The sequence below is a fragment of the Porticoccus litoralis genome (assembly GCF_030676955.1).
In the GTDB taxonomy this organism is placed as follows: domain Bacteria; phylum Pseudomonadota; class Gammaproteobacteria; order Pseudomonadales; family Porticoccaceae; genus Porticoccus; species Porticoccus litoralis.
In genome coordinates, this window is record NZ_JAUUUU010000004.1 from 1 (window position 1) to 176,682 (window position 176,682).

A 176,682-nucleotide genomic window follows, 5' to 3' on the forward strand; every position below is an offset into this window, starting at 1 on the left:
GAAGAGGCGGCGGGACCTTCCTGGAATATATCCGGCTGGGTCAATGAAAGCATGTCTTACTACGATGATGGTGAAGGCAGCGACATGGTGCAGATGTCGGATAACGGTACCACGCTGGGTAGCCGGATCACGTTTTCCGGATCCACTAAACTGAACGGTGGTCTGGACGCCGGTTTTGATGTGACCATCGAACCGTTCTCCGGTAACCCGAACTTCACGGGTAACGGCAACCAGATCACACCGCTGGTGTTCTCCAACCAGGACAACATCGATAACTTCAATGGTGGTGATATCGGTCTGCTGGGCAGCAGCGTTTATCTCGGCGGCAGCTGGGGTAAAGTGACCATCGGTCTGCAAAGTATGCCAACGGATAACATCGGCGTACTCGGTGATCCTTCCATGACCATCTGGTCCGGCGTGGGCGCACTGTTCCGTGGTTCCGGCTTCTTTATTCGCGGCCTTAATGGCGAGGCGTTAGGCGGTGCCGTCAACTGGGGCAGTTTTGCCCAGTGTATGACGTCAAATGGTCTGGGTATCGGTATTGACTGTAACGGGGTATACCGCAACGGTATCCGTTATGACCTGCCCGCGTTTGGTCCTGTTAGCATTGCCGTTGGCTATGCCAATGACGATATCTACGATATTGCTGCCAAGTATGCTGAGAAGATTGGTGATGTAGAGGTCAGATTCCACCTTGGTTACGCCTATAACGCCAATGGTGCAGCTAACGTTGCAGAACGTACTATTAGCACCAGCTCTGTAGACACCGGTATGACAGCTGGTGGCGATCCAGTCATGGCAGACGTGACATCAGTAGCGTTGGGCGATACCGACTCAAAAATGTTTACCATGCAACTGGGTTTGTGGGATACCAATACCGGTTTGTTTGGAAACATTACCTATCAGCGTGAAGAGGCGGATGGCGATGTTTCTGACTACGCTGAAGATGAAAATGATGCGTATTACACCAAGCTGGGTATTCGCAAGCCCTTTACCAAGTTGGGTGATACGGCGTTTTACGTTGAGTACGGTCTGTACAAGGATCAGTACAGTGCAGCGATGGGTGAAGCCGGCATTACAGGCACAGAGCTGACCCGTACAGGTATGGCCCTGGAGCAGTACTTCGGCAGCAAGATGATCATTTACGGAAAATATGAGCAGCTCGACATTGATGTTGATGGCACACCGGCTGCTGAGAATGTCTATGATGATGTTGATGAGCTGGACCTGTTCTCCCTGGGTGTGACTTACTTCTTCTGATAATCAATATAAATGCAAGCCGGGTTATCCGGGGTGATAACCGGATAACCCGGTAACAATTAGAGAGATAGTTGGAGCGGAAATCATGAAACTACTAGGTTTAAAAAAATCGAAGCTGGTTGCGGGATGCTTGCTGGGTGCGGTGAGCATGCTATCAGTGGCTGTATCCGCAGCCGATAACCCCAATGACTGGCCTGAGTATTTGCGCGATTCAAAAGGCTGGCGCTACAGCCCTTTGGAGCAAATCAACAAGGATAACGTCAGCAAGCTGAAAGTTGCCTGGATTCACCAGCCCGGTGATATCCAAATGGGCTTGCAGGCTACGCCTATCGCTATTGATGGCGTTCTCTACTACGTTGCTGCAAACAACAATGTGTTTGCGGTCGACGGAAAAACCGGTAAAACCCTGTGGCACTACCAGCCTGAACTGGATCCCTTGGCGGCTGAAAGTTTCTGGGCTGCCCAGAGCCGTGGTGTCTCTGTGGGCCATGGCATGGTCTACCTGGGCACATTGGATGGGCGCTACATCGCACTTGACCAGAAGACCGGTAAGGTGAAGTGGGAAACCCAGATGACAGATTTCCAAAACTGTCAGGGTTGTAACTTTTCTTTCCCGCCGCAACTGGCGGGCAACATCCTCTACAGTGGCCACACCGGTGGTGACCAACCACAGCAAGGTAAAATCTTCGGTGTCAATGCCCTGACAGGTGAAAAGGTATGGACCTTTAACGCCATTAAGGATGATCCCAAGAGCTGGCCCGGAGATTCCGGCAAAGTGGGTGGTAGTGGCGCTTGGACTGTAGGTGTCTACGATGCCAAAACCGATACTATCCTTATCGGCACCAGTAATGCGGCGCCGGACTTCTACAGCGAAGGACGTAAAGGTGACAACCTGTACACCGCGACCATTCTGGCTCTGGAAGGCAAAACCGGTAAACTGAAGTGGCACCATCAGGAAGTACCCAACGATAGCTGGGATTATGATTCCGCCTACGAAATCATGACCATCGAGCACAAGGGTAAGGAACTGCTGGTTCACCTCAACAAAGGTGGCTACGTATCAGTACTTGATAAAGCTACTGGTAAGCCCTTCAACGTATGGAAGTTTGCCAAACTCGCCAACTGGGTAGATTCCATTGACCCCAAAACCGGCAAGCTGATTGGTCGTAAAGATCCAGTTCCCGGTCAGGAAGATATCTTCTGTCCTTCTGTACTGGGTGCCAGAAGCTGGAACCAGGCAGCCTATAACCCGAAAACCAAACTCTGGTATTCCAATGGCTGGGAATTCTGTAACCGCGTTGTTCCCGCCGCTCAGGATCCGGAAAAACTGGGCTGGGCCGGTGTCTACTTCGGTGTTTCCAAGCTGGAGCTGATTCCACCTCCGGGTGAAGAAGTAGGTTCATCTCGCCTGGACGCCCGTGACCCGATCACTGGTGAGCTGAAGTGGACCATTGATTACCCGGTTCCCGGCATGGGCTCTGTATTGACGACCGGCGGTGGTTTGGTCTTTAACGGCGATGCCACTGGTATCTTCAAGGCTTATGACGCCGAGAATGGCAAGGAACTTTGGAATTTCAATGCAGGTTCTGGCTTCCGTTCAGGTCCGATCAGTTATGCAGTAGACGGTAAGCAATACATTCTGGTTCCCAGTGGCCTAGGTGGCTTGGCACTTGGTTTTGCTACCGGTGCGTTCCCAAGCCTGGTTGGATTGCCTGGTGGTGCGGCGTTGATCGCGTTTACCCTGGAAGACTGAGTAAATTGCACTACCTGAAAAAAGGGGGGGCTTACTCCCCCCCCTTTTTTTTCTAACATTAGACAGATGAGGTCGTTTGATGATTGTTTTAAGAAGTAACCAGGGAAAAGAATGGTACGAACCCTGTTTAGCTCTGGCGGGGAAAGTGACTCATGCCGTTCGCCTGTGCATGTGGGTGGTGCTCCTGGCGTTGGGGCTTAATGCTGGAATGGCAATGGCTGGTGGTACGCCCACCAACGATGAAGGCGGCCCTCTGGGAGAGAACGAGGTAGCGCAAATCCTGGCTTCGCCTGAAGCGGCAGCAGCAGGAGAAGGCCTGTTTAATCAGGTGTGCGTGTATTGTCACGGTGCCAAGGGTATCGGTGGCAAGGCGCGAAAAATGCAGTGCCGAACTTATGACCCTAACTATCTCTTCAATACCATTGCCAATGGTAAGAAAAGAGGGGCGTTTGTGATGCCATCATGGAAGCAGAGCTATGATGACAAGACCATGTGGGAGTTGGCTTCCTACATCATGACCTTAAAAGACCTGGAGCATTGCCAGTGATTAGCGGTGCTAACCAGAAATTTTGAAATATTGAATACCCCGGGGTGCGTGTTATGAACAGACAAAAGTTACCTATATGGCTGAGCCTTATGCTGCTTTTGGGGATGGCTTTGCCTGTGAGTGCGGGTACGTTGGCGGAAATAAAGCATAAAAATGTTTTCAAAATCTGCGTCAATCGTCACGCGCTGCCTTTTTCAGAATCTGATGGTCCGCTGCCAGGCGCTCATGTCGAGATGGCAAAGCTGGTTGCGCGTGAGCTAGGTGTTTCGCTGGATTATTCATGGGTGACTTTCCGGCACCGTGCCAAGTACAACCAGTGCGATGCCTTTATGGGGGTTGCGGTCCTTGGTGATGGAGAAGGTTTTGTCAAAAAGACTCAGCCCTATCTTGATGTCAAGATGTATGTGGTGTCCAAACCAGGTTTGAACATCACTCGTCTTGAGGACCTGGATGGATTGAAAGTCGCGACCCCTAGCGCATCACTTGCCCACTCGATTTTGGTAAAAAGACCCAAGGTACAGCTGTTTGTCAGTTTGGTGGAAGATCATCAGATGCTGGATGCGGTCGCCAATGGAGATGTGGATGCGGCGGTTGTCGCCAACACGGGTATTGGTTGGTACAAGAAAAACCATCCCGATGTGGATTTTTCACTAACGTCGGCTGAATTTATCCATTCATTTAATGGCTATCCCATGGCCATTGGTCTGAGAAAAACGGATCAGGCGATGCTTGATCGGGTTAACGAGATTCTTGATAAGTTGACCAAAAGCGGAGAGCTACAGGAGATATTTAAGAAATATGGCATTGATCATAAATAAATATAGAAATCATAGTCGTATGCTCTAATGCTTTGACTTTAAAGGTTTTTATGTATTTTCACCATTACCTCCCTATAGCGCCTTAAGATTTTTTTGAGGCGCATTTTTTTATGTGTAAAGGAAATTGTTTCGGTAGGCAGTATCATCCGTAAGCAGGATCTGCCATCGACTTTTGACCACTATAGCTTTATGACAAAAAGGGTATGATTTCTTATCAGGCAAACTGCTGAGATTGGTTCAACATAGTGCTGTTACTCTAATGTTGTATTTTTCAGGTCTGCTGATAGTAAACAGAAGCTGTCTACAATATGCTCAACCTAGGCAGCTCAGATGCTACGTATTCGGTACCTGGTTTTGACAGGGAAGAGCTGTTGGCAAAGATTAGTTTGGTTTTTCAAAGCTGGTTTTGGGCGCGGGAAGCTGATTTCTTGGTTTAATAAAAAAAGGTAGTAAACAATGAAACATATACAACAATGGCTGGTTGTTCTTGGGTTAGCCCTATGTTGTCAGCAGACGTTGGCCTTCTCACTCTTCGACGGCGTCGATTTTAATCTGTTTGGCGATGATGAAGACGACGAGGTTGTCATCTGGCAATCGGGTCCCAACCAGTATTTCAAACTTGCTCCTCAAGCGGATCGGAACTTTGGGGACAGTGATCACCCGGTGGATATCAACAAAAGTGTTATAGAGGTCGGCTTGGGTCTAATCAAACTCAAGGGCAGTAATGCAGATTCGTTCAAATCTCTCAGGCCGGTTTTTGATGATCAACAAATCAGAGCCATGGCTACGTATATTGCCCAAGGGCTTAAAAGTGCCACAGCTAAGCAGGACATTATTTTCGTGATGGAAAAGTCCAAGCAGAAGCTGCTGGGGTTAAAGACAGATTCTTATTTTGTGGCTGGTAGAGCTTTTTACAAAGACGGCCACTTAAATATCATCATGGGTGATTATCAACGGGAGAGAAACCGGGGTTATGAAGCAGCATATGACCCCACCAATGCAGGGATTGTTAACTATAGTTTTGTGCATGGTAGTCGCTCCGGTAAGCCCGAGAGTAGTTTCCCCTTTGAGCGCTCAATAGAAAATCTTCCCGGCGTTGAAAACAAAGTGCTAAACGGAAACATCAGGCGTGACTGGTTTGTTGTCGACCTGACTGCTTCAGCAGAAGCTTATGCCCATCGAGAAGAGATGGAGCGACAACAGGAGTTGTCCCGCAAGCGCAAAGAACTGGAAGAAATTTTTGGGCAATCCCTACCTCAGATTGCTAATGGTAATCGAGCGGCCCCCAAAATGAGTCCTGAGGAGCGGTTGACGACCCTCAATGAGCTCAAAACCAAGGGTCTGGTGACAGAGGAAGAATACGAAACCAAAAGAAAACAGATACTTGAAGAGCTCTAAGTCGTTGTCTGCTTGATTGGCAGATTGAGGGGACGATTGCTCCAAAGTAGTATCCCAGAGAAAGAAAAATCCATACCTTTTGTGTAGAAAAGGCGTATGGCTGCTTTGAACGATGTCGTCTAAGGTGGAACAGCTAACACAACTGCGCTAACCCCGTGCCAGGGGGCATTGTGCTTGCTGTTTCACTGGGCAGGCAGCGGTCATCAGAAAGCTGCATGGTTTTAGTTTTGCCCGGCAAGCTCAACACTGTCTTCAGAGCTTTGGCTTATGCCGACAGACGTTGCGCAAGGCGAGCACGATGTGTCAATCCGGAATGTATCCAGAGGACCATCGATATGGAGCTTAGAGAATTTTTGAGGCAGGCCAGCAAGCGGGAACGTTCAGAGCTGGCTACAGCATGTAATGGATCTGTGTCATACCTGTATCAACTGGCTGGAAAGCACCGTTATGCCAGTGCACTTTTGGCGATCAGGATTGAACAGGTTTCCCGAAAGATGTCGTCGTCTACCCACGGTAGATTACAATGTGTACCCAGAGAGAGCCTGGTGCGCTCTCCAGAAGTATTTAACAACGTGGATGCGATTCTGAACGAGGAATATGCATCGTAAAAAATGGTTGGTTCTCGGAATAGGTCTGCGAATAAATGGTTTTCCGGGACAGTGTTGGACTGGTTGATGTTATGAAAGTAAGGCTGCTATCCGCGTGCTTTGTTGTATTTCTTTGCCTTATCCAAGTTGAACCAGTATTTGCCGCCAATCTTTTGGACAGCCTGAACATCGGTTTTCTCGGTGTGGATGAAAAGAAGTCGGAAAAGATTATCTGGCAGGATGGCCCCAACCGCTATATCAAGATCGTGCCTCAGGATTCCACAAACTTTGGTTTGAATGAGCATCCTGTAAACCTCAGTGCAGAGGACATCAACATCTCGTTGTCCCAGTTGAAAATCGACACTGGGCGTGGGGTGATTCCAGTTTTCTCTGAGGAGCAAATTATCCGGCTGAGTGCTGGATTGGCCTCAGGGTTGAGCGTTGCGAATACTGAACAGGACATTATCTTTGTTCTGGAAAAACCCGAATCACAAATGATGGGCCAGACAAATGCTGTTTTTTTCGTTGCCGGTCGCGTCTTTTACCAATGGGGACGGTTGAATCTGGTTTTGGGTGATTATGACCGTGTCAGAAATATCGGGTTTGAGTCAGCCTATGACCCGAAAAGTGCCGATACCCATAACTACCGTTTCGATCATGGAAAACGCACCAGTGAATCGGTTAGCCCTAACTTGATCGATAAAAAAGCCTTCGATACTCCAGGAATATCCAATAAATTTGTCACGAGTGGTCGTCGTTCTGACTGGTTTCAGGTGGACGTCAACAAAATTTCCAGTGCCTTTGATAAGCGTAAAAGGATGGCTTTCCAGCAGTCAAAAAGCGAAAAGCTTATGGAAATGCAGAGCCTGTTTGGATCTGGCTCAGGTGCCAGTCCTGTTACATCTGGACGGACCATTGAGGAGCGGCTGGTCTCGCTAAACAGTCTTAAAAATAAAGGCCTGATTAGTGAAGAAGAATACAGCCTGAAAAGAAAACAGATTCTGGACGACTTGTAGGAAGAAGTAATACTCGTGGTCAGGGCAAATGGCCACTCATCTCAGGGGTTTTGATTGGGTGTTTTCCCGAGGTGTTTAATTTTCATTCTGTATCAATCATTGATTACCAGCAGCCACTTTCATTTGACGTCACGGTTTATTTGGAATTCTCTATTTGTTCTCATCGATGTCGACACAGGTCGACAGATGCTTGTCATTGCTTCTCAGTGCTAAATTAAAAAATACTTATTGATTAATAAATTCATACTATCAGTGGATAAAAGTTCACTCTGCTTAGTAGTAATTTCCCATGTGCGTCTATTGCCTTGAATTAGTGTTAATGCTGTTTGGGTGTAATACCGGCGCAGGGATGAGGCCGCACTGATCCACTCAGGCATGGCCCCATTACATCTAATAAAACAATATTTGGGTGAGCTTCTATGTTGAGTAAAAAAACAGCAATCAGAGTTGCAAGCACTTTGATACTGTCATCGACAACAGCATTTTCAGTGACGGCTTTCGCGGAAGAGGCGGCGGGACCTTCCTGGAATATATCCGGCTGGGTCAATGAAAGCATGTCTTACTACGATGATGGTGAAGGCAGCGACATGGTGCAGATGTCGGATAACGGTACCACGCTGGGTAGCCGGATCACGTTTTCCGGATCCACTAAACTGAACGGTGGTCTGGACGCCGGTTTTGATGTGACCATCGAACCGTTCTCCGGTAACCCGAACTTCACGGGTAACGGCAACCAGATCACACCGCTGGTGTTCTCCAACCAGGACAACATCGATAACTTCAATGGTGGTGATATCGGTCTGTTGGGTAGCAGTGTATTCCTCGGTGGCAGCTGGGGTAAGGTCACTATCGGTCTGCAAAGTATGCCAACGGATAACATCGGCGTACTCGGTGATCCTTCCATGACCATCTGGTCCGGCGTGGGCGCACTGTTCCGTGGTTCCGGCTTCTTTATTCGCGGCCTTAATGGCGAGGCGTTAGGCGGTGCCGTCAACTGGGGCAGTTTTGCCCAGTGTATGACGTCAAATGGTCTGGGTATCGGTATTGACTGTAACGGGGTATACCGCAACGGTATCCGTTATGACCTGCCCGCGTTTGGTCCTGTTAGCATTGCCGTTGGCTATGCCAATGACGATATCTACGATATTGCTGCCAAGTATGCTGAGAAGATTGGTGATGTAGAGGTCAGATTCCACCTTGGTTACGCCTATAACGCCAATGGTGCAGCTAACGTTGCAGAACGTACTATTAGCACCAGCTCTGTAGACACCGGTATGACAGCTGGTGGCGATCCAGTCATGGCAGACGTGACATCAGTAGCGTTGGGCGATACCGACTCAAAAATGTTTACCATGCAACTGGGTTTGTGGGATACCAATACCGGTTTGTTTGGAAACATTACCTATCAGCGTGAAGAGGCGGATGGCGATGTTTCTGACTACGCTGAAGATGAAAATGATGCGTATTACACCAAGCTGGGTATTCGCAAGCCCTTTACCAAGTTGGGTGATACGGCGTTTTACGTTGAGTACGGTCTGTACAAGGATCAGTACAGTGCAGCGATGGGTGAAGCCGGCATTACAGGCACAGAGCTGACCCGTACAGGTATGGCCCTGGAGCAGTACTTCGGCAGCAAGATGATCATTTACGGAAAATATGAGCAGCTCGACATTGATGTTGATGGCACACCGGCTGCTGAGAATGTCTATGATGATGTTGATGAGCTGGACCTGTTCTCCCTGGGTGTGACTTACTTCTTCTGAGTCAATAAGGCCTGTTTAGGCAGGGCTGATATAAATCGGCGGCAATGTTTGGCAAAAAAATCGTCCATTGCCGCCAGTTTTCCAGAGAGGGTCTCCCAGCCCTCTCTTTTTTATATCCATTTATTAGGCCCTGGGATAAGCAGTAACATCTATTTTATGGGTGGTGAGATAGGTTGATCACAAGGAAAGTATGAGCGCTATGAAGTAGTCCTCATGGCCAGTGGGTGGGAGTCAAATCCTATAATGTAGTATTAAAAAAGCAAAAAGAAAGGCGCCCGGCAACCTCGCATTAGAGGCTGTGGTGACGCAGACAATTCTTCAAGAAACAATTTTCCCATCGGTGGGTTCGGAGTGTTCTGTTCTTTGTGGCATATCATTTTCGGGTTGTGTAGACATCGAGGACGTATGATCGAGCCGGTGCAGTAAAATTGTGATGGGACAAATAACGATAATCATCAGAGGTTTTTGGTAGCGACGAGGTACCAGAGCGGCGGATACAGAAGATCCGCTGTTTCTCGGCAAGGGAGCGCCATCAGCTGTCTGGTTAGGTTTGCGCTGGCAGATCCAGGCATGCAAGTAAACTAGAGAAGTATAGGGGTGAGCACTAATGACAAAAAATAAACTTTCTGTGTTGGTTTTTGCACTGGCTGCGGCGGGCGTATGTAATGCGGAAGAAGCTGGTGGTCAGACAGAAGCAACAAACAATGGACCGACGGTACTGGAAACCATCGTGGTGACAGCTACGCGGGACGAGCAAACGTTACGCATGCTACCGGCCAGTGCCACCGTGGTAGATACCCAGTCGCTGGATATCACCAGCCATACTCATATTCAGGAAGCCCTGGTCCGTGTGCCCGGAGCCAATTTTGCTCGGGGTAATGGCCAGGAATACCTGCCCTCATTGCGCTCTGCCATCCTGACCGGGGCCGGAGGCTGTGGCAGCGTACTGACAGCAGTTGACGGTGTACCTTTGCGGGCATCCGGCTTCTGTAATATCAATGAATTATTCGACGGCCACACTGAGGTGGCTGAGCGCATTGAAGTGATCCGGGGTCCGGGCAGTGCGCTGTGGGGGGCCAATGCCATGAACGGCGTGATAAATGTCATCAGCCCCCGAGTCACAGATGAGCCTGAATACCGTCTGGGTGTCGAGGGCGGCCCCCACGACTATATGCGGATGAAGTTTTCTGCATCGCGCAGAATGGGTGACCATGGCCTAAGGGCGGACCTTTCCATGGGGCACGACGGCGGCTACCGCCACGACTCCGGTTTTGATCAGCAGAAACTGACTTTGCGTCATGAATATGACGGTGAGCAGGTGTCAGTGGCGAGCACCTTGTCCATGACCAACTTAAACCAGGAGACCGCTGGTTATATCGTCGGAGATGAAATCTACCGCGACAGACGTGAAAGAAATGAAAACCCCAATCCTGAAGCCTACCGGGATACGCAGAGTGTGCGTTGGGCCAGCCATATCAAGTACCGCCTCGACGATAGTTCATTCCTGTCTTTCACACCGTATGCCCGCTATACCGATATGGATTTCCTGCAGCATTTTCTGCCCGGTACTCCTCTGGAGGAAAATGGCCAGAAGAGTTTTGGTTTACAGTCGGCCTACCATAAGCGTTTTGACAACTGGCAGATCGTGACAGGGCTGGATCTCGAATACACCGATGCTTTCCTCAAACAGGCCCAGGATGCGCCTACAGCGGGTAGTCCTTTCCTTATGGCGACTATCCCGGAAGGGAAGCACTATGATTACGAGGTGGATGCCATTGTGGCCGCACCGTTTATTCATACCAGCTGGCAGATGACCGAGCGCCTGTCTATGACGGCGGGCTTGCGCTATGAGGTTGTCCGCTATGATTACGACAACCGCATGCTGGACGGTCGTACCGATGAGGATGGCGTACCCTGCGGATTTGGCGGCTGTCGTTACAGTCGTCCGGCTGACCGCTTTGATCGTTTTGAAAGTTGGTCACCCAAATTTGGTCTGGTTTATGACCTGGCGGACGACCATCAGGTCTACCTCAACCTGGCTCAGGGTTTCCGAGCGCCCCAGGCAACAGAACTCTACCGGTTGCAGAATGCTCAGGATAAGGCTCACCTGGAGTCAGAAGAGGTGCTGAGCGCTGAGATTGGCGCCCGTGGTCAATATGATCGCCTGTCTTACGAGATCGCTCTTTACGCCATGAAGAAGCGTCATGAGATTTTCCAGGATTCTTCCCGCCTTAATGTAGACGATGGTGAGATCCGTTCCCGAGGTATAGAAGTGGGACTTGGTTACCGCTTTAACGAGCAGTGGGATATGGCCCTGGCAGCCAGTTATGCCGAGCACGAGTACAGCAACCATAGGTTTTCCGGCAGTACCGACATCTATGAAAATGATGTAGATGGTGCACCGCATGATTTCGGCAGTGCCCGTGTTGGGTGGAACTTTTTACCCGGTGCCCGAGCAGAACTGGAGTGGGTACATCAGGGTGAGTACTACACGGACCCTGAAAATGAGCACAGTTACGATGGACACAATATCTTCAACCTTTACAGTTTCTGGCGTTTGAACCCTGCCTGGAAGCTCAATGTGCGTGTTACCAACCTGCTGGACCGTAAGTATGCAGAGCGTGCGGATTACACTTCCTTTGGTGGAGATCGTTATTTCCCTGGAGAACCCCGTGCACTGTATGTGGGCGTAGAGCGGAAGTGGTGATGAAAAACGCTTAGCCGAACCATCAGTTCGGCCAGCTGCAGTCAATTCCGCCGGTTTTATTCCCCGTTGGGGCATAGCCGGCGGTTTTTTTATGGGAGACAAAATTCGATCTATGGTATGTCAGAAAGCTAATTCGCAGGTCTTTGTTTGATGGGTATGCAAGACCGGGCTCCTGGCATGACTACTCTGCAGGGACTTCTGCTTCCGTGCCGATGTGGTAGGCGGCGAAACCTGACATCACCACCTGGTCTACCGCCATACCAATAATCCTGCCGATGCCTTTCGCCTTGATGGGGTATTGCGCGTTGGTAATCGGGTCGGTGACCACGCCTAGTACCTGCCCCTTGATGACCTGTGCGCCGAGGGTGATTTTGCTGGAAAGAATGCCGCCGTACTCCGCTCGAATCCAGTAGGAATCGTAATAGATCGGTTCTGGGTCGCCCCATGTGAAAAGTCTGGAAATCATGCCCTGCTTTTCCATAAGACTGTGCAGGCTGTTCACTCCGGCCTTTATCTGGTGTTGCTGTATGCGAAGAGATTCACCAGCTTCCATGGTGACTGCGGTGATACCCATGGCCAGTGCGGCAGTTCGCAGCATCCCGCGGGTGCCAGTGCTGTGAACAACGGCGATACGGTCAAAGCCGCCGGTAAACGTAGCGACTTTCGGGTTGTTCATGTCAGCTCGTAATTGTGGCAGGTTGGTGCGCCGCAACGAGCCGGTATGAATGTCTACAAGCATGTCGCAGTGTCTGATCACCTGTGAAAATAGCGCGTGGGCAAAGCGTTCTGCCACATGGCCATCTGCCTTGCCGGGAAAGTGGCGGTTCAGATCCCGACGATCTGGCAGGTAGCGATTGCCCTGCTGAAATCCTTGCAGGTTGACGATAGGAACGCCGATCACTTTTCCAGAGAGCTCGGTAGGGTCCAGGTCATACAGTACCCGGCGAACAATTTCGATACCGTTCAGCTCGTCTCCATGTATGGCTGCCACCAGGCATAACGTGGGGCCCGATTTGATACCGTTGACCACCAGCACGGGGGTTGGCGATGAGAGCCCACTGATTTGCAGGCCCGGAGACCAACCAATGCGTGTGGAGGTGCCGGGTAACACCTCGGTGTCGAGCAGGGTAATACTGTTAGGGGGCGTGGTTTCCGGCTTTAGTTCGGGGGTTCTGGGTTCAGGCTGGATGTCCTGGGGTTGTTCAGGATTCTCCGGTTCAGTAAAAAAAGATTTTGACGTTTGGGCAGGTGCTACTTCCTTCAGGTCAATATTGGGCGCAATCTTGTGTGGTTTGTCTTGTATATCTTCGGCATTACCATAGGCCCTGGAGAACGTAGGTTGTGTTGATGTTGTTTGACGAGGCAGGGAGTCATCAATGTCTGCTACATCCTCGTCCTCATCCTCAGTCTCCTCTGTCACCACTTCTTCATTTTCGTCCAGATCACCTTCAGCCAGAACTCCTGGCGTCGCCAAGGCGATTAGCAGAATGAGCAGTATGGTAGAGAAAGCTTTTGATAGGCCGAAACACATAGCAGCGGAGCTTTTGAGACGAAAAGTCAACAGTAGAGATAACAGCGTATGAGTATAACACTGCCCACCCTCCAGTCCGGGACAGAATCCCGGCTGAAAAGGTAGTTGTGGTCCTGAAATTAACGGATGACCTTATCTATAGCGTTATTGAGATTGGCGACCGTGCGCTCAATATTATGCAGTTTGTCGAGCCCAAAAAGACCGATACGGAAGGTTTGGAATCCTTCCGGCTCATCGCATTGCAGGGGCACACCCGCAGCAATTTGCAGGCCTTCTGCAAGAAATTTTTTGCCGTTGTGTATATCAGGATCCTTGGTGTAGCTAACCACAACCCCCGGAGCCTGGAAGCCTTCAGCGGCAACGCTTTTGATACCTTTTTCTCTCAGCAGGGTTCGCACACGCTTGCCCAGCTCAATCTGCTCTTGGCGCACCTTTTCAAAACCGTAGGCTTGGGTTTCTTTCATGGTGTCCCGGAATTTCAATAGGGCATCAGTTGGCATGGTGGCGTGGTAAGCGTGGCCACCATTCTCGTAGGCTTCCATAATCTGCAGCCACTTTTTCAGATCACAGGCAAAACTGCTGCTCACTGTGTCGTCAATACGTTTACGGGCTTCTTCTCCGAGCATCACCAGCGCACTACAGGGCGATGCGCTCCAGCCTTTCTGGGGCGCACTGATCAGAATATCAACACCCAGCGATTTCATGTCGACCCATAATGTACCGGAGGCAATGCAGTCCAGTACAAACATGCCACCCACGGAGTGAACTGCCTCTGAAACTGCGCGAATGTAGTCATCCGGCAGGAGCATGCCGGAGGCCGTCTCCACATGGGGTGCAAACACCATGTCCGGTTTTTCTGCCTGGATGGCGGCAACAACCTCTTCAATAGGAGCCGGAGCCAGGGCCGGGGTTTCTGAGTCATCTACCGGTCGGGCTTTCATGACGATATTCTGATCGCTGATATGTCCCATCTCGAGAATCTGGCTCCAGCGAAAGCTGAACCAGCCATTGCGAATGATCAGGCATTTTTTCCCCGTAGCGAACTGTCGCGCCACTGCTTCCATACCATAGGTACCACCTCCCGGGACAACCACCACGGCAGTGGCGTTATAAACCTCTTTAAGGGTGCTGGAAATGTCATTCATGACGGATTGAAAGCGCTTGGACATATGGTTTAGTGAACGGTCCGTAAAGACGACGGAATATTCAAGCAGGCCATCCGGATCAGTGTCGGGTAGTAAGCCGGGCATGGGGAGCTCCTTTTAATAGTTTTCTAGTAGTTATCGGGTCATATTTCTTAGAGGTTGCCGATTATATTTTAACCGGGCCAGGAATCCCAAAATGCTGACAGAGTCCTGACTTGAAAGAAACGTCAGTTGCTGAAGAAAGGCGGACCAAATGACACATAAAACACCTCAAAAACCGGCTCGCCAAAAAATTTTGGAGTCTCTCTAAGGTGTTGATTTCTGTCAAAAAAAGCTATATTTTTGTTCCAGCATTCAACAAAAGAGGGGGTTTTTCCATCTGCGATGAATGTATTATTAATAGCATGTTAATGCAGTGATTATTAACCGACAATAAGATGTTGAGGGTACTATGGCTAGATATATTGTGACTAAAAACGCACAAGAAAATGGGGATCATATTGTGCACAACATGGGCACCTGGTGTCCGGATTTACCTGATTCAGTAGATCAGAAATCGTTGGGTAACTTCCCCACCTGTCGCGCGGCTATTCGTGAAGCTAAAAAACACTTCGAACATGTCAACGGCTGTTTCAAGTGTTCACGACAATGCCATGTCGCGTAATCTGCTAAGAAGAGCGAAAGGGCCATTTTAGATGGCCCTTTTTTTTGGTTTTTAGCCGGTAACATGCCAATCGGCATGGAGGACGGTCGCCTTTATCAACTCCCCTAGATAAACTTCTTTAATCTTGTGAGCTAACCGTTTTATGCGAAGGATGTAATGATGGAAAAGATGTTCGAGAACACGATGTATGCCACCCGGTGGTTGCTGGCACCCATTTACTTCGGCCTCAGTTTCGCGTTATTGGCGCTGGGTGTGAAATTTTTTGCCGAAGTGATTCATACACTACCTATGATCCTCAGTATGTCCGAGATGGATCTGATTCTGGTGGTACTGTCACTGGTAGACATTTCGCTGGTGGGCGGGTTGATCGTGATGGTGATGTTTTCTGGCTATGAGAATTTTGTCTCGCAACTGGACCTGGATGAATCCAATGACAAATTGAGTTGGTTGGGCAAACTGGACACCAGCTCACTGAAAAATAAGGTGGCGGCTTCTATTGTGGCCATTTCCTCCATTCATCTCCTGAAGATCTTTATGAATGCCCATGAAATCGCAAACGACAAGATCCTCTGGTATGTGGTACTGCACATGACCTTTGTTATTTCTGCATTTGTGATGGGCCTTCTGGATACCATGACACGAAAATAAGCTCCGCCTGTGGGGTATCGACTGATTGGATTTAACCAGAATTACTGCCCAGCTTTGACCCGGCCACGGCCAGTTTTTGCTCCAATTTGAGGCAAAGGCAGGCCGCAAGGCGCTCTAATGCCTGTGGCAGGCAAAAAACCTTTTATATTTCAATGCAGTAAATTTTGGCACCGAGTTTGCTAAGTTAATTGTTGTATTCCTGATACAACAATTAACTTGAGGTGTTCCAATGAGCTTGTATGAAAAACTGGGCGGCGACGCTGCTGTAGATGCTGCCGTTGATATTTTTTACCGTAAAGTCCTGATGGATGACCGTATCAACCAATATTTTGATGGTGTTGATATGGCCGGTCAGTCCCAAAAGCAGAAAGCCTTCCTGACTATGGTGCTGGGCGGCCCAAACAGCTACACCGGCAAGGATATGCGTGAAGGGCACAAGCATCTGACGGGTCTGAATGACACTCATGTTGATGCGGTGATCGAATTGTTGGGTGAGACTCTCAAGGAACTGGGCGTCGGCGATGAAGATATCGGTGAAGTGGCGGCCCTGGCCAATAGTGTTCGTGATGACGTACTGAATCGCTGAAATAGCTCATGGCAGTCGTTCGTTACAGTGACCGGGCTATCGATGTCCCGGAAGGCGAGACGCTTTTATCCGCCCTGGAAGGGGCGGATATTGCTGTCCCCAATAGTTGCCGTGCGGGGCTCTGTCACTCCTGCATAATGGTGGCTCACGATAGCCCAATCCCCGAGAAAGCTCAGGCCGGGCTTTCTTCACAACAGATTGCACAGAGTTACTTCCTGGCCTGCCAGTGTTACCCCGAATCCGATATGGAGGTTTCGTTGGGTGATGCTGAGCGCCGCTATGATGCGGTGATGACGTACAAGGAGCCCTTGAACCAGGGGGTGCTGAAAGTCCGTTTTAAAACAGATATGCCCTGGTTTGCCGGTCAGTACACCAGCGTGTGGAAAAACCTGGCTGACGGACGTAGTTTTTCCATCGCCAGCATGCCGGAAGATGGACATATAGAGTTGCACGTGCGACGTCGTTCCAATGGTGTGATCAGCAGTTGGCTGGAGCACGAAATGCAGGAAGGCGACAGCTGCCAGTTAAGTTCGGCCCGCGGACATTGTTTCTACAATCCCGGTGCTGAAGAACAAACGCTTGTGTTGGCAGGTACCGGTACGGGACTGGCGCCGTTGTATGGTGTGGCCCGGCAGGCATTGGCCAATGATCATCGGGGAGATATTCATCTGTACTCCGCTTCCGGCAGCCCCGACCAGTTATACTTGGTGGATGAGTTGGTTGATCTGGCCGGCCGTCATGAAAATTTCCACTATCACCGTGTGGTAAAGCGGGAAGCAGAGCAGGATCCGCAATTACATCAGGGTGACCTGGTTGATATTGTCAGTCGCCGTCACACTGATCTTAAACAACACCGGATTTATCTCTGTGGAGCGCCGGGCATGGTCAAGAAACTGCAGAAATTGAGTTTTCTCCAAGGCGCAGCGCTCACCGATATTCTTGTAGATGCGTTTGAGGCCCCGGCTTAAGCATGCAGTTAACTCGATTTACCGACTATGGCCTGCGGGTACTGATTCATCTCAGCAGTCAGCCCCCGGGGGTTCGCGTAGGTCTGGATTTTCTGGCGGAGCGCTTCAATATGAACCGCCACCATCTTTACAAAGTCAGTCAGCGGCTGTCTCAGCTGGGCTGGATATCATCAGCCCGAGGCAAAAATGGCGGTATTGTTCTGGAACCGGATACACGCCAGAAAAATCTACTGGAAATCATCAGTGAGCTGGAAGAAACCATGGAGCCGATTGACTGCAAAGGTATCCAGTGCCCCATAGCCAGCCAATGTAAGTTACAGGGAGTTCTCGGCCTAGCGGCCCAGGCCTTCAGAAATGTTCTCGCCCAATACCGGCTGGATGATCTGCAGCAAAAAGATCTGCAAATGATCACAAAAGTTCTTGATATGGCCTGATCGTAATGGTCCCCAAAGGTGAATGATCGTCAGATTACACGGCGGGCAACTTGACTGATGCTGGCTTTTCAGGGGTTCATGGCATTGACCTGTTCCAGATATTGAATTGCCGGCTGGTAGCCAGCTTGAGCAGATCGTTTAAACCATTCATTACCCTGCTTTTCATCTTTCGCGACACCCATCCCGTTGTAGTAGAGGCCCCCAAGGGCATACATGGCTGCCGGATGACCGACATTGGCAGCTTTTTCATACCAGGGCACGGCTTTAGCGTAATCTTTTATCACCCCTTCGCCACTTTGATAAGCCCAGCCGGTTTCAAACATGCCGCCCGGGTGGCCTTGTTCGGCGGACTTCAGATACAGTTCAAACGCAGTCTTGAGATCTTTTTCTGTTCCCCAGCCCTCCCGGTAGAGTATTGCCAACGCAAATTGGGCATCGGCATCCCCGGTTTTGGCCAGTTCACTGAGTATTGCAAAGCCTTTATCCAGTTCACCTCCGCGAACCGCCTGGTACCCCTCTTCGAGGGTGGCTGCCATCACGGAAAAGGAAAGTAAGATGCCTACAAGGGCGCTTAAATATTTCACAGATACTCCTAAACGAGTCATTACAGGATGGTTGAATGCGGAATGGATGCCGATCATACAACGATTTATTTATAGAAGGTTTGATTCATCGTCCCGCTATGAGTTCACTTGTTGCCACAATCAGCCGAGCAGGGTGTGGCCTTCTGGCAACTGACGAGCCATCCATAAAGCCAATTTGTGCTTCATGTGCGGGATATCATGTTGCTCCTTGGCCAGAGGCTGAATCAGCTTGTCGTGAACCAGTAACTTGTAGATATACTCAACCTTCTCGTTGGCAGAGTCTGAAGCTTCAAATTTCGCCGCGCCGCGTTTTTCCGCATAGATCATGCCGATACGCAATGCTTCCTTTAACAGTTCCGGTTCATTTTTCAGCTTGGACATGACGTCTTCCTTCTTATTATTAGTCGCAACAGCCAGAAAGCCCCTGGTCCATTAGTTCTGCAGGGGCATCTATTTCTATCGTGCCGATCACTTCGGCAGGCACGCCGGCAACCACCGAGTGCGGGGGGATATTATTGAGCACCACGCTGGCAGCGGTGATTTTGGAGCCGGCACCAATTTCAATATTGCCCAGAATTTTGGCACCGGGGCCGATCAGTACGCCGCGACGGACTTTGGGATGCCGGTCGCCGCTTTCCTTGCCGGTTCCGCCCAGGGTGACAGACTGCAGGATGGAAACGCAGTCCTCGATTACCGCAGTTTCCCCTACGACGATTCCCGTGGCGTGATCAAACATGATTCCGCGACCGATTTCTGCTGCCGGATGAATATCTACACCGAAAACGACGGAAATACGGTTTTGCAGTACCAGCGCCAGGGACTGGCGATTCTGTTGCCACAACCAGTGGGCTGCTCGCCAGGCCTGCAACGCATGGAAACCCTTGTAGTAAAGAAAGGTTGAAAATAGGTTCTGGCAGGCGGAATCCCGATTGTAGATAGCCAGGATGTCACAGTTGACCTTGTCTTCCATATCCTGGTCCCCGGAGAAAGCTTCCTCGAACACTTCATGCAAAGTCAGGGATGAGGTGGCATCACAGCCGAGTTTCTCTGCGAGCAAAAAACTCAGTGCTTCCAGTATCGAGTCATGTTTCAGGATGGTGACCTGGAGAAAGCTGGCTAATACCGGCTCTTCATTGGCGACGGCAGCGGCATCCTGCTGGATTTCTTGCCAAAGGGATAGGCTCATAACATCAAAAAGTCACTTGGGGTCAGCGCATCATTATCGGGGCGCTAGGGTTATTTTTCCAGCGGCGTGCGAGCTAGGCACCAGACATTCACGCGACGGGCGCCGCCGGACATCAGCATCCTGCTCAGTTCATTGATGGTGCTACCGGTGGTGACCACATCGTCCACCAGTGCAATGGTTTTACCAGATACATCCCCCTTGAGGTGAAATGCACCTTTGAGGTTGTTAAGGCGTTGAGAACGCCGCTGACCCTGCTGTTGTGGTGTGTATCGCGTGCGTTGTAGAGCACGATGGTATACAGGTATGTCCAGCCGTCTGCCCAGGTAATTAGCTAGCCAGGTGGCCTGATTGAAACCCCTCTGCCAGAGACGCCGCCAGTGCAGCGGCACGGGGATCAATAACTCCGGTAATTCCTCCTGCTGGTTCAGGTTGCGCAACAGGAACTCCGTCAGCAGGGCACCAGCTGAGAATTTGCCGTGGTGTTTAAAGCGATTGATGAGCAAATTGATGGGAAATTCATAGCGCAGTGGGGCCAGACAGCTATGGAAGGGTGGCGGGTTGCTCTGGCACTGGCCACACAGAGCCAATGTCTCTATCTCCGCCCCGATGGGCAAGGCACAGATGGGACAGCATGACCGGTTTTGCGGTAATTCCCTCTCGCACCCGGAGCACAGGTCCACTGCCTGCCCGCTGGCCATGCCACAAATCAGACAACGGCCGGGGAGCAGTCGGTAACTTGCCCGGCGTAGCATAGTTGCCAGTTGCTGGTCGTCCATAGTAGTTAACCAGAAATCCTTTTTTTGGTTGACAGCGATCCATGCTCACTTATGATAACGAGCTGTCACCGACTATATGAGAGATGATTGATGCCCGCCAGCCAAGTTTCAGATATCCGCCACGACTGGACCCGTGATGAAGTATTGGCGCTGTTCAAGCAGCCCTTTAATGACCTGTTGTTCCAGGCCCAGGTGGTGCATCGACAACACTTCAACCCCAATGAGGTACAGCTCAGTACACTGCTGTCCATCAAGACCGGTGCTTGTCCTGAGGACTGTAAATACTGTCCCCAGAGCGCCCGTTACGATACCGGGCTGGAGAAAGAGCAGTTGATGGCCGTCGATCAGGTCATCGAAGAGGCCAAGGCTGCCAAGGCCAGTGGTGCCACCCGTTTCTGCATGGGCGCTGCCTGGCGTTCCCCCAAAGATAAGGATTTGCCCGCTGTAGCGGAAATGGTGCGCCAAGTGAAGGCGCTGGGTATGGAAACCTGTATGACCCTGGGCATGCTGAAAGAAGATCAGGCGCAGATGTTGGCCGATGCCGGGCTCGATTACTACAACCACAACCTGGACACTTCGCCGGAATACTACGGCGAAATTATCACCACCAGAACCTATCAGGATCGACTGAACACCCTGGACAGTGTGCGCCGCGCGGGCATGAAAGTCTGTGCAGGAGGCATCGTTGGTATGGGTGAGGGTGAGAAGGACCGTGCCGGACTGTTGATGCAGTTGGCCAACTTGCCCCAGCACCCGGAATCCGTACCGATCAATATGTTGGTGAAAGTGGCGGGAACCCCGCTGGATCAGCAGGATGACCTGGACCCGTTTGAGTTTATCCGCACCATCGCTGTGGCGCGTATTCTCATGCCGAAATCCCATGTGCGTCTCTCTGCCGGGCGCGAGGAAATGAACGACCAGATGCAGGCGCTGGCCTTTATGGCCGGGGCCAATTCCATTTTTTATTGTGAAAAACTGCTCACCACACCCAACCCCAAAGCTAACCGGGACATGGAATTGCTGGGCAGGCTCGGTATTGTGCCGGAAACCCGCCACGTGGCGAGGGACAGCGATGAAGAGGAACAGGCTTTGCGTCAGGCTGTGGCCGAAGCGGCAAGCGACCACCTTTTCTACAACGCGGCCAACTAGTTATCTGAGGGTGGCTGTCTGCTGGTCACCCGGGAGTTCATATGTCCCTATCCATGGATCAGCAACTGCAGAAGCGGTTGGCGCAGCGCCGGGCAGATAACCTCTACCGCCAGCGACACCTGTTACAGTCTGCGCAGAACAGCATTGTGCAGGTGGACGGCAAGACCTGTGTGGCCTTCTGCAGCAATGATTACCTAGGCCTCGCCAGCCACCCGGCAGTCATCGACAGTCTGCGCCGTGGTGTCGAGACTTACGGTGTCGGCAGCGGTGCCTCCCATCTTATTTACGGCCATTCCCAGGAACACCACGCCCTGGAAGAGGAACTGGCAGCCTTTACCGGACGCCCGAGAGCACTGTTGTTTTCCACTGGCTATATGGCCAACCTGGGGACTATTCGCGCCCTGGTGGACAAGGGTGACCATGTGTTTGAGGATCGCCTCAATCACGCTTCCCTGCTCGATGGTGGCCTGGCGAGCAATGCCCGTTGCCAACGGTATAAGCACCTCGATGTCAGTGATCTCGCCCGGCGCCTGGCGAAAACCGAAGGCGGGCGCAAGCTGGTGGTCACCGATGGTGTCTTCAGTATGGATGGCGATGTTGCTCCGCTGGTGGAGATGGCTGCTGTCTGCCGTCAGTACGATGGCTGGTTGATGGTGGATGACGCCCACGGCTTTGGCGTACTGGGTGAGAACGGTGGTGGCCTGGCGGAACAGTGCCAGCTGGACGTGGAAGAGCTGCCCATCCTGATGGGCACACTGGGCAAGGGCTTCGGTACCTTCGGCGCTTTTGTGGCCGGCTCTGAAGCCTTGGTCGATACCCTGATTCAGTATGCGCGTACCTATATTTACACCACGGCGCTGCCACCATCAGTGGCAGCGGCTACCCGTATCAGCCTGAAAATTCTGCGCCGTGAAAGTTGGCGGCGTGAAAAACTGCAAAGTCTGGTTTCACGCTTTAGACAGGGCATTGCCGATCTGGGACTGGAACTCATGGACTCATCGACCCCGATCCAGCCAGTGCTGCTGAAAAATGACGCGCTTTGCCAGAAAGTGGGAGAAAGGCTCCGCGAGAAAGGCTTTCTGGTGGGGGCGATTCGCCCGCCCACGGTGCCTGTGGGCAGTGCTCGGCTGCGGGTAACCCTGTGTGCTGAGCACACGGAGGAGCAGGTTGATGCCCTGGTGGATGCCATCGATAGCAGTCTTACCGAGCTGCAAAAGGAAGGCCTGTGATGGCGGCACCCCTGAAAAATCTCCCGGATGGCTCAGTCGCCGTGTATCACCATGCCTGTGAAGGAACTCCGATCCAGGAAGAGCCTTTGGTGTTGTTGCACGGGTGGGGGAGTGACAGCCACATCTGGCAGGAAATGCTACCCCTGCTGACGCCGCACTTTCATGTACTGCTGGTCGATTTGCCGGGTTTCGGTGAAAGTCCGGCACTGAATAACGATGATCCAGACGATTATATTGCGGCCCTGTTGGCGATACTGCCAGAACGGTGCAGCCTGGTGGGGTGGTCACTGGGGGGCATGCTGGCGACTGCACTGGCCAGCCGTTATCCGGACCGTATTGCCCATCTGTTGACCATCGCCAGTAACCCTGTGTTTGTGCAAGCAGAAGGCTGGTCTTCGGCCATGACCAGTGCTGAGTTTGCTGACTTCAATGAATCCTTTCGACAACAACCGGCGCTCTGCCTGAAACGTTTCCAGGGCTTGCAGTGCCGGGGAGATGACCACGAACGTGAGCTGATCAGACAACTTCGTGGTGTGTCCGGGGTTCCTTCCCATTCCCAGGAAGCCGCCTGGCGACGCGGTTTGGACTTGTTGCAGTTACTGGATAACCGCGCGGCGCTGGCCAGCCTGTCAGTACCCGGCCTGCATATATTCGGAGGGGCTGATCAGCTGGTTCCCAGCGCAACGGCCGCGGCACTTCAGGCACTGAACTCTGCCCAGCAGTCGGTTGTATTGGATGGGACCGCTCATATTCCCCTTCTCAGCTGCCCCCAGCGTTTGGCAGAGGAGATAATCCATTTTATTCAGACCGACCGCTACCGGCTGGATAAGACCCGCATCGCGCAATCGTTCAGCCGGGCGGCCAACAGCTATGACAGTGTGGCCCGACTGCAGCGTCAGGTAGGGCAGCAGTTGCTGGAGCAGCTGTCTCCCACTATGGAGCTGTTGTCGATTGTGGATCTGGGCTGCGGGACGGGATACTTCACCACTCGGCTGGCAGAACGTTATTCACCTGCTTCCCTGAAAGGCATTGATCTTGCTCAGGGGATGCTTGACTACGCACAGCAGCAACACGGCGACTGTGCCATCTGGCTTTGTGATGATGCGGAGTCGCTGTCTTTGCCGGATCAGAGTGTGGATCTGGTTTTTTCCAACCTGGCTTTCCAGTGGTGTGAACGGTTGCCACAACTCGCGGCGGAACTGGCGCGGGTGTTGAAGCCCGGTGGAGCTGTTGCGTTTACTTCGTTGGGGGAACAGACCCTGTGTGAGTTGCGCGATGCCTGGGCAACCGTGGATGGGTATGTGCATGTCAATCGCTTTCAGTCGGCGCAACATTGGCAGGAAGTTTTCGCCCAGGCAGGTTTCTGCTTCGAACATTTCAAGGTAGAGCCCGAGATATTGCAGTACAGAGACTTACGTCACCTGACGTCGGAACTGAAAGGATTGGGCGCGCACAATGTCAATCAGGGCCGTAACCCAAAAATGACCGGGCGCGATCCAATTCGCCGTTTAATGGCGGCTTACGAACGATTCCGTGACAGCGATGGCCAACTGCCCGCGACCTGGGAAGTGATTTATGGGGTCGCGAGAAAAGATGGCTAAGCAATTTTTTGTCACGGGCACCAATACCGGTGTCGGCAAAACACTGGTGACGTCAGCCCTGTTGTGTGCAGCCAGGCAACAGGGGCTGCGGACCATCGGTTTGAAGCCCGTGGCCGCAGGCTGTGAGTTGACCGAAGAGGGGTTGTGCAATGAGGATGCTCTAGCACTACAGGCACAGTCGTCTTTGCCGCTGAGTTATGCGCAGATCAACCCGGTGGCGCTGGCCCCGGCCATTGCTCCGCATATTGCCGCCGCCAGGGAAAACCGCCGCCTGAGCGCTGATCGCCTGGCAGGTTTTTGTCGCGGCTCTATGATGCTGCCATCAGATCTGCTGCTGGTTGAAGGGGCAGGGGGGTGGCGAGTGCCATTAAATGAGCGGGAAACTTTTGCAGATTTGGTTAAAATCCTGCAACTGCCGGTCATCTTGGTGGTCGGAATGGAATTGGGCTGTATTAATCACGCCCTATTGACCGCCGAGGCAATCCGTCGTGATGGCCTGGAGCTGGCAGGTTGGGTAGCCAATTCGGTCACGCCTGAAATGGATTGTTACGAAGACAATCTGGCTTGTTTACAACAGAGGTTAGATTGTCCATTGATCGCCGAATTGCCATTTCTGGCTGATAATTGTGTAGAACAGGCAGCAACTCATGTGGCAATCGATCAGTTGTTGCAGTAGTGAATTAAACTTAGGGGTAGAAATCGTATGGGTATGAGAAGTGAAGAAGAGTATTCCGAAGAGGATCTGGAGCGGATACGTGGTGTCGTGAATTCCGGTATCCATTCCGTGGAGCGCAAGCCGTTTCGTTTCAGTTTGTTGTTTTTGTGGTGGATTGTGGTGGCTGCCTTAGGTGGTGCCGCCTGGATTTTTGCCAGTTCCGTGGGCGCCGTTTAGTTAACCCTTGACCATGCTCTCAATGGTTTGCCATTCTGCCATAGTCACTGGCACCACTGAGAGCCGTCCCTGCCGAAATAACATCATGTCCTTCAGGTCGGGGTGAGCTTTCAGCGCAGAGAGGGGCAGATGTCGGGCAAATTTTTTACGCAGCTTTACATCCACCGCATACCACTGAGGCTTATCCTGCGTTGCCTTGGGGTCGAAATAATCACTTTCAAGATCGAACTGGGCGGGATCAGGGTACGCCGCCTTCACCACTTCCATAATGCCCGCCACACCGGGCCGTGGGCAGCTGGAGTGATAAAATAGCACCTGGTCCCCGGCCTGTACTTTATCCCGCAAAAAGTTGCGCGCCTGGTAATTACGAATGCCATCCCAGCGGCACTGCTGCTGGGGTTCGGCTGCCAGGTGGTCAATGCCATAAACATCCGGTTCGGATTTAAACAGCCAGTAATTCATTTCAAAAACCATTAATAAGGGCGGTCCCGGTTGCCCGGAACCGCCCTATGCTGCGGCACAAAAATGCTTGGTTGTCAGACGTCTTTGACGCGCACCATCAGTTTGCCCATGTTGTCGCCTGTATAGAGCTTCTTAACGGCCTGTAAGGCATTTTCCAGTCCGTCGGTTACATCCAGGCGTGCTTTCAGCTTGCCTTCTTTCATCCAGCCACTCAGGGCCTCAAGGGCTTCCGGGTAGCGGTCCATGTAGTCGAGAATGATGAACCCCTGGATTTTCAGGCGGTGCATCAGGATCAGGTCATAGTTGTAGGGACCGGGTACCGGTTCAGTGGCATTGTACTGGGAGATCAGGCCACAGGTGGGGATACGCCCGTGCAGGTTCATCAGTTTCAGACACTCGTCGAGAATCTTCCCGCCGACGTTGTCGTAGTAGACGTCGATGCCGTTGGGGCAGGCTTCAGCCAGTGCTTTGCCCACATCCTGGGTCTTGTAATTGATAGCCACGTCATAGCCCAGCTCTTCGGTGATCCACTGGCATTTTTCATCGGAGCCGGTCAGGCCGACAGCACGACAGCCTTTGATTTTGGCGATCTGGCCCACCAGTGCGCCCACGGCACCGGCAGCGGTGGAGACCACTACAGTTTCACCCGGCTTGGGGTCGCCAATGTCCAGCAGACAGAAATAGGCTGTTGGCCCGACCAGTGCCAGGGTGCCGAAAGCATCGATGACTGGGACATCACCGGTATCGCCGAGCAGACCGACGCTGGCCGAGGAGCCGATCTGATAGTCAGCCCAAGTGCCAATGCCGCTGACGATATCGCCTTCCTTGAATTCGGGGGTGTTGCTTTTAATCACTGTGCCACAGACAACGCCACGCATGGGTGCGTCCAGGGCCACTGGCTCCATGTACTGCTCCATGTCGCTCATCCAGATGCGGTTGGTTGGGTCCAGTGACAGATAGTTCAGGCGAAACAGAATTTCACCTTCCCCTGGCTCAGGAATAGCTTCATTTTCAAGACTCAGAACATCGTCAGTGATGTCGCCAACGGGGCGTTTTCTCAAACGCCAGACGCGGTTTGTTTCAGTCATACCTACTCTCCTGTGAGTACTTATTATTCGTGATTTTTAATCAATCAGCGGACCAGAAAAACATCATATTTGACATAGCCTTCCGGACCAAACTGAATTTCCGTCATTTTGTTAATGGTTTGAATGTCATTGAGCCAGCCGTATTGTTCGGAGGCGGTCTGAAAGGTGGGGGCGGCGATGAAGTAGGGAATGTCACGGTCGGTGAGAACATCCCCGTTATTGAGTCTCTCCATGACTTCTGGGGTGCTTTTGATAATGCCGTTATAGGAGATATAGATGTGTGCGCCGTCATCGGTTTCGATCAGGCCACGCACATCCAGGCGCATGGCGCCGGAAGGCATGATACGCAACCAATCTGCGCCAGGCGCAACGAATTGGCCATCGATCTTAGGTCCCTTGACCCAACCACCTGGACGTACGTTAACGATGAGTAGGCTGTCATCAATCGGCACAGGAGGATCCAGTGGTGCGACATAGCTCATCAGGTATTCGGTGGTGATCTGGGTGCTGGGTAGCTGGCCTTCAGTTGCTGCCATAGAACTATCTCCTTGGAGTCTTATGATTTGGATGGGTAAAGCAATGCCTGCCTACTCCACATCTTCTTGTTTTTAAGTTGTTTTTAGATTGTTTTTAATCGTTATTATGGTGTCGGGAGATCAAGTCTTTCGACCCCTGGGGTTTTTTATTCTATCTATAGTTGAACGCCCAGTACAATATTGCCCCGCCGAGCATACTAAATTTTTATCTGCTGAAGTTTAAAACCAGTCAAGGTCGCTTTTCAGAACGATCTCATCAAGATATACGGCTGTCTGTCTGAAATTGTGTATATCCTTGCTCAATGGTTTTTGCGCCTGGTTAGCATCAAGACTCTTGACCGCTTTAAGGTCATCGGCAGTTACCAGTGTTGTCGTCTTATTATCGTTGTGAATCAGTTTCACAGCGCACTCCCTCCTGGTATCAAGCATAAAATATAGACCAAATATGACCGCGGGATGGCGAATTATTTTTTGGACAGTCTGTTTGGCATTTTGCGTGGACCAATTAGATTCGCTGCCCTGTTTTTGGTTCCTCGGCCAACTTAAACTGGTTGGTGATTAGACTTGATCCTCACCCTGGCCTTGACCTGTAGGTTTGAAGTGCTGGATAGCCCACCAAGGGAGGCATTATAGGAGGTTGTGGCGGTATCGATTTTTGGCGCTAAGGGCAGGATAGATATAGTAAAGCGGATGCCAACGGTGTCGGGTGCTGGAAGAGATCATTATTCCCGGCTTTGGCTTGCCGATGAAAAAAAGCTTTGTAGTCTTGTGCCAATTCCTTCGCAGGCTTCACCCTGAACCTGGGCTATAAAAGGAATGGGGGCGCCTATGGCCAGTAGATAGGATGAGCCCTTGCTGTCTACTTTGACGCGCCCTTTTTCATCGAGCTTCGACAGATCCCAGATAATGGCTTCATAGTTGGAGTTTTTATCCCAGGAGGCAAAACCAAAACAGCCGCCGCCCCCGGGGGCCAGGCCACAACTGAAGCCGCCGTTTTTCTCCGTGGTTTCGGTGTTGCCGTCCACCCAGATCATGTAGCGGATACCCAGCTTGCGAATGCGTGTGGCAATAAGGGGGTCTCTCATCATGCCGCCCATGCGCTTGAGACCCAGGGGCGCCGTGCGCGGTTCGAACCAGGGGTAAAGGCTGTCGAGAAACTGTTGCTCAGGCATGACTGCCACCTGGCCGCCGGTGACCAGTTTATTGCCAATACAGTCGATAAAATCTGGTTCGGTTTCGTACTCACCGGCGTGGCGCCGTCCCATAATGACAATTTTTTCACTGGCTTTGACTGGCAGGCGGGTTTCCGACACACGGTACTCGTCAACATGGGTTGAGGTGCCGCAGGCGGTCAGCAGCAATGAGATGGCTGAGACAAGCAGAAACAGTAGCGCTCTCAAGGGATATCGCTCCTGCTGAGCTGAGTATCCGCCTGACGACTGGCCAGCCAGCGCTTAACTTCCGGAACCCTGTGAAATTCCAGAACCAGGCGTGCTCCTGCATCTCTCAGTGCCGAGATCGTGGCCTGGTTGAGCGCCTCCTCGTCAGATTTCAGAAAACGGCTCTGGGTCTTGCCATAGGAACTCATCAGCCAGTCGGCAATGGGCTGTCCGTTGCCGTCCAGCACTTTGAGGCTGTATTTAATCCAAACCTCGTAAACGTTGAGCTTGGTTTCAAACGGGGTGGCGAGCTGGACTTCTTCCACCACTGGCACGATCAACAGGTCCAGGGCAGGGTTCTTTGCCGGCGGGCTGTTATAGGTTGTTGTACTGATAAACATGTCGGCGAATACGCGGCTGAACAGTTTAACCTGGGACTCTCCCAGCGCCATGGTGACCGGCAGTTGCTTGTCATCAGTACTTTCAAACTGGTAGTGGCTGAATTGATCGTCCATGACCAGGCCGACGTGGAGGGGCTGTTTGCGTGTCAGGGCACTGGGGTAGTCGCCATTCACCGTCACATTGGTCGAGCAGCCGCTCAGCAGCACAATGGTCATGAGCAACAGGGATGAAACAAGGCGTGTGGCCGGATTCTTGTTCATTGGCATCATTCGGGTTTAAGGCCGTTCAGTGCGACAAAGGTTCCGCCGTTACGATAGCTCAGTTCTCGCATCAATGCAGCGAATCTTGATGCAGTCTGCAGGTTGCCACCGCGTACCAGGAAATGAACCGGAAAGCCGATGGTGTGGATTCGAACCAGACGTTCGCCGCTGCGGCCCTCGCGGTTAATTTTTGCCACGGTATCCAGTACGTTATCGATGGAGTCGCCGGTAAAGTCATCGCCTAGAACATAGAGGCTGATCTTGCGGTTGGGAGCGTAGAAGCTGCGAATGGCATGCTGCACGCCCTCCACCGGACTGGAGTTACTGAAAGGTGTCCAGTGAGCAAGACGTTCAATGATTGCCCTGCGCCGCGCAGGCGTGTCCGGAATCCATTTGCCCCGATAGCTGGAAAACATATAGCCTCCCATATCGTTCATGACCTGGATTCCCTTTACCTTGGGGTAGATATCGAGGATATGAATCATTTCCTGTCGCAGCCTAGGCCAGGCGAAATTGAACATACTGCCCGAGGTGTCGACGATAAACACAATGTACTCGCTGTCTACAGGTATTCCACCAATCAGTTCTTTGTCGGAACGATTCTGCAGAGCCTGTAAACGCTTCATTTCTTCGGTGAGTGTCTGCAGGGCCAGTGTCAGCTTGTCCTGTTCGGTGGTATCAACCTGTGCAATGGCGTCCCGCTGACGGCGTACGCTCGCCAGCTCAGACTGCAGGCGGGCGATGCGCAGCTGGATCTCTGAAAGCTGTTCTTCTCTGGAGTTCAGGTCGCGGTTGAGTACGCTGACTTCACCACGAATTTCAAACAATTGTTGTTGCAACTCCGCTACGCTGCCATTCAGGGAAACATCGGTTTGTTCGAAGGCTGTAGACTCCACTGTTTTGGCAATCAGCAGCAGCAACACAATGGCGCCAAACCCACAGCTGATGACATCCAGAAAGGAGATGCTAATTTCTGGGGTTTGCCCCCGTTCACGACGGCGACCGCGGTTCATGGCCAGTCTCGCGATGGGCTCAACAGGGAGCCCTCTGTGTTCAGTGCCAACTGCCAGAAGCTGGCGGCGGCGAAGGGATCACCTTCCATGGGGAACAACAGGACGTTCACCGGCATGCGCTTTGGTATGACCTCAACGGCCTTGGCAAACAGTTTGAGGCGATCGCGGCCGGAAATAATGCGATCTCCGGAAGGTTTGCGCCCCTGGGTGGGTAAACCGTCGGTGATCAGAAACAGGTTGTCGGGTTTGCCCGAGAAGCCGTTGGCTGCATCAAAGGCGTTGATGAGGCTGGTGCCGCCAGTGGGCACGTGCCGGCTGAGCTGTTGCATGACTTTATCCAGACCCTGGCGGTCTGCGGTATCGCGCCACTGGCCAGTATCGCCAGTCAGTGCCTTGGCCTCGGTATTGAAAACGTACACCTGGTAGCGGCTGTCAGGAGGCAGCTGCGCTACCAGCCACTCGGTAGTGCGCACCGCGCGACGCCACTTGTCGGCATTGCGCTTGGCGGTATCATTCATATTTCGGGTGCGGATGACATTGATCAGCGAGTCGGACAGCATACTGGCCGATCCATCCACCAGAATAAGTACGCGCTTGCCCCCCAGCTTCAGTCCGGTCAGGTACTGTCGTTGACCCTGGCCCACAAAGCGCCGCACATTGTTGGCATTGCCTTCTTCCAGCAGCTTGGCATTTTCCTGCTCCAGCTCTTCCACCTGCTTGCGTAGCAGTGAAATATCCTGTTCAGGGTCCTTCTGGATACTGAGTTCGCGCCGGGTATCGTCAATCTCTTTGAGCACCCGGCTTGAGAGCCCCTGGGCTTCCACTAGGCGCTTTTCCATTTCAGCGAGGCTGTTGTTCAGGGCCACCAGTTCAGCTTCGCCTTCACGAATATCCACCTGCAACAGGTTAACCTCGGCTGCCTGATCGGGTTGGGCGGTGGCGATGGCATTGGCATCGTGTTTAAGGATCAGAAACAGCAGGGTAACGGCACCAAAGCCACAGGCCATGATGTCCAGAAAAGAAAGACTGAAGGCGCTTACCCGGTGCTTGCTTTTCCGCAACTCAGTCTACCTCGATAAGGTCCAGACGCTGGTTACCGATCAGCAGGCTGTCTCCAGTGATCAGGTTGTTCACGTCTCCGTAGCACTGGATCTGTGACCGGTCGCCTTCCAGCGCCAGAATTCCGTCTTCGAGGGTAAAGCGGAAAGCCACATCAGTCTCGCAGTCGATCAGCAGTGTGTCGCCGTTTATGGCCACTCCCATACCCGGGTGAATGGCGTAGGCCCGGTGCCGATAGAGCACGTGGCTGGGGGTGCTGCGCAGGGCTGGGGTTGTTGCTGCCTGCGGGTCGTTCTTGCCCGGCGTTGTATTCCGCTGAGGTGATTTGGAAAGGGGTAGGCGGGTGATAAAAGGTAGGTCACCAGAGCCGCAGATCAGGTCCAGGTTTTGTAGGCAGCCTTGAATTACTGAGTCTGCTGACAACACCTGGGTGGGTGCGTCTTCTATGACCAGTCCCGGCAGCAGCGCCATGCGGTGACTGTAGAGCAGGGTTTCATTGGACTTCCGGAGTTCAATCAGGCGGCGTTGAAATTGCTGGCTGCGTGTGGCGGTGCTGTCCAGAAGCTGGGTCCGACTGAGGTTGATGCGGTAACGACCCTGAGGGCTGTCGAGCTCGACACCGATTTCTGTCTGGGTCTCCATCTGTTGTAGCCAGCCCGGCAACTGGTTATACAGCTGCTGCTCACCGGCGGCGGTATGGAGGGGGTCAAAGCGGTACTGGCGAATAAACTGATCGGCGATAAGTTGTGCCCAGGCGTCATAGAAGCTCTTGATGCCCAGCTCAGGCAAAATTTCAACTTCAGTTCGGGAAATCTGTTGGTCCGCCTGCAGACGGGTAATGATCGTCTGGTGTAACTGGATGTCCACATGCAGTGAATCGCCGCGGGTCTGGGTTTGAGAGGCGGCGGCCACGGAGGCGTCCACCAGCCCCGCAGCTTCGAAGGGGGATGCGTTGGCCAATCCCAGCAGGATAGCCAGCTGTTCCCGGTCAAAGTTTCCCGGTGCCGCAAAAATGACTCGCTCGGGGCTGCCGGTATCCCGGTATAACTGCAGCAGTTGGGCATAGGCCAGATCGGCGTGATGTCTGGCGACTCTGCTGTTGATTGGTAGGGGCGACAGGTTTAACTGGCGCCAGTATTGGCTGAAGCTCTGTCGGGGCTCTAGATAGGCTTTTTCCAGGGCTGCCTGGCCCGTGGTAATACCGTTATCGGTGAGGAGGGCATAGCCGGGACTGACAATGAGATTATCCGGGCTGGTGGCACAGCACAGGCCGCTGTCGTTCAATTCAAAAATGGCGGTAGGCATAGTCTGGGAGCCCGACTTAATCGGTTTTCAGGTGACGCATTAAATTGCTGTCACAGTAACTGTGGGTATCCAGCACCAGCCGTTCCTGCAGAAGCTGTAATTGGTGCAGCAGGAACATCAGTGCAATGCTGATGACCAGGGCGATGAAAGTAGAGTTGAATGCCACGCCGAGACTGGCGGTGACACCGGCGATATCACCCTGTACCGCCTTGTGGGCCTGACTGAGTGCCTCGCCAATCCCCCGCACGGTGCCGATAAACCCGATCGAGGGAATGGCCCAGGCAATGTAGCGCACCATGGAGAGTTCCGAGTCGAGCCGGTCGGACTCTGTGTCCAATACTTCGCCCACTGCGTGGGAGACATCCTGGATATTCCGCGTGGAGCCAAAGCGCTGTAAGGCCGCTAACAGTGTGCGCGGCAACAGATAACCCTGTTGTACGGCAGGCAATGCCTGGATGGGCCGTGACAGCTGGCGTGCATCTTCAGGTAAAACGCGGCTGCCATCGGGCACGGTTAGTAATGGTTGTGTGAGCAGCTTGCGCTCATTGAGGCTGCGGCGCGCTTTGTAACCCATGATCGCACAGGCCCAGAGCATCAGAATGAAACAGGCTTCCTGTTCGTAATCCTTCACAACCACATAAAAAGATCTTTCGGCCACGTAGCTTTCCCCGGCGGCTTCCCGGGCGAGTTGTTGTTCCAGTACCAGGTTGGCGTTGGGTCGAATCAGTGTGACATAAACCGTGTGCACCAGAATCAGTGCCAGTATCAGAGCAAATAACTGGTAGAGGAATTCCGATGAGGTGTTATTGCGCATGGTGTTTCCTTTAGCTGCAACAGGTCAGGTGCCGATGTTGATTGTGTTCAACCCTACCACTATATATCCACCGGGAACGGAACCGATAAATCCTCGGAAATCTGTTCACTCGGATCAAATTCAGGTGCCTTAGTTCGCGGGCTAGGGGTACTGTTTTCCGTGGTGTCATTATTATTGCTGTTGGTTTTTACACGGGTTGCCTCGGTGGGTTCCGGTGGCGGGGAGGCAGGTTCCTCTGCCATTGTCGGTAATCCGGCAAGTAGGAGCGTAGCCGCCAGTAACCAGTATTTCACGAATCTCCACATGGGTGTCTACTCCACGTACCGGGCAATGCGAAAACCCAGGTCATCCCGGGGTTGTTCACCGTAATCACGATAGGACAAGCGTAACTCTGTGATGTTGCCATGTCGCCAACTGGCGCCACGTATTACGCGCAAATCCCCCGTGGCGGGCCCCATCGGGTCTTTTTCAGCTCTGCTGCCAAGGCCCAGCTCAATGCCGTAGTAGTCATTCACCCACTCTGACACATTTCCCTCCAGGTCATACAGCTGGCGGTGATTGGGGCGGAAGCTTCCCACCGGTGCCGAGACAGCAAAGCCGTCGGTATACCCCTTGATGGGTTCGGTAACCAGGCGACCGGCACTGGTGTCGGCAAAATTTCCCGAGCGGTTGGCGGGCGGATATTGCTGGCCCCAGGAAAAACGTTTTTCGCCACCACTTGTGGTTCTCGCTGCCCAGGCCCACTCTGCTTCTGTGGGCAAACGATAACCGTTGGCAGAGGGGTCAAAGCCTTTGATCTTGCCGTTTTCTTCCCGGTAGAACGGTGTCAGGTTGTCCTTGCCGCTGAGCCAGTTGCAGTAGCGAGCTGCCTGCTCCCAGCTGATCCGCACCACGGGCTGGGTCGGCTGGTCCAGGGTAATACCACTCGCGTGGCTCGAGCTGTGAGTACGGGCAAACTGTTTGAACTGCCGATTGGTGACTTCATGGCTGGCCAGGTAGAAGGGGCGAGTCAACTGCACCTCGCGCCGCACTTCGTTGGCCCGTCGGCCACTTTCCCGGCGGGGTGCCCCCATGGTGAAGGGTTTCCGTGGTTTGAATAGCAGCAGGGTGGCACCGTTGGCAGTCGTGATTTTCTCGGGGACCGATGCCCAGCGAGCCTGTTGCTCGGTGAGCAAAGTGACTTTCACCACCTGGTCGAGGCCCGGTTGCGGGGTGACCGTGCGTGTGGCTGTGGCATAGCCAGCTCTGCGCAGTTCAATCCGGTGCTGCCTGGCGGGCAGGGTGAAGGTTTGCCCCTGTGTCCCGCGCATCACACCGTCAATCCATACCGAGGCATCGGCCGGGCTGGCCACGACTTGGACTTCTCCCAGGTTAGCCTGGAGCTGTACCGACATACTTTGCTGTTCGCCTGCGGAGAGGGTCAGGCTGCGTTTTGCCGTTTTGTAACCATTGAAAAACAGGGTCAGCTGGTGGGTTTGTTGTGGCGTTAATTCGATATCCAGTGGCGTTGTGCCCTGGTAAGCGCCGTTAAGTGTAACTGTGGCACCGCTGGGGGTGGAGCTGAGTTGCAGTAGCCCGTCTGCCGGCTCTAGCTGGATATCATCAACAGCCAGGGTTTCACCAATGGCGACACTCAGGCTTTGCTGCCAGGTTTTATAACCGGGTAAAGCCACTTTGATCACTTCGCCTTCGGCCAGCAGTTCGGTGGTGAGGGGTGTGACACCCCGATCCTCATCGCCCACACTGACGGTTGCCCCGGGTGGTGAGGAGGTCAGGGATACCTGGCCCCAGGCGGGTTCCAGTTGCACGGACAGTGACTGGGTGGTGTCCATGCCTTCAATGTTGATCTCACGGGTTACCGGAAGGTAACGCTGTGCAGAGATAGTCAGGGTATGGTCACTTGGCGTCAAATCAGAAATAGTGAGTGGCGCGGCACCCACAGCCTCATCATTGATACTGACTTCGGCTCCCGGCGGCTCGGTGGTAAGGGCCAGATGACCTGGCAGCTTCTGCATCTCCAGCTGAAGCAATTGATGATCATCCTTGCCGACCGTGAACGGTAACTGTAGTACTTCAAAACCTTCTGCTTCTGCTACAAGCTGGTAATCGCCCGGCCGCATCAGGTAGTGATCGGCCAGGGCAAAACTGATGCCGCCACTGATATCGATACGGGCATTGTCGGGAGTGATTTTGACCACCACCGAGCGGGCGCTGAGCAGAAAGGCCATAACCAGTAGACTGGCAATCAGGGCCAGACCCAGCAACATTGGCAGGGGCTTTAACCGAAAGCGTTTCGCACCGGTATTTTCTGCCAAGGGCGTGAACGCCAGCGGCTGGATAGCCTCATGATCATTTTTCTGTTCGTTCATGACACCGGCTCCGTACAGACGATAATCACCGGCTTGTCACGGCTTGTTGCTGTGATCTGAAACTCCACGCGCACATCCCGGTAGCCAGAGCGACTGCCAACTGCCACATAGTTTCCGGGAATCAGTTCGAGTTGTTTGCGATTGAACTGTCCCAACTCGCCCACCTTGTAGAGGGTGACATGGGTGTCGTTGTCAGATAGAAATTCGATGGTCAACGGTGTGACGGCAGTCTGGATGGTTTTCTGCAGGCGGGAGATCTGCTCGCGCAGCCTGGGACCGGGATTCTTGATGCCCCGGGCATCCTGCAATACCTGTGTCGCCTGTTTGCGCACTGAGGCTGTGGAAAGCCGCAACGGGTCGTTGAGTATTTTCATGATGCGATCTTCAAGGTCTGCCCGTGCGCCGCTACGCAGCTGGCCCAGACGTGCAGCCATCAGCGAACTGTCGATGGTCAGGGTTTTGGCGTAGCTGTCTCTGGCCGAGTGCCATTGCTCGTCAGTCTCCTGTTGTTCTGCTTTGGTCATCAGCGACTGAATCGATTGTTGAGTGCTACGGTTTCCGGTTTGCGCCAGGCCTTTGCGGGCGGCATCACTGTCCGGCTGTATCTTCAGGGCCTCGTTGAATGCCGTTCTCGCCTTCGTGAGCTGGTTGCTTTCCAGGGCGTTAAATCCCCGGCTCATGGCCTCATTAAAAGCCTGCTGGCTGATCTGTTGTGTAACCTGCTGCAGACCGTCTCTTGCTCTGTTACTCAACGCATCGAGGGAAATGATCTGGTTGAATAGCTGGCGGGCACGCTCAAGTTCGCTGTTTTGCACCGCCAGATCCGCCTGGTTTAGCAAGTCGGTAACCTGGTCGAGCACTGTGGCTCGGGAGAGACCGATTTCGGCCTCGCGATTGTCGGGATCAATCGCCAGTGCCAGTTCAAACTGCTCTTGTGCCTTGAGGGCATGGCTTTCACTGAGGAACGTGTTGCCGGTAGTTAGCGCAGCGGCCAGGCGTTGTGGAATACTGTCCTCCAGGGCCTGAAGGTTAGACAGTGTTTCTTCATAGCGGGCTTGTGCCTGGGGAAAATCGCGCTGCTGATAAAACCGGTCGCCCTCCGTGGCGGCCTTCAGGGCTTCCGTCATGGCGGAAGCTCCCCACTGCTGGATATTCTTTTGTTCCAGAAATGATTTCTTCTCGAGAATTTTGGCCAGTACATCCTGTGCGGCGCGGCGGGCATTGCCCAGTTGAGCATCCCGAAACGGGGACTCGGACAGGGCGGGAGCCTGGCTGTTACCCGTTTCAATGGCCACCGGTGGGCCTTTTGGTGTCGGCACCAGGGCCGGTAGTACAAAAATGACCAGCAACGCCAGTAGCACGCAAATGGCCAGCGCCACCCAGGTAGAACGACGCTGCTGCCAGGGCACAGGTTCGCCGGGTTGCAGCGTGTTTTGGGTCAGGGGAAATTCGGCCGGTTTAATGGGCTCAAAATCGTTACTGTCTGCCATGACTTCAGATTCCGCCGCGTTCTGCCTGGTAGATTTCACGCAGCAACGTTTTCCATTGTTGGTACTGGGCTTCCACATTGCCCGTCAGGGTAATGGTGCGATCTTCAAGCTGGATGACCTGGGGGGCGACTTCCGCTTCGAGGGACTGGGCCATTTCGGTCAGGGCATCCTCGTGAATTTTCAGCTCGCCACGCTTGGATAGGCCGCTTTTGACCATCATGGCGCCGGTGCCTATGGCCACTGCACCCGCAGCGCGCCCTGAGCCACTGTTGCTGCCGGAGGCGATAATACCGCCGATCACCGCCGCAATACCGCCAATGGTGCGGGTGCGGGATTGGCGTTTCAGCTCCTGCACGGCGACCATTTCATCGTAGCTCGCAGCCCGCCATTCCTGGTAGGGGGTGTCCATTTGCCGGGAAAAAGTATCGTAATGTTCCTGCATGGTATCGATGAACAGGTAGTCCCGTTCACGAATGCGTTGTATCCGCTGCAGGATGGGATCGTTAGCCGCCGGTAGACGGGTTATTTGCAGTTGGCCATCCGGTGCTTCGGTGATGTGATTGCTGAAGGCTTCCGGGGAAAAGTCCTTGGCAAATCTGAGGTTGGATACTGCCCGCAGGTTGGTGATCTGTTGCGGTGGAAGTTGTTGACGGTACTCCAGCAAATCATTGGCGATACGGTTGAACAGCCCCTGGAAAGGGTCCTGCTGTGTCCGGTTCTGCTGATCGTAGGCGTAACTGCCAACGGTTTCCGTGTAGGTTTTACTGTACCAGTGGCGATTACTGGCATCGCTGACATCAATTTTCAGGGTCAGAGTCTCGCCGGTGGACTCAACAATTTTTCCAGCGACATAGACATCGACCACGGTATTGCGGCTGGGAACCTGACGTACCGCGCCCCAAGCTGCCGTTTTCTGAATGGTTTCTGCCAGTTGGTTGGGAAGGTACTGGGCTTCGGCACTACGCACGGTGGGTGATACCGTTGTATCGTCAGCCTTGATATTTTCCAGGCCCGGATCGAAGGGCAGCACTGCCAGATCGAGCAGCAGGGATTCATTGGCGATGGCGTCTGGCTGCTCAAGTGGGGTGATCACCGTGGTGGTGACGCGGTTGGTGTTGGCGCAACCGGCCAGTGTTAGAAATACGAGTAATAGGCCAAGGGCTTTTACACGAAAGCTCAGGGTTATTTTAAATAGGCTAAGGGCTCTCACAGCACGTGACTTATGAACCTGGAAAGCTAGCACGGTTATTGCCCTTCTTTATATTTGCGGTATTCATCCCAAAGCTTTTCACGTAGCACTGGGTCCGGCTCTCGCATGGCAGCCTCACGGATCTGGCGGGCGACGATGTCATCATCGCTGCCATTGGGGATGTTGGTGGGCAGTTGGCTGCCGGGCAAGGTGCCTGCCACGCCGCCATCCCGGCCATAAATCGTGGTTGCTTTGCCTTCGGTGTTGGTATCACTGTTGCCCCAACCGCCGTAGGGTTGCTCGTCGCTACCTTCTTCGCCGGCACCGCCTACAGCGCCACCGCCGGGTTCGCCGGCCAGTTCACCTTCCCCTGAAAGTGGACCGCCTGCGCTGCCCGCAGAACCGGCATCTTCACCGTCTTCTGCCATTTGGCTGCCTGAGCTGGTTCGCTCACCGCCCAGCATGGAGTCGAAGCCCACCAGAGAGGCATCCAGTTGTGCGTCCAGGGTGGAAATTTTTTCTTCCTCGGTGAGGATGTCGCCGCCAGCGGGGGGCAGCTGGCCTCCTGCGGAGCCTGGTTGTCCACCGCCGGGAGGCTCTGGCAGTTTAGGGCTGCCTTCATCTTCTGGTGAGCCAGCGCCGCGAGCACTGGCTGCCGCAGCGCTTTCCGGTTCCGATGCTTCAGTTTGCTCACTTTGTGTTTCTGCTCCCGCAGCCGTACTACTTTCTGCCTGTGAAGCTGCTGCCTCAGCCGCTTCCGCCTCTGAGGCTGCTGCTTCAGCCGCATCAGCTTCTGTACTTTCCTCACTTTCCTCGCTTTCGCTGGCACTTTGGCTACTGGAACTCTGCGAGCTGGAGGAGCTCGACGATGAGCTCTGAGAGCTGCTGCTGGAAGAGGGTGTGGTGGGGCAGCCGGTCAACAGAAGTACAGACAGCAGCAGCCATGGGTAAAGATATTTCATGCGGATTAGCCTAATTCATCAAGACCTTGACCGGCAATGCCTGGGTCGTGACCGGGGAACCATTCTCAAAGCGAGGGCGAAAGCGGCTGCCAGTGATGGCCCTGCGAGCGCGCTTTTCCATTCCCTCGGTTTCGTCGGCGTGTATGCTAACAATATTGATGTTATCGGGTGTGCCTTTTTCCGACACATCCACAGCGACCATCACATATTCTTTTGGGGTCGGCAGGGGTAAGGGATCAACACTCTCTCCCACAAAGTCGGCAAAAGATAGCTTTGTATCATCGTCAACGGGCTGGCTGATGTTTTCCGGCACTGAGGGTATTGGTGCAGATCGGGGTTGCGGCAGCATTTTCGGTGCCCCGAACAGTTCTTCAATCATGGGCTTATCTTGCGCTTCCTGTTCCAGCAGCAATTGGGCCCGTTGGTAAGATTTGATGGCTGACTTCGGTTTGTTTAACAGCAACAGCATGTCGCCATTGGCGACATAGCCCCGGGCCTTGTCCTGGGGGGATGCTGCTGAGTTGTTTTCCAGAATACTGATCATTTTTTTACAGGCTTTGCGGCCTTCCCGCGAAAAATTTCTTCGCCAGTACAATTCCTGGGGTATCCACTCAATGTTTGGCAGGCGGTCGAACATGGCTTCAGTGTCTTCCCAGCCGGCGACGCCGGGATAACTTTTCTGGTGCTGTTCGAGGTAATAATTGGCCAGCGCGGTGTTTTGAAGCAGTCCCACCAGTCTCAGGTCAGACTCTCCGAAGTGTTCCGTGGCGATATTGATGGCATGGGTGGAAAAACCCCTGGCCATGTGCAGGTGGAAGACATCGTCGCGCATGCCACTGGCGCTATAGGCCTGCATGTGCCAGCGGCTGGCTTCATCGAGTATGGGGATCATGCGGGGGTCGGTGTCACCGTAGGCTTTGCTGTAAAGCCAGAGCAACTGCAAATAGGTTTCCGAGGTGGCATCGGGTTCCCCCATCGCTTGCTGGGTGGCGATAATACCCCGCAACATCGGTTCCTGCCCCAGGCTGTAGACACCCTGATTAACTCGGTCCAGGTGCATGGCGCGCTGGTAGGCCATCATTGCTTCCGGAAAACGCAGGCTGAGAAACAGGGTGTTGCCAAGACCGTAACTCATTTCTGACAGCTCCTGATCGAAGGGGCCGTAGTTGGCTTCGCGTTCCGCAATGGCAGCCTGGTAGTTGGCAATGGTGCGATCCAGAGTGGTTTCGAGACGGGGCAGGACTTCGCTGTCGGTACTCTGCAGTTCACCGTTATCAGCGGGTGCGTTATCCTTCACCTCCTGATGGGCTGCCTCGGGCGTGGCGCTCATCGCCACACCGCTAAGCAGGAGCAGTAAAAGAAAAAAACCTGATGTTTTCAGGGTAAAACCCATAGCCTGGAAGCCTGTCGGTTGATCGTCTTCTTAGAGAAGGTGAACGGTAGATCGTTCCCCGTTCCCGGTCCCGTCAAGTGCCTGTGCCATCATGATCAATGATCTGTTATGTCGCCATATGGGGTGACACAAGTACTGGCGGCGAGGGCCAGTATAACGCTGTCGTTTTTAAAAAATCGTGGAGTCGAAAAAAATAATGCTAGTGCAACTCTGGAATGTCATGGCGCCAGTGCTGATTGTCATCGGTCTCGGTTTTTGCTGGGGACGCTCCCGGGTGCCCTATGCTTCGGAGTTTGTCACTCGGGCGGTGATGAATATTGGCGCGCCCTGCCTGGTCGTGTCAGCCATTAGCCAGGCGGATATTTCAGGGGAAGGGTTTGCACAGGTGGCCATAGCTGCCAGCGTCGTGCTGGCGGGGACTGCCTTGCTGGGCGCTATTGTGATTCGGCTGATGGGCGGTGACCTGCGTGCGCTGCTGTCGCCAATCGTATTTCCCAATACCGGCAATATGGGGTTGCCCCTGTGCCTGTTCGCTTTTGGTGAGGAAGGGCTGGCGCTGGCGGTAGCGTTTTTTATGGTGCAGATGACGACGCTGATGACTTTTGGTGTGGCGCTGATGTCGCGGTCGGGTACCGGGCTTTGGGCGACGCTCAGGGGATTGTTACAACAACCCCTTATCCATGCCATTGCGATTGCCTTAATAATGCTGGCGAGCGATGTGCAGTTGCCTGTCTGGGTCGATAGCACCCTGAAACTGTTGGGTGACTTCACCATTCCATTGATGTTGCTGACGCTGGGAGTCTCTCTTTCCACCTTATCCACAACCGGTTGGTGGCGAAGTATGGGACTATCTCTGTTGCGAATTGTCGGCGGTCTGGCCTTTGCCTGGCTGGCCGTGACCTGGATGGGGATGAGTGGCCCGGCGCGCAATGTGGTTTTGCTGCAGGCCATTATGCCCGCAGCCGTGTTTAACTACCTGCTGGCACTCAAATATGACCGGGAACCCGCAGCGGTGGCCGGGATTGTCGTGGCGTCGACTGTTATGGCGCTGGTGGCCGTGCCGCTATTGCTGGCTATCCTGATATAAGGGAACGTAACTATGAACACCGCTAAACCGTTGAGTGGTTATCGGGTCATCGAACTGGGCCAGCTGTTGGCAGGTCCGTTTGCCGGTTCGTTGTTGGCCTATTTCGGTGCCGAAGTTATCAAAGTGGAACCCCCCGGTGGTGGTGACCCCCTGCGTAATTGGCGGCAGCTAAAGGACGGCACATCGCTATGGTGGCGCAGCCTGGGTCGCAACAAGAAGTGCATTACCCTGGACCTTAAATCCGCCAAGGGGCAGGAGCTGGCAGCCCGGCTGATTGATGGTGCGGATGTGCTGGTTGAAAACTTTCGTCCCGGCGTAATGGAGGAATGGGGCCTGGGGCCAGAGCGTTTTAAAACCACAAACCCGGGTCTGGTCTATACCCGCATTTCAGGCTATGGCCAGGACGGCCCCTATGCCAGTAAGCCGGGTTTTGCCTCGGTGTGCGAAGGCATCAGCGGTTTCCGTTACCTGAATGGATTTCCCGGTGAAGCCCCGGTCAGGCCCAATCTCAGCCTGGGGGATAGTATCGCAGGCTTGCATGCTGCCTTTGGGGTGACACTGGCACTGTTGTCGCGGCAGTCCAGCGGTACCGGCCAGGTCATCGATGTGGCGCTCTACGAAGCCATGTTCAACCTGCTCGAGGGGGTGATTCCCGAGTTCGATGGCGCCGGGGTGGTACGTGAGCCCTCTGGTACCACGGTGACGGGCATTGTTCCCACCAATACCTACCGCTGTGCTGACAATAAATACGTGGTAATTGGCGGAAATGGTGACTCCATTTTCAAGCGCCTGATGCGGGCAGCCAACCGCCCCGAAATGGCAGATGATCCAAGACTGGCGGATAACGCGGGCCGGGTAAAACATGAGCAGGAAATTGATGCGGCTCTGGCGGCCTGGTGTGGCAGCCTGCCCAGTGCAGAAGTGTTATCCCGGCTCGATGAAGGGCGCGTTCCCGCAGGGCCCATTTACAATGTGTCAGATATGCTGGAAGACCCCCATTTCAATGCGCGGGGTCTCTATGAGCAGGTACAGATCAACGGTGAACCCTTAAAAATCCCGGCCATGCTGCCGCGTTTATGCGATACCCCGGGGGAAACCCGTTGGCCAGGTCCCGATGTCGCCAGCCATAACGACGAGGTGCTGGGAGAATTGCTGGGGCTAGATGAGGAGCAGCGTCAGGCCCTGCGCCGGGAAGGCGTGATCTAGCGCTGGAATTTCGCCCCCAGCACGATACTGGTGAGGGTTTTCTCTACACCATCAAGGCTGGCAATCATGTCGATGGCCTGGTCCAGCTCCCGGGTGTTGGCACAACTGACCACTGCCAGCAGGTCGTAATTGCCGCTGATGCTGAACAGGGATTCTACCGCGGACATTTTTTCCATCCTGCGCACGATATTGCCGGCGAGTTTGGGGGCGATTTCTATCATCAGGTACGCACTGATCTGTTGCAGGTGCTGCGGGTGATAGCGGATGGTATAGCCTTCGATGATTTTGCGCCGCTCGAGGGTGTCCATATGCTGTTTTACGGTTGCGCGACTGACGCCCAGCTTAATCGCCAGGTTGGCGATACTTTCTCTACTGTTGTTTCTGAGTAGATCCAGCAGGCGTTGATCCAGGTCCGGAGCCATACACAGAACCCCTTGGGCTATGTCGCGATTTGATCACATTGGACAGTGTTCTTATCAAAAGGATAGATCATGTTGACGTAACTGTCGGTCTTGCACATACCAAGCCTTCATCCCGCCACCTAAACTGAAAATAAGTATCATTAAGTGGTAAGAACCCATGTCAAATAAACAGGCGAGGCGTGATGATCGCCCCTTGCCGGTGGCACTGCCCGCTGTGTTGACCACGGCCAGAAACCGGGTTGCCATCATGGGGTATCAGCAGCCTCTGCTGTATGTGAGTAGCGAACAGCTGAGAATCAATGCCCGCTGTTTCCGGGCAGCGATGCCCAGGGTGCGTCCGCATTTCGCAGTTAAATCCAACCCCGACCGGCGTATTCTTGATGTGCTGCACGAAGAGGGCATCCACTTTGAAGTGGCTTCCCGATCAGAACTTGCCGTGTTACTGGACATGGGAGTGGACCCGGACAACATCTTTTACTCAAACCCGATCAAACCCGATGACTACATCCACTATGCCGTGAGTCACGGTGTGCGCTGGTATGCGGTGGACTCGGTGGCTGAAGTGGAAAAAATGCATCGCCATGCCCCACAGGCCAGTCTATATCTACGTATCAGCGTCAGTAACCTTGGTGCTGCCTGGCCACTTGAAGGCAAGTTCGGTGTTATTGGCCGGGAGGCAGAAGCGGTGATGGATGCCTGCATGCAATACGGCATGGACCTTGCGGGGGTGACGTTCCATGTGGGGTCCCAGTGTCTTAACTCCGATAACTGGGTGGAGGGGATTCGAGCCGCTCAACGTACCTTTGGTGCCATGAGACAGCGGGGTTACCGGCCGCGATTGCTGAACCTGGGGGGCGGATTCCCGGTGCAGATGCACGCAGATGTGCCTTCCATTAGTGACATTGGCAAGCGCATCAATGACGAACTCGCCAACCTGGATAACGGCTTTACCGTGATTGCAGAACCGGGGCGCAACCTGGTGGCGTCGGCGGGCTGCCTGGTAACCCGTGTAGTGGGGACGGCTATTCGCAACGGTCAGCGCTGGTTGTATCTCGATACCGGCATCTACGGGGGATTGATGGAGTTGAATGACCGTTTTCGCTATCCCGTGATCAGCGAGAGGGTAGGGGAAATGGTCAGCTGGACATTGGCTGGCCCCACCTGTGATTCGCTGGATATCTGTCTCAGGAACCAGCTTTTGCCTGAGTCTATGCAGTCGGGCGATCTGTTGTTTCTGCCCTTCACCGGCGCCTATACCAGCAGTTGTGCGACACGTTTTAACGGCTTTCCACCGCCCATGGTGGTGGTGCTGAGCTAATGTCTATAAAACACCTCAGTTAAACGACTGGATGCCCGTTTGGGCACGACCCAGTATCAGGGCATGGATGTCGCTGGTGCCCTCATAGGTATTGACCACTTCAAGATTGAGCAGGTGACGCATCACAGGGAATTCCTCGGAGATGCCATTGCCCCCCAGCATGTCACGGCTGAGCCGGGCTATTTCCAAGGCCTTGCCGCAGTTGTTGCGCTTCAACAGTGATACCAGTTCCGGGGATAAGCGGTTTTGATCCTTGAGTCGGCCTGCCCGCAGTGCCCCCTGTAGAGCCAAACTGATATCCGTTTGCATGTTAGCCAGTTTGTACTGAATCAACTGGTTGGCTGCCAAAGGACGCCCGAATTGTTCTCGATCCAGACAGTACTGACGGGCGCTGTGCCAGCAGGCTTCGGCAGCGCCGATGGCACCCCAAGAGATGCCATAGCGGGCATTGTTCAGGCAGCTGAAAGGCCCCTTCAACCCAGAGACATCTGGCAACAGGTTTTCTTCCGTCACAAATACCTCGTCCATAACAATTTCGCCGGTGACCGAAGTGCGCAGTGCCAGTTTTCCCTCGATTTTTGGTGCGCTCAGTCCCGCCATGCCTTTTTCCAACAGGAAGCCGCGGATGGTGCCGTCATCCGTTTTTGCCCAGACCAGAAACAGGTCGGCGATGGGTGAATTGGTGATCCATGTTTTACTGCCGCTGAGTAGGAATCCGTCGGCAGTTGTGCGGGCGCGGCTGGTCATACTGGCAGGATCGGAACCGGCATTCGGCTCGGTGAGGCCGAAACAGCCAACCCATTCACCACTGGCCAGTTTGGGCAGGTAGCGCTGCTTCTGCGCTTCGCTGCCAAACTGGTCAATGGGATACATCACTAGGCTGGACTGCACACTCATCAGTGAACGGTAACCGGAATCAACCCGTTCGATTTCCCGGGCGATCAATCCGTAACTCACCTGATTGACACCGGCACAGCCATAGCCCTGCAAGGTGCTACCCAACAGGCCCAGCGAGCCCATTTCGGTGAAGATGGTGCGGTCGGTGTGTTCATGGCGAAACGCTTCACGCGCCCTGGGCAACAGTTTGTCCTGGGCATAGTGGCGGGCGCTATCGCGGATCTGCCGTTCTTCGTCACTAAGCTGTTCTTCCAGCAGAAACGGATCGTCCCAGCGGAACAGACTGTTCTGGTTGACCATGGTTACCTCTCTCTTCAAGGATAGCCGAGTGCTAGCCATACAGTGTTTATGGCTAAAGGCTATTTCCTGATCAAAGGTGATAGTGGCTGGCGGTCAGGTCCAGGGCACGTGTGGCCCGCTCGATCAGCAGATCAATTTCTTCGTGGCTGCAGACCAGTGGTGGCGCGATGATCATGGCGTCACCCACAGCACGCATCACCAGTCCGCTTTCAATACAGAATTGCCGACATACTGCGCCGGCTTTCCCTCCATCTTCTAACCGTTCCCTGGTGTGTTTGTTCCGCACCAGTTCCAGCGCTGCCACCATGCCTTTGCCACGGGTTTCGCCGACGATGGGATGATCGGCCAATTCTTGCCAGCGTCGTTGCAGATAGGGACCAATATCATCTGCCACTCGCTCAACCAGCTGTTCTCGCTCCAGAATGTCTAGCGTTGCCAGTGCTGCGGCGCAGGCTGCCGGGTGGCCGCTATAGGTAAAGCCATGACCAAACTCGCCGCCTCCGCTGGTCAGCACATTTGCCACCCGATCCCCGAGCAGCACTCCACCGAGTGGCTGAAAGCCGTTGGTGACCGCTTTGGCAAAGGTGATCAGGTCTGGTGAGGTGCCGTAGCTCTGACAGCCGAACAGTTGGCCCGTACGGCCAAACCCGCAGATTACCTCATCGCTAATAAACAAAATGTCGCGCTCGGCAAGAATGCGCCGCATTTCCGGCCAATAGCTCTCAGGTGGCACGATGACACCGCCGGCACCCTGAATAGGCTCGGCGATAAAGGCAGCGATATTGTCCTCACCCAACTCGTCAATGGCGCGCTCCAAGTCCTTGGCAACGCGGACGCCAAATTCCTCCGGCGACAGCTCGCCGCCATCCTTGAACCAGTAGGGTTGGGCGATGTGGTGCACGTAGGGGAGGGTTTCGAACTGGCGGTGCACGAAGTCAAAGCCGCCGAGGCTGGCGGCGGCGATGGTGCTGCCGTGGTAGGCATTGGTGCGTGACAAAATAATGCGTTTGTTGGGTTTATCCAGAAGATCCCAGTAGCGACGCACCAGACGCAGGTTGGTGTCGTTGGCTTCAGAACCGGAGTTGGTAAAAAACACGTGGTTGAAGTTGTCCGGTGTCAGAGACGCGAGCCTGGCAGCCAGTCGTACGGATGGTTCATTGGCGCACTGGAAAAAATTATTGTAAAACGGCAGTTCGCTGAGCTGCTTTCGCACCGCTTCGACAATACCGGGCTGGCTGTAGCCGAGGTTGCAGCACCATAGTCCCGACATGCCATCGAGAATGCGGTTGCCGTCGCTGTCCTCAATATAGACACCTTCAGCACGGCTGATGATTCTGCCGGGATGAGCAGCATAGTCTTGAAAGTCAGTGAAGGGATGCAGGTGGTGTGCTGCATCCTGACGTTTCAGTTCTGCTGTGTGGCTGTATTTGCCGTCCCTGTTTGCAGGCATAATAGTCTCCGATCAACCCTGTGGGGTTATTCTATTTTTACTTGGCCTATGAGAATTTCAGCACGAAATGGCTGAAACGTCTCCACCCCCAATGGGGTGTGTCAGGGTGACTTTAACTGAGGATTGCGTCATGGGTCAGCAGCTTTGGCCGGTAGTTGGTATTCCATGTGATGTATACCAGCATGGCTTGCACCCCCATCATGGTAGTGGTGAAAAATATATCAATGCCTTGGCACACGGAGCTGGCGTGCGTCCGGTGCTGCTGCCAGCCATCGGCGGTGGCACAGATCTGACGCCACTTACCGATATCTGTTTGCCGGATGAGGTGCTGGATAGCCTGGACGGTCTGTTTCTCACCGGCAATATCTCCAATGTGAACCCGCAGTTCTACGGCGAGCAAAGCCCGTCAGACAACTTGCTTGATCCCCAGCGGGATGCCACAACCCTACCGTTGATTCGCCGCGCCATCGAGCGTGACATCCCATTGTTCGCGGTGTGCAGGGGTTTCCAGGAACTGAATGTGGCGCTGGGCGGCTCCCTATACCAGCGTGTACACGAAGTGCCAGGTATGCTTGATCACCGGGAAGACAGTAGCCTGCCGAGGGAGGGGCAATATGATTATGCCCATGAGATTCTCCTGGTCGAAGACGGTCTGTTGAGGGGGCTGGCTGGCGCGGAACGGGTGCGAGTTAACTCCGTGCATGGCCAGGGCATCCATCGACTTGCGGATGGCCTGGAGATAGAAGCTACTGCCCCTGACGGTTTGATTGAAGCGGCGCGATCGCTCGATCACAGCCGTTTCGCCCTGGGGGTACAATTTCATCCGGAGTGGCAGTACCAGCGAGACCCTTTTTACAGTGCCCTGTTTCGGGCATTTGGCGATGCTATCCGGGAGCGCCTTTGAGCGGGTTTCCGGCGGTGCCATGTGCTAACGTTCAAGGAACGAACCCAACGATGGATTTCCGGTTGTGACATCTTCCGATCAACAGTCAGTGCTGGCATTTCTCGATGCCTATCCCCAGATAGATACCTTTGAGGCGTTGCTGCCGGATCTTAACGGTCGGCTGCGAGGTAAATGGTTGTCCCGTGAGCATCTGGACAAGGCTTTTAAAGGTGGCCTGAAGCTGCCCCTCACCACCCTGGGATTTGATATTTGGGGCCGCGATCCGGAAAGCTGGGTATTCGAGTCCGGCGATGCCGATGGCGTTTGTGTGGCGGAGGCCGCGACCCTGGCGCCTGTGTCCTGGTTATCGGCATCCACTGGGCAATTACTGATGTCGTTGCGTCAGGCCGACGGTATCCCCTGTGGTTACGACCCCAGGGATTTGTTGCGGAATATCCAGCAGCGCCTGAAACAACTGGGCTACACACCGGTGGTGGCACTGGAAATGGAGTTTTACCTGTTCGATACCGAGCGGGACACATTTGGTCGGCCTACCCACAGCCAGCGTGCTATCGATGGTGGGCCCGCAGTAGGTGGCCAGACCTACAGCATGGATCAGCTGGAGGATGAAGCGCCGTTAATGCGGGCAATCCGGGAGGCCTGTGTCGCTCAACGGTTGCCGGTAGATACACTGATTGCCGAAGCTGCACCCTCTCAGTATGAGGTCAATCTCTACCACGGCAATGATGCGCTGCTGGCGGCAGATCACGGTCTGATGTTGCAGCGTCTGATCAAGGGCGTGGCCCGCGAACATGGCAAACTGGCCACGTTTATGGCCAAGCCATTTGGCGAGTTGGCGGGTAGCGGTATGCATGTGCACTGCAGTCTCCTCGACCAGCAGGGCAGAAATGTTTTTAACAATGGCACGGAGCAGGGCAGTGAGTTACTGGCCCAGGCCGTGGCGGGTTGCCTGATTTCTATGGCTGATGCCATGGCTATTCTTGCCCCCAACATCAATGCCTGTCGTCGCTTTCAGCCCGGCAGTCATGCACCCTTGACGGCCAGCTGGGGTTATGAAAATCGCACCACGGCGTTGCGGATTCCCACCGGTAACCTAGTGGACCGCCGCATAGAACACCGTGTGGCCGGTGCCGATGCCAACCCGTATCTGGTGGTCGCGGTGATTCTGGCGGGAATGCTCCATGGCATTGAACAACAACTGGTACCGCCCCCGGCCATAGAGGGCGATGCCTATGCTCAGCCGGGTGAGGAGTTGCCTCGTTACTTGCCTGATTCCCTACAGCGTCTGGAGCAGTCGGCATTTATCAGCGAGTATTTTGGAGCTGAATTTCAGCGGGTGTTTCTGGCGGCTAAACAGCAGGAACTGGCAGAATTTGACCGGAGGGTGTCTATCCTGGAATACGACGCTTATCTCTGAATATTCCTCATCCTGATGTGTCTCTGCTTTATAACCCGGCCTCACGTTTTCGTTTCGAGATACCCCTCCAGTGGGTCACCACCAAATGGCGGCCGCATACTCGAAAGGGCATCGATGAACAGGTAGAACAGCTCTGATTGGGATGTAACATCCAGCTTGGCGTAGCTGTGCTTGCGATGCAGTTTTACCGTTTCCGGAGAAATAGACAGTTTCTGAGCGATGGATTTGGTGGAGTGACCGTGCAGAAACAGTTGAATGATCTGTGCCTCTCTTTCGGTGAGTACCGATCTACCAAAATGGCTCAGTGCCGAAGATAAATGCCGGTGCAGGTCATCGTCTTGGTGTTGGCTGTGATCGGTGCTTTGCCAATGTTGTTGGCACAGAGATTGGAGCAGCGGTGCAATATCCTGCAGCAAGCGCTGTTGAGACAAGCTGAAACGATGATGGTGTTCATCCCGGCCGAGGGAAATGTTCAGCCAATCTCCTGGCACCTTTGTGTTTAACTGAAACAGGTAACCGCACTCATCGATCAGTCCGGTGTGGCGAAAATAGTTTTTGTAGTATTCACTTTTCCGAAAACCCACCGGGGCCAATCCGTCCAGTCGATAAAATCCCTCATGCCCGTCCTGGGCCGCCCGGTAACAGGGGTCCAGTAGGTAGGCGCCTCTCAGGAATAAATCAATATGGGTTGGGCGGTTGGCCGGTGGCAGGTCGTTGTAGCTCAACGTTGGTTGTTGTTGGTGATAGTAGAGAATGACTGCGTTATCAATGGGGGTCAGTTTTTTCAGAAAAGCCATCAGCTGATTAAAAAAACTACTTTGGCCAATGCTGGACACAACTGGTATCAGTCGGTTGGAGTATTCCGCGATGCTGAAGGCCATCAAACCCGCTCCCATTCCCCTCAGAACAGTCTAGCGGGAATGGGGGAGGGTTGAAATATCGCGGCGGAATGCCGGGGAAATTAAAAGCGGATGGCCTTGGCCAAGGTCAGGTTGGTACGCCAGTCCGGTTCCGCCTGGACACTGTTCTGATCTTCTGCGACAAATTGTCGCAGACATGGCATTTGGGGGTTGGTTTGCCGCGAGCGCCGCCGTTATGTGACAGGTATTTCCAGGCTGTGCCTTGCAGGAATTGAAGAAGGGGTTATGATGCCAAAACACGGATGTTGGCCCCGTTCCTGTGCCGCCGACCAAAGTTGAGTGTCGACGGGACGATAGTTATAAAGTTGAGGTTGAGTGACGCTGGTATCCGGGTATCTGAGTTTTCCTCTGTATCTCTATCCATTTGTCTGCCTTGATTATCAGAAAGGCCGCACTAAGGCGCTTTCAACCGGTCATATTGTTTAATTAATACCGAATATTACGATCAAGGTATCCGGCTTGTGTTGATTCAAAGATTTTTACAGTTGCCGATGTTTTCTACGACTCGTGCTCTTGCCCGCTTGGCGTTATCCCTGCTGCTGATGGTTTCCTTGCTTCCTTCTGCCTGGGCCGAGCCTGCAGAGGGTGTTGTGGCAGTACCAGAAACGACCGTGAGTCTGCGGCTTAACTGGTTCCATCAATTTGAGTTCGCCGGTTACTACGCTGCCTTGGAAAAAGGCTTTTTCGCCGAGGAAGGACTTAACGTCCATATATTGGAACGCGATCCGGAGACGGCCGTGGTAGACGACGTGGTCTCTGGGTTCGTGGATTTTGGTGTGGCAGATTCCAGCCTGATTGTTGCCCGGATGAATGGTAAACCCGTGGTAATGGTTACCCCGATTTTTCAGCATTCGCCTATGGTGCTGATCAGCCTTGCTGAAAACAACATTCTCGGCCCAGCTGATTTGGCTGGAAAAACATTAATGTATCAGCTGGATCAGGATGATGCAGTGATCGCCGCCACGTTGAATGAAGTGGGGCTGGGTCCGAAAGATATTATTTCTGTACCACACAGCTTTGATGATTGGGCGCTACTGAATTCCGATATCGTCGCTATGTCCGCCTACATTTCTAACCAACCTTATCTATACCGCGAAAAAAACATCGAGATTAATATTATTGATCCGGCCAATTACGGGATTGATTTCTACGGTGATAGCCTTTTTACCAGCGAACGCATGATAAATACGCATCCCAATGTAGTGTCTGCATTTCAAAGGGCAACTATCAGGGGATGGGGGTATGCACTTGAGCACCCGGATGAGATCATCGATCTGATCCTGAGGAAATATCAACCGGAAAAAACCCGCGAACAGTTGGTGTATGAAGCCAAGTCCATTCGCCGGATGATCCAGCCTGATCTCCTGGATGTTGGTCTGATCAATCGTCATCGGTTTGACCGAATTGCCGATATTTACCGAGAGCGGGGCAGAATACCCGCCGAGGCAGATTTAACCGGTTTTTTTGCCGATGATTATTTGGTTCCTGCGGATGTTCATTCGGTCTTTCTCCACTGGATTGTGCCCCTGGCGATCATCTCAATGGCCGTGCTGGCCTTGATGTTTGTAATCAATCAGCGGCTGCAAAGAATCGTGTACCAAAAGACCCATGATGCCAATGAGGCGAGGGAAAAAGCAGAACGTTACCTGGCAATACTCGATCGGCATACTTGTGTGATGCGGGTAGATAGTGAGTTGAAGGTGCAGTACATCTCTATCGCTTTTTGCGAATTGACTGGTTATGAAAGCCACCAATTATTGGGGAAACCTCACACATTCCTGATGGATGAATCGAATAATGGTTTAAAGATTCGCCAGTTGTTGGAAGCCACTTCTGCCGGAAAAAACTGGCAGGGTGAGATTTATCTGAAGCAAAAAAATGGCGGTCAGTTGGTGATGGACGTCTTTGTGGAACCTGTGCAGGATGGCAAGGGCAAGGTTCTAGGTTATAACGCGGTGTATCTGGATATGACCCAGAAGAAAAATGCTGAGTTGTTGTCTATCACCGATACGCTCACCAATCTCTATAACCGCAATAAAATTGATGCTTTGCTGGTGAAAGAAAGCAAGCTGGTGAATAGAGGCAGCCCCGTTTTTTCCATTATTCTGTTGGATATTGACCACTTTAAGCTGATTAATGATCAGTACGGCCACTTGATGGGAGATCAAGTGCTTCGCGAAATTGCCCGCTGCCTTAAACACAATATCCGAGAAACGGACTATGTCGGTCGCTGGGGCGGAGAAGAGTTTATGGTGATTTGCGCCAACACCTCTCTCATGGGTGCAGAGGCGCTGGCGGAAATGCTGCGAGCCAAAATGGAGCAGGCTGAATTTCCTGAACACATCCATGCCACCAGCAGTTTCGGGGTGGCGGAATATTTCCCCGGAGAGTCGATCGATAGCCTGATCAAGCGAGCCGACGAAGGGCTTTACTGGGCCAAAAACAGCGGGCGAAACTGCGTTCGGACGCGACCCTGTCACGTGGGCAGTGCCTAGTCGCTGTGGCTAGAGGCAGCAACTCGCCAAAACGGCTTCTACAATAAGCGCCGCTGCTCGTATACCTGCTGCCAGTGTTCACCTTTCTTGATGGACACTTCTGTTTCAAAATAATGCTTCATCCGACGGCGGTCGTCTTTGTTGTCTTTCAGGGCGGCGCCGATCAGAAAGTGCACTAGGTTATCCAGGGCCATGGTGCCACTGCCATAATAATAGGCATGCACACCCATGGCATGGGCTACTGACACGGCTTCCGCGGTGGACATGACGGTGGCTGCCAGGCGGTCGGTACTGCGGCCATCCAGAGTCTGGCCATTGCGCAATTCGTGGAACAGGGTGGTCAGCACTTCGATAGTGAGGGCGTCGGGTTTTACCTCCACACCGGAGAGGCGAATCAGTTTTTCCGATTCGCGCATCACCACATCAATTTCGTCTGCAAGGTCCCGAATCGGCGGGATGGTTTCAAAGTTCATGCGGCGCTTTAGTGCAGCGCTCATTGCATAGATGCCGCTGTCCAGAGAATTGGAGGTGGCGATAATATTGAAGCCTTCCCGGGCGAACAACACCGAGTCTTTACCCAGTTCCGGCACCATGATCTGTCGTTCTGACATGATGGAGAGAATGGCATCCTGAATATGTTGCGGGCAGCGGGCAATTTCTTCAAAGCGCACCAGTTGGCCGTCAAGCATGCCCTGATAAATAGGACTGGGAATCAGTGCTTCGGCGCAGGGTCCTTGCGTGTTGAGCAGCGCTTCGTTCCAGCTGTAAAGCAACTGGCTGGTTTGGGAAATGGCGCCGCCCTGAATGGTAAGGGTCGACTGGCCGGATATGGCGGCAGACAGCAGTTCCGACAGCCAGGATTTGGCGGTGCCGGGTTCGCCGATCAGCATGGCGCCACGGTTGGTGGCCAGGCTGATAATAATGCGGGTGACCAGTTCACGCTGGGCGACAAATTTACGCTGGATATCCAGTTCGTCATCGCCGAGTACGAACTTCTCCACCGCCAGTGGTGACAGATTCCAGCCGGGTGGTATTGGGCCAGAGTCCCACTCCCGAAGTCTTTCCAGTTCGTGATGGTAGAGAGTTTCCGCCGTTGGGCGTTGTATGGCTTTGTCGTTCATGTGTTTGGATCTCAGTCCGGTTTTTCCCACTGCCAGCGGGCTTCTGGTGCCATGCGTTCTGCGGGCAGGATCTTCGGAAGTTCAGATAAGGGAATGTTGCCCTGGATGACGTGGTCGAGGGCGCTGTCACGCATGGTCACCAGACCGCAATCCAGTGCCAGCTTGCGCAGTTCTCCCACCGGAATGTGACGGGCAATGGCATTGCGCAGCTCGGTATCCACCTGCAGATATTCCACTACGGCAACCCGGCCATGGGTGCCGGTGTTGTTGCAGCGCTCGCAACCTTTGCCCACGTAGCAGCGGAAGCTGTCCGGAGTTCCGTCGGGGAATATCTCCTGAAGAATATCGCTTTCCGGTTCAGCTTCTACCCGGCAATGCGTGCAGATGCATTTGGCCAGTCGTTGGGCCATCACTGCCAGCAATTCGCTGGCCAGTGAGTTGGGGTGAACACCCAGGTCAAACAGGCGCTGCATGGCGTCCACTGCATCGTTACAGTGAAGCGTCGACAGCACCACGTGCCCGGTTTGAGAGGCTCTTATGGCTTCGGTGGCCGTTTCGTGGTCGCGGATTTCTCCCACCAGGATGACATCGGGGTCCTGGCGCACAAAAGACCGCATGGCATCGGCAAACTTGAAGCCGATTTCCGGCCGCACACGGGTTTGCTGAATGTTGTTGATGGAATACTCAATCGGGTCCTCGACGGTGATGACTTTACGTGAGCCATCGTCAGCCAGCAGTTGCAGACCGGCATACAACGTGGTGCTTTTGCCCGAACCGGTAGGCCCTACAACGAGTACCAGACCGGCTGGGTTTCGCAGCAGGCGTTTGTAGTGACTGGCCACTTGGGAAGAGAGACCGAGTTTGTCGATACTGATCAGGTTGGAATTCTGTGGCAACAGCCGAATGACAACGTGTTCGGCGTGCAGTGAGGGCTGAACCTGAATCCGCAGATCGAACAGCGAATCCCCAACCCGCAACCGCGAACGGCCACCCTGGGGTAGTCGGCGCTCGGCAATGTTTAGCTCTGCCCGTAGTTTGATGACGTTGACGAGTCCGCGCAGTTCCGCAGGGCTGATATCGTAGTGAGGCAGGTCGTGCAGCTCCCCATCCACCCGCAGGCGGATGCGCACGTGTTTCTGGTATTGCTCGATATGCAGGTCGCTGGCCCGTTCGGCCACGGCATCCAGCAGTAGCGCCTCAAACAGTGAGACCAGGTGTGCGCCGACTTCGGGTTTGTATTTGCCTAGCAGATCCTGATCAGCGTCGCTCAGGGCTTTTTCTTCATAGGCGGGCAGGCTTGATGTGTGTGCCTGGACACAGAGGTCCGTGGCCGACCAGAGGCGGCGGAAATCCGTTGGTGTTACCAGTAACTTTTCCAGTTTATGGCGGGGAAACACCCGTTGGATTTCTTCCAGTGAGGCCTCAGGATCACTGGTTGCAACCCTCAGGGTGCCGTGATCCGTATACAGTGGAATCAGCCGGTGATGATCCAGAAATGCCTGTGAGAAGCTGTTGAATATTTTCGGGTCAAGGCGTCGCAGGAGAATATCCACATTGGCCAGCTCCAGGTTGTAGCGCTTGGCCATGGAGCGGTAGAGGGCGATGTCATCGAGATTGGCGAGCTCCCGTACCTCGTCAATGATTAGCGTTTTGTTGGCCTTGGCCCGATCCCGTGCCCTGTTGAGAATGTCTTTGTTGACGATGCCAAGTTCAATCAGGCTTTGCTCATCTTTTTGAGAAAAATTAATACTGCCGTGCTCACAGCGCGTTACCTGACCGTGTTCATCCAGAGTATAGATCACCAGCCTTAGGAGTATCGATGCCGTATGTTCTACACAGACCAGTTGACCGCCTGGAGCCAGTTGGTCGAGCAGGGTGGTGAGCTTGGTAATTTTGGGTGTGGTCACCACGATAATATCGAAGGGTGCAAACTCTGCCGCGCCTTCCTGGCCATCGCCGTTGATAATGCTGACATTGTCGAGGTGGAGTTGCTCGAGTCTCACTTTGGCGATATCGGCAATCTCGGGGTCTTTTTCCATGCCAATCACCTGGGTGGCGATTTTTGATAACACCGCACAGGCATAACCTAATCCTGCACCGACATGAAGGATTTTGGGGTTAACGGGAAACGACAGGATGCCCAACATCTGTCGGAGGGCTTTTTCGGAAGGAATACTGTGCCCGGCGACGAGCTGTTGGTCTTCACAGCGAATAAAGTGCTGCCGGTTAGTGTTGTCGAAAGCGGACTGCAATCGAGGATCAATGCGGTGGCTGGGTTGGGTGTTTGTTTGGCTGCTGTGTATTTTCATCCGGCTACGGTCGTTTTGCCCTTAATTCTTTTAGTGTAGGTATGAGTCATCCCCACTCGACTTGCTCTGGCTCAATCAAACGGGTTTTTAGTGAGAGGTTCAAGCCTGCTGAGTCAGTATTGTTTATCAATGCTTGTTATGGGTTGGACTAAGTAACACCTGACAGCTCGGTTGGGAGAGTTTCGTTGATACGCAATGGTGTCTCTCCTCCATCTTCTTAACAGGCCTCAAGGCGGGACTTGATGGCGGGGTATAGCAGGGGAGCCACATTAATCCGGTTTGTGACATGCGGGATGGTATTGCAGGTCACCAACTTCTTTAGTCCAGCTTGCAGCAATGTGCTGTCCACCCTGTCGGCAAAAATGCCGTGTACCGCTGCGCAATCCACACGCTTTATACCACCCTGCTGCAGGGCTGCGAGGCATTGCAGAATGGTCTGCCCGCTGGATATGACATCGTCGATGATGACCGCAGTTAATCCCAGGTAGGGGCTGAGGTCGGGCAGCTGTATCTCGACATCTCGGTCGCCATGCCGTTGCTTTGCTCCGATCACATAGGGATGTCCACTATCTGTGGCCACCTGGGCGACCCACTGTTCACTTTCGGCATCAGGACCAACCAGCAAGCATTGCTGCTGGTGACGTAACCAGTCGGCCAGGGCGTGAGCGCCTTCGACCCGCTGGCACGGCACTGTGTAGATCGCCTCGAGGTTGTGATAGCGATGCAGGTGCGGGTCCACTGTGACCAACCAGTCCATATGTCGGGACAATATCTCTGCGAAGGTTCGGGAGGTGAGGGCCTCTCCGTCGTTAAAGCGGCGATCCTGCCGCATATAGCAAAGGTAGGGGGCCACCAACCCTACGGAGCGTGCCCCCAACTCTTTCAGGGTATTTAAAAGAAAGATCAATGGCAGGAACTTGTCGTTGGGATGTGCCAGATTAGCGACTACGATGCAGTCCTTTCCGGCCACTTCCGTGGTTACACGCAGGTAAGTTTCACCATCTGGGAACTGGCGGGTGTCCAGGCAGCCGATCAAGCCCTGTAGCCGGTCGCACAAGGGTGGCATCAGGGGGTGCTGATCCAGGGAAAACAGAATGGGCGAGGTGATGGATGAGTGGCTCATGATGTTTCATCGATGGTAAAGATGGGGCCATTATCGTGATAGAACTCCATGGCGTAATCCCGTTGCCCCTTACTTTCACTTAGAAGTGTGAACAGCGGTTGACCGGCTTGAACTTCACTGCCGACATTGACAGCCAGTCGCAGTCCGGCGGCTGGATGAAAGGGTGCGCCCGCCAATTTTGCCAGCCGGGCCAGGCGCCGGTTGTCGATGGCAGTGACCACACCACTGCGGTCTGCCGGTTCGTCGTGCTGGTAGTGAGCTGTCGGCAGAACCTTGCTCCAGCCTTGGGCGCGGACGATTCGCTGGAACTGTTTCCATGCCTCACCATTTTCCAGCAGTTGTTGTGCCTGTTTCAGGCAGTCCTGCAGGCCATTCCCCAAGGCCATATCAAGTAGGTGTGCGGATAACATCAATGAACGCTGGCGCAAATCCTGTGGTGCTTCGGACAAATTCTGGAGTACAGAAAGAATATCCCGCGCTTCCTCCACTGGGCCAATGCCGTAACCCACCGGACGGCTGCCGTCCGTAATCACACACCGGGTGACCAGACCGCAGGCTGTACCCACTTCGCTAAACAGTGAGGCCAGACGTCCGGCCTCTTCCTGGGTTCGTATTTTGGCCGTAGCTCCCACGGGAATATCGATCACTGCGTGTGTGGAGCCGGCAGCGATTTTTTTCGACAGTACGGAGGCGATTAGCTGGCCTTCCCCATCCAGATCGAGGGCGCGTTCAATGCGAATCAACAGGTCATCAGCTGGGCTCAGATTGACCCCGCCACCCCAAGCCAGGCAAGCGCCGGTTTCACCCACCACCCGCTGGATATCGGCCAGTTTCAGGTTGACGTTGGTGAGGGTTTCCATGGTGTCTGCAGTGCCGGCGGGGGAGGTGATTGCCCTGGAAGAGGTTTTGGGTATGATCAGCCCCGCGGCACTGACAATGGACACCACGATGGGCGTGGTGCGGTTGCCGGGCAAGCCGCCGATGCAGTGTTTGTCAAAGATCCGGTCATGATCTGGCCACTCAAGCCGTTTGCCGCAATCTACCATGGCCTTGGTGAGGGCGATAATCTCATGCACGTCCAGGCGGGTGCCGGCACAGGCGCTGAGAAAGCTGGCAATGGCAATGTCGCTGTAGCGGTGATTGCTGATGTCGGTGATGATGCGGGTGATTTCATCCTGGTTCAGGGCATGCCCGTAGATTTTCTTTCTTACCAGACTGAGGGAGGTGAGTAATGGGGTGTGCTGTATCATCACCTTGCTGCCATTTTTAGTGTGCAGCTGTTGCATGGCAATTTTTGACAACCCAACACGCCCCACCGGCAGGACATGATTGTCCACCACATTCAGGGTGGCAATCAGGGTTCGGCCGTTGGCGCTGAGTGTCAGGCGGCTACTGGCGCTAAAGCCTTCTGCGCGACAGATATCACAATCTTCGCGCATGAAAATTACGGGTTCCTGGTGGGTGTCGATGCCCATGTCCACAACTTCAAGAACATGTTTCGGCTCCATACACGGCCTCTATCAGAATTATTGTTATGTGCCCAACCTTGTATGAACGGTGGGTCAGTCTCGGAGTTTGCCCTGCTGTTTGTGTGTGATCAACCACTTGTAACCATCGGGGGAGTGGGTCCACCAGTCGTGGCTGATGTGCAGATGATGTTCCCGCAAAAGCACCTTGACTCCTTCCTCATTATGGCGGGAGGCATCATAGGCGAGATTGAGCACAGACTGTTGTTCGTCAAAAGAAACCAGGTCAAAGGGAAAGCGGTTGCCGATGTCTATCATGGCTCGTTGCACGTCGTCGTCTTTTGCCCGGCACAACTTCAGGTGATGAACCACCAGGTTCTCAAGTATATGTGATTGCTCAGGTTGTTTTGCCATGGTCGCCACTCCCGGAGAGTTCGCTCCATTGATCGTGCTGCCATCCTTTACAAGTACAGTTCATCTGCCCAAAAGGTCAAGGCGGGGATGTGTTCGTTAGGGATCGAATTGGTCTCACATATCTTTACCTTGCCCTTCTGCTGGCTTAGGCTTCCGACCATGAGTTTTGATAAAAGATATAAATTTACTCTGACTGAGGATTCTTTCAGGCGGCATGATGAAGGCGACGATCAGGCTTTCTATCGCGTTCCCCGCTTTGTCAGCCATATTGATCCCGGCGCCATCGATGCAGTCACCCAACTCTACCGTGAGTACTTCCCCGAGAATGGCGCCATCCTCGACCTGATGAGCAGTTTCCTCAGCCATCTGCCAGAGGATTGCCAATACAGCAAAGTGGTGGGACTGGGGATGAATGACCGTGAGATGGCCAACAATCGCCAGCTGGATGACTGGGTGGTTCAGGATCTCAATCGCCAGCCCAGGCTGCCTTTTATCGACAACCAGTTTGATGCTGCAGGCATCTGTGTCTCTATCGACTATCTGACGAACCCGGTCGAGGTGCTGCGGGATCTGGGTCGGGTGATGAAGCGTGGCGCACCATTGGTTATCACCTATTCCAATCGCCTGTTCGAAACCAAGGCAACGGCTGCCTGGTTACACCTGCAGGACGAACACCGGGCCCATTTGGTCAGGCACTTTCTGGAAGAAGCCGGCTGTTATGAAAATATCGAAATGATGGACCGCAGTCCGAGGTATGGAGATCCCCTTTATGCCGTGGTTGCCAAGGTTGCTTGAGTTCCTGACATCAGCTCGCAGCCTGGTAGCCAGCTTAAAGACCTGATAAGGGGAACAGTCTGACTGGTTCCGCAATTAATCGATAAACAGAACCTCCCCGGTTTCCAGGGAGTACTCTGCACCAACAATTTCCAGTTGCCCACGGTTAACCAGCTGCTCGAGAATTTGTGATCCGTGCCGTAGGTGATTGACCGCTGCAAGAATATTGGCGCGAATGGATACCGCCATTAACTTTTGGGCATCGTTTTTAAGTTCTGTTTGAAACAGTGGTTCCACCGTTGGCCTGATGCGGTTAACGATGGATAGCAAATTAAAAGATGTTTCTGTCGAAGGTTTTTCGAGCTCATCAATGGTGGCCCTGACAGCACCACACATGGTATGGCCAAGCACCACGACCAGCGGCGTGCCAAACTGCTCAGCTGCAAATTCGACACTGCCCACCTGAGAAGGCGCGACAATGTTGCCGGCAACACGGATGACAAACAGGTCTCCCAGACCCTGATCGAACACGATTTCTGCGGGGACTCGTGAATCGGAACAGCCGAGAATCACAGCAAAGGGCGCCTGACCTTCGACGAAATCAGCTCGTTGCATTTGCTTGATGATGGTGTCGACACTGCGCACACCGGTGACAAAACGTTGATTGCCTTCTTTCAGGCGCTGCATGGCTTCATTGGCTGTCATCATTTCTCTTTCCATTCCTTAGATTTCATCTAGTTGTCAAACAGTCCAGTATGTTGCCAAGCGATTTTACGGGTGGCAACTGTCATTGGGGTTTTACATTTTTTGGCCGTTTAAAACGGGTTGTTAGCAGCTTGGGCTTTCGTGAGATTTGAAAGCGTCTAGCTGGCCTTTGCCAGTAGGTGGTTTTTTGTTTGTAGGTTGGACAAATAACTGCGTTGGCACCAGGTTCCAGATATCAACGTAAGAGGGGTTGTTTGTTGGGGGTGATGCTAATTGGTTTTCAAGTTTATTGTGAGTAGGTGGCGGCAGACAGAAAATGGTGGGCCCAGCAGGACTTGAACCTGCGACCAAGCGATTATGAGTCGCCTGCTCTAACCAACTGAGCTATGGGCCCTTTTAAACTTGCTTTTTGGCCTATCGCAGTGTTCCACAGCTTCGTTCGTTCGGTCACATACACGTTGTATGTGGCCTCATTCACTCATTGTGCGGCTTGCGCTAAGCCAAAAATTCAGCGTTAAACTTTTTGGAGTTTTTGTTACTCGTCAAGGAAGCTGCGCAGGTGGTCTGAACGGGTCGGGTGGCGCAACTTTCTCAGTGCTTTGGCTTCGATCTGACGGATACGCTCGCGGGTCACATCGAATTGCTTACCGACTTCTTCCAGCGTGTGATCCGTGTTCATGTCGATACCAAAGCGCATACGCAGAACTTTGGCTTCCCGGGCGGTCAGCCCATTCAGCACATCGCGGGTGGCTTCGGTCAGACTTTCGCTGGTAGCTGAATCCACGGGAGAGAGGATATTGACGTCCTCGATAAAGTCTCCCAGGTGGGAATCTTCATCGTCGCCAATGGGCGTCTCCATGGAAATGGGTTCCTTGGCGATTTTGAGTACCTTGCGGATTTTGTCCTCTGGCATTTCCATGCGTTCCCCCAGCTCTTCGGGAGTGGGCTCACGGCCCATTTCCTGAAGCATCTGCCGGGAAATACGGTTGAGCTTGTTGATGGTCTCAATCATGTGCACGGGAATACGGATGGTGCGTGCTTGGTCGGCAATGGAGCGGGTGATGGCCTGGCGAATCCACCAGGTCGCATAGGTGGAGAATTTGTAGCCGCGACGGTACTCAAATTTATCGACGGCTTTCATCAGGCCGATATTGCCTTCCTGGATCAGGTCGAGGAATTGCAGGCCACGGTTGGTGTATTTTTTGGCAATAGAAATCACCAGGCGCAGGTTGGCCTCCACCATTTCTTTCTTCGCGCGCCGTGCTTTGGCTTCGCCGATAGACATGCGGCGATTGATGTCCTTGATCTGTCCCACTTGTAGGCCGGAGTTTTCCTCGATCTGTCTCAAGCGGCGCTGGCTGCGCTGGATGTCTGCCTTGAGTTCATCCAGGGCTTTGGCATAGGGTTCTTTGGACTTCAGCAGGCTGGTAATCCATTTTTCGTCGGTTTCATGGCCGGGGAATGTCCGGATGAAATCGGTACGGGGCATTTTTGCCTGACGCACGCAGAGTGTCATGATGGTGCGTTCTTCGTTTCGAATGGCCACCAGAGCATCGCGTACCACGTCGGTCATGGGCTCAAACTGCCGGGGAGCAAGCTTCAGGTATTTGAAGTGCTCACTCAGTGCAAGCATCGGTGCTTGGCTGTTTTTGTGTCCCAAGCCATATTTGTTGATGGCCTTTTTGGCTTTTTCGTTCAGTTTACGAAGAGTGTCAAAGCGCTCTTTGGCTTCCACTGGGTCAAGGCCTGAATCGTCTTCAGCCTCATCGCTGTCGTCGTCATCGTCATCTTCGTCTTGGTCGTCATCGTTAGCCTGGCGAGCTTTTTCCTCTTCCCGGCTCTTCGCAGCCTCAGCCTGGGCCAGTGCCGAAGGCACGTGTTCCATGGGGTCGAGGTAGCCGATCAGTACATCGCTGAGTTTGCGCTGTTCGCTTTCGATGAGATCGTATTCGGAGAGAATGTGGTCAACTGTGGTGGGCCATTCAGCCAATGCTGCCATCAGTTCACGAACGCCTTCCTCAATGCGCTTGGCGATCTCAATCTCGCCTTCGCGAGTTAGCAGTTCGACGGAACCCATTTCCCGCATGTACATGCGTACTGGGTCTGTGGTGCGATGCTGTTCGGTCTCAACCGCAGCCAGGGCAGCTGCTGCCTCTGCAGCAGCAATTTCGTCAGTAGTGGAGTCGCCGGAGGTGATCAGCAGTTGTTCGGCATCAGGTGCAGTCTCAAAAACACTGATGCCCATGTCGTTGATCATTTGAATAATGTCTTCGACCTGATCGGGATCAGAAATATCTTCCGGGAGGTGGTCATTCACCTCTGCGTAGGTCAGATAGCCCTGTTCACGGCCTCTGGCGATCAGTTCCTTGATACGTGATTGTTGCTGTGCGGTACCACTCATATATGATCTGCTGTTATTCCGGGGGCAAAATTAAGCGCGGGATTATACCGGAAGAAGCTGCGTTTGTGTTACCTGTTTTGGTAAAAAATGCCGTTCTTTCCGGTCTTCAGCTATTGCACTCTGGGTTTCCCAAGTATTTGATTAAATAACTCTTTTGTCTCCACCGTGCGCTGCTCTGCAGAGAGTTTGAGCCATGCGTTGTTCAGGTGTTTCAGGTCATGTTCATCAACAGCCTCTTTGTCAGCCAGGTGGCGGAGAAGTTCAGCTGGTGCCAGTTGTGCCAGTGTTTTCCTCAACAGTCGATCCTGACTATCGATGAATTCGCGCTGATTGTCCCGTTCGCTGTTGGCTACGGGGCGCAGCAGGTCCGTGGCGGCAATTTTAGCCAGGGTTTCTGCTTGTTCGGCGCTGTGCACACCACGCCAGTACCCAAGGATATGATTGAGGCTGTAATTGGGGTTTTCAAGGAGCAGTTCCACAAGGGGCAGCAGAATTTCAATGCCCTCGTCATCGAGCTTTTGCAATGTTTCCATAGCTGCGCAGTGAGCAATTAATTCCGGGTGATTGGCCAATAGCGCGATCATGGTGTACGCCGGTGACATTTTGACCCGCTTGCTTACTTTAGCCTGATTTCTGGTAGGGGAATGTCGATGGTCGTAATCCTCCAGTGGGGAGTTGTCCATGTAATCGGGGTAGGTTTCGTAACCCAAGTCCTCCGGATACTCTGGACTGATATCTCGATCCGCTATTGGCGTTGCAGGAACAATCAGGCTAGTCAGCGTTTCCGTATCCAGCCCGGTTTTCTCAGACAGTGTTTTCAGCATCAGTGCCTTGAATACGCCTTGAGGTATGCGGTTGATCAGGGGGGCAGCCAGCTTACTGAGACGGGCGCGGCCGTCCATGGATGAAACATCGAGCCCATCTGACAGGGATTCGAATAGATACTGAGATAACGGGGTGGCAGATTCTACCAGGGACAGGAACTGGTCCTTTCCGATTTTACGCACCAGCGTGTCCGGATCTTCGCCTTCAGGGACAAACAGGAAGCGGGCAGAACGACCGTCAATCATCACGGGTAGAGCCGTTTCCAGCGCGCGGAGAGCAGCGGTTCGGCCTGCCGAGTCGCCGTCGAAACAAAACACCACGGCTGATGTATGACGGAAGAGTTTTTCCAGATGCTCGGCAGTAACGGCCGTTCCGAGAGTTGCCACAGCATTGTGGATTCCACACTGGGAGAGGGCAACCACGTCCATATAGCCTTCCACCACTAGCAGACTGGGTGCTTCGCGCATTTGCTGGTTGGCTTCGTAGAGGCCGTAGAGCTCTCGCCCTTTATGGAAAAGCGGGGTTTCCGGGGAGTTCAGGTATTTGGGTTTGTCGTCTCCCAATACCCGTCCGCCAAAGCCAATGGTGCGGCCCCTAAGGTCGCGAATGGGAAACATGATTCGGTTGCGGAAACGGTCGTAGAGTTTGCCTTCGTCCTGCCGGTCGATCAGCAGCCCGGTATCTTTCAGCTGTTGAATGTCAAGGTCCGATTGGCCGAGAGTCTGTAAAAGGTTGTCCCAGCCGGGAGGAGCGAAACCAATACCAAAGGTTCTTGCCACTTCGCCGCTCAGGCCGCGGCTTTTCAGGTAGTCGACGGCAGTTTTCGCTTCCGGGTGCTGACGCAGGCAGTTTCTATAGTAGCGATCTGCTTTCTCAGCTACGGCGTAGAGCCCTTTGCGGCGCTCCGTGGCGGCGTCGTTATGGTTAGACTCTCTGGGGACTTCCAGCCCGGCGTGCCTGGCGAGTGATTCCACGGCTTCCGGGAAGGCGGTGTGATCGTAGTCCATAACGAAACCGATGGCGTTTCCGCCGGCGCCACAACCGAAGCAATAGTAGAATTGTTTGTCCTGACTAACTGTGAAAGAGGGCGTTTTTTCGTCGTGGAAGGGGCATCGGGCAGAGTGATTTTTGCCCGACTTTCTCAGATCAATGCGGCTGCCGACAATATCGACGATATCCACCCGGTCCAGCAGGTCATCGATAAAACTTTGTGGAATTTTGCCGGCCATTCATTCCCAGAAAAATGATGGTGAAACGGAATTCACCGGCCGCAGCACTTTTTTAAGTGGTGTATATCGGCCGGTAGGAAAGTGACAGCTTAACCAGTAAAGGGGTGGCTGATCTAGCCCGCTGTTATCCCAGTTTGGATTTCACCATACCGCTGACAGCCCCGACATCGGCGCGCCCCTGAATCTGGGGTTTCAGTAGTCCCATGACCTTGCCCATATCGCGCATGGATTCAGCGCCGCTTTCCTGAATGGCCGCATCAATCATGGTGGTTAATTCTGCCTCGCCAAGCGCCTCGGGGAGGAATGCCTGGATCACGTCAATTTCCGCCTGTTCCTTATCGGCCAGTTCCTGGCGTCCGGCATCCACGTATTGGCTGATGGAATCCCGACGCTGTTTGACCATTTTGTCGAGAATGGCCAGCACCCGTGCATCATCCACTTCAATGCGTTCATCCACTTCAATGCGCTTGAGTTCCGCGAGAATCAGGCGGATCGCGCCTAGGCGCTCCTTCTCTTTGGCGCGCATGGCATCTTTCATGGCTTCGGTGATCTGTGCTTTTAGGGTATCGCTCATGGGAATTTCCTCAAACGCAAAAAGCGCCGACGTGGCGGCGCTTGATGGATAGAATTTACAGACTGTCTAACGGGTATTAGTACAGGCGAGTAAATTTCCGAGTTTCGCGTGATTGCTTTTTGGCGTGACGCTTCACGGCAGCAGCGGCTTTGCGCTTGCGTTCCCATGTGGGTTTTTCATAAAACTCACGACGGCGAACTTCGGCCAGTACACCGGCTTTTTCACATGAACGCTTGAAGCGACGCAGAGCCACATCAAAAGGCTCGTTTTCTTTAACGCGAACGTAAGGCATGTATCCTCGATCCTGTTGTATGCAATTAGTTTTCAGTGCCGTGATATTCAGCACGATCTTCAAGGGCGCGTATTCTATACGTATCCCGAAGTGGTTGCAAAACTTTTATGGCCTGCGTGCGGGTGGGCTAACCACATGAATTTGAGACGTTTTTACCGTATCATTCGCCCTTTTCCACCCTCCCTTCAAGCATAGGCCAGAATCGAGTGCGCGTACTGGGTATTGAAACCTCCTGTGATGAAACCGGTGTCGCCGTATATGACAGCGATCGGGGCCTTCTGGCCCATGCCCTCTACAGTCAGGTGGCGGTCCATGCCGAATACGGTGGCGTGGTGCCGGAACTGGCTTCCCGGGATCACGTGCGCAAGTTGTTACCACTGATTTCGCAGGTGCTCACTGAGCAGGCATTGACTCCTGCCGATATTGACGGTGTGGCCTACACCGCGGGTCCGGGACTGATTGGTGCCCTGATGGTGGGCGCTAGTGTTGGTCGCTCCCTGGCCTATGCCTGGGATGTTCCAGCCATTGGTGTTCATCATATGGAAGGGCACCTGTTGGCGCCCATGTTGGAAGCCACACCTCCGGAATTTCCGTTTGTTGCCCTATTGGTGTCTGGTGGCCATACCCAGTTGATCGCTGTTCAGGGTATTGGTCACTATGAAATTCTCGGCGAGTCCGTCGACGATGCGGCGGGCGAGGCATTTGATAAAGCGGCCAAAATGCTTGATCTCGATTACCCTGGTGGGCCAGAAATTGCCAAACTGGCTGAGTGCGGCAACCCGCAGCGGTTCAAGTTTCCCCGACCTATGACGGATCGACCCGGCCTGGATTTCAGCTTTTCGGGCCTGAAAACCTATACTCTGAATACCATCGCAGAGCACCGTGGTGATGATGTGCTGCCGGATGATCAGACCATGGCAGATATTGCCTGGGCTTTCCAGGAGGCGGTGGTAGATACTCTCGCTATCAAATGTCGGCGCGCCCTGGAGCAGACTGGCCTGAAAACACTAATTATTGCAGGGGGAGTTTCCGCCAATAGCCGTCTGCGGGAAAAGCTTTCTGCCAGTCTTGCCAAAGTGGGCGGCAAGGTATTTTATGCCCGGCATGAGTTCTGTACGGACAATGGTGCCATGATCGCCTATGCGGGATGCCGACGCTTAATGGCGGGGCAGAGGGAAGGCTTGTCCATAAGCGCCTTGCCACGCTGGTCCATGGATACACTGCCACCCCTGCCGGAGTTATAGCCACCATGGATATTGTTTACATCCGCGATCTGCGCATCGATACCATCATCGGCATTTTTGACTGGGAAAGAGAGGTCCGCCAGGTGGTGAGCATTGATCTGGAGATGGCGACCGATATCCGTCGGGCAGCGGCGAGCGAAGACATTCGGGATGCACTCGACTACAAAGCTGTGTCAGATCGTCTGCAGGCATTCATTGGTGGCTGCCAGTTTCTGCTGGTTGAAACCATGGCCGAGCAGGTGGCGGCCTTGGTGATGGAAGAATTTGAGGTGCCCTGGGTGCGCCTGCGAATTGGCAAACCGGCAGCCATTTCACAGGCTGAGGATGTGGGTGTTGTGATCGAACGGGGAGCACGCAGCTGATGGCTCGTGTTTATCTGGGGTTGGGCAGTAATACCGATCGTGAGCACTATATTCATGCCGCGTTGGATGCCTTGGCTGAGCAGTTTGGTGATTTGCAATTATCCTCCGTATATGAAAGTGAAGCCGTGGGTTTTGAGGGTGATGCATTTCTGAATCTTGTGGCAGGTATTGAAACGTCGATGTCGGTGGGCGAGTTGTCCCGCTATTTAAAAGCTCTGGAAGATCGGCATGGGCGGCGACGTGATTGTCCGCGCTACAGTGGACGTACCCTGGATATTGATATTCTGACCTATGATCAATGTGTCGGTCTGGTGGATGGGGTTGCCTTGCCTAGGGGGGAAATTCTGTTTAACGCCTTTGTGCTATGGCCGTTGGCGGAAATTGCCCCGGGCGAGCTGCACCCGCTTGCCGCCCTGAGTTACGGGGAGCTTTGGCAAAACTACGAACACAATCGGCAGGCACTGTGGCCCGTGTCCTTTCACTGGCGGGGTTCAGAGTTGACACGCTTTCCGACCAGGCTTGCCGAGGGGTTATAAATGATTCATCAGTGGCAGTTATCCCGTTGTTTCAATATTGACGATTTGCGCAAGCTGGCAAAAAAACGCCTGCCCGCTTCACTGTTCGGCTATATCGACGGGGGCTCAGACGACGAATACACGTTGCGTGCCAATACATCGGCATTTGATCGATATAGTTTGATGCAAAAAGCCTTGGTCGATGTGTCAGAGATTGATCTTTCAACCACTGTACTGGGCAAGAAAATCGACTGGCCGGTGCTTTGTGCGCCAACCGGCATGAGTCGCATGTTCCACCATGAAGGAGAGCGTGCAGTAGCCCGGGAGGCGGCGAAAAGTGGCACGTTTTATTCACTGTCCACACTTTCCACCACCAGCATTGAGGATGTTGGTCGGGAAACCGATGGTCCAAAAATGTTCCAGGTCTACGTGCACAAGGATCGGGAGTTAAGTCGCGAGTTTGTTCAACGAGCGAAAAGTTCTGGATTTGATGCCTTGTGCCTCACGGTGGACTTGCCCGCCCACGGTAATCGCGAACGTGATCTGCGTACCGGCATGACACTGCCGCCAAAATTGACGGCAAAAAGCGTGCTGGATGTGCTGTTGCATCCCGCCTGGGTTTATCACTACCTCACTACCGATGCCATCGAACTGGCCAATGTGGCCCATAAGATACGGGAAGGATCTGGCGAGGTGTCTAACCTGCTCCAGTACGTGTCGAAACAATTTGATCCCACGGTTTGCTGGGAAGATGCCGAATGGATGAAAAGCCTGTGGGATGGGCCATTCGTTGTGAAAGGCATTATGTCTGTGGAAGATGCCAGGCGGGCTGTGGATATTGGCGCTTCGGCCATCGTGATTTCCAACCATGGCGGTCGCCAGTTGGATTCATCGCCGGCGACCATTGAGATGTTGCCTAAAATTGCCGATGCGGTGGGTGGGCAGATTGAGTTGATTCTGGATAGCGGTATTCGCCGTGGAACCCATGTGCTGAAGGCTTTGGCTTTGGGCGCTGACGCCTGCATGATCGGGCGATCCTACCTATATGGCCTTGCCGCTGGCGGCCAGCCCGGAGTGGCGAGGGCAATACAATTGCTGCGCACTGAAATTGAGCTGGATATGAAGCTGATGGGGTGCCGTCAGCTGTCAGATGTCACGGCTGATTGCCTTTATTTTCGGGATCAGTAATAACCTGCGCAGCGAATGCATAAGTCTGTGTATGGGACGGCCTGCAGTCGTTCCAGCGAGATTTCCTCATTGCAGTGACGACAGGTTGTGTAACTGCCACTTGCGATCCTTTCCAATGCCTGTCCGACCTTGACCAGCTCCAGGCGCGCTTCATTTCCCAACGCATTCATCACCTCGTCGTTTTCCCTTTCCTGGGCCTGCTCAGACCAGTCATAGGAGTGAGCCTTGGTGACATCCTGCTTGATCTTGTCCAGGCGATGTAACAGCTCTTCCTTGCGGGATTCAAGTTGACGTTTGATGCCATTGATTTCAGATGACATGGGGAGGTTCTCCATCCTGAAAAAATTTGACCGGGCTTGATTGCCCGGCCCTATGTAATAAACAGTTTCAGGTTAATTGATGTCAATACGTTTCTGGGTAGGGGCTGCTTTAGTCTTTTTCGGCGCGGAAAGCTTGAGTACACCATCGTCAAATGACGCCTTGATGTCTTCTTCGTGGACATCGCCACCCAGGTTGAAACTGCGCACGTATTTGCCAAAACGCCGTTCCTGGCGAATGACTTTGCCTTTGCGCTCCTCTTTTTTCTCCTGGGTTGTTTCTGCTTCCAGCCGGAGTACGCCATTTTCCAGGGTGATACTGATGTCTTCCTTTTTTACGCCCGGCATTTCTGCGGTGATTTCGTAGTGGTCATCCCGATCTACGATGTCTACCCGCGGTGAAAAGAAAGACTCTGGCGCATCGGCTTCATTGCCGTTGGCCGCCCAAAAATCATCAAAAAACCGATCCATGTCGAAGAATCTGCTTCTCGGTACTAGTGACATAACACACCTCCAAAATAAAAGCGGTTGATGTTGTTTGGGTCGTGTAAAGCATAGTCAACAAATTGCTTCCACGCCGTTTCATGAGAAGGAATTGGGCTTCTGAGGAGGTTTTTCAAGCCGCATTAATGGGCGAAGAGTGAAAATAGTTGAGCTCGATCAAATAAATCAGCTATTCAGACTGCTTCCACCATCGACGGCAATCACCTGCCCGGTGAGATAACTGGCGCGAGTGGCCAGAAACAGGGCTGTGCGGGCAATATCTTCGGGGTCGCCAATACGTTGCAACGGTACCTTGCTGATCACCTGTTGTTGCAGGTCATCGTTCATTTGCCCGTCACTGTGGGGCCAGAGAATGACGCCAGGGGCAATGCCATTGACACGTACTATGGGAGCCAGCTCTGTAGCCAGTGCTTTGGTCATCATGGCGTTGCCGGCCTTGGCGATACAGTAGATGCTGTAGCCCTTGAGAGGACTGCGGGCGTAAATGTCAGCAATATTAATAATGCTGCCGGCACTTTCCCGCAAAGGCCCGGCAAGTGCCTGGCAGAGAAAGTAGGGGCCCTTTAGATTGCTGTTCAGCAAGTCGTTCCATTGTTCATTGTCGGCGCTTTCCAGTGGCGTGGGATAGAAACTGGAGGCATTGTTGATCAGGCAATCCAGCCTGCCTTGCCACAGGACAACCTGTTTTGCCAGATTCTTGACCGCAGAGAGGTCATCCAGAGCTGCCTGGAAGACGTTGGCAGAGTTCTGGCGTTCAGCATTGAGCGCATTGGCCAGTCGCTGGGCATCATCGATGGATTGATGGCAGTGCAGGGCGACATTGAAGCCTGCCTGGTGGAAGCTGCGGGCGAGGGTTGCGCCAATACGTCGGGCAGCCCCGGTCACTAACAGCACGGGTGCGGTCAATGGCAGGGCTCCCGAAGTTCATTGAGAATGGACAGGCGACGTTGCTCGATGGCATCCCCCAGTTTTTTTCCGGAGAGCCCCTGATTGATCAGAGCCTGATGGTCGATGTTTTGTATTGCCGCAAACGCCTTCTGCAGCCATTGTCCGGGATAATATTCCCGCTGTTCAAAACCTAGTCGCCCCCTGGCATCGGCCTCGCAACAGTGGACAAATTGCTGCAGTTTATCCGCCTGTCTCAGTGCGCCGATTTCTTTCAGTAGGCGCAGGGTTGTTGATGCCTTGAGGTGAGGGGCTTTGTGGCAGTGAAGATGGTGGCGTGTTACCGCAACAGCCAGCTCCCGAAAGCGGTTGGGTACTTTGAGGCGGTCGCAGACCCCATTAACCAACTTCACACCATTTTCTTCGTGGCCAATATGCCTTGGCAGAATGGATGATGGGGTGATGCCCTTGCCGAGGTCGTGCATTAAAACAGCAAAACGTACTGCGGGGTCGGACTCCAGCAATGTAGCCTGATCCAGCGACATCAGAATATGTAAGCCGGTGTCCACTTCCGGGTGATAGTCAGCCCGTTGGGGAACCCCAAACAGGCGGTCCACTTCAGGGAGCAGCACTTTCAGGGCACCACACTCGCGTAACACCTCAATGTAGGTACGGGGAGAGCGTTCGCCCAGAGCCTTTTCCGTTTCCATCCATACCCGTTCGGGGGTGAGAGACTCCAGCTCGCCACTGTGACTGAGCTCTGTCATCAGGGACATGGTTTCCGGTGCAATGGTGAAACCCAGGTGAGCATAGCGGGCGGCAAATCGGGCCACCCTCAGCACCCGCAGGGGATCTTCCACAAAGGCGTTGGAAACATGACGCAGCACCCGGTTCTTGAGGTCTTCCTGACCGCCATAGGGGTCAATTAGCGTGCCGTCTTCAGCTTGCGCCATGGCATTGATGGTGAGATCACGGCGACTGAGGTCTTCTTCCAGTGTGACGTTGCTGTCGGTGCAGAACTGGAATCCTTTATAGCCCACACCGGATTTTCGCTCGGTGCGGGCCAATGCGTATTCCTCGCCGGTTTGTGGGTGCAGAAAAACTGGAAAGTCGTTACCTACGGGCCGATATCCCTGATCCAGAAGGGTTTCCGGTGAGGCACCAACGACCACCCAGTCCTTTTCTTGGTAGGGGTATCCGAGTAGTTTGTCGCGTACCGCGCCGCCAACCAGATAAACTTTCATAGACATGCTCACCATCGGGGTAATGGTAACAGCACGTGCACAGTGCAGGTATCCTTATGAAAAATGATTGGCTTGATCACGGCTTGACATATACTCGTTTAGAAAAGGAGTGTTGCGATGATGAGAGTCACACTGCTGGATAGCAGCGGCCAACCAAAGCAGGGGGGCAGTGAGTTAATTGACGAGTGGCGGCAGTCGGGGGCAGGCTACTTGTGGTTGGACCTGTATGGGGAAGATGAGGCCAAAGAAAGTGCATTGCTGGAAAGTTTTGGTATGCACCATCTCGCTATTCAGGATGCCCAGCGCAAACGTCATCCGCCAAAGCTGGAAGTGTTTGACGATCATTTGTTTATTCTTTTGAGGGGGCTAGATGCGGAAAGTCAGTCCCTGGATTTTGGTACTGTGCAGATCGCCATGTTTGCCGGCAAAAACTTTCTGATTACTCGCCGTGGCGGCGTTTCTGTCAGTATCAATGAATGGTGGAGTAAGGCTGCCATGCCACAGATGTTGGGCAGGGGCGGTATTCACATGGCGCTGGCGCTGGCAACCACGGCTGCAAGACGCTATCTGGACTTATTGCTGGGATTTGAGCCGACTTTGTCAGAACTGGAAGACGGCTTGCAGGAACATCCGGATGACCAGAAAATGCGTGAACTCACCAGTTATCGCACCCGCCTGCGTAAGCTCAGACGAATCTTTTCCTATCTTGCAGGGGTGTTTGAATCGTTGCGTGAAGTGGATGAGCCACTTTTCAGTGCAGAGTCTGAGGAATATCGTCACCAGGTGATCGATGTTTATGAAAAATATGAGCGGTTGTTGTCACTCTCATCCATGTATTACGAGGTGGCTGGAGATTTGGTCGATGGTTATATCTCCCTAACATCTCACGAGCTGAACAGCACCATGCGCATTCTCACCGTGCTGACGGCGATATTTGTGCCTCTCGGTTTTCTGGCCGGCGTGTATGGCATGAATTTCGACAACATGCCCGAATTACACACGGAAGGTGGGTACTTTATCTTGTTGGGAACAATGGCGACCATCGCGTCCACATTGTTACTGATTTTCAAATATAAGAAGTGGTTGTGAGGTCGCTGTGAAAATGAAGTGGCTGGATGACTGGTTTCAGCTGAAATTGCTGGAGATCGGCGATTATGTGCTGACCTTGGGTGAGCTTTTCGGTTTTCTGCTGATTATCGCCGTGACGCTGGTGTTGTCCCGGTGGTTGAGCCGGGCGCTGACCAAAGTAGTTGGCTCCCGCAGCCGTATCTCCCCAAGCCAGCTCTATACCTTTACCCGTCTTATGAGCTATTCAATTCTCGCCATCGGTTTCCTGATGGCCCTTGCCAGTCTGGGCGTGAGTTTTGACAGGATGTTGCTGGTAGCAGGGGCACTTGGTGTCGGTATCGGTTTCGGGTTGCAGAATATTGCCAACAACTTCGTGTCCGGCATCATTATCCTGTTTGAAAAGTCCTTGCGAGTCGGGGATTTCGTTGAGCTTGAGTCCGGGTTGTTGGGAGAAGTAAAGGAAATCAATATTCGCAGCACGTTGCTGAAGACCATGGATAATGCAGATATTTTGGTGCCGAATTCTGAGTTCATTAATGGTCGGGTCAATAACTGGACGCTCAAGGATGACGAACGTCGCTTCTCCATTCCTTTTGGTGTGGCTTACGGTTCCGATACGCACAAGGTGATTGAGATTGTCGCTGCCGCTGCCAGGGAGCTGCCACTGACCTTTGAGAAGGGTGATCGTCAGACCTTTGTGGTGATGAAGGAATTTGGTGATAGCAGCCTGAATTTTGCCCTGTCGGTCTGGGTCCGCGGTGAAGCCATCAAACGACCGGGGCTGGTGAAGTCGGAGTACCTGCTGGCGATAAACAAAGCCCTGGTGAGCAACGGCATTGAAATTCCCTTTCCGCAGCGGGACTTGCATTTACGTTCGTCTTCGATACCTCACGGCTGAGCATCACCCGAAGATGCACTTAAGATCTAATCCATTTAACGACTATGGCGTCGCTCATTGTTGGCGACAAACGCAAAAAATCTGCTCAACTGCTCTGGGCCAAGGATGACGGGGTGAGTGCCTGTTCTCAGGCAGGCTTCAGCAGTGGGGTAGCGACTGACATAGCGTAGTAGCCGGATGCGTGAACGAAGCTGATCAATAATGTGGGTGGCTGTCATGGTTATATCCACAGTCTGTATGTTTATACAGTATCTTAACTGTATAAACAGGAAAAGCAACAACCTGTAGCCATAGAATTTCATTTGGCTGGCTGATTTTTCTCTGGGGCAGCTTTCGGCAGTTGTTGTGTTAAGAGTTTTCAGATAGCCAGCACATTGTTCTGGTGGCACGAATCAGTGCAATGATTCATGAAGGCGCTTGAAGAGTAACTCCTTGGCTCCCAGCTTTATTGCTGCCAGGTAGCGTCTGGCCAGACTATTGATGATTACGCCAGCAATTTGGCCAGAAATCGCCCGGTGTGTGAACCTTTGACCTTGGCGACCTGTTCGGGCGTGCCTGTGGCAATGATCTGTCCCCCGCCTGAACCGCCCTCAGGGCCGAGATCTACAATCCAGTCGGCAGTTTTGATGACATCGAGATTGTGTTCTATCACAACAACGGTATTGCCGTGGTCGCGCAGGCGGTGCAGAACCGTCAGCAAGAGCTGGATATCGTGGAAGTGAAGTCCGGTAGTCGGTTCGTCCAGGATATAAAGCGTGCTTCCGGTATCCCGTTTGGAGAGTTCGCGGGATAACTTAACCCGTTGTGCTTCACCGCCGGAAAGCGTGGTGGCTGATTGCCCCAGACGGATGTATGACAGGCCAACATCCATCAAGGTTTGCAGTTTGCGGGCAATGGACGGAACAGCATCAAAAAACTCACGGGCATCCTCCACGGTCATGTCCAGTACCTCGTGGATATTCTTGCCTTTGTAGCGGATATCCAGGGTTTCGCGGTTGTAGCGTTGGCCTTTGCAGATATCACAGGGTACGTAGATATCGGGCAGAAAGTGCATTTCAACTTTGGTTACGCCATCGCCTTCACAGGCTTCACAGCGCCCGCCCTTGACGTTAAAGCTGAAGCGGCCAGGTTTATAACCACGGGAACGGGCTTCCTGGGTGCCGGAAAACAGCTCCCGGATCGGGGTGAAAATGCCGGTATAGGTGGCCGGATTGGAGCGGGGAGTGCGACCAATGGGGCTCTGGTCGATATCGACACACTTGTCGAGGGCGTCGATACCTTCGACTGATTGATGGGGCGCCGGCTTTAATGTGGTGGCCTTGTTCAGGGCAGTGGCCGCGTAAGGATAAAGCGTTTCATTGATCAATGTTGATTTACCCGAACCGGAAACGCCTGTAATACAGGTAAACAGACCAATCGGCAGGTCCAGGTCGACTTGCTGCAGATTGTTGCCACTGGCACCGCTGACTTTCAGCCGAGTATTTGTGGCTTGGATACGTCGGGTGGGAACCTCGATTTTTTTGCGGCCAGAAAGATAATCGCCAGTCAGTGAGCGGGGCTCGTTAATGATGTTGTTGAGGCTGCCCGTAGCAATGATTTCTCCGCCGTGCACACCCGCTCCAGGGCCGATGTCGACAATATAATCTGCCTCGCGAATGGCCTCTTCATCATGCTCTACCACAATCACGGTATTGCCCAGGTCCCGCAGTCGGGTGAGGGTGGCCAAAAGACGCTCATTGTCTCTTTGGTGCAGGCCGATGGAGGGTTCATCGAGGATATACATCACGCCCACTAATCCAGCGCCGATCTGGCTGGCAAGACGTATACGTTGTGCTTCACCCCCGGACAGGGTTTCGGCACTGCGGTTAAGGTTCAGGTAATTCAAGCCCACATCCACTAGAAAACGCAGTCGGTCGCGAATCTCCTTGAGAATTTTTTCTGCAATCTGTCCCTTACTGCCAGTGAGGGTCAGCTGTTCATAGTAATCAGCCAGTTCGCCTACGGGCACATTGCCTACCTCGGGCAGGGTTTTTTCATCGATAAAGACATGGCGGGCCGCTTTTTTGAGCCGAGCACCATGGCACTCCGGGCAACTTTGCGTGCTGAGGTATTTAGTAAGTTCCTCGCGCACAGATTGGGATTCTGTCTCGCGATAGCGTCGCTCCATGTTGGGTACGATGCCTTCAAAGTGATGGGAGCGCTTAAAGACGGTGCCTTTGTCATTGACGTAATTGAAGGTGATGACTTCATCGCCGCTGCCAAATAAAACAACCTGTTGATGTTGGGGCGACAGTTCCTGAAAAGGCGTATTGATATCAAAGCCGTAATGGTCGGCCAGAGAAGTCAGCATATTGAAATAAAACAGGTTTTTTCTGTCCCAGCTGCGAATGGCGCCCTCTGCAATAGAGACTTCCGGGTGCTGGACAACCCGGTCAATATCAAAAAATTGCTTTACCCCTAGACCGTCACAGCTGGGACAGGCGCCCGCCGGATTGTTAAAGGAAAACATCCGGGGTTCCAGCTCATCGATACTGTAGTTACAGATGGGGCAGGCAAAACGGGAGGAAAACACCAGGTCTTTCTGCTCCCCATCCATGAAGGTGACCACTGCAAGTCCATCGGACAGGTTAAGGGCAGTTTCGAAGGACTCAGCCAGGCGCAGCTTGATGTCGGTTTTTACCTTAAAGCGGTCGACCACCACATCAATATCGTGCTTTTTATTCTTCTCGAGCTCTGGCACATCATCCAGATCAACAATCAGTCCATCCACCCGAACGCGGATAAACCCCTGTGCCCTGAGGCTCTGGAAGACATGTGCATGTTCACCTTTACGGCCACGGATAATGGGAGCCAGGAGCATAAGGCGTGTGTCCTCAGGCAGTGCGAGTGCCTGATCAACCATCTGGCTTATGGTTTGTGCCGCCAGGGGCTCCTTGTGATCCGGACAACGAGGCTCGCCAACTCGGGCGAAGAGCAACCGCAGGTAGTCGTGGATTTCTGTGATGGTTCCCACTGTAGAGCGGGGGTTATGTGAGGTAGACTTCTGCTCTATGGAAATGGCGGGGGAGAGCCCTTCAATGTGTTCGACATCCGGCTTTTCCATCATCGACAGGAACTGTCTGGCGTAGGCAGACAGTGACTCCACGTAGCGTCGTTGCCCCTCAGCATAGAGCGTATCAAAAGCCAGAGACGACTTGCCGGAACCGGACAGTCCTGTGACTACAATCAGCTTGTCTCTTGGCAGATCGAGGTCTACTGATTTCAGGTTGTGGGTCTTCGCGCCGCGAATGGAGATGTGTTCCATCAAAGTTGAGTCCAGAAAAGGCAGGCGGGAAATGATGGGGAAGCTGGAGAGGGAAAGCAAGGGGCTAAAGCGTCAGATGAGGTTTCACGCGAAAGGAAGGGGCTATAAGGAAATTTCCGATGTCAAAAAGTGGGTGCCTATTGCTATAATTCGCGCCCTTGTCGCCAACCCGAAGTGAAGGATTTACCGGATGGACCCCGAACAAGCCCCGCGAAATGCTTATCCTGTTTGCTCAGATGAAATAGACCTGGTTGAACTATTTCAGAACCTCTGGCAGCAAAAGCTGCTGATTATGGCTATTACTGTGGTGGTCACAGCGGTAGCTGCAGCTTACGCCTTCCTTAGTACCCCGGTGTATGAAACCAAAGCAGGTGTTCTTCCTCCTCAGCTGAGCGATATTGCCGGCTACAACCTAGGGGGTAAGGAAGACGCACTAAAGCGATTTACCGTGAATGATGTCTATGCAGTGTTCAAGACAAACCTGATGTCAGTTTCATTGAAACGCACTTTTTTCCACGATACTTCCCTGCCTGTATTAGCTACTGACCAAGGTGCCAAAGAGCAAAAGCGGTTGTGGGTGAGGTTCAGCGAAATACTTAAGGTAAAAGCTCCAGATAAAAAGAACAGGCCTGATTTGTATGAAGTCATGGTCGAGTATAAATCACCGGAGATTGCTGCCGAGTGGGTTAATCTTTACATCAATATGGCAGCGGAAAAAACTCGGCATGACATGTATGAGAATGTGCGTGCTGAGATTTTGGCCAAGACACAAGTGATTGAAAGGCAGATCGACGCGCTTCGAATCACTGCTCAGAAACGTCGGGAGGACCGTATAGTTCGTTTACGTGACGCTCTGGTAGTTGCAGAAGCCATAAACTTGGATAGTCCCTCGGTGATTACCTCCTCAGATGGTGATCTTTCCCCATTTGTCGATGGAAACTTGATGTACATGCGTGGCGCCAAAGCCATCCGAGCGGAGCTGGCTGTGCTGGAAAAAAGGGAAAATGATGACCCTTTTATTAGCGAGTTGCGCGATCTCGAAAACCAGCTCGACTTCCTTGGGAAAATTGATGTCAATCCGGACGATGTTTCAGTTTTTACCTTGGATAGTCGTGCGGAAGTGCCGGAAACCCCCGTTAAGCCAAAGAGAGTCATTATTTTAGCTTTAGGTATGATTTTGGGGGGAATGCTTGGCGTGCTTGCTGCTTTGGTTCGCAGTATGTTGGTCCGGCGAAGCAGTGCCAGATCTGTTTGAACCTCGCGCCGAGATGCGAACAAGGTGGAATCGAATTCTGTCAAGAAGACGTCCTGGCCATGACCAGCCTGACTTGTTTCAAACCCAATAACATCCGTGGAGAGTTTCATGCCGTTGAAATCAATGAGCTGTAGCCAGCGGAGAAATCGTTTCCCTCTGTGACGACCTTATGTATTGCTAGGGAAAAGCTCTCTAAACTGGTCGATGAGTATGCGGCTGACTACTCCTTCACTGGAGGTATTAAGTACAAAGTCGCCAACAGTAAGGAGGTGACCCAGACGCTGCTGGGGTATTGCGTGGGCAGAATCACCAGGCCGATAACTACGAAGAGATCAGCCGGAAGTTTATGGTTAGGCTGCTGATACTTGATATCAAGTCGAGAGGTAAATCAACTAAGGTAGTGAAAAAGCTAGCAGCAATCATTGCGCTCAATATATTGTTGAATAATAAGGGGTTTTCATGAGGGTCACTGTCTTTGGTATCGGCTACGTAGGGTTGGTGCAGGGTGCCGTATTGGCAGAAGTGGGTCACGATGTGGTTTGTGTGGATGTAGTCGCTGGCAAGGTTGAACAACTCAAGCAAGGTATCAGCCCCATTTATGAGCCAGGTCTTGAAAACTTAGTGAAGGAAAACTACAAGGCCGGCCGTTTGAATTTCACCACTGATGTTGCAGAAGCTGTGAGGCACGGAGATGTGCAGTTCATTGCGGTAGGTACTCCACCTGACGAGGATGGTTCCGCTGATCTGAAGTATGTACTTGCTGTGGCAGAGTCGATTGCCCGAAACATGGAGCGAGATCAGATAATTATCGATAAATCCACCGTCCCTGTAGGCACCGCGGATAAGGTCGCTTTGCACGTGGCCAGTGTGCTGGCCGAACGCGGTCGCGCAGATCTTACTTTCGATGTGGTCTCTAATCCCGAGTTCCTCAAGGAAGGTTCTGCCGTTGCCGATTGCATGCGCCCAGACCGTATTGTCATTGGCACCAGCAGCAAAGTTAGTGAAGATGTGGTGAGAGAACTATATGCGCCATTCAATCGCAATCATGAGAAAATTATTGTTATGGATGTGCGGAGTGCTGAACTGACGAAGTACGCGGCCAACTGTATGCTAGCTACCAAGATCAGTTTCATGAATGAGATGGCGAACATGGCAGAGCGACTAGGGGCTGATATCGAGATGGTTCGTCAGGGTATCGGCTCTGACCCTCGTATCGGTTACCACTTTATTTATGCTGGGGCAGGTTACGGAGGCTCCTGTTTTCCCAAGGACGTCCAGGCTTTGATCCAGGCGGCCGAAGGTATAGGCTTTGATGCTACCCTGCTGAAGGCGGTTGAGATACGCAATGATCACCAGAAGCGGATGTTATTCGACAAGATTTCGGCACATTTTTTTGGCGAGCTTGCAGGTAAAACCTTCGCTCTCTGGGGGCTGAGTTTTAAGCCCAATACCGATGATATGCGTGAGGCACCCAGCCGCGTATTGATGGAGGCGCTCTGGGAAGCAGGTGCTCGCGTTCAGGCATTTGATCCGGAGGCTATGGAGGAGGCCCGGCGTATCTATGCTGATCGCCACGAGCTAAGCCTTTGCAACACAAAGGAGGCTGCTCTAGAGGGTGCGGATGCCCTTATCATTGTTACTGAGTGGCAGTTATTTAAAGCGCCCGATTTTGAGTTCATCAAGAGTCAGATGAGAGCGCCAGTAATATTCGATGGCCGAAATCTATTTGATCCCGTGCGAATGAGTAAGAAAGGGATTCGCTATTACTCCATAGGCCGTTGAGCTTTCCTTCGTTGACGGCAGCACTAGTTTAGGTCTGTAATGAAACCGAACATTCTGATTATCATTCCAGCCCGCGGTGGCTCTAAGGGGATACCTCGGAAAAATCTGCGTGCCTTGGCTGGCAAGCCCCTGATTTACTACAGCATCCAGACAGCGCTTGGCTCTAAGTTCCAGCCGGACGTCTACGTATCCACTGACGATGGTGAAATTGCTGCTATATCGGAAAAAATTGGTGCGAAGATTATCAACCGGGATGCATCCAAGTCGCAGGATCACACCACCCTGGACCCGGTGATTTTTGACGGTTACCAGCAGGCGCGGGAGAAGGAGGGGAAGGACTACGACCTTATCGTCACTCTGCAGCCTACCTCTCCGTTGCTCAAGAGTACCTCGCTTGATATGGCGCTGGAGCGACTGATTGAAGAGCCAACTATTGACACTATCATCTCCGCCCGCGATGACACTCACCTCACTTGGAAGCGAGAGAAGGGGCGTTATGTTCCCAACTATACAAAGCGTGTCAATCGCCAGTATATGGAGCCGGTGTTCAAGGAAACTGGCGGCTTTCTCATCACCCGCGGCTCAGTCATCTCGGAAAACAATCGTATAGGCCCGCACGTGGAGTTGTACCTGTTGCATGGTGGCGAAGACATTGATATCGATACCTACGAAGATTGGAGTCTTTGTGAATTCTACCTCAAGCGCAAAAAGATCCTATTCGTCGTCTCCGGTTACCAGCAGATCGGTCTCGGTCATGTCTACAATACCTTATTGGTCGCCAACGACATCCTTAATCATCAGATTGAATTCCTAGTGGATGACCAGAGTCAGCTCGCCTTTGACAAGATTGCCTCCAAGAACTACGTGGTGCACATGCAGGTGCGGGAAAACATAGTCGATGACATCCTTCAGCTTACGCCTGATGTGGTGATCAATGATTGTCTGGATACTAGTGAAAGTTACATGGCGGCGCTCAAGCAGGTTGGTATTCGGACTATCAACTTTGAGGATTTGGGGCCAGGTGCACGCTTAGCAGATCTGGTAATTAATGCGATCTACCCTGAGCGTGAAGTCTTGCCCCAGCATTACTTCGGCCAAGAGTATTTTATTCTGCGCGACGAATTTATTCTTACTTCGCTCAATCAACCAGCGGAGCATGTGCGTAGGGTATTGTTGACCTTTGGTGGGGTCGACCCTAACAACTACACCTGTAAAGTGATCGAAGCTATCCACCCATATTGCTGCGAGCGTGGCATAGAGATTTTTGTGGTGGCGGGTTTTGGTTATACCCAGTACGAGACCCTCGAGACTTATAAGGATATCAAAGTATTCTGTAACAGTATGACCATCGCCGAGCATATGAATGGTGCAGATATCATCTTTACTTCTGCCGGGCGCACCACCTATGAAGTGGCTTCACTGCAGGTGCCGTCGATAGTTTTGGCACAGAATGAGCGGGAGCTGACCCACTTCTTCGCCTCGGCCGAATACGGATTTCTCAACCTTGGTTTAGGGACTTCCGTTTCCAGACAGGAAATCCTCCAGGCTTTCGTCGGCCTAGTGGAAAACTATCAGTCCCGTCAATACATGAGCGGCCTCATGGCCAAGTCTGACCTGGCCAGTGGCCGTAAGAGGACACTCAAATTGGTCAATGATATTTTGGAGCAGGAATGAACATTCTCCAGTTGTTTAACTCGACCGACCCGCACGCAGCCAAACTCTATCACCCTTACGTCATCGCTGAGGCCGGCGTCAATCATGAAGGCTCTATGGAGATCGCCCAAAGGCTGGTCGATGAGGCCAAGGAAGGTGGTGCCGATGCCATCAAGTTCCAGACTTACAAGGCTGACACACTGGCGTCCAAGCATTCGCCAGCCTACTGGGACACCAGTAAGGAACCAACCCGGTCCCAACATGAGCTGTTTTCCAGGCACGACAAGTTCTGGAAAACCGAGATGGTCGCCCTGAAGGAGTACTGCGATAAGGTCGGCATCGAGTTCATGAGCACGCCCTTCGATATCGAGTCGGCGACCTTTCTCAGCGACCTGATGAATGTGTACAAGATCTCCTCGTCGGATATCACCAACAAGCCGTTCATCCAGTTCATGTGTGGTTTCAACAAGCCGATCATTCTCTCCACTGGTGCTAGTCACCTCTGGGAAATCCAGGAAGCCGTCGGGTGGATCGAACATTTTGGTAACCCACTGGCCTTGCTGCACTGTGTGCTGAACTATCCGACTGCGGATGAAAATGCCAACCTCGGTATGCTTCTAGGCCTGAAGCGCGCCTTTCCGGATAAGTTCATTGGCTATTCTGACCACACCCTGCCCAACGACATGAAGGTCTGCGAAATGGCCACTCTATTGGGCAGCGTCATCATTGAGAAGCACTTCACCCACGACAAGACTTTGCCGGGGAACGACCACTACCATGCCATGGACATGGAAGACCTGAAGGCCTTCCGTAGAAATCTGGAGCGGACCTTCAGTATTCTCGGCAATTTCAAGGTTGAAGCTCTGAGTGAAGAAGAACCGGCCCGTCGTAACGCACGCCGCAGTCTGGTTGCCACCCATGATATTCCCGTCGGCAAGCTGATCGAGCTGGCTGATTTGACCTTCAAGCGCCCCGCGCATGGCATCAGTCCGCGTTCCATAGACGAGCTGGTCGGCAAAACTGCCCTACAGGCGATCCCCGAAGATACAGTGTTGCAGTGGGGAATGTTTGAGTGAAAGATTACTATGTCATTCTGACGGGCAGTAAAAATAATGCCGGCGATTTCTTGATCAAATACCGCGCGAAAAAACTGTTTGCCGCCCTCAGGCCTGACCGGGAGATTGTCGATCTTGACGCATGGAAACCCTTCGATGCAGCCACTCTGGAATTGGTCAACAATGCCAAGGCCTTGATCCTTATGGGTGGCCCCTCATTACAGTCCCATATGCACCCGGGCATTTACGCGTTGACTGCCAATCTTGACGATATCAAAGTGCCTATCACCACTATGGGTATCGGTTGGAAGTCTATCAGCGGCAACTGGCAGGACAGCTACGATTACCCCTTGTCCGCCAGCACCCTGAAACTGTTGAAAAAGGCAGCAGGCTCCGGTCTACCGTTTAGCGTGCGAGACTTTCATACTCTTAATACCTTAGCCTTCAAGGGCTTCGACAATGTTTTAATGACCGGCTGCCCGGCCTATTACGATCTGGATTTCATCGGCAAGGAATTCAAGCTGCCCGAGAAGCTGCGCAAGGTGGCGTTCTCGCTGGGCGTTTCCTTTATCGAAAGCGCTTCGATGGAGCGGGAAATGAAGTCGCAGATATTGCGGCTCAGGGAGTATTTCAAAGAAGCTGAGTTCGAGGTGGTTTTCCACCATGCCCTTGATTCAAACACCTTCCTTAAAAGCCATGGTGCCAAACAGGTGCATAACAGTAAGCATAATGAGTTTGCACAGTGGTTGAAGGGGGAGGGCATTGCCTATGTGGATATATCTGGTAGTGCAGAGAGTTTGGTGGACTATTACTCATCTGTAGACCTACATGTTGGTTATCGAGTTCATGCACATATCTTTATGAACTCGATTTCGCGTATGTCCGTGCTAATCGCGGAAGATGGTCGTGGAAAGGCTGTCGAAAAGGTGATCGGTGGTATGGTAGTAGAGGGTTTTCACCATTATCGTAATGATATTCTGAGCAAGGTCTGTAAAAAGATCTTTTCCGGATATAACCGATATGTCGCTAATAAACGAGTAGCGGATGACGTTGTTGCTCAAATGCGATACGAGTTGTACTCAAAAGGACACAGGATGAATGTGTCGCGTACGATGATGGATTCAAATTTCTCCGTTATGAAAAACTATTTAGAGAGACTGCCATGATCTTTCTCGACAAATTGAGGAATTTGAAGCGGTTTGCCGAGCAACGGAAGTACCGGAAGTATAATATCCTTGCAGCGCATGTATCCATCGCACCAGGCGCGGTCTTGAGCGGTGCCGTACTGAATGCGTATTCTCGTATCGCGCTTGGGGCAAGTGTTCAGGATAGTTTGGTAGGGGACTACTCGGCTATTGGCCGTTACACAAAAGTAGCCAAGGCGGAAATAGGGAAGTTCTGTGCCATATCTTGGGATTGTACGATTAATGCGATCAGTCATTCTCATGAAAATCTGACAATCAGTGCTTTTCCTTATGTTCCCTATGTGGGTGGGTTTGTCGACAAACGCAGTCAGACCTACAAAAAGGTTCTAATCGGGAATGATGTCTGGATTGGTGCGAATTCTGTAATCATGCCGGGCGTCACCATTGGAGATGGCGCTGTAATCGGTGCTGGTGCCGTAGTCACCAAGGATGTCCCTGCTTATGCCATTGTCGTGGGTGTGCCTGCAAAGATTGCCAAATACCGCTTCTCTGATGAGGTCATCAGAAAATTGCTTGAGATCAAGTGGTGGGACTTGGACCGGGACGTCATCAAAAAGAATATCCACTTGTTTCAAGGAACTCTGGATGAGCTAAAGCTTACGGAGTTGGCGAGTATACAGAAGTGATTCGTAACGCCTTTACCTATCTAGGGTCGAGTATTGTTAACAAGGCTGCCCCTTTTCTTTTGTTGCCGTTCTTAACTAGATTCCTCGGGCCGGCAGAGTTCGGGGCGCTTTCAATTTTTCTAGTCATTAACGGACTATTTTTTGCCGTTATTGGTATGGGTATCCATACCAACATATCGAAGAATTTCTTTGCTTCATCACGAAGTGAGTTGGCAGTTCTCATTGGCAATATGCTATTTGTGCTTGGAGCAGGCTCGCTCTTGATATTGTTGTTGTGCTTGGGGGTCGCTCTCACAACTGAGCAGTTCTTATCGATTCCTGCTGAATTATGGTTAGTCTTTCCAATCCTGAGTTTCATGATGATGGTTAATACCATTAATTTGACGCTTCTGCGGAATGAAGGAAAAGCCTATGTTTATGCGGGTTTCGAGGTTAGTAACACTTCTTTGAGTGTCGCGGTAACTGTGATTTTGCTCGCAGGGTTTAATTTTGGTTGGTACTCTCAGGTTGTCGGATTACTTGTAGCGAATACTGTTTTTTTTGTTGTGGCACTCTTATCCATCTGGCGAAGAGGCTATCTGAAATTTTCAGTTCGTAAAGGCGTTATCCAATCTATTCTTCAGCTTTCCTTGCCATTGATTCCACACGCTCTGGGCGGTGTGGTTATTGCCGTCAGCGATCGGATTTTTATTGAACGCATGGTCGGACTAGAGGCCGTGGCTCTATATTCGATTGGCTACAGCTTCGGCATGATTGTTGGCTTGTTTATAGATGCCTTCGTCAAGGCTTGGACACCTTGGTTTTTCAAAGTCCTTCAGGTTCCGGTGGATAAGGTCAAACGAGATGTCGTTCGCTATACCTATGGATATTTTGCGGGTGTTTTTGTTCTGGCGGGAGTGATCGCCTTGGTGTCCGTGATTATTCTTCCTTACGTGGTTCACAAGTCTTTTTCTGGAGCGGTGGATTATATATTTTGGATATCCATGGGGTGTGCTGTTCAGGGAGTTTACAAGATTTTTTTCCCTTACCTTGTGTATATAAATGAGACATCTTTCTTGGCAGTTAGCACAGTATTGTCTGCCATTATCAACTTAATTTTGAATTATGTTTTTATCCAGTATTTCGGGGCCATAGGTGCGGCGTACTCGACGTTGTTCTCATATGCGTTGAGTGCGGTGTTGGTTTTCCATTACCAAAGTCGCCGCTTCCCTATGCCCTGGGCTTTCTGGAAGGCGATAAGGCCGTGATGGTAGTGCCGGGCTTTCATTTAGTTCGCCGATGTGCTTTTGGAAGCAGTTCGCTCCTTTTTCAGGGAACAGGTTCTTCTGTGTCATGAATGTAGATCAAATGGATGTGGCGGCGCTTTGCCAGTGTATTTGGGAAGTCGAGTATAAGTATGATCTGCTTGATTTCAATGTGGGTGGAGTCAAGGTCTGGCAATACATGCGGATGCCAATTTACTACTATGTTGCCGAGCAGGCTGGTCTGTTCTTGGCGCCGCATGTACAAAAAAACACTACTATTTCCAAGCTGGCCAAAATCTGCAAGTATTTGTTCGGCGCGCTCTTCCACAACCCCTTTCTCCGTCGCGGTCCAGTAGAGCAGGTAGTTATTGAGCACCCACGCAGTATGAAACTGGCAGGAGAAGAAGTTGATATCTACAGCCATTTCTACGTTCGGGAACTCAAACGCAAAGGCATTCCTTATTTGTCCCTGGATCGTGCCGACCTAAGTTCTAGTCATCGCAAGGCTTACGACTCGGAGCGCAGCTTCATCGATATTTTCCCAGTGCTGGTGAAACTAATTGGACTGTTCAGTCGCCCCTGTCTTACAGAGCAGCAACGAGCTACGCTTCAAGCGGTCAGCGAGCGACTTTCCCGGCAGGTCGGCGTTTCACTTGATCTGGAAGCACTTCTGGCTTCTGCAGTGCCCAAGTTCAAGATTAACAAACGTCTTTATCAAGCCTTGTTCAAACGCCTGAAACCTAAACGACTGGTGGTGGTGGTGAGCTATGCCTATGGTGATGCTATATGTGCGGCCAAGGAGCTAGGCATCGAGACGCTAGAAATCCAGCATGGCACTTTCAGCCGCTACCACCTGGGGTATAGCTACCCAGACACAAAGAGTGGTCTCGACTACTTCCCTGATGCCTTCATGGCTTGGGGCAGTTTTTGGCGTGACATGGGTGTGCTGCCTCTGCCTTCTGAGGCTATTCAGGTGGTCGGTTTTCCTTATTTCATCGGCCTTAAGGACCGCTATGCGCATATCAAAAAAAACGACAAGCGGGTGGTGGTGCTGTCTCAGGGCGCGCTTGGCGCCAAGATTGCCGAACAGGTGTATGCTCTACGCGACGTTTTGAGCGACTACGACATCATTTACAAACTGCATCCGGGCGAGTTTGCTCGGTGGCAAGACTACGAACCGTTGTGCAAGTTGGCGGAGCAACCCAATGTCCGTATTGCCAAGGAGGACAATCTGTATGAGTTGCTGGCGGGAGCAGGCTACCAGATTGGGGTCTTCTCAACGGCAGTTTACGAAGGAATAGGTTTTGGTTGCCGAACCCTGCTGCTTGATCTGCCAGGCGTGGAATATATGACCGACTTGGTGGAGCAGGGCCTCGCTTCAATGGTTCGCAATGAGGATGACCTGCTTAAAGCTTTGGGCGAGGCCGGAGATCCGGAGGCCAGCTTTGATCCTGGGGCGGTTTTCGGGTGTGATGCGAGTGTGCGGCCATGACCAAGTCGAAAATTGGCGGGCCAGCACTAGTGGGATTCTATTACCTATTCTTTGCCTTCATTGTCGCGTCGATGGTCTGGGTGGATGGTAATACTGCGTTTTATGTCTCTATTGTACCCTTCTTAGTGACGGCGGCTTTTTTGGTCGTGATTTGCTTTGGTTCAAGACGGGCTATCAATATCCGGTTCTTATTAATCTGTATGGTTCTAGTACCGTTATTGTTCGTTGGGCCGTTGGAGAGGCACACCCTATACATCCGACTATTTGCACTGGAGTTTCTACTACTGTTCTTCCTGTTTACGGAGTTTGAGGTTTCATTGGCAGCCTTTTCCCGTTGTCTTAACTTGAGTTACGTTATGTATTTTGCCCTTTCCTTCATGGACTGGCTTGGCTTTCTGCCTCTGGTCAGCGAAGACAGCAAGAACAGCTTCTTTATCTCGCTTGGTGGTTTCACCATCGAGACACTCTACGGTATTGGTGGTAGCACCGCTGACATCGATTCATACAGTGGCTTGGTGTTGATCTGGAATCTATTCGTCAACCGCGGTGGGCGCTATCGTCTAGTCATGATCGGATTAAGTGCCATGGCCATGCTATTGACCTTCCGCTTCACACCGGTTGTCGCCCTATTTGTCGCATGCTTCAGTTATCTGTTCGTCAGGAATCGGCTGTTGGCCATGTTGGCGTTAATTATGCCTGCGCTCGGCTTCATTGCTGTGTTGACTATTCTACACTTCAACCCTTCAGCCCAACCTCCATTGATGCCCACCGGCACCAGTTGGTATAGCTTGTTGTGGGATGCCACCCACGCGCGAAGTTCGATCTGGGTGGGGCAGGTGCATTATTATCTGACCGAGTTTCGCCTGGGAGATTTTTTTCTTGGGCCGATGGATGAGCGCATGACAGTCGATTTTATCGACGACGATGGCCGTGTGCATAAGGATAGCTATAATCCTCATAATACATACTTGGCCTTGCTATTCCGCTCGACGATACTGTTCGCGATTATCTATGCGTTATTTCTGTGGGCCATGTCTAGAAGGGCGCGACATAATACCTTTCCTGTTATTTTCTTTATCTCCATTGTTGCTTATACCAATGCCAGTATCATGGGCTTGCAGAATCCGGCCTTCCTGCTGGTGACGATGTTCCTGTTGATGGCAGTGCCACGAGGCCACTTCCGGGAGCACTTTAGACATGACTTTGGCGGCAAAGCGCACGAACTGCGTACCGGGTCCGGCATCCAAGGACAGGCCTTATGTTGAAAGTTTTTTTTGAGCGGATCATCCGCTCGTATAAGAACCCCGGGTTCCGGTTCGATCCCGACATTTCCTCGGTGATGCTGTGTTCTTTCGTCTGCAAGATGTTGATTGAGTGGCTCAGGGGGCTGCGTTTAGTATTGTTCCTCAAGTTACCACGCTTTCTCTTTCTCGGACGTGGTGTTTCTTTTAGCCACCTGAGCCGTATTGAGCTTGGAAAGTGGGTGGTGCTCGGCGACTTCGTTACACTGAGTGGCTTGGGGCGGGGTAAGTTGACCCTCGGCGATGGTTGTCGGATTGGCTCTTTCAGTCGGGTAGTGGTTTCCACAACTTTGAACAACCTAGGCGAGCACATTCATCTTGGGCATCACGTGGCGATTGGCGACTACTCATCGCTGGGTGGTTCAGGTGGGTTGGATATTGGCGCTAATACCATCACTGGGCAGTATTTCAGCGTGCATCCAGAGAATCATAGATTCGACGACCCTGAACGCCCTATTCGTCAGCAGGGTACTCAGCGCAAACCTGTGCGGATCGGTGAGAACTGCTGGTTGGGAGCGAAGGTCACTGTGTTGGCAGGAGTAACCATTGGCAATAACTGTGTGATAGGAGCGGGCAGTCTGGTGACCAAGGATATCCCGAATAATTCGATAGCAGTCGGTAACCCCGCTCGGGTTATCAGGAGTTTGTAGTAGGGCGCATGCGGGATAGAGAATCGACCATTTTATGCCTGCATCAGGCTGCGGAACTCTATGGTTCCGATCGCAGTTTCTTGTCGGCAGTACAGGCGCTAGCTGAAGGAGGCGGGGATCTGGATGTGATATTGCCAGAAGAGGGGGAGCTGGCTGATGAACTGAGGGCGATCCCGGGACTCGGTTTGTCCTTCTTCGGCAAAGGAATTTTGCGTAAGCGAGAGTTGCAGTACCCCTTTGCCTTCATTTGGCACCTGCTACAGGGGGTATTGTTTTATATACGGACGTTCAGCACCTATCGGACTGTCTACGTCAATACGGTTGTGATGTTTTCTGCCCTGGTTGCTGCCTGTTTTTATCGCTTTTCGAGTCGGCGTATCATCTGTCATGTTCGAGAAATTCCGGGGCGCCGGCAGCTGCTGGTTTTCCGCCTGTTGCTAAGGCTTTCCGGCGTGGAGCTGATCTATAATTCCGAGGCAACGCGTAAGGCCTTTGGCCTGGTGGGGCAGGTGATATACAACGGCGTACGCCCAGCTGAGCAGCTTTCGTCTGCTGGGCATTCGATGACTGTGGATGACCCGCTCAGGCTGCTACTAATTGGCCGTATCAACCAGTGGAAGGGCCAGGACTTTTTCGTCGAGGCCCTGGGCGCTCTTTCCTCCGAGCAGGTCCAGCGCATGAGCGTCCGGATCGTTGGTAGCCCATTTGAAGGTTACGAATACCTGCTCGATACTTTGACCGCTCGCATCTCGGCATTGGGGTTGGATGCCACCATTGAGGTGGTGCCTTTTTGCTCGGACCCTTCCCCCCACTACCAGTGGGCTGATTATGTGGTGGTGCCCTCAACCCAGCCAGAACCATTTGGACGTGTTGCTATCGAGGCATTTGCATTTGGCAAGCCGGTGATAGCGGCTGCCCATGGCGGGTTGTTGGAGATAGTAGAGCCGGGACGATCCGGCCTGTTGTTCAGTGCAGCCAGTACCCATGAGCTAGTCCAAGCTATGGTCGAAGCTCTCGAGATGTCGGCCGATGGTTATGCTGAACTGAGCCAGAACGCTTTGCAGCGTTTCGAAAGTATGTTTTCCCTAGCCGGTTACAAGGCTAACATTCGTGCCTTTTTCTTTGGCGAACTTCAGGCTTCCACATGAAAACCTTATTCATCCTGGGCACCCGGGGAATTCCGGCGCAACATGGTGGTTTTGAAACCTTTGCTGAAAAGCTGGCACTCTATCTGACCAGTAAAGGCTGGGCTGTAACAGTCTACTGTCAGCATGATGACGGCCGGAATCTGCATGAAAGCACCTGGCAAGGGATTCGCTTAGTTTATATACCGGTACATCAAAAAGGAGCTCTTGCGACCATCGTCTTTGATTTCAAGGCAGTGTTACATGCGTTGTCGGAGAAAGGCATATTCCTCACACTTGGTTACAACACGGCTGTTTTTAATCTCCTACAGCGAATCAAGGGACAGACAAATATCTTCAATATGGATGGCATTGAGTGGCGACGAAAAAAATGGGGACCTTTGGCCAAAACATGGTTTTGGCTGAATGAGCGAATTGGCTGTTGGGTAGGGAATCACCTCGTTGCAGACCATCCCAGAATTAAAGACCATCTGGCGACACGGGTATCTGCCGACAAGATAAGCACGATTGCTTACGGTGCCGATCAGGTATCCTCTGCCGATCCAGCATTACTCAAACCCTACGGTATTGAGCCATACGGGTTTTCTGTGGTTATTGCCAGGCCAGAACCCGAGAATTCTTTTCTTGAAATGGTGGCGGCATTCAGTCGTGAACCGAGAAACCATAAGCTGCTGGTGCTGGGCAAATTTGACCCGGAGAATAATGGTTATCACCGCGAGGTCATTGAAGCAGCAGGTCCCGAGGTTCTTTTTCCGGGAGCTATTTATGATGCTCCCGTGGTTCAGGCATTACGTTTTTTCTGTCGTTTTTATCTTCATGGTCACAGTGTGGGCGGGACCAATCCTTCCCTGGTTGAGGCCCTTGGTGCAGGGTGCGCAGTAATTGCGCACAAAAACCAGTTCAATCGTTGGGTGGCGGGCCCTGATATGTTGTATTTCTCTGATGAGGATGAGTGTGCAGTGTTGTTCGACACAGTACTGGGGGACGATGTTCTCGTAGAGAAACTGAAAGAATCGAGCATTGAGCGTTTTCAGAGGCACTTTAGGTGGGAGAAAATTTTGGGAGAATATGAGTCGCTGCTGACACAATGGTATCCGAACAGGTAGTAGGAAAGTTTATGTCTGAGCGTATTCTTATCACGGGAGGTGCGGGGTTCATAGGCTCTGCAGTTGTTCGCCACCTCATCGGGCAGACCCCACATGAGGTGGCCGTTCTCGATAAGCTGACCTATGCCGGCAATCTGGAGTCACTGTCTTCGGCAGTTGACTCGCCACGTTATCGTTTCTATCAAATGGATATCTGCGATGTGTCCGCGCTGGAGAAGGCATTTGCCGAGTTCCGACCGACGGCGGCGATGCACCTGGCAGCGGAATCCCATGTGGACCGTTCCATCGATGGCCCGGCGGATTTTATCCAGACAAATATCGTTGGCACTTACACGCTACTGGAAGCATCGCGCCGTTATTGGAGTGGGTTGCCGGAAGATGAGGCCTCAGCGTTTCGTTTCCACCATATTTCCACCGACGAAGTCTATGGCGATCTGGAAGGCACAGATGCCCTGTTTACTGAAACTACGCCCTATGCCCCTAGTTCTCCCTATTCAGCTTCCAAGGCCAGTTCGGACCATTTGGTTCGCGCCTGGCACCGCACATACGGTCTGCCTGTACTGGTGACCAATTGTTCGAATAACTACGGGCCGTACCATTTTCCGGAAAAGTTGATTCCGCATATGATCCTCAATGCCCTTTCAGGTAAGTCCATGCCTGTCTATGGGGATGGTTCACAGGTTCGAGATTGGTTGTATGTGGAAGATCACGCCCGAGCTCTGGTTGAGGTGGTCACACGCGGTAGAGTAGGTGAAACCTATAATATTGGGGGGCACATCGAGAAACGTAATATTGATGTCGTTGAGCTTTTGTGCGGGTTACTGGAGGAGCTTGCCCCGGCCAAACCTGCAGGGGTGGACGCTTACCGCAACTTGATAACCTTCGTTAAGGATCGCCCGGGTCACGATCGCCGATATGCTATTGATGCCACTAAAATTGAGCGGGAACTGGGGTGGTTTCCTCAGGAAACGTTTGAGAGTGGCCTTCGAAAGACGGTGACATGGTATCTTGAAAATCGTGGTTGGTGGGAGCGAGTCCTCTCGGGTGAATATCGGCTGGCTCGGCTTGGCCATGCCGAGGAAAATGAAAGTTACTAACAAGCAGGTAGCGAAGGAAATAGATGAAGAAATACAAGGGCATTATCCTCGCTGGAGGTGCGGGCACACGCCTGCACCCCATCACATTGGGCGTCTCAAAACAGTTGCTCCCGGTGTATGACAAACCCATGATCTATTACCCGCTGTCAGTATTGATGCTGGCCGGGATCAGGGACGTACTGGTGATTTCGACACCTACCGATCTGCCAGGTTTTCGCAGCCTGCTGGGAGATGGCAGTCAATTTGGTCTTAATCTTGATTATGCCGAGCAACCGTCGCCAGATGGCCTGGCGCAATCTTTCCTGATTGCTGCAGAGTTTATCGGTAAGGACAACGTTTGCCTGGTTTTAGGCGACAATATTTTTTACGGCCAGCATTTTACGGACAAACTGCGGGCGGCAGTCAGCCGTGAATCGGGAGCCACTGTGTTTGGCTACCATGTAACCGATCCCGAACGCTTTGGGGTGGTGGAATTCGATGATGATGGCCGAGCGGTCAGTATTGAGGAAAAGCCCGCAGCCCCGAAGTCCAGTTATGCCGTGACGGGGTTATATTTCTATGACAATGACGTCATCGATATCGCGCGCAAGGTAACACCATCTGCTCGGGGCGAACTGGAAATAACCGATGTTAACCTCGCTTATCTGAATCGTGGAGATTTGGTTGTATCCCAATTGGGACGTGGCTTTGCCTGGCTGGATACAGGTACCCACGACTCCCTGCTGGAGGCCAGTCAGTTCGTACAGACAGTCGAGCACCGCCAAGGGCTGAAAATTGCCTGTCCTGAAGAGATAGCTTACCGCCAGGGGTGGATTGATAGAGAGCAACTTTCCAGCCAAGCTCATTCTTTGGGAAAAACTGGATACGGCCAATATCTTCAGCGAGTTGTAGAGGGTTATCGGTGAAGGTTTTCCAGACAGGAATAAAGGATTGTGTCGTTATCGAGCCCAGCGTGTTTGGGGATCAACGTGGTTTTTTTCTTGAGACCTTTCAGGCCTCCCGCTATGCAGAATTGGCCAATATCAACTTGCCTTTCGTTCAGGACAACCATTCCCGGTCCACAAGGGGGGTTTTACGAGGGCTTCATTTTCAGGTCCGTCGCCCACAGGGAAAACTGGTGCGTGTTGTCAGGGGTGAGGTTTTTGATGTCGCAGTCGACTTGCGGCGTGATTCTCCCACTTTTGGTCTTTGGCACGGTGTTATCTTGAATGAGGAAAACAAGCGCCAGTTCTGGGTGCCGCCGGGTTTTGCCCATGGTTTCCTGGTACTGAGTGAGCTTGCTGATTTCGAATATAAATGTACCGATTACTATGCTCCTGATGATGAGGGAGTAATTCTCTGGAATGATCCGGATCTTGCCATTGACTGGCCGGGTGGTCTTGAGATCCAGCTCTCTGACAAGGATGCCTCTGCATCCGGTTTCAAAGAATTCTGCCAGTCATGAAGTTTCTGATCACAGGTGCCAATGGGCAATTGGGTCGTTGCCTGGCTGATCGGTTGAGTCATTCCGATCATACCTTTGTGGCTTTGACGAAAAGCGATCTGGACATCACTGATGAAAAGGCCGTTGAAGAGCTGGTGGTTGAGTGTCGGCCGGATGTTATTGTTAATACTGCGGCATTTACGTCTGTAGACAGGGCTGAAAGTGAGCCCGAGCTGGCTCGCTGTATTAACGGTGAGGCGGTAAGCTACCTTGTGAAGGCCGCGAACAAAGTGGGTGCGCTATTGATACAGGTTTCTACCGATTATGTATTCGATGGAGCGTCGCCAAAGCCGTATGTTGAATCGGACGCAGTCAATCCGCTTGGGGTCTATGGCCAGACCAAGCTGCTTGGAGAAGAGTATGCGGCTCGGGCTGATCGCTTTTTGATTGTCCGCACTGCCTGGGTTTTCAGCGAATATGGCCATAATTTTGTTAAAACCATGTTGAAGCTTGGCAGGGAAAGAAAAGAGCTCTCAATAGTGTCGGATCAATACGGTTCGCCAACCTATGCGGGGGATCTGGCCGCCAACCTTATCAGAATGTCTGAAGCACAATTACCATCGGGTATTTATCACTTTTCAGGCGGTAAAAGTTGTAGTTGGTTTGAATTTGCTAAAGCTATCTTTGATGTTGTTAAAGCTTATGTTCCCGGCTACCCGGTTCCCGGCATGTTGCCAATTTCTACCGAACAATATCCAACACCGGCCAAGCGCCCCCTCTTCTCGGTTTTATCGGACAGGAAACTGAAGACGGCTTTGGGTACGAATGTAACCGACTGGTCGGCGGCGCTACCTGCCGTAATAGCAAAGCTCATTGACGTAACATGATGTTGTGAGATTTTCCCCCCGCGTGCTGTCTGTTGCCATAATCGGTACGGTGTTTGTGTGGCTAGTTATTTTTTGGCAGCAGCACAGCCGGTATGATTGTAACCATCCTGGCAAATCCATAGCTGATCGGAGAGAGGCTTATGTCGATAATCCCCGTTGTAATGGCCGGAGGTTCCGGTACCCGCTTGTGGCCACTGTCCCGCCAGCTCTACCCTAAGCAATTTTTACCGTTATTGGGAGACCGGACGATGCTGCAGGAAACCTGCGCCCGTATGGAGGGGATGGACTGTGAGCCGCCGCTTTTGATCTGCGGTGAAGACCACCGCTTTACGGTCGCGGAGCAGCTACGCTTGGCTGGACAGGCAGGGGGGAAAATCCTCCTGGAGCCGGAGGGGAGAAACACTGCTCCGGCTGTGGCGCTGGCTGCTTGCTACGCCTTGGATAATTCCCTAGAAGGGGATGATCCGGTGTTGCTAGTGTTGGCGGCAGACCACGCAATTGGGGACGCAGTATCATTTCGCCGGTCTGTTGCGGCTGCTATCACGTTTGCTCGTCAGGGAAAGCTGGTCACCTTTGGGATTGTCCCTGACTCTCCCGAAACGGGATATGGTTACATCAAGTGTGGGGCTCAGTTTGCCGGTGGTCCTGCCTTGGAAGTGGCAGAATTTGTCGAAAAGCCCTCTATGAAGGTGGCGGAATCCTATCTGGCACAGGGGGGTTACTTGTGGAACAGCGGTATGTTTCTTTTCCGTGCCGACCGCTACCTGGAAGAGCTGGCCAATCACCGCCCGGATATCCTTGCAGTTTGTCGGGAGGCTATGGCCAAGGCCCAAGAGGATGAGGACTTTGTCAGGCCAAACAAGGCGTTATTCCTCAACTGCCCGGAAGACTCCATTGACTACGCGGTAATGGAAAAGACACCGTCGGCAGTGGTTGTGCCTATGGATTGTGGGTGGAGTGACGTGGGTTCGTGGTCAGCATTGTGGGATGTGTCAGACAAAGACGAGCAAGGCAACACCCTTAAAGGCGATGTTATGGCACTGGATACCCATAACTCCTATGTGCAGGCGGACCGGAAGCTAATTGCCACCCTCGGACTGCGAGATATGGTTGTCGTAGAAAGCGACGACGCACTTATGGTTGCGGACAAATCGCGAGTTCAAGAGGTTAAGGCCATTGTGGCCAGCCTTCGTGAACAGCGGCGTAGTGAGGCGGATGTTCACCGGAAGGTTTTCCGTCCGTGGGGCTTCTACGATTCTATTGAGAATGGTCCCCGATTCCAGGTAAAGAGAATTGTCGTGAAGCCAGGCGGTAGACTGTCTTTGCAGATGCACCATCATCGTGCTGAACACTGGATTGTGGTCAGTGGTACTGCTCTGGTGACCAAGGGCAAGGAAAAATTTCTTCTGTCTGAAAATGAGTCAACGTTCATTCCCATCGGCGAGACTCACCGCCTGGAGAACCCGGGAGCAATTCCCCTGGAAATGATAGAGGTGCAGTCGGGTTCGTACCTGGGGGAGGATGACATTGTCAGGTTTGAAGATATTTATGATCGACAGTAAATGATCTTCGCCCCCTACTGCTTAACGTCCTGGCCCATTATAATGCGGCCTTTCTGACGCACAGCCGTAACTCCCATGAACCCATTGGAACGTAAAAGCCTAGTTGGTTTGGCCTCTCTCTATGCCTTCCGCATGATCGGCCTGTTTATGCTCCTGCCTGTGCTGGCATTGTATGCGGGCCAGTATTCAGGAAGTTCTGCGTTCCTTGTGGGTCTGGCACTGGGTGTATACGGTCTTACTCAGGGAGTGTTCCAGATCCCCTTGGGGTTTCTCTCCGACCGGATTGGCCGCAAGCCTGTCATTGTGGGCGGTATGCTGATGTTCCTCGCTGGAAGCTTGCTGGCAGCCATGACGGATTCCATGTGGGGTCTGATCGCCGGGCGGGCGATGCAAGGTGCGGGGGCCGTGGCCAGTACCATTATGGCGTTGCTGTCTGACCTCACCACTGAACAAAACCGCACCAAGGCCATGGCGGCAGTTGGCGGCAGCATTGGCATCTCTTTTGCTGTTTCCATGATTTTGGGACCCGTGCTGGCGAATCAGTGGGGTTTGTCCGGATTGTTCTGGATTGCTGCGGCACTTTCAGTGATTGGTATAGCAGTATTAATTTTGTTCATCCCTACACCCAGCACACATGTTCACAATGCTGAGGCCGAAGCGGTCCCTAATATGTTCGGGCAGCTACTTCGGGACGGCGAACTGTTGAGGCTTAATCTCGGCATCGGCGTGCTACATTTTGCCCAGATGGCGAGCTGGGTTGCTGTACCTGTTCTTCTTGAGCAGAGCTTGCACTTTCCCCGAAGTGACCACTGGATGATTTATCTGGGGGCGATGGGTTTGTCATTCCTCTGTATGCTTCCATTTATTATCCTTGCCGAGACACGGCGCAAGATGAAGCCTGTATTTATTGCTGCGGTGTTGGTTCTTGGTATTGGTGAGCTATTGCTTGGTTCCGGAATAACCCACAGATGGGTATTTATCTTTGGCCTGTTTGTCTTCTTTATGGGCTTTAACTTGCTGGAAGCGACATTGCCGTCGTTGGTAAGCAAGTCTGCACCGGCCGGAGGTCGGGGGACTGCGATGGGCATCTATTCCACCAGTCAGTTCCTGGGTGCTTTCCTGGGTGGTGTGACGGGGGGTTATATTGCCCACCAGTATGGGTACGAACAGGTGTTTTGGTTGGCGGCAGGGCTCATTCTGCTGTGGTTGATTGTGGCGCTGACCATGAAGAAGCCCCGTCACTTAAAAAGCCTTGTGGTTTCCCTGCAGCCGGGAGAGCATATTGTGGCATCAGATTTTGTTGGCAAAGTGCCGGGTGTTTTTGATGTGGTTATTATCCCTGAACACCGGTTGGCATATTTCAAAATAGACCGTGATCTCTTTAGCAACGAGCCGATGGAAGCTATTCTGGGCCGCCCTTTGGATTGATCCATTTAGTCTGTGGCTATCAGATTAAACTGCAAAAAAAGCCTCTGTTAACAGAGGCTTTTTTATTCAATTTGACAGGATTCTCTTTCCGCTAAAACGGAATATCGTCGTCAAAACTATCAAAGCCCGGATCAGGCATGCTGTTGCTTGCGGGAGCCTTGTTTTGCGATGGGCTCTGCTGTGAAGTCGACGGCATGTCGTCATACCCGGAGGTGCCTCCGCGGCTATCCAGCATCTGCATTTCACTGGCGACGATTTCTGTCGTGTATCGATCCTGACCATCCTGCCCTTGCCATTTGCGGGTGCGAAGGGAGCCTTCAATATAGACTTTGCTACCTTTTTTCAGGTATTCCGCAGCGATCTCTGCGAGACGGTTAAAGAAAACGACTCTGTGCCACTCTGTGCGTTCCTGTTGCTGTCCTGTCTGTTTGTCCTTCCAGGACTCACTGGTTGCCAGGGTAAGGTTAGTCACGGCGCCACCACTGGGTAGATAGCGAGTTTCCGGGTCTTTGCCCAAATTGCCAATCAGAATTACCTTGTTGATACCCCGGGCCATGCCTTGCTCCAATCTATAAAATCAAGTGCGGAGTGTACCTTGGAAACCTTTTGCTGTCATGGCGGTGGTCACTAGGAATTTGCCTTGATGCTAGGGCGCTCTGATACTCGCTGGTGCCAGTTTAGCAAGTGCTCGCAAGTTGCCGGTACGGTCATGCCTGTCCAGGTGGCAAAGTCCACGGTGACAACAGCTGTGATATCAGCGACCGAGAAATAACCCTTCACAAAATAGTCTTTACCCTTAAGGTGTTGGTCGATGTCCTGGTAAAAGTTGGTTATCCGCTGCTTTCCTCGTTCTACCAGGGCCGGTATCTTGTCGTAGTTGTGGGGACCAATGAGTGCGCGTCCTTCAAACCAGTCAGATCCGTTTCGAAACAGGTCCGCAACAGCTTGAAAGCCATTGGTAAAACAGATGTTATTCCACATCTCTACCAGGCCAATCTCCAGTGCATTTCGCCCAAACAGAGGGGGTTCAGGATACTCAGCTTCCAGATAACGGCAGATGGCATTTGTCTGGGAGATACAGTTGCCATCATCAAGTTCCAGAACGGGAACATCACAATTCGGACTTTTACATCGGAAGTCCTCTGCGAATTGCTCACCTTTCATCAGGTTTATCTGGGTACGAGGGAAATCAAGACCTTTCTCCGACAGGAAGATGCTAAGGCGTCGGGGATTGGGAACACCGGGATAGTCGAATAGTTTCACGGTCAGGGCTCCTGATGGCGATGGAATATTCATTATTCATGACATCCCTGGTTAATGCACTGTCTTATTTGGCATGGTCAGGAGGTCAAAATTTTCCAGTAATTGGCTAAAAGGCGTTTTTGTGGAATATGCCTTTAAACATGGTCAGGAAAATGATTTTCAGGTCCAGCCAGAGGGACCAGTTATTGATGTATTCAAGGTCACATTCCACCCGCTTTTCCATCTTGTCCAGCGTGTCTGTGAGTCCCCGATAACCTCTGATCTGTGCCAGCCCGGTAATGCCGGGTTTCACTTTGTGTCGCCACATATAAGATTCAACCAGGTCCTTGTAATACTCATTATGGGATAAGGCATGTGGCCTAGGGCCGACAATGGACATGCGGCCCTGTAACACATTTATAAACTGCGGCAACTCATCGAGACTTGTGCGGCGTAGAAAAGCCCCCAGCCTGGTGACACGGGGATCGCCCGGCTGCGCCTGGGTAACGGCCCCCTTGGACTCTTCATGGACCTCCATGGAGCGGAATTTATAGACTTTAAAGCGGCGGCCATCACGGCCGTGGCGGTACTGTTTGAAGAGGATAGGTCCGGGCGAAGCCAACTTCATCGCGAGAGCGATGAGCAGGCAGACGGGGGCGATCAACAGGCAGATAAAGGTTCCGATAAACAGGTCTTCCAGCCGTTTGATGACACGGTTGAAACCACTCAGGGGTGTGCAACTGATATCGATAGCGTAGTGTCCAACAATGTTTGACACCTTATGGTTAAGAAGCTGGATATCTTCAAAATCAGGAAAAAAACGGATATCCAGTGTTGAGTGACGCAACTCGTAGACAATGTCCTTGATAAAACTGCCCATGCTCAATGGCATGTCCAACCAGATTTCATTCGCTGGTCGTTGATTGAGCTCTGCTATCAAGCGACCACTTTGGGTCCACTGTTCTATTTCTTTTGCTGAAATACAACCAGCAATTTGAAACCCGGAAAGCTGTAGTTCCTCAGACTTAAAGTTGGTTTCTGACAGTTGGCTGGAAGGAGAGATAATCAAGACTCGACACAGGTTTTTACCCTGGCGTCGAAGACTTCTCAGGTAAACATAGTGGCCGCTACGATAGCCTACCCCGCCCAACCAGACCAGCAGCATGGCGTAGGCTATCCACAAGCGAGAAAAGGCTTCTGAGGTTTTGGTGAAGACCAGGAAAATAGCCATTATGGCCATGGCCATAATCAGTCCGATGCTGTAGCGCTTGATTATTGGAAGTAAATTTCGACCACGCCAGGAATCGTAAACGCCAGTCATGGTTAGGGACAATACAAGCAATACGCCAGCGCCAGCTGTCAGTATCTGGTAATGGGTGCTCAGCCCGGTTTCGGAAAAACGGAGGTAATTGGCCAGATTACTGGCAAGAATAACAATGACAAAATCGATCAGAGCGATGGCAGGCGCAAAGATAGGTTTTTGAACCGGTGTTACTGCCATTTAAAAGTGCTACCTAAGGTTGCAGGCGATGGGCTCGCAGCCCCAGGGTTGGCTGGGGCGGGGGCCACTCAAATCAATTGTAGCGCTGGAATACCAGTGTGGCATTGGTGCCGCCAAAACCAAAACTGTTCGACATCACCCGTTGCAGGTTGGCGTTATCGATGCGTTTTGTGGCGATTGGCAAGTCAGCTGCCTCTGAATCAAGAGTGTCGATATTGGCAGAAGCACAGATAAAGTCATTCTCCATCATCAACAGGCTGAATACGGCCTCCTGAACTCCCGCTGCACCCAGACCGTGGCCTGACAGAGATTTGGTAGAACTGATAGGTGGAACCTTATCTCCAAAGGTCTCCCTGATCGCCTTGAGTTCCTGCAAGTCGCCAACAGGCGTGCTGGTCCCATGGGTATTGATGTAGTCGATACTGCCTTCTGTGGTGGCCATGGCCATTTTCATGCAGCGCACGGCACCTTCACCAGAAGGCGCGACCATGTCGTAGCCATCAGAGGTGGAGCCATAGCCCACAAGCTCTGCGTAGATTTTGGCTCCGCGCGCCAGGGCATGCTCCAATTCTTCCACCACAAGACAGCCGGCACCGACACCCGGAACGAAACCGTCTCTATCGGCATCGTAGGCTCGTGAAGCTTTTTCAGGGGTATCGTTGTACTTGCTGGAAAGGGCGCCCATGGCATCAAACATACCAGCCATGGACCAGTGCATTTCTTCAGCGCCGCCAGCAAAAACTACGTCCTGTTTGCCCATCTGAATGAGCTCCATGGCGTGACCGATACTGTGCGCGCTAGTAGCACAGGCTGATGCGATGGAGTAGTTGGTGCCTTTGATCTTAAATGGTGTCGCCAGGCAGGCAGATACCGTGCTGGCCATAATTTGCGTGACGCGGTAGGGGCCAGCCTTCTTGATGCCACGTTCCCGCATGACATCAATTGTATCGGTAAACATCTGACCCGATACGCCTCCAGAACCCATGACGAGTCCAGTGCGAACGTTAGAAACCTGATTTTCTTCAAGGCCTGAGTCGGCGATAGCTCTATCCATGGCAATATAGCCATAGGCCGCTGACGGACCCATAAAGCGCATGATCTTGCGATCAATGTGTTCGGCAGGATCCAGGTTCAGTGTGGCGGCAACATTACAGCGCAGGCCCATTTCATGAAAGTCTTCACGAAAGACAATGCCGGAGCGGCAATCCAGTAGGGACTGAGTGACTGTTTCTTTGTCATTGCCGAGACAGGAAACAATACCCATTCCGGTAATTACCACGCGTTTCATCGGTTACTCCCCATGCCGGCTACGAGGTCCGGTAATTGTAATAGATAGAATTAAAAGTTGTCAGTGGATTCAAACAGGCCAACTCTGAGATCTTTTGCTGAGTAGATCTCTCGGCCATCCACAAAGACCTTGCCATCTGCGATCGCCATTTTCAGTTTTCTCTCAACGATACGCGAGATATCGATCTGATAGCTGACCATTTCAGCGTCCGGCAGAATCTGACCGAAAAATTTCACTTCTCCTGCACCGAGGGCGCGACCGCGACCAGGGTTGCCTTTCCAGGCAAGAAAGAAGCCGGTTAACTGCCACATGGCATCCAGGCCAAGGCAGCCCGGCATCACGGGGTCCCCGTGGAAGTGACAACCAAAAAACCAGAGATCCTTGCGAATATCCAGTTCAGCTTTAATCAGACCTTTTCCGTATTCGCCTTCGCCGGCATGAATACGGGTGATTCTGTCCACCATCAGCATATTGTCGGCGGGCAGTTTGGCATTGCCTTCACCGAAGAGATCGCCGTTGCTGCACGCCACGATTTCTTCGCGGGTATAGGCATTTTGCGATTGTGGAACAAAAATGGTCATAAGATGTATTGCCTTTACTGTGTGGTTGGTTTCCCTTCGAGGGGCGAATTTTAGCCGATATCCCTGCTAAGTCCAGAAGAACCGGGTCCTACATAGGTCTCATCTTTTGGTGAGGTGGCGATGATGGAGTCCAGAGTGACGTCAGAATACTTGACTGAGATTAGGCCCAAGAATCAAAAAGAGCGGCTCAGAGAAAAGTCGGCCAGCTCGTCCATGGCGTTCAATTCGGCAGAAACCGGTAGGCCTGACAAACAGCGTTTAGCTTCATCTGCGTGGTGTTTTGCACGTTGCATGGTGTAATCAAGGGCACCACAGCGCTGTATGGTTTGGATAATCGCATCGAGGTGTTCTAGACCGCCTTCGCTGATGGCCGTACGAATCAGTTCAGCTTCTTCAACTGAGCCATTCTGCATTGTATAAATCAGGGGCAGGGTGGGCTTTCCTTCTGCCAGGTCATCGCCGACGTTCTTGCCCAACGCTTCCGTTGTGCCGTTGTAGTCCAGTGCGTCGTCAACCAGCTGAAACGCCATGCCGAGATGATAGCCATAGCGGCGCATGGCTTCGCAAATATGCTCATCAGCTCCAGCCAGAACCGCTCCTGTATGGGCTGCTGCTTCAAACAATTGGGCGGTTTTTTTGCGAATGACTTCTTCGTAGGCCTGTTCAGTGGTATCCGGGTTGCCTGCATTAATCAATTGCTGGACTTCGCCCTCGGAAATGATGTTGGTAGTGTCGGCGATGATACGCATGATCTCCATATTGCCAATGGCGACTAGCATCTGGAAAGCGCGGGAATAGAGAAAATCACCGACCAGCACACTGGGCGCATTGCCAAAGCGGGCGTTGGCAGTGGCACGACCGCGACGCAGGTCAGAGGTATCGACCACATCATCGTGGAGCAACGTGGCGGTATGGATAAATTCGATGATGGCAGCCAGGGCGATGTGTTTGTCACCCTTATAGCCACAGCTATTGGCTGCCAGTAGAACAAGTAGTGGGCGCAGTCTTTTGCCGCCGGCATCGATGATGTATTGACCGATGTTTTCCACCAGCCCTACGTCAGAATACAGCTGATTGACAATGAGTTCGTTGACCTGGTCAAACTGGGATTTGACCACTTCGTGAAATGGCAGCATGCCGGAGCCTTGTTTTTCAGTTGATTATCGGGGCGGGATAGGTAATGGCTGCTCGCTAAAAAGGTGCGATGGCATCCTAGTGAGCGCTGTTAAAACTGTCAAGTGAAGAGCCGTCAAAGGCCTGTTTTCAGGGTATTTGCCTATTGCGATAGATATCACTTTCACTTAGAATTGCCGCCCTCGCAAAACCGGCCGTGGAGAAATCGTTCTTCCGGCTTAGAACAGGCATGAGCGATTACGGAGCATTATATGTACGCAGTCATTAAAAGCGGTGGTAAACAGCACCGGGTACAGGAAGGGGAATACCTTCGCCTGGAGAAGCTGGAAGTTCCTACCGGAGAAAGTATCGATTTTAACGAGGTGTTGTTAGTTGCAGACGGCGACAACATCAAGATTGGCGCACCTCTGGTTGAGGGCGGCAAGGTAACTGCTGAGGTTTTGAGCCACGGCCGTGGGGACAAGGTAAAAATTATCAAGTTCAAACGCCGTAAGCACTACCGCAACCAAATGGGCCACCGTCAGTGGTATACCGAAGTTAAAATTACCGGCATCACTGCTGGCTAATCGAAAATAGGAGAATATCATGGCTCACAAGAAAGCTGGTGGTAGTACCCGTAACGGACGCGATTCCGAAAGTAAACGCCTTGGTGTCAAGCGCTTTGGTGGTGAACAAGTGACTGCTGGTAACATCATTGTTCGTCAGCGTGGCACCAAGTTTCATGCGGGTAACAACGTAAGCATTGGTCGCGATCACACTATTTTTGCGACGGCTGACGGTGAAGTTCAGTTCACAGTTAAAGGTCCTCACAACCGTAGATATGTGAATGTAGTTTCTGCCTAAGACATGAAGCTACTGAAAAACCCCGCTTAGGCGGGGTTTTTTTGTGTTTGCAGTTACAATTCAAGTAGTTGTGAATAGCATTTACTAAATTGGCTGGCTCATAGTGTGCAGCCTCCCCTGGATACAGCACGGTATACTGTTGTCATGAAATTTGTCGATGAAACGTCCATTCACGTTCAAGCGGGTAAGGGTGGCAATGGCTGCCTGAGTTTTCGTCGCGAAAAATTTATTGCCAAGGGTGGCCCCGATGGTGGTGATGGCGGCGATGGTGGTTCGGTTTATCTCGAAGGCGATGTGAACCTCAACACCTTGGTGGACTACCGGTTCCAGCGAGGTTTCCAGGCCCAGAATGGTCAGGGCGGGGGCAGCCGCAATTGTACCGGGCGTGCCGGTGAAGACCTGATCTTGAAAGTACCCGTTGGTACCACGGTCATTGATGAAGATACCGAAGAGGTATTGGGGGATATTACCGAGCCTGAGCAGCGGTTGATGGTAGCTCACGGGGGCTATCACGGCTTGGGGAATACGCGTTTCAAGTCGAGTACTAATCGTGCACCCCGTCAGACTTCGCCGGGAAAAGAGGGTGAAGCTCGCAGACTTCGCCTGGAGCTAAAGGTGTTGGCTGATGTGGGGTTGGTTGGTTTGCCCAACGCGGGGAAATCGACGTTCATTCGGGCTGTTTCTGCCGCCACACCCAAGGTAGCGGATTATCCATTTACTACCCTGGTGCCAAATCTTGGTGTGGTGCAGCCCCATAAGTACCGCAGTTTTGTGATTGCAGATGTACCGGGACTGGTGGAAGGTGCTGCCGAGGGCGCTGGCTTGGGAATTCGCTTTTTAAAGCATCTCACCCGAACCCGTTTATTGCTGCACCTGGTGGATATGGTGCCGCCGGATGCCTCTGACCCGGCAGATAACGTTTCCATTATTGAGGATGAGCTGGATCGTTTTAGCCCTACGCTCTGGAGTCGGGAGCGCTGGTTGGTACTGAACAAGGTGGACCTTTTACCAGAAGAAGAGCGTGAACAGCGTTGCAATGCTGTTATCCATGATCTTGACTGGCCTGGCCCTGTGTACAGGGTCAGTGCGTTATCGGGAGACGGAACCAAACAGTTGTGCCACGACATTCTGGAACATCTGGAAAACTGTTGGGATGAGGAGCGCAACAATCCAGACGCGGCAGAGCGGGAGCTCGCGATGCAGCGCCAGATGCAAGAGGAGGCGAGAGCCCAGATCGAATCCCTGCGCCGCCGCAAAAAACAAAATGACGACGACGAAGATGACGATGACTTTGACGACGATGATTATGATGTTGAGGTTATCTACAGCCCCTGATATTGCTGAGTTCAGCGAGTGATACAGTTAGATTAAACCGTGGCCAAAGATTATTTATGAGTGACAGAGACGTTGTCCAGAAAGCCCGTCGATGGGTGGTGAAAATCGGCAGTGCATTATTGACCGCAGATGGCCGGGGGTTGGATCGTGAGTCGATTGGGCAATGGGTGTCACAGGTGGCTCAGCTCCTGGAGCAGGGCGTAGAGGTAGTGTTGGTGTCGTCGGGGGCTGTTGCCGAAGGCATGTCTCGCCTGGGCTGGCGAAAACGCCCGTCATCGGTTCATGAATTACAGGCTGCGGCGGCGGTTGGTCAGATGGGCCTGGTTCAAGCCTATGAGTTTCAGTTTCAGCAATTTAACCGCCACACGGCGCAGGTGCTTCTGGATCATGACGATCTCTCCAACCGGGAGCGCTATCTCAATGCCCGCAATACCCTGCAATCGCTGATGAGTCTCGGGGTGGTTCCGGTCATCAATGAAAACGATACTGTCGTGACCGACGAAATTCGTTTTGGTGACAATGACAGCCTGGCGGCGATGGTAGCCAACCTGATTGATGCGGATTTGCTGGTGATTTTGACGGATCAACATGGCCTTTACGATGCTGATCCTCGCAAGCACCCCAAAGCCAACCTGATTTTCCATGGTAAAGCGGGCGATCCCGCCCTGGAAGCCCTTGCAGGAGAGGGCGGTGCGCTGGGCAGAGGTGGCATGACGACCAAGCTCAAGGCTGCCCGTCTTGCTGCCAGGTCGGGTGCAAATACACTGATTGTCGGGGGCCGTGCTGAAAATATTTTGACGCGATTGGCAGAGGGGGAAGAATTGGGCACTCTACTGCTCGCGGAGCAGGAACCCATCGCCGCGCGCAAGCAGTGGCTGGCTGGCAGATTGCAAGTGCGTGGATCGGTTACCCTGGATCATGGCGCAACGCAGGTGCTGCAACAGCAGGGCAAGAGTCTATTGCCTGTTGGCGTGAAATTTGTTGTTGGTGATTTTAATCGCGGTGATCTGGTGCGTTGTGTTGATGAAGATGGCAATGAAATTGCCCGGGGCCTTATCAATTACAGCGCGGTAGAGAGCAGGAAGATCATTGGCAAAAACAGTGAGCTGATTAGCAGCATCCTGGGTTATTGTGATCACAAGGAGCTGATCCACAGGGATAACCTGGTGTTGGTATAGTCCATCTGGTTGTTAGCGAGGTGGATCAACTCTCTCATTGCATGAACCGTTGACCCTAAACCAGCCAGCAATGCTGTGGCGATGACGTTTCGCTGTCAGCACTTCATGGGGAAATTCCTCACTGAGGAACACAACCAGTGTCCCGTAAGCTGGTGTCACCCTCACCACTTCCTCATCCGAGTCAATGTCGTAGATGACCAGTTCGCCACCATCTTCCGGCAGCCAGCCGGGGTTGAGGTATGTGACGACGGAAAGGCGGCGATTAGCCTCTCCCCGAAAGGCATCCAGATGTTTGCGATAGAAGTCGCCTGGCTGATAACGGGCAAAATGGCTTTCAAAAGAAAACAGTCCTAAAAAAAGGTGCTGATTGAGATACTGCTGCAAACCTGCTGTCCACTGAAGCCAGTGATGTTCTGCGGGGCTTTTCCCTTCGATCCAGCAGATTTCGTCTCGGCGTACAAACTGGTTTAGGGTCAGGTCATTCTGCCGTCCAATACCCGCCTCACTGTAGGCACTGCTATCCAGGTCCCTGACCTGGTCAAACAGACTTGAGGCCAGAGTGTCGGGCAGAGCATTGGGGATTACGGTATAACCCTGGTGGTTGAGATCGTTTGCAATACGGGCAAAAAGCAAGTCATCGGGCGATGACGGGGGTGGTGTGATTGCCAGCATGAACGCATAGCCTCTTGAGCAGTGGCGAATTATTGGGGAGTTGTCCTATTCTTGTAAACCTTTTTTGGCGGTGGGCGCGATGATCTGGATTTGGGGGAGAGCTTGACATTAGAACTGCTCAAAAAGTTTTTACTTGTGCTTTATAGGCAATCATCATATATAAGCTTAAAAAGGGTGCACGAGTTAATTCTCGGTTTTGCAACAGCTCGCCCCGTTATCTCATCAATCCCGGTCATATCATGAAAAGTGTGGTTCACGAATTAGCGCGTATCGTCCAGACAGTGGCGATGGCTGATTTGCCCATTGATCAGGTGAATCTCATTGTGGAGTCTATCAGTGAGACCATGGCGGTGGATGTGTGCAGCCTCTATCTGGCCAATGACAAGCAGGAAATGATGTTGTTGGCGTCCCATGGGCTGGCGGCTAAAGCGGTTCGCCGAGTCAAATTGCCACCGGGAAAAGGTCTGGTGGGTTTGGTGGCCTCCAGTCGCCATCCCCTTAACCTCGCCGATGGCGAACTCCATCCCAATTATTTTTACATTGCGGAAACCCAGGAAGAGCGCTTCCACAGTTTTTGCGGTGTGCCCATTGTTCATACCGGTAAAGTTGTCGGTGTTCTGGTCGTTCAGGGACGTGAAATACGCCATTTGTCTGATGAAGAGCAGGGCTTTCTGGTCACATTGGCAGCTCATCTGGCATTGCTGCTGGGCAACAGCCCGTTGGCACATGGAGATATGGTCGGCTACAACGAGCGCGTCAGCGGCGTTAAGGGTGCTCCGGGTATTGGCATTGGTCATATCAAACTCAGCGATCATGGTGAGCTTTATTCAGTGGTCGACACGCCCTGTGAAGATATTCCGGGAACGTTGGAGGATTGGCAGCAACTATTAGTGGTGGTTCGCGGGCAGATTGACCATGAGCGAGAGTCTCTGGGCTCAGAGATTACCGGCAGCGTTGCGGGTATTTTTAGCGCCTACAAAATGCTTCTGGAAGACCCTGCATTTGTTACCTATGTTGAAGCTGGCATTGAAAAGGGGAATTGGTTGCCGGGCGCGCTGCGTCATGCGATTCAGCACTTTGCCGAATTATTTTTGGCCATGGACGATCCTTATCTGAAGGCTCGTCACGAAGATGTTCATCACCTTGGCAACAAATTGTTCAATGCTTGGCGTGGCATCAAACCTGTAGATGCCCCCCCGGATATGGATATTGTGCTGGTTGGCCCACAGGTTAGTGTTTCTGATATTGCAGCTGTGCCTTCAGAGCGTCTGGTGGGCCTGGTCTGTTTTGAGGGCTCAGGGCTTTCACATACTGCTGTGCTGGCCAATGCCCTGGGTATCCCCGCTGTGATGGGAACGGGTCGTATCCGCCGCCTGGTGGATCAGGCCAGTATTATCGTCGATGGTAATAATGGCCAGGTAACTCTCAATCCCGGGGATATGGTAATCGCAGAGTACCAGCGTCTGGCCAACGACCGTCGGTCGCTGATGAAGCAGCTGGAGAAGCTGCGTGAGTTGCCATCTATTACGCCTGATGGTACGGAAATTACGCTGTATACCAACACGGGTCTGCTTGCCGATATCAGCCCAGGGCTCCACAACGGTGCCCAGGGTGTGGGGCTCTATCGCACAGAAATTCCCTTTATGGTGCACGACAGCTTTCCCTCCGAGGAAGAGCAGGTGAGTGTCTATCGGCAGGTGCTTGAGGCGTATAAAAACAAGCCAGTCTACATGCGTACACTGGATATCGGCGGTGATAAGCCCTTGCCATACTTCCCGGTAGACAATGAGGAAAATCCGGCGCTGGGCTGGCGTGGTATTCGTTTTACACTGGACAACAGCCAGTTGCTCATGACCCAGGTGCGCGCCATGATTCGTGCAGCTGGTGAAAATGAAGGGCTGAGAATCCTGTTACCGATGGTCAGCTCCACCAGTGAGCTCGATGACTTTCTGCAGTTGCTGGAAGATGCCATTGCCCAACTGGAAACCGAGGGCTTGTCGATATTGCGTCCCCAACTGGGAGTGATGGTGGAGGTGCCAGCGGCCATTTCACAGATCCCGTTCTGGGCGGAGAAGCTAGACTTTATTTCCATCGGCTCCAACGACCTGAGCCAGTATCTGTTGGCGCTGGACCGCGATAATCCCCGAGTTTCGGGGCGCTATGATCATGTGCACCCTGCCGTGCTGATGGAGATCAACCGTACCCTTGATCTAGCATCGAAACACAACCTCTCGGTTAGTCTGTGTGGTGAAATGGCCGCAGACCCAGTGGCTGTGGTGCTGCTTCTCGGCATGGGTTTGCGAACCCTGAGCATGAGTGCCGCAAAATTACCTCAAGTGAAATGGTTGATTCGCAGCCTGCCACTGAACATGGCTGAAGCGTTGGTGTCCCGGGCTCTGACCTGTCCCTATCCAGCAGAAATTCGTGAAATGGTTCGAACTGAGCTGGAAGGGCTGGGGTTGCAGGATCTGTTCAACTAATGGCCAACCAAATAAAAAAGCAATTTTCTGCATGGTTCATAGTATCTATTCCCTGTGCTATGCCATGTTAGGCGCATAAACTTTTCCTGTTAAACCACATGGGTCACATTGCCTGATTGACCCCTAACCAAGTCGGAAATCCTGTATGACAAACCTGTTGCTGGTAGTGGATAGCCTGTCTGATATTGAAGGCCTGGGCATCGATGACCGAGTCATTACCTTTGAGCAGTACCTTGAAGAACATCCCAAGAAGGGAGAGAAAAAGCTCAGCCTGATCAATCTTTGTGATAGTGAAAAATACCTGAGTCGTGGTTATTACTGCTCACTGTTGGCCGAGGCCAGGGGGCATCGCGTCCTGCCTTCGGTCAACACCATCAATGATCTTCGCAGTAAGTTGCTGTATATGTCGCGCATTACCGGTGAATTGCTGCTGGCGGGATCAAATACTGGCAAGAGCGGCGAACGCAAGACCTTCTATGTCAATTTCGGTATTGCTTCTGACCCTACCTTTTCCAAGTTTGGTCAACGGCTTTTTTCTGTCTACCCGGTGCCTATGCTGAGAGTAGTGTTGTTCTGGGATGACGTGTGGCAAATCAAGAGTATTTCCCCGATATCCCTGAACAGGTTGCCGAAAGCAGAACGCAGCAAAGTGGTTGAGGCACTGCTCAAGTTCAACGAAAAGCGCTGGCAGAGCCCGAAAAAGAAAAAGGCTTACCGGTGGGAGTTGGGGATACTGATCGATCCCGCAGAGGCGTTGCCGCCCAGTAATAAGGAGGCTCTAAACCGCTTCGTCAAGGCTGCAGCCAAATGCAATATCAATGCGGAACTGATTACGGCAAAGGACTATCACCGCCTGGAAGAATACGATGGCCTGTTTATTCGGGAAACCACGGCCATTGACCATCACACCTTCCGTTTTGCCCGTAAGGCAGAAATCGAAGGCATGGTGGTTATTGACGACCCCACCTCCATCCTGCGCTGTTGTAATAAAGTTTTCCTGCAGGATGCCTTCACCTACAAAGGGGTTCCCTCACTGAAAACCACAGTTCTTTCGGCACATAGCCAGGAAGACTTGGACCAGGTGGAAAAGGAGTTTGGTTACCCTGTGGTATTGAAAGTGCCAGAAGGTTCTTTTTCCAAGGGGGTGTTCAAGGCCAATAATCGGGCAGAGCTTTTGTCCCATCTCGAGGAACTTTTAAAAACTACCGCGCTGGTGTTAGTGCAGGAGTATCTGTATACCGAATATGACTGGCGAATTGGCGTGTTCAATAACCGACCTCTCTACGCGTGCCGCTATTACATGGCACGTAACCACTGGCAAATTTATAACCATGATAGCAAGCGGTTCAGCTCGGGCGGATTTGAAACCCTGCCGACCTATGAAGCGCCCCGAGAGGTTTTGGATGCCGCCTTGCGCGCAGCCAAGGTTATTGGCAGCGGTCTCTACGGTGTTGATATCAAACAGCAGGGCAAGCAGGCTTATGTAATTGAGATTAACGATAATCCGAATATCGATCACAAGATTGAAGATGTCTACTTGGGTGATGAGCTGTATATGCTGGTCATGACTGAAATTGCCCGGCGACTTGAGCTGAAGGGGCGATAACAGGATTTTCGGGCACAAAAAAACCGGCCTTTGGCCGGTTTTTCATATCTGGAAGCTTGCTGCTGCTTCCAGTTTTTTTGCTTCAGTAAGCTTAGCCAGCAGCCAGTGCTTTAACCTGAGCATTCAGACGGCTCTTATGACGAGCAGCCTTGTTCTTGTGAATGATGCCTTTGTCAGCCATACGGTCAATGACTGGTACTGCAGCAGCGTAGGCTGCCTGCGCAGCGTCCACTTCGCCGCTGGCGATAGCTGCATTGGTTTTCTTGATATAAGTGCGAACCATGGAACGCAGGCCGGCGTTGTGCTGACGACGCTTTTCGTTTTGTTTCGCACGTTTGCGTGCTTGGGGTGAGTTAGCCACCTGTGTGCTCCTCTCAAAAATGAGTCCGAATTCAAGGCGCGGGAATATACAGGGTTTATCCCCATAGATCAACACAATACCCCGATTTGTAAGTGCAGTATGGCCGTCATTCTGGTGGGCTTGCCGACTCTGGTGGATATCGCCGTCGAGGGCGTGCATGTCCCTACCATCCAGTCCATAAAGCCTCTATGATTTGGGCTTCTTTCCAGCAGGCTTTCGCAAACAGGCGACATTTGTTTTGCAGCATCATGACGACGACCAGAAACAGGCTGAACGGGGTGACGCTGAATCCCTCTCCAGACTGAACGCCAAGCCTGTATCCGAGGCCAAACCGGCTCCCGGCCTGTTGCGATCCAGCGGTGTCGTGGGCGCCATGACCATGCTGTCCAGGGTGCTGGGACTGGCCCGCGACATCGTGTTTGCCAGGGTCATTGGCGCCGATGCGCTCGCAGACGCTTTTTTTGTTGCTTTTAAAATACCGAACTTCTTCCGGCGCCTTTTTGCCGAGGGCGCTTTTTCACAGGCTTTTGTTCCGGTGCTGGGGGAATATCGGGAAAAGGGTAGTCCCGCAGCAGTTAAGGCGCTGATCGATAGCGTTGCCGGTGTGCTGGGCTCGGTGCTGATAACCCTGACACTGATTGTCGTTTTGGCTTCCCCATTGGTCACAGGGCTGTTTGCTTTTGGCTTCTGGCTGGATTATCCCGACAAGTTTGCTGCCGCCAGCAGTATGTTGCGCATAACTTTCCCGTATCTATTGCTGATTTCACTGACGGGACTGGCCGGGGCTGTACTGAACAGCTATGACCGTTTCGCGGTTCCCGCCTTTACACCGGTATTGCTTAACGTGACGCTGATCGCTGCGGCCCTGCTAGTTGCACCCTGGTTTGATACTCCGGTTTTTGCCCTGGCCTGGGGGGTGTTGGTGGCAGGGGTAGTGCAGTTGTTATTCCAGTTGCCTTTTCTTGCGCGTATTCACATGGTGCCTTCACCGCGAGTGGATTGGCGTGACGACGGTGTCAGACGCATTCTGAAGTTGATGGCTCCGGCAATATTCGGGGTGTCGGTCAGTCAGATCAATCTGCTTCTCGACACCATGATTGCCTCTTTTCTGCCAACGGGTAGCATCTCCTGGCTGTATTACTCAGATCGTCTGTCGGAATTGCCTCTGGGTGTTTTTGGGGTGGCGATTGCCACGGTAATTCTGCCGAGCCTTTCACGCCAACATGCTGCGGCTGCCCCCGATGTGTTCAATCGAACTTTGAATTGGGCCCTGCGGATGATTCTGTTAATTGCCGTACCCGCTTCGGTCGCGCTCATCATCCTGGCGGAGCCGATTTTATTGTCCCTTTTTTACTACGGGGAGGTGATTACGGCGCGGGATATGGCCATGGCTACATTAAGCCTGCGAGCCTACGCCTTGGGGCTGATCGCGTTCATGCTCATCAAGGTGTTAGCTCCCGGGTACTATGCCCGCCAGGATATGAAAACCCCGGTAAGAATTGGTGTTATCGCTCTGGTCACTAATATGGGGTTAAACATCGCTTTTGCTGTACCTCTTCACATTTACTGGGGCATTGGCCATGTTGGTCTGGCGTTGGCGACATCCCTGGCTGCCATGCTGAATGCCGGCTTGTTATTCAGTGGGCTGTACAAGCGGAATGTCTTTACACCGGAAGTCGGTTGGAGGCGATTTGCATTGACCCTGGTGTTTGCCAGTGGCGTTATGGCCCTATTGCTGTTTGGTTACGATTATTACCTGAATGACTGGTCATTGTGGGCATGGTGGCAAAGGGGCATGTGGTTGGCCATTATTTGTGGCTCGGGTGCCATGGTCTATGCCATTTGCCTGTTTTTGGGTGGTTTGCGCTACGCCCATATCCGTCACCAGGCGAACGGATAACACACTGTTCAAATACCTTTTCAGGTTGATTTGTGGCCCTGATAAATTGCGTTTAGCGCTATGTTCGGTGCCTGTTTTCGCCTATGAGGCTGGGTTATACTCCCGCCTTCATTTTTTCAGGGATAACCGCCAGTGGTTGGGGACCGGTGACCGGTACAAAAATACAGTTTATTCGCGGATTGCATAATCTCCGACCTGAGTATAAGGGCTGTGTCGCGACCATTGGGTCGTTTGATGGTGTCCACAAGGGGCATAGGGCCATCCTGCGACAGCTGAAAGATAAGGCTGCACAATACGGGCTCCCATCAGTGGCCATTATTTTTGAGCCACAACCCCAGGAGTTTTTTTCCGGAGAGCAGGCTCCGGCACGATTAATGCGGTTGCGAGAAAAAATAGAGGCGCTGCTGGAGGCGGGTGTTGACCGTATTCTTTGTCTGCAGTTTAACCGCCTGCTGAGAAGTCTGTCGGCACAGCAATTCATCGATCAGGTATTGCTGCAGGGCCTGGGCATTCGCTGTCTGGTGGTTGGAGATGATTTCTGTTTTGGCCATGACCGCAGCGGCAATTACCGCTTGCTGCAAGACGTGGGAAGCGTGAAAGGGTTTGAGGTCATTGATACCGAGACTCTGGAATATAACGGAGAACGCATCAGCAGCACCCGTGTTCGAGAGGCCCTGGATCAGGGTGACTTTCAACTCGCCAGCGATCTCTTGGGCCACCCCTATCGAATTTCAGGGCGGGTGGTATACGGGCAGAGGCTGGGTAGGCAGCTGGGTATTCCCACTGCCAATGTGCAACTTAATCGGTATCGGGCGCCATTAAGCGGGGTCTATGTGGTCGAGGTTTTTTCTGGCCCGGATTGCATGCCTGGTGTGGCCAATGTGGGCGTGAGGCCCACGGTGGGTGACCTCGTTAAGCCGGTACTGGAAATACATCTCCTGGATTTTGACGGATCGCTATATGGCCGCAGAATCGAGGTGGAATTTAAGTATAAAGTGCGTGACGAACGTAAATTCGACTCGCTGGATAAAATGGTAGAAGAAATTCACAACGATATTGCAGTGGCACGGCAATACTTTGCTGATCACTCAATTGATGCTGGTAAAACATGACTGACTATAAAACGACGTTAAACCTTCCTTCCACAGACTTTCCCATGAAAGCCAACCTGGCTCAGCGCGAGCCTGCCATGCTCAAGGCATGGCAGGATACGGGCTTGTATCAGAAGGTTCGCGAGCAGCGCCAGGGCAGAGATAAATTTATCCTGCATGACGGCCCGCCCTATGCCAATGGTGATATTCATATCGGCCATTCCGTTAACAAGGTCTTGAAGGATATTGTCGTCAAGTCGCGCACGCTGGGTGGTTACGATGCGCCTTATGTGCCCGGATGGGATTGCCATGGCTTACCCATTGAGCATCAGGTGGAGAAAAAAATCGGCAAGGCGGGCGTTAAGGTCGATCACCGTACCTTCCGGCAGAAATGTCGAGAATATGCCCGACGTCAGGTCGATGGTCAGATGAAGGATTTTGTACGCTTGGGTGTTTTGGGTGATTGGGATAACCCTTATCTGACCATGGATGCCAAATTCGAGGCTGACATTATCCGCGCGTTGGGCAAAATCATTGAAAACGGGCATCTGGTGCGTGGCTTCAAACCCGTGTACTGGAGTGTGGTTGGCGCCTCAGCTCTGGCGGAAGCCGAGGTGGAGTATCAGGATAAAACATCATTTTCTATCGATGTGGCCTTTCCTGTGGTCGACCTGGCCGCTTTCACCGACGCAATGGGTAACGTAAAAGGTGAGGGTGAGATCGCAGTTGTTATCTGGACAACTACTCCCTGGACGCTGCCTTCCAACCAGGCTGTCAGTATTCACCCGGACCTCGATTACGTACTGGTGCAGTGTGATGCCGGTTGCGGGGTCGCCCGTTATCTCCTGGCAGAGGAATTGCTGGAGTCAGTCATGGCCCGTTGGGGTGTGATGGACTATCAGGTGGTGGGCAGGGCTAAAGGTAGCCAATTTGAAAACCTGTTGTTACAGCATCCCTTCTACGACCGTCAGGTTCCGATGTTGCTGGGAGATCATGTAACCACAGAAGCCGGTACGGGCTGTGTGCATACTGCGCCCGATCACGGTATGGACGATTTCTTGGTGGGTGGAAAGTATGGCATTGGCACCCTCAATTATATCGACGATCACGGCTGCTTTCGGGATAGAGTTGAGATTTTTGCGGGTGAGCACGTATACAAGGTCGATGAGCAGGTGGTCGAGCTGCTGCGTGAGCAGGGCAAGCTGCTGTCCTGTGGAAAAATCACCCACAGTTATGCACATTGCTGGCGAACCAAGACACCACTTATCTACCGAGCAACCCCCCAGTGGTTTATCGGTATGCACCAAAACGGCTTGCTGGATAAAGCGAAAGGAGCGGTCAAGGACGTAGCCTGGCACCCCTCCTGGGGGCAGGCGCGTATTGAAGCGATGTTGGAAAATAGCCCAGACTGGTGTATTTCACGACAACGGACATGGGGGGTGCCCATTGCACTGTTTGTGCATAAGGAAACAGGTGAGATTCACCCCGATACGCCAACGCTGATTGAGGCCGTGGCAAAGCGGGTCGAAGAGGGTGGTATTGATGCCTGGTATGACCTGAATGCCGAGGAACTTCTGGGCGCTGATGCTGATCAGTACAGCAAGGTGACAGATACGCTGGATGTTTGGTTTGATTCCGGCGTGACCCATTCAGCGGTGCTGGATGCCCGTGAGCAATTGCGCTATCCGGCAGACTTATATCTGGAGGGGTCTGATCAACACCGTGGCTGGTTCCAGTCCTCGTTGAAAACAGCCATCGCGATCAAGGGAAACGCCCCTTACAAAGCCGTATTGACCCACGGTTTTACCGTAGACGCAGACGGTCGCAAGATGTCCAAATCCCTCGGGAATGTCATGTCACCTCAGCAGGTGGTGAATGAGCTGGGTGCGGATGTTCTGCGTTTGTGGGTGGCGGCGACCGATTTCAGCGGTGAGATGAGTGTTTCGGACGAGATTCTGAAGCGCACTGCTGATTCTTACCGTCGTATGCGCAATACCGCCCGATTCCTGCTTTCGAACCTGGATGGTTTTGATCCCGCTACAGACCTGGTGGCCATTGATGAAATGCTGGCTCTGGATCAGTGGGCTGTAAGACGAGCAGACAAGCTGCAGACAGAGATTCTGGCCGCCTATGAGAACTATCAGTTTCACCATATCTACCAGAAGCTGCACAACTTCTGCGTAACGGATATGGGAGGCTTCTACCTGAATATCATTAAGGATCGTCAATATACCTGTCAGAAGGATTCTCTGGCGCGCCGCTCTGCTCAGTCGGCGATTTATCACATCGCCGAAGCCTTTGTACGCTGGATTGCACCTATTCTGAGTTTCACCGCTGACGAGATCTGGAGCTACCTCCCGGGAGAGCGTCATGACTACGTATTCCTGCAGGAATGGTGGGCGTTACCTAAGGTAGAGGAAGGCGGTATTTCCGATGCAGACTGGACACTAATCTCAAAGGCCCGTAATGCAGTAAACAAAGTGCTGGAAGGCAAAAAAGAGGTTGGCATCCAGAAGACGTTGGAAGCGGAAGTTTCCCTGTACGCGGAAGCAGAGCTCGAAACTGCCTTGGCTAAACTCGGTGATGAGCTGCGATTTGTGCTGATCACTTCCGATGCGCTGCTCAAACCTATCAGCGAGTCTGGTAGCGCCGAAGCCACAGAAATGGAGGGTTTGAGGCTTTCCGTCGAAAAGACCGGCTATGAAAAGTGTGTGCGTTGTTGGCACCATCGATCGGATGTGGGAGCCAATCCTGAGCACCCGGAATTATGTGGTCGGTGTGTAGAAAACGTTGAGGGTGCGGGCGAGCAGCGCCTGTATGCTTGAGTTGGCGTGCCAATGACATCACCAGGCTGGTCTGTTATACGCTGGTATTTACTGGCGGTTGTGGTCATTGTTTTTGACCAGTGGACCAAGCAGTTGGTCTCAAGTCAATTTCAGTATGGTGAGACCTTGAGTGTGACGCCGTTCTTTAATCTCACTTTGGTACACAATTTAGGTGCTGCGTTTAGCTTTCTTAGCAATGCCGGGGGCTGGCAACGCTGGTTTTTTACCCTGCTGGGTTTTGCTGTTAGCCTCTTTATCATCCTGTGGATGTGGAGAATCAAGCACTCACAAAAGCTGCTTGGTATGGCTCTTGCCCTGGTGCTGGGCGGTGCGCTGGGGAATGTGTGGGATCGCATGGTGCTCGGTTATGTGGTCGATTTTATAGATGTGTACTATCTGGATTATCACTGGCCAGCATTCAATATTGCCGATTCGGCGATTACCTGCGGAGCGATATTACTGATACTGGAAAGCCTGTTATCCGGAAAGGAGAATGGGGTGGAGGATACAAAACATGAGTGACCTGTCAGATATTTCTGAATTGCCAGTGGGGCCAAATACCAAAGTCACTTTGCACTTTTCCCTGGCGCTGGAAGATGGTTCGGAAGTGGACTCAAACTTTGAAGCCAAGCCAGCAACATTCGTGGTCGGAGATGGAAATCTGCTGCCAGGTTTTGAAGAGGCTCTGTTTGGTCTTCATCCCGGTGAAGAAGCGACTTTTGATATCAGTCCAGAGCAGGGTTTCGGGCCCCATAACTCAAGTAATATCCAGCGCTTTTCCCGCAAGGATTTTGACGAGGATGTGGAGCTGGAACCAGGGTTGATGCTGTCGTTTGCCGATGCAAACCAGGCGGAGCTGCCGGGTGTGGTGACTCAAGTGGATAGTGACACTGTAATGGTCGACTTTAATCATCCACTAGCCGGGCACACGATCACTTTTGCCGTCAAAATTGTCGATGTGGTACCAGCGGTGACCCACTGATGGAGATCAGGCTCGCAAATCCCCGAGGGTTCTGTGCCGGTGTTGATCGGGCAATCGAGATTGTTAACCGCGCACTCGATATATTCGGTGCACCTATTTACGTGCGACATGAAGTTGTCCATAACAAGTTTGTCGTTGACTCGCTGAGGCAGCGTGGCGCAGTGTTTGTGGACGAACTGGACGAAATTCCGGATGGTGTGATCGTTATCTTCAGTGCCCATGGCGTCTCTCAGACTGTCAGAACGGAAGCGGAAGAACGACAGCTCAAGGTTTTTGATGCTACGTGCCCTCTGGTTACGAAGGTGCATCTGGAAGTGGTGCGTTATAGCCGGGATGGTCGCGAATGCATTCTGATCGGGCACCAGGGCCATCCTGAAGTTGAGGGGACCATGGGGCAGTACGACACCAGTCAAGGTGGCAATATATACCTGGTGGAAAACGAAGAGGATGTTGCCAAACTCAACGTAACGCAGCCTGCTAGTTTAAGTTATGTCACTCAAACGACTTTATCCATGGATGATACGGCGAAGGTGATTGACGCCCTGGTCGCCAAATTTCCAGCGATTACCGGTCCAAAAAAGAACGATATCTGTTATGCCACACAGAACCGGCAGGATGCAGTGAAGCAGCTTGCCCTGGAGTGTGATCTGGTTCTGGTTGTCGGTTCCCCCAATAGTTCAAACTCTAACCGGCTGAGAGAGCTGGCTCAGCGCTGTGGTTCGAATGCCTACCTGATTGACAGGGCCGAGGACATCAACCCTGATTGGTTTAAAGGAAAGCAAAAAGTCGGGGTTACAGCGGGTGCTTCAGCCCCGGAAGTGTTGGTTAAAGATGTTGTAAACACCCTGAAAAAGCTGGGTGGTGTCGAGCCCATAGAGGTTGAAGGCAGGGAAGAAAATATCAGTTTTTCCATGCCAAAAGAGCTTCGTTAGAAAAATATGAGATATTTTTTTTAAGCTGAAGAAGACCGCCTATCGGATTTTTCGACCGGTATGTCTAAGTCAATAGTGACTCGTCTTGCTATTTGTCCGTTAGTCGGAAGTGTGCGAAACACTGAAATTGATTTGCTATAGAGGCGACATGGATACAAAAACAAGGAACAGAGGTTTCACCATCATTGAATTGATGATCACCGTCGCACTGGTGGCCATCATTCTGGCTTTGGGTGCGCCTTTTTTCAGGGCGACAATTATCGAAAATCGGCTTGCTACTGAAACCAATAATTTTATAGCCAGTATTAACCATGCCAGATCTTTGGCGGCTAAGCGCAACCAGTCTGTCACCATGTGTATCAGTTCTGGTGTTGACAGTTCCGGGGGTGGTAGTTGTATGGATTCAGCGATTGGTTGGGAGCAAGGTTGGATTGTTTTCAATGACATTGACAGGGATGGTGTTCTTGACTCAGGTGGCGATGAAACTGTGCTGCTGGTGAATGAGTCACTTCCCTCCGGTTATACCTTACATGGAACATCAGCATTTGCAGATACTTTGACATTTCATCCTTTTGGCGAGGTTGGTGGGAATAGTTTAGGTTCTTTCCGCCTCTGCTCACCCGATGCTGGGGCTGATAATGAAGATGAGGATGATATAGCTAGAAAAATATCCATTAACTTGACGGGTAGAGCGCGTGTGCAAAAAGGTCTGGATGATGATGAAGATTGCCCATAAACCAATAAATAACCATAGCCCTCACTTTTTGAGTCATCGCCAATCAAAAGGTGCTGGTTTGATTGAGGTGCTGATCGCTGCGCTTGTTCTGTCGGTCGGTATTCTGGGATACGTTGGCCTGCAAATTAATGCCAAACGGCTTAATTTTGAGTCTACACAGCGGACTACGGCTACCTATCTTGCGCAGAACTTGTTAGAGAGAATGCGTAGTAATCCCCAACAGCTAAATGCATATGTAGTCTCGGATCTTGATCCTGGCGCTCTTGGCGAGCCCAATCCGAACTGCACAACGGCACAGTGCACTACGGCAGAATTAGCCACTTTTGATCTTTGGGAATGGGATCAGTTGTTAGACGGAGCCTCGGTATCTGGTGGTTTGATCAATCCAATGGCCTGTGTAACCAATAATGGCAACTACTTGACCGTTGTTATTGTGTGGCAGGGCAAGACGGAATTGGATCAGAGTAATGCACCAGCGTGCGGGGCTGAAAATTACGTTGACACCTTGGAACTGCGGCAATGGATTCAACTCAATACGTTTGTGGCAGATGTGTGAGGCAGCGGTTTATGAAAATTCCTAAGTCGATTAATCGACTCTCAACACATCGCGGATTTACTCTCATCGAGTTAATGGTTGCGTTATTACTAGGGCTTTTACTTTCTGCGGCCATTGTGAGCGTCTTCCTGGAAGGAAAAAACAATTTTGTACAAGATGATGAAGTAGCAAGGGTACAAGAAAATGGTCGTTATGCTTTGCGCTTGTTGTCGCGAGAAATTGGCATGGCCGGCTTTTTTGGTGGTGAACCGGATGCTGTTGATGTCAATGGTGGTGCGGTAAGTGGAAATGATTGTGGGCCGGCGGGTGAGGAGTGGTTGCTTATAGGCGCTACACCGGAAGATCCATCTGACCCTACTAACCATATCGCCTCCCCCTTGGAAGTTTTAGATAATTCAGATACCACTACAGATGATTATTATCAGTGTTTAACGGATGGTCTGGTTGTTAATGGTACGGATATCCTGGTCGTCAAACGAGTATCTGATACCGCTGTAATTGATAATGGCGATTGGCAGCTCCCGGATGATTTGGAAGACTTGGATAATGAGCGCTATTACCTGTTGACTGAAAACCGTGGTCAGGGCGAGACCGAACTTGCTCAAGGTTCAGATCATGAGGCGGATGGCAATTGGAGCTCACTTGATGATTTTGAAAGTGGTTATGATGTTTGGGAGTACAAGGCTGCCTTATTTTATGTGGGAACTGATGAAGAAGTCCCCAGCCTTTGCAAAAAAGAATTGCAGGATAATGGTGCTAGCATCTCTGGTCAGCGCTGCTTGGTGCAGGGCATTGAAAACATCCAATATGAGCTAGGTATTGATATTGACGGAGATGATGTTCCTGACCAGTTTGTTTCAGGCGACACCTACCCACCAGTAGTAGGGGGTGAAGATACTGATGCTATCGTCGCTGTTCGTATACATGTGTTAGTGAGAAGCCTTAATCAGATCAACTCCATGCCCGCGGAATCGAAAAGCTACCGCCTAGGTGGTGGTACGACGGTTACTACTCCAACAGATCAGTTTTACCGTATGGCAATGTCGACAACAGTATCTGTCCGCAACCCTATTTCCATCGGCGGGTCATGATCAATGGGTGTTTTAATGAAAAAAACTATAGCGCAGTCGTCACAGTTTCATTCCCGTCAGCGGGGTGCGGTTTTGTTGATATCTATCGTCTTTTTGTTGCTTTTAAGCATCCTGGCATTGAGCACCATGAAATCGGGCACGTTAGAGTTTTTGATGGCTGGTAATGAACAGTCTCGCGTGGAAGCCTATGAATTGGCTGCGGCCGTAAACGAGTCCGTAATCAGTCGCTGGAAAGCGTCCACAACACCTGATGATGTGGCGGTTGAAGCAAACTTTAAGACGGATAAAACCCTATGCAGTACCGGCCATAGCGATCCCGACAGTGAGTGCGATGCAAACACCCTGACTATTGATGACAATCTCTCCACAAAGCTGACTAGCACCGGAGCAACAGTCGAATATATGACCCACTATTTGGCGGAAGGCCGGGCTCCTAGAGGGGCGGGTCAGGATGAAGATGATTGTGCGTTTTATTTTGAAACTGAAACTGACTTCAACAACGCAGCCAATAATCAGGGTGTGTCTCATCAGGCTGAGGGTGTCTATATTATTAACCCCGTGGCGAGTGACTGTAGTCAAGTCTCATCAGTCAAGGGCGATTTGGACAAATATGCGCATATTCCTATCGCTGCCGACTAGGAAATGATTTTCAAGGAGGGCGCCTGATACAGGTGTTATCGAAAAATGAAAAAACTTAGATTCTTCCAATTGTTAGGTCTTGTTACAGTGCTGCAGACAGCGCCTGTTATGGCTGATGACACGGAGATTTTCTTTGGTGTCCCGGCAGATGAAGACCCCGCTCCCTCCAAGGTGATGCTTTCTCTGGACTGGCGCCCTAACCTGGGGAGTCCCCAGTGTACCTACCATTCCGATCCGGGCATTTCCGACTGTGATGATGAACTGGGCAGTGAAATTTACGCGGCCATCGGTGAAGAGGGGATAGTCGGCGATGGCGACGACTTGACCTTGTTTGATGCGCTCAGGGCAGTTTTTAGGGTCGTGTTTGATTATATTGCCCCGAAGGGTTTTGAAATTGGCTTTATGATGAGCCATGAAAACGAGAATAACTGTACCGCTACTGATGGTGACCTTAACAATGATAAGGGGTGTAGTGACGGTGGTTATATTCTGCGCGGTTTTGAGGTCATCGATGAATCTGCTGCGGGACAGGCCTCAAAGGAGGAGTTGTTAAATATTCTGGCTAGCATCCCTGTGCCCCAGGGTAATCTAGCCCACCCTTACCAGGGCCGGGAGCTGTTTTTCGAACTTTACCGCTACTTGATTGGCGGTGATGTTCTCAATGGCCATAAAGGTTGGTCCGATTTCAACAGCGAGCGACAGCAGGGGAAAGGGCTTTACAATCTGGACCAGGACTATGCCAATAACGGTTGTGATTTTGAAACCGACCGGGGTTGCGAAAACACGACCATAACTGGCGATAGAAACCTTGATGGTGACGGTAACGTGATCTCTCCCTGGGTTGTCTGGGACAAGGGGATTGAAAATGCCGATGGGGATAAATATATCAGCCCCTATGCCGACGGTGACTATACCTGTTCAAAGACCTATACGGTTAACTTCCTATTCCAGGTCTCACAGCAGGATGCCGACTGGAATACCGCAATCGGCAAAGATATCGGCAACGGCAACAACGAACAGGGCCTGGAGTTGGGCAACACCTCCGGAGATAACGCTTTCCCGGAAATTATTGCAAAGCTCTACAATACCGACGTTGCCAGTACTGATGTGGGGCTTGATGTTGAAGGGGTGCAGAATGTCACCTCCTTCTTTATTGTAGATCAGCTCAACACCAAAACTACCCAGTATGCCCAAGCGGGTGGCACCGAGACACCTTATCCCGCTTCGGAAGACCCTGAGTTGCTGCTGGAGACCCTAAAAAGCATTTTTGACAGTATTGCCTCTGTAAGCACGTCGTTCACCGCGGCGTCGGTGCCGGTAAACGTACAGAACCGTACCGAATCCCTACCGGATATGTACCTGGCCATTTTTAAGGTGGATGAAAATGGTTACCCATTCTGGCCTGGCAATGTCAAGAAGCTCACCATTGATACCACACTACTTGAAAATGGAACTACCTCGACGGTCATTAGAGATGCCAATGATGCGGTGGCGTTTGATGCCACCACCGGGCGTGTCAGTGATGGGGCGCGCACGTTCTGGACGGATGTAAACGCGGACGATGTTGCGGTTGTCGAAGAGGATACGGCAGATACCGAGATCACAGATGGTAGCTTCATAACCCAGGGCGGTGCAGGCCACAAATTGCCCGGCTACCGTGAGTATGACGGTAGTGCCGCGACGATCTCCCCTACAGCTGCCAACGATACCTGGGCCGCTGGCGAGTTGGATGGTCGCCAGTTATTTATCAGCCCTGTTAGTGATGACATCAGCGGCACTGCAAATGGCGGAAATGCGTTGATTGCCCTGAACGCTGATAGTTCAGCTGCTGGGAGCCTGGCAGAAGATGATGAGATTCAGAGATTGCTTGGCGTTCAGATTGAGGATGAGCTGAATCCCGAAACCTACATTACTGACACAACGTTTGTGACTAAGATTGAGAGCCTCGCCGGTTTGAATTTTGGCCTGTCTATTAGTGATGCTGAACGGGCAGAAGCCGCTCAGGTTCTACTGAAATGGGTGCGAGGTATTGATGTATTTGATTGGGATGCGGATGGTGATACGGATGATGCTCGACCCTGGCTGATGGGTGATCCGCTCCACTCCCGGCCCCTGACAATGAATTACGGTCTTGACGATACCGATTACACGGATTCAGCTAATCCTCATATTCGTGTACTGTTTGGTACTAATGATGGCTTTCTCCATTCGATTCGCAATACGGACCCCGATGGCAGTCAATCCGGTGTTGAAGAGTGGGCCTTTATGCCAAGGGAACTGTTGGCGAATGTTAAGGACTTGATTGGCCAAACCTTCGTTGGGGAGAACAAGCCCTATGGAGTTGATTTGCCGCCGGTTGCCTTTGTGATTGATAACGATCGGGATGGCAATATCGAACGTGGTGCTGGAGGCAACAATACATTTTGTGATCCGGGTGGCACGGACCCGGACCCTGATGATGATGTAACCGAATTGGATTGTGATAAGGCCTACGTATATGTCGGTTTGCGTCGTGGCGGTTCATCCTACTATGCCCTGGACGTGTCGGCCCCCGAGGAACAACCGACTCTGCTTTGGCAAATCACTAACGATGGCAGTGCAGATTTTGCCGAGCTGGGGTTAAGTTTTTCAACACCGAGACAAGCTTGGGTTCGCTTTGAAGATGCCGGTTCGATCAATCAGTACGACGGCGGTTCAGGCGTAGAGAATGTGCCGGTCCCCGTGCTGATTTTTGGTGGTGGTCTTTACGGTGGCTGGAATGATGATGGCACCCGTATAGGACGTGATGATGTTAACTACGATGTGAGTGATACCACTGACGGAAAGTTACCCCGGGATCCTGTCGGTGCTGCATTGTTTATGGTGCATGCTCGCACCGGGCAATTGATCTGGAAGGCGGTCTACGGGAATTCAGAGGGTGGTCAGTCCAGTACTGAATATCACCATGATGGTTTAATACATAGTATTACTGCAGCGGTAACTCCGGTGGATTCTGATGGCAATGGTATTACAGACCGGGTTTATGTTGGCGATACTGGGGGTGTGATCTGGCGCTTTGAGCTTCCGGAGTTTAACCCGTCTTATGCGGGTGATGATGACGACTATGATACGACGTTCAGACAAAATTATTGGCGCGCAACCAAGTTTGCAGAACTGGGTGGTTCGGTAGGCACTACCAGCGACCGACGCTTCTATCACGGTCTGAGTGTCGTGAAGTATCGGGACTCGATTGGTGCCTACGATGGCATTGCTATCGGTTCCGGAGATCGTACTCACCCGCAGTCGGCGCCATCAGATATCGATAATCGGTTTTTCCTTTTGAAAGATCGAATTATCTATGCCGATTCCAGTCCACGTGACGATGCTGGTGTGGATGGTCGAGACCCTTACTATATTGATGATCTACTGAATATCACGGACGATTGTCTCAACGACAGCGATAACGATGAGGATGGGGGCAATGTATGCTCTCCTAATGAGTTAATCAATGGCTGGAGTTTGGAGCTTGAGGCAACCGGTGAGAAGAACCTGTCGATACCCCTGATTTCCGGAGGTAACATCAACTTCACCACTTATTTGCCTGAAGGTGGAGAAGCGGATGGAGAGTGTGCTCCCAATATAGGCATCAGCCGTCTATACCAAGTATCCATTAGAGATGGTTCTCCCGATTACCACCTTTCTGGAAAGGCAGAAGGTACCTCTCTTAATAAAGCTGATCGCTATCAGGATCTTGCTGCAGGGATTGATGGTGGTGTGACGGCTATTTCACCTGAAGTTGGGCTGTCTGGAGCTAAGCAAACTACTCTGGGTGATCAGAGGCCAAATACCTTTTACTGGCGTGAACAGGATATTGATATATTGGATGCTACACCAGCCTCTCCGTAAAGATTTAACTCTGAGATAGAGCTATGCACAGAAAATTAAAGTCTGGTTTTACGATGATAGAACTCTTAATTGTTGTGGCGATCATGGCAATTATTGTGGCGGTTGCGTTACCCAATTACAGGGAGTATGTGATTAAGTCTAACCGCTCGGTGGCAAAAGGTGCGCTATTGGAATTAGCCTCCAGACAGGAGCAATATTTTCTTAATAATCGCTCCTACACGAATTCATTGGAGGATCTGGGCTTTGATGCAACTTATTATGTGGACTCTGAGGGACAACCGTTAGCATCATCTTCAGGCAGTATCTATCAACTTACTATCGATGAGCCTGATTCCAACACAGGGGAAACAACCTATACCCTGCTGGCGACTCCACAAAATGGTCAAACTGAAGATGCAAGGTGTGCGACGTTTAGTATTGATGAGCGTGCAGAGAAAACTGTTGTTGACGCGACAGAGAGTGCTAGCTACTGCTGGTAGCAGGGATTTTACTCGATCTCATACTTTTTAAGTTTGTGGCGAATTTGACGGAAACTGATACCCAGCTCTTCCGCCGTTGCTGTCCTATTCCAGCGATTCCTTTCCAGGGCTTCAACCAGGATCTTTTTCTCGATACTGGCTATGTAGTCATCCAGTGAACCATGGCCGTTGAAAGCGAAGCTTTCAGCGGCCTTTTCAGGAGTTTCCAGGGGGTGTATATGGGCGTTGCTAAGGTCCAGACTTTCAGCAGTAATGCTCCCTTGATCACATAGGGTAAAGGCGCGCTCAAGGGTGTTTTCAAGCTCCCTAATATTGCCCGGGTATGAATGACTTTGTAGCAAGGTGATGGCATTTTCGGTGATTTCTGGAGCGGGCAAACCGGACTCTTTTGCAAATTGTTTTAGAAAGTGTTCCGTCAGTAGTGGAATATCGTCACTGCGCTCTCTCAGACTGGGTACCTTAAGTTCAATAACATTGATCCGGTAAAATAGATCCTGGCGAAAGTGATTGTTTCGAATAGCCTGTGTCAGGTCTTTATGGGTAGCGCTCAGGATTCGTACGTCCACGGCTACTTCCTCCTCGGAACCCACTTGCTTAATGCTTTTTTCCTGGATGGCTCGCAGCAGTTTGACTTGCATGCTCATTGGCAGATCCGCGACCTCATCCAGTAACAGGGTTCCTCCATCAGCAGCCAGGAAAAGACCCTGTTTGTCTTGGTGAGCGCCTGTAAAGCTGCCTTTTTTATGTCCGAAGAATTCACTCTCCATCAGCTCTGTAGGTATCGCGCCACAGTTGACGGGGATAAATGGCCCATTTGCCCGGGGACCAAGATTATGAATGGCTCTTGCAACCAATTCTTTACCAGTGCCTGACTCGCCGTTGATGAAAATAGGAGCCTGGCTTCTGGCAACGTGGCGAATCTGTTGTTTTAACTTTGTCATCGCTGATGATTTGCCAATCAGGGAAGATTCGTCCGAGTCCACTACTTTGTCTGCTTTATCCAGTTTTAAGGCAGATTGCACCACATTGCGTAGACGCATGAGTTCCAGTGGTTTGGAAATAAAGTCAAAAGCACCTTTTTTGAGAGCTTCGATGGCAATTTCCATATTGCCGTAGGCGGTAATCATGGCAATGGGCAGGTGGGGTTTACGCGACTGCATTTCCTCCAGAAGATCAAGGCCGTTGCCATCGGGCAATTTCATATCCGTGAGGCATAAATCGAACTCTTCACTGAGTAACAATTTTTGCGCTTTTGATAATTTCGCTGCTGTGACAATCTCCAGGCCCATCTGCTCCAGAGTGAGAGAGAGAAGTTCGCGGATATCAGGCTCGTCATCGATGATCAGCACACGTTTTTTCAGCATCAGTTTGGTCTCGGTAATAATTTATCGGGATGTGAAAATCCTATCCTGAAATAACAGTTATCAGCATTATCACCAAAATAATTCAAAGAGGCGTAGTTTGCGTCACATAACTCACGCGACAGGTATAATCCTAAGCCTGTTCCATCATGATTTGTCGTGAAAAAAGGCTCAAAAATAGTGTTAATGTCCTCTTCTGGCACTCCGGGTCCTTTATCATGTACGTCCAGGAAGGGTAAGTCGGCAATTGGATCTCTGGAGATTACCAGCTTTACCCAGCGTTCATCTGCCTCCTTTTCGCTGAAGCGCAGCCCATTATCTATCAGGTTGGTAAGAATTTGAGCCAGGTGCCCCGGATCAAAGAAAATCTGTGTGTCTTTTGTGGTCGATTCAATTTCAATGACGCATGTTTTATTTTGTGTATCCAGGTATTCGTTACGAAATTTTTTCAGCCATTGTAATAGCCAGATTTTCTGGAATTCCGGCATTTTCTGGCGGGAAAGTTGCAAAACATTTTCGACAATCTGGTTGACCCGCTGGCAGTGCCTCAAAATGATATCCAGTAGCTTTTTAGAATTAGGGTCATTGTTCTGTTCTGAGAGTAATTGTGAGGCATGGCTGATGGCGCCGAGCGGATTGCGAATTTCATGGGCAATACTGCCGGTCAAGCGTCCCAGCGAGGATAGTTTGAGCTGCTGTGCCTGTTGAATCAGCGTGCGCGTATCTTCGAGAAAGATCAGTGTTTGTTTTTCCCTCCCCTGTGTCAGGGAGGTAAAGTTGGCCTGTAATTCAGAGGTAGAACGAGAACCTTTAAAGGTCGGTGTGCGCAGCCATGGATAGCCACGCCATTTTTCAAGCTGCTGGTGCAGTGGCAGGGCAAGCCGCAAAGGTCGCCCAATGGCAAGGGGTTTTTCCGGATTCTGACCGCCCAGTAATTGAATGGCGGCACTGTTAATCAGGCGTATTTCATCTTTGCTATCAATCACCAGAATACCCGTACGCATTCGTTTGACGATGGATTCGTTAAGTTTTTGCAGCTGTTCACTTTCTGATACTTTCTGGGCAGCCAGTTCCTGGGCATGACGTATACGTTGCGTGAGAACCTGAAAAATCACAGCCGTTGCAAACAGCAGGATGCCCAGAATACCAGCGGGGAACATCGCATCTTTACCACGACCGAGCAGCATGATTGTTGACAGGGTTTCTGTCATGACACAGATGCTGGCAATGGCGGCCAGCAGCAGGGCCAGTTGGCCGGCAACGAGGATACTGCCCGCAGCTACTGTCGGCAGCATCAAAAAGCCCAGCCCACTTCCCAGGCCGCCACTGGCGTGCATCATCACAGTTAGTGCCACCATGTCCGACAGCAGCATAAAAAACATTAACTGGGTGCCTGGCTGACTTTTGGTGGTTCTTAAGGGAATGAGCGACAGGAAACAAAGCAGTGTGTATGCAGAGGATGTGATAAAAAACAGTTCGTTATCTGAGCTTCCAAGAATGCCTCTTGCCGTTCTGGTGAAGAACATGATCAAAAGGGCTATGGATAACAACGCACGGTAATAACCGTAAACACTGAGTAAACTGTCCGCTTGCTTGGAGTTTTCAAAGGAGCTATAGGTTAAAGCCATGGCACCGGTGTCGTCCTAATTGAAAAGCCCTAAAATCGACAAGAATTCACTACTGTCATGCAGCTCAAGGTGAAAACAATCCACGACGATTCGTGTTAACTACATACCTTCCTAATCATAGAGGGTCGGAATGGGTAGACGCTTGTGCTGTGTTTGCTGATAGATTTCAACGATGCGTTGAGTGACCTCTTTGGTGACAGGCTTGCCTTCAAGAAAGTCATCCAATTCATCATAGGTCACGCCTAATACATGTTCATCTGCTTTTTGCGGAGATAGACATTCCAAGTCCGCAGTGGGTGTTTTTTCCACCAGTACCTGCGGAGCACCAAGGTGCTTAGCCAGTTGGCGAACCTGGCGTTTGCTGAGGCCAAACAGTGGGGCTAGGTCACAGGCCCCATCCCCCCATTTTGTGAAAAATCCTGTCACATTTTCGGCGGAGTGATCGGTACCTAACACGAGGCCATTTAACAGTCCTGCGACCTCATATTGAATCGTCATACGGGTGCGGGCTTTGGTATTGCCTTTGGTGAAATCAATTTTATCGTCATCATCGGGAGCAAGATTCGCGGTACCCAACGCGCCTAAAACTTCTTCGTGAATACCATCGGCCCCCAGTTTGACATTGACCGAGAGGCTCTTTGATGGCTGGATGAAACTGACGGCCAGTTGGGCTTCATGCTCATCGGCCTGAACTCCATAGGGAAGCCGGACGGCAATAAACTGGAACTGCTGATCAGGTTTCTCACTGTTGAGTTCATCAACGGCCAATTGCGCGAGACGACCGCAAGTGGTGGAGTCAATGCCTCCACTGATACCTAAAACGAGAGTATTAAGTTTCGATGTCAGTAGTACTGACTTGATGAAATCAATGCGCCTTGCGGCTTCAAAGGCCGGGTCAATCTCAGGGATGACCTTCATTTCTGCGCGAATGCTGTCAATATCCATCGGCTTAACTCTGAATGACTAGTGGTCCGAGGTAATAAGAATAACGCATTCTCATGAAAATAGGGCTTAGGGCGGCAAGACTATCCGTGGCATCCCTATTGAAAAGTATCGTTGATGGTAATACTTAGTCCAGAATGCCCAGGGTCAACCAGCTGATCCACTTATTTTTCGGGTTGGCGCCTTCTTCACCTTCTTCCTGGTAGCGCTCATTGTATATATGGCGCGTATCGAAACGGGGTGGCTCGGGCTTGTCGTACAGACCAAGAGTTACCTTGTTGAGCCAGGTCGGCGCCATATAGTTTGGGTCGTCCTGATACTTGAAGCTGCCGTCACTGTCGAGGAGGGGGTAATCGGGATAATTGGCGGCCAACAGGGTAGTAGCATCTTCAGCCAGTTCATACATTTGCATGAGATAGTAGGCTTCTGCCATCACCGCAAGGCCGTCAGGTACGGAGGGTGTTTTCTGGAAATTTTCCACGACAAATCGCCCCCTATTGGCCGCTGCCAGGTACGCACCCCTCAGGAAGTAATAATTTGCTACGTGAATCTCATGACGTGCCAGAATGTTTCTCAGGTATATCATGCGTTTCCGGGCATCGGTAGCATAGGGGCTTTCTGGAAAACGGTTAAGGAGTTCATTGAAGGTGGCAAAGGAGTTGCGCGCTGTGCCCGGATCCCGCTTGGTGTCATCGGTGGGAATAAACTGGTCGATAAAGCCTTTGCTTTGCACAAATGAAGCCAGACCCTTGAGGTAGAAGGCATAGTCCACATTGGGATGTTGTGGGTGCAGGCGAATAAACCGGTCTGCTGAGGCAATGGCCGCCTCATAATCCCCCATTTTATAGTATGCATAGATCAACTCCAGCTGAGCCTGCTCGGCATACTCCCCAAAGGGATATTGTGCTTCAAGTGCTTCCAGGTTGCTGATGGCTTTTTCCCAGGATCCAAAGCCGAGATCTTTCTGGATGATGTCGTAAAAATCCCTCTCAGTGTAGTCGGCAGTATAGGACGGATCGTCATCCTTCTCTTTGCCCTTGTTCAGCCAGGCACAACTGCAGAGCGTCAGTGAAACAAGAATGACAATGAAAGTAGGGAATCGCATGGGAAGGTAAAATCCTGATGTAGGCTGGCAAAAAGAGTTTTTTGTTCGCTGGTGCAATGGCTGTAAGATGGGCTATTTAACCACAGCCTGACTGGAATCAAAACCTCAATGATCGAACCTATCGTGCTCAATGCCACGGTCCCCGAACACATGGCTGGCGCCCGCCTGGACCAGGTGGCGGCGGAGTTGTTCAGCAGTTATTCCCGCTCGCGTTTGCAAAAGTGGATCAAGGATGGGGAGCTGTTGGTGGATGGCAAATCCTGCCGTCCTAGGGACAGACTGTTTGGTGGTGAACAGCTTTCGGTAAAAGCATTGCTAGAGCCCGAGGGAGAATGGCTTGCCGAGGCAATTGAGCTGGATATCTGCTATGAAGATGAAGATATTCTGGTCATCAATAAGCCCGCGGGACTGGTGGTACACCCGGCAGCAGGTAATTATCAGGGAACCCTGTTAAACGGTGTGCTTCACTATCTGCCGGCCAATGAAAACATTCCCCGCGCCGGAATTGTGCATCGATTGGATAAGGAGACCTCGGGTTTGATGGTGGTGGCAAAAACACTGGTGGCGCACCAATCCTTGGTCAAGCAGTTGCAGGCGAAAACCGTCAGTCGGGAATATCTGGCCATTGTGCAGGGCGTGATGACCGGGGGTGGCACGGTAGACAAGCCGATTGGCCGCCATCCACAGGCGCGCACCAAAATGGCGGTGCTGGATTTTGGTGGCAAGGAGGCTGTCAGTCACTATCGGGTCATTGAACGGTTTCCTGCGCATACCTTAATCAGGGTGAAACTGGAAACTGGGCGTACGCACCAGATAAGGGTTCACATGGCAAGCATAGGCTACCCTCTCGTAGGAGATTCAACCTATGGGGGGCGCCTCAAGTTGCCCAAAGGCTCAACACAGGAATTACACGATGCACTGCGTGCCTTTAGGCGTCAGGCATTGCATGCAACTCAACTGGCGCTGTCTCACCCGGTCAGCGGTGAACATATGGAATGGCAGGCCCTGCCTCCGGAGGACTTTAACCGACTTTTTGCGATGTTAAAGACTGATGCGCAGCAACGAGATCAACGAGAGTAACGTGTGTCGGTAATTATTCCCGACTGGCCATGCCCGGCATGCATCCGGGCTTATGCCACCAGGCGGCGAGGTGGCGTGTCTAGTCCGCCCTGGAATTCGCTCAACCTGGCGTATCACGTCGGGGATAATCCCATCGCGGTGCAACAGAACTGGCAGATGCTGTCTGCGTTATTGCGGTTCCCTTCTACGCCTCAATTGCTTGAGCAGGTGCATGGCACAGACGTGGTAGATGCCTCCGATAACGGTACCTTTCAGCGAGCGGATGGTTGTTACAGTAATCAGCCGGGTGTGATTTGTACGGTTATGACGGCAGATTGTCTGCCGATCCTTGTGTGCAATCGTCAGGGTACAGAGGTGGCTTCCCTCCACGCGGGATGGCGAGGTCTGGCGGATGGGATAATCGCAAACGGAATCGCCCGTTTTAGTAGCCCACCAGAACAACTGATGGCCTGGCTGGGGCCTGCCATCAGTCAGGCGTTTTTTGAGGTGGGGGAAGACGTCTACGAGGCATTCATGAAGAATGAGGCTCTGTGGGGATCGCGCCTGGAACTGGAAAGCTGCTTCCGTACTACCCGACCTGATCACTGGCAATGTGACCTCTATGCGCTGGCTCGTTTGGCTCTGAAAGCACTGGGTGTCAGGGGAATCTATGGCGGGCAATTTTGCACATTTGCTGATGCTGATCTGTTTTATTCTTACCGTCGTGATGGCCAGACAGGCCGTATGGCCAGCTTGATCTGGATCAGTTAAAACCAACCTTATCCTTGAAATGGGTATTGTCGCCCCAACCTTCACTGCTATAGAAACAGTTGAGGTTGACTATGCGATTTGATCGATTTACCAGTCACTTACAGAATGCAATTTCTGATGCCCAGTCTATGGCGGTGGGCAGGGACAATAGTGCCCTGGAGCCGGTCCATGTGATGCTTTCGTTACTTGATCAGCAGGGTAGTTCACTCAAGCCCATGTTCGCTCAGGCGGGCTTTAATGTCGCGGGCTTGAAAGAGGAGCTGACGCAAACGCTTGAGCAGTTGCCAAAAATTCAAAACCCAACCGGGGAAATAGCCATTTCTCCGGAATTGGGCAGGTTGTTTAATTTGGCTGACAAAGTAGCCCAGCAACAGGGCGACCAGTACATCTCCAGCGAGGCCTTGGTGCTTGCTGCTTTTGACGATAAAGGTGGACTGGGCAAGTCATTATCGAAATTTGGCGACAAAGCCAAGTTCAAGGCAGTTGTGGAAAAAATTCGAGGGGGTGAAGCCGTGATGGACCCGGAAGCAGAGGGCAGCCGACAAGCCCTGGAAAAATACACTATTGACCTGACTGAGCGTGCGGAACAGGGCAAGCTGGATCCGGTGATCGGTCGCGATGATGAAATTCGTCGTACTATCCAGGTGCTGCAGCGTCGGACGAAAAACAACCCGGTATTGATCGGTGAGCCCGGTGTAGGTAAGACCGCCATCATCGAAGGAATGGCACAACGGGTTGTGAACGGCGAGGTGCCCGAAGGACTGAAAGACAAGCGAATTCTTTCTCTGGATCTGGGTGCATTGTTGGCCGGGGCGAAGTTTCGGGGTGATTTTGAGGAGCGCTTGAAGTCGGTACTCAAAGAACTTTCGAAACAGGAAGGGCGCATCATTCTCTTTATTGACGAACTGCACACCATGGTTGGCGCAGGTAAAGCCGAGGGAGCGATGGATGCGGGCAATATGCTGAAGCCCGCCTTGGCCCGCGGTGAGCTGCATTGCGTGGGTGCCACTACTCTGGATGAGTATCGTCAGTTTATTGAGAAGGATGCCGCTCTGGAGCGTCGTTTCCAGAAGGTCCTGGTGGATGAACCAAATGAAGAAGATACCATCGCCATTTTGCGTGGTTTGAAGGAGCGTTATGAGGTGCACCACGGTGTAGATATCACCGACTCCGCCATTGTCGCTGCTGCCAAGCTATCTCAGCGCTATATCACTGACCGCCAGTTACCGGATAAGGCCATTGACCTTGTGGATGAGGCGGCCAGTCGCATCCGTATGGAGATTGACTCCAAGCCTGAGGAGATGGATCGATTGGAGCGACGCCTGATCCAACTCAAAATGGAACGGGAAGCCGTGAAGAAGGAGGAGGACGAGGCCTCGCGCAAGCGGCTGGAAAAAATCGAGAAAGATATTGAAGAGATTGGCAGGCAATATGCCGACCTCGAAGAAATATGGAAAGCTGAAAAAGCATCCCTTCAGGGCGCTGCCCAAATCAAGAGTGATCTGGAACAGGCGCGTATAGATATGGATGCGGCCCGTCGTGCCGGGGATTTGGCAAAAATGTCCGAGCTTCAGTACGGAAAAATACCTGAGCTGGAAAAGCAGCTGGCTTCTGCCGGTGAGGTAGAGGCAAGGGAAACCCACCTGTTGCGCAATAAAGTGACTGAAGAGGAAATTGCTGAAGTCGTTTCCAAGTGGACGGGTATTCCGGTTTCAAAAATGCTGGAAGGCGAGCGCGAAAAATTACTGCGGATGGAAGATGTGCTCCATAAGCGGGTAATCGGCCAGCAAGAGGCAGTTGTGGCGGTTTCCAACGCCGTGCGTCGCAGTAGGGCGGGTCTGTCAGACCCCAATCGTCCCAATGGCTCATTCCTGTTTCTCGGACCCACCGGGGTGGGTAAAACGGAGTTGTGCAAGACGTTGGCGGAGTTCCTGTTTGATAGTCAGGATGCCATGGTGCGCATCGATATGTCCGAGTTTATGGAAAAACACTCTGTGGCTCGACTGGTGGGAGCGCCCCCCGGTTATGTGGGCTACGAAGAAGGTGGTTACTTGACCGAAGCGGTGCGCCGCAGGCCCTATTCCGTGCTGTTGCTGGACGAAGTGGAAAAGGCCCATCCTGATGTTTTCAACATCCTGCTGCAGGTATTGGATGATGGGCGTCTTACCGATGGCCAAGGCCGCACAGTTGACTTTCGCAACACGGTTGTCGTCATGACATCCAACCTTGGATCAGATCGCATACAGGCTGTGGTAGAAGATCGCTCCTTCGACACCATTAACTTTGATGGCGGTGAGACAGCTTTAGGCGATGACGATTCAACCACCAATGAAAACCGCTACCAGGCGATGAAAGATGCAGTGATGGAGGTTGTGACGGGTCATTTCCGTCCAGAATTTATCAACCGGATTGATGAAGTTGTTGTCTTCCATCCGTTGGGTAAAGGCCAGATCCGTGGCATTGCTGAGATTCAGCTGGGGATCTTGACGAAACGGTTGGCGGAGCAGGATTTGTCACTGGATCTCTCTGAAGAAGTGATGGACAAAATTTGTGAGGCTGGCTTTGACCCGGTTTATGGTGCGCGACCGCTGAAGAGAGCGATACAGCAGTTACTGGAAAATCCGCTGGCTCAGGAAGTGCTGGCTGGTCACTATGCTTCGGGAAATACCATCAGTGTCAAAATGTCCGGGGACGACATTGTTTTTTCTGCTGAGTGATGGGCAAAAAAGGTGGAAGGGGGTACCTTCCACCTCTTTTGTTGCGTGCTAATTACTGACAGAATTCCTTGACCTGATCTCTGGATTTCTTCAGCCAATCCTGACGTTCTTCTTCCGTCATATAACGCTGCTCACCTTTTTCTTCATCATCATAAAGAATACGTGTGCGGTGAGTCAGTGTGTCGAGGTTCTTTCTAGCTCGATCGCAGTCCTCGGCTCTTCTGGCTTTTTCTGCCGCCAGTACTTCTGGTGACTTGGGCAAAGGTGCTTTTTCAGCTTGTTTGTCCTCAGGTTCTTTAGAGGTTTCTTCGTCAGTTTCTTCTGTTGATTCGGTTTCTTCTGAATCAGACTTTTTTGATTTCAACTTGATTGTCTCAGGGGTACCTTCAAGCGGGGGAGTCTCAGAATAATGCCAGGAGCCATTTTCATCCTGCCATTTATAAATTTTTGCGGCATGTAGTGGCAGGCACAGGGCCAAGGCCAGGAGTGTTCCAATCAATTTGCTTGCAGTGCTCATATCCTTAAACCTTTTAAAGCTGTCAATCCCAGGGCACATTTTTTCCATCATAGCGGATTTAACCTCGCAATGTTGAGTACCTGCTTGCAAATAATAAGCAAATTTCAAAGGCCCAACATAGCTAACCACTTGACTGATAGAGAATAAATGAATACAGTCTGCTGCTCAGCAAGTACAGTCTATGTTCTTGCGCGCTGGGTTAGCCAGCTTGCCAAGTGAACGAAAACAGCGTTCGCCGGGCATCCAGACAGGACCGTTTACCCACGGGCCTGACGCACCGAATACCACGTTTATCGTCGGTCGCGTATTTGCACTCTGCATACCTGTGATGTCACAGCGGTTGTTGCTTTCGTTGATTGGCGAGCAACCCGGTGTTGTGTTTTTCGACATTTAGAGGATTTGCACAGTGGAACAACTGTCTGGTGGTGAAATCGTCGTTCGTGCGTTGAAGGATGCCGGCGTCAAGCATATCTGGGGTTATCCTGGCGGTGCAGCGCTGCATATCTACGATGCGCTATTCCAACAATCTGATGTACAACATCTACTGGTCCGTCACGAGCAGGCTGCTGTTCATGCGGCTGATGGCCACGCCCGTTCAACTGGTGAAGTGGGTGCTGTGCTGGTGACCTCTGGGCCCGGAGCAACTAATGCCATTACTGGCATTGCCACGGCTTATATGGACTCCATCCCGATGGTGGTTATCTCTGGCCAGGTTCCCTCTGCCAAAATCGGTGAAGATGCTTTTCAGGAGACCGATATGGTGGGCATCTCCCGTCCCATCGTAAAACACAGTTTCCTGGTGAAGGATCCCAGCGAAATAGCAGGGGTCATTGCAAAAGCCTTTTTTATTGCGAGTTCTGGTCGTCCCGGCCCCGTTGTCGTGGATATTCCCAAGGATATCACTGATCCCAATATCAAGGTCCCCTACGAATATCCTGACAAGATCAAGATCCGTTCCTATCAGCCCACGACCAAGGGCCATACCGGACAGATCAAACGCGCTGTGAAGACGTTGCTGGCTGCCAAGCGCCCGGTAATTTATAGCGGTGGTGGTGTGGTTTTGGGTGACGCATCCAGTCAGCTGACTGAACTGGCGAAAATGCTCAATGCGCCGGTGACCAATACCTTGATGGGTCTTGGTGCCTACCCGGGTTCAGATCGTCAGTTTCTGGGCATGCTCGGAATGCACGGCACCTTTGAGGCGAACACAGCGATGCACCATGCCGATGTGATTCTGGCAGTGGGTGCACGTTTTGATGACCGGGTCACCAATACCATCAGCAAATTCTGTCCGTCTGCCACCATTATTCATATTGATGTGGACCCTACCTCTATCGCCAAAACGGTGTCGGCGGATATTCCCATTGTTGGTGCCTGTGATGTGATCCTGCAGGAAATGATCGATCAACTGGAGCACAGCGGCAAAACCACTGACAAAGAAGCCATGGCCGAGTGGTGGAAGCAGATTAATGAGTGGCGTGATCGACACGGGCTATACACACAATCCCGTTATGAGCCTAGCAGCGGCAACCTGATCAAGCCGCAGGATGTCATTAAGGCCCTCTACAAGGTCACTGGAGGCGACGCCTTTGTAACCTCTGATGTGGGTCAGCATCAGATGTTTGCAGCCCAGTATTACCTGTTTGATAAGCCCCGTCGCTGGATTAACTCCGGTGGCCTGGGGACGATGGGTTTTGGGCTGCCTGCTGCCATGGGTGTTCAACTGGCACATCCCGAGGCGATGGTGGCTTGTGTCACCGGTGAAGGCAGTATCCAGATGTGTATTCAGGAACTGTCCACCTGTACCCAGTACGGCTTGCCGGTGAAAATCATCAACCTCAATAATCAGGCGTTGGGCATGGTGCGTCAGTGGCAGGATATGCAGTACAGCAGCCGCTACTCCTCCAGTCTGTACGAAGACTCTCTGCCGGACTTTATCAAGCTAGCAGAAGCCTACGGGCATGTAGGCATGAAAGTGACGCACTTCGATGACCTGGAAAGCAAGATGGCAGAGTGTTTTGCATTGAAAGATCGTGTGGTGTTCATGGATATCTATGTGGACCGTTCAGAGCATGTCTATCCCATGCAGGTGGCCCCCAACGGCTCCATGCGCGATATGTGGCTGAGTAAAACGGAGCGTACCTGATGAGACGTATTATTTCGGTATTGATGGAAAACGAGCCAGGTGCTTTGTCCCGGGTATTGGGGCTGTTTTCCCAACGTGGTTACAACGTTGACAGCCTGACTGTGGCCCCCACAGAAGATCAGACCCTGTCACGCCTGACATTAACCACCCATGGCAACGACCACGTCATCGAACAGATTACCAAGCATCTGCATAAGTTGATCGACGTGGTGAAAGTAGTGGATCTCACGGAAGGCCCCCACATTGAGCGTGAATTGATGCTCCTCAAGGTGAAGGCTCAGGGCGCTCAGCGCGCTGAGATTAAACGGTGTGTGGACATCTTCCGTGGCCAGATTATCGACGTGGGTGCCAGTGCTTATACGGTACAGATTGTCGGTAACAGTGATAAACTCGACGCCTTTATTCAGGCCATCGGCGATGCGGACATTCTGGAAGTTGTCCGCAGCGGCGTATCCGGCCTGGCTCGGGGCGAGAAGTCATTGCACATTTAACAATTTTAGAGAGGGGTCGACCGCAGGTCTGCAGTCGGTACCGCATGGTTTAGTTTGACAAAAACACAGGTGAAACAAATGCAAGTTTATTACGATAAAGACTGCGATCTTTCCATTATCCAGGGCAAGAAAGTGGCCGTTATTGGCTATGGTTCCCAGGGCCACGCCCACGCGCTTAATCTGAAAGATTCCGGCGTCGATGTCACCGTGGGCCTGCGCCCCGGTTCAGCGTCAGCGGCAAAAGCAGAAAAAGCAGGTCTGGCAGTTAAAAGTGTGCCGGAAGCCGTCGCAGCAGCAGATCTGGTGATGATCCTGACTCCAGATGAGTTCCAGTCCCAGCTCTATAAAAACGAGATTGAACCGAACCTGAAACAGGGTGGCACTCTGGCTTTCGCCCACGGTTTTGCCATTCACTATAATCAGGTGGTGCCCCGTGCCGATCTGGACGTGATCATGATTGCACCGAAAGCTCCAGGCCACACCGTGCGCAGTGAATTCACCAAGGGTGGTGGTATTCCCGATCTGGTGGCTATTTTCCAGGATGCTTCCGGTAATGCCAAAAATGTCGCCTTGTCTTACGCCTGTGGCGTTGGCGGTGGTCGTACGGGCATTATTGAGACCACATTTAAAGACGAAACCGAAACTGACCTGTTTGGTGAGCAAGCTGTCCTCTGCGGTGGTTGTGTTGAGTTGGTAAAAGCCGGCTTTGAAACCCTGGTGGAAGCTGGATATGCCCCGGAAATGGCCTATTTCGAGTGTCTCCATGAGCTGAAACTCATTGTCGACCTGATGTACGAAGGCGGCATTGCCAACATGAACTACTCGATTTCCAACAACGCCGAGTACGGTGAATACGTCACTGGTCCAGAAGTGATCAACGACGAGTCACGTGCCGCCATGCGCAATGCACTGAAGCGCATCCAGAATGGTGAATATGCCAAGATGTTCATTTCCGAGGGCGCTACCAACTATCCGTCTATGACGGCTTACCGTCGCAATAATGCTGCACATCAAATTGAACAGGTGGGTGGCCGCCTGCGTGAAATGATGCCTTGGATTGCAGCCAACAAACTGGTTGATAAAGAGAAAAACTAGGTTGCTACGTTTGAGAAAAAACCGCGCCTTGGCGCGGTTTTTTTGTCATGGCCTTTGATGTTTAATGGGTGTTCAGCAAATCCATAGCGTTGGGTGAGGCAATTTCCGGGAAATCATCTATGACAGATCAAGACAATCAGTCCCCCCACAAGGGTGGTGGAAAGTCGACAGCTGGTGTGGCTAGCCAGACCGCGGAGCGCACCCGTCACAAGGGTATCTACTTGTTGCCTAACCTGTTTACCACCGGTGCGCTGTTTGCCGGCTTCTATGCAATTCTGGCGGGTATGGATGGCAAGTTTGAAGCTGCTGCCATTGCCATTTTTGTGGCCATGATATTTGATGGGCTGGATGGTCGTGTGGCCCGCCTTACCAATACCTCCAGCGAATTTGGTGTGCAGTACGACAGCCTTTCTGACATGGTGTCATTTGGCATCGCTCCGGCAGTTGTGGCTTTTAGCTGGATACTCAACGAACTGGGACGAATCGGTTGGGCCGCGGCCTTTATTTATGCCTCCTGTGCGGCATTGCGCCTGGCGCGCTTCAATACCCAGGTTGATTCTGTGGACAGCCGTTATTTCGTCGGCATCGCCAGTCCGACGGCGGCGGCTCTTGTCGCCGGCCTAGTATGGAGTGGCTACGATGCAGAACCCAGCTCCCATTTGGCTGGGCTAGCAGCATTGATCACATCGCTTTCTGGTCTGCTGATGGTGAGTAATCTGCCTTATTACAGTTTTAAGGGGCTGGATTTGAAAGGGCGGGTGCCATTTGTGGTCTTGCTGGGCATTGCCATGGCCATAGTCATTATTACCATCGATCCGGCACGTATCCTGTTCTTCATGGCACTGACTTACGCCCTTTCCTCTCCGGCTGTGTGGCTGTGGAAAAAAATAAAATCTCGTGGACAAACGTCCACCTGAGGGATTTTTGGGCTGGGCGCCTAACAGAGAGGCAAAAGTCACCAACACGGTGGTTTGACTTTGTCCAGTCAGAACATCTTTACCAAGCTGGATTGCGGTAGTCCAAAGTGCTTTGTTATTTGGGTGTAATAACCGTGAATCCTGTTTGCAAATGATCCCTCCCGAAGGGAGAATTCGCGTACCTCATTATTGTCCGGCCCCCCACATATATAGAGTGAACAGGGGCGTACTAGTTGGAGCAGCAATCAATGGACAAGCAACACTTGGTTATTTTCGACACTACCTTGCGTGACGGCGAACAGAGCCCGGGCGCTTCCATGACCAAGGAAGAAAAACTCCGGGTGGCCAAAGCACTGGAAAAATTGCGGGTGGATGTGATTGAGGCGGGATTTGCCGTTTCCAGCCCTGGTGATTTTGAGGCGGTAAAATCCATTGCCGAAACGGTTAAGGATTCCACCGTGTGCAGCCTTGCCAGAACCACTCACCTGGACCTTGAGCGGGCTGCTGAAGCTCTGAAAAAGGCAAATTCCGGGCGTATTCACACATTTATCGCAACATCGCCCATCCACATGAAGTACAAGTTACAGATGACCCCTGATCAGGTGGTTGAGCAAGCGGTGTCCGCAGTGAAACTGGCGAGAAACATGATTGGTGATGTCGAGTTCTCCCTGGAAGATGCGAGCCGCTCCGAGTTTGACTTTATGTGCCGAATTATCGAGCAGGTGATTAACGCGGGGGCTGGCACCATCAACCTACCCGATACCGTGGGTTATGGTTTCCCTGAGGAATATGCCGAGACGGTTGGCAAATTGATTGAAACCATCCCTAATGCTGACAAGGCAATTTTTTCTGTACATTGCCACAACGACCTGGGGTTAGCTGTATCAAATTCTCTGGCGGCTGTGATGAAGGGTGCTCGCCAAGTGGAATGTACCATTAACGGACTGGGGGAGAGGGCCGGTAATGCCGCGTTGGAAGAAGTGGTGATGGCCGTGCGTACGCGCAAGGATATTTTTCCAGTTGAGACACGTATTGATACCACACAGATTGTTCCCACCTCCCGGCTGGTATCGAGCATTACCGGTTTTCCGGTTCAACCCAACAAGGCCATCGTGGGTGCCAATGCCTTTGCCCATGAATCCGGTATTCACCAGGACGGTGTGCTCAAGTTTAGAGAAACCTACGAGATCATGAGAGCCCAGGACGTGGGCTGGAGCACCAACAAAATAGTGTTGGGCAAACTGTCCGGACGGGCTGCATTTTCAGCGCGCCTCGAAGAGCTGGGTATTCAGTTCGAGAGCAAGGCCGACCTGAATGAGGCATTTGTACGCTTCAAGGAGCTGGCGGATAAAAAACGCGAGATTTACGACGAAGATCTGCAGGCATTGGTTTCTGAAATCCAGGTGGGTGAAACCACAGGCGAGCAAATTACTCTCGGCGATCTGGAGGTGATTTCGAAGACGGGGCAGGCTCCCCACGCCGAACTCACCCTGAACTTTAAAGGGGAGAATTACCGTTCCACTGCTGAGGGTGATGGGCCAGTAGACGCGGTGTTCAAGGCCATTGAAAAACTCACCAAAAGCGAAGCGGAATTAAAGTTGTACCTCGTCAATGCGGTGACTGAAGGCACAGACTCCCAAGGAGAGGTGACAGTTCGTCTGGAAAAAGGGGGGCGCATTGTCAATGGCCAGGGTGCGGATACCGATATTCTCGTCGCCAGTGCCAGGGCTTACCTGAATGCACTGAACCTGCTGGAAAGTCCGGACCGCCTTCATCCTCAGCTTGGCGGCGTGTAAAAGGTAACGGGGATGTCGGCAAATCTGCGTGACTGGTATCTGGATACGCTGGGGGTGGTGCAATATCGCCCCAGGGAAGACGGGGTAGCTGATATCCCCTTTCCTGTGGATATAGAGCCGCAGCTGGAGCCAAGGCCACAGTTGGTATCAAAGCCACAGGCAAAAACAGTCAATGCAGAGGACATTCCACCTGTTTGGGATGCCGCTCCGGAAACCAGCCCGGATAAAGTTGTCAGCAAAGAGAGCCCTCAAAAGGTAGAAGATTCTCCGGTTCAGTCAGATTCAGCCCAGCCGGTTGGCCCTTTCCGCATAGCCTGCTGGCAGCAGGGTGATGACCTGCTGGTGATCCATGCGTTTCCTCCGGGTCATGTTCCCGTGCTGGAAGAAAGGGAGCTTTTGTTTAACCTGTTACGTGCCATAGATCGCCTGGTAACTGAAATGCCTGCTGCCGACTATATTGATTGGCCCCTGACTCCTGGTGAGCCTACCGATTTTCAGGGCGCAAAATCCATGCTCAGTGTTTTTCTAGATACAAGGATTCGCAAATGCGGCGTACTCCGGGTGCTGTTAATGGGAGAATTGCCCGCACGGTTGTTGTTGCCATCTCAAGCTGTAGGGACCCAAGTTGATTTTGAAGCGGTGCTGGGTGAGATAGAGGATTTACCCGGCGGTGCCAGGACGATAGTGATTCCCAGCCTGCAGGATATGTTAACAACGGTCTCATCCAAGCAGGTTGCCTGGCGTGCCCTACAGAAACTGTTGGTGCCCCGTGACTGAGACGCAAACCGTCATACGCCCCATGATGGTTGATGATCTGGATTCTGTGGCCAGCATTGAACAACAGGTCACGCCTCATCCCTGGAGCCGCAAAGAGTTTCAGGACAGCCTGCAAAAACATCGATGCCTGAGCCTTACCCGGGATTCACAAGTGATTGGCTATGCCATTTATACGCTCGTCGTGGGTGAAGCTGAGATCCTCAATATTGCCGTTGCGGAGGAATGGCAGGGCAGAGGTTACGGCCGAATGTTAATGGATGAACTGATTCATTTACTGGGGGTGAAAGCGGAGCGTTTGTTCCTTGAAGTGCGTGCCGACAATTTGCCAGCCCAGAGGCTTTATGAGGATGTCGGCCTCGTGGAAATCTGCGTACGCCGAAATTACTACCAAACCTCCTCAGGCCCTGCAGATGCCATTCTCATGGCCATGGACTTCTGCAATTTTCATTAGCGCTGTTTTGGTCGATGCCCTAACTGTCTAAAAGATAACAATTTGTTTGTGAACAGGTTCACAAACGCCCATCTGTTCACGCCTGAAATACGCCGTTTGTCGTTAAACTCCTTTTCCATGCGGTTTTCAAATGATCAGTTTTCTAGAATCAATGCATTAGAAATAATGCAATAGAAGCAGCAGGTATTGACTAATGGACACCACGGAAGAGTTAGCAGCACAGTCAACGCGTTTTGAGATTGCACAATTACTGCTGGAACGTTTACCCATTTGCATTGGGGTGACTGCGGGTTTCTGTTTGGTCCAGGCGTTCGCCTGGGTTAGCAATCTGTTCAGCTGGCACTTGATCGCCTGGTCAATTTTTTCTATCACTCTGCTTATCGGTAGTTGGTTATTGGTTCGCCGCTTGTCAGAAACCTACAAGTTTTTGGGTATGAATGTCAGGCTTGTTGAAGATATCAACAATCTGGCGGTGGTGTTATCCATTGCCGTGGGGCTTATCTGGTCATCTGCGAGTGTCATTCAGTTCTTTGCCCAGAGCTCTGACCATTGGCTGTACTTCTCAATTATTATTGGTGCAGCTGCCAGTAGCGGTATTCTGTTCAATTACAATATCCGGGCTTCGCTGATCTGTGTGGCCATGGTTATGCTGCCCTGCACCATACAGGTTTACCTGTCTGGCCACGAAAGCGGTCTGTACTTTACAGCCTTTAATCTTATTTACATGGCCACCTTGTATTTAGTCATGATCCAGCTGCATCAGTTGCTGGAAAAAAACGTCTCGTTACGTATGAACAGTGAAGAGTCCGCACGCAAGCGGGCTGAATTGAGCTATCTGTTTGAGCAACATTGGCAAAATGCGCCTTTGGCGGCAGTGCAGTGGGACAAGAACCAGCGCATTATCGATTGGAATCCCAGTGCTGAAAGACTGTTTGGTTATTCCAAACAGGAGGTTATTGGAAAGCAACCAGACTTTTTTGTGCCTGACAGCTCCAGGGAGAAGTCAAACACCATGTGGCATGCGTTGATGCGCAAGAACACTGATGGCAATCTCAGTGTGCATGAGGTTCTGGACAAGAGTGGTGCAGTTAAAATTTGCGAGTGGCACAACACACCGCTATTGAAAGAAGGCAAGCTGATCGGTGTTGCATCGTTTGTTGAAGACATTACCTCTCAGGTAACGGCCAAGGAAATAATCCAGCGGCAGGCAACTGTGGACACACTGACTTCATTACCTAATCGTCGCCGCATGATGGAAGAATTGGATTGTGCAATTTCGCGCTCCCAACGTCACAAACAATTTGGCGCAGTCATTTTTCTCGACCTGGATCACTTCAAGGACATTAACGATACCCAGGGCCATCATATGGGTGATCTGGTGTTGCAGTATTTCGCCGAGCTGCTGCGTAAGGCTGTTCGCACTGAAGACGTAGTGGCGCGTTTTGGTGGTGATGAATTTGTCATTCTGGTTCAGGACCTGGGAGAAAAACCTCAAGAGGCGCGCGCTAAGGTGTTAACCATCGCCGATAAGATTATGGAAATGGGAAAAACCGCCTGTAAACAGGAAGGCCTGGAATATGAAATTGAAGTTAGCGGCGGCATTGTTATGTTCAGGGGCAACCATTACAGCTCTAATGACCTGCTGAAGCAGGCTGACCTCGCCATGTACAAAGTGAAAAACTATGGGCGCAAGGGTTTCAGCTTCTACGATGACTCCATGGCGGTTGAGGCCGAGTATCGAGTCACCATGATACGTGAGCTGCGTCAGGGCATTGAAAATGGTGAGTTTGAGTTGCATTTTCAGCCGTTGATGAACATATCAGGCAATCTTGTCTTTGCCGAAGCCCTGTTGCGCTGGAAGCGGCCTTCACAGCGAATCGTCCCTGCTGGGGAATTTATCGACTTCATGTCCTCATTGCCTATGATGACAGAGGTTGGTGTCTGGGTGTTCGATTCGGTGTGTGCACAAATTCAAACGTGGAAAAATGAGGGTCACTGGCGTTCTGACTGCGCTATTTTCGTCAATATCAGCCCGAAACAGTTTGAAGATGAGCAGTTTGCCCGGCAGGTAAAACAGACCATCAAAAAATATGATATTAACCCCCAACAACTTGTCCTGGAAATTACCGAGGAAAGCCTGATCAATAACCTTGATCGTGTGCATGGGCAACTTATGGAATTGATTGACTTCGGTTTGCGCATTGCTCTAGATGATTTTGGAACAGGTTATTCCTCGTTGGCCATGTTGCAGAAACTGCCGGTACAGTTTGTGAAGCTCGACCGAGAATTTATCAACGATCTGAGCTCATCTAAAGATACCTATTCCATCGTCATGGCGGTTATCAAGCTGTGTCATATTCTGTCCCTGGAAGTGATTGCAGAGGGTGTGGAGACGGAGGAACAGCACACGATCCTGAAGCAACTGGGGTGTAATTACTTTCAGGGGTATTACTTTGACAAACCCATGGAAGCAGCTGCCTTCACTCAGTTGATTAATAAGTCAGAATCTGCTGAAGAGTGTGAAAAATCGCCACATCTGAAAGTGGTCAGCTGAGTATTTTTCCCGGTACAACCTCAACATTAGACAGGGTATAGTTAGGCCAATTGTCCCGGGGGTTATCCGTGGTAAAAATTCCAGTTGGTATCAGTGCCTGTCTGATGGGTGATGAGGTCCGCCATAACGGTGGACACAAGCGAGATGCCTATATCAATGGCACGCTGTCGTCTTTTTTTTCCTTTCACCATTTCTGTCCCGAAGTTGGTATTGGTCTGGGTGTGCCCAGGCCCGCTATCAGGTTGCTGGCGACAGATCGAGGTATTCGGGCGGTGGGTAGTCGGGATTCGGGTCTTGATGTGACAGATCAACTGGTCGGATACAGTCGGGAGCAATTTCCCCTGATTGAACAATGTTCTGGCATGATTGTGAAAAGAGCTTCCCCCAGTTGCGGTATGGAGCGGGTCAAGGTCTACAACGACAAGAATATGCCGCACCCCGAGGGGAGCGGTGTGTTCGCCGCGGCCATTATGGATAAATTTCCTCTCCTACCCATGGAGGAGGAAGGCAGACTGGGCGACCCGGGATTGCGGGAAAATTTTGTGCAGCGGGTTTTCATCTATCACCGTTGGCGAACGGAATACGCCAACGAACTGACAGTAAAAAAGCTGACCGAGTTTCATGCCAGGCATAAATTGATTTACATGAGCCACGATCAAAATCGTTCCCGTGAATTGGGGCGAATTGCTGCTTCCGCCCGCAATGATAATCTCGAACATGTGGCTGCTGAATATATTGCTCTTGCGATGGCTACCCTGAAAAAAGTCGCGAGCCGCAAGAATCACGTCAATGTATTGCAACATATTCAGGGTTATCTCAAGAAACAGCTGGATACTGATGATAAGCAGGAGCTGGTAGAGGTATTTGAGAGGTATCGCTTGGGGGAAATCCCGCTTATCGTGCCGATTACCCTGCTTAGGCACCATTTTCGAAAAGTGCCGGACGACTATATCGACCAATCCTGGTATATGAATCCCTACCCGGAAGAACTCAAATTGCGCAATCTGGTATAAACGTTGAAGAGTACAGAGAAAAATAAAAGAAACATTCCGGTATTACTCATCGTTCTGGATATGATCGGGGCAGTATTCGCTGCCATGGGCATTCTGGGCTTGATGGGAGAGGGTGCTCTGGAAGATTACCTGCTGTTGGCCGGTGGCATCTTGCTGATGACACCACTGGTCTTGCATATTTTAAACCGGGTGCGCAGCCGCTAGGGCTGCAGCACTAAAATAGGAATCATCTACATGGAATTTGAGCTTGCGACCTGGCACTGGTTGGTGCTGGGGATCCTTCTTGTGATTATGGAAATCTTCATTCCCAGTTTCACCGTTCTGTGGTTTGGTCTGGGTGCGTTGGTGGTCGGAGTGACGCTGTGGCCCTTGCCCGAGTTGCCTCTGGCGGCGCAATTACTTATCTGGATTGTCGCTTCTTGCCTGTTCGCAATTCTGTGGTTCAAGTATTTCAAGCCACGCATGATCGATAAAACCACGGCGGGTATTGCCCGGGAAGCGGCTGTGGGCGAGTCGGGACAGGTAATTAAAGTGCCCGCCGGAGAAAGACGTGGTGTGGTGCGCTTCGCCATTCCTATCCTGAGTGCTGATGAATGGGAATTTATCTGTGAACAGGATGTTGCTGTGGGCGATCGTGTGTTTATCAAAGAGTTTTCGGGAAATACTCTGATCGTCGTTAAGCTGGATTAACAGCCGCTGAAATACCTTTCCGCGGTAGCTAGGTACGAATTAAATTAAGTCCCTTGAAAGGAGATCAAAATGGAAGGGTCTATTGTTCTTTTTGCATTACTTTTGTTGGTGGTTATCACAATTGCTCTGGGTGTCAGGATCGTCTCCCAGGGTAGCAAGCACGTGGTTCAAAGGTTGGGTAAGTACCATAAAACCCTGCCGCCAGGTCTGAACATCATCATTCCTTATGTCGATACAGTGGCCTACAAGGTGTCCACCAAGGACATTGTTCTCGATATCCCATCACAAGAGGTTATCACCAGGGATAACGTGGTGATCATTGCTAACGCCGTGGCCTACATCAACATTGTGTCCCCCGAAAAGGCGGTTTATGGGGTAGAGGACTATGAGCTGGCCATTCGCAATCTCGTCCAGACATCTCTGCGTTCCATCGTTGGCGAGATGGACCTGGATGATGCCCTGTCTTCCCGTGATCAGATCAAGAGTAAGCTGAAAACCTCCATATCTGACGATATTGCCGACTGGGGTATCACCCTGAAAACCGTAGAAATTCAGGATATCAATCCCTCCGGCACCATGCAGCAAGCTATGGAAGAGCAGGCCGCTGCAGAGCGTCAGCGGCGGGCAACGGTCACCCGCGCAGATGGTGAGAAAACCGCGGCTATTCTGGAAGCGGAAGGGCGCCTTGAGGCATCACGACGGGATGCGGAAGCCAAGGTTGTGTTGGCTACAGCTACCAAAGAGGCGATTGAGAAAGTGACCGCCGGTATCCAGGATAAAGAATTACCAGCGGTATATCTGCTCGGCGAGAAGTACGTTGAAGCCATGCGCGGAATTGCCGAGTCTGAAAACGCCAAGATGGTGGTGTTGCCCGCAGATATTCCCGCCGCTGTCCGCGGTCTGATGGGTGCCCAAAAATAACCAATTCAGGTCAACCGGTTGCGCTGTAGCACGTTATATTGGTTGTGTGGCCAAACAAATGGTATTTCCATGTTGAAGATTACCCCTTTGCTCGTCGCAGTGATGTTGCTGGCCGCTTGCAGCCATTACGGCGCATCCTCAGGAGCTGACAGCAGTGGCATCATCATTGATCGTCAGGGCGTGGATATGTCTAGGTATTACAGCGATCTCAATGAGTGTCAGGGCTATGCGTCCGAAGTGCGTGTGGCCGAGCGCACGGCTACTTCGACTGCCGGGGGCGCAGTGGTAGGTGGTATTATCGGAGCCGTGGTCGGGGACAGTGATACCGCCAAGCGCGGTGCGGGTGTTGGTGCGGTCACTGGAGCCATCAAAGGCGTTTCATCGGGTTCTCGGGAACGTGAACGGGTGGTGAAAAATTGTCTCCGTGGTCGCGGCTACCGGGTACTTAATTGACTCTTGGAGATCTGTTAGTCCATTAATAGTAGTGGGAAAGGTAGCTGTTCCAGCAGCTCAAACCACTGTCTTTCCGTCAGGTTCGTCAGCAGGTCCTTTGGCATTAATACCAGTGATGCAGAATTGAGTCTCAGGGCACGGAGTTGTTCGGGACGTGTGGATGATACAGCCTGAAAATGCCACCGTACGTCCTCTATTGACAGTTTCCCAGTGATCTCTGCGGGTAGAGGCGTCTCACTGACAATAGTGATGTCGGACACCATGCCGTTGGCCGCCAGCAGTCGTGCTACTTCCAGCATGCGCTCGAAAATACCGGAATTCTCGTAGATCAGTACCAGTTGCCTTAGCTGTAGGGTTACCTGCTTTCTAGTTAGGCTTTTGCGGCTACGACCGGGGAGAAAAACATCGCATCCCTGAATAGACAGGGACTGTATGGCAACTTTTCCACTTTCCACAGCAAAGGTGCATTCTAGTTTGTCCCGAGCGCTCAGTTCCTCCAGCAGGTGGCGGGCCTGGGCACTGGCAAGCCGGTTGATGCGTAGCAATTCTTCAGGATCCAGTATTCGCTCTTCAGCTGATAGGTAATTAATCTCGGTAGAAAAGGGCAGCCCTGCCGCTGACATCAACTGGCTGTCTTCAATGTAAAGGCCTGACAGGGTGGCATCCAGTCGACGGGCGATGCTGACCAAGGTTGACAGCCCGGCATCCGTGGCACTGTGCATGTCCAGTGCGATCAGAATATGACGCCTGGCGCTACTCATCACCGTCTTCGTCCCCCTTGTCGTGGGCCGCATATTTTTTCGCAGCAGCTATCCACGCCTCAACCTTAGCGGCCACCCGACCATTCACTGATTCTGCCGGGTATTGGCTCAGGGTGTTTTGCACACCGGCATCGAGCCCGGTGAGCAATGACAGTGCTTCATCAATTGTCGAGATGGCATAAATATGGAAGCGACCCTCTGTGACGGCATCAATGACACGTCTGTCCAGCATCAGGTGCTGGGTGTTGGCGGAGGGCATAACAACTCCCTGGCTACCTGTAAGACCGCGGGCCTGACAGATGTCGAAGAAGCCTTCAATTTTCTGGTTGATACCCCCGATGGCCTGTACCTGCCCATGCTGGTTGATCGAGCCGGTGACAGCCAGCTCCTGCCGGATCGGTATATCGGCGATGGCTGACAGCAATACGGTAATTTCCGCGACAGAGGCGCTGTCTCCCTCAACCCCGCCGTATGACTGCTCAAACACCAGACTGGCAGAGATGGGTAAAGGTCGGTCTCTGGCAAAACGGCTGGCAATAAAGGCTGACAAAATCAGTACGGCCTTGGAGTGAATGTTGCCGCCGAGTTTGACCTCCCGCTCAATATCCACCACCTTGCCACTGCCTAGGCGTGCCTGGGCGGTTATCCGCGTTGGCTGACCAAAGGCATACCCCCCCAACAGGAAGACCGAGAGGCCATTAATCTGGGCCACCCGGGTGCCACTGGTGGCAACCAGCTGGATATCCCGCAGGATACTTTCGTGGATACGCTCCCGGAACTGGTCCATGCGTCGAGTGGCTGCATCGACGGCCTGTTGCAGGTGCTCGGCAGAAATGTGCTCAGCACCCGCCACACCCGCGTAATAATCGCTTTCACACAGTAGGTCTGTGAGTCTGTTCAGGTGCAGCGGTAGTTTTTCAGCATCTTCAAGCATTCGCGATCCCTGTTCGATCACCCGTGCCACAGCAGCGGTATCCAGGGGGCGTAGGGATTTTTTATGTTGTAGTGCAGCGATCAGCCTGGCGTATCCCAGAGTATTTTCTGCGTTGCGTGGTAGGTCTTCCGAGAGGTCCGCCGGTACCTTAAACAACAGGTTAAAATCTGGGTCATAGGCCTGTAGCAGGTAGTAAATCATGCGGTCGCCCAACAGGATAACTTTCAGGTCCAGGGGCACCGGTTGCGGTTCCAGAGACTTGGTGCTGACCAGGCTCAGTAGTTGGTCAATGGATTCAATGCGTATTTCCCGGGACTGCAACGCCCGTTTCAGCGAGTCCCAGGCAAAGGGGTTGGTGAGTACCTTGACGGCGTCCAGCAGCAGGTAACCGCCGTTGGCACGGTGCAGGGCGCCATTCCGGATCAGGGTGAAGTCGGTGGTCAGTGTGCCGAACTGAGCCTCATGCTCCACCCGTCCCATAAGGTTGTTGAGGGAGGGGTTGTCCTCATAGACGATTGGCGGGCTGCAGCTGTCACTGTTATCCACCAGTACATTAACCTTGTACATGGGAAATTCATGCACCCGAGCCTTGAGGTCTTCCGGCATGCTGGATTGGCCTTCTTCCTCCCGAAACTCATCGGCATTTTCAATGACATTCTGTTTTACCTCGCTGAGGAAGCTGACCACTTCCGCATGCTCGCCATAGCGGTTTTCCAGCTCCCGGAAAATCTGATTGACGGCATTCTGGACAATATTCTGGTTGAGTTTTTTCATGCGCTCGCGCCCCTCCTTCATCCAGAGGGGCATTTGCAGGACGACTTCCTTGAGTTCTTCCTTGAGCTCGTTGATTTTGTCTTCGATGGCTTTTTGCTCATCTTCGCTGAGGGCTTCAAACTCTTTCGGGGTGATGATCTCTTCGTTTGCCAGCGGTGCCAGGGTGTAGCCAGTGGGGGTCTGCATCAGGGCAATATCCATCTGCTTGGCCTTGTCCCGCAGGGCTGCAAAAGCTTTCTGCTCGCGATCGCTGTATTCCTCCGAGATCTCGTTGAGGCGTGCCTTGTACTCGGCACTTTGAAAAACCCCGGGAATGGTGACCAGCAGATCCTCGACACATTGCTCCATGTCTTTCTTGAGGCAGGAGGCAATGCCGCAGGGCAGCTTCAGCACTTTCGGCTGTTGGGGGGCACTGAAATTATTGATGTAGCACCAGTCATTGGGGCGGGGGCCTTCGGTAACCTGTTGTTGCAGAAAATCCCTGAGCATTTCATGTTTGCCCATGCCAGAGGAACCCATCACGTAAATGTTGTAACCCTCGTGGCTGATGCCAAGGCCGAAACGCAGTGCCTCCAAGGCTCGATCCTGGCCAAAGTAATTGTCCAGGTGTTCCAGCTCAGTGGTGTCTTTGAAGGGCAGTGTGGCCGGATCACAGCGTCGGTAGAGATGCTCAGCGGGTAGTGCCTGGATGGATTCTTTTTCTGTCACGCTCTGCTCACTTATAGGTATTCTGGTAAATGGTTGCGAATATCCTCGTTTGAGGCCTTGACCAGCTGTAGGTCGAATTCTCCTTGCAGGGCCGCTTTGACATTTTTGTTGAGGTGTTTGTGCAATGCTCCCAGCATTTGCGAAGGCGCTACCAGGTAGAGTTTTCGAAAGTGATCCTGTTCCCGACCCAACGCCAACAGGTCACTGAGCTCCCTGGCAAAAGTGTCCCGCTCCTGCTCTTTGATCGCTGATTTTTCCGCGACGCCGTGACTCCCTGATGGATTGCTGCCGCTCTGTCTTCCCGGCTGATCGCTGACCAGTTCAGAGACCTTGAGGCGGCTTTCACCATGGAGCATGCTTTTCACTTCCACCAGCGGTTCTTTGGAACCGGCGGTATTAAAGATACGTGCCCTTGAGGCGTCGGCAACCAGTACCCAGGTCATCACGATTTCTCCTATTGAGTACGAGTAATTGTGGTGGGTTTATTGCTTAAGCATAGTGTTGATCCGCACGATTGGCACGGGAGGGTAGAAGGAATTTTTAAAGGTTTTGGTGGTAGAGGATCGGGGTGGTTAATGCCTGACCGGTCGTTTTTGAAGTTTGCGCTGTAGGGTGCGGCGGTGCATGCCGAGACTGCGTGCTGTGGCGGAGATATTGCCGTCGTTCTCGGCCAGCACACGCTGGATATGTTCCCATTCCAGTCGTTCAACCGACGGTGGTGTTTCATTAATGGGTATTTCTGGGTTTGGCTGTGTGCCCTCGAATGCTGCCAGGATGTCGTCTACAGATGCGGGCTTGCAGAGGTAATTGCTGGCACCCATTTTGATGGCTTCTACGGCAGTGGAAATACTCGAGTAACCGGTCAGGATGAGCACTTCGATAGCTGGATTCAGGGTCTTCAGTTCCGGAAGCAGGTTAAGGCCAGATTCGCCGTCCAGTTTCAGATCTACCACCGCCTTGTCAGGTTGATTTTCACGGCAAAGGGCAAGGGCTTCCTCGCCAGTGTTAGCGGTAAAAACCCGGTAGCCACGTCGTGTCATAGCTCGGGTCAGGATACTGGCAAAGGTCGCATCATCGTCGACAATCAGCAGGGTTGGTTGAGTCATGGTAAGTCCAGGTTTCAGGACTGTGATGTTAGCGGCAGAATCACCCGGGTGACAGTGCCGCCGCCATCGCCGGGGCTGATACTGACATTACCGCCATAGCGGTCGAGGGTGGCCCGGGAGAGGAAAAGCCCCAGTCCCATGCCATCCGGCTTGCTGGAATTAAAGGGTTTACCCAGTTTTTCCTTTAGCGATGGTTCAATACCTGCGCCAAAGTCACGGATACATAACTCCAGAGCCTGGTCATCCCAACCCGCCTCGACTTCGACGCGCTCCGGGCTTACATCGGCTGCATTGTTCAGCAGGCTGGTGAGGGATTGAGCGATGGTGGGGTGGAACCGTGCTGTCTGTTCCGACAGCTCATCCGCGTAACGGATATGTGCCTGTACTCGGGGCCGCATAACCTGCCAGCGTTCAAACAGCTTGTCCAGGTAAGTCCGCAGAGAGATCGCTTGCTGGGTTTCACCGCCCCCTTCCGCTGTGGCAACAAGCGCCTTCAGGGTTGTTCGGCACTGCGCCAGTTGCTGTTGCAGGATAACCAGATCCTCGCGATGGGAGGAGGGCTCTTCGAGCATTTCATCCACTAGAATTTTCATGGTGTTTAACGGGGTGCCCAGCTCGTGGGCAGTCCCTGCCGCCAGGGAGCCTATGGCCAGTACCTGTTCGTCACGCAGCTGGTCTTCCCTTCTTAGGGCCAGCTGTTCTTCCTGATATCGCAGCGTGTTGGCCATACGGGTGACAAAGTAGGTAATCAGAGCTGCACTGACGGCAAAATTGCACCACATGCCGAGGATGTGCAGGTTTACGCTATCGCCGTGATGGTGGCTGGGCGCCAACGCCGGGATAGGTAGGTAGTTATTGAGTAGCCAGCTATAGGCCGCGAGGGACAGCAGAGTCACGCTCCAGGTGTAGCGCAGTGGCAGGGTGGTGGCGGCAATACTGATGGGTACCAGGTAGTAGGACACAAAGGGGTTTGACGCACCTCCACTGAAAAACAGCAAGGCTGTGAAAAAGGCGATGTCCACTAGCAGGTGACAGAAAAATTCCAGTTCGGTAATGACCGGGTAGCGGAAGGTTCGCCACCAGGTTGTGGCAATCACCAGAGCGTAGAGGGCGAGAATGGCGCCCAGTACCAACACCGGCAGGCCGATATCCTGTATTTGGCTGAAAAAAAGGAGGGCCAGAAGCTGGCCCCCAAGAGCGATGTTTCGAATGATACTCAGCTGACGCAGATTGTGGCGTGCGGCTGAGTGGAGAGAGCTATCGATCCTGGTCATGGCTCGATATTAACAGATGCTTTACTCACCAGTGCAGGGTTGCTGCCAGGTAAATGTTGCGGCCCGGACCGGTCAGTCGATCACCGACGGCAATGTCACTGTCGGCATTGCGGTTGTAGCCGGCGAGGTGGTCCTGGTAGCGGTTGTCAAACAGGTTTTCGACGCCGCCGGAGAATGTCAGCTGCCGCGTCAGGCGGTAACTGCCGGCCAGATTAATAATGCCGTAACCGGAGGTTTTTTCTTCCGCATTGAAGTCGGATACCTTGTTCTGTTTGGCGTAGAGCACGGACTCCAGCGACAACATCACCGCGTGCTGTTCATAGATCAGAGCCAGCCGGTTGTTGAGGGGGGCAACCCGGTAGAGATCGTCACTTTCATCGCGACGTTTGCCGCGCACGTAACTGAGATTGCCTTCCAGGCGCAGGGTCTCGGTGAGAGTATAGCCATAGCCCATGTCCGCGCCGTACATCTTCGCATCGACATTGTCGAACATCAGTGCAGCCTGTCCGCTCATCATGGTACTCAGCATGTTGGCTGTGGCATTGGTGGACGGTACACCTTGAATGTAATCGTCAATGCGGCGGTAGAACACTTGAGGTGTTACCCAGGCCGCCCCATTTTGCCAGTCAAAACCCAGGGTGATTTCGTGGGCGGTTTCTTCATCCAGATCCAGGTTGCCGATATAGTTGCGACCATCGGCCAGTCCTCCGGTGGCGGCCAGTGGCAACCACAGGTAGCGTTCCTGGTAGGATGGGGCGCGATTCTTGCGACCGAGACCAATGTTAAGGGTGGTGGTTTCATTCAGCGGACGGCTCAGGTTCAGGGCCAGGTCCAGGTAGGTGAAGTCTTCGTCCAGATCGCCGTTGTTGAACGCGGTGGCCAGCATATTGGCATTCATTGCCATCATACCCATCATGCCACTGGCGCCGACGGACTCACTGTCCATTTTTACACGGTTGATCCGTGCACCGGTCTGCACATGCCATTCCCCAATGTCACCTTCCCACTCTGTGAAAATGCCGTAGGTGTCACGTTCAGCATCATTAAAGTTGGCCACTTCAAACATGGCATTGTTGGGGTTGGTGATGGTGGCGGTATGGACAGTCTCGTTGCCGTCGCTGCCGACCGTCAGGAAGCCGTTGGCCATAGGCCAGCGGGCTTGCAGTGACCAGGCGGTGTTGTGTGCACTGGCATTGTTAGCGCGGTAGCTCATCAATGATGCGGGGGCAGTGCGCTGGGAAAAGTTGTCCATCAGGTGATCGACATGGTTGTAGGACAGGTGTCCACTGAGCACCATTTCACCGATGGTGGTGCTGACGTTGGTGCCCACAGTGTCTCCATCGATATAGTTGATATCCATGGGCAGTGACGGGGTGCCGGTGTCCCGGGTGTCCAGCTCGCCAGTGTAGATTTCGATACGACTGCTTTCATTCTGCCAGCCGTAGCTGATGTCATAGCGACCGCGACGGTACTGGGTGCCGCCGATTTCGTCATCACTGTCGATACGGGTTTCATTGCCTTCGTCGTGACTGTAAAGCGCTGAAAGTTTGTGATGCTGGTTGGTCAGAGTGGATTTCAGCGCACTGCTTGAACCATCGCTGTTGTCGTTGAAGCGGCTGGAGAGCGCACCTGAGAATTCAAACTCGTCACTGCTGCCAAACTCCCCGCGATCCAGAGTAGCAGTCATATGTCCGCCGAGACTTTCCTGGGCGGCACTGACTGGAGCGATGCCGCGATCCACTTTCAGGGATTTCAGCAGGAGCGGTGGTGTGTAGGTCAACGGCGCGTCCATAGCATTCGGGCCGCCGGTGAGGGTTGGCGCGTGGTCGATATGGATGCTGACACGATCGCCGTAGAGGCCGCGGTATTGGGCGATGCCGGTGATGGGACCATTACTGTTGACGTTGGCGCCGGGTACCCGTTTCAGCAGTGCCGAGGTGTCCACCACCGGGATGCTTGCGGGCTCAATCTCCAGCGGTAGTTTGTTGGTACTCTGCACCCCGGTGACATTGATCTCTTCGGGGTCGGCGTGTTCAGCCAGTAGTGGTATTGGTAGCGCGGTCAGCAGTAACGTGGCTACAGCCGTGCTCGAGCGGCGTAAATCGCGCTTCACAGGCCAAGTCTCCATGGTCAGGTTCAAGTGGTCGGCATGATAAGGGTGATGTGGCGTTTTGGGGATGTGACAAATTGTCGCACTTGGCCGCAGCGGATGAACCCCGGTCTGAATCAGTCCGGGCCGGGGAGGGGGTGAAGATTAACGAAGCAGCAGTAGAGGTATGTTTGAGTTGATTAACATGCGCTGGGTGAGACTGCCGAACAGCAGTTCCCGCAGGCGGCTTTGGCCGAAAGCCCCCATGACCATTAGCTCAATGTCGTGTTGGTGGTAGTAGCTTTCCAGTTGCTCCTGTACATCGCCTTTCAGTTCGGCGCAGGTTGTTTGTAATCCGGCCTGTTTCAGAATGGCAGCGCCTTCCTGAAGTTGTTCCGACTCTCTTTCCCCCTGGCCCACATGCACTAGATGGCATTCCATACCCCGGTAAAGTGGGCTGAGACTGACCATGTCGAGCGCTTTGCGGGAGACTTCGCCACCGTCGTAGGCAATCATGATGCGCTCTGGAGGCTGTTCGAAGGAACGGTTAACCACCAGTACAGGCCTGTGCAGGGAGCGAATCAGCGACTCCAGTTTGGCGCCCACCTGGTTTTCCCTGTTTTCGCGTCCCTCGCCTCGAATGCCAACCACCAGCACCCGAATTTCCTCTTCCATTTCGACGAGGGTCTCCTCGAGGCTGCCGTGGCGTTGCAGGCTTTCTGGTTGCGGACAGCCACGTTCAAGCGCCCGCTGACTGGCCTCCTGTAGCATGGCCTTGCCCTGTTCCAGCAGGATGCGGCTGCGCCGTTCCTCCATACTGGTGAGTTCTTCCAGGAGTTCTTCCCGGCTGCCCAGACCGATACTGCCGCTGAGGTCCATCAGCGGGGGGGTGTCCCGGTGTTCAATGTTGTGCAGCAATTTCAGGGGTGCCTGCAGCTTGGTCGCAACCCAGGCGGCGTAATCCGTCACCGCTGCGCTGTAGGTGGAGCCATCGATTCCGGCCAGGATAGTGCTTCGCTTTGTTGTGCCCATCAGTGTTCTCCCAGTACGCGGTCAATGTCTTCAGGTTTGTCGTGATGGCCAAAACGGTCCACGATGGTGGTGCTGGCCTCATTCATGCCAACTACCTCCACCGCGGCGCCCTCGCGCCGAAATTTGATAACCACCTTGTCCAGCGCTGCCACGGCAGAAATATCCCAGAAATGTGCGCGGCTCAGATCAATTACGACCCTGTCGAGGGCTTCTTTGAAGTCAAACTGGGCGCTGAATTTATCCGCGGAATTAAAAAAGACCTGTCCCACCACCCGGTATGTGCGCAGATTGTCAGTTGCCTCCAGCTCCGAGGTCACGTACATAAAATGGCTAACCTTGTTGGCAAAAAACAGTGAAGCAAGCAGTACCCCTACGAACACACCGTAGGCGAGATTGTGAGTGGAGACAACCACCGCCACCGTCGCCATCATGACCAGGTTGCTGGACAGGGGGTGTTTTTTCAGATCGACAATGGACTGCCAGCTGAACGTGCCGATAGACACCATAATCATGACGGCCACCAGCGCCGCCATGGGAATCTGCGATATCCAGGGGCCAAGAAATACCACCATGATAATCAGGAATACACCGGCGACCAGAGTGGAGAGCCGCCCCCGGCCGCCTGATTTCACATTGATCACCGACTGGCCGATCATGGCGCAGCCGGCCATGCCCCCCAGCATCCCGGCGCCGATATTGGCGATGCCTTGGCCCTTGCACTCCCGGTTCTTGTCGCTGGGGGTGTCGGTGAGGTCATCGACAATAGTGGCCGTCATCATTGATTCCAGCAGGCCGACCACCGCCAGGGAAATCGAGTAGGGGAAAATAATTTTCAGGGTTTCCAGGTTCAGCGGCACATCCGGCCACAGAAACAGCGGCAGGGTGTCCGGCAGCTCCCCCATATCGCCCACCGTGCGGATATCCAGACCAATTACCATGGCGACCAAGGTAAGCGAAACAATGCACACCAGCGGCGAGGGAATGGATTTGCCTACCACCGGCAGATAGGGGAACAGGTAGATGATGCCCAGGCCTGCGGCGGTCATGGCGTAGACATGCCAGGTGACATTGGTCAGTTCCGGTAACTGGGCCATAAAGATCAGAATGGCCAGGGCATTCACAAACCCGGTCACCACCGAGCGGGATACAAAACTCATGAGGTTGCCGAGTTTGAGGAACCCGGCAATTATCTGTAATACCCCGGTCAGCAGGGTGGCTGCCAGCAGGTACTGTAGGCCATGCTCCCTGACCAGGGTCACCATCAGCAGCGCCATGGCGCCGGTGGCTGCGGAGATCATTCCCGGTCTGCCGCCGACAATGGCAGTGATCACAGCGATACAGAACGAGGCATACAGCCCCACCTTGGGATCGACACCGGCAATAATCGAAAAGGCGATGGCTTCAGGAATCAGGGCCAGGGCGACAACGGTGCCCGCCAGTACATCAGCACGGATATTGCCCAGCCATTGCTGCCGGGTAGTGTAGAGGGACATAAACATTCCAGTTTTTGTGGGTGACTTGGCGCCACCAGGCGGTAATGGTGCTGTTGGTGGCTGACAAATGCTATGGGCCAATCGCGGCCGCCCGGAGATATAGGGTTTGTCAGCGGATGGTTGCAGTGCCGGTTGCGGCGGGACTCACCGGGTCAGGTGGCGTCGATGCAGGGCAGGTAAAACAAGTCATCGGATCGTACAGCATTCACGAGCGCCGCATTATAGCCGCTGAGGGGGGAGAGACAATGGCACACCGGGATTCTGTGCAGAGCCGTTTGCTTGAAAAGATCGCACAGAACCATGTATAGCGTGGTGGCCATCGGCTACAATGCGCGGCTCTCGATACCCACATCTGCAACAGACACATACCCATGAGCCGCAAGTTCCAGAATCGACGCACCTTCGCGATTATCAGTCACCCCGATGCGGGTAAGACCACCATCACTGAAAAGCTGTTGCTATTCGGCAACCTGATTCAGGTGGCGGGTACCGTGAAGGGCAAGAAAAGTGACCGTCACGCTACCTCTGACTGGATGCAGATGGAGAAGGAACGGGGCATCTCAGTGACTTCGTCGGTGATGCAGTTTCCCTACAAGGACGCCATGGTGAATCTGCTGGATACCCCTGGGCACGAGGACTTCTCCGAGGATACCTACCGCACTTTAACGGCGGTGGATTCTGCGCTGATGGTGATCGACGGTGCCAAGGGCGTAGAGGATCGCACCATCAAACTGATGGATGTGTGCCGCCTTCGTGACACGCCGATCATTTCATTCGTCAACAAGATGGACCGGGATATTCGCGACCCCATCGAGCTGCTGGACGAAATCGAATCGGTGCTGAAAATTGCCGGGGCCCCCATTAACTGGCCGATTGGCATGGGGCATGACTTCAAAGGCGTCTACAACCTGTATACCGATACGATCCATGTCTTCAAGCCTGGTCAGGGACACACCATTCCCGAAGATATTCAGGTTGCGGGAATTGATTCCGAAGAGGCGACCGAGCTGCTGGGTTACTACGTTGACGATATCCGTGAGGAAATCGAACTGGTGCGTGGCGCCACCCACCAGTTCGACCTGGAACTGTTTCTGGCCGGGCAACTGACGCCGGTATTTTTTGGTACGGCACTGTCGAATTTTGGAGTGCGGGAAATGCTCGACCACTTCGTGCAATGGGCGCCTGCGCCGCAACCGCGCCTGGCTGTGGATCGGGAAGTAACCCCCGGAGAAGAGCAGTTCAGCGGTTTCGTCTTCAAGATTCAGGCGAACATGGACCCGAAACATCGGGACCGCATCGCCTTTATGCGGGTCTGTTCCGGTCGCTACCAGCAGGGTATGAAGATGCACCATGTGCGTATCGGTAAGGATATCCGCATTGCCGATGCTGTGGGCTTCAAGGCCGGTGATCGTGTAGCGGTGGAGGAGGCTGTGGCCGGTGATATTATCGGCCTGCACAACCACGGTACCATCCAGATTGGCGATACCTTTACCGGGGGCGAGGATCTGAAGTTTACCGGTATTCCTCACTTTGCTCCGGAACTTTTTCGTCGAATTCGCCTTAAAGACCCATTAAAAACCAAGCAGTTACAGAAGGGTCTTCAACAACTTTCTGAAGAGGGAAGTACCCAGGTATTCTTTCCCCTCAACAACAATGACATTGTCGTGGGTGCCGTGGGGCAGTTGCAGTTTGACGTGGTGGCCTACCGCCTCAAGGATGAATACGGGGTCGAAGCGGTCTACGAGCCGGTGAATGTTTACACTGCTCGCTGGATAGAATCGGACGACAACAAGAAAATCGAAGAGTTGAAACGCAAGGTGCCAGATGGCGTCGCCGTCGACGGAGGCGGGCATCTTACCTACCTGGCCTCCACGAGGGTCAATCTGGCCCTCACTGAGGAGCGCTACCAGGAACTGCAGTTCCGAGCCACCCGGGAGTTATAAACCCGGTTACCGGGTTCACTATAATCCCTGTAGGTCATTTTCTGCGGAGTGAGCAATGGACCCGGTATTTCCCCGCCTCACACATATTGCGCTTCATGTGGAAGACATGGATGCCTGTGTCGCGTTTTATCAATACTACTGCGATATGGAGATCTGCCATGCTCGTAACAACGGACAACAGCGCATTGTCTGGCTGGCAGAATCCGGGCGTGAAAAGGATTTTATCTTTGTATTGATGGACGGTGGCCGCAATCTGGCGCTGCCGGATGATGACTACCGTCATTTTGGGTTTGCCGTGCCCAGCCGGGAAGCGGTGGATGACTTGGCGGAACGGGCCAATGCCCGAGGAGAACTGGTTTGGCCGCCCCGTGAGGAACCTTTCCCGGTCGGTTACTATTGTGGGCTGCAGGACCCCAATGGCAACTATGTGGAATTCAGCTATGGTCAGCCTTTGGGGCCTGGTGCCGGGTAATAATCGTTTGCCCGTTAGCGGCTGTTGTAATAGTCTGACCTCACCTGCCTGGTGGAGAAAATCATGGATAACCGACGCAAAACGGTCGTTGTTAACGGTCGATTTCAATATCAGTATGCGCTGGTTGCCGCAGCAGCTTCGGTGCTGTTGATCAATCTGTTTATCATCGTCAATACCCTGTTACCCGATTACCGGGGATTCCTGCTCAACGGTTGGCACACACTCATTGTGGCGGTGGTGGAGATTTTCCTGATCGGTGGCGTCTGGTGGGGCAGTCTGATCGCCAGCCACCGAATTGCCGGCCCGCTCTATGTGATGGTGCGGGAAATAGAGTCCATCTCGGAGGGGGACTTCACCGCCCGGGTAAACCTGCGTCGCTATGACATGTTTCAGCCCGAAGCCGAAGCTATCAACCAGAGTATGGAAATTCTTCAAAAGCGCATTGACCGTATCAAAAGTATTGTCGATGAAATCGAGAAACAGCCCGGTGGTTATGCCCCGGCGACCCCCGACCATCTTGCTCGCCTGAGAGCAGAGCTTGAACAGTTCAAAACCACTTAAGTTGTTATTACCGGGCAGGGCTGTAAAGGTTGCGGTGCTGCACTAGTCACGGGTTTTACTCCTTTGCCTGATCCCGCTGTTTTTGTATTACTCGTTGTTATCGCCTTTGCCGCGGGATTTATTTCATCCATCGCCGGGGCTGGAGGCGTGCTGACCTTGCCGGCACTGCTTTGGGCCGGATTGCCACCCATCACCGCACTGGCCACCAATAAGGTGCAGAGCACCTTGGGCACGCTTTCCTCCACCTGGAATTTTTTCCGCAAAGGGCATCTCGACCTCAAACCGTTGCTGCCGTCTATGGCAACGGCGCTGATCGGTTCATGCCTGGGCACCTGGGTGGTGCAACGGGTGGGTAATGAAGTGCTGGCGACATTGATTCCCGCCCTGTTGATCGCCATCGGCCTTTACTTTCTGGTGTCCCCGCGCATCAGTGATGATCACCGAGAGCCGCGAATTTCCAGTCTGCAGTTCGCCATGACCGCGGCACCGTTGATGGGATTCTACGGCGGTTTTTTTGGTCCTGGCATGGGTTCCATTCTTCCGTTTCTGATGGTCTGGCTGATGGGGTATGGACTGCGTAAAGCCACAGCTCAAACGAAGGCTATGGTACTGTCGGTGAACGGCGTATCTGCCGCGATTTTTATTCTCGGTGGACACGTGATCTGGTCGCTGGCCATCGCCATGTCGCTGGCACAGATAGTTGGCGCCAGGCTGGGCTCAAACCTGGTGATCAGTCGCGGTGGTGCACTGGTGCAGCCGGTGATTATTGTCGTTACCCTGGTGGTTGCCCTGAAACTGTTGATTGCGCCATGACTTTTCTGCTGACCCTATTGCTGACGTTTATCGTCGTGCTTGTCGCGATCGTTGTTTTCGTACATGTGGGTACTCCGGTCTACCAGTTGAAAAAGCATAACGTCGAGACCTTGCTGGCCATGGTGGTGGCGGGGGAGGCGACGGAAAATGACTGGCAAGTATTTTTGGGCGTGCCGATCAGACATAATGAGCAGCTTGAGGCCCTGCGGCTGGCCTGTTGTGAGATCAGCGAGCGCGAGTACATGGGCGGGTCTGGTCCGCTACTTACGGCAAAAGGTATCGATGAAGTTCGACAATTGCTGGAGCAATTGCAAGGAGACGAGGAATGACAAGGGAATCATCACCTATGGTCCGTGGGATCATTATTGCGGCTGCGTTCGTCGTGGTCGTGGCAGGGCTGAAAGCGGCAGAAACTCTCCTGGTGCCGTTTCTGTTATCGGTATTTATTGCCCTGATTTTTTCCCCGCTTCTCGCCAAACTGAAACAGCTGCGGGTACCCGGTGGGCTGGCCATCTGTCTGATCATTGGCCTGGTGGTTCTGGTGGGGTGGCTGATTGGCATTTTAGTGGGTGCCTCCATCAATGATTTTCGCCAGAATCTGCCCCAGTACCAGGAACGTTTGCAAACCATGAGTGTGGGGGTGCTTAACTGGATGAATGAACGGGGCATTACCCTCGACATGGAACAGATGCGACAAAGTTTCGACCCGGGCAAGGTGATGCAACTGGCGGGAAACACCCTGAGTTCCTTTGGCAATGTTATGACCAATGCCTTCATGATTTTGCTGACGGTGGTTTTTATCCTCGCAGAGGAAATGGGCTTCAGTGAAAAGCTGCAGTCGGCTCGCAAGGACAATGGTTCTACCGGCGAGGCGTTGCAGCGTTTCACCCAGAGCGTCAATAGTTACCTGGGTATCAAATCGCTGCTCAGCCTCCTTACCGGGGTGCTGGTGATGATCTGGCTGTGGTTCCTGGATGTGGACTACCCGGTGATGTGGGGGCTGCTCGCATTCCTGCTCAATTTTGTCCCGACCATCGGTTCCATTATTGCCGCCGTCCCGGCCGTGCTGCTGGCGCTGATTCAGTTGGGCCCGCTGGTGGCGGGATTGACGGCTGCCGGTTATCTGGTGGTCAACGTGGTGGTGGGCAATGGCCTGGAACCGAAATTGATGGGCAAGGGGCTTAACCTGTCACCACTGGTGGTGTTCCTGTCCTTGGTGTTCTGGGGTTGGGTGCTTGGCCCGGTGGGTATGCTGTTATCCATTCCTCTGACCATCATGGTCAAAATTGCCCTGGAGAATCACGAAGAAACCTACTGGCTGGGGATAATGCTGGGGGCCGGTGTTCGACCGCAGCCTACAGTTGTCGATGACGAGGATTCTTCTGAATCCCCACAACCTCAGGACAGCTGACCTACTTCCGGTCGATGTGGGTTCGTCATTCGCCGACAGGAGGACGACATGTCTAGTCAGACGATTAATCTCAGTCCTGATCTGTACCGCTATATGCTGGATATCTCCCTGCGTGAGGCAGAGGTGTTGAAGGCCCTGCGGGAGGAAACCGCCCGCTTGCCCAACGCCAATATGCAGATTGCCCCTGAGCAGGGCCAGTTTATGGCGATGCTGGTACAACTGAGCGGTGCACGTCGGGTGATCGAGGTGGGTGTCTATACCGGATACAGCTCACTGGCGGTGGCTGCCGCACTGCCAGATGACGGTTATCTGCTGGCCTGTGATATCAGCGAGGAATACACCGATATTGCCCGGCGCTACTGGCAGCAGGCGGGTATCGGCCACAAGATCGATCTGCACCTGGCTCCGGCTGTCGACACGTTGCAGTCGTTGATCGACAGGGGGCATCCTGCAGACTTCGATTTTGCTTTTATCGATGCCGACAAGGAAAACTATGAGGCCTATTACGAGCGTTGCCTGCAGTTGTTAAGGCCGGAGGGACTGATTGCTGTCGACAATGTACTCTGGAATGGATCAGTGATTAATCCCGAAAAGCAGGATGCAGATACCCGTGCTATTCGAGCCTTTAATCAGAAGTTATTATCGGATGAGCGCGTGGATATCAGCCTGGTGCCCATTGGTGATGGACTGACCCTGGCGAGAAAGCGCTAGGCGTCCGTATGCTCCAGTGGGGCTGCTGTGATGACTAGATACTCATCCCTTTCGCGTTGACCCGCTCCAGGCGATAGCCGAAGCCGTGCACAGTGGTGATCTGCCAGCCGTGTTCGGGTATCAATTGCATTTTCCGGCGCAGCTTGCCGATATGCGCATCCACTGTACGGGTGTCGATGTCATTGGCAACACCCCACACGGACTCCAGTAACGCCTTGCGGCAAAAAAGGCTACCATTATGGCTGAACAGCTGCAGGGCAAGCTGGTATTCCTTGAGCGTCAGGCTGATCGGTTGGTCGAGAAAATAGGCCTGTTGATTGGTTTCGTCAAACCTGTAGGGCGAGTAATCGTTCTGCGGTTCGTGCTGCATTTCGGCATACAGGAGGCTGGTTCGTCTCAGAACGGCAGAACAGCGGGCCATGAACACCTGCTTCTGAAAGGGTTTCACTATGTAGTCGTCAGCCCCCATCAACAACGCATTGGCGATGTTGGCGTCCTCATCCAGCCCGGTAACGATAATGATGGGGACGTTCAGGCGCAGTTGCTCACGACACTGCTTGATCAAAGAGTCTCCACTGCCGTCCGGCAATGTCCAATCGAGAATGATCAGGTCGAATGTATTGCCGGTCAGTTCCTGGCGTGCCTCATCGAGCGAATAAACTCCCTGGTAGTCATAGCCCGCATGCTCAATCAGTTGACGGTAGACTCGTTGTAGCGAGTCGTCATCTTCGACCACGCAAACCCGTGGACGCTCAAGATGTTTTTCCTTTCCGGGCATGAACAAAGCTCACAACACAATCTGAATTTACAAAAATTTTACAGCGGCGCTTCACCTGTCTCGCTAGTATCTGTAGTATCTATACGTGTTTAGATAGCAGCTGAATGCGGCTAAAGCCTAATACTATGCTGAATTAACCGATGTAAGAAAAGGTTTTTTATCTACAGGTACTTGCATGCTGCCCCTCCCAGCGAAGACGTTTACCGCTCTTCGGAAAAGGTATGTCATCAGTCGGTAATCTGTTTGGGCAATATAAACGTATAGCTGAGGAAATAGCTCAAATGGATAGTAATAACATGCGAGTGCTTCCTGGCAAGAAGAAAGCGTTTCTGGCCGCACTACTTACCTTCTGTTCCATCAATCTCATCATGCTTGCCTACCTGATCCATGAAGAGGGTCAAAACCTTGGTCTAAAATCTCTAATCGTGGACCAATGGTATAGTGATGTTGCCGATATATACGAGCCCAAGCTTGAACGGCAAAAATATCTAGCCGGTTTCTTTTTGGCCTCTGTGCATGTGACGGAGACAGAGTTCGACTCCTTCGCCAGATCTGATCGGGATAGTGGGCTTTATGATCAGGTGCTCGGCTGGGTGCCATTTTCAGCATCAGAGGACAGCGACGCTCGGTCTGCTTCGGCTTTAGCCGCTAGCGCGATGAAAGTTCAATACCTGTCTGGATCCTCGCAATTCAATATTCTCCGCGACAAGGATTTCAACCAGCTTTTCCCTGCCTGTGCCGGTCTTATAGAGAAAATGATGATTTCGGGTAAGTCGGCTGCCTGTATCCCGCACCAGTCTTCACTGCCGCCGTTCATGGATCAAAGTTACAGTGATGCATTGCTGGTCACTACACCAGTATCGACAATAGGGAAATCTGAGCCCATTGGTATGGTTTTCGGAATCTATGCCCTTGGCCATGCATTACTGAAAGCCGCCCCAGAAAATGATTTAGGGGTCTATGCTCACCTTTTTGTGAGGGACAACACGGGCTATCGAAATGTGTACCGCTATGGTCATCACGTTGCAAATATAGATGTGCCTCCGCGTTCACTGGGCCATATCAAGGCACTGCAGTTTCACCATATAAGCACTCTGCGCGTGGCTGATGTGCCCCTGGTGTTTGCCTTTTCCACCGGAGCCCGACCACTACTGTTGACAGACGGGTTTGATTGGTTGGCTTTTTTTATCCTGCTTATTTCAATTTTCGGTGCTGTAGCGGCGTATTACATCATCATTGCCATTCAGCGCCGGCTGGTCGATCAGAAAATAGCCCAGGAAAATGCCGATCACCTAAATCAGTTGATCAATGGCTCCGTTGATGCCCTGGTAGAGACTGACACTGAAGGGCTGGTGACGACCTGGAGTCCGGCGGCGGAATGCATTTTTGGCTGGACTGAAGGCGAGGCTAAAGGCCGATTACTGACCGGCATGATTATTCCCCCGGAGCATCGGGAGCCCCACGACATAGGGTTAAAACACCACTTGGAAACGGGGAAAACCGAAATACTCGGTCGGCTGATGGAGTTCAAGGCTCTGACCAAAGAAGGTTCCCTCCGGGATGTGGAGATATTTATCGAGAAAGTGGAGCTGGGTGAACACATCTATTTCGCTTGGTTCCTTCGCGATGTGAGCGAACGGAAATTGAACGAGTCGAAAAGTAATGCGTTGCTGGAAAATATTCCGGATATGGCCTGGTTCAAGGATGTTTATGGTTGCTTTGTCGCAGTCAATGAAGCCTTCTGTCATGCCGCAGGGCGCACACGTGAAGAATTGCTTGGAAAAACCGATTGCGAGATATGGCCCCATGACCTTGCGCAAGACTATATTAATGATGATATGAAAGTTATTGCCAGCAAGGAGGTACACGAGGTGACCGAAATGCTGTACCACTGCGACGGCACAAAACGCTGGATCGACACCATTAAGCGGCCGGTACTGGATAACTATGGCAATGTAATCGGAACGGTTGGTATTGGACGCGATGTGACAGAGTCGCAGCAGAACCAGGCCCAATTGAAAGCCCTAACTCTTAAGCTGCAGGCCATTTTTGATGCTGCGCCGATCGGCATCTTATTTACGAAAAAAGACAATCTTGATCAGAGCGTTATTATCCGGTGTAACAGGCGAGTAAGGGAGCTGTTCGGCTTTGCTGAGGATGAATTGGTTGGTTTATGCCCAGATGTGCTGTTTGCCATAGAGGAGGAATTCGAACAATTTTCTAAGGGCTTTTCGCACATGCCGTTGGAAGAAAATATTACTTTGGAAGCACGATTAAAACGTAAGAACGGCGGCTCGTTATTTTGGGGGCGCTTGACTGGCAGGCCTCTTGTGGGTGACAGGCCTGAGAACGGCTATGTCTGGCTGATAGATGATGTCACCAACGAACGTGATACTCAGGAGCATTTGATACGCGCCCAACGCATGGAAGTGATTGGTCAGTTGACCGGCGGTTTGGCTCACGATTTCAACAACCTGCTCGGCATTGTCGTCGCCAACCTGGATCTTGCCAGAGAAATGCTAGGTGATGATTCGACCATCAACAACTTCATGGATGTCGCCCTGGAAGCGTCACTGCGTGGGGCAGGTTTGACTAAAAAACTCATGTCGATCGCCAGGAAGCAGAACCTTAGTGCAGTTGAAGTGGACATCAACCAGACGCTAACAGAAATGCAGAACCTACTGCGGGCCTCAACCGGCAGGGGTATTGCTTTTGAAATGAGCCTGGTTGATGGAAACACCACTTGCATGCTGGATGTTTCCGGTTTTGAAACTGCCGTGATCAATCTGGTAATCAATGCCAGAGATGCCCTGCTGGAAACGTCGAGAACGGATGGTGTTATCAGGATAACCACCAGCATTGTTAACTTCGATGAAGGTGACTGCTTTTTCGGCAGAATGACTCCCGGCCCCTATGTCTCCATTCGTGTTTCGGATAACGGCCCCGGAATGTCGAAAGAAGTGCTCGGTTCTGCGATGGAAGCTTTTTTCACCACCAAGCCCCTTGGTAGTGGCACCGGCCTTGGTTTGCCCATGGTTCAGTCATTCGTAGACCATGCCAAGGGGAGCATCAAATTATACTCTGAAGAGGGGTTTGGCACGACGGTTTCGATCTCCGTTCCCACCTGTGATGGTGACCTCGGCAAATCTGAGCCCATGTGGAAGACCGATGACTTTAAGGGGACAGGACGAATTCTGCTGGTTGAGGACGAGGAAGCACTGTTGCTGGCGACTAGTACCTGGCTGCAAAGCCTGGGTTATGAAGTGGTGGCAGCTGTGTGCGGCGAGGACGCCCTAGAGTTGCTCCGGGCACCCGGCGCACATTTTGATTTGCTGCTCACGGATGTGGTGATGCCTGGCGAAGTGAACGGTATTCAATTGGCTAAAAAGGCCAAAAAACACGATCCCAAAATGCAGGTGATCTATATGAGCGGCTTCACTGGGCTGGTTGCGTCCGAAACCATTTTTACTCCGGAAAACTTGCTGATAAAGCCCTTTAGAAAGCGGGACCTCGGAAAAATAATTAAAATAAATTTCAACTCTAATGGAGTGAAAAACGATGTACTTGAGAAATAAAAAGTCATCTCCCAAACTTCTGATCATCGACGACAACCGGTACTATGCCGCTACCCTCTGCACAGTGGCCGCCTACTTGGGCTTTAATGCAAATGCGATCATGCCTGGTCCGTCTGTTGTTTGGAGTATTTTAAACGCTGACTTGTTGGTGCTTGATCTGGACATGCCGGGGATGAACGGCATTGATGTGTTGCATGAAATGGCTATAGAGAAAGTTCCCACAAAAGTGCTTTTGCTGAGCGGGGTATGCCCCGACTTGCTTCAGCAGAGTAAAGACCAAGCCCGGGAGTGGGGTATTGACGTGGTGGGTTGCCTCTCAAAACCGGTACGGGTTAATGAATTAAAAGATTTTTTAAAACGATCGTACGAGAATAGGTAAGAAATAATGAATTCTTTACAAATGTCAACTACGGCCTCGCCCTGGGTTGCCATCATTGATGATGAAGAGCTGGTTGCTGAGACTATGGCTACGGCAGCTGCGCAGCTGGGTTGTCGCGTGAACACGATGACATCTGTGGAGGAACTGCTAGAGGGCGATCACCTTTCATACGATGTCATCGTGCTCGACCTCAACATGCCCAAGGTCGATGGTATTCAGTGTCTTCGGCGACTGGCTCAGCGGGGTTGTGGCGCGCGGATAATCCTCACCAGTGGGTACGACTCACGGTTGCTTGAGACCGCTGTCCAGTATGGGCAGGGGCTAGAACTGGATATGCTGGGAGCTATTGAGAAGCCCTTCAGGATATCTGTATTTCGCAATCTACTCTCCATAGAACATGAAGCGAAGAAAAAGGCTGTGGAGAGGGAATACCCAGTATCACTTGATGATGTGTTACGGGCCATGGATGAAGGGGAATTTGAAATGCATTACCAGCCGCTGGTGAGCCTGGCAACGGGCCAACTGTCCGGTCTGGAGGCCCTTATCCGTTGGGAAAACCCCGAGCTGGGTATGGTGCCGCCAAATGCATTTCTGCCCATTGTGGAAGAGCACAATCTGTCACTACCTTTATTCAAGTACGTTACCGATAGGGTGCTGAGTGGCTGCAGTGTCCTGAAACATTACTTGCCGGAATGTATCCAGCTCGCCATTAACTTGCCGCCTTCAGCCCTTTCCGAATCAGAGTTCCCGGATCAAATTGTCGCACTGGCTGGTAAAATGGGATGCCCGGCCGACCGGATAAAGTTTGAACTCACGGAGACCACGGTTTTCGAGAATTTTTCCAAAGCCTACGAGATTATCTCCCGGCTGAGGCTTAAAGGTTATGGCGTATCCATGGATGATTTTGGCACTGGCTACTCGTCCCTGGCTCAGTTCAGTAAGCTTCCATTCTCCCAAGTCAAAATTGACATGCATTTTATCCAGACGGCGATGACCTGTGCGGCCTCCAGGGCGATTGTGGAAAATACCGTACAAATGGCGAAACAACTGAAAATCAATGTTGTCGCCGAAGGGGTGGAGGATTATGAGACCTATGTCTGGCTCAGAGAGATTGGCTGCGATGAGGCACAGGGATGGTTCATTGCCAAGGCTATGCCTCCACGTGCCTTGCTGCTGTGGCTTAATGAGCTGGCTAACCGTAGCGACTTGAAGCCACTTGAAAATTTCAGTGATTTTAATCGCCAGAGTACTTGACCACTCTATATATCAGACGTCAATTATTTGCGCACTTTCGGAAATTGAAATTCTTAAAGTATTTTTGAAATTCATAGGAAAGAATAATTAAAAGTATATGAGTGGTCCGTTTGGACGGTGTTGGCAATTGCTTATCAACCAAATACACAATGCGCTGCATCTGAGAAAAGCAAAACTATTCAGATGGTGTGGTGTTTTTTTCATCGCGTGCACATTTTTTATTGCAGAAATTTGCATTGCAGGACCATGGCGCATACAGGATAGCATTGATAGTGACACATTTCGCCTAAGTGGTAAAAGCTTAACCCGGTACGAGTCCCTAGATGGGCAATATCGTGGTGGGCGTGGTGATAGCGATCAGGTAGTTGTATTCAGAAACCAGTTGAAAGCCCAGTTTGTTTTTGAGGGGTTTTCATTGGTTGGTGAGTTTATGGATGCTCGTCAGGATAGGGCTGATAGTGGCTCGCCTATTTCCACCGCTGTCGTTAATACATCTGAGCTTATACAAAGCTACCTAGCTTATACAGCCAGGAATATTTTTGGTGAAGGAGACGAGTTGTCATTTCAGTTGGGTCGGCAAACGATGGATATGGGCAGTCGCAGGTTGATTGCCAGCACCCGTTTTCGCGCAACTGAGAATACGTTTACGGGCCTCAGGTCTGATTGGCGGTCTGATCATTTCAATGCAACTTTTTTTTATTTTTTGCCAGTAACCCGATTGCCCTCGGATCCCGAATCATTGCTGGATAATGAACACCAGACAGATGTGGAGACTAGCCATATCAGATTCTTCGGTGGAACTCTCTCAACACCTTCAATGCTGAAGGGTTGGACAACTGAACTCACTGCGCTGAAACTGATAGAAAAGGACAGTGCCCTAGTACCCACTTCAAATTTCAATATAACTACGGTAGGGGGGCGCATCTTCAATGCTCCCCAAAAGGGCAGCTTTTATGGCGAGGTTGAAACATACTATCAATGGGGCAGTTCTCATAGCAGCCCATTAGATAGTGATACCAGGTCGTTAGATCATGAGGCCTGGTACGGCCACCTGGGATTGGGGTATAGCTTTGATGTGGCTATGAATCCAAGGCTTGAGCTTTTGTTCGACTACGCAAGTGGTGACAGGAATCCGACGGACGGAGATAACAATCGCTTCCATTCCTTGTACGGGGTTACTGCCTTTGAGTTCGGCCCCACAGGAATATACGGTGCATTTGCCAGAGAGAATCTGAAGTCTCCTGGGGTTGGGCTTACTCTTGCACCAGCTAAAGATATCTCCATGGAAGTAACCATGAGGCACATGTCCCTCGCATCAAGCAAGGATGCATGGACAAAGGCCAAATTACGAGATAACAGTGGCGGTTCTGGTACAGATCTTGGCGATCAACTTGAGGCCAAGGTTGTCTGGGATGTTTTGCCTGGAAATTTAAAATTCATGGTCGGTTTTACCAATCTCTTTGCAGGTGATTTCAGTGAAAATGTTTCAGGCGATAAATTTGATACACACTATGGATATCTGCAAACAGTTATAAGTTTCTAGGTGAAAGAATGTATTTTCAGAGTAAGTTTACTAACGGCTATCAATCTTTTTCGGGTTCTACCCCGAATTTACGGACACTTTAAAGAAGGCCATAATCATGGCTAAGGAGTGTTTGTTATGTCTAAACGTAGAAAATATAGCCCTGAGTTTAAGCGGGGCGCAGTCGAGCAGCTAAATCAACCTGGTGTCACTTGCGCTCAGGTGGCTAGAGAACTGGGTATAGCCCAAAACATGCTTTCTAGATGGCGTAGTCAGATAGAAGAAGCTGGTTCAGAAGCTTTCAGTGGAACTGGTAGTCCTCGAGATCAAGAAATGGCAGCTCTCAAGAGAGAGCTATCTCGCGTTAAAAAGGAGCGGGATTTTTTACGCGAAGCGGCGACGTACTTTGCCAGGGAATCGAGCTGAAGTATCAGGCGATTCGACGTTGCTGCGGACAATATCCTGTCAGGCTTATGTGCCGCTGTTTAGGTGTTTCACCTAGTGGATATTACGACTGGTCTAAAAGACCCTTGTGTAAGACTAAGCTTGAAAATAAGCGCCTACTAAGCAAGATCGAAGATATTCATGAAGATAGTCGAGGCATTATTGGTGCGCCTAGAATGCATGAAGATTTATTGGATGATGGAGAGTCTGTTAGCTTAAATCGAGTGGCTAGAATCATGGCCACAAATGGACTGCAAGGCTGGCCTAGAAGAAAGAAGCGCAGCATGCGTGGCAAGGTGCAGATGTACTCCCCTGCAGTTGCAAATCATCTTAACCGTGATTTTTCAGCACTAGAACCAGAGACCAAATGGGTCACTGACATTACTGAGATGAAAACGGATGAGGGCAAATTGTACTTATGTGTCGTCATGGATTTATATCACAAGATAATTGTTGGTTGGTCTATGCACCATAGGCAGGACCGTCACATGGTACTCAAGGCTGTTGAGATGGCGCATTGGCAGAGACAGTCCAGCGATAAAGTCATATTGCATTCAGATCGTGGAAGTCAGTTTAGAAGCTACGTCTATCAACGATTCTTGAAGGAGAAGAATATAGTCAGTTCAATGAGCGCAGTTGGACATTGTGGTGATAATGCGGCTTGTGAGGGCTTTTTTGGAATGATCAAACGTGAACGATTAAATCATACACGTTATCCAACTCGAGATGCTGCTAAGGCAGATGTTTTTAATTACATAGAATTGTTTCATAATCCGAGGATGCGACGCCGAGTGGCTAAGCAAGATTTAAGGATTCAATCTTTATTAAACCGTCCGTAAAAACGGGGTAGAACCC

158 protein-coding genes, 1 tRNA gene and 2 pseudogenes are annotated in these 176,682 nt (G+C 52.2%); 96 read left to right on the plus strand and 65 right to left on the minus strand.

The annotated features are described in order from the left end of the window. The 9 genes from Q8A57_RS08230 to Q8A57_RS08270 all read left to right on the plus strand — a co-directional run. Positions 1-1,260, plus strand: a 1,260-nt coding sequence (locus Q8A57_RS08230) for a porin (protein WP_305170555.1), incomplete at its 5' end; no start/stop codon positions are given. Positions 1,261-1,345: 85 nt separating this feature from the next. Further along, positions 1,346-3,013, plus strand: a complete 1,668-nt coding sequence (locus Q8A57_RS08235) for a pyrroloquinoline quinone-dependent dehydrogenase (protein ID WP_305170556.1) — start codon at positions 1,346-1,348, stop codon at positions 3,011-3,013. 79 nt (positions 3,014-3,092) lie between these two features. After that, entirely contained in the window at positions 3,093-3,560 is a 468-nt protein-coding gene (locus Q8A57_RS08240) for a c-type cytochrome (RefSeq protein ID WP_305170557.1), read from the plus strand. A 53-nt stretch (positions 3,561-3,613) separates the two neighbouring features. After that, the gene (locus Q8A57_RS08245; RefSeq protein ID WP_305170558.1) at positions 3,614-4,378 is read left to right on the plus strand and encodes a substrate-binding periplasmic protein; all 765 of its coding nucleotides are present in this window, start codon (positions 3,614-3,616) and stop codon (positions 4,376-4,378) included. Positions 4,379-4,834: 456 nt separating this feature from the next. After that, positions 4,835-5,776 (plus strand): SHOCT domain-containing protein, encoded by a 942-nt coding sequence (locus Q8A57_RS08250; protein ID WP_305170559.1) that lies wholly within the window; start codon positions 4,835-4,837, stop codon positions 5,774-5,776. Between the two features lie 335 nt (positions 5,777-6,111). Continuing rightward, complete coding sequence (locus Q8A57_RS08255; RefSeq protein WP_305170560.1) at positions 6,112-6,384, plus strand: hypothetical protein; 273 nt, start codon at positions 6,112-6,114, stop codon at positions 6,382-6,384. A 71-nt stretch (positions 6,385-6,455) separates the two neighbouring features. Beyond that, complete coding sequence (locus Q8A57_RS08260) at positions 6,456-7,379, plus strand: SHOCT domain-containing protein (protein ID WP_305170561.1); 924 nt, start codon at positions 6,456-6,458, stop codon at positions 7,377-7,379. Between the two features lie 419 nt (positions 7,380-7,798). After that, positions 7,799-9,142: a porin gene (locus Q8A57_RS08265; protein WP_305170562.1), complete on the plus strand. Its 1,344-nt coding sequence runs from the start codon at positions 7,799-7,801 to the stop codon at positions 9,140-9,142. A 607-nt stretch (positions 9,143-9,749) separates the two neighbouring features. Then, a complete protein-coding gene (locus Q8A57_RS08270; RefSeq protein WP_305170563.1) occupies positions 9,750-11,849 on the plus strand; it encodes a TonB-dependent receptor in 2,100 nt (699 codons plus the stop codon). 181 nt (positions 11,850-12,030) lie between these two features. Here the strand turns inward: Q8A57_RS08270 and Q8A57_RS08275 are convergent, their stop codons facing one another. Beyond that, complete coding sequence (locus Q8A57_RS08275; RefSeq protein WP_305170564.1) at positions 12,031-13,380, minus strand: succinylglutamate desuccinylase/aspartoacylase family protein; 1,350 nt, start codon at positions 13,378-13,380, stop codon at positions 12,031-12,033. Positions 13,381-13,499: 119 nt separating this feature from the next. Next, positions 13,500-14,630, minus strand: a complete 1,131-nt coding sequence (locus tag Q8A57_RS08280; RefSeq protein WP_305170565.1) for an aminotransferase class V-fold PLP-dependent enzyme — start codon at positions 14,628-14,630, stop codon at positions 13,500-13,502. 727 nt (positions 14,631-15,357) lie between these two features. Here Q8A57_RS08280 and Q8A57_RS08285 point away from each other — a divergent pair. The 4 genes from Q8A57_RS08285 (at position 15,358) to Q8A57_RS08300 (ending at position 17,825) form a co-directional block, all read left to right on the plus strand. Then, positions 15,358-15,837, plus strand: coding sequence for a TIGR00645 family protein (locus Q8A57_RS08285; RefSeq protein WP_439651659.1), 480 nt, complete (start codon positions 15,358-15,360; stop codon positions 15,835-15,837). Between the two features lie 229 nt (positions 15,838-16,066). After that, the gene (locus tag Q8A57_RS08290; protein ID WP_305170567.1) at positions 16,067-16,423 is read left to right on the plus strand and encodes a group I truncated hemoglobin; all 357 of its coding nucleotides are present in this window, start codon (positions 16,067-16,069) and stop codon (positions 16,421-16,423) included. An 8-nt stretch (positions 16,424-16,431) separates the two neighbouring features. Continuing rightward, positions 16,432-17,391: a 2Fe-2S iron-sulfur cluster binding domain-containing protein gene (locus Q8A57_RS08295; RefSeq protein ID WP_305170568.1), complete on the plus strand. Its 960-nt coding sequence runs from the start codon at positions 16,432-16,434 to the stop codon at positions 17,389-17,391. 2 nt (positions 17,392-17,393) lie between these two features. Next, positions 17,394-17,825: an RrF2 family transcriptional regulator gene (locus Q8A57_RS08300; RefSeq protein WP_305170569.1), complete on the plus strand. Its 432-nt coding sequence runs from the start codon at positions 17,394-17,396 to the stop codon at positions 17,823-17,825. A gap of 68 nt (positions 17,826-17,893) precedes the next feature. Here Q8A57_RS08300 and Q8A57_RS08305 read toward each other — a convergent pair whose 3' ends face one another. The 4 genes from Q8A57_RS08305 to Q8A57_RS08320 all read right to left on the minus strand — a co-directional run bounded on the left by Q8A57_RS08305 (position 17,894) and on the right by Q8A57_RS08320 (position 20,371). After that, positions 17,894-18,409 carry a tetratricopeptide repeat protein gene (locus tag Q8A57_RS08305; protein ID WP_305170571.1) on the minus strand — a complete coding sequence of 172 codons (516 nt, stop codon included), beginning with the start codon at positions 18,407-18,409 and terminating at the stop codon, positions 17,894-17,896. Between the two features lie 120 nt (positions 18,410-18,529). Next, positions 18,530-18,790 carry a DUF5062 family protein gene (locus Q8A57_RS08310; protein ID WP_305170572.1) on the minus strand — a complete coding sequence of 87 codons (261 nt, stop codon included), beginning with the start codon at positions 18,788-18,790 and terminating at the stop codon, positions 18,530-18,532. 19 nt (positions 18,791-18,809) lie between these two features. After that, positions 18,810-19,595 carry a serine O-acetyltransferase gene (gene cysE, locus Q8A57_RS08315; protein WP_305170573.1) on the minus strand — a complete coding sequence of 262 codons (786 nt, stop codon included), beginning with the start codon at positions 19,593-19,595 and terminating at the stop codon, positions 18,810-18,812. Between the two features lie 50 nt (positions 19,596-19,645). After that, positions 19,646-20,371 carry a ComF family protein gene (locus Q8A57_RS08320; RefSeq protein WP_305170574.1) on the minus strand — a complete coding sequence of 242 codons (726 nt, stop codon included), beginning with the start codon at positions 20,369-20,371 and terminating at the stop codon, positions 19,646-19,648. A gap of 90 nt (positions 20,372-20,461) precedes the next feature. Between Q8A57_RS08320 and bioB the strand changes: the two genes are divergently transcribed. From bioB to Q8A57_RS08345, 5 genes are read left to right on the plus strand one after another with little or no spacing between them, the layout of a single operon-like run. Then, positions 20,462-21,520 carry a biotin synthase BioB gene (gene bioB, locus Q8A57_RS08325; protein ID WP_305170575.1) on the plus strand — a complete coding sequence of 353 codons (1,059 nt, stop codon included), beginning with the start codon at positions 20,462-20,464 and terminating at the stop codon, positions 21,518-21,520. A gap of 41 nt (positions 21,521-21,561) precedes the next feature. Next, the gene (bioF, locus tag Q8A57_RS08330; RefSeq protein ID WP_305170576.1) at positions 21,562-22,749 is read left to right on the plus strand and encodes an 8-amino-7-oxononanoate synthase; all 1,188 of its coding nucleotides are present in this window, start codon (positions 21,562-21,564) and stop codon (positions 22,747-22,749) included. Beyond that, positions 22,749-24,350, plus strand: coding sequence for a malonyl-ACP O-methyltransferase BioC (bioC, locus tag Q8A57_RS08335; RefSeq protein WP_305170578.1), 1,602 nt, complete (start codon positions 22,749-22,751; stop codon positions 24,348-24,350). Before bioF ends, bioC begins: the two co-directional genes overlap by 1 nt. Continuing rightward, positions 24,343-25,026, plus strand: a complete 684-nt coding sequence (gene bioD / locus Q8A57_RS08340) for a dethiobiotin synthase (RefSeq protein ID WP_305170579.1) — start codon at positions 24,343-24,345, stop codon at positions 25,024-25,026. Before bioC ends, bioD begins: the two co-directional genes overlap by 8 nt. 27 nt (positions 25,027-25,053) lie before the next feature. After that, positions 25,054-25,242 carry a DUF3094 domain-containing protein gene (locus tag Q8A57_RS08345; protein WP_305170580.1) on the plus strand — a complete coding sequence of 63 codons (189 nt, stop codon included), beginning with the start codon at positions 25,054-25,056 and terminating at the stop codon, positions 25,240-25,242. Here Q8A57_RS08345 and Q8A57_RS08350 read toward each other — a convergent pair whose 3' ends face one another. From Q8A57_RS08350 to Q8A57_RS08425, 16 genes are all read right to left on the minus strand, one after another. After that, on the minus strand, positions 25,243-25,704 hold the full coding sequence (locus Q8A57_RS08350; protein WP_305170581.1) for an EVE domain-containing protein: 462 nt from the start codon (positions 25,702-25,704) through the stop codon (positions 25,243-25,245). Positions 25,705-25,778: 74 nt separating this feature from the next. Further along, complete coding sequence (locus Q8A57_RS08355) at positions 25,779-26,792, minus strand: NADP-dependent oxidoreductase (RefSeq protein ID WP_305170582.1); 1,014 nt, start codon at positions 26,790-26,792, stop codon at positions 25,779-25,781. Between the two features lie 44 nt (positions 26,793-26,836). After that, entirely contained in the window at positions 26,837-27,328 is a 492-nt protein-coding gene (locus tag Q8A57_RS08360) for a DUF3237 domain-containing protein (protein WP_305170584.1), read from the minus strand. A gap of 219 nt (positions 27,329-27,547) precedes the next feature. Further along, positions 27,548-27,730 (minus strand): hypothetical protein, encoded by a 183-nt coding sequence (locus Q8A57_RS08365; RefSeq protein ID WP_305170585.1) that lies wholly within the window; start codon positions 27,728-27,730, stop codon positions 27,548-27,550. Between the two features lie 320 nt (positions 27,731-28,050). After that, positions 28,051-28,728: a hypothetical protein gene (locus Q8A57_RS08370; RefSeq protein WP_305170586.1), complete on the minus strand. Its 678-nt coding sequence runs from the start codon at positions 28,726-28,728 to the stop codon at positions 28,051-28,053. Continuing rightward, entirely contained in the window at positions 28,725-29,369 is a 645-nt protein-coding gene (locus Q8A57_RS08375; RefSeq protein WP_305170587.1) for a hypothetical protein, read from the minus strand. Before Q8A57_RS08375 ends, Q8A57_RS08370 begins: the two co-directional genes overlap by 4 nt. 5 nt (positions 29,370-29,374) lie before the next feature. Further along, positions 29,375-30,382, minus strand: coding sequence for a VWA domain-containing protein (locus tag Q8A57_RS08380; protein ID WP_305170588.1), 1,008 nt, complete (start codon positions 30,380-30,382; stop codon positions 29,375-29,377). Continuing rightward, positions 30,379-31,443, minus strand: coding sequence for a vWA domain-containing protein (locus Q8A57_RS08385; protein WP_305170590.1), 1,065 nt, complete (start codon positions 31,441-31,443; stop codon positions 30,379-30,381). Before Q8A57_RS08385 ends, Q8A57_RS08380 begins: the two co-directional genes overlap by 4 nt. Position 31,444: 1 nt before the next feature. After that, entirely contained in the window at positions 31,445-32,746 is a 1,302-nt protein-coding gene (locus Q8A57_RS08390; RefSeq protein WP_305170591.1) for a hypothetical protein, read from the minus strand. 16 nt (positions 32,747-32,762) lie between these two features. Continuing rightward, positions 32,763-33,560: a MotA/TolQ/ExbB proton channel family protein gene (locus Q8A57_RS08395; protein WP_305170592.1), complete on the minus strand. Its 798-nt coding sequence runs from the start codon at positions 33,558-33,560 to the stop codon at positions 32,763-32,765. Positions 33,561-33,619: 59 nt separating this feature from the next. Then, positions 33,620-33,853: a hypothetical protein gene (locus Q8A57_RS08400; RefSeq protein ID WP_305170594.1), complete on the minus strand. Its 234-nt coding sequence runs from the start codon at positions 33,851-33,853 to the stop codon at positions 33,620-33,622. 18 nt (positions 33,854-33,871) lie between these two features. Continuing rightward, the gene (locus tag Q8A57_RS08405; protein ID WP_305170596.1) at positions 33,872-35,929 is read right to left on the minus strand and encodes a PEGA domain-containing protein; all 2,058 of its coding nucleotides are present in this window, start codon (positions 35,927-35,929) and stop codon (positions 33,872-33,874) included. Beyond that, positions 35,926-37,419, minus strand: a complete 1,494-nt coding sequence (locus Q8A57_RS08410) for a tetratricopeptide repeat protein (protein ID WP_305170599.1) — start codon at positions 37,417-37,419, stop codon at positions 35,926-35,928. Before Q8A57_RS08410 ends, Q8A57_RS08405 begins: the two co-directional genes overlap by 4 nt. Positions 37,420-37,423: 4 nt before the next feature. Then, positions 37,424-38,629: a hypothetical protein gene (locus Q8A57_RS08415; RefSeq protein WP_305170601.1), complete on the minus strand. Its 1,206-nt coding sequence runs from the start codon at positions 38,627-38,629 to the stop codon at positions 37,424-37,426. A 35-nt stretch (positions 38,630-38,664) separates the two neighbouring features. Beyond that, positions 38,665-39,570: a hypothetical protein gene (locus Q8A57_RS08420; RefSeq protein WP_305170602.1), complete on the minus strand. Its 906-nt coding sequence runs from the start codon at positions 39,568-39,570 to the stop codon at positions 38,665-38,667. 10 nt (positions 39,571-39,580) lie between these two features. Beyond that, the gene (locus Q8A57_RS08425; RefSeq protein ID WP_305170604.1) at positions 39,581-40,900 is read right to left on the minus strand and encodes an energy transducer TonB; all 1,320 of its coding nucleotides are present in this window, start codon (positions 40,898-40,900) and stop codon (positions 39,581-39,583) included. A gap of 259 nt (positions 40,901-41,159) precedes the next feature. On the opposite strand from Q8A57_RS08425, the gene Q8A57_RS08430 reads away from it, so the two are divergent. Both Q8A57_RS08430 and Q8A57_RS08435 read left to right on the plus strand, forming a co-directional pair. Continuing rightward, the gene (locus Q8A57_RS08430) at positions 41,160-42,050 is read left to right on the plus strand and encodes an AEC family transporter (protein ID WP_305170605.1); all 891 of its coding nucleotides are present in this window, start codon (positions 41,160-41,162) and stop codon (positions 42,048-42,050) included. A gap of 12 nt (positions 42,051-42,062) precedes the next feature. Beyond that, on the plus strand, positions 42,063-43,256 hold the full coding sequence (locus Q8A57_RS08435) for a CaiB/BaiF CoA transferase family protein (RefSeq protein ID WP_305170607.1): 1,194 nt from the start codon (positions 42,063-42,065) through the stop codon (positions 43,254-43,256). Here the strand turns inward: Q8A57_RS08435 and Q8A57_RS08440 are convergent. Then, a complete protein-coding gene (locus Q8A57_RS08440; RefSeq protein WP_305170608.1) occupies positions 43,253-43,678 on the minus strand; it encodes an Lrp/AsnC family transcriptional regulator in 426 nt (141 codons plus the stop codon). The two genes, Q8A57_RS08435 and Q8A57_RS08440, sit on opposite strands and share 4 nt — an antisense overlap. A gap of 157 nt (positions 43,679-43,835) precedes the next feature. Between Q8A57_RS08440 and Q8A57_RS08445 the strand changes: the two genes are divergently transcribed. Then, positions 43,836-44,996 (plus strand): type III PLP-dependent enzyme, encoded by a 1,161-nt coding sequence (locus tag Q8A57_RS08445; protein ID WP_305170609.1) that lies wholly within the window; start codon positions 43,836-43,838, stop codon positions 44,994-44,996. A 15-nt stretch (positions 44,997-45,011) separates the two neighbouring features. Here Q8A57_RS08445 and Q8A57_RS08450 read toward each other — a convergent pair whose 3' ends face one another. Together Q8A57_RS08450 and Q8A57_RS08455 are read right to left on the minus strand one after the other, a co-directional pair. Beyond that, the gene (locus Q8A57_RS08450; RefSeq protein WP_305170610.1) at positions 45,012-46,193 is read right to left on the minus strand and encodes an acyl-CoA dehydrogenase; all 1,182 of its coding nucleotides are present in this window, start codon (positions 46,191-46,193) and stop codon (positions 45,012-45,014) included. 70 nt (positions 46,194-46,263) lie between these two features. Next, positions 46,264-47,643, minus strand: coding sequence for an aspartate aminotransferase family protein (locus tag Q8A57_RS08455; protein ID WP_305170611.1), 1,380 nt, complete (start codon positions 47,641-47,643; stop codon positions 46,264-46,266). Between the two features lie 130 nt (positions 47,644-47,773). Between Q8A57_RS08455 and Q8A57_RS08460 the strand changes: the two genes are divergently transcribed. After that, the gene (locus Q8A57_RS08460; RefSeq protein WP_305170612.1) at positions 47,774-48,547 is read left to right on the plus strand and encodes a gamma-glutamyl-gamma-aminobutyrate hydrolase family protein; all 774 of its coding nucleotides are present in this window, start codon (positions 47,774-47,776) and stop codon (positions 48,545-48,547) included. Between the two features lie 64 nt (positions 48,548-48,611). Beyond that, positions 48,612-49,964, plus strand: coding sequence for a glutamine synthetase family protein (locus Q8A57_RS08465; RefSeq protein WP_305170613.1), 1,353 nt, complete (start codon positions 48,612-48,614; stop codon positions 49,962-49,964). Between the two features lie 41 nt (positions 49,965-50,005). Here the strand turns inward: Q8A57_RS08465 and Q8A57_RS08470 are convergent, their stop codons facing one another. Next, entirely contained in the window at positions 50,006-50,845 is an 840-nt protein-coding gene (locus Q8A57_RS08470; protein ID WP_305170614.1) for a helix-turn-helix transcriptional regulator, read from the minus strand. Positions 50,846-51,345: 500 nt separating this feature from the next. On the opposite strand from Q8A57_RS08470, the gene Q8A57_RS08475 reads away from it, so the two are divergent. Beyond that, positions 51,346-53,379, plus strand: a complete 2,034-nt coding sequence (locus Q8A57_RS08475; protein WP_305170616.1) for an ABC transporter substrate-binding protein — start codon at positions 51,346-51,348, stop codon at positions 53,377-53,379. 38 nt (positions 53,380-53,417) lie between these two features. Here Q8A57_RS08475 and Q8A57_RS08480 read toward each other — a convergent pair whose 3' ends face one another. From Q8A57_RS08480 to Q8A57_RS08500, 5 genes are all read right to left on the minus strand, one after another. Then, the gene (locus Q8A57_RS08480; protein WP_305170617.1) at positions 53,418-54,500 is read right to left on the minus strand and encodes an ATP-binding protein; all 1,083 of its coding nucleotides are present in this window, start codon (positions 54,498-54,500) and stop codon (positions 53,418-53,420) included. A gap of 11 nt (positions 54,501-54,511) precedes the next feature. Then, positions 54,512-56,809, minus strand: coding sequence for an ATPase, T2SS/T4P/T4SS family (locus tag Q8A57_RS08485; RefSeq protein WP_305170618.1), 2,298 nt, complete (start codon positions 56,807-56,809; stop codon positions 54,512-54,514). Positions 56,810-57,026: 217 nt separating this feature from the next. Further along, the gene (locus tag Q8A57_RS08490; RefSeq protein WP_305170619.1) at positions 57,027-57,932 is read right to left on the minus strand and encodes a ribose-phosphate diphosphokinase; all 906 of its coding nucleotides are present in this window, start codon (positions 57,930-57,932) and stop codon (positions 57,027-57,029) included. Next, positions 57,929-59,440: a thymidine phosphorylase family protein gene (locus Q8A57_RS08495; RefSeq protein ID WP_305170620.1), complete on the minus strand. Its 1,512-nt coding sequence runs from the start codon at positions 59,438-59,440 to the stop codon at positions 57,929-57,931. Before Q8A57_RS08495 ends, Q8A57_RS08490 begins: the two co-directional genes overlap by 4 nt. A gap of 54 nt (positions 59,441-59,494) precedes the next feature. Next, a complete protein-coding gene (locus tag Q8A57_RS08500) occupies positions 59,495-59,812 on the minus strand; it encodes a cation transporter (protein WP_305170621.1) in 318 nt (105 codons plus the stop codon). Between the two features lie 159 nt (positions 59,813-59,971). Between Q8A57_RS08500 and Q8A57_RS08505 the strand changes: the two genes are divergently transcribed. Continuing rightward, positions 59,972-60,607 (plus strand): methyltransferase domain-containing protein, encoded by a 636-nt coding sequence (locus Q8A57_RS08505; protein ID WP_305170623.1) that lies wholly within the window; start codon positions 59,972-59,974, stop codon positions 60,605-60,607. A gap of 75 nt (positions 60,608-60,682) precedes the next feature. Here the strand turns inward: Q8A57_RS08505 and Q8A57_RS08510 are convergent, their stop codons facing one another. The 6 genes from Q8A57_RS08510 to rpsU form a co-directional block, all read right to left on the minus strand. Next, positions 60,683-61,294, minus strand: coding sequence for a carbonic anhydrase (locus Q8A57_RS08510; RefSeq protein WP_305170624.1), 612 nt, complete (start codon positions 61,292-61,294; stop codon positions 60,683-60,685). Between the two features lie 314 nt (positions 61,295-61,608). Further along, positions 61,609-61,685, minus strand: a tRNA-Ile gene (locus Q8A57_RS08515). A gap of 141 nt (positions 61,686-61,826) precedes the next feature. Then, positions 61,827-63,692, minus strand: coding sequence for an RNA polymerase sigma factor RpoD (rpoD, locus tag Q8A57_RS08520; protein ID WP_305170625.1), 1,866 nt, complete (start codon positions 63,690-63,692; stop codon positions 61,827-61,829). Positions 63,693-63,802: 110 nt separating this feature from the next. Then, positions 63,803-65,746 (minus strand): DNA primase, encoded by a 1,944-nt coding sequence (dnaG, locus tag Q8A57_RS08525; RefSeq protein ID WP_305170626.1) that lies wholly within the window; start codon positions 65,744-65,746, stop codon positions 63,803-63,805. A 124-nt stretch (positions 65,747-65,870) separates the two neighbouring features. Continuing rightward, entirely contained in the window at positions 65,871-66,320 is a 450-nt protein-coding gene (locus tag Q8A57_RS08530) for a GatB/YqeY domain-containing protein (RefSeq protein WP_305170627.1), read from the minus strand. Positions 66,321-66,396: 76 nt separating this feature from the next. Further along, complete coding sequence (rpsU, locus tag Q8A57_RS08535) at positions 66,397-66,612, minus strand: 30S ribosomal protein S21 (protein ID WP_305170628.1); 216 nt, start codon at positions 66,610-66,612, stop codon at positions 66,397-66,399. Between the two features lie 206 nt (positions 66,613-66,818). Here rpsU and tsaD point away from each other — a divergent pair, with 206 nt between their 5' ends. The 4 genes from tsaD to Q8A57_RS08555 are packed head-to-tail and all read left to right on the plus strand — an operon-like array spanning position 66,819 to position 69,921. After that, the gene (gene tsaD, locus Q8A57_RS08540) at positions 66,819-67,856 is read left to right on the plus strand and encodes a tRNA (adenosine(37)-N6)-threonylcarbamoyltransferase complex transferase subunit TsaD (protein ID WP_305170629.1); all 1,038 of its coding nucleotides are present in this window, start codon (positions 66,819-66,821) and stop codon (positions 67,854-67,856) included. A gap of 5 nt (positions 67,857-67,861) precedes the next feature. Further along, a complete protein-coding gene (gene folB / locus Q8A57_RS08545) occupies positions 67,862-68,218 on the plus strand; it encodes a dihydroneopterin aldolase (RefSeq protein WP_305170630.1) in 357 nt (118 codons plus the stop codon). Beyond that, on the plus strand, positions 68,218-68,754 hold the full coding sequence (gene folK / locus Q8A57_RS08550) for a 2-amino-4-hydroxy-6-hydroxymethyldihydropteridine diphosphokinase (RefSeq protein ID WP_305170631.1): 537 nt from the start codon (positions 68,218-68,220) through the stop codon (positions 68,752-68,754). Before folB ends, folK begins: the two co-directional genes overlap by 1 nt. Next, positions 68,755-69,921, plus strand: a complete 1,167-nt coding sequence (locus tag Q8A57_RS08555) for an alpha-hydroxy acid oxidase (RefSeq protein ID WP_305170632.1) — start codon at positions 68,755-68,757, stop codon at positions 69,919-69,921. Here Q8A57_RS08555 and Q8A57_RS08560 read toward each other — a convergent pair. From Q8A57_RS08560 to Q8A57_RS08575, 4 genes are all read right to left on the minus strand, one after another. After that, entirely contained in the window at positions 69,915-70,241 is a 327-nt protein-coding gene (locus tag Q8A57_RS08560; protein WP_305170633.1) for a TraR/DksA family transcriptional regulator, read from the minus strand. The genes Q8A57_RS08555 and Q8A57_RS08560 overlap by 7 nt on opposite strands. A gap of 72 nt (positions 70,242-70,313) precedes the next feature. Further along, a complete protein-coding gene (locus tag Q8A57_RS08565; RefSeq protein ID WP_305170634.1) occupies positions 70,314-70,742 on the minus strand; it encodes an Hsp20/alpha crystallin family protein in 429 nt (142 codons plus the stop codon). Between the two features lie 165 nt (positions 70,743-70,907). Then, positions 70,908-71,648 carry a pteridine reductase gene (locus Q8A57_RS08570; protein ID WP_305170635.1) on the minus strand — a complete coding sequence of 247 codons (741 nt, stop codon included), beginning with the start codon at positions 71,646-71,648 and terminating at the stop codon, positions 70,908-70,910. Next, positions 71,645-72,871 carry a multifunctional CCA addition/repair protein gene (locus tag Q8A57_RS08575; protein WP_305170773.1) on the minus strand — a complete coding sequence of 409 codons (1,227 nt, stop codon included), beginning with the start codon at positions 72,869-72,871 and terminating at the stop codon, positions 71,645-71,647. The genes Q8A57_RS08570 and Q8A57_RS08575 overlap by 4 nt, the downstream gene beginning before the upstream one ends. A gap of 117 nt (positions 72,872-72,988) precedes the next feature. Here Q8A57_RS08575 and Q8A57_RS08580 point away from each other — a divergent pair, with 117 nt between their 5' ends. Both Q8A57_RS08580 and Q8A57_RS08585 read left to right on the plus strand, forming a co-directional pair. Then, positions 72,989-73,960, plus strand: coding sequence for a magnesium transporter CorA family protein (locus tag Q8A57_RS08580; protein WP_305170636.1), 972 nt, complete (start codon positions 72,989-72,991; stop codon positions 73,958-73,960). A 13-nt stretch (positions 73,961-73,973) separates the two neighbouring features. Next, complete coding sequence (locus Q8A57_RS08585) at positions 73,974-74,837, plus strand: mechanosensitive ion channel family protein (RefSeq protein ID WP_305170774.1); 864 nt, start codon at positions 73,974-73,976, stop codon at positions 74,835-74,837. A gap of 35 nt (positions 74,838-74,872) precedes the next feature. Here the strand turns inward: Q8A57_RS08585 and Q8A57_RS08590 are convergent, their stop codons facing one another. Beyond that, complete coding sequence (locus Q8A57_RS08590; RefSeq protein WP_305170637.1) at positions 74,873-75,055, minus strand: hypothetical protein; 183 nt, start codon at positions 75,053-75,055, stop codon at positions 74,873-74,875. A 266-nt stretch (positions 75,056-75,321) separates the two neighbouring features. Beyond that, the gene (gene uvrA, locus Q8A57_RS08595; protein ID WP_305170638.1) at positions 75,322-78,141 is read right to left on the minus strand and encodes an excinuclease ABC subunit UvrA; all 2,820 of its coding nucleotides are present in this window, start codon (positions 78,139-78,141) and stop codon (positions 75,322-75,324) included. A gap of 190 nt (positions 78,142-78,331) precedes the next feature. On the opposite strand from uvrA, the gene Q8A57_RS08600 reads away from it, so the two are divergent. The 18 genes and pseudogenes from Q8A57_RS08600 to Q8A57_RS08685 all read left to right on the plus strand — a co-directional run bounded on the left by Q8A57_RS08600 (position 78,332) and on the right by Q8A57_RS08685 (position 99,052). Further along, positions 78,332-79,396 (plus strand): LPS O-antigen chain length determinant protein WzzB, encoded by a 1,065-nt coding sequence (locus Q8A57_RS08600; RefSeq protein WP_305170639.1) that lies wholly within the window; start codon positions 78,332-78,334, stop codon positions 79,394-79,396. A gap of 459 nt (positions 79,397-79,855) precedes the next feature. Continuing rightward, positions 79,856-81,178 carry a UDP-glucose dehydrogenase family protein gene (locus tag Q8A57_RS08605; protein ID WP_305170640.1) on the plus strand — a complete coding sequence of 441 codons (1,323 nt, stop codon included), beginning with the start codon at positions 79,856-79,858 and terminating at the stop codon, positions 81,176-81,178. Positions 81,179-81,217: 39 nt separating this feature from the next. Further along, positions 81,218-82,852, plus strand: a complete 1,635-nt coding sequence (locus Q8A57_RS08610; protein ID WP_305170641.1) for a cytidylyltransferase domain-containing protein — start codon at positions 81,218-81,220, stop codon at positions 82,850-82,852. Further along, positions 82,849-83,907 carry an N-acetylneuraminate synthase family protein gene (locus tag Q8A57_RS08615; RefSeq protein WP_305170642.1) on the plus strand — a complete coding sequence of 353 codons (1,059 nt, stop codon included), beginning with the start codon at positions 82,849-82,851 and terminating at the stop codon, positions 83,905-83,907. Before Q8A57_RS08610 ends, Q8A57_RS08615 begins: the two co-directional genes overlap by 4 nt. Beyond that, a complete protein-coding gene (locus Q8A57_RS08620) occupies positions 83,904-85,052 on the plus strand; it encodes a polysaccharide pyruvyl transferase family protein (protein WP_305170643.1) in 1,149 nt (382 codons plus the stop codon). Before Q8A57_RS08615 ends, Q8A57_RS08620 begins: the two co-directional genes overlap by 4 nt. Before the next feature lie 368 nt (positions 85,053-85,420). Beyond that, positions 85,421-85,717 (plus strand): annotated as a pseudogene (locus tag Q8A57_RS08625) (CatB-related O-acetyltransferase); the annotation flags it as partial. Further along, complete coding sequence (locus Q8A57_RS08630; RefSeq protein WP_305170644.1) at positions 85,714-86,964, plus strand: oligosaccharide flippase family protein; 1,251 nt, start codon at positions 85,714-85,716, stop codon at positions 86,962-86,964. The pseudogene Q8A57_RS08625 and the gene Q8A57_RS08630, both read left to right, overlap by 4 nt. 85 nt (positions 86,965-87,049) lie before the next feature. Continuing rightward, positions 87,050-88,453: a hypothetical protein gene (locus Q8A57_RS08635; RefSeq protein ID WP_305170645.1), complete on the plus strand. Its 1,404-nt coding sequence runs from the start codon at positions 87,050-87,052 to the stop codon at positions 88,451-88,453. Next, positions 88,450-89,718: a hypothetical protein gene (locus tag Q8A57_RS08640; RefSeq protein WP_305170646.1), complete on the plus strand. Its 1,269-nt coding sequence runs from the start codon at positions 88,450-88,452 to the stop codon at positions 89,716-89,718. The genes Q8A57_RS08635 and Q8A57_RS08640 overlap by 4 nt, the downstream gene beginning before the upstream one ends. Then, positions 89,712-90,404 carry an acyltransferase gene (locus Q8A57_RS08645; RefSeq protein ID WP_305170647.1) on the plus strand — a complete coding sequence of 231 codons (693 nt, stop codon included), beginning with the start codon at positions 89,712-89,714 and terminating at the stop codon, positions 90,402-90,404. The genes Q8A57_RS08640 and Q8A57_RS08645 overlap by 7 nt, the downstream gene beginning before the upstream one ends. An 8-nt stretch (positions 90,405-90,412) precedes the next feature. Then, the gene (locus Q8A57_RS08650) at positions 90,413-91,552 is read left to right on the plus strand and encodes a glycosyltransferase family 4 protein (protein ID WP_305170648.1); all 1,140 of its coding nucleotides are present in this window, start codon (positions 90,413-90,415) and stop codon (positions 91,550-91,552) included. Next, a complete protein-coding gene (locus Q8A57_RS08655) occupies positions 91,549-92,655 on the plus strand; it encodes a DUF1972 domain-containing protein (RefSeq protein ID WP_305170649.1) in 1,107 nt (368 codons plus the stop codon). Before Q8A57_RS08650 ends, Q8A57_RS08655 begins: the two co-directional genes overlap by 4 nt. Positions 92,656-92,666: 11 nt before the next feature. After that, positions 92,667-93,752, plus strand: a complete 1,086-nt coding sequence (gene rfbB / locus Q8A57_RS08660) for a dTDP-glucose 4,6-dehydratase (RefSeq protein ID WP_305170650.1) — start codon at positions 92,667-92,669, stop codon at positions 93,750-93,752. A gap of 23 nt (positions 93,753-93,775) precedes the next feature. After that, entirely contained in the window at positions 93,776-94,657 is an 882-nt protein-coding gene (gene rfbA, locus Q8A57_RS08665) for a glucose-1-phosphate thymidylyltransferase RfbA (protein WP_305170651.1), read from the plus strand. Continuing rightward, positions 94,654-95,196, plus strand: coding sequence for a dTDP-4-dehydrorhamnose 3,5-epimerase (gene rfbC / locus Q8A57_RS08670; protein ID WP_305170652.1), 543 nt, complete (start codon positions 94,654-94,656; stop codon positions 95,194-95,196). The genes rfbA and rfbC overlap by 4 nt, the downstream gene beginning before the upstream one ends. Beyond that, positions 95,193-96,062: a dTDP-4-dehydrorhamnose reductase gene (rfbD, locus tag Q8A57_RS08675; protein WP_305170653.1), complete on the plus strand. Its 870-nt coding sequence runs from the start codon at positions 95,193-95,195 to the stop codon at positions 96,060-96,062. The genes rfbC and rfbD overlap by 4 nt, the downstream gene beginning before the upstream one ends. A gap of 140 nt (positions 96,063-96,202) precedes the next feature. Beyond that, on the plus strand, positions 96,203-97,624 hold the full coding sequence (locus tag Q8A57_RS08680; RefSeq protein ID WP_305170654.1) for a mannose-1-phosphate guanylyltransferase/mannose-6-phosphate isomerase: 1,422 nt from the start codon (positions 96,203-96,205) through the stop codon (positions 97,622-97,624). 75 nt (positions 97,625-97,699) lie between these two features. Continuing rightward, on the plus strand, positions 97,700-99,052 hold the full coding sequence (locus Q8A57_RS08685) for an MFS transporter (RefSeq protein WP_305170655.1): 1,353 nt from the start codon (positions 97,700-97,702) through the stop codon (positions 99,050-99,052). A gap of 91 nt (positions 99,053-99,143) precedes the next feature. Here the strand turns inward: Q8A57_RS08685 and ssb are convergent, their stop codons facing one another. The 6 genes from ssb to Q8A57_RS08715 all read right to left on the minus strand — a co-directional run bounded on the left by ssb (position 99,144) and on the right by Q8A57_RS08715 (position 104,800). Further along, positions 99,144-99,608: a single-stranded DNA-binding protein gene (gene ssb, locus Q8A57_RS08690; protein WP_305170656.1), complete on the minus strand. Its 465-nt coding sequence runs from the start codon at positions 99,606-99,608 to the stop codon at positions 99,144-99,146. A gap of 71 nt (positions 99,609-99,679) precedes the next feature. Then, complete coding sequence (locus tag Q8A57_RS08695; protein WP_305170657.1) at positions 99,680-100,315, minus strand: glutathione S-transferase family protein; 636 nt, start codon at positions 100,313-100,315, stop codon at positions 99,680-99,682. A gap of 106 nt (positions 100,316-100,421) precedes the next feature. Next, positions 100,422-101,795 carry an undecaprenyl-phosphate glucose phosphotransferase gene (locus tag Q8A57_RS08700; RefSeq protein ID WP_305170659.1) on the minus strand — a complete coding sequence of 458 codons (1,374 nt, stop codon included), beginning with the start codon at positions 101,793-101,795 and terminating at the stop codon, positions 100,422-100,424. A 73-nt stretch (positions 101,796-101,868) separates the two neighbouring features. Further along, positions 101,869-103,083 carry a beta-ketoacyl-ACP synthase I gene (fabB, locus tag Q8A57_RS08705; protein WP_305170660.1) on the minus strand — a complete coding sequence of 405 codons (1,215 nt, stop codon included), beginning with the start codon at positions 103,081-103,083 and terminating at the stop codon, positions 101,869-101,871. A 50-nt stretch (positions 103,084-103,133) separates the two neighbouring features. Then, positions 103,134-103,664 carry a 3-hydroxyacyl-[acyl-carrier-protein] dehydratase FabA gene (gene fabA / locus Q8A57_RS08710; protein ID WP_305170661.1) on the minus strand — a complete coding sequence of 177 codons (531 nt, stop codon included), beginning with the start codon at positions 103,662-103,664 and terminating at the stop codon, positions 103,134-103,136. Between the two features lie 173 nt (positions 103,665-103,837). Then, positions 103,838-104,800 (minus strand): polyprenyl synthetase family protein, encoded by a 963-nt coding sequence (locus Q8A57_RS08715; RefSeq protein ID WP_305170662.1) that lies wholly within the window; start codon positions 104,798-104,800, stop codon positions 103,838-103,840. A 249-nt stretch (positions 104,801-105,049) separates the two neighbouring features. Here Q8A57_RS08715 and rplU point away from each other — a divergent pair, with 249 nt between their 5' ends. The 4 genes from rplU (at position 105,050) to proB (ending at position 108,154) form a co-directional block, all read left to right on the plus strand. Continuing rightward, the gene (gene rplU / locus Q8A57_RS08720) at positions 105,050-105,364 is read left to right on the plus strand and encodes a 50S ribosomal protein L21 (protein WP_305170664.1); all 315 of its coding nucleotides are present in this window, start codon (positions 105,050-105,052) and stop codon (positions 105,362-105,364) included. Between the two features lie 19 nt (positions 105,365-105,383). Further along, the gene (gene rpmA / locus Q8A57_RS08725) at positions 105,384-105,641 is read left to right on the plus strand and encodes a 50S ribosomal protein L27 (RefSeq protein WP_305170665.1); all 258 of its coding nucleotides are present in this window, start codon (positions 105,384-105,386) and stop codon (positions 105,639-105,641) included. Between the two features lie 144 nt (positions 105,642-105,785). Continuing rightward, the gene (gene cgtA / locus Q8A57_RS08730) at positions 105,786-106,976 is read left to right on the plus strand and encodes an Obg family GTPase CgtA (protein ID WP_305170667.1); all 1,191 of its coding nucleotides are present in this window, start codon (positions 105,786-105,788) and stop codon (positions 106,974-106,976) included. A gap of 56 nt (positions 106,977-107,032) precedes the next feature. Continuing rightward, entirely contained in the window at positions 107,033-108,154 is a 1,122-nt protein-coding gene (proB, locus tag Q8A57_RS08735; protein WP_305170668.1) for a glutamate 5-kinase, read from the plus strand. A gap of 12 nt (positions 108,155-108,166) precedes the next feature. Here proB and Q8A57_RS08740 read toward each other — a convergent pair whose 3' ends face one another. After that, complete coding sequence (locus Q8A57_RS08740) at positions 108,167-108,826, minus strand: 2OG-Fe(II) oxygenase (protein WP_305170669.1); 660 nt, start codon at positions 108,824-108,826, stop codon at positions 108,167-108,169. A gap of 239 nt (positions 108,827-109,065) precedes the next feature. Between Q8A57_RS08740 and ptsP the strand changes: the two genes are divergently transcribed. After that, entirely contained in the window at positions 109,066-111,306 is a 2,241-nt protein-coding gene (ptsP, locus tag Q8A57_RS08745) for a phosphoenolpyruvate--protein phosphotransferase (RefSeq protein ID WP_305170671.1), read from the plus strand. 145 nt (positions 111,307-111,451) lie between these two features. Further along, the gene (locus tag Q8A57_RS08750) at positions 111,452-112,912 is read left to right on the plus strand and encodes a RimK family protein (RefSeq protein ID WP_305170674.1); all 1,461 of its coding nucleotides are present in this window, start codon (positions 111,452-111,454) and stop codon (positions 112,910-112,912) included. A 91-nt stretch (positions 112,913-113,003) separates the two neighbouring features. Here the strand turns inward: Q8A57_RS08750 and rpsT are convergent, their stop codons facing one another. After that, positions 113,004-113,273, minus strand: coding sequence for a 30S ribosomal protein S20 (gene rpsT, locus Q8A57_RS08755; RefSeq protein WP_305170775.1), 270 nt, complete (start codon positions 113,271-113,273; stop codon positions 113,004-113,006). A 301-nt stretch (positions 113,274-113,574) separates the two neighbouring features. Here rpsT and murJ point away from each other — a divergent pair, with 301 nt between their 5' ends. From murJ to Q8A57_RS08815, 12 genes are all read left to right on the plus strand, one after another. After that, on the plus strand, positions 113,575-115,173 hold the full coding sequence (gene murJ, locus Q8A57_RS08760) for a murein biosynthesis integral membrane protein MurJ (protein WP_305170776.1): 1,599 nt from the start codon (positions 113,575-113,577) through the stop codon (positions 115,171-115,173). Positions 115,174-115,319: 146 nt separating this feature from the next. Continuing rightward, on the plus strand, positions 115,320-116,285 hold the full coding sequence (gene ribF, locus Q8A57_RS08765) for a bifunctional riboflavin kinase/FAD synthetase (RefSeq protein WP_305170677.1): 966 nt from the start codon (positions 115,320-115,322) through the stop codon (positions 116,283-116,285). Next, complete coding sequence (gene ileS, locus Q8A57_RS08770) at positions 116,282-119,089, plus strand: isoleucine--tRNA ligase (protein WP_305170679.1); 2,808 nt, start codon at positions 116,282-116,284, stop codon at positions 119,087-119,089. The genes ribF and ileS overlap by 4 nt, the downstream gene beginning before the upstream one ends. A gap of 12 nt (positions 119,090-119,101) precedes the next feature. Continuing rightward, the gene (lspA, locus tag Q8A57_RS08775; protein ID WP_305170682.1) at positions 119,102-119,611 is read left to right on the plus strand and encodes a signal peptidase II; all 510 of its coding nucleotides are present in this window, start codon (positions 119,102-119,104) and stop codon (positions 119,609-119,611) included. After that, positions 119,604-120,071 (plus strand): FKBP-type peptidyl-prolyl cis-trans isomerase, encoded by a 468-nt coding sequence (gene fkpB, locus Q8A57_RS08780; protein ID WP_439651664.1) that lies wholly within the window; start codon positions 119,604-119,606, stop codon positions 120,069-120,071. The genes lspA and fkpB overlap by 8 nt, the downstream gene beginning before the upstream one ends. Beyond that, positions 120,071-121,003: a 4-hydroxy-3-methylbut-2-enyl diphosphate reductase gene (gene ispH, locus Q8A57_RS08785; RefSeq protein WP_305170684.1), complete on the plus strand. Its 933-nt coding sequence runs from the start codon at positions 120,071-120,073 to the stop codon at positions 121,001-121,003. The genes fkpB and ispH overlap by 1 nt, the downstream gene beginning before the upstream one ends. A 148-nt stretch (positions 121,004-121,151) precedes the next feature. Next, entirely contained in the window at positions 121,152-121,739 is a 588-nt protein-coding gene (locus tag Q8A57_RS08790; protein ID WP_305170686.1) for a GspH/FimT family pseudopilin, read from the plus strand. Next, on the plus strand, positions 121,720-122,295 hold the full coding sequence (gene pilV, locus Q8A57_RS08795) for a type IV pilus modification protein PilV (RefSeq protein WP_305170688.1): 576 nt from the start codon (positions 121,720-121,722) through the stop codon (positions 122,293-122,295). The genes Q8A57_RS08790 and pilV overlap by 20 nt, the downstream gene beginning before the upstream one ends. Positions 122,296-122,306: 11 nt before the next feature. Further along, the gene (locus Q8A57_RS08800) at positions 122,307-123,386 is read left to right on the plus strand and encodes a PilW family protein (protein ID WP_305170691.1); all 1,080 of its coding nucleotides are present in this window, start codon (positions 122,307-122,309) and stop codon (positions 123,384-123,386) included. A 3-nt stretch (positions 123,387-123,389) separates the two neighbouring features. Further along, complete coding sequence (locus Q8A57_RS08805; protein WP_305170693.1) at positions 123,390-124,025, plus strand: pilus assembly PilX family protein; 636 nt, start codon at positions 123,390-123,392, stop codon at positions 124,023-124,025. 45 nt (positions 124,026-124,070) lie between these two features. Next, positions 124,071-127,910 carry a pilus assembly protein gene (locus Q8A57_RS08810; RefSeq protein WP_305170695.1) on the plus strand — a complete coding sequence of 1,280 codons (3,840 nt, stop codon included), beginning with the start codon at positions 124,071-124,073 and terminating at the stop codon, positions 127,908-127,910. 23 nt (positions 127,911-127,933) lie between these two features. Continuing rightward, on the plus strand, positions 127,934-128,389 hold the full coding sequence (locus Q8A57_RS08815) for a type IV pilin protein (protein ID WP_305170697.1): 456 nt from the start codon (positions 127,934-127,936) through the stop codon (positions 128,387-128,389). A gap of 8 nt (positions 128,390-128,397) precedes the next feature. Here Q8A57_RS08815 and Q8A57_RS08820 read toward each other — a convergent pair whose 3' ends face one another. The 4 genes from Q8A57_RS08820 to Q8A57_RS08835 all read right to left on the minus strand — a co-directional run bounded on the left by Q8A57_RS08820 (position 128,398) and on the right by Q8A57_RS08835 (position 133,425). Then, on the minus strand, positions 128,398-129,753 hold the full coding sequence (locus tag Q8A57_RS08820; protein WP_305170700.1) for a sigma-54-dependent transcriptional regulator: 1,356 nt from the start codon (positions 129,751-129,753) through the stop codon (positions 128,398-128,400). Further along, positions 129,753-131,378 carry a sensor histidine kinase gene (locus tag Q8A57_RS08825; RefSeq protein WP_305170703.1) on the minus strand — a complete coding sequence of 542 codons (1,626 nt, stop codon included), beginning with the start codon at positions 131,376-131,378 and terminating at the stop codon, positions 129,753-129,755. Before Q8A57_RS08825 ends, Q8A57_RS08820 begins: the two co-directional genes overlap by 1 nt. Positions 131,379-131,489: 111 nt before the next feature. Then, positions 131,490-132,323 carry an ammonia-dependent NAD(+) synthetase gene (gene nadE / locus Q8A57_RS08830; RefSeq protein WP_305170705.1) on the minus strand — a complete coding sequence of 278 codons (834 nt, stop codon included), beginning with the start codon at positions 132,321-132,323 and terminating at the stop codon, positions 131,490-131,492. A gap of 124 nt (positions 132,324-132,447) precedes the next feature. Beyond that, positions 132,448-133,425 carry an outer membrane protein assembly factor BamD gene (locus tag Q8A57_RS08835; RefSeq protein WP_305170707.1) on the minus strand — a complete coding sequence of 326 codons (978 nt, stop codon included), beginning with the start codon at positions 133,423-133,425 and terminating at the stop codon, positions 132,448-132,450. A gap of 108 nt (positions 133,426-133,533) precedes the next feature. On the opposite strand from Q8A57_RS08835, the gene rluD reads away from it, so the two are divergent. The 3 genes from rluD to clpB all read left to right on the plus strand — a co-directional run bounded on the left by rluD (position 133,534) and on the right by clpB (position 137,972). After that, positions 133,534-134,505 (plus strand): 23S rRNA pseudouridine(1911/1915/1917) synthase RluD, encoded by a 972-nt coding sequence (gene rluD / locus Q8A57_RS08840; protein WP_305170709.1) that lies wholly within the window; start codon positions 133,534-133,536, stop codon positions 134,503-134,505. A gap of 3 nt (positions 134,506-134,508) precedes the next feature. Then, entirely contained in the window at positions 134,509-135,255 is a 747-nt protein-coding gene (gene pgeF / locus Q8A57_RS08845; RefSeq protein ID WP_305170711.1) for a peptidoglycan editing factor PgeF, read from the plus strand. Between the two features lie 71 nt (positions 135,256-135,326). Beyond that, positions 135,327-137,972 carry an ATP-dependent chaperone ClpB gene (clpB, locus tag Q8A57_RS08850; protein WP_305170713.1) on the plus strand — a complete coding sequence of 882 codons (2,646 nt, stop codon included), beginning with the start codon at positions 135,327-135,329 and terminating at the stop codon, positions 137,970-137,972. A gap of 52 nt (positions 137,973-138,024) precedes the next feature. On the opposite strand, the gene Q8A57_RS08855 is transcribed toward clpB, so the two are convergent. Beyond that, positions 138,025-138,540, minus strand: coding sequence for a DUF4124 domain-containing protein (locus tag Q8A57_RS08855; protein WP_305170715.1), 516 nt, complete (start codon positions 138,538-138,540; stop codon positions 138,025-138,027). Positions 138,541-138,697: 157 nt separating this feature from the next. On the opposite strand from Q8A57_RS08855, the gene Q8A57_RS08860 reads away from it, so the two are divergent. From Q8A57_RS08860 to Q8A57_RS08925, 14 genes are all read left to right on the plus strand, one after another. After that, positions 138,698-138,883, plus strand: coding sequence for a hypothetical protein (locus Q8A57_RS08860; protein ID WP_305170717.1), 186 nt, complete (start codon positions 138,698-138,700; stop codon positions 138,881-138,883). Positions 138,884-138,895: 12 nt separating this feature from the next. Beyond that, positions 138,896-140,635, plus strand: a complete 1,740-nt coding sequence (locus Q8A57_RS08865; RefSeq protein ID WP_305170718.1) for an acetolactate synthase 3 large subunit — start codon at positions 138,896-138,898, stop codon at positions 140,633-140,635. Next, positions 140,635-141,126: an acetolactate synthase small subunit gene (gene ilvN, locus Q8A57_RS08870; protein ID WP_305170719.1), complete on the plus strand. Its 492-nt coding sequence runs from the start codon at positions 140,635-140,637 to the stop codon at positions 141,124-141,126. Before Q8A57_RS08865 ends, ilvN begins: the two co-directional genes overlap by 1 nt. Before the next feature lie 69 nt (positions 141,127-141,195). Then, the gene (gene ilvC, locus Q8A57_RS08875) at positions 141,196-142,221 is read left to right on the plus strand and encodes a ketol-acid reductoisomerase (protein ID WP_305170778.1); all 1,026 of its coding nucleotides are present in this window, start codon (positions 141,196-141,198) and stop codon (positions 142,219-142,221) included. A gap of 119 nt (positions 142,222-142,340) precedes the next feature. Further along, positions 142,341-143,138 (plus strand): CDP-diacylglycerol--serine O-phosphatidyltransferase, encoded by a 798-nt coding sequence (gene pssA / locus Q8A57_RS08880; RefSeq protein ID WP_305170721.1) that lies wholly within the window; start codon positions 142,341-142,343, stop codon positions 143,136-143,138. Between the two features lie 248 nt (positions 143,139-143,386). Beyond that, on the plus strand, positions 143,387-144,934 hold the full coding sequence (locus Q8A57_RS08885) for a 2-isopropylmalate synthase (protein ID WP_305170723.1): 1,548 nt from the start codon (positions 143,387-143,389) through the stop codon (positions 144,932-144,934). 12 nt (positions 144,935-144,946) lie between these two features. Next, positions 144,947-145,711: a hypothetical protein gene (locus Q8A57_RS08890; RefSeq protein WP_305170725.1), complete on the plus strand. Its 765-nt coding sequence runs from the start codon at positions 144,947-144,949 to the stop codon at positions 145,709-145,711. Then, entirely contained in the window at positions 145,704-146,162 is a 459-nt protein-coding gene (gene rimI / locus Q8A57_RS08895) for a ribosomal protein S18-alanine N-acetyltransferase (RefSeq protein WP_305170727.1), read from the plus strand. The genes Q8A57_RS08890 and rimI overlap by 8 nt, the downstream gene beginning before the upstream one ends. Before the next feature lie 193 nt (positions 146,163-146,355). Further along, positions 146,356-148,716, plus strand: a complete 2,361-nt coding sequence (locus tag Q8A57_RS08900; protein WP_305170729.1) for a putative bifunctional diguanylate cyclase/phosphodiesterase — start codon at positions 146,356-146,358, stop codon at positions 148,714-148,716. 68 nt (positions 148,717-148,784) lie between these two features. After that, positions 148,785-149,729 (plus strand): YbgA family protein, encoded by a 945-nt coding sequence (locus tag Q8A57_RS08905; RefSeq protein ID WP_305170731.1) that lies wholly within the window; start codon positions 148,785-148,787, stop codon positions 149,727-149,729. A gap of 3 nt (positions 149,730-149,732) precedes the next feature. Continuing rightward, complete coding sequence (locus tag Q8A57_RS08910) at positions 149,733-149,933, plus strand: hypothetical protein (RefSeq protein ID WP_305170734.1); 201 nt, start codon at positions 149,733-149,735, stop codon at positions 149,931-149,933. A 30-nt stretch (positions 149,934-149,963) separates the two neighbouring features. Beyond that, the gene (locus tag Q8A57_RS08915) at positions 149,964-150,419 is read left to right on the plus strand and encodes an NfeD family protein (protein ID WP_305170736.1); all 456 of its coding nucleotides are present in this window, start codon (positions 149,964-149,966) and stop codon (positions 150,417-150,419) included. 69 nt (positions 150,420-150,488) lie between these two features. Continuing rightward, entirely contained in the window at positions 150,489-151,340 is an 852-nt protein-coding gene (locus tag Q8A57_RS08920) for an SPFH domain-containing protein (protein WP_305170738.1), read from the plus strand. 69 nt (positions 151,341-151,409) lie between these two features. Then, positions 151,410-151,793 (plus strand): YMGG-like glycine zipper-containing protein, encoded by a 384-nt coding sequence (locus Q8A57_RS08925; RefSeq protein WP_305170740.1) that lies wholly within the window; start codon positions 151,410-151,412, stop codon positions 151,791-151,793. 14 nt (positions 151,794-151,807) lie between these two features. Here the strand turns inward: Q8A57_RS08925 and Q8A57_RS08930 are convergent, their stop codons facing one another. The 8 genes from Q8A57_RS08930 to Q8A57_RS08965 form a co-directional block, all read right to left on the minus strand. Continuing rightward, positions 151,808-152,554: a hypothetical protein gene (locus Q8A57_RS08930; RefSeq protein ID WP_305170742.1), complete on the minus strand. Its 747-nt coding sequence runs from the start codon at positions 152,552-152,554 to the stop codon at positions 151,808-151,810. Then, positions 152,547-154,970: a Lon protease family protein gene (locus tag Q8A57_RS08935; protein ID WP_305170744.1), complete on the minus strand. Its 2,424-nt coding sequence runs from the start codon at positions 154,968-154,970 to the stop codon at positions 152,547-152,549. The genes Q8A57_RS08930 and Q8A57_RS08935 overlap by 8 nt, the downstream gene beginning before the upstream one ends. Before the next feature lie 11 nt (positions 154,971-154,981). Next, a complete protein-coding gene (locus Q8A57_RS08940) occupies positions 154,982-155,413 on the minus strand; it encodes a host attachment protein (protein ID WP_305170746.1) in 432 nt (143 codons plus the stop codon). Positions 155,414-155,542: 129 nt separating this feature from the next. Further along, a complete protein-coding gene (locus tag Q8A57_RS08945; RefSeq protein ID WP_305170748.1) occupies positions 155,543-156,076 on the minus strand; it encodes a response regulator transcription factor in 534 nt (177 codons plus the stop codon). 14 nt (positions 156,077-156,090) lie between these two features. Further along, entirely contained in the window at positions 156,091-157,350 is a 1,260-nt protein-coding gene (locus tag Q8A57_RS08950; RefSeq protein WP_305170750.1) for an ATP-binding protein, read from the minus strand. Positions 157,351-157,375: 25 nt separating this feature from the next. Continuing rightward, positions 157,376-159,463, minus strand: a complete 2,088-nt coding sequence (locus Q8A57_RS08955; protein WP_305170752.1) for a TonB-dependent receptor domain-containing protein — start codon at positions 159,461-159,463, stop codon at positions 157,376-157,378. Between the two features lie 141 nt (positions 159,464-159,604). Next, positions 159,605-160,471: a universal stress protein gene (locus Q8A57_RS08960; protein ID WP_305170754.1), complete on the minus strand. Its 867-nt coding sequence runs from the start codon at positions 160,469-160,471 to the stop codon at positions 159,605-159,607. Further along, the gene (locus Q8A57_RS08965; protein ID WP_305170756.1) at positions 160,471-161,964 is read right to left on the minus strand and encodes a SulP family inorganic anion transporter; all 1,494 of its coding nucleotides are present in this window, start codon (positions 161,962-161,964) and stop codon (positions 160,471-160,473) included. Before Q8A57_RS08965 ends, Q8A57_RS08960 begins: the two co-directional genes overlap by 1 nt. Positions 161,965-162,335: 371 nt before the next feature. On the opposite strand from Q8A57_RS08965, the gene Q8A57_RS08970 reads away from it, so the two are divergent. From Q8A57_RS08970 to Q8A57_RS09000, 7 genes are all read left to right on the plus strand, one after another. Then, positions 162,336-163,907 carry a peptide chain release factor 3 gene (locus tag Q8A57_RS08970; RefSeq protein ID WP_305170758.1) on the plus strand — a complete coding sequence of 524 codons (1,572 nt, stop codon included), beginning with the start codon at positions 162,336-162,338 and terminating at the stop codon, positions 163,905-163,907. A 55-nt stretch (positions 163,908-163,962) separates the two neighbouring features. Continuing rightward, complete coding sequence (locus Q8A57_RS08975; RefSeq protein WP_305170760.1) at positions 163,963-164,379, plus strand: VOC family protein; 417 nt, start codon at positions 163,963-163,965, stop codon at positions 164,377-164,379. Between the two features lie 63 nt (positions 164,380-164,442). After that, positions 164,443-164,940 carry a methyl-accepting chemotaxis protein gene (locus Q8A57_RS08980; protein WP_305170762.1) on the plus strand — a complete coding sequence of 166 codons (498 nt, stop codon included), beginning with the start codon at positions 164,443-164,445 and terminating at the stop codon, positions 164,938-164,940. 63 nt (positions 164,941-165,003) lie between these two features. Further along, positions 165,004-165,753 (plus strand): TSUP family transporter, encoded by a 750-nt coding sequence (locus Q8A57_RS08985; protein ID WP_305170764.1) that lies wholly within the window; start codon positions 165,004-165,006, stop codon positions 165,751-165,753. Continuing rightward, positions 165,750-166,082, plus strand: coding sequence for a hypothetical protein (locus Q8A57_RS08990; RefSeq protein ID WP_305170765.1), 333 nt, complete (start codon positions 165,750-165,752; stop codon positions 166,080-166,082). The genes Q8A57_RS08985 and Q8A57_RS08990 overlap by 4 nt, the downstream gene beginning before the upstream one ends. Beyond that, the gene (locus tag Q8A57_RS08995; protein WP_305170766.1) at positions 166,079-167,164 is read left to right on the plus strand and encodes an AI-2E family transporter; all 1,086 of its coding nucleotides are present in this window, start codon (positions 166,079-166,081) and stop codon (positions 167,162-167,164) included. Before Q8A57_RS08990 ends, Q8A57_RS08995 begins: the two co-directional genes overlap by 4 nt. A 48-nt stretch (positions 167,165-167,212) precedes the next feature. Continuing rightward, positions 167,213-167,875, plus strand: a complete 663-nt coding sequence (locus tag Q8A57_RS09000) for a class I SAM-dependent methyltransferase (protein WP_305170767.1) — start codon at positions 167,213-167,215, stop codon at positions 167,873-167,875. A 34-nt stretch (positions 167,876-167,909) separates the two neighbouring features. Here the strand turns inward: Q8A57_RS09000 and Q8A57_RS09005 are convergent, their stop codons facing one another. Next, positions 167,910-168,653 carry a response regulator transcription factor gene (locus Q8A57_RS09005; RefSeq protein WP_305170768.1) on the minus strand — a complete coding sequence of 248 codons (744 nt, stop codon included), beginning with the start codon at positions 168,651-168,653 and terminating at the stop codon, positions 167,910-167,912. Positions 168,654-168,934: 281 nt separating this feature from the next. Here Q8A57_RS09005 and Q8A57_RS09010 point away from each other — a divergent pair, with 281 nt between their 5' ends. The 5 genes and pseudogenes from Q8A57_RS09010 (at position 168,935) to Q8A57_RS09030 (ending at position 176,677) form a co-directional block, all read left to right on the plus strand. Further along, complete coding sequence (locus tag Q8A57_RS09010; protein ID WP_305170769.1) at positions 168,935-172,228, plus strand: hybrid sensor histidine kinase/response regulator; 3,294 nt, start codon at positions 168,935-168,937, stop codon at positions 172,226-172,228. After that, positions 172,212-172,607 (plus strand): response regulator, encoded by a 396-nt coding sequence (locus tag Q8A57_RS09015; RefSeq protein WP_305170770.1) that lies wholly within the window; start codon positions 172,212-172,214, stop codon positions 172,605-172,607. Before Q8A57_RS09010 ends, Q8A57_RS09015 begins: the two co-directional genes overlap by 17 nt. Positions 172,608-172,613: 6 nt before the next feature. After that, positions 172,614-173,861, plus strand: a complete 1,248-nt coding sequence (locus Q8A57_RS09020) for an EAL domain-containing response regulator (protein WP_305170771.1) — start codon at positions 172,614-172,616, stop codon at positions 173,859-173,861. Between the two features lie 127 nt (positions 173,862-173,988). Further along, complete coding sequence (locus Q8A57_RS09025) at positions 173,989-175,404, plus strand: alginate export family protein (RefSeq protein WP_305170772.1); 1,416 nt, start codon at positions 173,989-173,991, stop codon at positions 175,402-175,404. A gap of 117 nt (positions 175,405-175,521) precedes the next feature. Beyond that, positions 175,522-176,677, plus strand: a pseudogene (locus Q8A57_RS09030) (IS3 family transposase). The last annotated feature ends 5 nt before the right edge of the window (positions 176,678-176,682 follow it).

Bases quoted from the DNA above. Each gene is read 5' to 3' on its own strand.
- Q8A57_RS08495 (WP_305170620.1), bottom strand. From the start codon at position 59,440: ATGGAGCCGAAACATGTTCTTGAAGTTGTGGACATGGGCATCGACACC.
- rfbD (WP_305170653.1), top strand. From the start codon at position 95,193: ATGAAGTTTCTGATCACAGGTGCCAATGGGCAATTGGGTCGTTGCCTG.
- Q8A57_RS08600 (WP_305170639.1), top strand. From the start codon at position 78,332: ATGGACCCCGAACAAGCCCCGCGAAATGCTTATCCTGTTTGCTCAGAT.
- Q8A57_RS08480 (WP_305170617.1), bottom strand. From the start codon at position 54,500: ATGAACGACAAAGCCATACAACGCCCAACGGCGGAAACTCTCTACCAT.
- Q8A57_RS08260 (WP_305170561.1), top strand. From the start codon at position 6,456: ATGAAAGTAAGGCTGCTATCCGCGTGCTTTGTTGTATTTCTTTGCCTT.
- Q8A57_RS08885 (WP_305170723.1), top strand. From the start codon at position 143,387: ATGGACAAGCAACACTTGGTTATTTTCGACACTACCTTGCGTGACGGC.
- Q8A57_RS08295 (WP_305170568.1), top strand. From the start codon at position 16,432: ATGGCAGTCGTTCGTTACAGTGACCGGGCTATCGATGTCCCGGAAGGC.
- Q8A57_RS08855 (WP_305170715.1), bottom strand. From the start codon at position 138,540: ATGATGGAAAAAATGTGCCCTGGGATTGACAGCTTTAAAAGGTTTAAG.
- Q8A57_RS08925 (WP_305170740.1), top strand. From the start codon at position 151,410: ATGTTGAAGATTACCCCTTTGCTCGTCGCAGTGATGTTGCTGGCCGCT.
- Q8A57_RS08945 (WP_305170748.1), bottom strand. From the start codon at position 156,076: ATGACTCAACCAACCCTGCTGATTGTCGACGATGATGCGACCTTTGCC.
- Q8A57_RS08280 (WP_305170565.1), bottom strand. From the start codon at position 14,630: ATGCCCGGCTTACTACCCGACACTGATCCGGATGGCCTGCTTGAATAT.
- Q8A57_RS08255 (WP_305170560.1), top strand. From the start codon at position 6,112: ATGGAGCTTAGAGAATTTTTGAGGCAGGCCAGCAAGCGGGAACGTTCA.
- Q8A57_RS08580 (WP_305170636.1), top strand. From the start codon at position 72,989: ATGATGAGAGTCACACTGCTGGATAGCAGCGGCCAACCAAAGCAGGGG.
- Q8A57_RS08740 (WP_305170669.1), bottom strand. From the start codon at position 108,826: ATGCTGGCAATCACACCACCCCCGTCATCGCCCGATGACTTGCTTTTT.
- lspA (WP_305170682.1), top strand. From the start codon at position 119,102: ATGACATCACCAGGCTGGTCTGTTATACGCTGGTATTTACTGGCGGTT.
- Q8A57_RS08395 (WP_305170592.1), bottom strand. From the start codon at position 33,560: ATGCGCAATAACACCTCATCGGAATTCCTCTACCAGTTATTTGCTCTG.
- Q8A57_RS08970 (WP_305170758.1), top strand. From the start codon at position 162,336: ATGAGCCGCAAGTTCCAGAATCGACGCACCTTCGCGATTATCAGTCAC.
- cgtA (WP_305170667.1), top strand. From the start codon at position 105,786: ATGAAATTTGTCGATGAAACGTCCATTCACGTTCAAGCGGGTAAGGGT.
- rfbB (WP_305170650.1), top strand. From the start codon at position 92,667: ATGTCTGAGCGTATTCTTATCACGGGAGGTGCGGGGTTCATAGGCTCT.
- Q8A57_RS08250 (WP_305170559.1), top strand. From the start codon at position 4,835: ATGAAACATATACAACAATGGCTGGTTGTTCTTGGGTTAGCCCTATGT.
- dnaG (WP_305170626.1), bottom strand. From the start codon at position 65,746: ATGGCCGGCAAAATTCCACAAAGTTTTATCGATGACCTGCTGGACCGG.
- Q8A57_RS08350 (WP_305170581.1), bottom strand. From the start codon at position 25,704: ATGAATTACTGGCTGTTTAAATCCGAACCGGATGTTTATGGCATTGAC.
- Q8A57_RS08530 (WP_305170627.1), bottom strand. From the start codon at position 66,320: ATGAGCGATACCCTAAAAGCACAGATCACCGAAGCCATGAAAGATGCC.
- Q8A57_RS08560 (WP_305170633.1), bottom strand. From the start codon at position 70,241: ATGTCATCTGAAATCAATGGCATCAAACGTCAACTTGAATCCCGCAAG.
- rplU (WP_305170664.1), top strand. From the start codon at position 105,050: ATGTACGCAGTCATTAAAAGCGGTGGTAAACAGCACCGGGTACAGGAA.
- Q8A57_RS08610 (WP_305170641.1), top strand. From the start codon at position 81,218: ATGAAACCGAACATTCTGATTATCATTCCAGCCCGCGGTGGCTCTAAG.
- Q8A57_RS08960 (WP_305170754.1), bottom strand. From the start codon at position 160,471: ATGGGCACAACAAAGCGAAGCACTATCCTGGCCGGAATCGATGGCTCC.
- Q8A57_RS08445 (WP_305170609.1), top strand. From the start codon at position 43,836: ATGTCAAATAAACAGGCGAGGCGTGATGATCGCCCCTTGCCGGTGGCA.
- bioB (WP_305170575.1), top strand. From the start codon at position 20,462: ATGCCCGCCAGCCAAGTTTCAGATATCCGCCACGACTGGACCCGTGAT.
- Q8A57_RS08360 (WP_305170584.1), bottom strand. From the start codon at position 27,328: ATGGCAGCAACTGAAGGCCAGCTACCCAGCACCCAGATCACCACCGAA.
- Q8A57_RS08240 (WP_305170557.1), top strand. From the start codon at position 3,093: ATGATTGTTTTAAGAAGTAACCAGGGAAAAGAATGGTACGAACCCTGT.
- Q8A57_RS08605 (WP_305170640.1), top strand. From the start codon at position 79,856: ATGAGGGTCACTGTCTTTGGTATCGGCTACGTAGGGTTGGTGCAGGGT.
- folK (WP_305170631.1), top strand. From the start codon at position 68,218: ATGGCTCGTGTTTATCTGGGGTTGGGCAGTAATACCGATCGTGAGCAC.
- Q8A57_RS08900 (WP_305170729.1), top strand. From the start codon at position 146,356: ATGGACACCACGGAAGAGTTAGCAGCACAGTCAACGCGTTTTGAGATT.
- Q8A57_RS08510 (WP_305170624.1), bottom strand. From the start codon at position 61,294: ATGATGACAGCCAATGAAGCCATGCAGCGCCTGAAAGAAGGCAATCAA.
- rpmA (WP_305170665.1), top strand. From the start codon at position 105,384: ATGGCTCACAAGAAAGCTGGTGGTAGTACCCGTAACGGACGCGATTCC.
- Q8A57_RS08700 (WP_305170659.1), bottom strand. From the start codon at position 101,795: ATGGCAGTAACACCGGTTCAAAAACCTATCTTTGCGCCTGCCATCGCT.
- Q8A57_RS08820 (WP_305170700.1), bottom strand. From the start codon at position 129,753: ATGCTGAAAAAACGTGTGCTGATCATCGATGACGAGCCTGATATCCGC.
- Q8A57_RS08995 (WP_305170766.1), top strand. From the start codon at position 166,079: ATGACAAGGGAATCATCACCTATGGTCCGTGGGATCATTATTGCGGCT.
- Q8A57_RS08490 (WP_305170619.1), bottom strand. From the start codon at position 57,932: ATGAGCCACTCATCCATCACCTCGCCCATTCTGTTTTCCCTGGATCAG.
- Q8A57_RS08310 (WP_305170572.1), bottom strand. From the start codon at position 18,790: ATGTCCAAGCTGAAAAATGAACCGGAACTGTTAAAGGAAGCATTGCGT.
- fabA (WP_305170661.1), bottom strand. From the start codon at position 103,664: ATGACCATTTTTGTTCCACAATCGCAAAATGCCTATACCCGCGAAGAA.
- Q8A57_RS08825 (WP_305170703.1), bottom strand. From the start codon at position 131,378: ATGGCTTTAACCTATAGCTCCTTTGAAAACTCCAAGCAAGCGGACAGT.
- Q8A57_RS08460 (WP_305170612.1), top strand. From the start codon at position 47,774: ATGGGTCAGCAGCTTTGGCCGGTAGTTGGTATTCCATGTGATGTATAC.
- pssA (WP_305170721.1), top strand. From the start codon at position 142,341: ATGACAGATCAAGACAATCAGTCCCCCCACAAGGGTGGTGGAAAGTCG.
- Q8A57_RS08680 (WP_305170654.1), top strand. From the start codon at position 96,203: ATGTCGATAATCCCCGTTGTAATGGCCGGAGGTTCCGGTACCCGCTTG.
- Q8A57_RS08500 (WP_305170621.1), bottom strand. From the start codon at position 59,812: ATGGCAAAACAACCTGAGCAATCACATATACTTGAGAACCTGGTGGTT.
- Q8A57_RS08965 (WP_305170756.1), bottom strand. From the start codon at position 161,964: ATGTCCCTCTACACTACCCGGCAGCAATGGCTGGGCAATATCCGTGCT.
- Q8A57_RS08940 (WP_305170746.1), bottom strand. From the start codon at position 155,413: ATGACCTGGGTACTGGTTGCCGACGCCTCAAGGGCACGTATCTTTAAT.
- Q8A57_RS08435 (WP_305170607.1), top strand. From the start codon at position 42,063: ATGAACACCGCTAAACCGTTGAGTGGTTATCGGGTCATCGAACTGGGC.
- Q8A57_RS08805 (WP_305170693.1), top strand. From the start codon at position 123,390: ATGGGTGTTTTAATGAAAAAAACTATAGCGCAGTCGTCACAGTTTCAT.
- Q8A57_RS08440 (WP_305170608.1), bottom strand. From the start codon at position 43,678: ATGGCTCCGGACCTGGATCAACGCCTGCTGGATCTACTCAGAAACAAC.
- Q8A57_RS08650 (WP_305170648.1), top strand. From the start codon at position 90,413: ATGCGGGATAGAGAATCGACCATTTTATGCCTGCATCAGGCTGCGGAA.
- Q8A57_RS08575 (WP_305170773.1), bottom strand. From the start codon at position 72,871: ATGAAAGTTTATCTGGTTGGCGGCGCGGTACGCGACAAACTACTCGGA.
- Q8A57_RS08835 (WP_305170707.1), bottom strand. From the start codon at position 133,425: ATGCGATTCCCTACTTTCATTGTCATTCTTGTTTCACTGACGCTCTGC.
- Q8A57_RS08425 (WP_305170604.1), bottom strand. From the start codon at position 40,900: ATGAGCGCCACGCCCGAGGCAGCCCATCAGGAGGTGAAGGATAACGCA.
- Q8A57_RS08810 (WP_305170695.1), top strand. From the start codon at position 124,071: ATGAAAAAACTTAGATTCTTCCAATTGTTAGGTCTTGTTACAGTGCTG.
- Q8A57_RS08270 (WP_305170563.1), top strand. From the start codon at position 9,750: ATGACAAAAAATAAACTTTCTGTGTTGGTTTTTGCACTGGCTGCGGCG.
- Q8A57_RS08975 (WP_305170760.1), top strand. From the start codon at position 163,963: ATGGACCCGGTATTTCCCCGCCTCACACATATTGCGCTTCATGTGGAA.
- folB (WP_305170630.1), top strand. From the start codon at position 67,862: ATGGATATTGTTTACATCCGCGATCTGCGCATCGATACCATCATCGGC.
- bioF (WP_305170576.1), top strand. From the start codon at position 21,562: ATGTCCCTATCCATGGATCAGCAACTGCAGAAGCGGTTGGCGCAGCGC.
- Q8A57_RS09015 (WP_305170770.1), top strand. From the start codon at position 172,212: ATGTACTTGAGAAATAAAAAGTCATCTCCCAAACTTCTGATCATCGAC.
- Q8A57_RS09005 (WP_305170768.1), bottom strand. From the start codon at position 168,653: ATGCCCGGAAAGGAAAAACATCTTGAGCGTCCACGGGTTTGCGTGGTC.
- clpB (WP_305170713.1), top strand. From the start codon at position 135,327: ATGCGATTTGATCGATTTACCAGTCACTTACAGAATGCAATTTCTGAT.
- Q8A57_RS08470 (WP_305170614.1), bottom strand. From the start codon at position 50,845: ATGGCCTTCAGCATCGCGGAATACTCCAACCGACTGATACCAGTTGTG.
- Q8A57_RS08555 (WP_305170632.1), top strand. From the start codon at position 68,755: ATGATTCATCAGTGGCAGTTATCCCGTTGTTTCAATATTGACGATTTG.
- pilV (WP_305170688.1), top strand. From the start codon at position 121,720: ATGATGAAGATTGCCCATAAACCAATAAATAACCATAGCCCTCACTTT.
- uvrA (WP_305170638.1), bottom strand. From the start codon at position 78,141: ATGGAACACATCTCCATTCGCGGCGCGAAGACCCACAACCTGAAATCA.
- rpoD (WP_305170625.1), bottom strand. From the start codon at position 63,692: ATGAGTGGTACCGCACAGCAACAATCACGTATCAAGGAACTGATCGCC.
- Q8A57_RS08485 (WP_305170618.1), bottom strand. From the start codon at position 56,809: ATGAAAATACACAGCAGCCAAACAAACACCCAACCCAGCCACCGCATT.
- Q8A57_RS08715 (WP_305170662.1), bottom strand. From the start codon at position 104,800: ATGCTGCCATTTCACGAAGTGGTCAAATCCCAGTTTGACCAGGTCAAC.
- Q8A57_RS08800 (WP_305170691.1), top strand. From the start codon at position 122,307: ATGAAAATTCCTAAGTCGATTAATCGACTCTCAACACATCGCGGATTT.
- Q8A57_RS08450 (WP_305170610.1), bottom strand. From the start codon at position 46,193: ATGGTCAACCAGAACAGTCTGTTCCGCTGGGACGATCCGTTTCTGCTG.
- Q8A57_RS08915 (WP_305170736.1), top strand. From the start codon at position 149,964: ATGGAATTTGAGCTTGCGACCTGGCACTGGTTGGTGCTGGGGATCCTT.
- Q8A57_RS08345 (WP_305170580.1), top strand. From the start codon at position 25,054: ATGGGTATGAGAAGTGAAGAAGAGTATTCCGAAGAGGATCTGGAGCGG.
- fkpB (WP_439651664.1), top strand. From the start codon at position 119,604: ATGAGTGACCTGTCAGATATTTCTGAATTGCCAGTGGGGCCAAATACC.
- Q8A57_RS08300 (WP_305170569.1), top strand. From the start codon at position 17,394: ATGCAGTTAACTCGATTTACCGACTATGGCCTGCGGGTACTGATTCAT.
- Q8A57_RS08390 (WP_305170591.1), bottom strand. From the start codon at position 32,746: ATGCCTACCGCCATTTTTGAATTGAACGACAGCGGCCTGTGCTGTGCC.
- Q8A57_RS08920 (WP_305170738.1), top strand. From the start codon at position 150,489: ATGGAAGGGTCTATTGTTCTTTTTGCATTACTTTTGTTGGTGGTTATC.
- Q8A57_RS08640 (WP_305170646.1), top strand. From the start codon at position 88,450: ATGACCAAGTCGAAAATTGGCGGGCCAGCACTAGTGGGATTCTATTAC.
- Q8A57_RS08930 (WP_305170742.1), bottom strand. From the start codon at position 152,554: ATGAGTAGCGCCAGGCGTCATATTCTGATCGCACTGGACATGCACAGT.
- Q8A57_RS08285 (WP_439651659.1), top strand. From the start codon at position 15,358: ATGTTCGAGAACACGATGTATGCCACCCGGTGGTTGCTGGCACCCATT.
- Q8A57_RS08245 (WP_305170558.1), top strand. From the start codon at position 3,614: ATGAACAGACAAAAGTTACCTATATGGCTGAGCCTTATGCTGCTTTTG.
- Q8A57_RS08950 (WP_305170750.1), bottom strand. From the start codon at position 157,350: ATGACCAGGATCGATAGCTCTCTCCACTCAGCCGCACGCCACAATCTG.
- Q8A57_RS08320 (WP_305170574.1), bottom strand. From the start codon at position 20,371: ATGGACGACCAGCAACTGGCAACTATGCTACGCCGGGCAAGTTACCGA.
- Q8A57_RS09000 (WP_305170767.1), top strand. From the start codon at position 167,213: ATGTCTAGTCAGACGATTAATCTCAGTCCTGATCTGTACCGCTATATG.
- ilvN (WP_305170719.1), top strand. From the start codon at position 140,635: ATGAGACGTATTATTTCGGTATTGATGGAAAACGAGCCAGGTGCTTTG.
- bioC (WP_305170578.1), top strand. From the start codon at position 22,749: ATGGCGGCACCCCTGAAAAATCTCCCGGATGGCTCAGTCGCCGTGTAT.
- Q8A57_RS09010 (WP_305170769.1), top strand. From the start codon at position 168,935: ATGGATAGTAATAACATGCGAGTGCTTCCTGGCAAGAAGAAAGCGTTT.
- Q8A57_RS08565 (WP_305170634.1), bottom strand. From the start codon at position 70,742: ATGTCACTAGTACCGAGAAGCAGATTCTTCGACATGGATCGGTTTTTT.
- Q8A57_RS08685 (WP_305170655.1), top strand. From the start codon at position 97,700: ATGAACCCATTGGAACGTAAAAGCCTAGTTGGTTTGGCCTCTCTCTAT.
- Q8A57_RS08375 (WP_305170587.1), bottom strand. From the start codon at position 29,369: ATGAACAAGAATCCGGCCACACGCCTTGTTTCATCCCTGTTGCTCATG.
- ptsP (WP_305170671.1), top strand. From the start codon at position 109,066: ATGAAAAGTGTGGTTCACGAATTAGCGCGTATCGTCCAGACAGTGGCG.
- ispH (WP_305170684.1), top strand. From the start codon at position 120,071: ATGGAGATCAGGCTCGCAAATCCCCGAGGGTTCTGTGCCGGTGTTGAT.
- Q8A57_RS08635 (WP_305170645.1), top strand. From the start codon at position 87,050: ATGAATGTAGATCAAATGGATGTGGCGGCGCTTTGCCAGTGTATTTGG.
- Q8A57_RS08265 (WP_305170562.1), top strand. From the start codon at position 7,799: ATGTTGAGTAAAAAAACAGCAATCAGAGTTGCAAGCACTTTGATACTG.
- nadE (WP_305170705.1), bottom strand. From the start codon at position 132,323: ATGGATATTGACAGCATTCGCGCAGAAATGAAGGTCATCCCTGAGATT.
- rpsU (WP_305170628.1), bottom strand. From the start codon at position 66,612: ATGCCTTACGTTCGCGTTAAAGAAAACGAGCCTTTTGATGTGGCTCTG.
- Q8A57_RS08380 (WP_305170588.1), bottom strand. From the start codon at position 30,382: ATGAACCGCGGTCGCCGTCGTGAACGGGGGCAAACCCCAGAAATTAGC.
- proB (WP_305170668.1), top strand. From the start codon at position 107,033: ATGAGTGACAGAGACGTTGTCCAGAAAGCCCGTCGATGGGTGGTGAAA.
- rfbA (WP_305170651.1), top strand. From the start codon at position 93,776: ATGAAGAAATACAAGGGCATTATCCTCGCTGGAGGTGCGGGCACACGC.
- cysE (WP_305170573.1), bottom strand. From the start codon at position 19,595: ATGAGCCTATCCCTTTGGCAAGAAATCCAGCAGGATGCCGCTGCCGTC.
- Q8A57_RS08585 (WP_305170774.1), top strand. From the start codon at position 73,974: ATGAAGTGGCTGGATGACTGGTTTCAGCTGAAATTGCTGGAGATCGGC.
- Q8A57_RS08455 (WP_305170611.1), bottom strand. From the start codon at position 47,643: ATGCCTGCAAACAGGGACGGCAAATACAGCCACACAGCAGAACTGAAA.
- Q8A57_RS08290 (WP_305170567.1), top strand. From the start codon at position 16,067: ATGAGCTTGTATGAAAAACTGGGCGGCGACGCTGCTGTAGATGCTGCC.
- Q8A57_RS08355 (WP_305170582.1), bottom strand. From the start codon at position 26,792: ATGACTGAAACAAACCGCGTCTGGCGTTTGAGAAAACGCCCCGTTGGC.
- Q8A57_RS08890 (WP_305170725.1), top strand. From the start codon at position 144,947: ATGTCGGCAAATCTGCGTGACTGGTATCTGGATACGCTGGGGGTGGTG.
- ssb (WP_305170656.1), bottom strand. From the start codon at position 99,608: ATGGCCCGGGGTATCAACAAGGTAATTCTGATTGGCAATTTGGGCAAA.
- Q8A57_RS08750 (WP_305170674.1), top strand. From the start codon at position 111,452: ATGACAAACCTGTTGCTGGTAGTGGATAGCCTGTCTGATATTGAAGGC.
- Q8A57_RS08275 (WP_305170564.1), bottom strand. From the start codon at position 13,380: ATGTGTTTCGGCCTATCAAAAGCTTTCTCTACCATACTGCTCATTCTG.
- Q8A57_RS09020 (WP_305170771.1), top strand. From the start codon at position 172,614: ATGAATTCTTTACAAATGTCAACTACGGCCTCGCCCTGGGTTGCCATC.
- Q8A57_RS08590 (WP_305170637.1), bottom strand. From the start codon at position 75,055: ATGACAGCCACCCACATTATTGATCAGCTTCGTTCACGCATCCGGCTA.
- ileS (WP_305170679.1), top strand. From the start codon at position 116,282: ATGACTGACTATAAAACGACGTTAAACCTTCCTTCCACAGACTTTCCC.
- Q8A57_RS08410 (WP_305170599.1), bottom strand. From the start codon at position 37,419: ATGGCAGACAGTAACGATTTTGAGCCCATTAAACCGGCCGAATTTCCC.
- rluD (WP_305170709.1), top strand. From the start codon at position 133,534: ATGATCGAACCTATCGTGCTCAATGCCACGGTCCCCGAACACATGGCT.
- Q8A57_RS08980 (WP_305170762.1), top strand. From the start codon at position 164,443: ATGGATAACCGACGCAAAACGGTCGTTGTTAACGGTCGATTTCAATAT.
- Q8A57_RS08235 (WP_305170556.1), top strand. From the start codon at position 1,346: ATGAAACTACTAGGTTTAAAAAAATCGAAGCTGGTTGCGGGATGCTTG.
- Q8A57_RS08815 (WP_305170697.1), top strand. From the start codon at position 127,934: ATGCACAGAAAATTAAAGTCTGGTTTTACGATGATAGAACTCTTAATT.
- Q8A57_RS08645 (WP_305170647.1), top strand. From the start codon at position 89,712: ATGTTGAAAGTTTTTTTTGAGCGGATCATCCGCTCGTATAAGAACCCC.
- fabB (WP_305170660.1), bottom strand. From the start codon at position 103,083: ATGAAACGCGTGGTAATTACCGGAATGGGTATTGTTTCCTGTCTCGGC.
- Q8A57_RS08655 (WP_305170649.1), top strand. From the start codon at position 91,549: ATGAAAACCTTATTCATCCTGGGCACCCGGGGAATTCCGGCGCAACAT.
- Q8A57_RS08430 (WP_305170605.1), top strand. From the start codon at position 41,160: ATGCTAGTGCAACTCTGGAATGTCATGGCGCCAGTGCTGATTGTCATC.
- bioD (WP_305170579.1), top strand. From the start codon at position 24,343: ATGGCTAAGCAATTTTTTGTCACGGGCACCAATACCGGTGTCGGCAAA.
- Q8A57_RS08990 (WP_305170765.1), top strand. From the start codon at position 165,750: ATGACTTTTCTGCTGACCCTATTGCTGACGTTTATCGTCGTGCTTGTC.
- Q8A57_RS08420 (WP_305170602.1), bottom strand. From the start codon at position 39,570: ATGAAATATCTTTACCCATGGCTGCTGCTGTCTGTACTTCTGTTGACC.
- Q8A57_RS08505 (WP_305170623.1), top strand. From the start codon at position 59,972: ATGAGTTTTGATAAAAGATATAAATTTACTCTGACTGAGGATTCTTTC.
- Q8A57_RS08615 (WP_305170642.1), top strand. From the start codon at position 82,849: ATGAACATTCTCCAGTTGTTTAACTCGACCGACCCGCACGCAGCCAAA.
- Q8A57_RS08790 (WP_305170686.1), top strand. From the start codon at position 121,152: ATGGATACAAAAACAAGGAACAGAGGTTTCACCATCATTGAATTGATG.
- Q8A57_RS08405 (WP_305170596.1), bottom strand. From the start codon at position 35,929: ATGAACGAACAGAAAAATGATCATGAGGCTATCCAGCCGCTGGCGTTC.